A 222,375-nucleotide genomic window follows, 5' to 3' on the forward strand; every position below is an offset into this window, starting at 1 on the left:
CCGATTGACAGACAGCGCTTGAGACTCTTGCGGTCTCCGCACTGGCGCTCAACACTGCAAATCGACCGAAAATTTCTGGATCAACGCGGCCCTAATCCAGGGGGAAGGTCACCATGAACCAGCCATTCGCGGCGTATCGCAGAAGCGGTCAGTTGGCGAAGATTGGCATCGCGAAGCTGCCTTATACCGGCCATGTTTCAATCGTTGTGAAGGGCCTCAAAGGAATGAAGCGCCGAAACTGAAATATACGAGATGTCAGCGCTGACGGTCTGAAGCCAAAAGCCGGTCACACCGGACTCAGGTCTCGAGTGCGTCTCGCAGCCGGTAGTATTCGATCGCCGCACCGCCATAGATCGGATCGAGACAGAGCCATTCATGCGGTCCGCCAATTATTGATACACTTGGCACCAGCTGCGGATGTCGAGTTCTACTCGTCCTCAAGGGCTGTTGGCATAGCGACCGTTCGTGTATCTCACCCAGAGCCACACATCCGGCGCGTGCTGTCGAAATCGCTTTAACCGTGCTAAGTCAAGTCGGATATCCCGCCCAAAAGACCGACACCCCGACGTCAGAGCTCGTCTCGTTGCCGGAGCATTCACGACAGCAACTGCTCGACGAGAGTTCCGATGCGCTTTACCGGGAAACATTCCCTGATGGTTTCCGAAGCTTGCGTGGTACCGTCGATCCAGACATAGATCTGGACATATAAGCCTGTTTGGCTTGGTTCGTTATCGAGCACGCCACGCTCGTGGTTTTGATGACGCCACGCAGACAGGACGAAGACCGATGAAGTATTCAAGTCCGGTTGATTTACTTAATTGAGCATGCCCTCATCCGGTACCGGCCAAGGGAAGGCACTCCAAGCCATGCTCTTCGGACATTCTAAGGATGGCAGCCGTCATCTGCATGGCGCGGATTGCTGCGAGAACCTCTTCTCCAAACCGGTCGTCTCCGATGTAGCCTCGGAAGTACTGGTAGTGGTGCGTCTCCTCATGGTTGTAGTATGGGTTATTGAAAACGCCTAACTTGTGTTTGGCGATGAATGGATCGAGGAGGCCATACCAGAGTGTTGTGAACGTCCCGTCCATGGTGAGGTACACGTGCAGGCGCCATGCGTCGGGATCTCGGAGATCGAGATCGTCCAGACGGCGCTCGAACCAGATCAGATCGCCGGGTCCCTTGATGTTCAGCTTTCTAAACTTGTGTCGCTCGGGTTCGAACCGGCTGTTGAAGGCTTGCACGTCCTGTTACATCCCGTGCTCTTACCAGAACGCACCGGGCGTCCAATCGCGTTGATGCCGCTGGTCCATGTTCCGCCGCATTGAACCCCATTCTACCAGATTACTCGATGGTATGAGCTAATGATCGCTTTCAGGCAGTGCAGTACCTGATCCGTCCTTGCGTCTTTGGTACCTGAAATACGTGGTGTGAAAATTATGCGAGAACTCAGCGGAAAATTATGAGCGCTGAGCAACGGTAAGTAATTGGTTCTTCTGGTGTCACTTAAAAAATATGGGCTCGCATACAAGCTCTATAGGCGAGCCCATATTTTTGCGTGGCGCGCGTAACTTTCGCGCCGCGAAAAGGCTTTTAGATCAGCGCTATTCTGTCTTCACAGTATCCCTCACGTCGCCCGAGGGATACGGCTGTTTTAGAAAGAGACGTTTCGAACTCTACGCCTTTCGCGCTTCGAGGCTGGTCAGAGGCCTCGCCGTGCGATCTGCTCGGCGAGTTGGGTGACAGCTGCGCTCCTTGCCTGCGCGATCGCGGCGGCGGAGGGCTCTTCCGGCAGCGGGACCTCGATCGCGAAGGCTCCTGACCGGTTACGTCCCCCCTCGTCCGGCGCGACGAAGAACTGCCCCGAGAGGCGGAACTGGCCGGCGCCGGTCGCCAGCATGTCCTCGAGGCGGACATCGACCTTGGCAGAGGCATAGTCGCGGAAAGGCCATGGCTCGGGAGCGGTTTGCGCACCGGTGATGGCGCCGATGTCGCGCGAGAGCTGCAAGGTCATCGCCCGCGCCGGATCGTCTGCCCAGAGTGGTCCGAGCGGTGTGATCGCGCCGCCGGGCTCTGCCACGAAGATGTCCTCGGACGCGGCATAGGTCGGGAGCTGCACCTCCACGATCTCGAGCGTCTGATAGGCCGAGGCGACGCGCGCGGTGGGCGCCGAGGGCGGTGTCGCGAAGCGGATGTCGCCCCCGCCGCAGGCGCCGAGAAGGGTGAGCGCCAGGGCGGCGCAGAATGTCTTGGTCGTCATGTCGGTCACCGTCCCAGGATCAGCGAATTGGGGTTGCGTTCGATCGTGTTCGCGAGGCGTTCAACCGCCTCCGCGGCCTCGTTGACCTGCCGGATGGCGGCCTGCGTGTCGCGTGTGAAGGGCGCGTTCTCTCCATAGGTGCCGAGCGTCGCGCCCGCCTGATCGGCCAGGGTCTGCAGCTGCGCCGAGAGGGCCGGGAGCGTCCGGCTGGCTTCCTCGATCGCCCGCGCTGCGTCGCGCGCGGAGGCGAGCGTCGCGTTGGCGTTCTCGACCAGCCCGCCCTCGCGCAGCTCGGTCAGCGTTGCCTGCAGATCGGCCAGCGCCGCGTTGAGCTCGCCAGGCAGCGCGCGCGTGCTCTCCTGATCGATGAAGGCGTTGGTCGAGGCGACGAGGTCGGACACCTGATCGGCCAGCACCTCGATCTGCACCTCACCGGCGTTCTCGACGATGCCGCGCGCCTCCTCGACGATGTCCGGCAGGCCTTGCGCCGCTGCCTCGACGTCTTCGACAGCGCGGATCACCTTGCCGACGGCATCCTCGGTTTGGATCTGCGCAAGCAGATCGTTCAGCGTCGTGCTGGCGCCCTGCAGCTCGGTCACAAGGCCGCCCACCTGCGTCGGCAGACCCTGCACCTCCTCGCTGTCGACCACGCCGCGGGCCGAGGACAGGATGCCCCGGAGCTCGGTCGGCACGCCTTGCACATCTTCGCTCGCGATCAGGGTCTCGGTCTCGGTCAGAAGCGTCTCGGCGGCGCGCAGGAGGTCCGACACCTGCGCCGAGATCGCCTCGAACGGGACGTCCCCGGCCTCGCTCACGACCGAGCGCGCCTCGTCGAGAAGGAGCGGAAGACGGTCGGTGGCCTCGCCGATCGAGGCGACGGCCTGCTGCAGCGTCTGCACCGTCCCTTCCTCCTCGACCTGCGTGACGACCCGGTTGAGCGAGGCGCTGGTGGCCTGCAGCTCGTTCAGAAGCGCGGTCACTTCGCTCGGCAGCTGCTGCGCCTCGTCACTGCCGAGGAGGCCGCGGGCAGACGCCAGAAGGCCGCGCACATCCGAAGGCACACCCTGGACGTCCTCGCTGGCGATCAGCGTCCCGGTCTCGTTCAGGACTGTGCGGGCGGAGGTCAGGAGGGTCGAGATCTGGTCCGAGAGGTCCTGCAGCGGCACGGAATTGGCGTTCTCCACAAGCGATTGCGCTTCGGTCAGCAGACCCGGCAGGGTCTCGGCCGCGGTACCGACGGTGGCGATGGCCTGGGTCAACTCGCCGATTGTGTCTTCTTCCTGCAGGCGGGCGACGATGGCGTTCAGGCTGTCGGAGGTCTCCTGAAGATCCGCGATCAATGCAGAGACCTGGTCGGGGATACCCTGGGTCTCCTGGCTTTCGGCAATGCCGCGTACGGCGGACAGGATGCCGCGCAGCTCGCCGGGCGTGTCCTGCAGGTCCTGATTGCCGATCAGCGTGGTGGCCTGATTCATCAGGCCGATGGCCGATTGCATGACCTCCTCGATCGGCAGATCGGAGACGCGCTGGAGCGCCCCCTGCGCCGTGGCGGTCACATCGGTAATCTGCGCATCGGCTGTGGGGATCAGCGGGTAGGGCTCTCCGCTCCGGTCGACCGTGGCGGTTTCGGCGTCGTCGACTTCCGCCAGCTCCACCTTGAGCCCGCCGGTCAGGATCGAGGCGTTTGTCAGCCGGGCGCGCAGCCCCTCCGCGATCCGCCCGTCGAGGTAGTCGAAGAGCGTCTCGGCACTGGCGCCTTCGGCCAATCCGATCCGTCCGGGGTTGAGCCGTGCGGTGACGAGCAGGCGCACCTCGCTGTCGCCGAAGCGTTCCTCGTCCACGATGCCGGTCAGGCTTGCGACGTCGCCGACCCGGAGACCGCCGAGTTCCACCGCCGCCCCGGTCGAGAGGCCGGAGATGTTCTCGAAGACCATCGCGACATCCACTGTCGCGCCGTCGCCTTCCACGAGGAAGTCCTCGCGGGCGCTGTCCTCGTCGGGGAAGAGCTCGTATTCGGCGCCACGTGTCAGCGGCTCGCCGCCCGAGGAAAGCGTCTCGAAGGTGACGCCGCCGGAGATGAGCGAGGCGAAGGAACTGAAGTTCAGCCGTGCCCCGGAGGCGCCGAGAGAGAAGGAGAAGCCCGAAATGTCCCAGAACCGCGTCTGGGTGGTCACGAGGTCGGCATAGTCCGAATAGATCACCGCGTCAGCGCGCACGCCGGCGCCGCCCGCCTCGATCTCGGCCGCGTCGACCATGCCGACCTCGACGCCCTTGTAGATAATCGGAGTCTTCGAGGTGGGCAGTCCGTCCTCGGACGCCAGCTCGAACTCGATCCCGTCGGCCTCATTGCCGATCAGGGGTTCTGCGGCGAGCCCGTCGAACCGGCTTGCCCGCGTGCCCGGCTCGCTGTCCCACGCGCCCTCGATGTAGACGCCCGACAGGACCGTATCGAGGCCCGAGACCCCGCGCGCCGAGACTTCGGGGCGGACGACCCAGAAGCGCGCGTCCTGGTCGATATACTCGGCGATGTCCTGCTCCACGCGGACCGACACGACGACCTGGCCGAGGCCGTTCTCGAAACCGACGTCCTCGACGATGCCAACGCCGATGTCGCGGTAGCGCAGCTCGGTCTCGTCGGCGGTGATGCCGGCGGCGTTCTCGAAGGCGATCTCGATCACAGGACCGCGTCCCGAGTAGTTCCGCCACGCGGCAAAGAGCGCGATGGCGAGGGCGATGATCGGGATCAGCCAGATGATCGAGACCTTGTCCCAGATGCTGCGCCGCTCCTCCTCGAGAGGCACGTCGCCCGGCTGTCGGTCTGTGTTTTGGTCCGTCACGTGGTTCTATCCCGTCTGTTTCGTCTGGCTGTGTCCCAGATGAGCCTTGAATCGAAGCTCTGCGCGGAAAGCATCGTGAATACAACCGACAGCGCGAAGGTGAGCGCCGCCGGGCCCGGCTGGATCGACGCCACCGAGGAGAGCTGCACGAGCGCCGACAGGATCGCCACGACGAAGACGTCGATCATCGACCAGCGCCCGATGAATTCGACCACCTCATAGAGATGCTGGCGTTTCTGGGGAGCGACGTGGCTGCCTCGCCGGGCCGATATCGCAAGAAAGGCGATTGCGAGGAATTTGCCGATCGGAATGAGCACGCTTGCGATGAGGATGATGGCGGCGATGCCATAGGCGCCGTGGGAGGCGATCTCGACAGCGCCCCCGACGATGGTGCTCGAGGTTTCCTGCATCAGCGTGTCGGTCACCAGCATCGGATAGAGGTTGGCCGGAATGTAGCAGGTCAGTCCCGCGACCCACCATGCCCACACCCGCTGAAGGCTGCCGGTGTCGCGCGACTGCAACCTGGCGCCGCAGCGTTCGCAGCGGTCGTGGTCCGGCGTCCAGACGCGGGCGCAGGCGCGACAGGCCACCAGTCCCGCCTCCCGGGCGGTCAGCCGCGGTTCTTCGGAGTTTCCAGGGATTTCCATACCGACCAGGTGCAGAGGTAGTTGTCGTTGAAGAGGACGATCACGACGAGGACCGAGAACATCCAGAATGCGGGGCCGAAGCCGATTTGCGCGAGGTCCGCGACCTTAACCAGAGCAACGGCGCAGCCGATGGCGAAGATCTCGGCCATCGCCCAGGGCTTGAGCTCCTGGCTCCAGCGGAAGGCGCGGCGCGCCTGCGCGAACGGCTGACGGTCGAAGACGATGGGCGTCAGCACGTAGAGGATGAGCAGCATCCGGATCAGCGGCACGATCACGATCATCGCGGCCGTCCCGAGGCCGAGCGCGGCCATCGGCCCCGAGCTGAATGCGGTCGCCGCATCAAGGATCGAGGCGCTGTTGCCGAGGCCGAGCCGATGGATGTCGAGAAACGGGAAGAACATCGCCGAGACAACAAGGATCAGCACGGCCAGCGTCAGGGCGATGATCCTGAGACCCGCCTTGCGCTTCGGCGCGATCAGAACGGTGTGGCACCGGTCGCACACCGCACGCCCACCCGTCTCCGGCATGCGCGCGACATAAAGCGCATCGCAGGACGGGCAGGCTATCAGGTCCTCGAGCGGGCGTCCGAAGGCGGAGTGTATGTGCTGCGTGTCGGGCATTGCGATCCGTGGCTCAAACCCGAACGAGTGTTCAGGCTATGGGACGGGAAGTCCAGTCTTGGCAGACTGCGCACCCCGGGGGGAACGCATCTCCGCTGCATGGACTGACCCCGGACCAGCTACGTAGGATCGAGCGCCCGAGTTTCACCCAGGGAGCACGTTCTTCTAGAGTAGGACTGCTTGTCCCGTCCGGGCGGATTCCTGCGCGGCAAGGCCCATCGCCACCGCCCTGGCGCCGTCCTCAAGCGTGACCTCGACCTTTCCCTGCCCCTGCAGCACGTTCAGGAACCGCTGATGCTGATAGAAGGTCGAGCCGTTGTGATCGCCCGCCTCGAGCAGCGTCGGGTCTACCGGCACGTCGAGGATCTGTTCGCCCTTCGGGTTCCTCGGGGACAGGACGAGTTGGGGCACTGGCGCGGGACCAAGCCCTTCCGGCCAGAAGCGTGTCGGGCCGGGGACGAGCGCCTCGATCTTGCCCGACGGGCCGACGGCGCTCAGGTGCTCCTGATAGCGCGAACCTTCGGCGAACATGCAGAGCTCGAGCATCGCCCGGGCGCCGTTGTCGAAGTCCACGATGACGTAGCCGTTGTCCCAGATGTCGGGACGGTTGCCCTGATATTCCTCGGCGGCATGGTTCACGTCCCCCGCGGCGGAGGCCATGACGCGCACCGGCTCGGCGCGCAGGATCAGGCGCATCAGGTCGAAGAAATGGCAGCACTTCTCGACGAGCGTGCCGCCCGAGGTGGCGTTGAACCGGTTCCAGGCCCCGACCTTGTCGAGGAAGGGAAAGCGGTGTTCGCGCACGGTCAGCATCTTGATGCCGCCCGTCGCTTCCTCGGCGCGATCGACCATCATCGCGATGGGGGGCATGTAGCGGTATTCCATCGCCACCCAGATCGGCGCGGGGTAGTCTCTGGAGAGCTTTGCCACCCGCTCGGCCTGCTCGGACGTCGTGAAGAGCGGTTTTTCCACCAGCATCGGCAGCGGTCGGCGTGCAGCGATCTGCTCCATCTGGTCGACATGAACGTGGTTCGGCGAGGCGATCAGCAGGCAATCGAGCGCATTGCGTTCGAGGATCTCGTCGATGGATCCGACCATCGCGGCCTCGGGGGCGAGCCCTTTTGCGCCATTGGCCATGACCGGGTCCGGTTCGAAGATCGCCTCGACCCGCGCGTCACCCAAAAGATGGATGTTTCGGATGTGCTCCTGGCCCATCATGCCCGCGCCGATGATGCCGTAGTTGATCATGCCTGCCTCTCGCGTCGCCTCTGGCCGTGGCCCCGGGGACCGCGACTCGGGAAAATTGATACAGCATTGATGCACATCAAGGACGATGCTACGCAAGGGGCAATCCGGCGACATCCGGAGATTCGCGAAGAGGGAGAGCCATGTCCGTCGTACCCGTCACATCCGCCGATCTGGACGCAGCCGAAGTGTCGTGGTTCGCCGCTCTCTGCTCGGACGATTACCAGTTCCTCGGCGTGCCCGAGGGTCATCTGCGCTCGAGCTGGGAGCATTGCTCGTCGATCCTCAAGGAGGCCGAGAAGCAGGGCTTCCGCAATATTCTCTGCCCCTCGTCCTATCAGGTCGGGCAGGACGTTCTGTCCTTCGTCGCGGCTGGCGGGCAGGTCACGAGCGATATCAACATGCTGGCGGCGATCCGCTGCGGCGAGATGCAGCCGATCATGCTCGCCCGGACCATCGCGACGATCGACCACATGATGAAGGGGCGGCTGACGCTCAACATCATCTCGTCGGACTTTCCCGGAGAGAAGGCCGACAGCGCCTTCCGTTACCAGCGCTCGCGCGAGGTCGTCGAGATCCTCAAGCAGGCCTGGACGCAGGACGAGATCAATTACGAGGGCGAGGTCTACACCTTCAAGAACCTCTGGACCGATCCCGCCAAGCCCTACCAGCAGAACGGCGGCCCGCTTCTTTATTTCGGCGGCTACAGCCCCCATGCGCTGGAACTCTGCGGGCAGCATTGCGACGTCTACCTGATGTGGCCCGAACCCGAGGAACAACTCGCGCAGCGGATGCGCGACGTGAACGCGGTGGCCGAGCGCTACGGGCGAACGCTGGATTACGGTCTGCGGGTGCACATGATCGTGCGCGACACCGAGCAAGAGGCCCGCGAATATGCCGATTACATCGTCTCCAAGCTCGACGACGAACTGGGCCAGCTGATCCGCGAGCGGTCGCACGACGCCTCGTCCCTCGGGGTCAGCCACCAGGCGCGGGCGCGCGAGCTCGCGGACCAATACGGATATGTCGAACCGGGCCTCTGGACGGGCGTCGGTCGGGCCCGTTCGGGCTGCGGCGCGGCCCTTGTCGGGTCGGTCGATCAGGTCATGTCCAAGATCGAACGCTACAAGGAAATGGGCATCCGGGCCTTCATCTTCTCGGGCTATCCGCATCTGGACGAGTGCAGACACTTCGGTGAGAAGGTGCTGCCGAACCTCAAGACATGCTCGCTGCCGCACGCATACGGGCGGGTGCCGAGCGAAACCCCGGCCACCCCGCTGGGAGAAGGAGAGCGCAAGTGACCGTCAGCCGGATCAACCTCGCAGACGATCTCGACCTCAGCCGCATCGTCTACGGCATGTGGCGCCTGTCGGACGACAGCGACACCAGCCCCGAGCACGTGCGCGCCAAGATCGAGGCCTGCCTCGCGCAGGGCATCACGACGATGGACCAGGCCGACATCTATGGCGGCTACGAGGCCGAAGAGGTGCTGGGCCGGGCGCTGACCGGGACCGACCTGCGCGAGCGGATCGAGATCGTCACGAAATGCGACATCGTCGCCCCGGTGGGTCGCTATGCCTCCAAGCGCGTCAAGCACTACGACACCTCCGCGGGACATATCGAAAGCTCCATCGACCATTCGCTGCAGCTGATGGGGATCGAGCAGATCGATCTGCTGCTGGTCCACCGTCCCGATCCACTCATGGATCACCACGAGACCGGCGCGGCCCTCGATGCCGCCGTGGCGTCCGGCAAGGTTCGGCATGTGGGTGTGTCGAACTTCAAGGCGAACGACTGGACGCTGCTGCAATCGGCGATGAAGTCTCCGCTCGTCACCAACCAGATCGAGCTGTCCCTCATGGCGCACGAGGGCTTCACCAACGGCGATGTCGCCTTCCTGCAGGAACGGGGCGTCAAGCCGATGGCTTGGTCGCCGCTCGGCGGTGGCGAGATCTTCGCGAACGACCGGTCCGAGCTGCGGGTCAAGCTCGACGCGATTGCGGCAGAGCACGGCGTCGATACCGCTGCGGTGGCGGTCGCGTGGCTTCTCAAGCACCCCTCGGGCATCCTGCCGGTCATGGGCACGAACAACGTCGAGCGCATCAAGGCTCTGGCGGACGCGGAAAAAGTGTCACTGGACCGTGAGAGCTGGTTCGAGCTTTATACCCTTGCGCTGGGGCACGAGGTGCCGTGACATGGACGGTGGCATGAGCATGGCGGAACAGCAGACCTTCGAGCCCGGCCCGGACAACCAGCGCGACTTTCGTGACGCGCTGGGTCGGTTCGCGACGGGTGTGACCATCGTCACGACGCAGACGCAGGACGGGCCGATCGCCATTGCGGCGAACAGCTTCGCCTCGCTGTCGATGGAGCCGCCGCTCGTGCTCTGGTCCCCGGCGAAGGCCTCGAAAAGGTTCGGCTATTTTGCCGACGCGCAGCATTTCGCCATCCACGTCCTCGCTGCGGATCAGGCCGCGCTCTGCTCCGAGGTGGCCAAGGATGCGCGACGCTTCCGGCCCGGCGATCTGGCGGAGAACGAGAAGGGCGTGCCGCTCATCGATACGGCGCTTGCGCATTTCGAATGCTCTCGCGAGGCGGTGCATGACGGCGGAGACCACGTCATTGTCGTCGGCCGGGTCGAACGCGTGCGCATGCGCGCAGGCGAGCCGCTCCTGTTTGTCGGCGGGCAGTACGGAGCCTTCCAGGCGCTGAGTTGACGTACGACACCCGCGGCGCATGCGGGGACCAAGCGACGGAGGACCCGCAAGCCGCGGGAGGGGGAGGAGAAAATGGGACTCGTGCGCGGCCTGCTCGTGCCGTTCGAGCTCTGGAACGACTGGGTGCTCGCGCTCGGCCGGTGGCTCGCGCTGCTGGCGCTGGCGGTCATGGTGATCGTGACGCTGTCGCAGGTGTTTTTCCGCTATGTTCTCAATAACGCGTTGCCCTGGCCCGACGAGGCGGCGCGGTTCTGCATGCTCTGGATGACCGGCCTTGCAGCGCCGACGGCGTTCCGCCGCGGCGGGTTCGTCGCCATCGACATGCTCCACCGCTTCGTCCCACGCACGGCGACGCACGTGCTGGTGCTCGTCCTGCTCGCGATGTCGCTGACCGTGATCGTTATGGGGGTGAGCCTCGGCTACGACCATGTGAACAGCGGGTGGCTCTTCAACTCGTCCTCGCTGCGCGTGCCGATGGACCTCTTCGGCGGCGAGACGATCCGGATCAAGCTCGCCTGGATGTACATGTCGGTTTTCGTCGGCATGGTCCTGCTTTTGATCGTCAACGTGGAGCTGATCCTGCGCCAGATCGTGACGCTCGCGGGCGAGGCGGCGACGCTGAAGGTCATCGATCCCGCAGAGCTGCCGGAGGCCGAATAACATGCTGGTCTGGTTCCTCCCGGTCTTCCTCGTCCTCCTGCTGATCGGCCTTCCGGTCTTCTTTGCACTGCTCTTCGCGCCGGGGGCGTTGCTCTGGCTGAACGGTCAGGAGCGCGACCTCGCGCTGCTTTATCGCAACCTCTACAACGGGATGGACAGTTTCCCGCTGATGGCGCTGCCGTTCTTCCTGCTCGCCGGCGAGATCATGAACCGCGGCGGCATCACCGAGCGGCTGGTGCAATTCAGCCAGGCCTTCATGGGCCACCTGCGCGGCGGACTCGCACATGTGAACATCCTCTCGTCGATCCTTTTCGCGGGCCTCTCTGGCTCCGCGGTTGCGGACACGTCCGCGCTCGGCTCGACGCTCATCCCGGCGATGGAGAAGCAGGGCTATACCCGCCGCTTCGCCGCCGCGATCACCGCGGCCTCGTCGGTCATCGGCCCGATCATCCCGCCCTCGGGCATCATGATCATCTATGCCTACGTGATGGGCCAGTCGGTGGCCGCGCTGTTCCTTGCGGGCATCGTGCCGGGCATCCTCGTCGGGATCGGTCTCATGTTGATGGTCCGGCTGCTGGCCGACCGCTACGACCTGCCGAAGGCCGAGCGCATCGTCGAGAAGGGCGCGGCGATCTCACCCACGGAATACTGGGTCAGCTTTGTTCTCCTGCGGCTCAATTTTGCGGGCGTCTTCTACATGCTGACGTGGCTTCTGCCCGAGGGCTGGGGCGCGGGGGGATGGCCGGTCTTCATTGCCATGCTGATCCCGGCGCATTTCCTCCTGATGGCCTATCGCCGCCGGGCGAGCCCGGATTTCCGTACGGTCTGCAAGAAGGCGGTCGCGCCGCTGCAGACGCCGATCATCATCCTTGGCGGCATCCTGATCGGGGTGTTCACGCCGACCGAAGCCGCTGCGATCGCAGTCATTTACGCGCTCATCGTGTCCTTCGGGGTGCTGCGGGTCATCACGGTGGTCGACCTTGCCGACGTGCTGCGCCGCTCGGCGATCGCGTCGGCGACCGTGCTGCTGCTCGTCGGGGCGGCGGTCAGCTTCAAGACGGTGGTCTCGCTCAGCCACGCGCCCGAGATGATGGCGGATTTCATCCTGAACCTGTCCGAGAACCCGTTGATATTGCTGTTCCTCATCAACGTGCTGCTCTTTGCGGTGGGCATGTTCCTCGATGCGGGGCCGGCGATCATCATCCTCGGACCGATCCTCGGGCCGGTCTTCACCGGGCTCGGGGTCGATCCGGTGCACTTCGCGATCATCATGAGCGTGAACCTGACCGTGGGGCTCGCAACGCCGCCGATGGGGCTGGTGCTCTTCGTCGCCTCGAGCGTATCCGGAGAGAGGGTCGAGACGATCTCCAAGGCGATCCTGCCGTTCCTCGCGGTGGAGATCCTGGTGATCTTCCTGATCACATATTTCCCCGCTATTTCGATGACTATTCCGAGGCTTACGGGCTTCGTGAACTGATTTCAGCAACCAGGGAGGCCAGACAATGCTGAAGAACACCCTTACGGCCCTCGCGGCCACGGCGATGATCGCCGGGAGCGCCACAGTGGCGAGCGCGCAGGAATACACCATCCGCGCGACCGCGAACTCGAACGAGAACGACGAGGATTACGACGGCCTCGTGGTCTTCAAGAACTATGTCGAGCAGGCGTCGAACGGGGCGATCGAGGTCGAACTCTTCATCGGCACGCAGCTCTGCTCGAACGGAACGGAGTGCCTGCAGGGCATCGCCGACGGATCGATCGACGTGTTCGTCACGACGTCGGGCGGCGCGGCGGGAATTTTTCCGTATGTTCAGGTGTTTGACCTTCCGTACCTGATGCGCTCGGACCGTGTCGCCGAGGCGGTGCTGACCGAGACCGACTTCACCCGCACGCTGCGCGATCTCGCGCTCGAGGCGTCGGGCGACCAGATCCGGATCATGACCATCGGCAATACCGGCGGCTGGCGCAACTTTGCCAACACTCAGAAAACAGTGGCAAATCCGTCCGACCTCGAGGGCATGAAGATGCGCACCGTGGTCGCGGACCTGCCGCAGGAGCTGGTGAAGACGCTTGGTGCGTCGCCGACGCCGATCCCGTGGCCGGAGCTCTTCACCTCACTGCAGACCGGCGTGGTGGACGGCACCAAGAACGGCATCACCGACATCATGAACATGAAGTTCCCCGATGCCGGCCTGAAGTACCTCACGCTCGACGGGCATGCCTACATGGCGGCGATCTGGGTGATGAACAACGAGAAGTTCATGTCCATGCCCGAGGACATGCGCCGCGTTGTCGTCAATGGTTTTAAGGAGTTGCAGCAGGCGACCTTCGCCTCGCCGAAGCGCAAGTCGATCTCGGCCTACGAGGAGTTCGCGGAGGCCGGCGGCGAGGTCTACGTGCCGACGCCCGAGGAGCGGCAGGCGTTCCAGGATGCCGTGCAGCCGGTCTACGAGTGGTTCGCCTCGAACGTCGACAACGGCGAGGAGGTGCTCGGGGCGCTGCGCGAGGCGGTTGCGCAGGTCGAGGAGGACATCGACGCGGATATCGCTGCGGACATCCAGTAAGGCGCGCGGCGGGCCGGGTTTCGTACGAAATGTAAGAAATCCGGCCCGTTTCGTACCGAATTTTCGCCAAAAACGGGTGAGGACGTCACCGGACGTGATCCGCCCGAGAGACCTCCGGCACGGGACGTGCTTCGGTGCCGGGGCAGACCGAACAGACGAGCTGCAGCCCAGAGGTTGCGATCGCGCCCCCCGGCACCGGGCGCATGCTTCAGCAGACATACACCTTCCTTCAGACCGACCGATCCGGCCGGACAGCCGACCTTCGTCCACAGGAGACCGACCATGAGCCCCGACACGTTCCGACCCGCGACGCTCCGCCAGACCTTCGACCGGGTCTTTCCGGGGCTCGCGGTGGCGGCGCTCGTGGCGATCTGCGCGCAGTTCCTCGCGGACCATTACGGCGCGCCGGCGATGCTGATGGCGATCCTCCTCGGCATCGCGCTGCACTTCCTGTCGGAGGAGGGACGTTCGGCCGAGGGGATCGAGATCGCGGCGAAGAAGGTGCTGCGGATCGGTGTCGCGCTGCTCGGCGTGCGGATCTCGGTCGATCTGCTGGTCGAGCTCGGGCCGGCCTTCGTCGGGCTGACGATCCTCGGCGTGGCGGCGACGATCGGGATGGCGCTGCTGGTCGCGCCGCTCTTCGGACGCAGGTCACGCTTTGCCTTCCTGACCGGCGGCTCGGTTGCGATCTGCGGCGCGTCGGCGGCCATGGCCATCGCCGCGGTGCTGCCGAAGTCGGAGCGGTCGGAGCAGGACCTCGTCTTCACGGTCGTGGGGGTGACGGTGCTCTCGACCGTGGCGATGATCGTCTACCCGATGATCGCCGCCGCCGCCGGGTTCGATCCCACGGTGACGGGGGTCTTCCTCGGCGGGACGATCCACGACGTCGCGCAGGTGGTGGGCGCGGGCTATTCGGTGTCGGACGAGACGGGGGACGTCGCGACGCTGGTGAAGCTCATCCGCGTGAGCCTGCTCGCGCCGGTGGTGCTGATCGCGGCGATGATCCTGCGCGCGAAGGGCGCGACCGGGGCGGAGCGGCCGCCGCTCCTGCCGGGCTTTGTCATCGGTTTCCTGATCCTCGCGACGCTCAATTCCCTGCACCTCATCCCGGAGATCGTGCGGGACGTCGTGAACGACGTCTCCCGCTGGGCGCTGCTGACGGCGATCGCGGCGGTGGGGATGAAGACGTCGATCCCGCAGCTTCTGCTGGTGGGGCGCACCGCGATCCTGATGCTGGTGGCCGAGACCGTGTTCCTCGGCGCGCTGGTGCTGACGGGGGCGGCGCTGCTGACCTGACGCCTTCGGCGGAAGCGCGCCGCGCGCCCGAACTTCCCCGCACTTTCGCCGGAGCCTCCGTGCTAAAGTGTCGCAGGCTCCTGCGGAAAGGATGGGGTGATGACGACGGTTCTGGTGGGCACCACGAAAGGCGCGTTCCTGATCGACGGGGGCGGCGCGCGGACGTCATGGACATTGCGCGGGCCGTTCTGCGACGGCTGGCGGATCAATCACTTGGCGGGCGACGCGGGCAGCGGCGCGATCTGGGCGGCGGGCGGCGACGAGTTCAGCGGGGCGGGCGTCTGGCGGTCGGGCGACGGGGGCGCAAGCTGGACGCTCTCGAAACTGTCCAACGGGCAGTTCGACGACTGGCTGCGGAACGATCCCGACATGGCGAAGCATATGGGCCGCGAGGCGGACCCGCCCGCGCCCTTCACCGGGACGCTCGATGCGCTCTGGTCGCTGAAGCGGGTGGGCGGCGCGCTCTATGCCGGGGGCAAACCCGCGCAGCTTTACCGGAGCGACGATGACGGCGAAAGCTGGGTGCGGAACGACGCGCTCGCGGAGTTTCCCGGCCGCGAGGAGTGGAACCCCGGCGCGGCGGGACTGACGCTGCACACGATCGTGGCCGTGCCGGAGGCGCCGGAGCGGATGTGGCTCGGCATCTCGGCCGCGGGCGTCTTCGCCACCGAAGATGGCGGCGAGACGTGGGAGAGGCGGAACCGCCGGTCGAACGTCGCCGCGCCCCTCGATCATCTGGCGGGCGGCAGCGCCGACGAGATCGGGCATTGCGTGCACAACATGATGCGGGCGGCGGGACAGGGGGATCTGCTATACCAGCAGAACCACCACGGGGTGTTCCGGTCGCGCGACGGCGGGCGGAGCTGGGACGACATGAGTGCGGGCCTGCCCTCGGCCTTCGGGTTCCCGGTCGTCGTGCATCCGCGCGATGAGGGCACGGTCTGGGTTCTGCCGCTCAACGGCGACACCGAAGGGCGCTATCCGCCGGACGCTTCTGCGGCGGTGTGGCGATCGACCGATGGCGGCGAGACTTGGGGTCCGCAGCGGGAGGGGCTGCCGCAGGAGAACTGCTTTTTCACCGTGCTGCGTCAGGCGATGGCGCGGGACGAGGGCGAGCCGGCGGGGGTCTATTTCGGGACAAACACGGGCTCTCTCTTCGCCTCGGTGGACGAGGGGGAGAGCTGGTCCGAGATCGCCCGCCACATGCCGTGCATCCTCGGGGTCGAGGTGATGGAGGCGGGCTGAGCGGCGGGGGTCAGGCGACCATCTTCTCGGCGCGCTTGAGGTCGACCGAGACGAGCTGGCTGACGCCCTGCTCCTGCATCGTCACGCCGAAGAGCCGGTCCATCCGCGCCATCGTCACCGCGTGGTGGGTGATGATGAGGAAGCGCGTGTCGGTCTGGCGGCACATCTCGTCGAGCATGTCGCAGAAGCGGGTGACGTTGGCGTCGTCGAGCGGGGCGTCGACCTCGTCGAGCACGCAGATCGGCGCGGGGTTGGCGAGGAACACCGCGAAGATGAGGGCGAGCGCAGTCAGGGTCTGCTCTCCGCCCGAGAGGAGCGAGAGGACCTGAAGCTTCTTGCCCGGCGGCTGGCACATGATCTCGAGCCCGGCATCGAGCGGATCGTCGCTCTCGACCATGACGAGGTTGGCCTCGCCGCCGTTGAAGAGGTGCGTGAAGAGCAGGCGGAAGTTCGTGTTCACCTGCTCGAAGGCGGTCAGCAGGCGCTCGCGTCCCTCGCGGTTGAGGCTGGCGATGCCGGAGCGCAGCGTCTTCACCGCCTCTTCGAGGTCGGTCTTTTCCGTGACGAGCTGGTCGTGCTCTTCCTGGACCTCGCGGGCGTCCTCCTCGGCGCGCAGGTTGACCGCGCCGAGCGCGTCGCGCTGGCGCTTGAGCTGGTTGACCTTGGCCTCGATGCGCTCGGCGTCGTCGAGGGCGTCCGGGTCGATGTCGAGGCGTTCGAGCAGCTTCTCGGGCGTCGTCTCCTGCTCCTCGTCGATGCGTTCGGCGGCGGCGGCGACGGCTTCGTCGGCGGCCTCGGCGCGGGCCTCCGCGCGGGCGCGGGCCTCGCGGGCCTCGGAGGCGAGACGCTCGGTGTCGCGTTCCTGCGCCACGGTCTCGCGGAGAGCGGTTTCGGCGGCGGCGAGCGTGTCGGCTGCGGCGCGGCGGCGCTCCTCGGCGGTCTCGATCTCGGCGCTGAGGTGCTCGCGCCGCTCGGCGAGTTCCTCGGGCTTCTCGGCGGCGGTTTCGAGCTGGTCCTCGGCCTCTTCGCGGCGGGCGTCGAGTTCGCCGGTGCGGGCGCGGGCGGTCTCGAGCCGATGACGCCAGCTCGCGAGATCCTTGGTGACCTTCTGCTGTCGCGCATGGCGGGCCTCGCCCTCGCGGCGGAGCTCGTCATGGGCGGAGCGGCGGGCCATCATGGTCATCCGCGCGGCCTCGACCGTCATGCGGACGTCCTCGAGCTCGGCGCGGGCGCCGTCGAGGTCGGGCAGCTCGGCGACGGTGTCCTCGGCGAGGGCCACCGCCTCGCGGGCGTCTGCGGCCTCGTCGGCGGTGCGGGTGACGGCGAGGCGGGCACTTTCGAGCTTGCCCTCGGCCATGTCGCGGTCGGCCTCGGCGCGGCTGGCGGCGCGGGCGGTCTCGGCGACGCGGCGGTCGGCCTCGCGGCGGGCCTCTCGGGCGGCCTTGTCGGCAAGGGAGAGGTCGGCGAGCTGCGACGAGAGCGACTCGTGAGTGTCGCGGGCGGCGCCCAGCCTGGCCTCGGCGGCATCGGTCTCGGACTTGAGGGCGCTCAGCCGGTTGATCTGTTCGAGCCGGAGCGCGGCGGCGGAGGGCATGTCCTCCGCCCGGGCGCGGTAGCCGTCCCAGCGCCAGAGGTCGCCCTCGGCGCTGACGAGGCGCTGGCCGGGCTTGAGGGAGGGCTGCAGGCGGGCGCCGTCCGAGGCCGTGACGAGGCCGATCTGCGACATGCGGCGGACGAGGACGGCGGGGACGTCCACGTGATCCGTCAGCGGCGTCGCGCCGTCCGGGAGGGGTTGGCCTACGTCGTAGGCGGGCAGGACGGTCCAGCCGGAGGGGCCGTCGGCGGCGACCTCGGGCGCGCGGAGATCGTCGGCGAGGGCGGCGCCGAGGGCCTTCTCGTAGCCGCGGGCGACCTGCAGGCGGTCGAGGATCTGCTCGCCTTCGGAGCTGTCCCGGTCGAGGAGGCGCGCGAGGGCGTCGCGCTCGGCGCGGAGCGCGCTCGCCTCTCCTTCGGCCTCGCTGCGGGCCGCGCGGGCCTCGCCCTCGCGGGTCTGGGTGTCCGCAAGTGCGGCCTCGGCCTCGGTCAGTGCCTCCTCGGCTTCGGCGGCGGCCTCGCGGGCGGCTTCGGCCTGTTCCTCGGCGGCATCGCGGGCCTCTTCGGCCTCGGCGCGGCGGGATTCGGTCTCCTGCGCGGCGGCGGCAGCCTTTTGGGCCTCGGCGGCGCTGCGCTCTGCGGTCTTCTTCGCGTCGGCCAGCGCGCGGTGCGCCGATTGGTGGCGGGCGGAGAGGCGGGCGAGGTCCTCGGTCTGCTCGGAGAGGGCCGCTTCGCGGTCCTCGAGGACGGAGGCGGCCTCGCGGGCGGCTTCGGAGGCCTCGGCGAGGCGGTCTTCGTGGCCGTCGCCGGCCTCGGCCAGCTCCTGCGCCTCGTCCTCGAGCGCGGCGATGGTCTCCCCGGCGTCGCGGTCGAGGCCGCCCTCGCGCTCGATGTCCTGCACGAGGCGGGCGATCTGTGACTTCAGCGCCTCGATGGCCTGACGGGCGCGCTCTTCCTCGGCCACCAGCGTGTCGCGCTCGACGGTGATGCGCTGGAGAAGGGCGACGGCGATAGCCTCTTCCTCGCGCAGGGGCGGCAGCGCTTCCTCGCGGCTTTCGCGCAAGGTCGCGGCCTCGCGGGCGGCGCGTTCGGCCTGGGCGGCGGCGTTGACCGCCTCGCGCAGGGCGGCGCGGGCGGCGGCGCGGGCAAGATCGGCGTCGCGCCAGCGCCGGTAGAGCAATTGCCCTTCGGCGGCGCGCAGATCGGTGCCGATGGCGCGATAGCGGGCGGCCTGCCGGGCCTGCTTGGCGAGGGAGGAGAGCTGCGAGGCGAGCCCTTCGACCACGTCGTCGACGCGGGTGAGATTGGCCTCGGTGTTCTTGAGCTTGAGTTCGGCCTCGTGGCGGCGCTGGTAGAGACCGCCGATCCCGGCGGCGTCCTCGAGCACGCGGCGGCGCGATTTCGGCTTGGCGTTGATCAGCTCGGAGATCTGGCCCTGCCGCACGAGCGCGGGCGAATGCGAGCCGGTGGAGGCGTCGGCGAAGAGCATCTGCACGTCGCGGGCGCGCACCTCCTTGCCGTTCACGCGGTAGGCGGAGCCCACGTCGCGGGTGATGCGGCGGGTGATGTCGAGGTGATCGGTGTCGTTGAAGCCGGCGGGCGCGACGCGGTCGGAATTGTCGATCGAGAGCGAGACCTCGGCGTAGTTCCGCGCGGGCCGCGAGGAGGCGCCGGCGAAGATCACGTCCTCCATCCCGCCGCCGCGCATCGCGGTCGGGCGGTTTTCGCCCATGACCCAGCGCAGACCTTCGAGCAGGTTCGACTTGCCGCAGCCGTTCGGGCCGACGACGCCCGTCAGCCCGTCCTGGATGAGGAGGTCCGTCGGATCGACAAAGCTCTTGAAACCCGTGAGGCGCAGCCTCGAGAAGCGCATTTTTTTGCCTGTGTCACTGCCTTGAGGGCCAATGTGACGGGGTTTGGCAGGGTCTGTCAAAGGCTTTTGTCACGATATGGCGGGAGTGGCCGGGATTTCCACAAGATATTGGAAAGCGGCTGATCGGAATCCGATCATTGACGCTGCGGCAAATCGCCCTGTCTTGTGTCTAAAGCCCCTCGGAGTTTCTTGATGCCCATCACAATCCGTCCCGTCTCTCCCCAGACGCCAGAAGCGCTCGCGCTGCTCGATGCCAGCCACGCGCTGATGCGCTCGCTGTTTCCGGTTCACGAGAACCACATGCTGGACCCCGAGGCGCTCGCCGCGCCCGGGGTCTCTTTTTACGGGGCGGAGGCGGAAGGCGCGCTGCTCGGCTGCGTCGCGCTGAAGCGGCACGCGGATTTCGCCGAGGTGAAGTCTCTCTACGTCGCGCCCGAGGCGCGGGGCCTCGGGATCGGGGCGCAGCTTCTCGACCATGTCGAGGCGGAGGCGGGCCGGGCGGGGCTCATGATCATGCGGCTCGAGACGGGCGACAAGCTCCTCGCCGCGACCGCGCTCTACGATCGCTGCGGCTATGTGCCGTGCGATGCCTTCGGCGACTACCCGGCCGGTGGATCGAGCGTTTTCTACGAGAAGGCGCTCGCGCCGTTGGACCAGGGCGTCCAGCAGCCGAGCGTGATGTCGGAAAGTCCCGTCTCGGGCCGGGTCTAGGCCCCGAACGCCGGCCATCTGAGGATCGGCGGGCGCATTCCCGACGGAGATGCGCAGGAAACGGGTCGCTGCGGTGCGGAGGATCGCGCTAGAACGGGGCAGACGCAGCCCCGAGAGGTCCGGCGATGACCGACATGACACCGATCCCCGAGCGCAGTTCCTACCATTTTGCGGTGATGCGCCGCGCCATCGACCTCGTGGACGAGATGGGGCCGCAGGCGCAGCTGAGCGACATCGCGCGGGCGATGGACATGAGCCCGGCGCATTTCCAGCGGCTCTTCTCGGAATGGGTGGGCGTCAGCCCGAAGCGCTACCAGCAATACCTGACGCTCGGCCATGCCAAGGCGCTGCTGCGCGAGCGGTTCACCACGCTCGAGACGGCGCATGGCGTGGGGCTCTCGGGCTCGTCGCGGCTACACGATCTCTTCCTGCGGTGGGAGGCGATGAGCCCCGGCGACTGGGCGCGGGCGGGCGAGGGGCTCGAGATCTTCTGGGGCTGGTTCGAGAGCCCGTTCGGCCCTGCGCTCGTCACAGGAACGGAGCGCGGCATCTGCGGCATCGCGTTCTCGGCCGAGGCGGGCGAGGCGGCGGCCTTCGCGGACCTGACCGGGCGCTGGCCGAGTGCGGTCTTCACCGAGGACCCGGAGCGCCTGCGCCCCTGGGTGCTGTCGGCCTTCGGGGCGGAGGGGGCGGCGCCGCTCTTCCTCATCGGGGCACCGTTCCAGATCAAGGTCTGGGAGGCGCTGATGCGCATCCCCTCGGGGCAGGTCACCACCTATTCCGAGATCGCGCAGGCCATCGGGCATCCCAAAGCGGTACGCGCGGTGGGTACGGCGGTGGGGCGGAACCCGGTGAGCTTCCTCATTCCGTGCCACCGGGCGCTGCGCAAGTCGGGCGGCCTTGGCGGCTATCACTGGGGGCTGCCGGTCAAGCGCGCGATCCTCGCCTGGGAGGCGGCGCGCGGCGAGGCTTGAGCGACGGGCACAATCTGTCATTGTGTCAGCGGATAACCGCCCACCGAACCGTCGTCGTTATCGCCTGACAGACGGGGGCGGGGTATACCGAATGCGATCCCGCATCCCTGCGGGAACAGAAATAAGTGAAACGAGGCACAGTCATGCTCCGCGCCAAATCTCCTCTCATCCTCGCAGCCGTGTCGCTGCTGGCGGTCACCGCCTGCACCGACCAGATGGGCGGGCTGAACGATCCCAACAATCCGCGCCGCAACACCCAGTCGGGCGCCCTGATCGGCGCCGGCGTCGGCGCGGGCATCGGCGCGCTGATGGGCAACGATCCCGAAGAGCGCCGTGCCAACGCGGCCGCGGGCGCCCTGATCGGCGGCGGCGCGGGCGCCCTCGTCGGCAACGAGCTCGACAAGCAGGCGGCGGAGCTGCGCAACTCGGTCGGCAACAGCCAGATCGACGTGCGCAACACCGGCGACCGCCTGATCGTGACGCTGCCGCAGAACATTCTCTTCGCGACCGACAGCGCCCAGGTGTCGCCGTCGATCCAGGGCGATCTGCGCGCGGTGGCGGGCAACCTGTCGCAATACCCGAACCAGACGATCCAGGTGATCGGCCACACCGACAATACCGGCGACGCGTCCTACAACTACGACCTGTCGCAGCGCCGGGCACAGTCGGTCTCGGGCATCCTGATCGCCAACGGCGTGCCGTCGACCCGCGTGCGCGCCATCGGCCGCGGCGAGGACCAGCCGGTCGCGTCGAACCTGACGCCCGAGGGCCGTCAGCAGAACCGCCGCGTCGAGATCGTGATCCTGCCGAACGCCTGATCGGTTCACATCGCGAGAGATGGGAGAACGCCGCGCTTGCCGCGGCGTTTTTTCGTTGCAGGTTAGCGCCCGGGAACAATGGGAGACCTGCATATGTCCGAACTGACCCTCGTCGGGCTCTGCGGTGCGCTGCGCGCCGCATCGACCAACCGCCTGCTCATGCACGAGGCCGTGCGCCGGTTCGGACCGGCGGAGTTCGTGGACGGCGACCTCGATCTGCCGCTCTATGACGGCGATCTCGAGGCGGAGGGGATCCCGGAGAAGGTGCAGGTGCTGTCCGACCAGATCGCGCGCGCCGATGCGGTGCTGGTGGTCACGCCGGAATACAACAAGGGCATCTCGGGCGTGATGAAGAACGCGCTCGACTGGATCAGCCGGACCGAGGGCAATCCTTGGCGCGACACGCCGGTGGCGCTTATGTCGTCGGCGGCGGGGATCGCGGGCGGGCAGCGGGCGCAGAACATGGCGCGGCTCTGCCTCAACCCGTTCCGGCCCTTCGTGCTGCCGGGGCCGGAGGTCTTCATCGGGCAGACGTCGAAGAAATGGGCCGAGGACGGAACGCTCGCCGACGAGGGCGCGGGGCGCCTCATCGACGAGCTGATGGGTCTCTTGCGCGAGGCGGCGCTGGCGCGGCGCTGATCGACAGGCCGGTCAGCAGCCGGTGCCGGCGATCACCACGCGGACAGTGCGCGCCAGGATCTTCACGTCGGTGGCGAAGGAGAGGTCGCGCAGATAGGCGGCGTCGAAGGTCGCCCGCTCGACGAAGCTCGCCTCGTTGCGGACGGAGGTCTGCCAGTAGCCGGTGATGCCGGGGCGCATCGCGTAATAGGCCGTGCCCGGATAGATGGAGCGCTGCTCCACCATCATCGGGCGCGGCCCGACGAGCGACATGTCTCCGCAGAGCACGTTCCAGAGCTGCGGCAGCTCGTCGAGAGAGGTCTTGCGGATGAGGTGGCCGACCGGCGTGATGCGCGGATCGCGGCGGAGCTTCTGGCACCGGTCCCATTCCGCGCGGGCGTCTGGATCGGCGGCGAGATGCGCCTCGAGCAGGCTGTCGGCGTCGGGCACCATGCTGCGCAGCTTCCAGATGCCGAAGATCGCGCCGTCGCGGCCGATCCGCTTCTGGCGGTAGAAGGGGGACTTCCCGTCGCTCATGATCAGAAGGCAGATCGGGAGGAGGAGAAGCAGGACGGGCAGCGCCGAGAGCAGCACGGCGATGACGTCGAAGAGACGCTTCAGGGCGGAGCGATACGGGGTCGGGCCCGACCGCGAGATTTGAGTACCGGTGTCCCGATCGCTGTACTCTTCACCATGAACCGGCGGACGCAATTGCAACAACACTGATACTCACTCCTTCGAGGCTGTTGGCGTGCGGGAGGCCCTGGAACCGATCGCCAGATCGTCCGGGGGCGGTGTGCGCGACGCGGACGGGGGTCTGGCGGTGTCTGGATGACGTCAGGACGTGCCTGACCGGTTTGGGCCTCTCTCACTCCAAAGGTAACCGCCAACTCGCGCCCCCACGGGCTGGCACACCAAAAAAGACAAAAATGTGGCTCATCGCCACGATTGGGTATGCAAATGTGGCGCTTTTTAGTCAATCGGGCTCACGAAGATACATCCTGCGCGTGCCGAAGGACGGCGCGCAGACCCGGAGGCGGGACGAGGAGCAGGCTGACCTGCGGCGCGGCGTCGAGCGGCGCGGCATCGAGTCTCGGACGTATCCTGTCGCGTGCACGACCGCTTACTGGTGCCGCATAGGCATCGGGGGGCGGCTCTGAGAGCCATTGTCGCGATTGGGGCGACGAAACCAGAAATATTGGAACAAAAGGCCGTCTGCATGTTGCGGATTTAGCGGCGTGCCAGGGCAGGAAGGAGGCGCGACCCGGCGGGGCGGGGGAGCGGCAGGCCTCGCGCTGCGGTTGATTTCAATGCGACGGCCAATGTTACAATTCGCCTCCTGCGGTCGCGGATTGCAAAGTGTTCGCGCCTTATTCTCGCCCGAATCTGGTCCGGATCGTGACGCCGTGGGCGCGGGCGCGCGTTTTTCGCCGGGATTCGGCGGCGCGGTGCCGCCGCCTTGCCTCGCCCCTGTGCCGCGTTTATGTGCGCCAAGCACAGCGCACACGATGAGAGATACCGGGGGCAGACGATGACCAACCACCTCTACAAGGGCGATCTGCCGGACGATCTCGACCTCGGGGCGGTCGTGGCGATCGACTGCGAGACGATGGGCCTCGATCCGCACCGCGACCGGCTCTGCGTCGTGCAGCTGTCGGGCGGGGACGGGAACGCGCATCTGGTGCAGGTCGCCAAGGGCCAGACCGAGGCGCCGAACCTGGTGAAGCTGCTGACCGATCCGGCGGTGCTGAAGCTCTTCCATTTCGGGCGCTTCGACATCGCGGTGTTGCTGCACACCTTCGGGGCGGTGACGGCGCCGGTCGCGTGCACCAAGATCGCGTCGCGCCTCGTGCGGACCTATACGGACCGGCACGGGCTGAAGGTCCTGCTGCAGGAGCTCTTGGGCGTCGACGTCTCGAAGCAGCAGCAGAGCTCGGATTGGGGGGCGGAGACGCTCACCAACGCGCAGGTGGACTACGCCGCCTCGGACGTTCTGCATCTGCACCGGCTGAAGGACGCGCTCGACGTCATGCTCGCGCGCGAGGACCGGCTGGAGATGGCGCAGGCGTGCTGGGACTTCCTGCCGATGCGCTCACGGCTCGACCTTGCCGGTTGGCCCGAGACCGACATCTTCGCGCATAGTTGAGGAGGCGGAGGTGGCGCGGAGCCAGGGACGCTATTCGCGCTACGTCGCCATGCTCAAGCTCGCGCTGCCGCTGGTGGCGCTGGCGCTTCTGTCCACGATCTTCCTCTTCGCGCGTGACACCGATCCCGCCGCCAACCTTCCCGTCCAGACCCGCGCCGATCTCGCAGGGCGGGCCTCCGAGATGGTGACGGATCCGAGCTATTCCGGGATCACGGATTCGGGCGCGATGCTGACGCTCAGCGCGCGGTCGGCGCGGCCCGACCCCGAGGCCGAGGGGCGGGTGCGCGCCGAGGGGCTCGATGCGGCGATGAGCTTCGACGACGGCAGCCGGATCGACCTCTCGGCTCCGGACGCGCGTCTCGACGACGGCGAGGACAGGATCGACCTGCAGGGCGGCGTGACGATCCGGAGCTCGCAAGGCTACACGCTCAGCACCGATGCGCTATCCTCAGCCATGAGCCGGATCTTTGCCGAGAGCGAGGGGCCGGTCGAAGGCACGGGGCCGGCCGGGACGCTGCGGGCGGGCCGTATGACGATCGAGGAGCAGGGCGCGGAGGGCGAGGTCCGCATGCTCTTCACGGATGGCGTCGAGATGGTATACGAGCCATGAGATATGAAAGGTCCTTCCGCATGATCCGTGCCACAATTCTTGCCGCCGGGCTGTCGCTCTGGGCCGGCATGGCCGCCGCGCAGGGCGCCGAGGTGGCCTTCGGCGGGATCCGGCAGGACAGCTCGCTCCCGGTGGAGATCAGCGCCGACCAGCTCGAGGTGAACCAGTCCGACGGCACCGCGCTCTATACCGGCGAGGTGGTGATCGGGCAGGGCGAGATGCGCCTCGCCGCGCCGCGGGTGCTGGTGGTCTACGGCGAGGCCGCGGGCCGGATCAGCCGGCTCGAGGCGACGGGCGGCGTGACGCTGGTGTCGGGCGAGGAGGCGGCCGAGGCCGACCGCGCCGATTACGACATCGATGCGGGCACGGTCGAGATGACCGGAAACGTGCTGCTGACGCAGGGCGACAACGCCCTGACGTCGGAGCGTATGGTGGTCGATCTGGACAGCGGCACGGCGCAGATGGCGGGACGGGTGCGCACGGTGCTGCAGCCGGGCTCCGCAGGCGGATCCGAGTAGCGATGTCCCCGAAACCCGATCTCAGCGTGGCGGACGGGCCGCACGGTTTGCAGGTGCGTCACCTGCGCAAGAGCTACCGCAAGAAGGTGGTGATCCGCGACGTGTCGATCTCGCTCGACCGGGGCGAGGTGGTGGCGCTGCTCGGGCCGAACGGGTCGGGCAAGACGACGAGCTTCTACGCCATCGCGGGGCTGGTGAATCCCGAGGGCGGGCAGGTGCTGATCGACGGGCAGGACGCGACCTACCTGCCGATGTACCGCCGCGCGCGGCTCGGCATCGGGTACCTGCCGCAGGAGATGTCGATTTTCCGCGGGCTGTCGGTCGAGGACAACATCCTGTCGATCCTCGAGATCGCGGAGCCGAAGGGCCACAAGCGGCGCAACCGGCTCGAGCAGCTGCTGAGCGAGTTCTCGATCGAGCATCTGCGCCGCGCGCCAGCGCTGGCGCTCTCGGGCGGCGAGCGGCGGCGGGTCGAGATCGCGCGCTGCCTTGCGGCCGATCCGAAGTTCCTGCTGCTCGACGAGCCCTTCGCGGGGGTCGATCCGATCAGCGTCGGCGATATCCGGCATCTCGTCTCGGACCTGCGCAACCGCGGCATCGGGGTGCTGATCACCGATCACAACGTGCGCGAGACGCTCGAGATCGTCGACCGCGCCTACATCCTGCATGACGGGCAAGTGCTGATGTCGGGCACGCCCGACGAGGTGGTCAAGAACGAGAACGTGCGCCGGGTCTATCTCGGCGACAGCTTCCGGTTCGGATGACGCCGTTCGGCGGCGACCGGGATTCGCCAACTTCGCTGCCGGATTCGTTTGACAGGGGCGCAACTTCGGGCCTCAATATTCGTCATGACGCTTTCAGTTCGGTCATGCCTGCCCCCTTGGCCCCGCCTCCCGGCGGCGCAGCAGGCGGTTCCGAACGGGGCGTCATGTGTCCCGACCGTAGCGATCCCTGAAGGCCGCATTCGCGGCCAGGTTGCGATCGCCTTTCTCTGAGGAGGGGAGATTCCATGCGTTACCAGATCACAGGCAAGCAGATCGATATCGGCGCCGCGCTCCAGACCCATGTCGAGACCCAGCTCTCGGCGATGCTCGAGAAATATGCCGGACGTCCCACGGATGCCAACGTGATCTTTTCGAAGTCCGCACATGAATATGTCTGCGAGACGATCATCCATCTCTCGACGGGAATCATGTGCACCGCGAAGGCCCACGCGACCGAGATCTACGCCGCCTTCGAGGCCTGTTCGGAGAAGCTCGACAAGCAATTGCGCCGCTATAAGCGCCGTTTGAAGGATCATCACAAGGACCGTGCGGCACCGGTTGAACTCATGCAGGCGGCCTCGTATATCCTCGCCGGATCAGGCCAGGGGGACGAGACGGAAGAGCCCGACTCGCTCCAGCCCATCATCGTGGCCGAGATGGAGACCAAGATCCCGTCGCTGTCCGTGGGAGAGGCCGTCATGCAGATGGAGCTCGCCGGCGCGCCGGTCCTGGTGTTCCGGAACGAGAAGAAGGACGGCGTGAACGTCGTCTATCGCCGCGAGGACGGCAACATCGGCTGGATCGATCCGTAACCGGCCGCAGAGACCTTGGAGCCGGGCGAGCCGCCCCGCGAAAGAGCAGGCGCGTAAATGAACGTTATTGACCTTCTGAACCCCGCGGCCGTCCGCGTGATATCGGGCGCGTCGAGCAAGAAGCGACTGATGCACGATCTTGCCGAGACTGCCGCGTCGGCCTACGGGGTCGACAACCATCAGACCGTCGAGGCGCTGATGGAGCGCGAGAGCCTCGGGCCGACGGGAGTCGGCCACGGTGTCGCGCTGCCGCATGCGCGTCTGCGCGGGCTCGAGCGCGTGGTGGGCTCGTTCATCCTGCTCGAGCGGCCGATCGACTTCGAGGCGGTGGACCGCCAGCCGGTGGACATCGTCTTCGGCCTCTTCGCGCCCGAGGATGCGGGCGTCGAGCATCTGAAGGCGCTGGCGCTGGTGTCGCGCACGCTGCGGGATGCGGGCTTCTGCAACAAGCTGCGGGCGAACCCGGACCCGGGGAAGCTCTTCACCATCCTCACCGAGGTCGCGCCGGTTCAGGCGGCCTGAGAACTCAGCGCCTCCGGCGACGGGCCGGGGGCGCTGCCGTTTCGGGCGGGGTCAGGGGGCGAAGCCGCCGCCCTGATGCCAGCGCCACGCATCCGCGATCATCTGCTGCAGCGTCGAATTCTTCGGCTCCCAGCCGAGCTCCTCGCCCGCGCGGGTCGAGCCCGAGACGAGCTTGGTCGCATCGCCGGCGCGGCGGGGCCCTTCGGTATAGGGCACTTCCATGTTTGTCACGGTCCGGGAGGCGTCGATCACCTCGCGCACCGAGAAACCGCGCCCGGTGCCGAGGTTGAAGACCCGGCTGCCCTTGCCGTCGAGCAACCATGACAGCCCGAGCACATGCGCGTCGACGAGGTCGCAGACATGCACGTAGTCGCGCACGCAGGTGCCGTCGGACGTGTCGTAATCGGTGCCGTGGATCGTCAGCCCATCGCGCTTGCCCTGGATCGCCTCGAGCATGACGGGGATGAGATGGGTTTCGGGCTCGTGCGCCTCGCCGACCTCGGCCTCGGGATCGGCGCCGGCGACGTTGAAGTAGCGGAAGATCACCGATTGCAGGGGATAGGCGTTCGCGAAGTCGCGGATCATGTCCTCGACCGCGCGTTTCGAAGCGCCGTAGGCGTTGAGCGGCTCCTGCGGGGTGTGCTCGTCGAGGACGACGTTGTCGTGCTCGCCGTAGGTGGCGCAGGTCGAGGAGAAGACGAGGTTGCCGCAGCCCGCCGCCACCATCGCCTCGAGCAGGGTGAGGGAGCCGCCGACATTGTTGCCCCAGTACTTGCCCGGATTGGACATCGCCTCGCCGACGAGGCTGAGCGCGGCGAAGTGCATGACCGCGACCGGCTGGTGCTCGGCGAAGGTGCGGTCGAGGGTGGCGCGGTCCGTCAGCTCGCCCTCGACGAGGGGGCCGAACTTCACCGCGTCGCGCCATCCGGTCGAGAGGTTGTCGTAGGTGACGGGCGTGAAGCCGGCGGCCTTCAGGGCCTTGCAGGCATGCGCGCCGATATAGCCGGCGCCGCCGGTGACCAATACGTTGGGCATGTCGTCCTTTCCTATTGCGCGGCCTTGTCGGAGGAGACGACCTCCTGGAGGTAGCGCCAGAGATCGTCCTTGAGCTCTTCGCGCTCGAGACCGAAGGCGACGGTCGCCTGCAGGAAGCCCGCCTTGGAGCCGCAGTCGAAGCGCTGGCCGCGGAAGCGCAGGCCGTAGACGCCCTCCGAGCCGCCGATCTCCTGTGCGATGGCGTCGGTGAGCTGGATCTCTCCGCCGGCGCCTTCCTTCATGTCGTCGAGGTTCTTGAGCACCTGCGGCGAGAGGATGTAGCGGCCGATCACGGCGAGGTTCGAGGGCGAGTCCTCGACCTTCGGCTTCTCGACCATGCCCTTGACCTGCACGAGCGATCCCATGTCCTCGGCGATGTCGAGGATGCCGTAGGAGGAGGTCTTCTCGCGCGGGACTTCCATGGCGGCGACCATGTTGCCGCCGGATTCGGCATAGGCCTCGACCATCTGCTGCAGGCAGGGCGTGTCGCCGGCGATGACGTCGTCGGGCAGCATGACCGCGAAGGGCTCGTCGCCGATGAGCTGGCGCGCGCACCAGACCGCGTGGCCGAGGCCGAGCGCCTTGTGCTGGCGGGTATAGGCGATCTCGCCCGAGTCCATGTAGGTCGATTCGAGGATCTTGAGCAGGTCGTCCTTGCCCTTCCGCCGCAGCTCTTCCTCGAGTTGGGGGGCGTGGTCGAAGTAATCCTCGAGCGCGCCCTTGCCGCGGGAGGTGACGAAGATGAATTCCTTGATGCCGGCGGCGCGCGCCTCGTCGATCGCGTATTGCACGAGCGGCCGGTCGACCAGCGTCATGATCTCTTTCGGCACCGATTTCGTGGCCGGGAGGAAGCGCGTTCCGAGACCCGCGACCGGAAAGATCGCCTTGGTTACCTTGTTCTTCATCAGAAGCTCCTCCGACGTCTGAGCTGGCAGGAATGCCCGTTTGGGTTGTGTTCTGGCACGGGACGATATGCCTAGGCTACCTCAAATTCGGACAATCCCCATATCCGAATGCAGTGTGGCATCAGTATGTAAGATTAGTGACATACACCCTTCAGGGCGGCGGCGCTTTCCCGCGCTCTGCCCGGGAAAGCGGCCGGCCGGCATCAGGGCTTCTTGAGGGACACGCCCGGGGCGTAGGCGATGAAGAAGGGGTTCTCGAAGCCGCGCTTGCCGTAGGTCAGGGGGGTATGGTCCTCGAAGCGGACGACCCGGCCGCCGGCGCCGTAGAGCACGGCGTGGCCCGCGGCGGTGTCCCATTCCATCGTGCGGCCGAGGCGGGGATAGAGGTCGGCCTCTCCGGTTGCGACGAGGCAGAACTTCAGCGAGGATCCTGCCGAGGTGCTGTCCTTGACCGCGTATTTGCCGATATAGGCGTCGGTCGCCTCGTCGCGGTGGCTTTTCGACGCGACGACGACCAGCGCCTCGGGGTCGGGTTTGGAGACGCTGAGGGGCGTCGTGTCGCCGACCACCTCTTTATGGAAGGCGCCGGTCTCCTCGACGGTCTTGCCGTCGGCGTCGGTGTAGAAGAGGCGGCCTTTGGCGGGGGCGAAGACGACGCCGCGGCTCGCCACGTTGTCCTCGACGAGGGCGATGTTGACGGTGAAGTCGCCGCGGCGCTTGACGAATTCCTTGGTGCCGTCGAGCGGGTCGACGATGAGGAAGGTGGCGAGATCCTGATCGTGGGTCTCGGCCTGCTCCTCGGTCACGACCGGAATGTCGGGGAAGGCCTCGCGCAGGCCGGCCGAGATCAGGCGGTCGGCCGCCTCGTCCGCCTCGGTCACGGGGCTCTCGTCGGATTTCGTCTTCACGTCGAAATCGTCGGCCTCGTAGATCTTCATGATCTCGTCGCCGGCTTCGAGGGCGAGGCGGCGCATCACGGTGGTGAGGTCAGCGTAGTTCAAGGTCTTGCCCTTTCCTTGGCGCAGGGGGCCGGTCCGGTCGGCCGGCGTTGCCCCCTTATGGTCACGGTGCGGGCGCGGCGGCAACCATGCGTGCCCGCCGCTGGCCCCTGATGAGAGGGAAACGCGCCAGGGAGCGTGCGGTTGCGGCGCTGCGTGGCAGACTTGGCGGGTCGGGGCCCTTGGGGCATGATCCGGGCATGCGTTTCGGGAGGGCCGTTTCCATGATCAGATCGCTTGCCGTCCTTCTTGTGGCCGCGGGACCGGCCCTGTCGCAGGAGAGCCTGCCGGCGCTCCATTCGGTCATCGGGGTCGCGGCGGACGACGTTCTGAACGTCCGGACCGCGCCCGAGGCCTCGGCCGAGAAGATCGGCGAGCTCGGGCCGGAGGCCACGGGAGTCGAGGTGATTGCGGTGCAGGATGGCTGGGGCCGGGTGAATACCGGCGAGCGGTCGGGCTGGGCGTCGCTCGATTTCCTCGAGGCGGAGCCGGGCGGGAGGCTGCCCGATGTGACGGAGTTTTCCTGCTTCGGGACAGAGCCGTTCTGGTCGCTCGACGTGGCCGCGGGTGGCACCTCGACGTTTTCCGAGCCGGAGGGCGAGGCGACCTGGCTGACCGGGCCGGTGCGGAGCGCCGAGGGGGTGCCCGGCCGCTTCTTCGCCGTGGTGGGCGGCGCGGCGGGCGGAACGCTGGCGCTTGCGATCTCGGCGGAGGAATGCGGCGACGGGATGTCGGACCGGCAGTACGGGCTCTCGGCGGCGCTGATCACCACCGGGGAAGGGGCGCGGACGCTGTCGGGATGCTGTTCGCTCTCCGAATGATCAGGTCACCACGCGCAGCGTGAGATTGATCCGCCCGCCCTGCGGCAGCAGCGTCGAGGAGCCGAAGCGGATGCGGTCGACGCCGTGATGGCGCAGGCGCGCCTCGCCGCCCATGACGACGACGTCGCCCGAGCGCAGCCAGAGGGATTCGGTCTTGCCGCCGCGCTCCTCGTTGCCCATCCGGAAGAGCCCCTCGTCGCCGAGCGAGACCGACACGACCGGCTGGGTGAAGTCGCCCTCGTCGCGGTCCTGATGAAGGCCCATCCGTGCGCCCTCTCCGTACCAGTTGATGAGGCAGCATTCGGGGGCGCGCGCCTCGGGCGCCACCGTGTCCCAGATGGCGAGGACCTCGTCCGGGATCGGCGGCCATGCCATGCCGTCCGGATGCGTCTCGGAATAGCGGTAGCCATTGCGGTCGGTGATCCAGCCGAAGCGGCCCGCGGCGGACATCCTGACCGACATGGGACGGCCCCGCGGGGTCACCGGCTGCACCAGCGGCGCCGCGCGCAGAACCTCCCGCAACGTCGCAACGAGGCTTTCCTGCGCGGGGCGGTCCAGAAAGCCCCGGTGGATGCGGAAGCCGCGGATGTCGAGAATGTCGCTCATGCAGGGGATCATCGCGCGGGGCGTGCGCCGGTGCAAACGGGCAGGGTCCGGAAAATGCCGGGGAATATGGCCAATGCGATCGGTACGCCCGCTTGCAGCCTATTTTTGCCCTCCCTATATACCGTCCGAACGCGGAACCGGGGCTTCCCGCATCCGCTGCCGCAACCGGGGCAGGATGCCACAACGGGTCCGACGCCTCGGAGCATCGCCTTGAAGACGAGAAGGGATCAAAAAGACATGGGCAAAGTCATTGGCATCGACCTTGGCACAACCAACTCCTGCGTCGCCATCATGGATGGCAGCCAGGCGAAGGTGATCGAGAACTCCGAGGGCGCGCGTACCACGCCGTCGATCGTCGCATTCACCGACGACGAGCGCCTCGTGGGTCAGCCGGCCAAGCGCCAGGCGGTCACCAACCCGACCAACACCATCTTCGGCGTCAAGCGCCTCGTCGGCCGTCGCAAGGACGACCCCGATCTGGCGAAGGACAACAAGAACATGCCGTTCGAGATCGTCGACGGCGGCAACGGCGACGCCTGGGTCCAGGCCAAGGGCGAGAAGTACAGCCCCTCCCAGATTTCCGCCTTCATCCTGCAGAAGATGAAGGAAACCGCCGAGAGCTATCTCGGTGAAGAGGTCACGCAGGCGGTCATCACCGTTCCGGCCTATTTCAACGACCAGCAGCGTCAGGCCACGAAGGACGCGGGCAAGATCGCCGGCCTCGAGGTGCTGCGCATCATCAACGAGCCGACCGCGGCTGCGCTGGCCTATGGCCTCGACAAGAAAGAGACCAAGACGATCGCGGTCTACGACCTCGGCGGCGGCACGTTCGACGTGACCATCCTCGAGATCGACGACGGCCTCTTCGAGGTGAAGTCGACGAACGGCGACACGTTCCTCGGCGGCGAAGACTTCGACATGCGGATCGTCAACTACCTCGCCGACGAGTTCAAGAAAGAGAACCAGGTCGACCTAACCAAGGACAAGATGGCGCTCCAGCGCCTGAAGGAAGCCGCGGAGAAGGCCAAGATCGAGCTGTCGAGCGCGAGCCAGACCGAGATCAACCAGCCGTTCATCTCGATGGGCTCCAACGGCCAGCCGCTGCACATGGTGATGAAGCTGACCCGCGCGAAGCTCGAGAGCCTCGTCGGTGACCTCATCAAGGCGTCGATCAAGCCGTGCCAGGCCGCGCTGAAGGATGCGGGTCTGTCCAAGGACGACATCGACGAGGTCGTGCTGGTCGGCGGCCAGACGCGGATGCCGAAGGTGATCGAGGAAGTGACCGCCTTCTTCGGCAAGGAGCCGCACAAGGGCGTGAACCCCGACGAGGTCGTGGCCATGGGCGCCGCCATCCAGGCGGGCGTGCTGCAGGGTGACGTGAAGGACGTGGTCCTTCTGGACGTGACGCCCCTGTCGCTCGGCATCGAGACGCTGGGTGGCGTGTTCACCCGTCTCATCGACCGCAACACCACGATCCCGACGAAGAAGAGCCAGATCTTCTCGACCGCCGAGGACAACCAGAACGCCGTGACCATCCGGGTCTTCCAGGGTGAGCGCGAGATGGCGGCCGACAACAAGATGCTCGGCCAGTTCAACCTCGAGCAGATCCCGCCGGCACCGCGCGGCATGCCCCAGATCGAGGTGACCTTCGACATCGACGCGAACGGCATCGTGCACGTCGCGGCGAAGGACAAGGGCACCAACAAGGAGCAGAAGATCACCATCCAGGCCTCGGGCGGTCTGTCCGACGAGGACATCGAGAAGATGGTGAAGGAAGCCGAGGAGAACGCGGAGTCCGACAAGAAGCGCCGCGATCTGGTCGACGCCCGGAACCAGGCGGAAAGCCTCATCCACTCGACCGAGAAGTCGATCGAGGACCACGGCGACAAGGTCGACCCGTCGACCGTCGAGGCGATCGAGCTGGCGATCTCGGCTCTCAAGGACGATCTGGAGAAGGACGACGCGGACAAGATCCGTTCCGGCATCCAGAACGTGACCGAGGCGTCGATGAAGCTCGGCGAGGCCATCTACAAGGCGCAGACGGCGGAAGCCGAAGGCGGCGAGAACCCCGATGACGGCGAGCAGTCGCAGGGCGGCAGCGACGACGACATCGTCGACGCCGATTTCGAGGATCTCGACGAAAACAAGCGGGCCTGAGGCCATAGCCTGCGGAACACATTGCGGGCCGGTCCGGACACCGGGCCGGCCTTGCCACGTTCCGCGCGCCAAGGAGAACAGACATGTCCAAGCGTGACTATTACGACGTTCTCGGCCTCTCGAAGGGTGCTTCTGCGGATGAGATCAAGAAGGCCTATCGCAAGAAGGCCAAGGAACTTCACCCCGACCGGAACGCCGACAACCCCGCTGCCGAGGGCCAGTTCAAGGAAGCGAACGAGGCCTACGACGTCCTCAAGGACCCCGAGAAGAAGGCGGCCTACGACCGTTTCGGCCATTCGGCCTTCGACGGCGGCATGGGCGGAGGCGGCGGCGGCCGGCCCGGCGGCATGGGCGGCGGTCAGGGCGACTTCGCCTCGGCCTTCTCGGACGTCTTCGACGACCTCTTCGGCGATTTCATGGGCGGCGGACGCGGCGGCCGGTCGCGCGCGGCCCGGGGATCGGACCTGCGCTACAACCTGCGCGTCGATCTCGAGGAGGCCTATAACGGCCTGACCAAGACGATCAGCGTGCCGACGAGCGTGCAATGCGGCTCGTGCGATGGCTCGGGCTCGGAAGGCGGCGCGGAGCCGACCACCTGCCCGACCTGTTCGGGCATGGGCAAGGTGCGCGCGACCCAAGGCTTCTTCACGGTGGAGCGGACCTGCCCCACCTGTTCCGGCCTCGGCCAGATCATCAAGAATCCCTGCTCGAGCTGCGGCGGCAACGGCCGCGTGCAGAAGGAGCGCCAGCTGTCGATCAACGTGCCCCCGGGCGTCGAGACCGGCACCCGCATCCGGCTCGCCGGCGAAGGCGAGGCGGGGATGCGCGGCGGTCCTCCGGGCGATCTCTACATCTTCGTCGAGGTCAAACGGCACGACATCTTCGACCGCGACGGGGTGAACCTGCAGTGCCGGGTGCCGGTGTCGATGGCCTCGGCCGCCCTCGGGGGCGATATCGAGGTGCCGACGATCGCGGGCGGCCGCAGCCGCGTATCGATCCCGGCGGGCTCGCAATCGGGCCGCCAGATGCGCCTGCGCGGCAAGGGCATGCCGGCGCTGCGCGGCGGCGGACATGGCGACATGTTCATCGAGCTTGCCGTCGAGACGCCGGTGAACCTGACCTCGCGCCAGAAGGAGCTCCTGCGCGAATTCGAGGAGCTGAGCGAGGACAACAACCCCGAATCCATGAGCTTCTTCAAGAGCGTGAAGAGCTTCTGGGACGCGATGAAGGGCTGAGCCCGGTATCGCGCGAACGGTGTATGCTCCGGACGTTGAAGCCTCGGCCCTCGGGTCGGGGCTTTTTTCTTTCGGGGCCACCCGGTCCTGCGAGCGGTTGACGCGGCGCCCTGTTACGTCACGTTGATCTCGACACCCCCCGCGCCCCGTGGAACCGTCCGGGCCACAGGCAAGGGAGGCCCGTCATGTCCGATCTCTACCCGCATATGCTCGCCCCGCTCGACCTCGGCTTCACCACGCTGAAGAACCGCGTGCTGATGGGGTCGATGCACACCAACCTCGAGGAGACGGGCAACTGGGACCGCGTCGCGGAGTTCTATGCCGCTCGCGCACGCGGCGGGGCGGCGCTGATGGTCACGGGCGGCATGGCGCCGAACCGCGAGGGCGGGGTGTTTCCGGGGGCGGCGGGGCTCTTTTCGGAGCAGGACATCGCCAATCACCGGGTGGTTACCGAGCGGGTGCACGAGGCGGGCGGCAAGATCGCGATGCAGATCCTGCATGCGGGCCGCTATGCCTACGGGCCGGAATGCGTGGCACCGAGCGCGATCAAGTCGCCGATCTCTCCCTTCAAGCCGCACGAATTGACCGAGGAGGGGATCGAGAAGCAGATCGCCGACATCGTCACCGCGGCGGTGCGGGCGCGCGAGGCGGGGTATGACGGCGTCGAGGTGATGGGCTCCGAGGGGTATTTCATCAACCAGTTCCTCGTCACGCATACCAACAAGCGGACCGACCGCTGGGGCGGGTCCTACGAGAACCGGATGCGGCTGCCGGTCGAGATCGTGCGGCGGGTCCGCGAGGCGGTGGGGCCGGACTTCATCCTGATCTACCGGATCTCGATGATCGACCTCGTGCCGGACGGCTCGACCTTCGAGGAGGTGGTGCAGCTTGCGACGGCGGTCGAGGCGGCGGGCGCGACGATCCTCAACACCGGCATCGGCTGGCACGAGGCGCGGGTGCCGACGATCGTGACCTCGGTGCCGCGGCGGGCGTTCGCGTGGGTGACGCAGAAGATGATGGGCCGCGTGTCGATCCCGATCATCGCGTCCAACCGGATCAACACGCCCGAGGTGGCCGAGGAGATCCTCGCCGAGGGCTGCGCCGACATGGTGTCGATGGCGCGGCCGTGGCTCGCCGACGAGGCCTTCGTGCAGAAGGCGGCCGAGGGGCGGAGCGCGGAGATCGCGCCCTGCATCGCCTGCAACCAGGCCTGCCTCGACCATACGTTTCAGGGCAAGATCTCGACCTGCCTCGTCAATCCGCGGGCCTGCCACGAGACCGAGCTGAACGTCGTCCCGGCGGAGACGCGCAAGCGGGTCGCGGTGGTCGGGGCGGGGCCTGCGGGCCTCTCGGCGGCGATCACGGCGGCGGAGCGGGGGCATGCGGTGACGCTCTTCGACAAGTCGGAGGAGATCGGCGGGCAGCTCAACCTCGCCAAGCAGATCCCCGGCAAGGAGGAGTTCTGGGGCCTCGTCGAGTGGTTCCGCACGACGGTGGCGCTGCGCGGGGTCGAGACGCGGCTCGGCCGGGCGGTGGATGCGGATGCGCTGGAGGACTTCGATACGGTGATCGTGGCGACCGGGGTCCTTCCGCGCGATCCCGGCATCGCAGGGCAGGAGGGGCCCAATGTCGCCTCCTATGTCGATGTGCTGACGCGGGCGGTGACGCCGGGCAAGCGGGTTGCGGTGGTCGGCGCGGGCGGCATCGGGTTCGACGTGTCGGAGTTCCTCGTGATGGACGGGACGAGCCCCACCGTGTCGCTGCCCGACTGGATGACGGAATGGGGCGTGACGGATCCCGAGGAGGCGCGCTCGGGCCTCGCGCCGCAGGGGCCGCAGCCCCATGCGCCGGCGCGGGCGGTGACGATGCTGCAGCGCAAGGCGGAGAAGCCGGGCAAGCGGCTCGGCAAGACGACGGGATGGATCCACCGCGCGGGCCTGCAGATGAAGCAGGTGCAGATGAAGACCGGCGTCACCTACGAGAAGATCGATGGCGAGGGGCTGCACGTGTCTTACGGCGAGGCGCGGGAGACTCCCGAGGTGATCGCCTGCGATACCGTGGTTCTCTGCGCGGGGCAGGTCAGCGAGCGTAGCCTTGCGGACGCGCTCGAGGCGCGGGGCGTCGAGGTGCACGTGATCGGCGGCGCGGATGTGGCGGCGGAGCTCGACGCCAAGCGCGCGATCGATCAGGGCACGCGGCTCGCCGCCGCGCTCTGACGGGGCGCGGGGGATTGCGCGAGGCCGGTCTTGCAGCGGGAACGGCCTCGCGCGCGGTCGCGTTTGTCTGACAAGCGGCACCGGGAGTGCCGACACAGACTTCAACGCGATACCGAAGGAGGCCATCATGCCCCGCATCGAGGACTCGAAAGTACTTATCATTGCGACCCATGGCTTCGAGCAGTCCGAGCTTGAAGTGCCCCGCGACGAGCTCAAGGACCGCGGCGCGGAGGTGCATGTCGCCTCGCTCGACGGCGAGCCGATCAAGGGCTGGGACGGCGACGATTGGGGCCGCACCGTGCCCGCCGACCTCAAGCTCGGCGATGCCGATCTCGGCGCCTATGACGCGCTCGTCCTGCCGGGCGGCCAGATCAACCCCGACATCCTGCGCGTCGAGGACAGCGTCCTCAGCGCCGTGAAGACGTTCCACGATGCGGGCAAGGTCATCGCCGCGATCTGCCACGCGCCGTGGATCCTGGTCGAGGCCGGTATTCTCAAGGGCCGCAAGGCGACGTCCTACAAGTCGATCAAGACCGACGTGAAGAACGCGGGCGCCGAGTGGGTCGACGAGACCGTGGTCGCGGATCAGGGAATCGTGACAAGCCGGAACCCTGACGATCTTGGCGCATTCGTTTCCAAGATCGTCGAGGAGATTCAGGAAGGCAAGCACGAGCGCCAGGCCGCCTGATCCCTTCGACATCCCTCATGTGTCCTTGGGCCGGGTGCTTATGCATCCGGCCCTTTTTTTCGAGAAACGGTTTCGGTGGGTCGCGCCTATGTCACGCTTTTTGCATATGTTTCCCGGGTCCATACATTGTCGCGGAACATCGCCCTATTGTCCGCCGTCAGCCGTCTTTCTGCCCAGATTGGCCGCGATATCCGATCGGAGGACTCAAGGGATCGAGAGGAGACGTGAATGGATCGCCTGACCGAGATGGAGGCATTCGCCACCGTGGTGGACCAGGGCGGATTCACGGACGCGGCGAAGAAGATGGGCATTTCCAAATCCGCCGTGTCGAAACATGTCTCCAGCCTCGAGGCGCGCCTTGGTGCGCGGCTGCTCAACCGGACGACCCGGCGGGTGTCGCCGACGGAGATCGGGCTGATCTATTACGACCGGGCGCGGCGGGTGCTGAACGACGCGGGTGAGGCGGACGCGCTGGTGACGTCGATGCAATCGGCGCCTTCGGGTCTCCTCAGGATCTCGGTCGCGACGGATTTTGGGGTGAACCACCTCTCGCCGGTGCTCGGCGACTTCCTGGCCGAGTTTCCCGACATCACCGTGAACATGGTGCTGAACAACCGCTACGTGGAGCTGATCTCGGAGGGGTTCGACGTGGCGGTGCGGATCGGAGAGCTCGAGGATTCGACCCTGCGGGCCCGCAAGCTGACCGAGACGACGAAGCGGATGATCGCCTCGCCCACCTATTTCGAGAAGTTCGGGCGCCCGCAGCGGATCGACGATCTCAACGATCACAAGCTGCTGCATTATTCGAACAACGCCTCGGGCAATGTCTGGAAGGTGACCGCGCCGTCGGGCGAGAAGAGGCAGGTGCGCACCGCGGGCTGGCTCTCGGTGAACGACGGGCAGTCGCTGCTGAACGCCTGCATCGCAGGGCTCGGCATCGCCTATCTGCCGTCGTTCCTTTACTCGACCGCGATGGCGGAGGGGCTGGTCGAGGACGCCATCCCGGATCTGCCGGTGGAGACGCAGGGCATCTATGCGGTGCATCCGCCGGGGCGGTTCACCCAGCCGAAGGTGCGCGCCTTCGTCGACTTCCTCGTCGATACGTTCGCGGACAAAGGGCTGCGGACCTGGTGAGGGTGCCTAGCGGCGGCCTTCGCGCAACCACGCCGCGATGATGAAGCCCGAGGCGAGGAGCAGCACGAGCCAGGAGGGCAGCGCCGGAACCTGCGTGATGTCCATCGTCTGGTAGGCCTCGCGCGGGGTGATGCCGACCCAGCCGCGCCCCGCGGCGGGGCGGCCGGGGCTGACCTCGCGGATGTCGGGAACGCCGTCGGCGAGCCGGACGGTGCCGCCATTCGACGGATCGAGCACCGGATCGAGCAAGTCCGACGTGGCGATGGTCTGCTCGAACTCGCGCGGGGCCGCGGGGCCGAGACCGACGACGGCCTCCTGATCGCCTTCCGCGAGCCGGTAGAGCCCGATCTGCGGGCCCTCGTAAAGCGCCTCGAACCGGCCCGGCGCGACCTCCTCAAGGGTGACCTCCTCGGTCTCGCCGTCGGGGCGGGTGATCGTGACGGTGCCGACCTCTTCCTCGAGCGTGCGGCGGATGATGCGCATGGTCTGGCCGGTGGGCTCGGCGAGCAGCGTCTCTTCCTCGAGCTCGGGCTCCTTCATCATCCAGTGGGCGAGGCGGCGCAGGAGTTCCAGTTGTGGCCCGCCGCCCTCGTAGCCCCGCGACCAGAGCCAGGCCTGATCGGAGGCCATGAGGGACACGCGACCCTCGCCGACGCGGTCGAGCACCAGGAGAGGCCGCCCCTCGATGCCGGACATGACGGTATCGCCCTCGCCGGGGTCGATGTCGATCTGGCGCAGCCAGCGGCCCCAGCTTTCGGGCGAGCCGAGGCCTGAGGTCACCGGGTGCCGCTGACCGAGTTCGGTGATCTCGGGGCGGAAGCCTTCCTCGATCACCCGGGCGGTGGGGGCGCCGGGCATGATCTCTCCGAGCGGTGAGCGGTAGAGGCTGTCGGCGGAGGCGTAATCGGGGCCTGCGGCGACGAGCACCGCGCCGCCGTCCTCGACATATTGCCGGACGTTGTCGAGGTAGATCGAGGGCAGGATGCCGCGGCGCTTGTAGCGGTCGAAGATGATCAGGTCGAAATCGTCGATCTTCTCGAGGAAGAGCTCGCGGGTCGGGAAGGCGATGAGCGAGAGCTCGTTCACCGGCACGCCGTCCTGCTTTTCGGGCGGGCGCAGGATGGTGAAGTGCACGAGGTCTACGGAGCTGTCGGATTTCAGAAGGTTGCGCCAGGTTCGCCCGCCGGCATGGGGTTCGCCCGAGACGAGCAGGACGCGCAGGCGGTCGCGCACGCCGTTGATCTGCACGAGCGCGGTGTTGTTGCGGTCGGTGAGCTCGCCGCCCGCTTCGGGGACGGTGAACTGGATCACGTTGAGCCCGCCGTGCGGGAGCGTGATCGGCAGCTCGAAGCTCTGGCCGATGGGGATCTCGAAGCCCTGCGGCTCGGAGCCGTCGACGGAGATCTCGATCTCGGTGCTGGTGGCCTCGGGCGCGGCGCCCTCGTCCTCGACCCGGACGGTCAGGGTGACGGGCTCGTCGAGGATGGCGAAGGCGGGGGCGTTCTCGACGATGAGGCGGCGGTCCCAGTCGTCCTCCTGCCCGGTCATCAGAAGGTGCATCGGCGCGGGCAGGTCGGGCGCGCGGTCGAGGTCGTGCAGGCGTCCGTCGGAGAGGAGGAGGATGCCCGCGACCTGTCCCGCGGGCTCCTCGGCGAGGGCCTCGGACACGGCGGTCATGAGGAGCGTGCCGGCGTCGTCCTCGCCGTCGCCGACGGCGACGCGGCGGACCTCGGTGTTCGGGCGGCTGGCCAGCTCGGCCTCGAGTGAGGTTGCGGCGTCCGCCGTCACGCCGGCGCGTTCGGCGAGGTCCTGCGAGGCGCTCTCGTCCACGACCATGAGAACGATGTCGTTGAGCGGCGCGCGGTCCTCGACCTGCCAGGACGGCTGCGAGAGGGCGGCGACGAGGATCAGCGCCGCGATGCCGCGAAGCGCCCAGCCGGCGAGGCCGCGCCAGAGAGCGAGCACGATGCCGAGGAGCGCGAGCCCGCCCAGCGCGCCGATGGCGAGCCAGGGCAGGAGCGGGTCGAAGACGATGTTGCCGGTCATTGTCCGAGCCTGTCGAGAAGCGCCGGCACGTGGACCTGGTCGCTTTTGTAGTTGCCGGTGAGGACGTGCATCACGAGGTTCACGCCGAAGCGGAAGGCGATCTCGCGCTGCCGCTCGCCCGAGAAGCCGCGGCCCATCGGCAGGAGCGGCTGGCCGTTCTCGGCGGTCGCCCAGGCCGAGGCCCAGTCGTTGCCGCCGATCACCACGGGAGTGACGTTGTCGTTGAGGTTGCGGAAGGGCATGCCCTCGACGAGCTCGGCATCGGCGGGCGCGGCCTCGACCCAGATGTCACGGCCGGCGTAGCGCCCGGGGAAGTCCTGCAGGAGGTAGAAGGTGCGCGTGAGGACGTGGTCCTGCGGCACCGGTTCGAGCGGCGGCACGTCGAGCGGGGCGGCGAGCTCCTGCAGCTTGCGGCCGTTCGGGGAGGAGGCGCCGTAGCCCGCGATGTCGGCGTCGCGCGTGTCGAAGAGAATCATGCCGCCGGAGCGGATGTATTCATTGAGCTTGGCATAGGCCTCCTGGCTCGGCGTCGGCTGGTCGGGGGTGACCGGCCAGTAGAGCATCGGGAAGAAGGCCAGCTCGTCGCGTTCGAGATCGACGCCGATCGGGGCGCCGGGTTCGACCGAGGTGCGGAAGTAGAGCGTGTCCGAGAGGCCGCGCAGGCCGGCCTGCGCGATCTCGTCGATCTCGGCATTGCCGGTCAGGACATGGGCGAGGGTCATCTCGGCGGTGGCGTCGATCGCGAAATTCTCTGTCTCGCCGGTGGCGCTGCGGTCCTGCTGCGCGTCGGCCGCGCCGGGGAGCATCAGCGCGGCGGCGAGGAGCGCGCCCGCGACGGGACCGGTCTGGGCGCCGCGGAGGCGTCCGGTCAGGGCGAGGGAGGCGAGGATGTCGGCAAAGAGCATCAGGAGCGCGAGGGCGATCAGCCAGCCCGCGAGCGGCTCCTCGTCGGGGGCGGCGAGGCCTTCGACGGTGATGCGGTCGGGCCAGACCATCGGGCGCAGCTCGGTGTCGGCGGTCACGACGTTGCGCGCGAGGCTGCGGTCCTCTCCGGCATAGAGGCCGGGGCGGAGATCGGGGCCGAGCGGTTCGGAGACCAGAGCCTCTCCGGCAACGCCGGGAAGGGTGCCGGCGTCGCGCAGGTCGCCGAAGCCGTCGAGGACGAGCTGCGGCTCCCACGTGGTGCCTTCGAGCTCCTCGATCTCGGGCTGGGCGGGCATCGAGGAGACGGCGAGCCGTTCGAGCATCTGCACGAAGAGTCCCGACAGCGGCAGGGAGGACCATTCGGCGTTGGCGGTGACGTGGAAGAGGACGACCTGTCCCTGGCCGAGGCGCTTTCGGGTGACCAGCGGCGTGCCGTCCGTCAGCTGCGCGATGACACGGCTCGCGAGGCTGGGGTCGGGCTGGGCCATGACCTGCGCGGTGACGGTGACGTCGTCGCGGATCTCGAGGCCGAAGAAGGGGCTTTCGGCGTCGAAGGGGGCGAGGGTCTTGGGCTCTCCCCAGCTCATCGCGCCGCCGACGGAGCGGCCGCCGGCGCGCAGGCGCACGGGCAGGAGCGGGTCCTCCTCGTCGCGACTGATGTCGGAGCCGGCGAGGCGCGGGCCGGCAAAGCGCAGGAGCATGCCGCCGTTCTCGACCCAGTCGCGCACCTCTTCGGCCTCGCCGCCGAGCGTCGCGACATCGGCGAGCACGATCACGTCTGGATTGGCGGGCAGCACGTCGGGCAGGCCGCCGTCGAGGAGATCCGCGGTCGGCTCGAGCGCACGGTGGAGATAATGCAGAGGCGAGAGGAGCTCGAGCCCCTCGCGGTTCTCGGTTCCGGCGATGAGCGCGACCTCGCGGCGGCGCAGGCTGTCGTCCGACAGGGTCAGCGCGCCGGCGCTGCTCGATCCCGCGACTTCGAAGCGGTCGACCCGGGCGCGCAGCTCGGCCGGCAGCGACAGCTCGCCCTCGGCAAGGACCGCGCCGTCCTCGAATCGCATCGGCAGGCTCGCGAGCGTCGCGGGGTTGCCGGCGGGATCGCGACCGTCGGCGTTCACCGTGACCTCGCGCGCGGCACCGGGGCGCAGGCGCTTGAGCGTCAGCGCGACGTTGCCGCCGTCGAACCGGGCGGGGGCGAGGGCGTAGAGGTCCTGCGGGCTCTCGTAGACGGTGACCTCGCCGGCGCCTTCGAGCGCCTCGAGCAGAGGCGCGCGGCCCTCGCGGGTGATACCGTCGGAGAACCAGTAGGTGTCGAAGGGGCCGTCGGGCAGCAGCGAGGCAGCATTTTCCATGCGCTCCGCATTCGGCTCCCACGGTTCGGGGCGGATGCCGGAGAGGCGCTGTTGCAGCGCGCCTGCGGCCTGGAAGGTGGCGGCTTCGGGTGCGGAGAGGCGCAGGAGCGCGACGGGGCGGTCGTCGCGGGCGGCGCGGGAGAGGAGGCCGTCGAGCGCGGTCTCGCGGGCACGCCAGTCGCCGGCGCTGGCCCAGCTCGCATCCATCACGACGAGGAGGGGGCGGTCGCCGACCGCGGCATTGTCCTCTTCGGGGTTCAGGATCGGGCCGGCGAGGCCGACGATCACCGCAGCGACGGCGAGCATCCGCAGGAGCAGGAGCCACCACGGGGTGCGGTCGCTGACCTGCTCCTCGTCCTTGAGGCCGAGCAGCAGCACGACGCCGGGAAAGAGCCGGCGGACGGGGGCGGGCGGCACGGCGCGCAGCAGGATCCACAGCACCGGCAGGGCGAGAAGGCCCAGAAGCAGCCAGGGCGTGGTGAAACCGAGGGCGCCGAAGAGGGTCATCCGTGTGCTCCGTCCATCGCGCGCCAGACCCAGAGCAGGGCCGATTGCGCGGTCTTGTCGGTGTGGTGGCACTCGTATTGCCAGCCGGTCAGGCGGCAGAGGCTGTCGAGCCGGTCCTTCCGCTCCGCCAGCCGCTCGAGATAGCGGCCGCGCAGGTCACCGGCCTTGAGCGTCTCGTGCCGGGTGCCGCCGCCGACCGACTGGAAGATCGTCCGGCCCTCGAAGGGGAACGCCTCTTCGGAAGGGTCGAGGATCTGCAAGAGGACGCCGCGCACGCCGCGGTCGGCGGCCTTGGTGAGCGCCGCCTCGATCGGGGCGATGTCGCCGAGGAAGTCCGACACGAAGATCGCGCGGGCATGGGGCAGCATGCCGCGCGCCTCGGGGGCGGAGTAATCGTCGGTCGCGTCGGTCGAGAACGACTCGGCAAGCCGCAGGATCTGCTGGCTGCCGCCGCGCGGCGGCAGGGACCAGCCGGTGAGGCCGACGCGCTCGCCCGCGCGGATCAGCAGGACCACTGTGGCGAGCGAGATCAGGCGGGCGTGGTCGGCCTTGGAGGGCAGGCGCTTCTCGTCGGAGGTGAAGCGCATCGAGGCGGCCTGATCGACCCACATCAGCACCGACTGGGCGATCTGCCACTCGCGGTCCTTGACGAATTGCGCGTCGCCCCGGGCCGAGCGGCGCCAGTCGATCGAGCGGTAATTGTCGCCCGGCATGAGCGGGCGATACTGCCAGAAATCGTCGCCGAGCCCGGCGCGGCGACGCCCGTGTTCGCCGAGAAGGACGGTGCCCGCGAGCTTTTCGGCGCGGGCGAGGAGGGCAGGGAGGTGGCTGGCCTCTTCCTCGGCGTGTTGCCTGAGGGTGAGCGGTGCCGTCACGCAGCCGCCTCGGTCCGGACCAGACCGTGGCTGACGGTGTCGATGAGCGCGCCGAGATCCTCGCCGCGGGCGCGGGCCGAGAAGGTGAGCGCCATCCGGTGGATGAGCACGGGGCGCGCCATGTCGATCACGTCCTCGGGCGAGGGCGCGAGGCGGCCCTGCAGGAGGGCGCGGGCGCGGACGGTGAGCATGAGCGCCTGCGCGGCGCGGGGGCCGGGGCCCCAGGCGACGATGTCGCGCACCCGTTCGGGCGCGGAGGGATCGGCGGGCCGGAAGCTGCGCACGAGGTCGAGGATCATCTCGACCACGCTGTCGCCGACGGGCATCCGCCGCAGCAGGGTCTGCGCGGCGAGGAGCGAGGGACCGTCGAAGACCTGGTGCGCCTCGGCATCCTCGACGCCGGTGGTGGCGAGGAGGATGTCGCGCTCGGTGTCGCGGTCGGGATAGGCGACGTCGATCTGCACGAGGAAGCGGTCGAGCTGCGCCTCGGGGAGCGGATAGGTGCCCTCCTGCTCGATCGGGTTCTGCGTCGCGAGGACGTGGAAGGGCTTGTCGAGCGGGCGGGTCTCGCCGGCGACGGTCACGACCTTTTCCTGCATCGCCTGCAGGAGCGCCGATTGCGTCCGGGGCGAGGCGCGGTTGATCTCGTCGGCCATGAGGAGCTGGCAGAAGATCGGCCCCTCGATGAACTTGAAGGCGCGGGAGCCGTCGGCGCCGGTCTCAAGCACCTCGGAGCCGAGGATGTCGGCGGGCATGAGGTCGGGGGTGAACTGCGCGCGGTTGCCGTCGAGGCCCATCACGGTCGAGAGGGTCTCGACGAGGCGCGTCTTTCCGAGCCCGGGAAGGCCGATCAGCAGGCCGTGGCCGCCGCAGAGCAGCGCCGCGAGCGTGAGGTCGACCACGCGTTCCTGGCCGATGAAGCGGCGGGTGATCGCGGCCTTGGCCTCGGCCAGCTTCTCCTCCAGCGCCTCGATCTCTGCGACCAGATCTTCGGTGTCGGCCATGACAACGCTCCGTGGAAGGTTAGATTGACAGGGAAGGTATCGTGACGGCCCGGGATGGCAAAAGCTATGAGTTCACAAAATTCCGTGACGCAGGCCGGGGCTCCCTCGGCCGAAGGCATCGCAGAGGCGGCGCGCGCCGCCAAGGGAAAGGGCATCCCCCCGGTTCACAAGTGGAATCCGCCGTTCTGCGGCGATCTCGACATGCGCATCGCGCGGGACGGGACATGGTACTATCTCGGCACGCCGATCGGGCGCTTCGAGATGGTCAAGCTCTTCTCGTCCATACTGAAACGCGAGAATAGTAAATATTTCCTTGTGACCCCTGCCGAAAAATTGGGCATCACTGTGGAGGACGCGCCCTTCGTCGCCACGGACTTCGCCGCCGAGGGGGAGGGCGAGGCGCAGGTGCTGACCTTCACGACCCATGTCGGCGACCGCGCGGTGGCGGGGCCGGACCATCCGATCCGGGTCGAGCGGGACGCCGGGACGGGAGAGCCCTCGCCCTACATCCTGATCCGCGACGATCTCGAGGCGCTGATCGACCGCAAGAGCTTCTACCGGCTGGCGGAGATCGGGGCGCATCACGAGACCGGCGGCGAGAGCTGGTTCGGCCTCTGGTCGGACGGGCAATTCTTTCCAATGATCCCGTCCGAGGACCTGCCGGACTGACAGGGCGGGCGCGACGCCCTGCTTGCAGCCTGCGCGAAGCTGCGCCACCAGAGGGGGCGGCGATCGCGTCCGACCTTCCTGCGACATGAGGATACCCATGGCCTTCGACTACGATTCCGAGAACATCTTCGCCAAGATCCTGCGCGGCGAGATCCCGAACGACACCGTGCTCGAGACCGAGCACAGCCTCGCCTTTCGCGACATCCGTCCGCAGGCGCCGGTGCACGTGCTGGTGATCCCGAAGGGCGCCTATATCAGCTACGACCATTTCGCGCAGGAGGCGTCGGAGGCGGAGATCGTCGATTACGTCCGCGCGATCGGCGAGGTCTGCCGCATGGAGGGCGTCGAGGGCGACGGCTTCCGCATGATCTCGAACGCCGGCGAACACGGCGTGCAGGAGGTGCCGCATCTGCACGTGCACATCCTCGGGGGACGCCCGCTCGGGCGGATGCTGCAGCAGGCCTGATCCGGCGGAGCCGCTGACGCGGCGCTCGTCATGTCGCGGCCCGCTTGCGCGGGCCGCTCCGGCGGGTGGCGCTGGCCTCCGACGCGTCGGCGTTGCGAGCGCGGTGGGGTCGGGAGCCTCCGGCGGGAGTATTTTCGCCAAGAAGAAGACCGGAGCGCCCCCGGCGGGGAAAACCGGGGTCAGGAGACGCCTCGGAGCCTCAGATCAGGCCGCGGTCGCGGAAGAGATCGGGCAGCGAGGCCTCGGGGCGGGGGCCCATGTGGGAGATGACCTCGCCAGCGGCGGCGTGGCCCATGCGGCTTGCGGTCTCCATGTCGGCGCCGGTGACGAGGCCGTAGAGGAAGCCCGCGGCGAACTGGTCGCCCGCGCCGGTCGCGTCCACCGGCACGATCTTGTCGACGGGGACGTCGGTGCGCGCGCCGTCGCGGATGATCGTCACGCCGTCGCCCGAGCGCGTACAGATGACGAGGGGGCAGATCGCGGCGACGGCCTCGAGGTCGGATTCGAGATCGTCGTTCTGGAAGAGCGCGCGGATCTCGGCCTCGTTGCCGATGACGTAGTCGAGCTCGTGCTCGATCAGGCGCAGGAAGTCCTCGCGGTGGCGCTCGACGCAGAACGGATCGGAGATCGCGATACCGGCGCGGCCGCCGGCCTTGCGGCAGGCGCGGGCGAGACGGTTGAAGGCGTCCTTTCCCTTGTCCTTGTCGAAGAGGTAGCCTTCGAGGAAGACGATCTCGGCGTTCGAGGCGACCTCCTCGTCGACGTCGTCGGGGCCGAGCTCGGCGGAGATGCCGAGATAGGTGTTCATCGAGCGCTCGCCGTCGGGCGAGACGAAGATCATGCAGCGCGAGGTCGGCAGCTCGCCGTCGCTGCGCGGCGGATTGACGAAGCGGGTGCCGATGTCCTCCATCGCCTCGGCGTAGAAGCGGCCCAGCGCGTCGTCGTTGACGCGGCCGATGAAGGCGGTGCGGAGGCCCAGATTGCCGAGCCCCGCCAGCGTGTTGGCGACCGAGCCGCCGGGTGCCTGCACGCGGTCCTCCATGGCGCCGTAGAGGGTTTCGGCGCGGGAGCGCTCCACCAGCTGCATGATGCCCTTCTCGATCCCCATGTGACCCAGAAAGTTTTCGTCGGCGCGGGTGAGAACGTCGACGATGGCGTTGCCGATGCCGACGACCTGGTACTGTTTCATGTCGTCTTGTCCTCGAATGTGCAGAGATCGGTGATGAGACAGGCCGCGCATTTGGGTTTGCGCGCGACGCAGGTGTAGCGGCCGTGCAGGATCAGCCAGTGATGGGCGTGCTGCATGTAGTCGACCGGCACGTGATCCTCGATCGCGCGCTCCACCGCCACCACGTCGCGGCCGGGGGCGATGCCGGTGCGGTTGCCGACGCGGAAGATGTGGGTGTCGACCGCCTGCGCGGGGTAGCGCCACCACATGTTGAGCACCACGTTGGCGGTCTTGCGCCCGACGCCCGGCAGGGATTGCAGCGCGGCGCGGCTGTTCGGCACCTCGCCGCCGTATTCCTCGACGAGGATGCGGCTGAGCTTGATGACGTTCTTGGCCTTGTTGCGGTAGAGGCCGATGGTCCTGATGTGCTCGGTCACGCCCTCCTCGCCGAGGGCGAGCATCTTCTCGGGCGTGTCGGCGATCTCGAAGAGCCTGCGGGTCGCCTTGTTCACTCCGGCATCGGTCGCCTGGGCCGAGAGCGCGACGGCGACCACGAGGGTGAAGGCGTTGACGTGCTCGAGCTCGCCCTTGGGCTCGGGCTCCGCCGCGTGGAAGCGGTCGAAGATCGCGCGGATCGTGTGATAGTCGAGCTGCCGGGCCATGCGCGCCTACATGCCGCGAAGGGGGGACGGGTGCAACTCCTGCAGCGCGGTCAGCGGTTGCTCCAGAGCTTCCAGGCGGACCAGGCGGCGGATCCGCCCAGAAAAAGACCGGCGATGCCGATGACCTCGAAGATCGCGGCGCCGCGGGGCCAGCCGCGGATCACGATGGCGGCAACGAGCAGGACAAGACCGCAGAGGCTGAAGATCAGGCGGAAGAGATGCTCGCCGCGGGAGGGGCCGGCCGGCATCAGAAGGTGACCTCGACGCCGGGCAGCTTCAGGGCGCGGAGGAGGTCGCGAAGCTCCTGACGGGCGGCGACGTTCGAGATCGAGAGCTGCTTCACGCCGACATCGCGCAGGTCGAGCAGGGTCAGGCCGCGGGGAAAGAGCTCGCGGAAGACCACGCGTTCGGAGAAGCCGGGGCCGGTGCGGAAACCGATGCGCTTCGCCAGCTTTTCGAGCGCGACCTGCATCTTCTGCTTGTTGATCATCGCCTGCGCGCCGACGCGGTTGCGCAGCACGATCCAGTCGATGGGCGTGAGGCCCGCCTCGGCGCGGCGCTGGCGGGCGGCCCAGACCATCTCGGAATAGACCGAGGGTCCGAGGATCTTCTCGCCGTCATGGGCGATGTGCGCGAGCAGGTCGAAATCGACGAAGCTGTCGTTGAGCGGCGTCACGAGGGTGTCGGCGATCGAATGGGCGACCTGCGCGAGGCGGGTATGCGAACCCGGGCAGTCGATCAGGATGAACGCGCAGTCCGCGCCGAGCCGCTCGATCGCCGCGTAGAGCCGGTGGTCGGTTTCGCTGGCGCCCTCGGGCAGGGTCCCGGGGTCGATCTCGGGCAGGTCCACGAGACGCGGAGAGGCGAGCGTCAGCCCGACGGCGTCGGCATAGGCGCGGCGGTTGTCGATGTAGCGGCCGGTGCTGCGCTGTCGCAGGTCGAGGTCGATCACGCCGACCTCGTGTCCCATGCGGCAGAGGGCGGTCGCCACATGCATCGAGACGGTGGATTTCCCGGCGCCGCCCTTTTCGTTGCCGACAACGATGATGTGAGCCACGCGCCGTCCCCTTCGCCCCCCTTGCGGGCTGGCCCGCCAACTTCATGCATAGCTGGCGGGGAGGAGCCCCGGAAGTGGCAAGGCGGCGCGCGTCATGCGGGCGTTGCGCACCCGCCGCACGTTGCGCCGGGCGCCACGAAGGTGGACAAAGGTATTATCCGACAGTTATGATTAAGAATAACGATAAGATGTGGACGATCACGCTTGCTCCCCACCCTCTGCGAAAGGGCGGCGCATGACGATGGTGACGAGACGGGTGCTGTTTACCAGTCGGACCTACCTGCCGGATGCGGCCCTGGACAATCTCGACATCCTGCGCGCGTCGCTGATCCATAATGCGCGCGCCGGGGTCTCCTCGTCCCTGCTGAAGGCGCGGGGGCGCTTCTATCAGGTGATGGAGGGGCCGCCGCACGAGATCGCGGGCTGTCTCGACCGCATCATGGCGGATCGCAGGCATTTCGAGATCGACGTGCTGCTCGATACGTGCGGCTGCTGCCGTGTTCTCGGCGAAAGTCCGATGGTCTTCGTTCAGGATCCCGGCGCGGAAATGGCGCTGGTGGAGGAGGAGGATGTGGGGCGCCTCCTCGAGCGTCTGTTGCGCTTGACGCATGAAGGGGAGGAGGCGGCCGAAACGAAAGACGCCGCCCCGGAGGACCGGGACGGCGACTGAAGTCCTGCACCGAGGGGGGCTATCAGAAGCCCAGGCCCTCGTACTTCTTCTTGAAGCGCGACACGCGGCCGCCGGTGTCCATCAGGCGCGAGGAGCCGCCGGTCCAGGCCGGGTGCACCGTCGGGTCGATGTCGAGCGTGATCGTGTCGCCCTCGGCGCCGTGCACCGAGCGGGTCTCGAACGTGGTGCCGTCGGTCATCTTCACGGTCACGGCGTGATAATCGGGATGAAGGTTCTTTTTCATGTCGACGATCCTTGAACCGGCTTCTTGCCGTCGCCCTTGAGCACTTTGTAGTTGGTGTCCTCTGCGATCCGGGCCGATTTGCCGCGGCGCGAGCGCAGGTAGTAGAGCTTCGCGCGGCGGACCTTGCCGCGGCGGACCACGTCGATCGATTCGATGTTCGTCGAGTAGAGCGGGAACACACGCTCCACGCCTTCGCCGAACGAGATCTTGCGGACGGTGAAGGTGCCGGCGATGCCCGAGCCGTTCTTGCGGCTGATCACGACGCCTTCGAAGTTCTGCACACGGGTGCGCGTGCCTTCGGTCACCTTGTAGCCGACGCGGACGGTGTCGCCGGCCTTGAAATCGGGAATGCTCTTCCCGAGCGAGGCGATCTGTTCCGCCTCGAGTGTTGCGATCAGGTCCATCTGACCATCTCCTGAACTGCTTGCGGTTTTTTCCGCAAAGGTGTCTCGCGACCTCAGAGCTCTCGGTCTTCTTCCGGGTCCCTGCCGTGCGCCGCACACCAAGCCCGCCAGAGATCAGGTCGTCTTTCCTTCGTCAGCCTTTCGGCCTGGGACCGCTGCCAGTCGGTGATCTTCGCGTGATGGCCCGACAGAAGAATCTCGGGGATCGCGCGACCGTTCCAGACAGGCGGTTTTGTATACTGCGGGTGCTCCAAAAGTCCGTGCGAAAAGGACTCCTCTTCGACGGATTCATGATTCCCGAGCACGCGCGGTATAAGGCGGACGCTGGCGTCGATCAAGGCCTGCGCCGCGATCTCGCCGCCGGTCAGGACAAAATCCCCGAGCGACACCTCCTGGATACCGTAATGGTCGAGGACACGCTCGTCCATCCCCTCGAACCGGCCGCAGATGAGGGTCATGCCAGGGCCTTCCGCGAGGCGGCGCGCCATCGCCTGGTCGAAGGGTTTGCCGCGGGGCGAGAGGTAGAGGATCGGCGCGCCGGGGGCGATTCGCGAGCGCGCATCGTCGAGCGCGCGGCCCATGACGTCGGGGCGGAGCACCATGCCCGCGCCGCCGCCCGCGGGCGTGTCGTCGACGTTGCGGTGGCGGCCCTCGCCGAAGGCGCGCAGGGCGACGGTCTCGAGCTGCCAGAGCCGGTCCTTGAGGGCGCGGCCGGTCAGCGAGAGGCCGAGCGTGCCCGGGAAGGCCTCGGGGAAGAGGGTGACCACCTGCGCCTTCCAGACGCCGTGGAGATCGCCGGAGCCCATGAGCTCGCGCGGTTTCAGCGAGGCGGAGATGCTCTTCTTGCCGTGCGAGCGGGGCGTGTCGGTCATGGTGCGGCCCTCAGGCGTCGTCGAAGAGGCCGAGCGGCGGATCGGCGACGATGCGCCCTGAGGCAAGATCGACCGTCGGCACCGCCTCGCGGGTGAAGGGCAGGAGCACCGTGCCCGAGCTGCCGGGCGCCTGGACCTCGAGTAGGTCGGCGGCGCCGTGGTTCTGCACGGTGCGCACGGTGCCGAGCTGCTTGCCGCCGGTGTCATAGACCGCGAGCCCGATCAGGTCGGTGTGGTAGAACTCGTCGTCGGGAAGCTGCGGCAGGCGCTCGCGCGGGGCAAAGAGGCGCACGCCCTTGAGCTCGTCGGCCTCTTCCTTGGTGCGCACGTCCGACAGGCGCGCGGCGAAGCCCTGGCCGATCGGGCGCACAAGCTGCACCTCGAAGCTGCGGGTGCCGTCCTCGGAGGTCAGGGGCGCGTAATCGGCGATCGCCTCGGGATCGGCGGTGAAGCTTTTCAGCCGTACCTCGCCGTTCACCCCGAATGCGCCGCTGATGGCGCCCACACATATGCGCTTGGTCTCGTCCATGCGCCCCGATTAGCGCGGGGCGCATGGGAAAGGCAACGGCGTCAGCCGCCGATGGAGAAGGTGCGGGTCAGGCCGATCCGTGCGCCCCACTGGTCGTTGTCGCCATCCCGGACGATCGGGCTGTCCTCGGCATCGCCGCGATAGGTGTCGTAGGTGATCGCGCCCTCGACGCCCCAGGCGTCCGAGAGGCGGTAGCGCATGCCGAGCTCGGCGCCGGTGGAGACGAGCCCGCCGTCGGCGTCGTAGGCGTCGAAGGACGAGGCGGCGGCCTCGGCCGCGCTGACGCCGAAATAGGTGTCGGCGTAATCCTCGCCCGCAAAGAGCGCGCGCGGGCCGAAGGTGATCTGGAGCCGGTCGGAGGGGCGGAAGATCGCGTCGGCGCCGACCTCGCCCACGACGGCCTCGTGGCCGCCGAAGCCGCGGCGGACATCGGCGAAGACGGAGTAGTACTCGGCCGTGTAGCCGAGGCCGAAGCCGACCTCGTAGGCCGCGTCGATGTCGTCGAGCCCGTCGAGCTCGTCGTCGGAATCGCGCTCGCCGATGTAGCGGAAGGAGCCGCGCAGGCCGAAGCCGCGGCGTTCCGCCCAGGGATCGGGGTTGCCGAAGTCGCGGCCGCCGAAGCGCAGGTAGTTGAGCGAGAAGCCGAGGTCGGGCCCGAGCTCGTAATCGTCGGAGCCGAAATATTCGGGCGAGGTCGCGACGCCGCCCCGCAGGGTGAAGACGAGGCCGGGCCCGCCTTGCGTCGAGATCACCGGATCGGTGCCGTAACCGAGGTCCTGGGCGAGGGCGGGTGCGGCGGCGAAGGCGGCTGCGGTCGCGGCCGCGGCGGCGAGGCGGAATGTCATGGATCGAATCCCTGTGCGGAGAAAGCGTGTCGCAGTGTCACCTAGTCTGCGGGCGGGGCGCGACGAGGGCAAGGTGACGCGGGGGCGCAGCCGGTGAGGCGTTGCGCGGCTGCCCGCGGCCCGGCGCAAGAAAAAGGCGCGCGGAACCGGTCCCGCGCGCCTTCTCGATTCTCGATGGACCCCGGAGGGCCGGGATCACTCGGAGGTGGTTTCCTCGGCTGCGGCGGCCTTTTCAGCCTTGGCCGCGGCGCGCTCCTGAGCGGCCTTGCCCGGGGTGCCCTTGTTGGGGTTGTTGCGCTCTTTCTTCTCGGCGGCGCCGGCGCTTTCGAGGAAGCGCTGGATGCGCTCGGTCGGAACGGCGCCGTGCTCGATCCACACCTTGATGCGGTCGACATCCATGATCACGCGGCGCTCGTCGCCCTTCGGGAGAAGCGGGTTGTAGGTGCCGAGCTTCTCGAGGAAGCGGCCGTCGCGCGGCATGCGCGCGTCGGCGGCGACGATCGAGTAGTGGGGGCGCTTCTTGGAACCGCCGCGGGACAGACGAATCTTCACAGCCATTTGAGGGTCTCCTTTTATCGTATGGCTTGGACCGGATCGGCGTTCTCGCTTCAGCTCCGGTGTTTCTCGTGGTGCTTGATGACCTCCTGAATGATGAAATTCAGGAAGGCTTCGGCGAATTCGGGGTCGAGATCGGCCCGGTCCGCCAGATCCTTCAGCCGCGCGATCTGGCTCTGCTCACGCGCGGGGTCGGAGGGGGGCAGGTCGTGGTGCGCCTTGAGGGTGCCCACGGCCTGGGTGTGCTTGAACCGCTCTGCCAGCGTGAAGACGAGGATCGCGTCGAGCCGATCGATCGACTCGCGATGCTCCTTCAGAAGCGCTGCGGCGCGGGAGGTGGCGTCGAGCGTTGCGTCAGTCAAGGGCCCGGCCTTTCGGTTCGGTGAGCGGGTGGCGGTAGATGCGGGCGGTGGAGCCGCGCAGCTCGGTCTCGGACTCGAAGGTCGCGCCGAGGCGCTCGGCGAGCCGGATCGAGCGGGTGTTCTCGGGGTCAATCAGGCTGATCGGCGCGGTGAAGCCGTAATGCTCGGCCGCCGCTTCGCGCGCCGCCTCGGCCGCCTCGAAGGCGTAGCCCTTGCCTTCCCAGCCCGCGAAGATCGAATAGCCGAGCTCGGGCTCGGGCCAGTCGATGTGATGCACGATGCCGGCGAAGCCGACGGGCTCTCCGGTGGTGCGGCGCGCGGCGACCCAGAGGCCGTAGCCGCGGATCTGCCAATGGCCGGACATCTTGAGGATCGCCTGCCAGGTTGCGACGCGGTCCGCCGGCCCGCCGACGAAGCGCGCGCGCTCGTCGGCGTAGAAGACGGCGAAATCGTCGAGATCGGTGATGCGCGGCTCGCGCAGGGTGAGCCGCTCGGTCTCGATCACGGGGATGCGGACGGGATCCTTCATCTTTGCGCCTCCGCCGGGCCGGGATGGCGCCAGAGCTCTTCGTCGCCCATCTCGGGGTTGTCGTAGCTGCGCTCGTGATGCGCGCCGAGACGGGTCGCGAGCGCCTGCGAGCGGGTGTTGCCGGGCTTGATGTTGGAGGTGAGCGTGGTCATCCCGAGCGTATCGTAGGCCCAGCCGCGCGCGGCGAGCGCCGCCTCGTAGGCGATGCCGCGGCCCTCGAAGGCCTCGAAGACGACCCAGCCGACTTCCGGCTCGGGCCAGCCTTCGGGGTTCCAGATGCCGCAGATGCCGGCGGGGCGGCCGCTTTGCCGGTCCCAGATGGTGAAGTAGCCGTAGCCGTGGATGTGCCAGTGGCCGATATTGGCGGCCCACCAGCGCCATGTCTTCGGGCGGTCCATGACCGGGCCGAAGCCGAGGCAGCGCGCAGGGTCGGCGTGGAAGGCCGCGAAGGCGTCGAACTCGGCAAGGCCGGGGCCCCGCAGGGCGAGACGCGCGGTCTCGATGACCGGCGCGGGCGTCAGCGCCCCGGCTTGCGGCAGGGGGGATGTGGCGACGGCGACGTTCATGCCGGACCTCGCGCGGGCTGCGCCGTGGGGCCTGCCTCCGGCGGGGATATTTCCGTCAAGAAGAAGCAGGCGCGCGCGCCGCCGGGCCCGGAGGCGCGGGGCGCCCGGGAGACGAGGGGATATGCAGCGGCGCAGCGGATCACTTCTTCTTGCCCATGCCCGAAAGGCCCGGGGGCAGGCCCTGGCCGCCGCCCAAGCCGGGCATTCCGCCACCGGCGCCGCCCATGCCGCCGGGCATCTTGCCGCCCATGGCCTTGGCCGCGGCCTCGAGCTGCTTGGGGTCCATCTTGGAAGGGTCCATGCCGCCGGGCATGCCGCCCTTGCCGAACATGCCGGACATGGCCTGCTTGAGCATGCCGCCCTTGCCCATCTTCTTCATCATGTCGCCCATCTGGCGCTGCTGCTTGAGCAGCTTGTTGAGCTCGGAGACCTCGAGGCCGGAGCCCTTGGCGATACGCTTTTTCCGGGAGGCCTGAAGGAGGGCGGGGTTGGCGCGCTCCTTCTTGGTCATGGAATTGATGAGCGCGACCTGGCGGCGCAGCATGGTGTCGTCGATGCCGGCGCCCTCCATCTGTTTCGCCATCTTCCCCATGCCGGGCATCATGGACATCATACCCTCCATGCCGCCCATCTTCTGCATCTGCTCGAGCTGCATCTTGAGGTCGTTCATGTTGAACTGACCCTTCTGGAAGCGCTTCATCATGCGCTCGGCCTGTTCGGCCTCGAGCGTCTGTTGCGCTTTTTCCACCAGAGCGACGATGTCGCCCATGCCGAGGATGCGGCCGGCGACGCGCTCGGGCTCGAAGGTCTCGAGCGCGTCCATCTTCTCGCCGAGGCCGACGAACTTGATCGGCTTGCCGGTGATCGCACGCATCGAGAGCGCGGCGCCGCCGCGGCCGTCGCCGTCCATCCGGGTCAGCACCACGCCGGAGATGCCGATGCGCTCGTCGAAATTCTCGGCGGTGTGCACGGCGTCCTGGCCGGTGAGGCCGTCGACCACCAGCAGCGTCTCGCGCGGGCTCGTGACGTCGCGCACCGCCTCGACCTGGGCCATCAGCTCCTCGTCGATCGACAGGCGCCCGGCGGTGTCGAGCATGTAGACGTCGTAGCCGCCGAGGCTCGCCTGCGTCTTGGCGCGTTTGGCGATCGCGACGGGATCCTCGCCCTTGACGATGGGGAGCGTGTCGACGCCGATCTGCGTGCCGAGGACCGCGAGCTGTTCCATCGCCGCGGGGCGCTGGACGTCGAGCGAGGCCATCAGGACCTTCTTCTTGTCGCGCTCGGTGAGGCGCTTGGCGAGCTTGGCGGTGGTGGTGGTCTTGCCGCCGCCCTGCAGGCCGACCATCAGGATCGGCGCGGGGGCGGAGCCGATGCGCAGCTCGCCGGGCTCGCCCTCGCCCCGCAGCACCTCGATCAGCTCGTCGTGGACGATCTTCACGACCTGCTGGCCGGGGGTGATCGATTTCGTGACCGCGGCGCCGGTCGCCTTCTTCTCGACCGACTTGACGAAGTTGCGCACGACGGGGAGCGAGACGTCCGCCTCGAGCAGCGCGACGCGGACCTCGCGCAGGGCGGTCTTGACGTCGTCCTCGGAGAGCGCGCCCTGCTTGGTCAGCCGGTCGAAGACGCTGCCGAGGCGATCGGAGAGATTTTCGAACATGAAGCGGCGGCCTCCTTGCCGGTCTTGGTCGTGTCAGCCCGAAAGGTAAGGGCGCGCGGTCTCTCTCACAAACGTCTGGCACGGGATGCGTGCCGGCTACGGCAGGCCAAACGCCGAGTGCCCCCGTGGGCGCAACGCGCTGACGGAGGGCGATCCCGGGCATGGGCCCATGGGACCGGAAGCGATGGCACTTCCGGGAATTGCCGGGCCGGATACGCGCGCGGGCCGCGCCTGTCAAGAGCGGGGGCGTCTGGCAGCTTCGGCGCGCGCCCTTATGTGATGGACAGATCGAGACTCAGAAGATAGCAGGGCGCGTCATGGCCAAGGACAAGAGCAAAGAGAGCCCGAACTACAAGGTGATCGCCGAGAACCGGCGGGCGCGCTTCGACTATGCGATCGAGGACGATGTCGAGTGCGGCATCGTGCTGACCGGGTCCGAGGTGAAGTCGCTGCGGCTCAACACCGCGCAGATCGCCGAGAGTTACGCCGAGGTGAAGGACGGCGAGCTCTGGCTCGCCAATGGCTACATCGCTCCCTACGAGCAGGCGATGTTCGGGCACGAGGACCGGCGGCCGCGCAAGCTGCTCGCCTCCAAGCGCGAGATCGCCCGGATGTGGAACGAGACCGCGCGCAAGGGCATGACGCTGGTGCCGCTGGTGCTCTACTTCAATCACCGGGGCGTCGCGAAGATCAAGATCGCGCTCGCCAAGGGCAAGAGGACCGTCGACAAGCGCGAGACCCAGGCCAAGCGCGACTGGAACCGGCAGAAGCAGCGGCTCCTGAAGGAACAGAACTAGGCGCGGCGGCGCGGAGCGAGGGGCCGGCCCCTCGCGCTCCCCGGGATATTTGCCTCAAGAAGAAGGGCAGGCGGGCGCCTCCCACGCCTCCACGAGCCGCCGCCCGGGGCCTTGCCTCTCCATGTCCCCCGCCTTAATCGTGGCATGACCCGTGGGCGGAAGGGGGGAGAGATGGCCGAAGACGATCCCAGGACACTTGTGTCGACCGAGTGGCTGCACCGGCATCTGAAGGATCCGGACCTGCGCGTGCTCGATGCGAGCTGGTACCTGCCGGACGCCGGACGCGATCCCAAGGCGGAATATGCCGAGGCGCATGTGCCGGGCGCGCGCTTCTTCGACATCGACGACGTGAGCGACGCGCGGTCGGAGCTGCCGCACATGGCGCCGCCGCCCGAGAAGTTCATGTCGCGCATGCGCCAGATGGGCGTCGGCGACGGGCATCAGGTGGTGGTCTATGACGGCGCGGGGCTGTTCTCGGCGGCGCGGGTCTGGTGGCTTTTCCGGCTGATGGGACAGATGGATGTCGCGGTGCTCGACGGCGGTTTCCCGAAATGGCGCGCCGAGGAGCGCCCCGTGGAGGATCTGCCGCCGGTGGTGCGCGACCGGCACATGACCGTGCGGCGGCAGGCGCACATGGTGCGGGATGTCACGCAAGTGTCGGCGGCGACGAAGCTCGGCGATCACGAGGTGGTCGATGCCCGCTCGCCCTCGCGCTTCTGCGGCGACGATCCAGAGCCGCGGCCCGGCCTGCGGGCAGGGCACATCCCCGGCTCGAAGAACGTGCATTACGCGACGCTGCTGACCGAGGACGGCACGATGAAGGCGCCCGAGGACCTCGCGCGCGTCTTCGAGGAGGCCGGCGTCGACCTCGGCAAGCCGGTCATCACCACCTGCGGCTCGGGCGTGACCGCCGCGATCCTCAGCCTCGCGCTGGAACGGATCGGCCGCACCGACCATTCGCTCTACGACGGCTCCTGGTCCGAATGGGGCGCCTCGCCGACCGTGCCGGTCGCGACCGCGACCTCCCGCGACTGACCGCCGACCCCTATCCGCCACTCCGGAGAGACCCGATGTTCGAACAGCTCAAAGAGCAGCCCGCCGACAAGATCCTCGCCCTGATGCAGGCCTACAAGGAGGATCCGCGCGAGGACAAGATCGACCTCGGCGTCGGCGTCTACAAGGACGCGCACGGCAACACGCCGATCATGCGCGCGATCAAGGCCGCCGAGAAGCAGCTCTGGGAGACCGAGGAGACCAAGGCCTATACCGGTCTCGCGGGCGATCCGGTCTTCGGCGAGCGGATGCGCGATCTCGTGCTCGGCGGCACGGTCGACGAGGCGACCGTGTCGGCCGTCGCGACCCCCGGCGGCACCGGCGCGGTGCGACAGGGCTTCGACATGATCCGCATGGCGAACCCCGACGCCACGATCCACGTGAGCGATCCGACCTGGCCGAACCACCTGTCGATCCTCAAGCATATGGGGCTTCCGGTGAAGCCCTACCGCTATTTCGACAGCGAGACCGGCGGCGTCGATTTCGCGGGCATGATCACCGACATCGTGCAGGCGCGGCCCGGCGACGTGATCCTGCTGCACGGCTGCTGCCACAACCCGACCGGCGCCAATCTCAGCGTCATCGAGTGGAAGCACGTGATCGAGAAGATCAACGAGGTGGGCGCGATCCCGATGATCGACCTCGCCTACCAGGGCTTCGGCGACGGGCTCGACGCGGATGCCGAGCCGACGCGGATGGTCGCGCAGAGCTGCCCCGAGACGATCATCGCGGCGTCCTGCTCGAAGAACTTCGGCATCTACCGCGAGCGGACCGGCATCCTGATGGCGGTGTCGCAGGATCCGGGCAAGAAGAAGGTCACGCAGGGCACGCTTGCCTATCTCAACCGGCAGAACTTCTCCTTCCCGCCCGATCACGGCGCGCGGCTGGTGCAGATGGTGCTGTCGGACGACGATCTGCGCGAGGACTGGCAGTCCGAGCTCGAGAGCGTGCGGACCGGCATGCTCGAGCTGCGCCACCAGCTTGCGGACGAGCTGCGCGAGCGCTCGGGCTCGGACCGGTTCGGGTTCCTCGCCCAGCACCGGGGCATGTTCTCGCGGATCGGCTGCGGGCCCGACAAGGTCGAGGCGCTGCGCGAGAAGCACGGCATCTACATGGTCGGCGACAGCCGCATGAACATCGCGGGTCTCAACAGGACCACCGTGCCGAAGCTCGCCGAGGCCATCGTGGACGTCGGCATCTGACGCAGGTGGCCGAGACAATCCTCTGGGGCCATCGCGACTCGGGCCATGCGGTCAAGGTCGCGCTGGCCCTGCGCCTCGCCGGTCTGCCGCATCGGACCGAAGTGGTGGACATCTGGGCCGCGCGCGAGACGCGGCCAGCGGCCTTTCTCGCCCTCAGCCCACTGGGGCAGGTGCCGGTGCTGGAGCTGGACGGCGAACCGCTGGTGCAGTCCGGGGCGATCCTGCTGGAGCTCGCGCAGCGCTTCGGCTGCCTCGGCGGCGAGAGCGCGTCCGGCCTCAGGCGCGGCCGGCAGCTCTGCCTCTGGGAGGCGAACCGGATCGGCATGTGCCTGCCGCAGCTGATCGAGGCGCGGCGCCCCGGCGGCGACGTCTTCCCGGAGGGCGCGGTCGACTGGCTCGCCGCGCGCTATGCGGCCGATGCCGCGCAGTTCGACGCGCTGCTCGGGACGGAGCCGTTCTTTCACGGGCAGGCGCCCGGCGTCGGCGATTGCGCGATCTGGGGCTATGTGCGCTGGACCCGCAAGGCCGGGATGGAGCCCTCGTCCGCCATGGCCCGCTGGCTCGACCGCATGGATGCGCTTCCCGAAACCGGCGAGGCCGCGGCGGCCTTCGGCTGAGGCTCCCCCGCTTCTTCTTGGCCAAAATACTCCGGGGAGCCGCGCAGCGGCGGGGCGGAGCCCCTCTCACGCCCGGTGATAGGGGCTCCCGGCGAGGATCGAGGCGGCGCGGTAGATCTGCTCGGCCAGCATCGCGCGGGCCAGCATGTGCGGCCAGACCATCGCGCCGAAGCTGATCGCGAGGTCCGCCTCGGCGCGCAGGGTAGGGTCGATCCCGTCCGCGCCGCCGATCACGAAGGAGAGGTCCGGCACGCCCTCGTCGCGGAGGCGGCCGAGGGTGCTCGCGAAGTCGGGGGAGGGCATCTGCCGGCCCCGTTCGTCGAGCACGCAGACCTTTCCGGGTGGAATCGCGCGGCGCAGGAGATCGGCCTCGGCCGCCATGCCGCCGCCCTTCTTGTCCTCGACCTCGACGAGCTTCGCGGGTCCGAGGCCCATGCCCCGTCCCGCCTTGTCGAAGCGGGACAGGTAATCGTCCACGAGATCGCGTTCCGGACCGGCGCGCAGCCGGCCCACGACGCAGAGATGGATGCGCAAGGCCTAGTGGCCGATCGTCCGGGACGGGGCGACGGGCATCCACATCTTCTCGATCTGGTAGAACTCGCGCACCTCGGGGCGGAAGACGTGCACGATCACGTCGCCGGTGTCGATCAGGACCCAGTCGCCCGAGTCCTTGCCCTCGACCTTCGGCAGCACGCCCTGGTCGGCCTTCAGGTCCTCGACGAGCTTGTCGGCGATCGAGATCACCTGGCGCGAGGACCGACCCGAACAGACGATCATGTAATCGCCGATGGCGGTCTTGCCGCGGAGATCGATCTCCACGACGTTCTCGGCCTTCATGTCTTCGAGGATCGTGAGAATGGATGTCAGCTGAGTCTCGCTCGTGACATCCGCATGGGCCAGGCCGGTCATCGGGTGGCCCGCTTCGGCGGCATGTGCCGCGTCAGTATTGAGTGACAGGACATCGTCCTCCTTTGCCGATCACACGGTCCGGACGGCGAGAGGTGCCGCCCGGGCGTATGCATAAGATAACATCGACGCTGTGACTTCTCAATGACGTGGTGCGGCGCCGGCGCAACAACGCCTCTGCATGGCGTCACGCGCCCCAGGGCACCCAGACCGTCTTGACCTCGGTGGCGTGGCCGAGGAAGGCGCGATCCTCGCCCGCGGGGCCGAACCAGTCGCGGCCGCGGCCGTCGTTGACCCAGGTGCGCTTGAGGTTTCCCGCGGCGCGGCGCTCGATCTCGGCCGAGAGGTCGGTCGAGGAGAACGACCAGACCGCCTCGACGTCCATGTGGGCGGCGAGCACCGGGGCGAGCTCGGCATGGGAGCCGGTGAGGATGTTGGCGACGCCGCCGGGCAGGTCGGACGTGTCGAGGATCTGGTAGAAGTCCGTCGCGGCGAGAGGGTGCGGCTCGGAGGCGACCAGCACCACGCGGTTGCCCATGGCGATGGCCGGGGCCATGACCGACACGAGTCCCAGGAGCGGCGCCTCGTCGGGGCAGATCGCGCCGATCACGCCGACGGGCTCGCGCATGGCGAGCGCGGTGCCGCGGATCGGCACGCTCCGCACCTCGCCGCCGAACTTGTCGGCCCATGCCGCCCAGGTGAAGAGACGGTCGACCGCCGTCTCCACCTCGCGCTTGCCGTCCGTGCCGCCTTTCATCCGGTCGAGCCGGGCGGCGAATTCCTCCGCGCGGGCGGCGAGGTTCTCGCCGATGTAGTAGATCACCTGCGCGCGGTTGTGCGCCGTGGCGCCCGCCCAGCCGGACGCACCGCGCGCCGCCTCGACGGCGTTGCGCACGTCCTTGCGGTTGCCGATCGGGGCCTGCCCGATGAGCGTGCCCCTGGCATCAAAGACGGCGCGGGCATAGCCGCCGTCGGGGCGGGCCTGCTTGCCGCCGACATAGAGCTTGGCGGTGCGGTCGACCGATTGAGGTTCGGTCGCCTCGCCGGTCGCGGCCGCGGCCTTCTCGAGCGCGTCGCCCCGGTGGAGGGGCCGCATGTAGGCCTCGAGCCCCTCGGGGCCGCCCTCGCGGCCGAAGCCGCTCTCGCGCACGCCGCCGAAGCCTGCGGCGGCGTCGAACATGTTGGTGCCATTGATCCAGACCACGCCCGCGGCGATCTTCGGCGCGATGTCGAGGCAGGTGTTGATGTTCTCGGACCAGAGGCTCGCGGCGAGGCCGTAGCGGGTGTCGTTCGCGATCTGCACCGCCTCGGAGGGCGTGCGGAAGGTGGTCGAGACAAGGACGGGGCCGAAGATCTCCTCCTGCATCAGGCGCGAAGCCTGGGAAAGGCCGGTCACCAGCGTCGGCGGGTAGAAGCAGCCCTCGGGGATCTCGCAGGCGGCGCGGTGGATCTCGCCCTCGTCCGTGCCGTCGACCAGCGCGCGGATGCGCGAGAGCTGTTCGGGATCGACGATGGCGCCGACGTCGATCGACTTGTCGAGAGGATCGCCGACGCGGAGCTTGTCCATCCGGGCCTTCAGCTTGGCGTGGAAGGCCTCGGCGATGCCCTCCTGCACGAGCAGGCGCGAGCCGGCGCAGCAGACCTGCCCGCCGTTGAACCAGATCGCGTCGACGAGGCCCTCGACCGCGGAATCGAGATCGGCGTCCTCGAAGACGATGTAGGGCGACTTGCCGCCGAGCTCGAGCGTGAGGCCGAGGCCGCGACCGGCGGTCGCCTCGCGGATCTTCCGGCCGACATCGGTCGAGCCGGTGAAGGCGACCTTGTCGATGTCCGAGGCGACGAGCGCGGCGCCGGTCTCGCCGTCGCCGGTCACGATGTTGACGACACCCTCGGGCAGGCCCGCCTGACGGCAGATGTCGCCGAAGAGGAGCGCGGTGAGCGAGGTCCATTCGGCGGGCTTGAGCACGACCGTGTTGCCGGCGGCGAGCGCGGGCGCGATCTTCCACGCGAGCATCAGGAGCGGGAAGTTCCACGGCACGATCTGGCCACAGACGCCCCACGCCTTGCGGCCGGCGTTCTCGGTGTCGAAGAGCTGGGCAAGGCCGGCGTGGTGGTAGAAGTGCCGGGCGACGAGGGGGATGTCGATGTCGCGGCTCTCGCGGATCGGCTTGCCGCCCTCGAGCGATTCGAGCACCGCGAAGAGGCGGGAATGCTTCTGAACGAGCCGCGCGATGGCGTAGAGGACGCGCGCGCGACCCTTGCCGCCGAGGCCTTCCCAGCCGGGCTGCGCGGCGCGGGCGGCGGCGACGGCGGCCTCCACGTCCTCGGCGGTGCCTTGCGTGATCTCGGCCAGAACCTCGCCGGTGGCGGGGTTGCGGGTCTCGAAGGTCTCGCCGGCCTCGCGGTAGGCGCCGCCGAGGAAATGTCCGAAGCGGGGGCCGGTCCCGGCGATCCAGGCGAGGGCGTCCGTCGCCGATTCGGGGGCCGTGCCGTAATCCATGGTCTCGAAGATCTCGCGTACCGTCATGTTCGTCTCTCCCGGGCGCTTCTGGCGCGGCCCGCCCGGGCTGCCCCGGGCCTCAAGGTCCTTGATGTGTCCGGCGCGGTCGCGCCGGGGCGGGTCAGGCCAGCGCGTGCCGCCACGCGGCGGAATAGGCGCCCGTCAGGTGATGCTCCAGCTGCCGCTCGATGTCGCCCAGCAGCGAGGAGGCGCCGAAGCGGAAGAGGTCGGGGCGCAGCCAGCGGTCGCCGAGTTCCTCCTTCACGAGGGCGAGGTAGGTGATCGCGTCCTTGGCCTTGGAGATGCCGCCCGCGGGCTTGTAGCCGACGCGGATGCCCGTCCAGTCGTGGTAGTCGCGGATCGCGCGCATCATCACGAGGCTGACGGGAAGCGTGGCGTTCACGCCCTCCTTGCCGGTCGAGGTCTTGATGAAGTCTGCGCCCGCCATCATGCAGACGAGGCTGGCGCGGGCGACGTTGCGCAGCGTGCCGAGCTCGCCGGTGGCGAGGATCGCCTTCACATGCGCCTCGCCGCAGGCCTGCCGGAAGGCGCGCATCTCGTCGTAGAGGGCCTGCCAGTCGCCGGTCAGGACGTGGCGGCGCGAGATCACGATGTCGATCTCGGAGGCGCCGGCGGAGACGCTCTCGCCGATCTCGGCGAGGCGCAGGTGGAACGGCGAGAGACCGGCGGGAAAGCCGGTCGAGACCGCGGCGACGGGGATGCCCGAGCCGTCGAGGTGCCGCACGGCGGGAGCGATCATGTCGTGGTAGACGCAGACCGCGCCGACGGTCAGGTCGGGCAGGTCCAGCGCCTCGAGGATGTCGCGGCGCACCGGGGCCTTCGCCTTGCCGCAGAGCCGCGCGACGCGGCCGGCCGTGTCGTCGCCCGAGAGCGTGGTGAGGTCGATGCAGGAGATCGCGCGGGCGAGCCACGCGGCCTGGTGCGCCTTCTTGACCGAGCGGCGGCCGGGCAGGGTCGCGGCGCGGCGCTCGATCGCGGAGCGGTTGGCGGTCGCGCGCATCACGCGATCCAGATCCAGCGCGGTGCCGGGGTTCCGGGGCTCGGCAATCTGGGGCAGCGGATGGGTGGTCGCGGTGGCTGTGTGGGTCATGAGGTCTCGCACTTGGGCTTCCCGGGACGGTCTCACGCGGGGCGGGCGGAGGCAAGCTGCGCGCCGCTGGCGCGGCGGCGAGGGCGCTGCCCTCGCGCTCCCGGAGTATTTGTGCCAAGAAGAAGGGTCGGCGCCGGGATCATTTCACGCGGTTCGAGAGCCAGCGCATCACCGGGTTCTTCTGCGGGCGCAGGAGCTCGAGATGCAGGATGCGGGCGCTGGGCTGGTCGGACCAGATAAGCTCGGAGGCCTCGAAGACGCGCTTGTTGAATTGCTGCGGCAGGACGTGGAACCGGATGTCGCTTTCCCACAGGACCTCGCGGAAGGAGGGCTGGTCGATGCCGTAGCGCCCTTCCGCGAAGCGCAGCGCCCAAGCGTCGAAGAGGTCGAGCGCGGCCTCGGTGCGGCGGTAGAGCAGCACGCCCGTGTTGATCTCGGGGAAGGTCTCGGGGAGGTCGTGGCGGATCGGCTTGTGATGGCGCGGGCGGTGCCAGAGCGCGACCTGCGCGCCGGCCATGTCGAAGCGCTGCAGCAGATCGAAGAGCGAGGAGAGGTCGGCGCGGACCAGCGTGTCGTTGTCGAGAAAGAGCGTCTCGTCGAAGGGGGTCTGGCCGAGCAGGTTCACCTTGGGGCGCTTGAGGCCCTCGGGGATCGTGAAGCTCAGATCGAAGCCCGCGACGTCGTCTCCGGCCTTGCACCAGATCGCCGTGGTGAGCTGCGGGTTGGTGCGTTTGACGCTGGCCGCCGAACGGCGCGCCACGTCCACGTGATCGCGCCCCCAGGCGACATAGACAACGCCGCGCCGCGCCGGCGCCGTGCCGAAATCGGTCATGTCCTCGTCCTGTCCCTTGGGCCGCCCCGCCGGCGCACGGCCCCCTTGCGGTTGAATATGCATCGCGTCGCACTTGTCCCGGAGAGGGCGGGGGACACAAGGCGTGGGCGGGATTTGACGCGATGTAATCTTGCGAAAGCCGACTCGAAAACAGAACGAAAGTGGAACATACTGCGAGTCCCTTCCGGACGACGAGCGGGCGATGACGGCGGAACTCTCGATCACCTCGAACTTCACCTTCCTCACCGGGGCCTCGCATCCCGAGGAATATGCCGAGCGTGCGGCTTTGTCGGGGCTCGAGGCCATCGCCATCGCGGACGTCAATTCCGTCGCGGGGATCGTGCGCGCCCATTCCCGGCTGAAGGAGATCGCGCGGCAGGTGGCGGAGCTGGACGGCACCGAGAGGATCGGACCGCCGCGGCCCGACTGGATCCCGCCCGCGCCGGCGGCGCCGGTGCGCAACGTGCCCCGCCTGATCCCGGCGGCGCGGCTGGTCCTTGCCGAAGGGGTGGAGGTCACGGCGCTGGCGGCGACGCGGGCGGGCTGGGCGCGGCTTTGCCGGCTTTTGAGCACGGGGCGGCTCAGGGCGGCGAAGGGCGCGTGCGATCTGCGCATGGAGGATCTGCTGGAAGGCGCGGAGGGGCTGGAGTTGATCCTGCACGGGGAGGGCGACGAGGCGTGGCGCGGCCATGCGCGGCGGCTGGTGCGGGCCTTCGGGGGCCAGATGCATCTCGCTCTCGCGCCGCGCTACGACGGGGCGGACCCGGCGCGGTTCGACGCGCTGGCGCAGGTGGCGGCCGAGCTCGGGCTCGAGACGGTCGCGACCGCACGGCCGCTCATGCATCACGGGCGGCGGCGGCGGCTCGCGGACGTGCTGACGGCGGTGCGGCTGGGACGCCGGGTGGACGACCTGGGGCGCGCGGCGCTCGCCAACGGCGAGCAGCGGCTGCGCGCGCCGGGCGAGATGCGGCGTCTTCTCGGGCGCCATGCGGGGGCGCTGGACCGGGCCGCGGCGCTGGCGGGCCGGTGCCGGTTCGACATCGCGAGCCTGCGCTACGAGTACCCTTCGGAGATCGCGCAGGGAGAGCGGCCGCGCGACCGGCTGGCGCGGCTCGCCCGGGAGGGGCTGGCCGAGCGCTATCCCGGCGGCGCGCCCGAGAAGGTGCGCGCGATGCTCGAGCACGAGCTCGAGCTGATCGCCAGGCTGAACTACGAGCCCTATTTCCTGACCGTGCGCGACATCGTCGCCTTTGCCCGGGGGCGCGGCATCCTCTGCCAGGGGCGCGGATCGGCGGCGAATTCCGTGGTCTGCTACAGCATGGGCGTGACCTCGGTCTCGCCCGAGGTCGGGACGATGGTGTTCGAGCGCTTCGTGTCGGAGGCGCGCGACGAGCCGCCCGACATCGACGTCGATTTCGAGCACGAGCGGCGCGAGGAGGTGATCCAGCACATCTACCAGCGTTACGGGCGGCACCGGGCGGGGCTCTGCGCCACGGTGATTCATTACCGCGGCAAGCGCGCGATCCGCGAGGTGGGCGCGGCGATGGGGCTGTCGAAGGACACAATCGGGGCGCTTTCGTCGCAGCTCTGGGGTTTCTTCTCGACGAGCGGTCTCGAGGAGCAGCGGATGCGCGAGATCGGGCTCGATCCCGGGGACCGGCGGCTGCAGCTGACGATGGAGCTGATCCACGAGATCGTGGGCTTTCCGCGGCATCTCAGCCAGCATGTGGGCGGGTTCGTGATCACCGAGGGGCGGCTCGACGAGCTGGTGCCGGTGGAGAACGCGGCGATGGAGGGCCGCACGCTCATCTGCTGGGACAAGGACGACATCGACGCGCTGGGCATCCTCAAGGTCGACGTGCTCAGCCTCGGGATGCTGACCTGCATCCGCAAGGCGTTCGATCTTCTGAAGATGCATCACGGCGAGGAGCAGGACCTCGCGACGCTGCCGCAGGAGGATCCGAAGGTCTACGAGATGCTCTGCCGGGCCGATTCGATCGGCGTCTTCCAGGTGGAGAGCCGGGCGCAGATGAACTTCCTGCCGCGGATGCGGCCGCGGAACTTCTACGACCTCGTGATCGAGGTGGCGATCATCCGGCCCGGGCCGATCCAGGGCGACATGGTCCATCCCTATATCCGCCGCCGCAACGGCGAGGAGGCGGTGTCGTTTCCCTCGGACGCGCTGGGGCAGGTGCTGGGCAAAACGCTGGGGGTGCCGCTCTTTCAGGAGCAGGCAATGCAGATCGCGATCATCGGCGCGGGCTTCAGCCCGGACGAGGCCGACCGGCTGCGGCGTGCGCTCGCCACCTTCAAGAAGCTCGGCAACGTCACCGAGTTCCGCGCGCGGTTCCTGCGGGGCATGGCGCGCAACGGCTACGATGCCGACTTCGCCGAGCGGTGCTTTTCCCAGATCGAGGGCTTCGGCTCCTACGGGTTCCCGGAAAGCCACGCGGCCTCCTTTGCGCTGCTCGTCTACGCGAGCGCCTGGATCAAGTGTCATTACCCCGGGATCTTCGCCTGCGCGCTGCTCAATTCGCAGCCGATGGGCTTCTACGCGCCGGCGCAGATCGTGCGGGACGCGCGCGAGCACGGGGTCGAGGTGCGGCCCGTCGCGATCAACGAGAGCTACTGGGACAACGTGATGGAGCCGGGCCGCCGGGAGAGGATGGCGCTGCGGCTGGGCTTTCGCCAGATCAAGGGGCTGCGCGAGGAGGATGCCGCCTGGCTCGCCGCGGCGCGGGGCAACGGCTATCGGTCGGTGCGCGACGTCTGGCGGCGGGCGGGGCTCGGCCCGCAGGTTCTGGCGCGACTCGCCGAGGCGGATGCCTTTGCGGCGCTGGGGCTTTCGCGGCGCGAGGCGCTCTGGGAGGCGCGGGCGCTGGCCAAGGACAAGCCGCTGCCGCTCTTTGCCGGGGACATGGACGGGGAGGGGATCGTCGAGCCCGCGGCGCTTCTGCCCGAGATGACCGAGGGCGAGGAGATCGTGGAGGATTTCGTCGCCATGCGGCTGACCCTGCGCCGCCATCCGGTCGCGCTCCTGCGGCATATCCTGACGCCCGAGAGCGGGCCGGCGCGGGGCGGGTAGAGCCGCGCCTTCCGCCTCCGCCGGCGCCATGATACCCGCGCCGCAAAAACGGAGCGCCCAACGACGTGACCCGCCTTTTCCTCATCGACGACCGGACCCTGCCGGAGCCCGGCGCGCAGCTTCACGGCTTTGCCTGGGAGGGCGCGGATTTCGTGATCGGCACCGAAGGTCTCGCCGCGTTCGAGGCAGGCGGGCGCCGCCTGCCCTGGAGCGCCGACGGCGATCACGTGCTCGTCCGGCGCGAGGGCGGCGGCATCGGGATCGGCGCGGACTTCGCCGGCTGCCGGCACCTCTTCTATTGGTCCGAGGGCCGGGACTGGGCGGTCTGCGAGAGTTTCATCGACCTCGTCGCGCATCTGCGCGGACGGGGCGTAGCGCTCCACGAGGACATCGCGCAGACAGGGGCGTTCCTGTCGCGCAAGCAGCTCTTCCAGCAGTTGACGACGGACCGCACCGCGGTGCGCGAGATCGCCTGCCTCGACGCCGGAGCGCGGATCGAGATCGGCCCCGATGGGCTTGTGGTGATCCCGCCCGATCCGGTGCCGGCCGAGGATTATGCCGCCGCGCTCGACGCCTTCATCGCGACGTGGCTGTCGCGGATGGCCACGTTGCGCGCGGCGCCCGATCTTGCCCTGCATGTCCATCTCTCGGGCGGGTTCGACAGCCGGGCCGTGGCGGCCTTCCACGTCTGGCTAGAACGGAACGAGGGCTCCTGCGAGAGCGCGTCGGTCCGATCCCTGACCGACGCGCGCCACGCCGATGACCTGAAGATCGCCGAAGAAATCGCTGCAGCGAGCGGCATCAGGCTCAACCACAACCCGCCGCGGCCGGGGCGGGCGCTGAGCCTTGAGGAGGCGCTCACGTCCTGGAGGCACCATTCCGCGGGGGCCTATACGCCCGTGCGCGTTCCCGCCTCGTTCGGAGACCCAAGAGATGTGCATTTCTCAGGCCATGCCTCGAGCGGCTACAAGTACACATTCGACGATGCGGCGGCGCGCCGGACGATCCGCCGGATGGAGCGGGCCTATGGCTATTTCGGCCGCGGCGACCGTCCCCGCTGGCGGTCGGCGCTCGAGGCGCATCTCGGACGGCTGGAGGAGCGGACCGGCAGCCTCGGGCGAGCCTGGGGGTGCTGGCAGCGGGTGAACCGGGCGCGATTCCATGCCGGGCAGGCGGCCACCTACAAGACGCAGGTCGCGATCTTCCATTCGCGGAGCGCGTCCCGGCTGGACGCGGCCCGACGACCTCTGACGGCGGATTTCCAACTCTACCACGACATTCTCGCGAGCCTCGCGCCCGAGATGATGGAGGTGCCCTTCGACGACGCCGCGAAGGCGCCGGGCGAGGCCGTTCGCGCCGCGCTGACGGTAAGGCAGCCTGCCCCTCCGGTGCCGGGCCGGGTCTGGGGTGCGTTCGAGCCCGCCCAGCCCGGCGGCACGCCGCTGTCGCGCTCGAAATTGGCCCGGGCGCTGCTGGACGAGGTGGACGCGGGCTGGTCCGACCTGCCGCGGCGGCGGGTCACGCTGCTCTTTCGCTGGCACATCGCGCGGCTGCGGCGCCGGATCAGGGCGGGGCGCGCCCCGCACGCGGTGAAGATGCGGCATCTCCATTCGGCGTGGCTGCTGATCCGGCTGAGCCAGCTCGGGGTCCGGATGGACGGGCCGGGTCAGGAATAGGCGTAGATCAGGAGGATCACGCCCAGCACCACGCGGTAGATGACGTAAGGCGTGAAGCTGACCGAGCGCAGCAGGCGCATCATCAGCGCGAGCGCTCCGAGGGCGGCGACGAAGGCGAGGGCGGCGGCGATGGCGCCGTCGACGGCCGCCTGCGCATCCGCCTCGCCGATCACCTCGAGGCCAAGAAGCGCGCCCGAGGCGACGATCGTCGGGATCGACATCAGCATGGAGAGCTTCGCCGCGCCGTGGCGGTCGTAGCCGAGCGCGCGGCCCGCGGTGATCGTGATGCCCGAGCGGGACGTGCCGGGAATGAGGGCTGCCGCCTGGGAGAGGCCCATGATCACCGCGTGTTTCAGGGTCCAGCTCTCGGCGGAGCGGATCGCGGGCATCCGGGTGTCGAACCACCAGAGCACCACGCCGAAGACCAGCATCGCCCAGCCGACCACCGCGACCGAGCGCAGCGCCTCGTCGAGCCCGGCGAGGTTGAGAGCGAAGCCGGCGACGATCACGGGGATCGTCGCGACGGCGAGGCAGAGCGCGAGGAAGGCGCCCGCGGTGTCGACCTTGCCGCGCGCGAGGCGCAGCGTACCGGCGAGCGCGACGCGCACGTCGCTCCAGAAGTAGATCACGACGGCGAGGAGCGTGCCGACATGGACAGCAACGTCGATCACCTGACCCTGGTCCTGCATTCCCGTGAGCCCCGGCAGCAGAATCAGGTGACCGGAGGACGAGATCGGGAGAAACTCCGTGATGCCCTGGATGAGGGCGAGGAGGATCAGCTGGAAAAGCGGCATGCGGAGGCTCCGGTGCGTGACGCGCGTCACCTATAATTTTGCACCGCAGAAAGAGAAGTGGAAAAGTAGGTCCGGTCTGATACATAAATTTGGCTTTCTCGCGACGAGATATATCTTCATGCGGCAAGAAAGATGCAACTATGTCAGTCATGCTGACTTTTATTACGGTTTACGTCCCGGTATAGACGCGGACCGAAGCCACTTTCCGGAGACGTTCTCATGGCGAAGCAGCCGATGCTGAAATTCGTGAATGTCGGGCGCGACATGCCCGAAAAGCGCACCGCCGATGCGCGTGCCCACGACTTTCACGAGATCTATGCCGAGTTCGCCGAGGAGAAGGCCGCCGAGCAGGCGGGGCGGTGTTCGCAATGCGGCGTGCCCTATTGCCAGTCACACTGCCCGCTGCACAACAACATTCCCGACTGGCTCAAGCTGACCGCGGAAGGCCGGCTCGAGGAGGCCTACGAGCTCAGCCAGGCGACCAACACCTTCCCCGAGATCTGCGGCCGGATCTGCCCGCAGGACAGGCTCTGCGAGGGCAATTGCGTGATCGAGCAGTCGGGCCACGGCACCGTCACTATCGGCGCGGTCGAGAAGTACATCACCGACACCGCCTGGGAGAAGGGCTGGGTCAAGCCTATCGTCCCCGCGATGGAGCGCACGGAATCGGTTGCGGTCATCGGTGCGGGGCCGGGCGGTCTTGCCGCGGCGGACGTGCTGCGCCGCGCGGGCGTGCAGGTGACGGTCTACGACCGCCACGACCGCGCGGGCGGGCTGATGACCTACGGCATCCCGGGCTTCAAGCTCGAGAAGGAGGTGGTCATGCGGCGCAACGACCAGCTCGAGACCGGCGGGGTGACCTTCAAGCTCAACTGCGCGGTGGGCGAGGACATCTCGTTCGACGAGATCCGCGAGGCTCATGACGCGGTCATTATCGCGACCGGCGTCTACAAGAGCCGCGATCTGCAGGGGCCGGGCGCCGGCGCCGCGGGCATCGTGCGGGCGATCGACTTCCTGACGGCTTCGAACCGCGCGGTGAATTTCGGCGACGACGTGCCCGAATTCGCAAGCGGCGAGCTCAATGCCAAGGGCAAGCGCGTCGTGGTGATCGGCGGCGGCGACACCGCGATGGATTGCGTGCGCACCTCGATCCGCCAGGGCGCGGAGAGCGTGAAGTGCCTCTATCGACGCGACCGTCACAACATGCCCGGCTCGCAGCGCGAGGTTGCCAATGCCGAGGAGGAGGGCGTCGAGTTCGAATGGCTGACCGCGCCCAAGGCCTTCAAGGGCGATCCGGTGAGCGCCGTCGTGGTGCAGCAGATGCGCCTCGGCCAGCCCGACGCGACCGGCCGCCAGTCGCCGGAGGTGATCGAGGGGGCCGATTACGACGAGCCTGCCGATCTCGTGATCAAGGCGCTCGGCTTCGAGCCCGAGGAGCTGCCGAAGCTCTGGGGCGCCGACGGGCTCGAGGTCACGCGCTGGGGCACGGTGAAGGCCGAGTTCGGCTCGGGTGCGACGTCGATCCCGGGGGTCTATGCGGTGGGCGACATCGTGCGCGGCGCGAGCCTCGTCGTTTGGGCGATCAAGGACGGCCGCGACTGCGCCGATGCGGTTCTGAGCCAGCTGAACGACGCGAGCGCGTCGGTCGCGGCGGAGTGACGACATCGATGGGAGCGGTCTTAACGGTTCGCTGCCGAACCCACGGTATGCTCGGAGCACCGCGCCCTCGTTCAGGGCCGGACCGGCAACGGAGGGCCATTCGATGATGAGCGACAAGACGGGACATTGCCTCTGCGGCGCGGTGCGCTTCTCGGCGCGCAACGTCAAGCGCGGCTTCGGCGCGTGCCATTGCAAGATGTGCCAGCGCTGGGCCGGGGCGGCGATGCTGGCCGTGACGGTGCCGGCGGATGCGCTGACGGTCGAGGGGGCCGACAAGGTCCGCACGCGGCAGAGCTCGGACTGGGCGACCCGGTCCTGGTGCGACGAATGCGGCTCGAACCTCTGGTACCGGTTTACGGGCGAGGGGGCGGACGGCTCCTACGAGGTGCCGCTGGGGCTCTTCGACGACACCACCGGCTTCGTGCTCGAGCAGGAGATCTTCGTCGACCAGAAGTCCGACGCATTCGAGCTGAAGGGTGACCACGAGCGGCTGACCAAGGCCGAGGTGATAGAGAAATACAACATCCCGGCGTCCTGACGCGGGGATTGCGGGCAGGGCGCCCGGTTGCAAGAGGCGCCCGCCCCGACATGGGAAGAGGTCCGGCCACAGGCCCGGATACGGAGCTACGTCCGGTCGCCTTTGCAGCGGCCTTTCGAGAGAGGATGACGCCATGACCAAGTACGACGCCGAATGGGCGGCCCGCGAAGAGGCCAAGCGTGACTGGCTCGCCAAGAACGGCCTCTATTCGCACGAGGACGAACATTCCTCCTGCGGCGTGGGCCTCGTGGTCAGCCTCGACGGGGAGCCGTCGCGCAAGGTGGTCAAGCACGGGATCAACGCGCTGAAGGCGGTCTGGCACCGCGGCGCGGTCGACGCGGACGGCAAGACCGGCGACGGCGCCGGCATCCACGTGCAGATCCCGGTCAACTTCTTTTACGACCAGATCGACCGCACCGGGCACACGCCGGACAAGGACAAGCTCATCGCCGTCGGCCAGGTGTTTCTGCCGCGGACCGATTTCGGCGCGCAGGAGACCTGCCGCACGATCGTCGAGAGCGAAGTGCTGCGGATGGGCTACTACATCTATGGCTGGCGGCACGTTCCGGTGAACATCGAGTGCCTCGGCGAGAAGGCGAACGCGACCCGTCCCGAGATCGAGCAGATCCTGATCTCGAACTCCAAGGACGTCGACGAGGAGACCTTCGAGCGCGAGCTCTACGTCATCCGCCGCCGGGTCGAGAAGGCGACCGCCGCCGCCGGTGTGAACCAGTTCTACATCGCATCGCTGAGCTGCCGGTCGATCATCTACAAGGGCATGATGCTCGCGCAGGACGTGGCCGAGTTCTATCCCGACCTGCAGGACGACAGGTTCGAGAGCGCCTTCGCGATCTATCACCAGCGCTATTCGACCAACACCTTCCCGCAATGGTGGCTGGCGCAGCCCTTCCGCATGCTCGCGCATAACGGCGAGATCAACACGCTGAAGGGCAACACCAACTGGATGAAGAGCCACGAGATCCGCATGGCCTCGTCCACGTTCGGGGACCGCGCGGCGGACATCAAGCCGATCATCGCGAGCGGCGCGTCGGATTCGGCGGCGCTCGACGCGGTGTTCGAGGTGCTGGTGCGCGCGGGACGCAACGCGCCGATGGCCAAGACGATGATGGTGCCGGAATCGTGGTCCAAGCAGGCCGAGGAGCTGCCGCAGGCCTGGCGCGACATGTATTCCTACTGCAACTCGGTGATGGAGCCCTGGGACGGTCCGGCCGCGCTCGCCATGACCGACGGCCGCTGGGTCTGCGGCGGGCTCGACCGCAACGGCCTGCGCCCCATGCGCTACGTGGTGACCGGCGACGGGCTGATGATCGCGGGCTCCGAGGCGGGCATGGTCCCGATCGACGAGAGCACGGTGCGCGAGAAGGGGGCGCTCGGCCCCGGCCAGATGATCGCCGTCGACATGAAGGAGAAGAAGCTCTACCGCGACGTCGAGATCAAGGACAAGCTCGCCGCCTCGCAGCCCTTCGGCGACTGGGTGGGCAAGATCGTCGAGCTCGACGATGCGCTCGCATCGGTCACCGAGGAGCCGATGTTCGAGGCGGGCGACCTGCGCCGCCGCCAGATCGCGGCCGGCTATTCGGTCGAGGAGATCGAGCAGATCCTCTCGCCCATGGCCGAGGACGGCAAGGAGCAGATCGCCTCGATGGGCGATGACACGCCGTCGGCGGTTCTTTCCAAGCGCTACCGGCCGCTCAGCCACTTCTTCCGGCAGAACTTCAGCCAGGTGACCAACCCGCCGATCGACTCACTTCGCGAATTCCGGGTGATGTCGCTCAAGACGCGGTTCGGCAACCTCAAGAACGTGCTCGACGAGAGCTCGTCGCAGACCGAGATCCTCGTGCTCGACAGCCCCTTCGTCGGCAACCGGCAATTCGACGAGCTGACGCGCAACTTCAACGTCGAGATGGTCGAGATCGACTGCACCTTCGAGGCCGGCGCGGGCCGCGACACGCTGCGACGCGGGCTCGAGCGCATCCGCGCCGAGGCCGAGGACGCGGTGCGGTCGGGCGCGGGGCATATCGTGCTGACCGATCACCACCAGGACGAGGGCAAGGCGCCGATGCCGATGATCCTCGCCACCTCGGCGGTGCATTCCCACCTGACGCGGAAGGGGCTTCGGACCTTCTGCTCGCTCAACGTGCGCTCCGCGGAATGCATCGATCCGCATTACTTCGCGGTGCTGATCGGCGCGGGCGCCACGATCGTGAACCCCTATCTCGCCGAGGATACGGTCGCCGACCGCATCCGCCGCGGCCTGATCGAGGGCAGCCTCACCGAGGCGATGGCCCGCTACCGCGAGGCGGTCGATTTCGGCCTGCTCAAGATCATGTCCAAGATGGGCATCTCGGTGGTGTCGTCCTATCGCGGCGGGCTCAACTTCGAGGCAGTGGGCCTCAGCCGCGCGATGTGCGCCGAGTTCTTCCCCGGCATGCTGAGCCGGATATCGGGCATCGGCGTCTCGGGCATCCAGAAGAAGGTGGAGGAGATCCACGCGCTCGGCTTCCGCGGAGGCAAGGACGTGCTTCCGATCGGCGGCTTCTACAAGTCGCGCAAGACCGGCGAGACCCATGCCTGGGGCGCGCAGACGATGCACCTGATGCAGATGGCCTGCAACAAGGGCTCGTTCGAGATGTGGAAGACCTACTCGAAGGCGATGCAGGCGAACCCTCCGATCCACCTGCGCGACCTGCTGGCGATCAAGCCGGTGGGAGAGGCGGTGCCGCTCGAGGAGGTCGAATCGATCACCTCGATCCGCAAGCGGTTCGTGACGCCCGGCATGTCGCTCGGTGCGCTGTCGCCCGAGGCGCACAAGACGCTGAACGTCGCGATGAACCGCATCGGCGCGAAGTCCGACTCTGGCGAGGGCGGCGAGGATCCGGCGCATTTCACGCCCGAGCCCAACGGCGACAACCCGTCCGCCAAGATCAAGCAGGTGGCCTCGGGCCGGTTCGGCGTGACGGCGGAATACCTCAACCAGTGCGAGGAGCTCGAGATCAAGGTGGCGCAGGGCGCCAAGCCCGGCGAGGGCGGCCAGCTTCCGGGCATGAAGGTCACCAAGCTCATCGCGCGTCTGCGGCACTCGACGCCGGGCGTGACGCTGATCTCGCCGCCGCCGCACCACGACATCTACTCGATCGAGGACCTCGCGCAGCTGATCTACGACCTCAAGCAGATCAACCCGCGCGCCAAGGTCACGGTGAAGCTGGTCGCCTCCTCGGGCGTCGGCACGATCGCGGCGGGCGTCGCCAAGGCGAAGGCCGACGTGATCCTGATCTCGGGCCATAACGGCGGCACGGGTGCGTCGCCCGCGACGTCGATCAAGTATGCGGGCCTGCCGTGGGAGATGGGCCTCACCGAGGCGCATCAGGTGCTGTCGCTCAACAACCTGCGCAGCCGGATCACGCTGCGCACGGATGGCGGCCTGCGCACCGGGCGCGACATCGTCATGGCGGCGATGCTCGGGGCCGAGGAATACGGCATCGGCACCGCCGCGCTGATCTCCATGGGCTGCATCATGGTGCGGCAGTGCCAGTCGAACACCTGCCCGGTGGGCGTCTGCACGCAGGACGACACGCTGCGGGCCAAGTTCACCGGGAACGCGGACAAGGTGGTGAACCTCATCACCTTCTACGCCCAGGAGGTGCGCGAGATCCTCGCCTCGATCGGCGCGCGGTCGCTCGACGAGGTGATCGGCCGCGCGGACCTCTTGAGCCAGGTGAGCCGCGGGTCGGACCATCTCGACGATCTCGACCTCAACCCGCTGCTGATCCGCGTGGACGGCTCGGACGAGGTGAAGCTCGACCGCAACGGGCCGCGCAACGAGGTGGACGACACGCTCGACGCCGAGATCGTCAAGGACGCGCAGCGCTTCCTCGAGGACGGCGAGAAGATGCAGCTCTCCTACGCGGTGCAGAACGTCCACCGCACGGTGGGCACGCGCACCTCGAGCCACATCGTCAAGAAGTTCGGCATGAACAACGCGCTTCAGCCGGACCACCTGACGGTGAAGCTGACGGGATCGGCGGGCCAATCGCTCGGCGCCTTCGCCGCCCCGGGCCTCAAGATCGAGGTCATGGGAGATGCCAACGACTATGTCGGCAAGGGCCTCTCGGGCGGCACGGTCGTGGTGCGTCCGCCGATGAACTCGCCGCTCGTCGCGGCCGAGAACACGATCATCGGCAACACGGTCCTCTACGGCGCGACGGCGGGCTACCTCTTTGCTGCGGGCCGGGCGGGCGAGCGCTTTGCGGTGCGCAACTCGGGCGCGCAGGTCGTGGTCGAGGGCTGCGGGTCGAACGGCTGCGAGTACATGACGGGGGGCGTCGCGGCGATCCTCGGGCCGATCGGTCCGAATTTCGGCGCGGGCATGACCGGCGGCATGGCGTATCTCTACGACCCCGAGGGCGCGACCGACAAGCTGATCAACATGACCTCGCTCGTGACCTGCGCGGTCACGACGCCCGAATGGGTGGCCGAGCTCAAGGGCCTGGTCGAGCGGCACCTCGCCGAGACCGGCAGCCAGCGCGCGCGGGACATCCTGCAGCACTGGGAGGAGGAGCTGCCGCACTTCGTCCAGGTCTGCCCGCGGGAGATGCTCGACAAGATCGCGCATCCGCTCGGCATCGAGAACGAGGCCATTCCGGCCGAGTGACCAGGGCTGCGCCGCGCGGAGACACGGGGTCTGCGCGGCGTTTGCCGTTCCGCTGTCACGAAATCACCGCGATCCGGGCACACCGGCGCTCCGAACCGGTGGTCCATCGAGCGCGGTCCGCATAGACTTCGCTCGAATGCGGATCGGTTCCGTGACAAGTGGACCTGGTTAACTCCGGAGGAGCGGTAGCTTCTCCGGAGGCTGGACCGGGCCGCGTGTGGCACAGCGGAACCGGTCATCGGAACGGGGATGACGAGATGGCTTCGAAGACAGGCTGCAGGTCCCGCGAGGCGGGAACGGCCACCGGCAAACCCACAGGCGCCGGGGCGCGCGGGCTGATCCTGCGCTGGGCCGTCCGGGCGGTGCTCCTGCTCGTGTTGCTGATTGCGGTCGCGATCGGCGCCTACCGGGTGATCAACCCGCCGACGACGCTCTACATGATGCAGGAGCGGTCGCGGCTCGGGAACATCGTCCACGACTGGACGCCCGCGGACGAGATCGCGCCGGTGATGTACCGCGCTGCGGTCGCCGCGGAGGACGCCAATTTCTGCGAGCACTGGGGCTTCGACATGGGCGCGATCCGCCGCGCGATCGAGGACGGCGGCAATCGCGGCGCCTCCACGATCAGCCAGCAGACGGTGAAGAACGTCTATCTCTGGCACGGCCGGACCTGGCTGCGCAAATCGCTCGAGGCGGCGATCACCCCGGGCGTGGAGGCGGTCTGGCCGAAGCGGCGCATCCTCGAGGTCTATCTCAACGTCGCGGAGTTCGGGGAGGGCCTCTTCGGCGTCGGCGAGGCGGCGCAGTACCATTTCGGCGTCGACGCCTCGCAGCTCTCCTCGCGGCAGGCGGCGCTCCTGGCGGCGGTGCTGCCCGATCCCAAGGATCGCGATGCCGGGAGCCCGTCGTCCTACGTTCAGCGCCGCGCCGAGCAGATCCGCGACGGGGCGGCGACGATCGACCGGGACGGGCGGGCGGAATGCTTCCAGTAGCCGCGCGCGCGTCCTGCCGGTTGAATTCGCCGCCGCTTGCCCTGTAGGGATAGCGGGATCCCAACTTTCCGGTAAGTCATTCCATGGCCAAGCTCTATCACGTGCCGCTCTCGCCGTTCTGCCGCAAGGTCCGGCTCGTCCTCGCCGAGAAGAAGATCGAGGTGGAACTGGCCGAGGAGCGCTACTGGGAGCAGGATCCCGATTTCCTGCGCCGCAACCCCGCCGCCAAGGTGCCCGTGCTCAAGATGGACGGGCGGACGATGGCCGAGAGCGCGGCGATCTGCGAATATATCGAGGAGACGAACCCCGAGCCGCCGCTTCTGCCGCGAAAGCCCGAGGCGCGCTACGAGGTGCGCCGGATCGTGGGCTGGTTCGACGACAAGTTTCACCACGAGGTGACCTCGAAACTGCTCTACGAGCGGGTCAACAAGAAGGTCATGAAGACCGGCTTTCCCGACTCGGGCAACGTCAAGGCCGGAGCCAAGGCGATCAAGTACCACCTCGACTACATGGCCTGGCTGCTCGACCACCGGCGCTGGCTCGCGGGCGATACGATGACGCTCGCGGATTTCGCGGCGGCGGCGCATCTCTCCTCGCTCGACTACATCTCGGACGTGGACTGGAACCGGCAGGAGGCGGTGAAGGACTGGTATGCGAAGATCAAATCGCGCCCCGCCTTCCGCGCGATCCTCGCCGACCAGGTGCCGGGCTTCCCGCCGCCGGCGCATTACGCCGATCTCGACTTCTGAGCGATGCGGAGCGCGCTGGCGCGCGCGCTCTATTGCCGGGGGCAGGCCCCCGGACCCCCGGGCGAGGGCGCTGCCCTCGCGCTCCCGGAATATTTTTGCCAAGAAGAAGGAGGGGCCGAGCGGCCTTTCGGTAAGGAGGTCCCATGGCCGACGACGCCCGTGCAGCGCTGAAGGACCGGCTGGAATCGGCGGCCGGTGCCGAGGGCTTCGCGCTAATGCGGGTGTGCCGGCCCTGGGACGTGCCGCTTGTTCCGGAGCGGCTGCGGGCCTTTCTCGCCGAGGGGCGGCACGGGCAGATGGGCTGGCTGGCCGAGCGCGTACACTGGCGCGAGGCGCCGCAGGTGCTCTGGCCCGAGGCGCAATCGGTGATCATGCTCGGCGAGAGCTACACGCCGGGATACGATCCGCTGGAGCTTCTGGAGCGGCGCGAGCGGGGGGCGGTCAGCGTCTACGCCCAGAACAAGGATTACCACGACGTCCTGAAGAAGAAGCTCAAGCGGCTTGCGCGCTGGCTGATCGCGGAAGGGGGCGGCGAGGTGAAGGTCTTCGTCGATACCGCGCCGGTGCCCGAGAAGCCTCTGGGCGAGGCGGCGGGGCTCGGCTGGCAGGGCAAGCACACCAACCTCGTCAGCCGCGACATGGGGTCGTGGTTCTTCATCGGGTCGATCTTCACGACGCTGGATCTGCCCGCGGATCAGGCGGAGGGCGATCATTGCGGATCGTGCCGGAAATGCCTCGACATCTGTCCGACGGAGGCGTTTCCGGCGCCTTACCAGCTGGATGCGCGACGCTGCATCTCCTACCTCACGATCGAGCATCGCGGGCCCGTGGACCACGAGCTGCGCGCGAAGATGGGCAACCGGATCTACGGCTGCGACGATTGCCTTGCGGTCTGTCCGTGGAACAAGTTCGCGGCCGAGGCGCGGGAGGCGCGCTACCACGCCCGGGACGACCTCGTCGCGCCGGATCTTGCGGAGTTGGCAGAGCTGGACGACGCGGGCTTCCGGGCGCGGTTTTCCGGCTCTCCGATCAAGCGGATCGGGCGGGACCGGTTCGTGCGCAACGTGCTCTACGCGATCGGCAATTCGGGATCGGAGCGGCTCCGGCCGGTGGCGCAGGGGCTGGCGGAGGATGCGGACGAGACGGTGCGCGAGGCGGCGCGCTGGGCGGCGGAGCGGCTTCCCTCGGGGCGCGCGCCGGGCTAGGTGCGGGGCCGGAACGGACAGGGGGAACATACCATGCGTCTCGTCTTCATGGGCACGCCCGATTTCTCGGTGCCGGTTCTCGATGCGCTGATCGGGGCCGGGCACGAGATCGCCTGCGTCTACTGCCAGCCGCCGCGCCCCGCAGGCCGGGGCAAGAAGGACCGCCCGTCGCCGGTGCAGGCCCGCGCCGAGGCGCTGGGGCTGCCGGTGCGGCATCCGGTGTCGTTGAAGGGGGCGGAGGAGCAGGAGGCCTTCGCCGCGCTCGGGGCCGAGGCGGCGGTGGTCGTCGCCTACGGGTTGATCCTGCCGCGCGCGATCCTCGGTGCGCCGGAGCGGGGGTGCCTCAACATCCATGCCTCTCTGCTTCCGCGCTGGCGCGGGGCGGCGCCGATCCAGCGGGCGATCATGGCGGGCGACGCGCGGACGGGCGTCTGCATCATGCAGATGGAGGTGGGACTCGATACCGGGCCGGTGCTCCTGCGCCGCGAGACGGAGATCGGGGCGGAGGAGACGACCGGCGATCTGCATGACAGGCTGAGCGCGCTCGGAGCGGAGGCCGTGGTCGAGGCGCTGGCGCGGATCGACGCGCTAAGCCCCGAGACGCAGCCCGACGAGGGCGTCACCTATGCCGAGAAGGTGGACAAGGCCGAGGCGCGGGTCGACTGGACCGAGCCGGCCGAGATCGTGGCGCGCAAGATCCGCGGGCTCGCGCCCTTTCCCGGCGCCTGGACCGAGGCGGGCGAGGCGCGGATCAAGCTCCTGGGCGCGCGTGCCGTTCCGGGGACGGGCGCGCCGGGCGAGGTGCTCGGCGGCTTTACCGTGGCCTGCGGAACGGGGGCGGTCGAGGTGACGCGGGCGCAGCGCGCGGGCAAGGGCGCGCAGGAGGCGCAGACCTTCCTGCTCGGCATGGCGCTGCCCGCCCGGCTCGGGGCCTGAGCGCCCCTCAGAGCCGGTTCAGGAGCTCGGCCGTCGGCCAGGCGTCGGCGGGCAGGCCGAGCTCGCGCTGCACGTCGCGCACCGCGGAGCGGGTGCCGGCGCCGAGGATGCCGTCCGCCTCGCCCACGTCGTAGCCGCGATCCTGCAGCTTCTCCTGCAGGCGCACCATCTCGTCGGGGCCGAGGCCCGGCGCCGGGTTGCCGGTGTCGAGGGCAGGGGCGCCTTCGAGCCGGGTGCCGAAATAGGCGGCGGTCAGGACGTAGGTGAAGCTCTTGTTCCACTCGAAGAGCACGGAGAAGTTCGGATAGGCGAGGAAGGCCGGGCCGCCGCGGCCCTGCGGCAGCAGGATCGAGGCGGGCAGGTCCGGCGCGTCGATCTGGCCGTCGCGGGCGCTGACCCCCATCGCGGCCCAGTCCGAGGCGGGGCGCTGCGTCTCGAGCCCGGTGAGGTACCAGTCGAATTCGGCCGGCATCTGCACCTCCTCGAGCCACGGCTCGCCGGCGCGCCAGCCGAGATCCGACAGCATCGCCGCGCCGGACATCAGCGCGTCGGGGGCGGAGGTCTTGAGCGTGACATGCCCGTCGCCATCGCCGTCGATCCCGTTCTCGAGGATATCCTCGGGCAGCATCTGCACCATGCCGATCTCGCCGGCCCAGGCGCCCGTCGTGTCGAGGGGCAGATCTCCGCGAGCGTGGAGCCGAGCCGCAGCGATGAGCTGCGGCTGGAAGAGCTCGGGGCGACGGCAATCGTGCGACAGCGTCGCCAGCGCGTTGGCGGTGTTGTAGTCGCCCTGGATCTGGCCGTAATCGGTCTCGAACGCCCAGAAGGCGAGCAGGATGCCGTGCGAGATGCCGTAATCCCGGGCGATGCGGTCGAATATCTCCGCGTGCCGGTCCAACATCTGGCGCCCGCGCTCGAGGCGGTTCGAGCTGATCAGGCGTTGCGAGAACTCGATGAACGGAGCCTGGAAGATGCCCTGCCGCTGGTCGGCGGCGATGACGGAAGGGTCGCGCGACAGCGCCGAGAAGAAGCGCTGCGCCGCCTCGGACGGAACGCCCTCCGCTTCGGCTTCGTCCTGCATGTCCGACAGGAATGCGGTGAAGTCTCCGCCGCAGGGCACGGGTTGCGCGAGGGCAGCGGAGCCGGTCAGAACGAGGGCGAGAAGGGCGGGCGGCGTGATGCGACGGATCATGAGGGCTCCCGGGCCGTTGGGTCGGCGGCACGGTAGCATCGGGGCCGCAGGCTGCAAGCGGCGGTCGTCCCGCTCGGAAAAAGCGGGAATATTTGTTATACTGGGGAACAATTTCACGTAAGATGGAATTGACATCTTGCCAGGTCGTGTAACCAACTCGGCCACCACCTTTGGCCGCTTTGAGAACGCTTTCCTCCAGGGTGGAAAGGCCGGGTATGAACGTCTTGATCGTCGAAAGCCGTGATACGCTCGGCATGGTCTGGGCCCGGGCCCGGGCCCTGGCGCGCGAGGGCGCGCAGGTGAGGCGTGCGCGCAGTCAGGCCGAAGCGGCGTCGTGGCTGCAGTCGGAGACCTTCGACGTCATCGTTCTGGATGTCGTCCTCGACGAGGGCAGCGCGCTCGCCGTTGCGGATTTCGCCAGCTACCGCCAGCCCGAAGCGAAGGTGGTTTTCGTGACCGATACCTCGTTCTTCTCGGACGGCACGATCTTCAACTACTGCGTCAACGCGGCGGCCTGCGTGTCCTCGGGCACGGATCCCGAGGACATTGCAGCGCTGGTGGAGCATCACGGCCGCGTCACGCGGCCTTGAGCCTGTCGCGTCCATGCGGCGCGTAGAGGTCGAGATCGGGGCCGATCGGCAGGATCCGGTACGGGTTCACGCTCTCGTGGCTGTAATGGTAATGCCTCACGATGTGGCCGAAATGCACGGTCCCGGCGACGCCCGGCCATTGGTAGAGCTCGCGGGTGTAGTTCCAGAGGTTCGGGAAATCGACGATCCGGTTGCGGTTGCACTTGAAGTGGCCGTGATAGACCTTGTCGAAGCGGATCAGCGTGGTGAAGAGCCGCCAGTCGGCCTCGGTGATCCGGTCCCCGGCGAGGTAGCGGTTCTCCGACAGGATGTCCTCGATCCAGTCGAGGCTGGCGAAGAGCGGCTGGACCGCCTCGTCATAGGCGCCTTGAGTGGTCGCGAAACCCGCCTTGTAGACGCCGTTGTTCACCGTGTCGTAGATGCGGGCGTTGATCTCGTCGATCCGCTTGCGATGCTCCTCGGGGTAGTAATCGTCGGTGTTGCCGGTGATCCCGTCGAAGGCCGAGTTGAACATGCGGATGATCTCGGCGCTCTCGTTCGAGACGATGGTACCGCGCTCCTTGTCCCAGAGAACGGGCACCGTGACGCGGCCGGTCATCTTCGGATCGGCCTTGAGGTAGACATTCCGCAGGTACGGCTCGTCGAAGAGCATGTCGCCGGTCGCGCCGTCGAAATCGGTGCGGAACTCCCAGCCTTCCGACAGCATGTCTGGATGCACGACCGAGACGCCGATATGGTCGACGAGGCCCTTCAGCGCGCGGAAGACGAGCGCTCGGTGCGCCCAGGGACAGGCGTAGCTGACAAAGAGGTGGTAACGTCCGCTCTCGGCCGGAAAGCCGCCCTCTCCCGACGGGCCGGCGCTGCCGTCGGCCGTAACCCAGTTGCGGAACGCGGTTTCCGAGCGGACGAACTTGCCGCCGGTCTTCTCGGTCTCGTAGCCCTTGTCGTACCAGTCGCCGTCGACGAGCAATCCCATGGGTATCTCCAATCCTGAACTTGACCGGTCACGTAGGGGCAGCGCCGGGCCGGGCAATCGGCGGCGGGGCAGGGAGGCCGCGCATCAGCGCACAGAGAGAAGATGGGCCCGGAAACGACAAGGACCGCACCGGCGGGATGCGGCCCTTGCGCTTCCGAGGTGTCCGCGCACCGACCGCAGTGGCCCCTCAGCCTGGCAGTCGGTCGCGAACGACCTGCGAAATCAGGGTCCCGAGGCTCTGCGACGTGAAAGGCAGTCGCGTCCCCAGAAGTGTCTTGCCGTCGAGCGCCTCGTCGGGCACGTCGGCCTCGGTCATCACGATGACCGACAATCCTCGTTTGCGCGCTGCGGACACCAGGGGATGACCCATCAGCGGCCGGCGCGGCTCTATCATCAGCAGCGCGACCGGCACGGGCACCCTCTGAAGAGCGTCCATCGCCTCGGGCAGTGTCGCCACGCAGTCGATATCCGCTCCCCCCACCTGTTCGGTGATGATCTGGGCCGCATCTTCCGCGATCACCCGATCGTCACTCACAACCAGGAAGCGCGGTGCGTGTCCCTTTGGCGCGATAATGTTTCCCCCTCGACAAGCTTTACGGTCCTTTTGGAACGTCGCGGCGGCATGCGCATTAAACTGTGACATAGGGAAGGGAAAAAATGTCGATCAAGTGCAGGTTTTGTCCGATCCGCAACCTTCCCCTCTTCCAGTCCCTGACGGAACAGGAAGTGGCCTTCATGGAAAGCTTCAAGGTCGGCGAGATGACGGTCCAGCCGGGCACTCCGATTCTCTCCGCCGGCGCGAGCTCGCCGCAGCTCTTCACCGCGTTGAAGGGGTTCGGCCTGCGCTACAAGCTGCTCGAGGACGGACGGCGGCAGGTGTTGAGCTTCGTCTTCCCGGGCGACCTCATCGGCCTGCAATCGGGGGTCATGGACCAGATGACCCACAATGTCGAAAGCTCGACCTCGATGACGCTCTGCGTCTTCAACCGCAAAGAGCTCTGGACCCTCTTCCGGAATCACCCGAGGCGCGCCTACGACATGACTTGGCTCGCCGCCTCCGAAGAGCGGTTCCTCAGCGAGGCGCTGGCCGCGGTGGGCCAGAAATCCGCGCTCGAGAGCCTCTGCTGGGCATTGTCACGGATCTATCGCCGGCTCGAGGCGCTGCATCTCGACGAACGCCGGACGGTGCCGCTTCCCTACCGGCAGCAGGATCTCGCGGACGCGCTCGGCCTGTCGCTCGTGCACACCAACAAGACCCTCGCCAAGCTGCGCGAATTGCAGCTCGCGACCCGGACCGAGGGCCGCCTGACCGTGCCCGATATCCAGAAGCTCGAGGAGATGGGCCTCGTCGATGCGCGCCTGCCGCGCCAGCGTCCGTTGATGTGATCCTGTCGCCCGCGCGGCACATCCCGGGACGTGCCGCGATGCGCATGGTTGAGACGGGGCCCGGCACCGGCGATGGTGGACCGTCCGCAACGCCTCCGGGGATGTGATGAACGAGCGCCACGCGCTTCCGCTCTACGTGCAGCTGAGCGAGATGCTGATCCGCGAGATCAAGGCCGGCCGCTATTCCGAAGGCGAGCGGCTGCCGCCCGAGCGCGAGATGGCCGCCTCGCTCGGCACCTCGGTCGGCACGCTGCGCAAGGCGCTCGCGGACCTCACGGCCAAGGGCATGCTCGAGCGGCGGCAGGGCTCCGGCAATTACATCCGCGCCCGGTCCGACGCGCGGTCGGTCTACGCCTTCTTCCGGGTCGAGCTGATCGAGGGTGGCGGCCTGCCGCGGGCGGATCTCCTGTCGCTCGACCTCTGCCCGCGCGAGGCCGCGCCGATCCCCTTCGGCACCGCCGAACGCGCCTTCCGGATCCGCCGCCTGCGCTCGCTCAACCACCGGCCCGCCGTGCTCGAGGAGATCTGGCTCGACGGCGCGCATGCCGAGACCATCGATCCGGACGAGCTGTCGGAATCGCTCTACCTCTATTATCGCGAGCGGCTCGATCTCTGGATCTCCCGCGTCGAGGACCGGCTGACGACGTCGCCGGTGCCCGACTGGGCGCCGCCTGCCTTCGGCGTGGCCCCGGGCGCCTCGACGCTCCTTTTCTCCCGGCGCGGCTGGGCGCAGGGCGGCGATCTCGCCGAGGTCTCGCTCAACTGGATCGACACGTCGGTCGCGACCTACGTCTCCCGCCACGGTTGAGCGGCCCGGGACGCCCGGTCCTTCTTCTTGGCAAAAAATACTCCCGCCGGAGGCTCCGAGGCCCGGCGGAGGGCGCGCCGTCAGGTTTGCGCGGCGGTGTCGAGCCAGATGGTCACCGGTCCGTCGTTGACGAGGGCGACCTTCATGTCCGCGCCGAACCGTCCGGTCGCGACCTGAATGCCTTCGGCCTGAAGGCGGCCCGCGAAATACTCGTAGAGGCTGCGGCCCTCGTCCGGGGAGGCCGCCATCGAGAAGCCGGGGCGGTTGCCGCGCGAGGTGTCCGCGGCGAGGGTGAACTGGCTGACGACCAGCGCCGCGCCATGCGCGTCGCGGACCGAGTGGTTCATCTTGCCGGCCTCGTCCTTGAAGATCCGCAGCTTTGCGATCCGGGCGGCGAGGCGGTCGGCCTCGGCCTCGGTGTCGCCCTGCATCGCGCAGATCAGGACGAGAAGCCCCGACCCGACCTCGCCCAGAACCGCGCCTTCGACGGTGACGGAGGCCTCAGAGACCCGCTGGATCAGCGCCCTCACAGCTCGGCCTCCCACGGCGGGTTGGCGCCAGCGCGCGATACGGTGACCGAAGCGGCGCGGGTTCCAAGTTCGACCGCCGGGCGCACCGCGTCGAGGGGTGCGTTGCGCAAGTTTTCCCGCGTAAGAAGCCCATCGCGCGACAGGCCCGCCAGGAGCCCCGCGTTGAACGTGTCGCCCGCGCCGACGGTGTCGACGACCTGCGCCGGCCGGGCATCGACATGCAGCGCGCCGCTCGGGCCGATCGCGTCCACACCCTCGGCGCCGCGCGTCACCAGCACGAGGGAGGTGCCGCCCGCGATCAGGCTTTCGGGGGTGACGTTCAGCCAGGCCATGTCCTCGTCCGACACCTTCACGATGTCGGCGACGCCCAGCATGCCGGTCAGCCGCGCGCGGTAGCGCACCTCGTCGCGGATGAAGCCGGGGCGCACGTTCGGATCGACCATGATCGGGCGCTTCCCCGCCTCCCGCGCCGCGAGAGCGGCATAGGTGTCGCCGGCGGGCTCGGACACCAGCGAGATGCCTCCGAAGAAGAGCGCGGTCACCTCGGGGCCGAGATCCGGAAGGTCGTCCTCGGTCAGCATCCGCCCGGCGGTGTTCTCGTCGTAGAAGGCGTATTGCGCGTGCCCTCCGGTGAGCGTGACGAAGGCCAGCGTTGTCGGCCGGTCGCTGCGGGCCGAGGGGCGCGCATCGACCCGGCTCTTGCGGAGCGCGTCCTCGAGGATCTGGCCGAAGAGGTCCGTCGAGAGACCGCCGAAGAACCCCGCCGGCGCCCCCAGCCGCCCGAGCGCGATCGCCGTGTTGAAGACCGCGCCGCCGGAATAGGGCGCGAAGGCGGGCTCCCCCGCGGCGCTCTCGCGCGGCAGCATGTCGATCAGGCATTCGCCACAGCACAGGATCATTCCGGGCCTCCTCCCAAGACGTTAGCGCCACCATGCCGCCGAGCGTGCGGGCGCGCAACAGGCGCGGCTCACATCCGCGCGCCCACCAAAGCCGCGATGCCGAGGGCGATCAGGCCCGCCAGGACGGCGAGCGCGATCTTCCATTTCGAGTAGGGGCGTTCGCCCTGGACGCGGCCGGTCTGCCCGTTCACCACGAAGCGGTAGCTCTGGCCGCGATACTTGTAGGCCGCCACCCAGACCGGCAGCAGGATGTGCTTGAAGGTCACGTCCGAGACGTCGGTGTCGATCCGGGTGATCCGCTGCCGGTCGCCGCCGATGTCGAAGCGCACCGCCTTGGCGATCTCCCGGTCCATGATCTGGCGCGCTTCCGAGAATCCATCGGGCAGGTCGACGCCGTAGCCCTCGGCGCGGAAACCGGCGAGGAATTCGGGCTTGTAGGGCTCCATCTGGGAAAGATCCCAGGGCGGCAGCGCGTCGGTGTGGCTTTTCGGCAGGGAGCGCGAGGCGAGCACGAGAACGTCGTCGAACCAGCGGTGCACGCGGCCCCGGACCGGCGTCCAGCGGATGCGCTGCACGCGCTGGCTCTGCATCTTGCCGTCGCGCATCACCATCCGCGTCTCGTAGTAGATCGTGCCGCGCTGGCCGACATAGCCCGAGCGGGTATCGGCATCGAAGGTCCAGTAGGGCACGTAGATGCCCTGCATCCGCCGCCCCTTGCGGGCGTAGTCCGAAAGGCCGTTCGGCGCGAACCAGAGCGCGCCGAGCCAGCGCGTCATCGCCTCGCGCGCCTGCGTCTCGCCAAGGGCGAAGGGGATGAGGCCGCGCGGCTTGATGTGGCGGTGCTCGCCGGTGTCGGTCACCACGGGCGTCGCGCAGAACGGGCATTCGGCGGCATGCGTGCCGGGATCGAACTCGACATCCGCGCCGCAGCTCGGGCAATGCGAGACGCGCGTCGTCTCCATGTCCTGCAGCGGCAGGAGGTTGCGCATCGCGGCCTCGAAATCGAGCTCGCGCAGGCCGCCTTCCCACGGGCCGTCATCGGCCATGGGCTCGGTATGGCCGCAATGGTCGCAATGCAGCATGCCCTCGGCGGGATCGAAGCGCATGTCGGCGCCGCAGCTGTCGCAGGGAAACCGGTGCTCGGAGGTCGGCGCGTCTTGCGTCGGCGGCGGAGGGGGCAGGTCGCTCATGGCGCGGAGGGTTACCTGCGTCTCGGGCGGCTTCAAGGCCGAAGTTCACGGGTTCTTAGCCGCTTTCGGGCAGGGTCGCGCGGGACCGGCATCTGGGAGGCGGACATGACGCAAGACGGGATCGAGGCAGGGATGCAGGCGCTCGGACATTTCGGGGACGTGGTGCGTGCGGCGCTGCTGTCGGAGGCGGCGTCGGACGAGGTGATCGCGCTCATGGCGGATGTCGGGGCGGGGCTCGCGGATCTCTCGGCAGATGCGGCGCGGCAGGGTCGCGCGGAGGCGGCGGAGCGGTTCGACGCCTTGCGCGTCGCGCTCTCCCGCATCGCCGCGCATCTGGCGCGCGGCGATCGGCTTGCGGCGCTGCAGGCGCTCGACGCTGGCAGCTTTCCGCGGGCGCTCGAGGCCCTGCGGGTCCGTTTCAGCCCGCCGGTGGCGGCGGCGGAGGGGGCGGCGGCATGATTGTGAAGAGCTGTGCGAGCTCGGTCACGTCGCCCGCATGTTTCCAGCCGTCCTGACCGGCGGTCCAGACGAGCGTCTCGCGGGTGAGCTGACCTTCGGTGGCCATGCGGCCGAGCCGGGCCTTCGAGAACGGCCCCTGAGTCTGGCCGTTCTCGGCGATGTGCCAGACATGCTCGACCGGCGGCGGGGGCGGGGCTGCGGCCGCGGGCTGCGCCCGCCGCGCGCCCCAGGGGCCGGACTGGCCCATCGCCTGCCCCATGGCCATGCCGATCCCGGCGCCCATGCCCGCGCCCATCGCGTCCCCGGTGGTGCCGGGCTTGCCCATCGCTTCGGCGGCCTTCCACTTCATGTGGTCGTCGAGATTTCCGGCGATCCCGCGCGAGGTGCGGGCGTCGAGCGCCTTTTCCACCGCGGGCGGCAGCGAGATGTTCTCGATGTAGAGTTCGGGGATCGACAGACCGTAGGCCGCGACCGTGCCCGAGATCGCATCGGCCACGAGCTTTCCGAGATCGGCGGTGTTCGCCGCCATGTCGAGCGCGGGAAGGCCGCTCGACGCGAGCGCGCGCGAGGCTTCCTGCACGATGATGTTGCGGATCTGGAAGCTGATCTCGTCGCGGGTGAACTCTCCGTCCGTGCCGACGATCTCGGTCAGGAAGAGCCCGGGATCCGTCACCCGGATCGCGTAGGTGCCGAAGGCCCGCAGCCGCAGCGGCCCGTATTCGGGGTCGCGTAGCATGATCGGGTTCTTCGTGCCCCATTTGAGGTCGGTGAACCGTGCCGTCGAGACGAAGTAGACCTCGGACTTGAACGGCGAGCGGAAGCCGTGGTCCCAGTGCTGGAGCGATGTCATGATCGGCATGTTGTTGGTCTCGAGCATGTAGAGACCGGGGGTGAAGACGTCGGCGAGCTGCCCCTCGTGGACGAAGACCGCGGCCTGGCCTTCGCGCACGGTGAGCTTGGCGCCGTACTTGATCTCGTGGCCCTCGCGCTCGAAGCGCCAGACCAAAGTGTCGCGGGTGTCGTCGGTCCATTCGATAACGTCGATGAACTGGCCCGACAGGAAGTCGAAGATGCCCATGCCTGTACCCTCTCTCTAGCTCACAGCGGCCCGGCTGCGATCCGGTCGCCGGTCAGCTCCGCCGCCATGACGCGCACGATCGGCATCGCCTCGGCCGCGGTCATGCCCGGGCGCAGCCGCGGGTCGTAGAGCATCTCAAGCAGCATCTCGTCGTGCCGCGTCAGCAGCGCGAATTCGTCGTCGTCGTTGAAGATCGAGGGCCGCGCGAACGGCGTGTCGTTGGCGAGCCCGAGGCCCTGCGCGACCTCCTCGTGGATGCAGGATTGCATGAGGAGCTTGGGGTGTTCGGCCCGGATCAGCGCCACCGCCTTGCCATAGGCATAACCGCCCGGCGCGTCGGAGAAGGCGATGACGAGGCAGTGGATCTCGCGCGGGAGCGTCCGCAGCACGTTGAGGGAGGCGGTGTCGATCTGCGGCACGAGCTCCTGCACGCGCTTCACGGCGGCGGGACGGTCGTCCTCGGACATGAAGAGCACATGGAAATTCGGATTGCGGTCGGACATCGCGATCGGATGATCGGCCACGCGGGCGAGCCGGTCGACGTAGTTGGAGAGCGTGACCGTGTCGCGGCGCTTCTGCAATTCGTCGATCGAGGGGCCGAACTCGGCGGAGACGCGCACCGGCTGCTCCCACCGCTTGATCCGCCCGAGCTCGCCCGAGGAGGGTTTGAGCCCCGCGCCGCGCTCGTATTCCTCGCCGAGCGCGATCTGTTCGAAATCGCTGGCGAGCTTGGTGTCGGTGAAGGGCGTGTCGATGCCGCCGCCATCGGTGCGCAGGAGGCCCCGATACGAGAGATCCCGCTCGAGCCGCGCGTAATAGGTCGCAAGCGTGGCGCTCGCCTCGGAGGGGACGGGCCGTGGTGCCTCGACCGGAGCCGCCTGGGGCGGCGCGGGACGCGCCTGCGGCTTCTGGCCCGATGGCGGACGGTCCTCCTCCGACGCGCAGCCCGCCAGTGCGCCCAGAAGGACGGTCAGGCAGAGCGCTTGGAAGAGGCCCGTCCGGCTCATGCGATCACGCTGCGCCCGGAACCGAGGTGCCCGAGGCATCGCCATGCCCGTCGCCGCGCGCCTTCGCCGAGGCGAGCGTGTCGCGCAGCTCCTGCTCCATCTTCTTGAGCTCGTCCTCGGCCTGCGCGCGGCGGGCCTTGCCCTCGTCGGCGATCTGCAGGCTCTCCTCGATCGTGCCGATGAGGTCGGCATTGGCGGCCTTCACCGCCTCGATGTCGAAGACGCCGCGCTCCATCTCCTGCCGGACCTCGCGGTTGCTCTCGCGCAGGTTCGCGGCATTCGCGGTCAGCAGGTCGTTGGTGAGGTCCGTCGCCTCGCGCACCGCCGCCGTGGCTTCCTTGGAGCGCTGGATCGTGACCGCCTGCGCGAGCTGCGTCTCCCAGAGCGGGACGGTGTTCACGAGCGTCGAGTTGATCTTGGTGACGAGCGCCTTGTCGTTCTCCTGCACCAGCCGGATCGAGGGCAGCGACTGCATCGTGACCTGACGGGTGAGCTTGAGGTCGTGCACGCGCCGCTCGAGATCGTCGCGCGCCGCCCGCAGATCGCGCAGCTCCTGCGCCTTCATCACCTGCGCGTCCTCGCCGGCGGCCTGCACCTCGGCCTCCTTGGCGGGAACGTCGTCGGCGTCAATCTCGGCGAGCTTGGCCTCGCCGGCCGCGATGTAGAGGGCGAGCTCGTCGTAGAACTGCAGCGTCTTCTCGTAGAGCAGGTCGAGCGACTTGATGTCCTTAAGCAGCTGGTGCTCGTGCTTCAGAAGGTCATCGGTGATGCGGTCGATCTGGCCCTGCACCTCCTCGTAGCGGGCGGTGAACTTGGCGAAGGGGGCCGAGCGGCCGATAATCTTCTCCCACCAGGAGCGCTGGCGCCGGACATCGAGCTCGGACACCGAGAAGCCGCGCAGGGTGGTGACGATGCCGCGCAGATCGTCGCCCGCGGGGCCGATATCCTTGTTGCGCACGCCCGAGAGCATCGATTGGCTGATCTGCTGCAGCTCGGTCTGCGCCGCCGAGCCGAACGAGACGATGGAATTGGTGTCCTCCATGTCGATCTCGTCCATGCGCGAGCGGATCTCCTCGCGGGTCGCCGGGTCGGCCTCGTCCATCCGCTTCACCGCGTCGGCGGCAGCGGCGTCGGGCAACTGGGCATGGGTCACGTCGTGCACGAGCGCCTCGCTTTCCTGGGCCTTGGTCCGAACCTTGTCCGACATCGAAATGTCCCTCTTCATCAGCTGTTTCGGTCGAGCCGAACGCCCTCGCGCTGCAGCCGGTCGCGCAGCACGTCGATCTCGACCGCGAGATCGGTGTTGGTGTCGGTCAGCAGCGCCTTGGTCTTCTGCCCGAAGCTTTGGTCGAGATCGGTCAGGAGTTCCAGATACTCGTCCTTGGCTTTCGCGTCGCGTGACCGGGAAAAGACATCCGCGAACTTCACTGCCGCGTCGCGCGCGCCCATCAGGTAGACGCCGAGATACTTGCGGGCCGCGGTCAGATCGCGCGGATCCTCCTCGACCGTGCGGATGAGCTCGCGCGCTGTGGTGCGGAAGCGTTCGACCCGGGCGATCACCTGGCGGTCGGCGGCGCGGCGCGCGGCCTCGTCGATCTCTTTGAGGTAATCCTCGGCCTCGTCGACCACCCGGGCGACCCGGTCCTGGTGGAAGCTGTCGACGCCCTGAAGGCCCTTGCTTCGGAGCGGGTCGATCCCGAAGGCGGCGACGTGCAGGCCGCCGGCTGCGATCCCGTAGATCACCGAGGCGACGAGACCGGCATCGCCCGACAGCGTCGCGAGTGTCATGCCGGCGCCCGAGAGCGCCGCCGAGAAGAGCTTGCGCGGAATGGCAGGGCGGTGGGCGATCTTGCGCTGGTGATACTCGGCCTCGGCCTTGAGGCCGTCGCGCAAGAGCCAGGCGCCGAGGAGCCAGCATCCCGCACCGGCAAGGCCGAGCGCGAGGCCGCTTGCGCCGGCGCCGAGCGAGAGGAAGGCGAGGAGAACGGGCGGCACGAACATCACGTTCGCGCGGGCCCCGACCGGGCTTACCCGGGCGCCGGCATATGTCGGCGGCGGGCCCTGATCGCGCGCCTTGCGGGATGCGCCGGGGCTGAACTGCCCACCGTAGCGTTGTGCCATGGCTCAGAGACCTCCGAGCCAGCCGAGTGCGGCACCCGTCTGCAGAAGGACGAGTAGGACGAATGCCAGTTTTTGCAATGTCGTGCCCGACATGGGTGCCCCCGCCTTCTGCCGCTGCGTTCCAAGCAAACTTAGGGGATCGGGTGCGCCTATGCTAGGGCCGTGCCGCAGCTGCGAAAGGATTTGCGGTGCTCAGACCGTCGCTTCGCGCTGCATCCGTTCGACCAGAAGATCGGTGTCGAGCGCGTAGACATCCGGCGTCTCCCGGCTGCGGCGCTGCCGGGCGCCGCTCTCGAAGGCGACGCTCAGCGCCTCGAGCCGCGTCACGTAGAACCGGGCCGACCGCTCGGGGCTGTCGCGCCAGCCGTTTTCGAGCCGGAAGGCCTCGTTCTCGACCAGGGCGAGGAACCTCACGAGCGGCTTTTCCAGCTCGATCAACCGTCGCGGATCGCTCCCGAGAGCGCGCAGAAGGCGCATGCTCACGCCGTGAATGGCCTCGGTGCGGGCCTGGATCTGAGCGTCGCCGAGCGCCGACACCCGGGTGACGACGTCCCGCAGGGCTGCATCGGCGCGAGTCATGAGCGACTCGGCCCGCCGCTCGGCAAGATAGGTCGGATCGTCGAGCCCCTTGTCCCTCAAGGGGTCCGAGCCGAAGGCGGCGAGCGAGAACAGCATCGCCGCGATGCCGAGCATGATCGGCGGCAAGATGTCGGTGAAACGGGTGGCGGCCAGCAGGAAGATGAGAACGCCGATCAGGGCCGTGCCGATCAGCTTTTTGGGCAGGGCCGGCCGCCGCGCTGCCTTGGCCGCATCATAAGCCTCCTGCGCCTCCTGTCCTTGAGCGATGAGCAGGATCGCACCTGCCAGCAGCGACAGTTGGAAGAGCGCCCCGAGGAGCGCGAGAAGGGAGCCCTCGAATACCCACAGCAGCATGGGCAGCGCCGCCAGCATCAGGAGCGGGAGGTTCTCCGCCCCCTTCCGGACGGTTCTCCGGGTGCTCCGCGTGCCTTTCATGCGAAGCTCAGACCGAAGATCAAGAGCCAGAGACAGCCGAAAGCCAGCCTCGAGACGATCCTGCCGCCATGCGTCATAAGGCGCGCATAGGCGCCGAGGGAATGCGACAGGTCCGATGCCATGCTCCGCAGGTTGAAGACAACCATGAGCGCGGACAAGGCCATGAGGGCGGTGGCGAGGACGGTGACGATCATCCCGCCTTGTCGCCGGCAAACCGGGCGAAAAGTCGGCGATTGGTGGGAAAGTTGTGTCAGATCTCTCGCACGTCCACGACCAACGGGTGTGACTTGCCCTAGCCGCGTCTGCGTTTTCGCGAGCGCTGAGGCTTCGGTTTGGCCTCGCCCACGGGCGTCTCCCCAAGGCCGAGCTGATCGCGCAGGACGCGCGGGCGCACCTCTTCGACCCCGCTGCGCTTCAGCTGGCCGAGCTGGAACGGTCCGTACGAGACACGGATCAGGCGATTCACCTTGAGGCCGAGATCTTCCATCGCCCGTCTGATCTCGCGGTTCTTTCCTTCGCGCAGGCCGATTGTGACCCATGCGTTTGCTCCCTGCTGGCGGTCCAGTGTGACAACCATGGGTTGATATTTCTGGCCGTCAACCACGAGACCCTTCCGGAGCGGCTCGAATGTCGCGTCACTTGGCGATCCGTTGATCCGGACGCGGTACTTTCTGAGCCAGCCGGTTTCGGGCAGTTCGAGCTTGCGCTTGATGCCCCCGTCGTTGGTCAGAAGGAGCAGGCCCTCGGAATTGAGGTCGAGTCGTCCCACCGTCAGAACTCGCGGCAGCTCCGGCGGAAGATCGTCGAAGATCGTCGCCCGCCCCTGTTCGTCCTTCGTGGTCGTCACGAGGCCCGGCGGCTTGTGGTAAAGCCAGAGCCGGGGCGGTTCGGGCGCCGAGAGGCCGACGCCGTCGACGGCGATTCGATCCTTCGAGGTGACGTTGAGGGCGGGGCTGTCGATCGTCTTGCCGTTCACGGTGACACGGCGCGCCTCGATCAGGCGCTCCGCCTCGCGGCGGGAAGCGCGGCCCGAGCGGGCGATGACCTTGGCGATCCGGTCGCCGGGGGGAGGGGTGTTCGTCATGGTCGCCGTCTAACCCCTGCCACGCGCCTCGGGAAGGCCGAGTGCATCCGTTGAAACAAAAACCGGCTGCGTCGGCTGTCCGTTTCGCGGCGACGGCGTTAGATGGGCGGCGATGATGTTCCGCAGCCACATGGAGGCCGCCCTGACCGAGGCCCGTGCCGCCGCCGCCCGCGGCGAGGTGCCTGTGGGCGCCGTGATCGTCGCGCCGTCGGGAGAGGTGATCGCCCGCGCCGGAAACCGCACGCGGGAACTCTGCGATCCGACCGCCCATGCCGAGGTGCTGGCGATGCGCGCGGCCTGCGCCGCCACGGGCTCCGAGCGGCTCCCCGGCCACGATCTCTACGTCACGCTGGAGCCGTGTCCGATGTGCGCCGCGGCGATCTCCTTCGCCCGGATCGGTCGGCTCTATTACGGCGCGTCGGATCCGAAGTCTGGCGGGGTCGCGCAGGGCCCGCGCGTCTTCTCGCATCCGCAATGCCACCACGCGCCCGACATCTACGACGGCATCTCGGCCGAACCGGCCGAGGCGCTTCTGCGGGAGTTCTTCGCGGAGAGGCGGGCGCCGTGACCGTGATCCTCTTCAACAAGCCCCACGGGGTGCTGTCGCAGTTCACCGACAAGGGGACCGAGGGATCGCCGCGCCCGACGCTGTCGTCCTTCATCGATCTGCCTGGAATCTATCCGGCGGGACGGCTCGACCGCGACAGCGAGGGGCTTCTCGTCCTGACCGACGACGGCAAGCTGCAGGCGCGGATCGCATCGCCGAAGTTCAAGAGGCCGAAGACCTACCTTGCGCAGGTCGAGGGGGACCCGACGGAGGATCAACTGGCCGCCCTGCGCGGGGGCGTCACGCTGAAGGACGGACCGACCCGACCCGCGACGGCCCGGCGGATCGCGCCACCGGACCTCTGGGAGAGGGACCCGCCGGTGCGCTTCCGCAAGACGGTTCCCGACGCGTGGCTCGAGATCGCGCTCACCGAGGGGCGGAACCGGCAGGTGCGGCGCATGTGCGCCCATGTCGGCCTGCCGTGCCTGCGTCTCGTGCGCTGGTCGGTGGGCGACTGGTCGGTCGAGGGGCTAGCGCCCGGCCAGTGGCGCCACGCCTGAGCGGTCACGCGGCGAGGCGGTCGACCTGCGCCTCTGCGTTCGCGAGCGTGCCCTCGGCATCGAGCGCGAGGCGGTCGGCGCTCACCATCTCGACATCGGTGATCCCGATGAAGGAGAGCATGTGCCGCACGTAGCCGGTTGCGAAGTCGATCTCGGACCCGGTCTCGGTACCGCCGGAAGTCACGGCGATGACGGCGCGCTTTCCGGTCAGAAGGCCTTCGGGGCCTGCTTCGGTGTAGCGGAAGGTGACGCCGGCGCGGGCGACGAGGTCGATCCAAGCCTTGAAACCGGCAGGGACGCCGAAATTGTAGATCGGCAGGCCAATCACCAGCGTATCGGCAGCGCGGACCTCGTCGATCAGGGCGTCGGAGAGGCTAAGCGCTTTGCGCTGGGCGTCGGTACGGTCGACCTCGGGGGTGAAGTTCGCGCCGATCCAGGCTTCGTCGATCAGCGGCAGGGGCTGGGCGAGGTCGCGATGGGTCACCGTCTCGGGCGCAAGATGCGCGACGATGCGGTCGCTGAGGCGGCGGGAGATCGAACCCTCGCGGCGGGCGGAGGCGTCGATACGGAGGATATGGGTGCTCATGGCGGGGCTCCTTGCCGGCGTGCTGAAACTTTCGTGAACCCGCATGTGATACCTTGCATCCGCACACACAATCTGGCGAAAAGCACATTGATGGTGGCTCAGCGCACATGAGCGCCCGCGGGAAGAGCAGGGGACAGCTCATGGACAATTGGGACGAGATTCGCACCGCTTTCCAGGTCGCCCGTCGCGGCACCGTTTCGGGCGCGGCCGAAGAGCTGGGTGTGCACCACGCCACCGTCATCCGCCATATCGACGCGCTCGAGGGACGGCTCGGGGTGAAGCTCTTCCAGCGCCATGCCCGCGGCTATACCCCGACCGAGGCGGGCGAGGACCTTCTTCGCGTCGCACAGACGACCGACGAGCAGTTCCAGCAGCTCGCCGGGCGCATCCGGGGTCGGGGCTCGGACGTCTCGGGCGATCTTCTGGTGACGTCGATCGTGTCCTACGCGCCGTTCATGGTGCCGGCGCTCACCAGTTTCCGCGCCGAGCATCCGGACGTGCGAGTGCGCTACATGACCGACGACCGCGTCTTCCGGCTCGAATACGGCGAGGCGCATGTCGCCGTGCGGGCGGGCTCCGCCCCGCAGGAGCCGGACAACGTGGTGCAGGCCTTCAGCTCCGAGCCCGTCGCACTCTACGCGACGCAGGATTACCTCAAGCGGCGCGGCATGCCGAAGACCGAGGCCGACCTCGCGCACCACGATTTCGTCGGCCCTGTGAACCTCGAGAGCCGCGCGCCCTTCTACCAGTGGCTGCGCCGCGTGGTGCCGGAAGAGCGGATCGTCTTCCGCTCGACCGATCCGCGGGTCATCGAGCAGGCGATCATGACCGGGGCGGGTATCGGCTTTGTCTTCTGCCGCGAAGCGGCGCGCCATCCGAGTCTCGTCGAGGTGCTGGCCACCAAGGAGGACTGGATCGCGCCGCTCTGGCTTGTGACCCATGTCGACCTGCATCGCACCGCCAAGGTGCAGGCACTGCTGAGGCACCTGAAGAACTACGCCGCGGCCACGGCGAATGTCTGACCGGACGCTCGTGCGTCCCATGGGCGACGGCGCGCGCGGCCACCTCGCGATGCTCGGGTTCTCGGCGCTGGTCGCCGGCTCTTTCTCGCTCGGCGGCCTCGCCGCACCGCATGTCGCGCCGGAGGCGTTCAACGCCGTCCGTTTCCTGATCGCGGCGAGTTCGGTCTGGGTGCTGCTGCGCCTGCAGGGGCCGATACCGCGCGACGCTTTCGCCGCGCCCTGGCGCTATCTCGTCCTCGCGGCGCTGTTCGTTGCGTATTTCGTCACCATGTTCGAAGGCTTGCGCACCGCCGTGCCGGTGTCGCTCTCGGCCGTCTTCACGCTGACCCCGGCGCTCTCGGCGTTGGCCGGCTGGTGGCTTTTGAGCCAGCGCACCACGCCGCGCATGGCGCTGGCGCTCGTCATCGGCGGGGCGGGGGCGCTCTGGGTGGTGTTCCGCGGCGACATTGCCGCGGCGATCGCGCTCGATGTCGGACGGGGGGAGGCGATCTACTTCGCGGGCTGCGTGGCGCATGCGGTCTACACCCCGCTCCTGCGCCGCTGGAGCCGCGGCGAGCCCGCGCTGGCGGTCAATGCGGGCGTGCTGACGGCGGGCACGCTGCTCCTCTGGATGTGGGCGTTCCCGGCGATTCGCGCCACCGACTGGATTGCGCTGCCGGGGATCGTGTGGATCGCGCTTGTCTACACCGCGCTGGTCGCGACGGCGCTGACCTTCGCGCTTCTGCGCTACGGCGCGATGCGGCTGCCCGCCGCCAAGGTCATGGCCTATACCTATGTCGTGCCGAGCTGGGTGCTGCTTTGGGATCTGGCGCTGGGGCAGGCGGTTCCGGGCTGGCCGGTCATCGCCGGCGGCGCGCTGACCGTCGTGGCGCTGCTGCTGCTCCTGCGGGACGGATGAGCGTCTAGTCGCTCTCGGGCTCGCCACCGAGCTCGGCACGCAGGAACCGCTCGAACGCGTCGAGATGAACCGGCTCGAACTGGCCGAAGCCCTGCATCCAGACGCTCGCCGCGCGCAGGGCGTCGGGCTCGAGCTGGCACCAGCGTAGCCGGCCCCTGCGTTCCTGGCTGATGAGCCCCGCCTGAGCGAGAATGCCGAGATGTTTCGACACTGCCGCGAGGGAGATGTCGAAGGCGCAGGCGACGTCCGAGACGGCCATGTCGTCCTCGAGCAGCATCGAGAGAATCGTCCGCCGCGTCGGATCCGCAAGGGCCGCGAAGACGAGGTCGAGATCCCGGCCCGGGTCGGTCAACGCCGCACCTCACGGGCAAAGCTTCCGTGGAGATGGCGGGGGGTCGCACGATTCTTGGGCATTTCTGTCGGAGCCGGCATATTTGGTCCTCGCGCGCTGGACGCAAGGCGCGCTTACTACACGTTCGGAGAGGGCGCGATGTCAAATCCTGCGGAGCGCCGGCCTGTGCCCTGGGGGCGGAACTTTTGAGGGAAGAAAAGATGGACATGCGTCGGCACATGCGCGCGGCAGCGATTGCCGCCTTGGGTTTTGGCGTTCTCGGCGGAGCTGCCGCGGCGCAGGAGAGCGCAGCCCCCGCCTGTGGCGTGACCATATTCTTCAACGCCGGGCAAACCGTGATCGGCCGCCAGGCCCGAGACGTGCTGATCGAGTATGCCCGCGACTATCCGGGCGCGCCGATGGTCATAACCGGATATTCCGACGCTGCGGGCAGCGCCGCGGCGAACCAGGCCGTGTCGCTCCAGCGGGCGAGGAGCGTGGCGGCCGCGCTCGAGGGCACTGCAATCCTGACGGTTTCTGGCGCGGGAGCTGCGGTCTTGCCGGGAACCTCGGGGCAGAACGATCCTGCAAATCGCCGCGTCGATGCCGTGCGGCAGGATTGCGGCTGAGCATATGGCGATCTTGCCGCCGGCGCTTGTGTCGCGACGCTGGCGACCGGCGACGACGACAAGCGCCGCAGGGCCTCGACAGACGGGGCCCGAAAGACTAAAAATTGCAATGGAGCGCGCCAGAACGGCGTAAAACGGCAACAGGTTAGCTCGGACGGTTTATTTTCTATGGCCATGCGCCACATTGATCGTCTAAGGGTTCACCATGCGGTATCCCGACGCAAAAGAGAGAGAGACGGTATGAACACTTCGATCAAGGCACTCGTGGCGGCGTCCGCCTCCGCAATGCTCATCGCGGCTCCGGCATTCGCCGGCGGCAAAGGCGACGTGATCCTCGAGCCCGAGGTCGCAGCCGAGGACGTGATCGTTCCCGCGGCACCCGCAATGCCGTCGGGCACGGGCGTTGCAGTTGCAGCTGGCGTTGGCGCGCTGGCTCTCGCCGCCGCACTGTCCGGTGACGACGACGATGACGATGACAGCGGCACCACCACCACCCCGGTGGACAGCGACAGCTGATAGGGGCGGATCGCTCCGGCGATCTCCCATCGTCTTGCATTCGGAAGGGCGCGCCGCGAGGCGCGCCTTTCCCTTTTCTGGTCTGCGTCGTTCCGGCGGTGCCGATCATGCTCAACTGATCGGTTGAATAACAGTATGAGCCGCAACTCCGCCGGGGCGGGGGATGCACGGGCTGAGGTTTTTAAATAAGCATTTTTAATCAGTGGCTTACGTGCCTGTGCGCTGCGCCTCAGGGCCGCTTGACTTGCCGCGCCGGGCGACATAGCACACCCCCGACGCTCCGACCGGGGGAAGCCAGGTGACCGAACCCGACCCGAAATCGCAGATGGCCGCGCTCGAGGCGCGGATCCGGGCGGCCAAGGGTGAGGAGGCGCCGGAAAAGCGCCACCAGGACGAGCATTACAGTCAGGCGCAGCATGCCTGGCGCATGGTAATCGAGCTGGTGGCGGGACTCGGCATCGGCTTCGGCATCGGATACGGGCTCGACGCGCTCTTCGGAACGCTGCCCTTCCTGATGGTGATATTCACGCTGCTCGGCTTCGTGGCCGGCGTGCTGACGGTGATACGCAGCGCGAACGAGATGCAGCGGACGAGCGCGATGGACGAGACGGGCGAACCGCCCGCCAAGGACGAGGACGAGGGGCATGGCTGAAAACACCGCAGGGGCTCACGGCGCGGAGGCCGCGCAAGGCGAAGGCGGCGGGCTCGTCTTCCACCCCATGGACCAGTTCATCGTGAAGCCGCTTTTCGGCGACGGCGCGGTGCACATGTTCACCGTGACCAACGTGACGCTCTGGATGGCGCTCGCGGTGCTCTGCGTGATCGGGCTGATGGTGCTCGGCACGTCGGGCCGCGGCATCGTGCCGGGTCGGCTTCAGTCGGTCGCCGAGCTCGCCTACGGCTTCGTCTACAAGATGGTCGAGGACGTGAGCGGCAAGGACGGGGTGAAGTACTTCCCCTACATCATGACGCTCTTCCTCTTCATCGTCTTCGCCAACTTCCTCGGGCTCCTGCCGATGGCCTTCACCACCACGTCCCATTTCGCGGTGACGGTGGTGCTGGCGCTGGCGGTGTTCCTCGGCGTCACGATCCTCGGCTTCGTCAAGCACGGCACGAGGTTCCTCGAGCTCTTCTGGGTGTCCTCGGCGCCGATGGTGCTGCGCCCGGTTCTGGCCATCATCGAGGTGATCTCCTACCTGATCCGCCCGGTGAGCCACTCGGTGCGACTGGCGGGCAACCTCATGGCCGGCCACGCGGTGATCAAGGTCTTCGCGGGCTTCGCCGCCATCGCGGCGGTCTCGCCGGTCTCGGTGCTCGCCATCACCGCGATGTACGGTCTCGAAGTCCTCGTTGCCTTCATCCAGGCCTACATCTTCACCATCCTGACCTGCGTCTACCTCAAGGACGCACTTCACCCGCATCACTGATCCCCGCGGGGCATAGTGCCTCGCCGGACGGCGCGTCCGCGCCGGAACGACCACGAACGCCAACTTCCAATTCGTAAGGAGACACATCATGGAAGGCGAAATCGCACACATCGGCGCTGGCCTCGCAGGTCTCGGCTGCGGCCTCGCGGCTCTGGGCGTCGGCAACGTTGCCGCGAACTACCTGTCGGGCGCGCTGCGCAACCCCTCGGCGGCCGCATCGCAGACCGCCACGCTCTTCATCGGCATCGCATTCGCGGAAGCACTGGGCATCTTCTCGTTCCTGGTCGCGCTCCTGCTGATGTTCGCGGTGTAATCCACCCGCGCATCTGACGATCCTTACGCGCGGGCGGTGCCGGCATGACCGGCCCGCCCGTCGTATCACCCAACGGAATTTTCGGAGGACGGCATGGCGACCGAAACGACCGCCTCGACTGCCAGCGCCTGCGTGGGTCCGAACGGCTCTGCCATCGGAATGCCGCAGCTCTGCGGCGACTGGGTATGGAACCAGGTCTTCTGGCTGGTCCTCGCGCTCGTCGCCATCTACTTCGTCCTGACACGCGTCGCGCTGCCGCGGATCGCCGCGATCCTGGCCGAGCGGCAGGGCACGATCACCAGCGACCTCGCAAAGGCCGAGGAGCTGAAGGCCCAGGCCGAAGAGGCCGAGAAGGCCTACGAGAAGGCGCTCGCGGATGCCCGCGTCGAGGCCGGCAAGATCGCCGAGCAGACCCGCGCCGAGATTCGCGCGCAGGTCGACGAGGCGCAGGCCAAGGCCGACGCCGACATCGCCGCCAAGACGGCCGAATCGGAGAAGCAGATCCAGGAGATCCGCGCCTCCGCTCTCGCCAACGTCGAGGCCGTGGCCAAGGACACCGCCGAGGCGCTCGTCGCAGCGCTTGGGGTCTCGGCCGACAAGGTCACGGTCGATGCGGCCGTGGACAAGCGGATCGAGGGGCAACGATAATGCGCTACCTTTTGACCCTGACCGCGGCGCTGGCCGCGTCGCCCGCGGCGGCGGCCACGGGGCCGTTCTTCAGCCTGAACAACACGGACTTCATCGTACTGCTGGCGTTCCTGCTGTTCATCGCGGTTCTGCTCTACTTCAACGTGCCGTCGAAGATCGGCGAGATGCTCGACAAGCGCGCGAGCGGCATCCAGGGCGAGCTGGACGAGGCTCGCACCATCCGCGAAGAGGCGCAGAGCCTTCTCGCCTCCTACGAGCGCAAGCAGCGCGAAGTGCAGGAGCAGGCGGACCGGATCGTCGCTCAGGCCCGCGAGGATGCCCGCGCCTCGGCCGAGCAGGCTAAGGCCGATCTCGAGCGCTCCATCGAGCGCCGTCTTCAGGCGGCCGAAGAGCAGATCGCCTCTGCCGAGCAGGCGGCGGTGACCGAAGTGCGCAACCGCGCGGTCGACATCGCCGTGGCGGTGGCCCGGGAGGTTGTCGCAAAGCAGATGAGCGCGGAGAAACAGTCCGAGCTGATCTCGAGCTCCATCTCCACGGTGGACCAGCGCCTCAACTGAGCGCCTAAGGGCGGCCAGACAAAGATCGAGAGACCCGGTGCTTCGCGCCGGGTCTTTTCGCGCCTGCTTCCTTCTTCTTGGCGAAAATACTCCGGAGAGCGCGAGAGGCGGAGCCTCTCGCCGCCGCAGGCGATTGCCGTCTCAGCGCGGGCGGGCGAGGTCGAAGGCCTTGCGCATGAGCGTCGGCAGATCCGCGGGCGAGAAGTCCTGCGGCAGCACGAACGCGCCGCGCTCGGGCTCCCGGTCCATCGGCAGGAGCGCGGTGCGGAGCGTCAGGCGCAGGTGGAAATGGGTGAAGGTGTGCCGCGCCTCTTCGGGCAGCGTCCTCCATTCGGCGCGGATCGGCGGCTCGGTCCCGGGCAGGGGAGCCGTGAGGTCCACCCATTCCGTCCCCGGCCAGCCGAGCATGCCTCCCAGAAGCCCGCTCTCGGGACGCGTCTCGAGTAGCCAGGCCCCGTCCACGCGCCGCGCGAGATAGGCCACCCCGTGCCGCGTCGGCTTGGCCTTCTTCGGTGTCTTCTTCGGCAGTTCCCGATGCGTGCCGGCTTCCCACGCCGCGCAGGCGGTGCGCCACGGGCAGAGCCCGCAGGCGGGGTTCTTCGGCGTGCAGATCGTCGCGCCGAGGTCCATCACCGCCTGCGCGTGATCGCCCGGGCGCTCGTCGGGCGTGAGGCGGGCGGCGTGATCCATCAGGATCGGCTTCGCCGCCGGCAGCGGCGTGTGCTCGTCGTGGAGGCGGGCCATGACCCGCTCGACATTGCCGTCGAGAACCGTCGCCGGGATGTCGAAGGCGATCGAGGCGATGGCGGCGGCGGTGTAGGGGCCGATTCCCGGCAGCTTCAGCAATTCGGCGTGATCGGCCGGGAAGATGCCGCCATGCTCGGCTGCCACGACACGGGCGCATTTCAGGAGGTTCCGGGCGCGGGCGTAATAGCCGAGGCCCGCCCAGGCGGCCATGACGTCGGCGTCTTCGGCGGCGGCGAGGTCGGCGACCGTGGGCCAGCGCCGGGTGAAGGCCTCGAAATAGGGTTTGACGGCGACCACGGTCGTCTGTTGCAGCATGATCTCGGACAGCCACACCGCGTACGGGTCCGGCCGCACGCCCGCCGCGCGCGCAGCCGGGCCGACGCGCCAGGGCAGGGCGCGGGCGTTGTGGTCGTACCAGTCGAGAAGTTCGCCCGAGAGCGTTCGGGCGCCGTTGTCACGCAAGGCTGACGATCCTTTGAGGCTCGGTACACAGCGCGGGCTGGCGCCCGGCGCGCGGGTCACTAGAATAGGCGCGAGCGAGAGGATGCAAGGCATGGCGCAGCGACAGAGCAGCACATACGGCTTCGCCCGGACCTCCAGCCTGCTGCGGGGCCGGATCCGCAAGGCCTCCGAGAGTCGGGGCTTCGCGCAGGCGCGGCTCCTGACCCACTGGGCCGAGATCGCGGGGGAGAAGTTCGCGGCGATCAGCCGCCCGGTCGAGGTGAGCTACGGCCGCGGCGGCATGGGGGCGACGCTGACCCTGCTGACGACGGGCGCCGCCGCGCCAATGCTCGAGATGGAGAAGGAGCGCCTGCGCGAGAAGGTGAACGCCGTCTACGGCTACAACGCCATCGCGCGCATCCGCATCACGCAGACGGCCTCGACCGGCTTTGCCGAGGGGCAGGCGGACTTCCGGCACCGCAGGAAGGGGCAGGAGGCAACGGCCGCCGACCCGACCGTGATCGCCGCCGCCGAGGAAACCTCTCGCGGTGTCGATGACGATGGCTTGAAGGCGGCCCTCGAACGGCTTGCGGTCAACGTCCTCTCCGGCAAGGGTGGGCGCGGCTGAGGCGACGGGGCCGGGCGCGCGCCCCGTATCACGTCCGGGGGGACTTCCCCATGAACAAGGCCGGGCCGAAGAGGGCCGGCATACGCTACAGGCAAGGAGACAGGTTTGCCCATGACACGGATCATCCTACCCGCGGCACTGGCCGCCGTTCTGGTCGGCGGCGGCTTCTGGGCGCTGAGCGGCGCCGGGGTCGACACGTCCGCCCGCGAGATCGCGCTTCCGGGCGCGGCCTCTGCGCAGGACGACGGCGGCAACGCGGAGGCCGCGGATGTCGAGGTGCAGGAGATGACGCTCGGTGCAGAGGATGCGCCGGTCGAGGTGATCGAATACGCCTCCTTCACCTGCCCGCATTGCGCAAGCTTCCACGAGACGGTCTTCGACCAGCTCAAGGAGAACTACATCGACACCGGCAAGGTCTCGTTCACCTACCGCGAGGTCTATTTCGACAAGTACGGCATGTGGGCGTCGCTGATCGCGCGCTGCGGCGGCGATACCGACCGCTTCTTCGGCATCACCGACATGATCTACTCCACGCAGGACAGCTGGGTGCGAGCCGACGGCGAGGCCGGCATCGCGGAGGAGCTGCGCAAGATCGGCCGGCTCGCCGGGATCGACAACACCGAGCTCGAGAGCTGCCTGACCGACGGCGACAAGCTGCGCGGTCTCGTCGAATGGTACCAGGCCAATGCCGAGGCGGACGACGTCACCGCGACGCCGACCTTCATCATCGACGGCGAGAAGCATTCCAACATGAACTACGCCGACTTCTCGGCGCTGCTGGACGAGAAGCTCGACGCGGCGGAATGACCGTCTCCGCACCGAACGGACCGCTCGAGGGCCTCAAGGTCGTCGAGCTTGCCCGCATCCTGGCCGGCCCCTGGGCCGGTCAGACGCTTGCCGATCTCGGCGCCGAGGTGGTCAAGGTCGAGGCTCCGCAGGGCGACGACACCCGCCGCTGGGGCCCGCCCTTCATCGACCGCGAGGGCGACCGGAGCGCCGCGTATTTCCATTCCTGCAACCGGGGCAAGCGCTCGATCACGGTCGATCTGACCAGCGCTGAGGGGCAGGAGATCGTCCGCGGGCTCGTCGCCGAGGCCGACATCCTGATCGAGAACTTCAAGGTCGGCGGCCTGGAGAAGTACGGCATGGATTACGCGAGCCTCTCGGCGCTCAATCCCGGGCTGATCTACTGCTCGATCACCGGATTCGGGCAGGACGGGCCCTACGCGCACCGGGCGGGCTACGATTACATCATCCAGGGCATGTCGGGCTTCATGTCGATCACCGGCGATCCGGACGGCCAGCCGCAGCGCGCCGGGATCGCGGTCACGGACCTCTTCACCGGGCTCTATTCGGTGGCGGGCATCCTCGCCGCGCTGCACCAGAGGCAGCGGACGGGGAAGGGCCAGCATATCGACATGGCGCTGCTCGACTGCGCCGTGGCGGCGACCGCGAACCAGGGGATGAACTACCTCTCGACCGGGACACCGCCGGGACGGACGGGCAATTACCATCCGAATCTCGCACCCTACCAGGTCTTCGACTGCGCCGACGGTTTCGTCATCGTGGCGACCGGGAACGACGCGCAGTACCGGCGCTTCTGCGCGCTTCTCGGCGTGCCCGAGATGTCCGAGGCGCCGGACTTCCTGACCAACGCGTACCGCATCGCGAACCGGGCCGAGCTGACGCGCCGCCTGACCGAGGCGACCCTGCGCATGACGAAGGCCGAACTGCTCGCCGCCTGCGAGGCCGAAGGCGTTCCCGCCGGACCGATCAACGATCTTGCCGAGGTCATGGCGGATCCGCAGGTGGTCGCCCGCGGTCTGCAGATCGCCCCGGAGGGCGTTCCGGGCGTGCGCGCGCCATTCCGCTTCTCGGATGCCGAGCTGGTGACCGGGCGGGCGTCGCCGAAGCTCGGGGCGGGCTGAAAGGCTGATCGCGGTGCCAGGCGTGGCAGCCGATGCCGTGCCGCGCCTGGCTCACCCCGAGGCTTCCGTGACGCCAGCCACGCCGCGCGGCCGGAGCGGGGCAGGGGGTCTAGGCCCCTGCAATCAGTTAATTTTTCCTTGGCTATGTCCTTCATCGGACATGCGTCTTCTCGGTCACAGCGTGTCCCTGCTGCACCTCTAAGCTGGACGCGGCGGCCTTCTGTCCTCTATCTTCGCCATAATGACGGGGCTAAAAAGACCCCGCGACCCGAGGCAGTTTCATCGATGTTTCCCGAGCGGTTCTCACACCTCCCGGCCTATGCGTTTCCGCGTTTGCGCGCGCTTCTCGACGTGCATCCGGCGGGCGGCCCGCCTGTGCACATGACCATCGGCGAGCCGAAGCACGCGTTTCCTGCATGGATCACCGACATCATCACCCGCGAATCGGCCGGCTTCGGGCGCTACCCCACGAACGAGGGCACGCCCGAGCTTCTGGGCGCGATCGCCGACTGGGCGCAGCGCCGCTACGGCGTCACGCTCGATCCGGACACGCAGCTCATGGCGCTCAACGGCACGCGCGAGGGGCTCTACAACGCCGCGATGGCGCTCTGCCCCGAGACGAAGAACGGCCAGCGCCCGGCGATCCTGTCGCCGAACCCGTTCTATCAAGTCTACGCCGTGGCCGCGCTTTCGGTCGGGGCGGAGCCCGTCTTCGTCAATGCCACCGAGACGACCGGGCACCTGCCGGATTACGGTAGCCTCGACGCGGCGACGCTCGACCGGACGGCGCTCGCCTATATCTGCTCGCCCGCGAATCCGCAGGGTGCGGTGGCGGACAGCGCCTATTGGCGGAACCTCATCGCGCTGGCCGAACGGCACGATTTCCGCATCCTTGCGGACGAATGCTATTCCGAGATCTGGCGCACGGAGCCGCCCGTGGGGGCGCTCGAGGTGGCGCAGGAGATGGGCGCCGATCCCGAGCGGGTCGTCGTCTTCCATTCGCTCTCGAAGCGCTCGAACCTGCCGGGGCTGCGTTCGGGCTTCGTCGCGGGCGGGCCGGACTGCATCGCGCGGATCCGGCAGCTTCGCAATTATGCGGGTGCGCCGCTGCCGCTGCCGCTGCAGAACGCGGCCGCGGCGGTCTGGGCCGACGAGGCGCATGTGAACGAGAACCGCGCGCTCTATGCCGAGAAATACGCCGATGCCGACCGCATCCTCGGGCATGTGCCCGGCTACCGCAGCCCCGAGGCGGGGTTCTTCCTGTGGCTGCCGGTCGAGGATGGCGAGGCGGCGGCGCTGAAGCTCTGGCGCGAGACAGGGGTGCGCGTTCTGCCCGGCGCGTATCTGTCGAGGGACACCGAAGCGGGCAATCCGGGCAAGGGGTACATCCGCGTGGCGCTGGTGGCGCCGCGCGAGGAGGCGGCGGACGGGCTGGAAAAGCTTGCCGCCTGCCTCTTTCCGTAAGAGCAGAACAAAGCGACAAGACCGATCAAGAGGCGGAGCATGGCATATCAGGCGCGGGGGCGGGACCCTCTCTTCGACACCGACATGGCGAACGCGCTGGAGCGGCGCGGCAAGGAGCTTCTGGGGCTCGCGCTGGTCGTCGTCGGCCTGATGCTGGCCGCGATGATCGGCACCTACACACCCGAGGATCCGTCGTGGATGTCGTCGACCGACGCGCCGGTGCAGAACGCGCTCGGGCGGATCGGCGCGGCGATCGCGGCGCCTCTCTTCATGATCTTCGGGGCCGGCAACTGGGTCCTCCCCGCGGTCCTGATCGCCTGGGGCGTCCGCTTCGTCGCCCACAAGGGTGAGGAACGGGCGATCTCGCGCCTCATCTTCTCGCCGATCTGGTGGGCGCTTGCCGCGGTCTATGCGGCCGGCATCAATGCCGGGCCGGACTGGACTCATTCCTTCGGCCTCGGTGGTCTCTTCGGCGACGTGGCGATGGGGACCGCACTCAACATCCTTCCGTTCTCCGCGGGCCTCAGCCTCAAGGTCGCGACGCTGCTCGCCGGTCTCGGCGTCCTGGCGCTCGGTGCCTTCGTGCTCGGCTTCACCCGGGCCGAGCTGCAGAGCGGCGCGCGCTTTGCGCTCCTCGGTCTCGTGATGACTTACGTCGCGATCATGAAAGTCGCGGGCCGCGGCGCGACCGGCGCCGTGCGCCGGGCGCAGACCATGCAGGCCGCCCATTCCGAACGCCGGGACCGTCGCCGCAGCGAAGCCGCCGAGAACGCCGCCTGGGCCGAGACGCAAGGACTGGCTGCCGCGCCGCGGGTCCGCCGCTCCCACGTTGTCGAGGACGAAGAGCCGCTGGTCGAGGACGACGACGGGCCCCAGGCGCCGCGGGGCGGGCTTTTCGCCCGGATGCCGTCGCTTCTGCGGAAGCCGGAGCCCGACCGGGACGATGCGCTCCTGGACGAGTACGATCTCGGCGACGACGCGCCGGAAGGCCAGGGCGACGACCGCGTGCGCGCCAAGATCTCGGACGCGATCCGCGCCCGCCTTCACCAGACGCCCGAGGTCCGCGCGCCGCTGACCAAGGGCCGCGGGCGCCGGCCCGCTCCGCTCATCGCCGATACCGGGCCACGCGGCGGGCGCGCGGAGCCGCCGCTGACCGCCCGCGATGCCGCCGAGAGCCGTCGCGAGCCGCCGCTCACCGCAAGCCGGGGGGCATCCGCGCGCTACGCGCCGCAGGCGGAACCCGCGCGCGAACAGGGCATCTATGTCGAGGCGCCGGATGACGAAGACGCCGAGACGTGGTCCGTGCCGGATCCCGCGGAAATGCGGACGGCCGCTCCGCTGCGCAAGGTCGGAGCGCCGAAGCCCGCCGCGCCCGCGATCCCCGAGACGCTGGACGACGATGATCCCTCGATCTTCGGCGATTGGGACGACGAGACGGCGCAGATCGAGACCGAGCGCCCCGCCTCCCAGCCGCGGAAGGTCGTGCAGCCGCAAGCGCCGAAGCCGGTGATGCGCTCGAAGCGCGCGCAGGCAGAGGCCGAGCCGCGGATGGAGTTCGACGGAGGCGAGGATACCGACGCGTTCGAGTTGCCGCCGCTGTCGCTCCTGATGAGCCCCGACCGCATCCAGCGCCATCACCTGAGCGACGAGGCGCTGGAAGAGAACGCGCGGATGCTCGAGAACGTGCTCGACGATTACGGCGTGAAGGGGGAGATCGTCTCGGTCCGCCCCGGCCCCGTCGTCACCATGTACGAGCTCGAACCCGCGCCGGGTCTCAAGGCCTCGCGCGTCATCGGCCTCTCCGACGACATCGCGCGGTCGATGTCTGCGCTCTCGGCCCGGGTCTCGACCGTGCCGGGGCGCTCGGTCATCGGCATCGAGCTTCCCAATGACAACCGCGAGATGGTGTCGTTCCGCGAGATCCTGTCGAGCCGCGAATACGGTGATGGCAATGCCAAGCTGCCGCTCGCGCTCGGCAAGGATATCGGCGGCGATCCGATCGTCACCAACCTCGCCAAGATGCCGCACCTGCTGATCGCGGGGACGACCGGCTCGGGCAAGTCGGTGGCGATCAACACGATGATCCTGTCGCTGCTCTACAAGCTCAGTCCCGACGAGCTGCGGCTCGTGATGATCGACCCCAAGATGCTCGAACTGTCGGTCTATGACGGCATCCCGCACCTGCTGTCGCCCGTGGTGACGGATCCCAAGAAGGCGGTCGTCGCGCTCAAATGGGTCGTCGGCGAGATGGAGGACCGCTACCGCAAGATGTCCAAGATGGGCGTGCGGAACATCGACGGCTACAACGCCCGGGTCGAGGATGCGCTCGGCAAGGGCGAGATGTTCAGCCGCACCGTGCAGACCGGTTTCGACGACGAGACCGGCGATCCCGTCTTCGAGACCGAGGAGATCGAGCCCAAACGCATGCCCTACATCGTCGTCATCGTCGACGAGATGGCGGACCTGATGATGGTCGCGGGCAAGGAGATCGAGGCCTGCATCCAGCGGCTTGCGCAGATGGCGCGGGCCTCCGGCATCCACCTCATCATGGCGACGCAGCGTCCGTCGGTCGACGTGATCACCGGCACGATCAAGGCGAACTTCCCGACCCGGATCTCCTTCCAGGTGACGTCGAAGATCGACAGCCGCACAATCCTCGGCGAGCAGGGAGCCGAGCAGCTCCTCGGCATGGGCGACATGCTCTATATGGCGGGCGGGGCCAAGATCACCCGCTGCCACGGGCCGTTCTGCTCGGACGAGGAGGTCGAGGAGGTGGTGAACCATCTCAAGGCCTTCGGCCCGCCAGATTACGTGGGCGGCGTCGTCGAGGGACCCGAGGACGAGAAGGCCGGCGACATCGACGCGGTGCTCGGCCTCAACACCGGGGGCAATACCGGCGGCGAGGATGCGCTCTACGATCAGGCGGTGGCGATCGTCATCAAGGACCGCAAGTGCTCGACCTCCTACATCCAGCGCAAGCTCGGCATCGGCTACAACAAGGCCGCGCGTCTCGTGGAGCAGATGGAGGACGAGAACGTCGTCTCGGCGGCGAACCACGTCGGCAAGCGCGAGATCCTGGTGCCGGAGCAGCAGTGACGCGGCACTTTGGACTCAGCGCCGCCCCCGAGCGGCGCTAGACTGCCTCCCGGCGGTCCGGGGCGCGCGGTTGCGCTCCGGATGTCCCGCCCTGGGAGGTATCAGGAACATGAGCTTTGCGAGATTGATCGGGGCCGCGGCGCTCCTGATCGCGAGCGGCGCTTTGGCGGCCGATCATCCCGAGGAGGTGGCGCGCGAGGCGTGTCTCTCCGAACTCGGCGGTGGCGGATCGATCATCCTGTCGAGCTTTTCCGAGGCCGGGACCGAGGTGATCCTCGAGGACGCGACCGGGACCGTCTGGCGCTGCATCGGCTACCGCGACGGCGCCGTCGGTCTCTTTGAGCGGGCGACGGCAGAGCAGGAGGCCGCCGCGCGCAGCGCTCCGAAGCTGGAGGATTTTCAGGAAGAGATCCGCTTTGCCCCCGGCTCCAGCGGCACCGTTCTGACGCGCGCGCTCGGCCCTGGCGGGGCGTTCCAATTCCTGCTGGATGCCCGCGATGGGCAGACGCTCCGCGTCCGGCTGACGCCGGGGTCGGGGGAGGTGTATTACATCATCCGCAATCCGGACGACTCGATCCTCTCGGGCGGCACCGATGCTGGCACGGCATACGAGGGCAGGCTCGTGCAGACAGGTGAGCATGTCATTGAGGTCGTGAACCAGACCTCGGAGACCGTCGACTACGAGCTCGCCGTGACGATCGAATGAGGCCCCGGGCCCGCCACGCGACTAGAGCGCCAGCCGTTTCAGCACGCGGCCGTCCCGCTCCTCTATCGTGCTGAAGCCCATCGCCTCGTAATAGGCGAGCCCGAGCGCGTTGTCGGCGCCGATGGTCGCGACGATGCCGGGCAGTGCGGCCTCCCGCGCGAGGGGCAGGGTCCGAGCCAGCAGCGACCGCGCGATGCCGCGCCGCTCTGCTTCGGGATGCACATGCGTGCCGATGGAGCCCTCGCCCGGCGTGATTCCCCATTCGTTGCCCTCCTGCATGCGCGAGAGAACCTGAAGGCCGATCACGGCGCCTGCCTCCTCGGCGATGAGGCAGGATATGCCCTGCGGATTGCCGATATAGCTCTCGCGCACGAAGGCCTCGTCCGATGGTCGGGTGCGCAGACCGGCCTCGGTCAGCGCGGTCAGCATGGCCGAAATGGCGGCGGCGTCATCCGGGCGGGCGGGTCTGATATTCATGAAGCTCTCCGAAGGTCCGGTCGTTTCCGCCAAGGTGACGCTGCGCCCGCCCGGGAACAAGCCGTCCCGAGGCGACGTTCCGGCACCATGTCGGCCGACGCCTCCATTTCCGATACGTCCCGATCCGCGCCGCGTCGCCGCGCCGTAGAAGGCGTGCTCGACCGCCTCGAACAGCGCGTGGAGGAGGGCGAGAGCAGCAGCGTCAGCCTCGGCCATGTCGTCGAGGCGATCGGCGACCGCGGCTTCGGGCCGGTCTTCCTCGCCCTCTCGCTTCTGGTGATCAGCCCCTTCGGCGGCATTCCGACGATCCCGACGATCTTCGCCGCGATCCTGGGGCTCTTCGCCGCGCAGATGCTCTGGGGAAAGCGCAGTCTCTGGGTGCCCCGGATGTTCGCCCGCCGCGAGATGCGGGGCGATCACCTCTGCAAAGGCGTGCGGTGGATGCGCCCCGTCGCGAAGCGCATGGATCGTTGGTTCGGGCGCCGCTTCGTAGCGCTCACCTCGGACGCGGCCCGACGCGTCGCGGCGCTCGTCATCATCGCGCTCTGCGTGATGGTTCCGCCGCTCGAGCTCATACCCTTCGCCGCCGCCATCCCGATGGCAGGCATCGCGCTTTTCGGCCTTGCGATCACGGTGCGGGACGGGCTCGTGATGGTCGCGGCCTTCACTGCCTCGGGCGCCGCCTTGATCGGCGGTCCGTGGCTGCTTTTATCGCAATGAAGCGTGGCGATATCGCATAGCCGCGTCCGGCCTGCCACATCGGTAGTCGAACCACCAAGGAGACCCCTACATGCGTGCAGCACCCTTTCTCGTCGCCGCAATCCTGAGCGTCGTCACGGCCCTGCCGGCCGCCGCCCAGAAGCTCTCGCTCGGCGAGATCTCGAACTACCTCAACGGCATCACCTCCGCGGCGAGCCCGTTCACGCAGGTCAACGACGACGGCTCGATCTCCAAGGGCACGGTCTACATCCAGCGCCCCGGCAAGGTGCGCTTCGAATACGCGCCTCCCGAGCAATCGCTCGTGATCGCCAACAACGGCACGGTCGTGGTCTTCGACCGCAAGGTGAACGCCGCGCCCGAGACCTATCCGCTCAGCCAGACGCCGCTGTCGATCATCCTCGACCGGAACGTCAATCTCGGCCGCGCCGGCATGGTCACGCGCCACGATTACGACGGCACCGCGACGATCGTGACGGCGCAGGATCCGCGCAATCCGCAATACGGCTCGATCCAGATGAAGTTCACCGGCAACCCGGTGGAGCTGCGCCAGTGGGTCATCAACGACAGCAACGGCAGCAGCACGACCGTGGTGCTTGGCGGGCTCAGCCAGCAGCAGGTCAGTTCGGGCAAGTTCAACATCCGCGGCGAGATCGCGGCCCGGGACTGACCGGCAGGGCGCCGCCGGATGCGCGCCCCGAGAGCGACGGGAGCGGGTGACATCGCCCGTTCCCGCATCTATAGCTCGGCCGCAAATCTAGACGCGACGAGGATTCAATGACCATCCAGGTTTTCGGACACAAGTCCCCCGACACCGACAGCACCGGCAGCCCCATCGCCTGGGCGTGGTACCTGTCCAACATCCGCGGCGAGGACGCAAAGCCCGTCCTTCTCGGCGAGCCCAACACCGAAGCCGCGTTCATGCTCGAGCGCTGGGGTCTCGAGAAGCCCGAGATCATCTCCGACGTCGAGGCCGGCGCGCCGGTCGTGATCGTCGACACCAACAACCCCGCCGAGCTGCCGGCCTCGGTCAACAAGGCCGACATCCGCGGCATCGTCGACCACCACAAGCTCGTGGGCGGGCTCGAGACCAAGGGTCCGATCGAGATCCGGGTGGAGCCGCTCGCCTGCACCGCGACCATTCTCTACAAGATGATGGGTGACGACATCGCGCAGGCGCCGAAAGGCGTGAAGGGCGCGATGCTGAGCTGCATCCTGTCGGACACGCTCGCCTTCCGCTCGCCCACGACGACGCAGGAAGACAAGGCCATCGCCCATGCGCTGGCCGAAGAGCTGGGCGTTGATGTCGAAGGCTACGCCGAGGAGATGTTCGCGGCGAAATCCGACGTCTCGGCCTTCTCGGATGCCGAGCTCCTGCGGATGGATTCCAAGGAATACGAGGTCGACGGCACCAAGCTGCGCGTTTCGGTTCTCGAGACCACGACGCCGGCGCAGATCCTCGAGCGCAAGGACAGCCTCAAGGAGAGCATGAAGAGCGTCGCGGCCGAGGACGGCGCCGATGAGGTGCTCCTCTTCATCGTCGACATCCTCAAGGAAGAGGCGACGCTGATCGTTCCCAACGAGCGCGTGAAGGGCATTGCCGAGGCGAGCTTCGAGAAGTCGGTCGAGGGCGACACGCTTCTCCTCCCCGGCGTCATGAGCCGCAAGAAGCAGATCATGCCGGTCCTCAAGGCCGCCTGAGCGCGTCACGTTCGATGCCCCTCTCCCCGGTCCGGGGGAGGGGCTTTTCATGTCTGTCCAACCCGAAGGCCGCGCCCATGACCCGGATCGTCTCCGCCCTCTCCGAGATCGCCGCGAGCTACGAGGCGCTCTTCGTCGACCTCTGGGGCTGCGTGCATAACGGCGTCACCGCCTATCCCGACGCCTGCGCCGCCTTGCAGGAGTATCGCAAGGGCGGCGGCCGGGTGGTGCTGCTGACCAACGCGCCGCGTCCGCGCACCAGCGTCGAGCAACAGATCACCCGCATGGGCGTGCCTGAAGACGCCTGGGACACGATCGCGACCTCGGGCGACAGTGCGCGCGCCGCGATGTTCCGGGGCGCGGTGGGCAACCGCGTCTGGTTCATGGGCGAGGACCACGACCAGAGCTTCTTCGAGCCGCTGCAGGTCGTCCACGACCCGGTGCCGATCGAGAAGGTGGAGCTCAAGGACGCGGAGGGCATCGTCTGCTGCGGGCCCTTCGATCCGCAGGCCGATCCCGCGACGCTGCGGCCGCAGCTGCTGCTCGCCAAGCAGAAGGGGCTGAAGCTGCTCTGCGCCAATCCCGACATCGTCGTCGACCGGGGCGACACGCGCGAATGGTGCGCCGGGGCGATCGCGCGTCTCTATTCCGAGATGGGGGGCGAGAGCCTCTATTTCGGCAAGCCGCATCCGCCGATCTACGATCTCGCCCGCCTGCGCCTTGCCGATCTCGGCGTCACGCCCGATGCCGACCGTCTGCTCGCCATCGGCGACGGGCCGCACACCGATATCGACGGCGCAATGGGCGAGGAGATCGATTCGCTCTTCATCACCGGCGGGCTCGCGGCGGCCGAGACGAAGACCGATGCCCAGCCCGACCCCGCCGCGCTCGAGGCCTATTGTGCCCGCGAGGCCATCGCGCCGACTTACGCCATCGGCTACCTGCGCTGAGGGCGCCCGCCGCGCACCCTTGCTTTTCTGCGTGCGCGAGGTAATAAAGTTGCGATTGGGCGCGCGTGTCGCGCCATTTGTTACCGGACGAGGCTCATGGGGGCGGACATGTTCGACAACCTCCCGCGCGGAACGATCTGCATCGAGGATATCGAGATGGGCATGACCCGCTCGCTTCAGAAGGTCGTGACCGACGAGGACATCGAGAAGTTCGCCGAGGTGTCGACCGACCGGAACCCGGTGCATCTCGACGACGAATACGCCCGCGACACGATCTTCGAGGGTCGCATCGCGCACGGCATGCTGACCGCGGGCCTCATCTCGGCGGTGATCGGAGAGCAGTTGCCCGGTCACGGCACGGTCTATATGGGACAGACGCTCAAGTTCCTCGGCCCCGTGCGCCCCGGCGACCGGGTCCATGCGGAGGTGACGGTGATCGAGATCGACATGGCCAAGCGCCGCGTGACGCTCGATTGCCACTGCTCCGTCGACGGCAAGAAGGTGCTCGTCGGCGAGGCCAAGGTGTTGGCCCCGTCGCGAAAGTTCGACTGACCGGCCCCGCCGCGGCGTTCTCGGCCCCGCAGGTCTGGACCCACTTGCACGCCCCGCGCCGCAGGTCTAACTCCGCCCCATGCGGATCCTGCGCGACCCCCGAGCTGTCCCCGAAGAGGCCCGCGGCGCCACCGCCGCGATCGGCAATTTCGACGGCGTCCATCTTGGCCACCGCGCGGTTATCGAGACGGCGCGCGCCGCCGCTCCGGACGCTCCGCTGGGGGTCGTCACCTTCGAGCCGCATCCCCGCGAGGTGTTCCGCCCGGACGATCCGCCGTTCCGCCTTACCGGGCCCGAAACCCGCGCCAACCGGCTGCGCAAGCTCGGCGTCGACTGGCTCTTCGAGATGCCCTTCGAGATGATCCGGCCGCTCTCGCCCGAGGCCTTCGCGCGCGAGATCCTGGGGGAGGGTCTGGGCCTCAGCCATGCGGTCACCGGCCCCGATTTTCGTTTCGGCAAGGATCGCGCGGGCACGGTGCAGGATCTCGGGCGCTTCGGGCAGCTCTTCGGTTTCGGCACGACCGAGGCGCCGGTGACCGAGGCAAGCGGACTGCGCATCTCCTCGACCGCGATCCGCACCGCCATCTCGGAAGGTCGTCCGCGCGATGCCGCGACACTCCTTGGTCACTGGCACCGGATCGACGGGCCGGTCCTGCACGGCGAGAAGCGGGGACGCGACCTCGGCTATCCGACCGCGAACATGTCGATCGAGGGGCTGCACCCGCCGCGCTTCGGCGTCTACGCGGTCAAGGTGGACGTGCTGACCGGCCCCCATGCGGGCACCTGGGACGGCGCGGCCTCTGTCGGGGTGAGGCCGATGTTCGGCGAGAACCAAGCGAATATCGAGACCTACCTCTTCGAATTCGAGGGCGACGTCTACGACACGCATCTCTCGGTCGCGCTGGTGGAATTCCTGCGACCCGAGGAGCGGTTCGACGGCGTCGAGACGCTGATCGCGCAGATGGGCGAGGATTGCGCCCGCGCCCGCGCCATCCTGTCGGAAACCGCATGACCGACCCGATCGACCGATCCGGCCTCGCCCCGCGCTTCTGGGAGACCAAGCGCCTTAAGGACATGTCGGGCGCCGAATGGGAGGCGCTCTGCGACGGTTGCGGCAAATGCTGCCTCAACAAGCTCGAGGACGAGGACACGGGCGAGGTGGCCCTGACGCGCGTCGCCTGCCGGCTCTTCGATGACAGCACCTGCCGCTGCTCAATGTACGAGACGCGCCATTCCTACGTGCCGGAATGCATCGTGCTGACCCCCAAGACGATTTCCGATCACGCCTACTGGCTGCCGCAGACCTGCGCCTATCGCCTGCTCTGGGAGGGGCGGGACCTCTACGACTGGCATCCGCTGATCTCGGGCACGCCCGACAGCGTGCACCGCGCCGGCGTGTCGATCCAGGGTGGCACCGTGTCCGAGGCGGCCATCGCCGAGGACGATTGGGAGGATCACATCATCGAGGAGCCGGTCTGAGGCCCCTCGCATCCCGAAAGGCAAACCGATGAACTTTGCGTCCGACAATGCCGGCCCCGCCCATCCGAACGTGATCGAGGCGCTGTCCCGCGCCAACGAGGCCCATGTCGCGGGCTACGGCGCCGACGAACTTACGGCCCGCGTTCGGCACCGGATCCGCCATCTCTTCGAGGCGCCGGAGGCGGCGGTGGAACTGGTCGCGACCGGCACGGCGGCCAACAGCCTCGCGCTCGCGACGCTCTGCCAGCCGTTCCAGACGGTCTTCTGCTCGACAACGGGCCACATCCACGAGGACGAGTGCAACGCTCCCGAATTCTACACCGGCGGCGCCAAGCTCACGCTCGTGCCGGGCGGCGACAAGATGGACGCGGGCGCGCTGAGGGACACCATCGCCGCCGAGGAGAGCCGCGGCGTGCACGGGCCGATGCGCGGGCCGGTCTCGATCACCCAGATCACCGAGCGCGGCAACCTCTATGCGCTGGACGAGATCCGCGCGCTCACCGATGTCGCGCGGGAGTACGGCCTGCCCGTGCATCTCGACGGCGCGCGGTTCTCCAACGCCGTCGTCGCGCTCGGCTGCAGTCCGGCCGAGATGACGTGGAAGGCGGGCGTCGACGTCGCCGTCTTCGGCGGGACCAAGAACGGCCTGATGGGCGTCGAAGCTGTGATCTTCTTCGACCCCAAGGCGCATCGCGAATTCGAGTACCGCCGCAAGCGGGGCGGGCATCTCTTCTCGAAGTTCCGCTATCTCGCCGCGCAGATGGACGCCTATCTCGACGCCGATCTCTGGCACCGGCTCGCCGGCGAGGCCAATGCCCGCTGCGCCGAGCTGGCGCGCGGGCTCGAAGGAGTCGCCACGCTGCGCAACCGGCCGCAGGGCAACATGATCTTCGCCGACATGCCGGCGCGCGCGCACAAGGCACTGAAGGCGGCCGGCGCGGAATATTACCTATGGGAAGGCGATCTGGAAGCGGCCGGGGACGAGGACATGCTCACCGCCCGCCTCGTCTGCGACTGGTCGGTCTCGACCGAGGATGTCGCCCGGTTCTGCGAGATCGCGCGCAGCGCCTGACATGAAAAAGGCGGGGCCCGGCCCCGCCTTCGCATCAATCCGGAGCGCCGGCGCGCCTCAGTTCATCTGGAAGTGCAGCTCGTAGGAGCCGTCGGTGAAGGAGCCGAAGAGCTCCGAGATGTCGGGATGCTCCACCGGTTCTCCGGAATAATCGGCCACGAGGTTCTGCTCGGAGACGTAAGCCACGTAGAAGCTCTGGTCGTTCTCGGCGAGCAGGTGATAGAACGGCTGGTCCTTGACCGGCCGGTTCTCCTCCGGGATGGACTCGTACCATTCCTCGGTGTTCTGAAACTCGGGGTCGACGTCGAACACCACCCCGCGGAAGGGATGTTTGCGGTGACGGACCACCTGACCGAGATTGTACTTCGCACTTTGTGTCTGCATCGGCTTGACCCTCTACCTCTCGGACTCTAGCCCGAACGGCGTGTTCTTGTCCAATTTGTCGCCCTTGCGCTGCCGAAACACTGTGTCGCTCAGGCTCCGGTAGTCGACTCCCCCAACTGTCAGCGTCTTCATGTCGTTCCCATGTCGGCGATTTGCAACCGGCTTGCCGCAACGCGCGGCGAATTGTGATTTCGCCAAGGTTCGGTTTTCGCTACACTGGGTCAAAACCAAGAAAAAGACCACCGAGCAGTCAGAGCGAGAGGCAGATGAAGAAACCCCTTCGCGCCCTGGTCATCGTGCTGCTGGCCGCGAGTTGCGGCGGTGGAGGCTACAACGAACCTCCCCGCGCCAATCTCGACGACGCCTGCGCCATTGTCCGGGAGCGCCCGCAATATTACCGCGCCTTCAAGCAGGTTGAGCGCAAATGGGGCGTGCCCGTGCACGTCCAGATGGCGACAATCCATCAGGAATCGAAGTTCGACGGCGATGCACGGACACCGTTCCGCTATTCCCTCGGCGTCATTCCGATAGGCCGGCAAAGTTCGGCCTTCGGCTATTCCCAGGCCCTCGACGGCACCTGGAAGGAATACCAGGACCAGCAGGGCGGCCGCCGCACGCGGCGCGACCGGATCTACGATGCCACCGATTTCATGGGATGGTACATGCGCCAGACCCGTGACGATCTCGGCATATCGCTGTCGGATGCCCGCAACCAGTATCTCGCCTATCACGAGGGGCGGACGGGCTTCCGCCGCGGGTCCTACAACCAGAAAGCCTGGCTGGTGCGGGTCGCCGACAATGTCGACCAGCGCTCGCGGATGTACCAGGCGCAGCTGGTGCGCTGCCGCTGATCGAGAACGAAGGGCCGGAGCCTGCCGCTCCGGCCCTTTCGCATTGCGGTCGCCCTAGCTGTAGACGCGCTCGCCGAAGATGGCCGAGCCGACGCGGATATGGGTGGCGCCCTGCGCGATCGCCTCCTCGAAATCCCCCGACATGCCCATCGACAGGCCCTCGAGGCCGTTCCGGCGCGCGATCTTCTTCAGGAGCGCGAAGTGGAGGGACGGCGTCTCCTCGACCGGTGGGATGCACATGAGGCCTCGGACGGGCAGGTCGAGTTCGCGGCATTCGGCGATGAAGCTGTCGGCATCGGCGGGCATGATCCCCGCCTTCTGTTCCTCCTCGCCGGTATTCACCTGGAGGAAGAGGTCCGGGCATCGCCCCTCCTCCTGCGCGAGCCGGGCAAGTGTGCGTGCGATCTTCGGCCGGTCGACCGAATGGATCGCGTCGAAAAGCTCCACCGCCTTGCGCGCCTTGTTTGACTGGAGGGGGCCGACGAGATGCACCTCGGTCCCGGGATAGCGCGCGCGGAAGTCCGGCCACTTGCCCTCGGTCTCCTGAACGGTGTTCTCTCCGAAGAGCCTGTGCCCTTCTTTGAGGACGGCCTCGACACGGTCGTTCGGTTGCACCTTCGAGATCGCGATCAGCGCCACGTCCTCGGGCGTCCGGCCTGCTTCCTTGCAGGCCCTGGCGATGCGGTCACGGATGTCGCTCAATCCCACGGGCGGTCTCCCCAGGCGTCGATGAAGGGTTGCAGCTCGGTCTCGTAGCGCCGCCAGGCCTCTTTCCGGCCCGCATGGAGGGGCGCGCGAGCCTGGGCGACGCTGAGGGTCCTCACCGTGCTTTCGCTGCGGTGGAAGTCAAGGCTTTCGGGCGCGAAGTCGAGTCCTGCCGCGGCGGCGAGCTTCGGCGCGGTGGTGCCCGGGTCCGACACGAGATCCTCGTAGGTGATCTCGATCAACCGGTCCGGCAGCCGCTCGGCCCAGAACGCCATGCTGTCGCGATGCGCCTGGATCGACAGCGCGATGTCCCGCAGGTCGGTCGAGTAGCGGTGCGTGCCAGTGCGGAAATGGTTCTTGTAGATCGAGAGCGCGGTGTCCCGCGGATCGCGGCGGATCGACACGAAGCGCGCACCGGGCAGGGCGCGGGCGAGAAAGCCGATACAGAGATGCGACTGGATCGACTTGTCGGTGACGACGCCGCGCGCCGCCCCGGTATCGGCCCGGACGCGCGCGAGGTAATTGCGGCCGAGCGCCTGGAGGGCAGGGGGCCGCAGCTCCCTGAGTGGAGCGACCTTGTCCCCTTTCACGAAGCCCTGCCAGACGAGCTTCAGCGCATGGGCCAGCTCTCCTCCTGCCGTGACGCCGGGATGCGCGCCGAGGATGCGCTCGGCAAGGGTCGTGCCGGAGCGGGGCGGCCCGATGACGAAGACCGGGCGCGGGTCCGACATGCCGGGGAGGGGCGACAGGTCGGCATCGGCCTGCGCCGCGCGGAAGGCGGCGTGCTCGCGCAGGGTGGCCGCGTGATCGTAGGGCGCCGCGGCGCCCTGGAGGTCGTTGGCGGTATCGAGGTTGGCAAAGACCTCGCCGTGCCGGCCCATATCCTCGAGCGCCTTGGCCATGGCGAAATGTGCGTTGAGCCGAGACTGATCCGGGGCGTCGCTGCGCGCCAGCAGACGTTCGAGCCGCGGCAGAGTCGGATCGTCCTCGCTGACGCGGAGCGTCGCGTAGAGCGTCCGGTAGAGGACACCCTCGCACGGGTTCCTGTCGATGAGGTCTCGCACAAGCTCCTCGGCCTCGGCGAACCGACCGGTGTGCTGGAGGTAGAGTGCCTTGTCGGTGGCGGCGTGGAGCGGAGTTTTCGCAACGGCAATGCGCCTGTCATGCAGCGCGAGGACAGCCCCATGATCTCCCGCCACAGAATGCGCGGCGATGGCGGCGTCGAGCAGGGCGGGCTCCGACGGCTTCAGGGCCAACGCCCGGTCGGTAAAGCGTATCCGGGCTGCGGTGTCGCCGGCATAACCCGCGAGGCGGGCGAGCTGGACCGGGATCTCGGGTGATTTCGGAGCTTCCATGGCAAGGCGGGTGAGCATGGCGCGCGCCTCGTCCCAGCGACCGGCGTCGATCAGGCGCAGCGCCTCGCGGTAGCGGGCGTCAAGGTCGGCGGCATTCTGGGGGCGTGCGCGCATCGGCTTGCTCCTTGCTCGATGGCGAGGACTAGGCAAGGTCCGCACAAAAGAAAAGAGCGGGCGTTATGCCCGCTCTTCCCTGAAATCCGATCTCGGGAGAGATCAGAAGGACATCGACAGACCGATCGAGTAGGTGTCGAAGCCGTCGTCGTCGAACAGGTCGTCGTCGGCTTCGGTGTTGCCGTAGCCTGCCTGCATCTCGAGGCCGCCGCCGAAGTCATAGGAGGCTGCGAGGCCGTAGCCGGAAACCTCGTAGTCGTCCGACTCGTACTTGCCGTAGTTCACGCCGATCTCGAACTGGTTCATCTCGTAGCCGAGGCCCAGGCCGTAGTGATCGATCGAGTCATCGCTGAGGCCAGCAACGGTCACGACGTCATCTTCGAGGTTGGTCTTCGAGTAGGTCGCACCGAAGGACACGCCGCTGGCGAGGCCGGCGGTGGCCGCGATGCCGTAGGTGTCGGCGAAGTCGGAGATCGTCTGCCAGCCGAGGCCTGCCTCAACAGCAACGCCGGAGAAGTCGCCTGCGTAGGACACGCCGAGACCGTAGACCGAGTCACCGCTGTCGACGCCGAGGTAGTCGATGCCGTCGCCGTTGTTCAGCTGCTCAGCGGAGACCGAGAAGGTGAAGGCGGAGTAGCTGTAGTCGAAGCGAGCGATCTGACCGTCGCCGGCGCCGTCGAACGACAGACCGGAGTCGGTGCCGAGGAGGATGTGGCCGTCCTGGTCGTCGAAGCCGCCGTGTGCGGTTTCGTCATCTGCCAGCGAGCCGCCTGCGAGCGCCATTTCGGGCATCACGGCGTCCATTGCACCGTCGGTGTCACCCATGGTCAGGGTTGCGCCGCCGTACGACACGAACATGTTCTCGCCGCCCTGAACGTCGGGGCTTTCGAAACGGCCCGGCTCGCCGCGGTCGGCAGCTTCGTCGAGGTCGATCGTGGCGCCAAACGACAGGCCGTTGTCGGTTTCACCGGTCATGGTGAACGTCACGTCCAGGTCGGTGAAGAACTGGCTGTTGTCGTTGCCGTTGTCGAAGATACCCATCTCAGCGGAGCCGGAGAGCGCAACGCCGAGGTCCTGGGCCGATGCGACGCCTGCAGTTGCAACCAGGGCAGTGGATGCAAGAAGAATCTTTTTCATGTGTTCCCTCATGTGTCTTAAGGCACGTACCAATCCGGAAGCCCGGCCTTGATGGGATTGTCTATGCGCTGCGACCCCGGGGCCATGCAAGGCAGAGCCCCTGCGGCCACGGAACAAGCCATTTGATGATGCACAATTGCCACAAAGGGTTTTGGGGCGCCGGAGGGGGTTATACCCTGCCGACATGGCGCGGGCAGGCGGCTTGTCGCGGCGGTCCGGGGCTTGTAAGGACGGTAATCGGAACCACTGCTTGAGACCGGCACCGGCCGGCGGGAACGGGGACGATGACGAGCATTCGGGTGCGGACCATTCTGGGCCTTGCAGGCGCCGTGATCGTCGCGGCGTGCGGTGGCGAGGGCACACGCCCGCCGGTCGATACGCGCCCCGCGCAGGAGATCGCCGATCAGGAGATCTACGGCGAGCGCGGCCCGCCGCGATCCACGATCTGGGACGCCTTTCGCGGGCGGCAGGACCCCGCGGAGATCGGGTCGGTGAACCGCTACATCTGGAACGCCTCGCTCGAGACGCTGAGCTTCCTTCCGGTCGAGTCGGTCGATCCCTTCACCGGCGTGATCAGCACGGGCTACGGCACGCCCCCGGGCGGCGGCACCGCCTATCGCGCGACGATCTACGTGTCGGACCCGGCGCTCGACGCACGTTCGCTGAACGTCGCGCTGGCGACGCGGAGCGGTCCGGTGGCGGCCTCGACCGTGCGGGCGGTGGAGGACGCGATCCTCACCCGTGCCCGCCAGCTGCGCGCCTCCGACGACCGGTTCTGAGGCGATCTAGGCGCAGACTTCAGTCGCGCGGCGCGCGCGGCTCCATCCCGGCGAGTTCCTCCACCCAGGCGATCTGCCGGGGAAGGCAGACCGTCCTCAGGTCATAATGTTCGATGACATGCGCCCGCGCGGCGCGGCCGAGCCGCGCACGCGTCCCGGGATCGTCGAGCAGCGCGCAGAGCCGGTCGACCAGAGCGTCCCGGTCGAAGAAGTCCACCATCCACCCGGTCTCGTCCTCGCTCAGCACCTCGCGCACGGGCCGCGTGTCCGAGGCGAGGATCGCGCATTCGGCGCTCATCGCCTCGATCAGCGACCAGGACAGAACGAACGGGTAGGTCAGGTAGACGTGCACGCGGCTGACCTGCATCATCGCAAGGAAGCGCTCGTAGGGCACCCGCCCCAGAAAGTGCACGCGGCGCCAGTCGTCGTCCGCGATCTGCCCGCGCACCTCGTCGACGAAGATCTGCTTCCACGTCTTGCCGTCCGGCGCCTTGGCCCCGTAGCTGACCTCGTCGCCGCCGATCAGCACGACTTCAGCGTTCGGGCGCCGCCGCAGGATGTCCGGCAGCGCGCGCATGAAGACGTGATAGCCCCGATAGGGTTCGAGGTTGCGGTTGATGAAGGTCACGACCTCGTCCTCGCGGGTCAGCACGCGGCCATCCGTGACCTCGAGCCTGGCATCCGGATCGGGCTTCACCTGGTCGGTGAGAATGCCGTCATGGGCGACGGTTATCCGGTCCTGCCAGCTTTCCGGAAAGGTCGAGGCCTGGAACCGTGTCGGGCTGATGCCGGCATCCATGACCTCTTCGTGGAGCCGGTTGTTGAGGTTCTTGAGGCGGAGGCGCAGCCGGTCGGTCTCGGGCGGACGGGCATCGAACTCGGGATCGAAGCGGGTGAATTCCCCAGTCGTGAGGTGGTAGAGTTCGCAATAGAGCCCGAGCCGCGCCTCCGGCCACACATCCTTGAGAAAGAGGCTCTCGCCCCAGCCGTGATGGGCGAGGATGACGTCAGGCGCGAAGCCATCCTCCCGGAGCGCGAGCGCGCCCTGATAGCAGGACGTGCCGCGGAGCAGCTTGGTCTCGAAATCCTGCAGCCAGGGGTGGATGCCCTTCGTCGAGGCGCCGCGGATCCGGTAGGGCACGACCCTGACGCCGTTCCACGTCGCGGGCTTGTCGACCTTCGGCGTCAGCGCCACGACCTCGTGGCCGAGCCGCGCCAGCGCCGGCGCGAGATGCTTGTACTGTCCCGGAAAGTTCTGGTGGATGATGAGTATCTTCACGCGGTCCTCCGGCTCTTTCGCCCGTCATGGCATATCGCGCCGAGACGTGGAACGCGGGCGCCGTTGGGACGGCATCGGCCGGGCCTTTCCCGTCGGCTCGGACGGCATTTCCGGCCGGTCCGGCTGCGGACTCGCGCCCCTTCCTCGCGGGCAGGCACTGGACGCGCCCGCGGCCGCGGCCTATCACCCGGGCCTGACAGCATATCCGCACGAACCGATAGGAGCGCCCATGTCGCGCTACGCGCCCGCCGAGATCGAGCCGAAATGGCAGAAGGCCTGGGACGAGGCCCTGACCTTCCGCGCGGAGCGGAAGGACGGCAAGCCGAAGTATTACGTCCTCGAGATGTTCCCCTATCCATCGGGGCGCATCCATATCGGCCATGTGCGCAACTACACGATGGGTGACGTCGTGGCCCGCTACAAGCGCGCGACCGGTCACAACGTGCTGCACCCGATGGGCTTCGACGCCTTCGGCATGCCCGCCGAGAACGCGGCGATGGCGAGCGACGGCCATCCCAAGGACTGGACCTACGGCAACATCGACACGATGGTCGAGCAGATGAAGCCGCTCGGCCTCTCGATCGACTGGAGCCGGATGTTCGCCACCTGCGATCCGGACTATTACGGCCAGCAGCAGGCGCTCTTTCTCGACTTCCTCGAACAGGGCCTCGTCTACCGCAAGAACGCGGTGGTGAACTGGGACCCGGTCGACATGACCGTTCTCGCCAACGAGCAGGTCGAGGACGGCCGCGGCTGGCGGTCGGGCGCCCTGGTCGAGCGGCGCGAGCTGACGCAGTGGTTCTTCCGCATCTCCGATTTTGCCGAGGATCTGCTCGAGGCGCTGGACGGGCTCGACGACTGGCCCGCCAAGGTCAAGACGATGCAGGCCAACTGGATCGGACGGTCGCGCGGGCTTCAGTTCGCCTTCTCGACGATCGACGCCCCGGAAGGCCATGACCGGATCGAGGTCTACACGACCCGCCCCGACACGCTGCTCGGCGCGTCCTTCGTCGGCATCTCTCCCGACCATCCGCTGGCCAAGCAGCTCGAGCGCGAGAACGAGGAGGTCGCCGCCTTCAACGCCGAATGCCGCCGCATGGGCACCTCGGAGGAAGAGCTGGAGACGGCCGAGAAGAAGGGCTTCGATACCGGCATCACCGTGCGCCATCCGTTCGACACGAGCTGGGAGCTGCCGGTCTACATCGCCAACTTCATCCTGATGGATTACGGCACGGGCGCGATCTTCGGCTGCCCGGCGCACGATCCGCGCGACCTCGAATTCGCGCGCAAGTACGAGCTGCCGGTGCAGACCGTCTTCGCCCCCGCGATGGGCGAGGAAGGCACCTTCATCCTCCCCGAGGACGGCGGGCCCGCCTACGTGCCGCCGAAGGTCGAGACCGTGCGCTACCTCAAGCCCTTCGCGGGCGAGGAGGCGATGACCGGAGATGTCGCCATCGATGCCGCCATCGCCTTCTGCGAGGAGAACGGCGTCGGGCAGGGCGTGACCAAGTTCCGCCTGCGCGACTGGGGCCTCTCACGCCAGCGCTACTGGGGCTGCCCGATCCCGGTCATCCATTGCGAGACCTGCGGCGTTGTCCCCGAGAAGAAGGAGAACCTGCCGGTCACGCTGCCCTACGACGAGGACGGCAAGCCGATCGACTTCTCCGTCCCGGGCAACCCGCTCGACCGCCATCCCTCGTGGCGCGACGTGTCCTGTCCGAGCTGCGGCGCGGCCGCCCGGCGCGAGACCGACACGATGGACACGTTTGTCGATTCGTCTTGGTACTTCGCGCGTTTCACCGCGCCGAAGGCCGAGACGCCCACCGACATGGCCGATGCCGAGTACTGGATGAACGTCGACCAGTATATCGGCGGGATCGAGCACGCGATCCTGCACCTGCTCTACGCGCGCTTCTTCTCCCGTGCGATGCACCTGACCGGACACCTACCGGAGAAGAGCCGGGAGCCCTTCGATGCGCTCTTCACGCAAGGCATGGTCACCCACGCGATCTTCCAGACCAAGGACAAGGCGGGCCGTCCGGTCTTCCACTTCCCCGAGGACGTGGAGCTGCGCGACAATTCCGCGTTCCTGAAGGACGGTACCGAGGTCGAGATCGTGCCCTCGGCCAAGATGTCGAAGTCCAAGAAGAATGTCGTCGATCCGGTGGAGATCGTCACGCAATACGGCGCCGACACCGCGCGCTGGTTCGTCCTCTCCGACAGCCCGCCCGAGCGCGACGTCGAATGGACCGCCGCGGGCGCGGAGGCCGCCTCCAAGCATCTCGGCCGCGTCTGGCGCATCGCTTCCGAGGCGGCCGCGTCGGAAGCGGCATCGGGCGAGGGCGACGAGCCGCTCCTGCGCGAGATGCACAAGACGATCCACGACGTGACGCAAGGCATCGACAGCTTCGGCTTTAACGCCGCCATCGCTCGGCTCTACGGCTTCACCTCGACGCTCTCGAAGTCGGATGCCGGCGCGGACGCCAAGCGCCAGGCCGCGCGCACGCTCGCGCAGCTCATGTCGCCGATGACGCCGCACCTCGCCGAGGAGATGTGGGCGACTCTCGGCGGAGAGGGCCTCGTCGCCGACGCGCCATGGCCGGTGGCCGACGAAAGCATGATGGTCGAGGACACGGTGACCATGCCGATCCAGATCAACGGCAAGCGCCGCGGCGAGGTCGTGGTCCCGAAGGAGATGGAGAAGGCCGAGGTCGAAGAGCTCGCGCTCTCGCACCACGCCGTTCTCAAGGCGCTGGATGGCGCATCGCCGAAGAAGGTGATCGTCGTGCCTGGACGGATCGTCAATGTCGTGGTGTGACCGCAGGACCCTGCTGTGGGCGCTCGCCGCGCTCCCGGCCTGCGGTTTCACGCCGGCCTACGGGCCGTCGGGCTCGGCCAGCCGCCTGCAGGGACAGCTCGCGCTGTCGGACCCCGAGGGCGAGCCCGGGTACCTGCTGAACCGCCGGATCGAGGACCGCCTCGGCTATGCCCCGGGCGGCACCTACCGGCTCTATACGGACATCACGACGAACCAGACCGATCTCGGGACCACCTCGACCGGCGCGACCACCCGCTACCGGATCATCGGCTCGGTCGGCATCCGGCTGACGGACACCGCGACAGGACAGGTCCTGCTGTCCGACACCGTCGACAGCTTCACCAGCTATTCCGCGACGGGTTCCTCCGTCGCGACCCTGGCCTCCGAACGCGACGCGCTCGAGCGGCTGATGACCATTCTCGCGGACCGGATCGTCGACCGCCTGATCCTCGCCGCCGGCAACCTGCCCGCCTGAGGCGCGCATGAAGCTCTCTCCCCGCGACGCCCCGGCCTATTTCGCCAGACCCGACCCCGAGAAGGCGGGCCTTCTGATCTACGGCGAGGACGCGATGCGCGTCGCGCTGCGCCGTCAGGAGGTGATCGCGGCACTGATCGGCCCCGCGGGCGAGGAGGAGATGCGCCTGACCCGCCTCTCCGGCGGCGATCTGAGGAAAGAGCCTGCACTCCTGATGGACGCGATCAAGGCGCAGGGCTTCTTTCCGGGCCCCCGCGTCGCCTTCGTCGAAGAGGCGACCGACAGCGCTTTCCCGGCGATCGAGGTGGCGCTCACGGACTGGCGCCCCGGCGACGCGCAGATCGTCGTGACCGCCGGAGCGCTCAAGGCCTCCTCGAAGCTCCGCAAGCTCTTCGAGGGGCACCGGGAGGCCTACGCCACCGGCATCTACAACGATCCGCCCGGCCGCGCCGAGATCGAGGAGACGCTCAAGAAGGCGGGCCTCGCGCGGATCGACCAGGCCGCGTCCGAAGCGCTCTTCGCGCTGGCCCGCGCGCTCGATCCCGGCGATTTCCGCCAGACGGTCGAGAAGATCTCGCTCTACAAGCACGGCGACGACAGCGCCCTCACCGCCGAGGAGGTCGCGCTCAACGCGCCCGCCACCTCGGATGCGGACATCGACGACGTCCTCAACGTCGTCGCCGAGGGCCGCGTCGGCGAGGTCGGACCCGTCATGCAGCGCCTCGAGGGGCAAGGGGTGGCGGCCGTCACGCTCGTCATCTTCGCCCTGCGGCATTTCCGCATCCTGCACGCCGCCGCCTCCGATCCCGGCGGCCCGGGTCAGGGGATCGGACGTGTGAAGCCCCCGGTCTTCGGGCCGCGCCGCGACGCGATGCTGCGGCAGGCGCAGGGCTGGGGCATGCACCGGCTCGAACAGGCGCTGCGGGTGCTGACCGAGACCGACCTCACGCTCCGCTCCGCCGGGCAGCGCGGCCCGCAGATGGCCCTCGTCGAGCGCGCGATGATCCGCCTCGCCATGCTCGCGCGCCGCTAGGGGCCCTTGCCGCCCGGCTGCCGCTCCGCCAGTGTCGCGCCCGAGGAGGACCCCCATGAGCTACACCCTGATCGGCTCCGGCCGCACCCGTGCCTTCCGCGCGCTCTGGATGCTGGAGGAGCTCGGCGCCGACTACACCCACGTCCCCGCGGCGCCCCGCGCGGCCGAGGTCACGCAGGTCTCGCCGCTCGGCAAGGTGCCGGTGCTCATCGACGGCGATCACGTCATTCCCGATTCAGGGGCGATCCTGCACTACCTCGCCGACCGGCACGGCGCGCTCACCTATCCCGCCGGCACGCCCGAGCGCGCGCGCCAGGACGCCTGGACCTTCAGGATCCTCGACGAGCTCGACGCTCTGCTCTGGACCGCCGCGCGGCACAGCTTCGTCCTCCCCGAGGCCGAGCGCGTGCCCGAGATAAAGGACGCCGTGAAACACGAGGTCGCGCGCAACTTCACCCGGATCGCGGCCGAGATCCCCGGACCCTTCGTCATGGGCGAGACGATGACCGTGGCCGACATCCTGCTCTGCCATTGCGGCTCCTGGGCGGTGGCGGCCAAGGTCCCCGACCTGCCGCCGGCGATGCGCGACTGGTCGAAGCCGCTCCGCGACCGCCCCGCCTTCAAGCGCGCCGCCGAAAAGGCCTGACACGTCCGGGCTTCTTCTTGGGAAAAATACTCCGGGGTGAATTGGCCGAATGGCCAAGAGGGGCAGCGCCCCTCACCCGTCGTGCAGGGCAGCGTGACGCCCGGCCCAGAGCCCGGTCGCGAGACAGGCGGTGAGGAGGTAGCCGCCTGTCGGAGCCTCCCAGTCCAGCATCTCGCCCGCGGCGAAGGTGCCCGGCCGCGCGGCGAGTTCGAGCCCTTCGGTGAGACCGTCCCACCGGAGCCCGCCCGCCACCGAGATCGCCTCGTCGAGCGGCGCGAGCCCCCGGTGCGGCACCGACAGCGCCTTCAGGAGCGAAGCCAGCGCCTCCGGCTCGCGCGTCAGCGGCCGGGCGCACTCCATGACCAGCGCCCGCGCCGCCGGCGGGAGCCGCGCCGCCTTGCGCAGCCGGTTCGACGCGCTGTCCTTGGCCGGTCCCTTGCGAAGCCGCGCCTCGAGCATCTGCACCTCGACATCCGGCGCGAGATCGAGCTCCAGCGGGGCGCCTTCTCGGAGCGCGGGCGAGAGCGGATAGAGCCCGCCTCCCTCGAGCCCGCGCTCCGAGATCACCACCTCGCCGCGAGAGGCGAGCGCGCCGGCGCGCAGGCCGATGTTCTTCAGCGGCGACCCGAGATGCGGCTCCATATGCGGCGACCACTCCACCCGCAGCCCGGCATTGGCCGGGGTGAAGGGCGCGACCGGCGCGCCGAGATCGCCGACCGGACCGGTCCAGTGCCCGTCCGATCCAAGCCGCGCCCAGCTCGCCCCGCCGCAGGCAAGGACCGTCACGCGCGGGGCGATCCGGCACTCCCCGTCCGGCGTCTCGAAGCGGGCGAGATCCCCGTCCCAGCCGCTCCAGCTCCAGCGCGTCCGGGTCTCGAGCCCGAGCCCTGCGAGCCGCGCGAGCCATGCGCGCAGCAGGGGCGAGGCCTTCATCGCCTCCGGAAAGACGCGGCCCGTCGAGCCTGCGAAGACGGGCTGACCGAGCCCCTCCGCCCAGGTCGCGACCGCCTCCGGCGGCAGCGCCTCGATCATCGGGCGCAGGCAGGGCGCGGCCTCACCGTAGGCGGCAAGGCAGGTCTCGACGTCCTCGGCCTTGGTCAGGTTCAGCCCCGACTTGCCCGCCATCAGGAATTTCCGCGCGAGGCTCGGCTTCTGCTCGGTCAGCAGCACCTTGCGGCCCGCGGAAAGCAGCGCGTCCGCGGCCATCAGCCCGGCCGGTCCTCCGCCGATCACCAGCGCATCGACGCTCTCTCGGGTGTCGGTCATGGGCGGCTTGATCTCCGGTCGGATTGAGCCACCCTCATCTCCCGTGAGCGAGACAAGTGCAACGGCAGCGAAGGACGGCAATCCCGTCTGCGCGCTCTGCGGTCGAGAGATCCCGCCGCACGTGCGGCAGAGCTGGCACCATCTCGTCCCCAAGCTCAAGGGCGGCAAGGGCGGACCGGTCGTCCTGCTGCACCAGATCTGCCACAACGAGATCCACACGACCTTCACGGAAGGAGAGCTCGCGCGAGAGTTCAACACGGTCGAGGCTCTCCGTGCCCATCCGCGCATGGCGGGGTTCCTGGCCTGGGTCGCCAAGCGCCCCCCGGGCTTTCACAAGCGCAGCGCCGGCGGCCGGCGCAAGCGCTGAGCGCGCGTCGGTGGGTCAGGCGAAGGTCACGAACCGGTCGAAAGGCATCTCGCGAAGCCGCTGCCCGGTCGCGGCGAAGATCGCATTGGCAAGCGCCGGCGCCGCGGGCGGGACCGGCGGCTCTCCGATGCCACGGATCGCAGGGCCGTTCTCGAGCCCGCGCACGTCCATTCGCGGCGCCTGATGCAGGCGCATGCCCGGCGCGTTGTCGTAGTTGCGTTGCCGAGCCATGCCGCCCGCATAGGTGATCTCGGAATTCATGGCGTGGCCAAGACCCCAGATCACCCCGCCCTGCACCTGGTTCTCGAAATTCACGGGATCGACGATCCGCCCCACATCCGCGGCGACCCAGACCGTCTCGATGCGGATCCCGGCCTCGGTCATCGCGACCTCCACGATCTCGGCGCAGGGCACCCCGAAGCTCTCGACCAGCGCGACGCCTCGCCCGCGCCCGTTCCCGCCCGGACCGGTCCAGTCCGACATCTCGCCCACGGCCTCGAGCACTTTTCGGTGATGGTCGACGCGGCACATCGAGAGGCGGGCCTCGAGCGGGTCGAGCCCGGCCGCGTGGATCAGCTCGTCGAGAAAGGCCTCCCCGAAGAAACCCGCCGTCGAGGCGCCGACGGACCGCCACGAGGACACCGGCGCGAGCCCCGGCACCGCATAGGCCCGCACCCGCATGTTCCCGATCCCGTAGCTCGCGTTCCAGAGACCGGCGGGCAGTTGCAGGTCGGGTCCCGGCAGCGGCATCCCGAGCCGCGAGAATTGCGAGGCGGTGGGCTAGGGCGCGGCGATCTGCACGTCGAGCACGTCGATCCGTCCGTCCCGGATCGCCCCCCGCGCCCGCGCCATGGCGATCTGGCGGGGAAAATCGAGCGCGAAATCCTCCTCGCGCGAGAAGGTCAGCTTCACCGGCGTGCCCGGCACCTGCGCCGCGATCTCGGCCACCGCGCGGATGTTCTCGAATTCGAGGCGATGCCCGAAACTGCCGCCTGCTGCGACGTTGTGGAAGATCACGTCCTCCGCAGATACGTCAGCCGCCTCGGCCGCGACGTCCTGCAGGAAGCGCGGCATCTGGTGCGCCGCCCAGATCTTGAGCGTTCCGTCCTCCATGAGGGCGGTGGCGTTGAGCGGCTCCAGCGGCTGGTGCGCCACGTAAGGCGCGCGGTACTCCGCCTCGATCGTTTCGGCGCCGTCGGGGGCCGCCTCCACGTCGCCGTCGTGCCGCCACTCCTTGTCGAGCAGATCCTCGGTGAACGCCTCGGAAAGCGCCGCCCAATGCCCTTCCTGCTCGGCGGGGTAGGGCGCGGCCTCCCACTCGCAGGTCACGGCGTGGGCCGCCTTCATCGCGGTCCAGCTGTTGTTCGCAACGACCGCCAATCCGCCGCCGATCTCGAGCACATGCGTGACGCCCGGCATCGCCTCGGCGGCACTCGCGTCATAGCTTGCCAGCCCCGCGCGGGTCGGGCTCAGACGCACCGCCGCATGCACCATGCCCGGCAGCGTGACGTCGATCCCGTATTCCTGCGTGCCGGTGGACTTCGCCACGATGTCGAGCCGCTGCATGGGCGTGCCGATCAGCCGCCATTCGGACGGCGCCTTCAACGCCACATCGGTCACGGGCTCCATCACCGCCGCGCGTGCCGCGAGCGCGGTATAGGGCCGCCTCTCGCCACCGGGCAGGATCACCGCGCCCGCCTCGGTGGAAAGGTCCGCGCGCGCGACACCCGCCTCTTTCGCCGCCGCTTCCTTCAGCGTCTCACGCGCCACCGCGCCGGCGACGCGCAGCTTCTCCCAGCTGTCGGGCACGGAAGAGGAGCCGCCAGTGACCTGCACGCCGAGCATCTTGATCGCGCCCGACATCACGTCGCGCACGGTCTCGGCCATCAGGCTGCGATCGGTGGAGCGGAAGGGCGCGCTCTCGTCCGAAAGAGCGCGATTCCAGTAGGCGGGGGAGGGCGGGCCGAAGGCGGTCTCGAACCCGTCCATCCCGAGGTCCATCTCCTCGGCGATCAGCAGCGCCTGCATCGAGGTCGCGCCCTGTCCGAGATCGGCATGGGGCGTGATCAGGGTGATCCGCTCCGGCCCGACGATGACCCACGGGTTGAACGTGGCCTCTCCCTCCGCCAGCCCGTCTTTCAGCGGATTCGCGTCCGGGCGCCGCACCGCCCAGGTGCCGAAAGCGACGCCGCCCGCCAAAGCCGCCGCGCCGACCATAAGCGCGCGGCGGGTGATCCGACCCGCCCGGCTCATCCCTCCGCCTCCCGCAGGCGACTGGCGGCGTCCCGGACCGCCGCGCGGATGCGCGGATAGGTCCCGCAGCGGCAGAGGTTGCCGGTCATCGCGGCATCGATCTCGGCCTTGCTCGGGGCGGGGCGCAAATCCAGAAGCGCCGCGGCCTGCATGATCTGTCCCGACTGGCAATAGCCGCACTGCGCCACCTGCGCCTCGATCCAGGCCGCCTGCACGGGATGCGGTTCTGCCGGTGAGCCGAGCCCCTCGATCGTCGTGACGCGTGCGCCGCCCAGCTGTCCGACGGGGCGCAGGCAGGACCGCACCGCCATCCCGTCGACATGGACGGTGCAGGCGCCGCATTGCCCGATGCCGCAGCCGTATTTCGTGCCCGTGAGCCCGAGAATGTCCCGCAGCACCCACAGGAGCGGCATGTCTGCCGGAGCATCCACCTGCCGCGCCGCGCCGTTCACCTCGATCTCGATCATCGCCGAACCCTCCCAGACCGGAAGGAGGGGCAGCGGCTTCGCTTGTCAAGCAAGCCCGTGCGTCGAAGCCGCGAACGCTTCGAATCCGAGCAAATTCGAGCGTCCGAGCCGTCGCGGATTAAACCTTTGGGAACGCGTTGGCCGTAGGACCTGAAGCGGACAGAAATGTGCGGGGATTGCACAATGCAGGCGTTCAATCGGGTCCGGCTCGCGTTCAAGCTGCCGATCATCATGTCGCTCCTCGTCGCCATCGCCGTGGCGGTGACTGCGACTGTCGGCTTTCAGCGGGCCAACCACGCCGCCGTCGAAAGCGCGCGCTCGCAGCTCGCTTCGGTCTCGCATCTCACCGGCCGGCGCGTTCAGTCGCTGCTCGATGCGATCGGCCGGGAGCTTGAGGTCCAGGCCGACAGCACCATGGCGGCCGACGCGCTCCGCGATTTCACGCGGTCCTTCGATGCGCTGGACGATCCGCTCGCCGAATTGACCCAAGCGTTCGTCACGGCGAATCCGAATCCTGTCGGCGAGCGGGACAAGCTCCTGCGCGCCAATACCGGGACGCTCTACGACGCGGTGCACGCCCGGTATCACCAGAGCTACGATAGCCTTCAGAACAGGTCCGGGTATTACGATGTCTTCCTGATCACGCCGGGCGGGGACGTCGTCTATTCGGTCTTCAAGGAAAGCGATTTCGCAACCAACCTCAATTCCGGGCAATGGAAGGACACCGGGCTCGCCCGCGCCTTCCGCGGCGCGATCGAGGCGGAGGAGGGCGGAATGGCCTTCGACGATTTCGCGCCCTACGGACCGAGCGCCGACGCGCCAGCCGCCTTCATCGCGCGGCGCGTCTATGACGGAGGCGGGCAGGTTCTCGGAGTGCTGGCCTTCCAGATGCCGATCGAGAATCTGAACGCGACCACACAGAACCTGACCGGCCTGCGCGACTCCGCCGCGGCCTATATCGTCGGTCCCAACGGCTATCTGCGCTCGGATCTCGAAGACACGCCCGAGGTGGATATCCTCGTGCGGCGGATGGACGATGTGGCGGTGACTTCGGCACTCGCGGGGCAGGCCGGCCTCGCCGAAATCCCCGGCGTCACCGGAGAGCCGGCGCTGGCCGCCTACGAGCCCGTCGACGCGTTCGGCACGCGCTGGGCGGTTGTGACGGTCGAAAGCCAGGCCTCGATACTCTCGAGCGTCACGGCCTTGCGCACTGCGTTCGTTCTGATCGGCCTTGGTGTCACGGCCGTCGCGCTTCTCGTCTCGGCGCTTCTTTCGAGCTCGATCTCCCGCCCCATCGACCGGGTGCGCCGGGCGATGTCCGCGATCCGCGCAAAGGACTTCTCGCACGTGGTTCCCGCCACCGGCCGCGGCGACGAGATCGGCGAGATGGCCCGCACGCTCGAGGGCTTCCGCGACGAACTCGCGCGGGGCGACGAGCTTGCCCGCGAGGCCGCGTTCAAGGGCAACGCCTTCGGAAAGAGCGGCTCTGCCATGATGATGGTCAACGAGCAGCTCGACCTTATCTACGCCAATGACGCGGTGGTCGAGATGCTGAACACCGTTTCCGCCGGCTTCGAAGCCCTGACCGGGATCCGGACGCCCGAGGATCTCGTCGGAATCGGCATCGATCGGGTGCATCCGGGCCTCGCGGAGTACCGCAGCATCCTCGGAGACCCGGGGCGCCTTCCGCATCGGATCGTGCTGCCGGTCGGACATTCCTTCTTCGAGGTCAATCTCAACGCCGTGCTCGACGAGGACGGCAAGCAGATCGGCGCCTTGCTCGAATGGCGCAACCAGACAAAGTCGGTGCGCGACGGGGCCATGATCGCCGCGCTCGATTCCTCGTCCATCCGGATCGAGGTCGGGAAGGACGGCAAGGTCCGCTGGGCCAACGACAATGCCGTCCGCGTGCTCGGCGTCTCGCGACAGGAGGCGATCGGTCGCCCCATCGACACGCTGGTGGAGCCCGACCCGGGGGCGTCAGCCCAGATCGCGGCCCTCTCGGAGATCGTCCGGACCTCGTCCGCAGCCGACGGCGCGATGCGCGTAACCGGAAAGTCGATCCTTCTCGAGGGACAGATCACGCCGATGACCGATCCTTTCGGAAAGCCCTCCGGCATCGTGCTGATCGCCCAGAATGTCACCACGGAACGCTCCGCGGCTCGCAGGGCGGAGGCCGCCCGCGAAGAGGCGGAGGCCGATCAGGCGCAGGTCGTCGAGGCGCTCGGCGAAGGTCTCGTCCGTCTTTCCGAGGGCGATCTCACCTGCCAGATCGACACGCCGTTCAGCGAAAGCTACGAATCGCTGCGCGAGACCTTCAACGCCGCCACACTGAAGCTGCGCGACGCCATCGTCAGCATCTTCGAGAGCGCCTCTTCCATGCGCGGCGACACCGAGCAGATCAGCACCGCGGCCCAGGATCTTTCGCGGCGCACCGAGGCACAGGCGGCGACGCTCGAGCAGACGGCGTCCGAACTCGATCACATCACGAACTCCGTGCAATCCTCGGCCGAAAGCGCGCGCAGCGCGGCGGATTCGGTTGCCAAGACACGCGACGACGTCGAAACCAGCGGCAGTGTCGTGCACGATGCGATCACCGCGATGGGCGAGATCGAATCCTTCTCCAAGAAGATCGCCACGATCATCGGCGTGATCGACCAGATCGCCTTCCAGACGAACCTGCTGGCCCTCAACGCCGGCGTCGAGGCAGCGCGGGCGGGGGAGGCGGGCCGCGGTTTCGCCGTCGTCGCCTCCGAGGTGCGGGCGCTGGCGCAGAATTCCTCCCAGGCGGCGCGCGAGATCAACGGGCTCATCACGTCCTCTTCGGCCCAGATCGAGAGCGGCGTGTCGCTGGTCAGCGCGACCGGCGAGTTCCTCGAGCGGATCATGGCGTCGGTCTCGGCGATCTCCGAGGACATCCGCGCCATCGCGGCGAGCTCCGGCGAGCAATCGGCCGGCCTGCGGAAGATCAACGAGGCGGTGACCAAGCTCGATCAGGTGACGCAGCAGAACGCGGCGATGTTCGAACAGACCAGCGCCTCGACTGTCGCGCTGGCGCAGGAGGCCGGCGGCCTGATCAGTGGCATGCGCCAGTTCCGCGTCGGAGCGCACAGCGAGATGCAGGGAGAGGCTCGGGCGGCCTCCTAAGAGCTGCCAGTGATCGGCCGATGCAATGGAAGGAAGTGGTGGGCGACCCTGGAATCGAACCAGGCGTGGGTCTCCCCGGCGGATTTACAGTCCGCTGCCGCACCTTGCAGCTCGTCGCCCATCGCGTCTCCGGGCGATGAGCCCGGCGCCGACGTGCGGGCGTCTCTAAACGCGCCCCCGGGGAGGGTCAACAGGAAAATCCCGAGCCTCTTGTGCCCCGCCGCCCCTGGTGTCAGAGGGAGCCTCAAAGGGGATGACGGCATGGCGAAGAAACCGGATTGGGTGGTCCGCAAGGAGCAGGCGGCGCGGCAGCGGGGACAGGAGGAGGTCTGGTTCTTCGGCCTGCATGCGGTCCGCGACGCGCTGCTCAATCCCCGCCGCGAGAAGCTGCGCCTGATCGTCACGCCGAACGCCGAGGCGAAGCTTGCGGATGCCATCGCCGCGGCAGGCATTGCGCCCGAAGTTTCCGACCCTCGGAAGTTCGCTGCACCGCTCGATCCGGGGTCCGTGCATCAGGGCGCAGCGCTCGCCGTGCATCCGCTCGACTGGGGGAGGCTCTCGGACATCGCCGTGCCGGAGACCGATCTGCCTGCCCGCGTCCTGCTGCTCGACAGGGTCAGCGATCCGCACAATGTCGGCGCGATCCTGCGATCGGCTGAGGTTTTCGGGGCCCGCGCGGTGGTCGGCACGCTGCATCATTCGGCGCCCGAAACAGGTGCGCTCGCCAAGACGGCCAGCGGCGCGCTCGAGCGGCAGCCCTACCTGCGCGAGACCAACCTCTCGCGCGCCATGACGCAGCTTCAGGACGTCGGATACACGCTGATTGGCCTCGACGGCGAGGCGGAACGGACCCTGGACGAGGCCGTCGCGCCGATCCGGGACCGTCCGATCGGTCTTGTCCTCGGTGCCGAGGGGCCGGGACTCCGACCGAAGACCAAGGACACCTGCGACATCCTCGCAAGGATCGATGCCGCCGGGGCGTTCGGCTCCCTCAACGTCTCGAACGCCGCGGCCGTCGCGCTCTACGCGGCGACGCGGCGCTAGAGCCACCGGGCCGGCCGAAGCCCAGCGTGTCCAAGGGCGCTTCCCGGGCTCAGAATGCCTCGGGTTTGGCCTCGCGCGCCATGTGGTCGAGCACGGCGTTCACGAAGCGGGCCTCGCGGCCTTCTGGATAGAAGTCCTTGGCGATGTCGACATACTCGACGATCACCACCTTGGGGGGCGCGTCGGTCGCCACGAGCTCGGCGCCCGCCGCTCGGAAGAGCGCGCGCAGGGTCGGGTCGATCCGATCGATCGGCCATTTCGCCACCAGCGCACGGTCGGTCATCTGGTCGATGCGCGCCTGCCAGTTCACCGCCTGGTCGATCACCATGCGGAAATGGTCGATGTCGCCGTCGATCATCTCCTCGCCCTCGATCAGCTCAAGTCCGAAGCGGTGGGCCAGGAACTCCTCGCGCACCTGGTCCGCGGAGAGCGAGGAATGCTCCATTTGGAACAGGGCCTGGACCGCATGCAGCCGTGCCGCCGAGCGGCGCAGCTTCTTCATCTGACGCGGATCAAGCCGGGCGGCGTCGGAGGCGGGATCGGGGCTCATGAGGGGTCGTGGTCCTTGGCGAAGGTCAGGAAGAGGCAGCGTCGTCGCGCATGGTCGCGAATCCGATGCCCTTGCGCGAAGACCCCCATGTGCGCCCGAGCGCGATCAGATGCAAGGCCGCGGCCGCCGCGCCGGCGCCCTTGTTCTGACCGGCGGGATCGGCGCGGACCTGCGCCTGCTCCATGGTCTCAACCGTCAGGATGCCGTTGCCGATGCAGAGCCCCTGCAGCCCGAGCAGCGTGATCCCGCGCGAGCTGTCGTTGCAGACGGTCTCGTAATGCGTGGTCTCGCCGCGGATCACGCAGCCGAGCGCGACGTAGCCGTCAAAATCCTTCATCCGGCCGGCGATGCCGATCGCGGTCGGGATTTCGAGCGCGCCCGGCACCTCGATCGTCTCGTGGGTGCCGCCCACCGCCTCGATCTCGGCGCGCGCGCCGGCGATCAGGTCGTCGGCGATGGCGCGGTAGAAGGGCGCGACGACGATGAGGAGCTTCGGCCCCTCGTCGAAGGTCGCGCGGGGCATCTCGTAGTGATCCGTCGAGGCCATCAGCCAAGCTCCGATATCTTGCGGGTGCCGACGATCTCGAGGCCGTAGGCCTCGAGGCCCACAACCTTTGGCGTCGGCGAATTGGTCAGGAGGGTGAGCTTCGAGAGCCCGAGCGAGGAGAGGATTTGCGCGCCGAGCCCGTATTGCCGCAGCGTCTTGGGGGTGACGCTGTCCGGCACGTCGAGCTTCATTGCGGTGTCGCGCAGCAGCACGACGGCGCCGCGGCCCTCGTCCGCCACGGCGCGCATCGCGTCGCGGAACTCGTCGGCGCGCCCCTTGGGGCCCGACCCGACGATGTCGAGCATCGGGTCCATCGCGTGCATCCGCACCAGTACCGGCTCGTCGCCCGAGAGATCGCCCTTGGAGAGGACGATATGCTCGTCGCCATGGGTGGTGTCGGTGTAGATCCGCATGTCCCATTCGCCGCCGAATTCGGACGCGATCACCTCGTGCTTCTGAACCGAGACGAGGTTGTCGTTGCGCCGGCGGTAGCCGATCAGGTCCGAGATCGTGCCGATCTTGAGCCCGTGGCGCTGCGCGAAGGCGATGAGCTCGGGCAGGCGCGCCATCGTGCCGTCCTCGTTCATGATCTCGCAGATCACGCCGGCGGCGTTGAGCCCCGCGAGGCGGGCGATGTCGACCGCCGCCTCGGTGTGGCCGGCGCGCACGAGCGTGCCGCCGTCCTTGGCGCGCAACGGAAAGACGTGGCCCGGAGTGGCGATGTCGGCCGCGCCCTTCGAGGAATCGATCGCCACCTGGATCGTGCGCGCCCGGTCGGCGGCCGAGATGCCGGTGGTCACGCCCTCGCGCGCCTCGATCGACACGGTGAACGCGGTCTCGTGTCGCGAGGAATTGTTTGAGGACATGAGGCTCAGCCCGAGCTCCTCGATCCGGTCGCTGGTCATGGCGAGGCAGATGAGGCCGCGTCCATGCGTCGCCATGAAATTGATGACGTCGGGGGTCGCGTATTGCGCCGGGATCACGAGGTCGCCCTCGTTCTCGCGGTCCTCGTGGTCGACGAGGATCACCATGTGTCCGTTGCGCGCATCCTCGAGGATCTCGTCCACGCTCGAGATGGCGTCGCTCCAGTCGGTCTCGACCGGGCCGGGTGTTTCGAAGTCGGTCATGCGGCTCCCTCGGATCTGCCCGGGCCAGATAAGGCACCGGTGGCCCGAAGGCCAGAGGCATGACGTCGAAGGGGGATGGGCGGCGGGACCACCACAACCGTGTGGTTATCTCATTCCCGAGGACCTGTATATACAGGTGGGCGCCGGAAGTACTCAGACCAGGGCCTGAGCAGAGCCAACTCCCTCGGAATTGCTTAAGGCCACCGGAATGCAACCGTGTCACGAGAAGGGTAGACCGCCTGCCAATCGAATTAGGAACGGCGCGGCGGCGTGACAAGGGCGCGGCGCTGCGATTTGCGCGCATTTCGTGACAGATGCGAAGATCGGCGATCAGCACGAAGTCGCCCGCGACAGCCCGATCGGTGGGAGCACCCGCCGCGGAGTCACTCGGGAGAGGTGAAACCGTAACGCTCAAGCTCCTCGGGCAGGAGCACGTAGATCTCGTCCGGCGGCGTCGCGAGGGCGTGGGTCATGACCAGTGGGTCGATCCCCATGTCCTCGAGATAGGTCATCACCTCGGCCTGACCGCGCTGGATGTCTTCGACGGCGAAGCGCGCGGGAAAGAGGGTGTTCTCGCCGAAGTAATGCTGGTGCACACCGACGCTGGCCTCAGCATCGACCGTGCGGCTCGCCCCGCCAGCGAGCAGGTAGGGACAAGCCGAGAAGCAGTATTCGCCCGCCAGCATCTCGGTCCCGATCCCCTCGCGCCGCAGATGCCGGCCGAGCCGCAGCGCCTCCTGCACCGCACCTCCCGGAGATTGCAGCACCAGCGTCTCGGGGGCGGGCTGCACCTCCGCGAGGCGCGCGATGATCCGGTCCGCGTCGCCCTCGGCGATGCCGCCCTCGAGCCGCCAGCGCGCGCCCTCGACCTGCGTGAGCGTCAGCCGCCCGGGCAGATCGCCCGGATCGCGCGCGGGTTCGGTCGCCGGACGGGAGCGCGAGGGATCGAAGGTGCGCCGCTGGTCGCCGGGGCGCACGGGCTCGGTCAGTTCCGGCGCCGACGGCCCGAAGCCGGGCATCGACAGACCGCCCTGGCCGATATCCATGTCGCCGATCACGAGGAGCGCGCCGATCCCGACCTGGAACGCGAGGACACCCTTCAGCACCCGTCCGATCGAGGTGCCGCCGCTCACGTGCGCCCCTTGAACGGCGCGACGCCGGAAACCGGGCGCTCGTCCTGGGTGGCGTCGGGCGCATCCGGCGCCTCTTCGGGTGGCGCGGGCGGAGCGTGCCGGTGGTCAAGGTCGTGGACCGCGCCCTCGACGTCGCGCACTGCTTGGAGCGCCGCGCGCAGCTCTGCCAGCGTGAGCGTGTCCTCGACGCCAGCGCCCTCGCGACCCGTGCGGATCGCGGCCTGCGTGATGGCGAGGATGAAGACGAGCACGGCGGGCAGGAGGTCAATCGCGATCGCCCCGGCCCAGGATGGCACGAAGTTGCGGGCGTAGAGGATTACCGCATCCGCCGAGGAGACCGGCGTGTAGGTCACCTCCTCGGCGGGCGCCATGTCCTGCACGTTCTGCGCCGCGCGCTCGAGCGTCTGGGCCCGGCTCGCGAGCACGTCGAGCACCGAGGTGATCGCCGCCTGCTGGCTGCCGCGGCCCTCCTCGGTCGCGCCGTCGAGCTCGGGCAGCACCACCGAGGCCGAGAGATCCTGCGCCGCCCGCTCCACCAGCGAGGCGACCGAGAGCTGCCGCAGCCGGGTGATCAGCCCCTGTAGCTGCACCGCCGCTTCGGAAAACTCGACCGACCGCGCCTCGACCGGCCCCTGCTCGACTGTCAGTGCGCGCATCCGGCTGAGGATCGCGTTGCCCTCCGAGAAGGCCTGCTCGACGAGCGGCGTCTGGCTCGCAATCTGGTCTTCGAGCGCGGCGAGCTCCTCGGATTTCTGAGTGAGGACGCGAAAGACCGCACCCCGCCCGGCGAGACCCGACAGCGATCCCGCTGCTTCCTGCTCCGAGAGGTCCTGGAACGATTGCCGTACCCGCGCGACGTCACGCTCGAGCGCCTGACCCGACAGCGCCACCTCGTGCGCGCGTTCGAGGCTCGTCTGGTAATCCTGCACGGTCACAGCGAGGTGCTGCTCCACCGCCGCCGATCCGGCGAGCGCCGCGGCGTTCAGCCACGACGACATCGCGACGATGGCGAGCGAGCCCACGCCCATCGCCGCAAAGAGCCCGGCCCGCGCGCCCGAGGACCGCACAGCGGGAAAGAGCCGCAGCATGTATGACCAGAAAACGAAGATCCCGACCGACACCGCCGTCGCATAGGCGATGGCGGCGAAGACCGTCATCGCGCCGTTGTCCTCGAGCAAGGACGAGACGCCGAGATAGGTGTAGATGCCGGAGGCCACCGACAGGACGCCGAGCGCGGTGCCCGAGAAGGTCTCGAGCCAGCCGACATGACCTTCGAGTTCGCGCGAATACCGCACCCCGCGCGCCTCGGCCCGGCTCATTCGCTGCTCTGACATCTTACACTCCCACCACTCGGCTCCTTAAACTATGTACGAACGGCGCCCCGGCAAAGTCAGCACACACCCGCGCGAGGGTCTTGCGCATGTTCGCCCATTGTTCCTAAATTCGCTTCATGCCTTTCGATCCCGACCCGATTCTCATGCCCGGTCAGCTTCTCGCCCGCGGTGTCTGCCGCCACCTTTCGGGCGCGCTCGGCTTTGCCTGCGTCGAGGAATTCGTGCCCGAGCGGGGCAAGCGCGTCGACGTGATGGCGCTCGGCCCCAAGGGCGAGATCTGGGTGGTGGAATGCAAGTCGAGCCGGGCCGACTTCATGTCCGACGGCAAGTGGGAGGGGTATCTCGACTGGTGCGACCGGTATTTCTGGGCGGTGGATGAGGCCTTCCCGACCGACCTGCTGCCGGACGGGACAGGCCTCATCGTCGCGGACGCCTACGACGCCGAGGTGCTGCGCATGGCGCCCGAGCACAAGCTCGCCGGCGCCCGGCGCAATGCGCTGATCCGCAAGTTCGCCTTCCACGCCGCGCGCCGCCTGCAGGCCGCGCGCGATCCCGAGGCGATCAGCGTTTGGACTTCGGTTTGACCCTGGCCGCGGCCTCGGCGGCGCCGGTGAGTTCCTCGGCGATCTCGCGCGCCTCGTCGGGAGAGAAATCCATCGGGACCTCGACCCCGTCGGCACTGATGTAGAGCCGCACCATCCCCTGATCGGTCGGCCCGATCTGCAGGTTGGCTTCCATGTCGCGTTCGTCGTTGATGCCCATCGGGTCCTCCGTCCGGCGGCGCGCGCCGGGCATGTCTGCTGAATTCAAGGTGCAGCGAAATACGCGCTGGGGCGTTGAAAATCAAGCCGCGGCATGTCTCTGATACCCTCATGGACGTCCGTTTGAGAGAATTCGGACCCGCCGACGCCGACTGGCTGGTCGAGGCTCACGGCACGCATTACGCGGCCGAAGAGGGGTTCGATGCGAGCTTCGCCCGTCTCGTGCGCCGGATCGTCGACGACTTTCTCGCGTCGCACGACCCAGGCTGCGAACGCGGCTGGATCGCCGAGGCGGACGGCACCCGGCTCGGCTGCATCTTCTGCGTGAACGCCGGGGAGGGCGCCGCGAAGCTGCGGCTCTTCCTGCTGATGCCGGAGGCGCGCGGGCAGGGGCTCGGCCGGCACCTGCTGCAGACCTGCATGGGCTGGGCGCGGGAGCGGGGTTATACCCGGATGGTGCTCTGGACCCACGAGAGCCACCGCGCGGCCTGCGCGCTTTATGCCCGCACCGGCTGGAGCTGCGTTTCCTCGCGCCCGGTGCACAGCTTCGGGCAGGACCTTGTCGAGCTGCACTGGGAAATCGCGCTCTGACGCGGCGCGAGATCGCCGCAAGCGGGGTTGCATCACTTTCGATGAGGCGCTAAATGCCCGCTCCAGTGCCGCCTTAGCTCAGTAGGTTAGAGCGCTAGATTGTGGATCTAGAGGTCCCCCGTTCGAGCCGGGGAGGCGGTACCATTCCTTCAGACGGAAACCCGACCGGGCAGGGGCTCCGCGCCGCCGCGCGTTCCGCGCGTCTCCCCGGGATATTTACGTCAAGAAGAAGATCACGGCGCGGTCTCGATCGCCACGCGCTGGCGGATCTCGCCGGTCAGGCGGTCGAAGATCAGGATCTCGTCGGCATCCGTCACGACGGCGTACCATTCCTCGCCCTGCGTCAGTGCCGTGGCGCGGGCGCCGCCCGGCAGGGAAATCTCCGCGGGGAGCGGCATCGAGGGCGCGCGCAGGCGGATGACAAGCGCGGCCGCCACCGTTAGAACCCCGCCGATCATCACGATCGTCAGCACCGTCACCAGCGCCTTGATGAACCGCAGATCTGGGGCGCCGGGCTCTTTTGGAGTTTCGTCCATGTCCACCCGCACCTTCCGCGTCACGATTCAGGCGGCGCCGCCCGCCCGCCTTGATAAGGCGCTGGCCCGCGATGTGCCAGAGGAGGCCGGCCTGTCGCGCACGCGACTCGCGCGGCTCATCGCGGACGGGGCGGTGACGCGGGCGGGGGCGGCGCTGACCGATGCCAAAGGGGCTGTCGCGGAGGGCGACGAGATCGAGATCGCCGTCCCCGAGGCCGCCGAGGTCGAGACCGCGCCGGAGGACATCCCGCTGCGGATCCTGCACGAGGACGACGACCTCTGCGTCGTGATGAAACCCGCGGGCATGGTGGTGCATCCCGCGCCGGGCAGTCCGTCGGGGACGCTAGTGAACGCGCTCCTGCACCATTTCGGGGAAGACCTTTCGGGCATCGGCGGCGAGAAGCGGCCCGGCATCGTGCACCGGATCGACAAGGATACGAGCGGGCTTCTGGTAGTGGCGAAAACCGACCGCGCGCATCACGGGCTCGCCGAGCAGTTCGAGGCGCATACGGTCGAGCGGCGCTACCTCGCGCTCTGCCACGGCGTTCCTGATACCGGCGATCCGCGCTTGCGCGGCACCCGCGGCGTGTCGATCGAGCCGGGCGCGGTCGTGAAGGTCACGAGCGGCATCGGGCGCCACCGCACCGACCGGCAGCGGCAGGCGGTCTATTTCGGCACCGGACGCCGCGCGGTGACGCGGGCGCAGGTGATCGAGAGCTTCGGTGCGCCGCCCGCCGTGGCGCTCATCGAGTGCCGGCTCGAGACCGGGCGCACGCACCAGATCCGCGTACATCTGACCCATGCGGGGCACGCCCTCGTGGGTGACCCGGTCTACGGCACCAACCGCAAGGTGCCGCAGAAGGCTCTGCCCAGCCCCGCCGCCGCGGCGCTGAGAGCGTTTCCCAGACAGGCGCTCCATGCCGCCTCGCTCGGTTTCGAACACCCCGTCACCGGCGAAACGATGCGGTTCGAGGCCGAGCTTCCGCAGGACATGGCCGAGCTGATCACGCTTCTGCGAACAGGTGGGCTCGAAACACACAGCACGAGTGCTTGAGCGCACTGACATCCGGGATCACCTCGGGCACCGACGGCGTTATAGATTTGAAAACGAGTCGAGAGCAGTCTCGCTTGAAACCCCTCGGGCGCCTCCCCACATACCGTCAAAAGGTATGTTAAGCCCATAAACATCTGGAGGGATGGTCATGAGCAATTACGGCAACCTCCCGGCGCCGTCCCCGGAAGCCGGGCTGAGCAAGTACCTCTCCGAGATCCGGAAGTTCCCGCTTTTGGAGCCGGAAGAGGAATACATGCTCGCCAAGCGTTGGGTCGAGGACCAGGACACCCAGTCCGCGCACCGGCTTGTCACCTCGCATCTGCGCCTCGCGGCGAAGATCGCGATGGGATATCGCGGCTACGGGCTGCCGCAGGCAGAGGTCATCTCCGAAGCCAATGTGGGCCTCATGCAGGCGGTGAAGCGTTTCGATCCCGAGAAGGGCTTCCGTCTTGCGACATACGCGATGTGGTGGATTCGCGCCTCGATCCAGGAATACATCCTTCGCTCCTGGAGCCTCGTGAAACTCGGCACGACCTCGGCGCAGAAGAAGCTGTTCTTCAATCTCCGCAAGGCCAAGAGCCGCATCGGCGCGCTGGAGGACGGCGATCTGCGGCCCGAACACGTGCAGAAGATCGCGACGGACCTCGGCGTGACCGAGGACGAGGTGATCTCGATGAACCGGCGCCTGTCGGGCTCGGACGCCTCGCTCAACGCCCAGGTCGGGCAGGAGGGCGAGGGCTCGATGCAGTGGCAGGACTGGCTCGAGGACGAAGACGCCAACCAGGCCGACGATTACGAGGCCAAGGACGAGTTGGAGCAGCGCCGCGCGCTTCTCGCCGACGCGATGGATGTGCTCAATGGCCGCGAGCGCGACATCCTCACAAAGCGGCGTCTCTCCGAGCAGCCGATGACGCTCGAGGACCTGTCGGGCGAATACGACGTCAGCCGCGAGCGTATCCGCCAAATCGAGGTGCGTGCCTTCGAGAAGCTCCAGAAGCGCATGACCGAGCTTGCCAAGGAGCAGGGGATGATGGCCTCAGCCTGAGTTCCACTTCGACAAGGACAGAACGCCGGGCCCCTTCGGGTCCGGCGTTTCCGTTTGCGCATTCTCGCCCTGCGCCGGAGGATGCCGCGAAGACGAAAATAAGGAGCGCAGACATGACAGATCCGGTTCGATGGGGCATTCTCGGTGCCGCGAATTTTGCCCGTACTCACATGGGTCCCGCGATTCACGCGGCGCGGGGCGGCACTCTGGTGGCGATCGCCACCTCCTCGGCGGATAAGGCGCGGCCCTTCGCGGAGTTCGCTCCCGGGTTGCGGGTCCACGAGGATTACGAAGCGCTTGTGGCCGATCCCGAGATCGATGCGATCTACATCCCTCTGCCGAACCACATGCATGTCGACTGGGCGATCCGCGCGCTCGAGTCGGGCAAACCGGTGCTCTGCGAGAAGCCGCTCGCGATGAATGTCGAGAGCTTCGACAAGGTCATCGCGGCCCGCGACCGGACCGGGCTGCTCGCGGCCGAGGCCTACATGATCGTGCACCACCCGCAATGGCAGCGGGCGAAGCAGCTCTACGAGGAGCGCGCGATCGGCGATCTCGTCTCGGTCACGGCGATGTTCAGCTTCAACAATCCCGACATGACCAACATCCGCAACAAGGCCGAGACCGGCGGCGGCAGCATTCCCGACATCGGGGTCTACATCTACGGCTCGGCACGCTTCGTCACCGGAGAGGAGCCGGCCGAGATCCTGCGCGCGGACATTACCTGGGAGAACGGCGTCGACACGCGCGCCCACGTCATGGCGCGCTTTCCGTCCTTCACCTACCAGGGCTACACATCGACGCGCATGGCGCCGTTCCAGGAAGTCGTGTTCCACGGGACGGACGGTATCCTGAAACTAAGCGCGCCCTTCAACGCGGGCGTCTACGGCATGGCCGAGGTCATCGTTCAGGACGGAAAACAGGTGGTCACCAGCGAGCGCTTCCCGGGTGTCAATCAGTACGTCGCTCAGGTCGAGGCGTTCAATGCGAGCCTGCGCGAGGGCAAACCCTACGCCTGCCCGCTAGAATTCTCGCGGGGCACGCAGGCGATGATCGACATGGTCTACGCCGCCGCAGAATAAGCGGAACGAAAAGGGGCGCCCGTTGGGCGCCCCTCATCCAGACAGCAGCAGGCTTTTCGGGTCAGTTCACGACCGAGAGTTCGGGAGCCGCCGCCGGAGCGGACGAGTTCTGGTCGATGAAGTCGAGCACGAGCGGGCGGATGTTCTGACGCCACGACCGGCCGGCGAAGATGCCGTAATGGCCGGCACCCGGCTCGAGATGGCTCGCCTTTTTCTCGGGGGGCAGGCCGGTGAGCAGGTCGAGCGCCGCAACGCACTGACCGGGCGCGGAGATGTCGTCGTTCGCGCCCTCGACCGTCTTCACCGCGACCGTGGTGATCTTGCCGATATCCACGGGTTTGCCCTCGACGGTGAATTCGTTCTTGGCGATCTCGCGTTCCTTGAAGATGCGCTCGACCGTCGAGAGATAGAATTCCGCCGGCATGTCCATCACGGCGAGGTATTCGTCGTAGAAGCGGTTGTGGGCATCGTGATCCGAGGCCTCGCCGCGCGCGACCCGCATGATCTGCTCCTGGAAGGCGTTCGAATGCCGGTCCATGTTCATCGACACGAAGGAGGACAGCTGCAGCAGCCCGGGATAGACGCGTCGCCCGACGCCCGCATACTTGAAGCCGACGCGCTGGCACATCGTCTCCTCGAGCTGGCCCATGGTCACCCGATGACCGAAATCGGTGACGTCGGTCGGCGTCGCGTCGGGATCGATCGGCCCGCCGATCAGCGTCAGCGAACGGGGCTGCGCATCGGGATCTTCCTCGGCGAGATAGGCTGTGGCCGCCAGCGTCAGCGGTGCCGGCTGGCAGACCGCGATGACATGCGTGTCGGGACCGAGGTGGCGCATGAAGTCCGCTAGATAGAGGGTGTAGTCCTCGACGTCGAACTTGCCCGCGGAAACCGGGATGTCCCTCGCGTTGTGCCAGTCGGTGACATAGACTTCGCAGTTGGTTAAGAGTGATTTGACGGTCGAGCGGAGGAGCGTCGCGTAATGGCCGGACATGGGCGCCACGAGAAGGATCTTGCGCGGCTGCGTCTCGCGCCCCGTGACTTCGAAGTGAAGCAGATTGCCGAAAGGCTTCTCCACTTCGGTCCGGACATGGACGAGATGGTCGCGCCCGTCGTCGCAGGTCATCGAATCGATACCCCAGTCGGGTTTCGCGACCATCCGCTCGAAGCTGCGCTCCGTGACCTCGCCCCAGGCTGCCATCCAGCTGATCGCGGGGTTGGGCAGCGCGGCCATGTAAGGGTAGGAGGCGAACGTGCGGGCCGTGGCCCCGAGCCACTGGCTCGTGTTCCGCATGGCCTCCATCGGGTCGTAGGTCATCATGTAGCGCATGATCTGCGTCTCCTTTCGCCGAAGCGGGGTGCGCATGAGTGTCCCCGCGTCACGCTGCATGCGCTCGGCGAATAATGCTGCACCGCGGAGAATCTAGGGGGGAATACGCCGGATGACAACTGAGACGAACGCCGCACGGGAACCGAATGTCGTGCGCCTTAACGAAAATCTGGCCAAGGTCGAGGAACTTTCGCAGCGCCTGATCTCTGCCATGACGCAGAAAAAGACGGTGAATCCGGCACTTTCGGGCCCCGACCAGAAGCTCTATGCGCAGGCCGTGACCGCCTATTGGCAGGAATGGTTGCAGAACCCAGCCAAGGTCATGGAGCACCAGATCGAATACTGGGGCAAGTCGGTGAAGCATTATCTCGAGGCGCAGCAGGCGCTGGCCTCGGGCAAGCTGCAGGCGCCCGAGGATCCCGGCCCCTCCGACAAGCGCTTCCAGAATCCGCTCTGGGAGAGCCACCCCTATTTCAACTTCATCAAGCGGCAGTACCTCATCAACTCCGAGGCGCTCCAGCAGGCCGTCGCCGACATCGAGGACATGGATCCGAAGGAAAAGCGGCGGCTGAACTACTTCGCGCGGCAGATCGTCGACATGATGGCGCCGACGAACTTCCTGCAGACAAACCCCGACGCGCTCGAGAAGGCGCTCGAGACCGAGGGCGAGAGCCTCGTGAAGGGGCTCGAGAACCTGATTGCCGATCTCGAGGCCAATGACGGCGAGCTGGTGGTGCGGCTTGCCGACGAGGAGGCCTTCAAGATCGGCGAGAACATCGCGACCGCCGACGGCGAGGTGGTCTACCGCAATCGCATGATGGAGCTGATCCAGTACGCGCCGACCACCGACAAGGTGAAGGAGACGCCGATCGTCCTCTTCCCGCCCTGGATCAACAAGTTCTACATCCTCGACCTGAAGGAGAAGAACAGCTTCATCCGATGGGTGGTCGAACAGGGCTACACGCTCTTCGTGGTCAGCTGGGTGAACCCCGACGAGGAGTACCGGGACGTCACGCTGGACGACTATATCGAGGACGGATTCCTGGCCGCGATCGAGCAGGTCAAGGAGATCACCAAGCAGGACCGCATCAACGCGATCGGCTATTGCATCGCCGGCACGACGCTGTCCCTGACCCTGTCGCTCATGAAGAAGCGGGGCGACAAGTCGCTGAAATCCGCGACCTTCTTCACCACGCTCACCGATTTCAGCGAGCAGGGGGAGTTCACGCCGTTCCTGCAGGACGATTTCATCGACGGGATCGAGCAGGAGGTGAACCGCGAAGGCGTGCTGCGGTCGTTCATCCTCTCGCGCACCATGTCGTTCCTGCGGTCGAACGATCTGGTCTACGGGCCCGCGATCAAATCCTACATGATGGGCGAGACGCCGCCCGCCTTCGATCTGCTTTACTGGAACGGCGACGGATCGAACCTTCCCGGAGCGATGGCGGTGCAGTACCTGCGCCGCCTCTGTCAGGACAACGCCTTCTGCGATGAGGGAATGGAGATCCTCGGCGAGATCGTCCACATCAAGGACGTCGACCTGCCGATCTGCGCCATCACCTGCGAGACCGACCACATCGCCGCGTGGAAGGATTGCTACCGCGGCATGTCAAAGACCGGCTCGCGCAACCGGACCTTCATCCTGTCGGAATCGGGGCACATCGCCGGCATCGTGAACCCGCCGTCGAAGAAGAAGTACGGCCATTACATCAACGACGATCTTACGGGCACCGCCGAGGAGTGGAAGGACGGTGCCAAGTATCACGAAGGGTCCTGGTGGCCGGTCTGGGAGAGCTGGATCTCGAAGCGCTCGGGCAAATGGGTGGAGCCGCGCACGCCGGGTGATTCGGACCATCCGCCGCTCTGCCCGGCGCCCGGAACCTACGTGAAGGTCAAAGCGCGTCAGGCAGAACATTGACTTAGCGGAAACTTTCTGCGCTGCAGCAAAAATTCTTGAAATGCTGCAGTGCAGCGTTCATATTCGTGTCAGCAATTTAAGCGACGCGGGGTCGGCCCGCGCCCCCAGGTAGCTGACAGAGGTGAATGCAATGGCCGCCAAGACCCAAGACTTCCAGACGATGATGAAAGACATGATGGGTGCCTTCCCGGTGGACACCGCCGCGATGGAAGACGCCTTCAAGACCACCGCGACGCTGAACGAGAAGCTCTCGGGCGTGGCGCTCGAGGCGGCCGAGAAGTCGACCGAGCTGTCGGCCAAGTGGACCAAGGACACGCTCGAGAAGATGTCCGAGATGTCGAAGGCCAAGAGCGAGCCCGCCGACTACGCCAAGGCGATGAGCGACTTCGCCACCGCGCAGGCCGAGATGACCGCCGAGCACATGGCCGCCTTTGCCGAGATCGCGAAGAAGGTCCAGATGGACACGGTCGAGCTGATGATGGCCGCCGGCAAGGACATGTCCGAGGACGCGTCCGCTGCCATGAAGAAGGCCACCGAGGACATGACCGCCAACGCCAAGAAGGCGACGTCCACCGGCTCCAAGTAAGAGTTTCGAACTCGCGTCACTCCTCCTCCCATCCGTGACGCGACCCTCTGGCGGGCTGTCAAAGCCCGCCATTTTTGTGTCCGAACCGCTATTATGCAGGTGCCGCAACGACTTCGGGGAAATCGGCGAATTGTCGCTGTAAGCCTCTGAAAACCATGCCGAGAAAAAATGCTGCAATGCAGCAAAAACCTCTTGAAGACCCGACGTCAGTTCCCACATAGAGATCACAGCAGGCGGGAAGGCATCCCCACCGCCCGCCCCGAGACACGAGACACCGAGAGGAGGCGCCGACATGGCCACTCAGCAGAACCAGAACTTCGACACCATGATGCGCGACATGATGAACGCATTTCCCGTGAACGCCGAGAGCTTCGAAGACGGCTTCAAGCGTGGCGCCGAGCTCAACGAGAAGCTCGCGAGCATCGCCGTGGACGCTGCCGGCCAGAGCACCGACCTCAGCGCCGACTTCACCCGCAAGACGCTCGAGCGCATGAGCGAGCTGACCAAGGCGAAGGCAGAGCCGCAGGCTTATGCCCAGTCCATGGCAGACTTCGGCCAGAAGCAGACCGAAGCGACCGTGCAGATGATGCAGCGCTTTGCCGAGATCGCTCAGTCGACCTCGACCGCGACCGTCGACGTGATGTCGAGCTTCGGCAAGACCGCGCAGGAAAAAGCGGCCAACACCGCCAAGAAGAGCGCAGCCAACGCCAAGAGCGCCGCGTCCACCGCAGCCTCGAACGCAGCGTAAATCGCGCCGCCCCCGACGGGGCGCAGAAGATACTCACGGCAGGCTCCGGATCCGGGGCCTGCCGTTTTTCGTTCTGTCCTCACGGCATCAGGAGGCTTGCTCCCGCGGCAAGCCTCGGCCTAGAGTTTGCTGCACCTGCGCAATCCGAGGGGAGCCCGCCTTGTCCGATCAAGAAAACCCGCTTCTGATCAAGCGTTACGCCAGCCGTCGTCTCTACAACACGGAGACCAGCGATTACGTGACGCTCGAGGATATCGCGGGCTTCATCCGGGATGGGCGCGACGTGAAGATCATCGACCTCAAATCCGGCGACGATCTCACGCGGCAATATCTCCTCCAGATCGTGGCCGAGCACGAGAGCCGCGGCGAGAGCGTCCTGCCGATCAACGTGCTGACGGACCTCGTCCGCAGTTATACCACGCAGGCGACCTCCATGGTCCCGCAATTCCTCGCCGCCTCCTTCGACGCCTTCCGTCAGGGCCAGGAGAAGTGGGTCGAGAACATGAACTCCATGAACCCGATCACCAAGATGCCGGGCTTCGAGGCGATGCAGGCTCAGCAGGAAGCGTTCCTCAAGGCAATGACCGGCGGCGCCAAACCCGGCTGGCCGAGCGGCCCGCAGGCGGAAGGCGAGGAAGAGGAGAGCCTCGAGGACATCCGCAAGCAGCTCGCGACGCTTCAGGCCAAGCTCTCGAAGATGGACAAGTAGGGCAGGGGGCGTCCCCGCCCCGCCGCCTCAGGTGCCGTAGGCGCGGGCCGGGCTCATGACATGGGCCGCGGCGGCGACGAGAACGTCGGCCACCGCCTCGCACTCGTCCTCGGTCAGCCGCGCCGGCAGCCGCGTGTCGCAGGCCCGCATCAGCATCGCGCGCGTCTTCGGCAGATCCGGCACCTCGCCGAGGAAATTCCAGTTCCAGAAGGCCCGCGCGTTGTCGGCGCTCATCCCGAAGACCTGCACCTTGACGCCTGCCGCCTCCGCTGCCGCGGCAAAGGCGAGAACCTCGTCGTCGCTCATGTCCGAGAGGTTGAACTGCAGGGAATCCGGGGCGCGCTCCTCCGGGGCAAGCTTCTCCGGCACCGAGATCCACGGGCTGAGGGACAGCCGCTCCGCGACGAGGTCGTGGTTGCGTCGCCCCCGCGCCACCCGCTCGTCGATGAGCGGGATCTGCGGCCGGATGATCGCCGCCGAGAGGTTCGAGAGCCGCTGGTTGTAGAGCGGCAGGCGGTTCTGCCAACGGGCAAAGGCCGAATGCAGGACCGGGTGCTTCTTCCAATTGTGCTCGTAGGCGCCCGACATGATGACCGCCCGCGCGATCACGTCCGGATCGTCCGACACCAAGAGACCGCCTTCGCCCGCGTTCACGAGCTTGTAGCTCTGGAAGCTGAAGCAGCCGATCTTGCCGATCGTGCCGATGTTGCGTCCGTGCCAGCGCGTGCCGAGCGAATGCGCCGCGTCCTCGATGACCGGCACGTCCGCGGCGTCGCAGAGCGCCATGATCCGGTCCATGTCCGAGGTGTGCCCGCGCATGTGGCTGATGATGACGGCCTCGACGCCCGGCAGCTTGGCCGCAAAATCCTCCATGTCGATCCGGTAATCGGCGCCCACCTCGCAGAGCACCGGCACGCATTCGGCGTGCAGCACCGAGGAAGGCACCGCGGCGAAGGTAAAGCCCGGCAGCATGACGCGGGCGTCCCGCGGCAGACCGAGCGCCTTCAGCGACAGGAACAGTGCGGCCGAGCAGCTCGACACCGCCAGAGCGTAGGCCGAGCCGAGATGCGCCGCGAACTCCTCCTCGAGCAGCGTCACCGGGCTGTCCTCGGAGGTGTAGCGAAAGAGGTCCCCCGAGGCGAGCAGCCGGTCGATCTCCGCCTGGGCCTCGGCCGGGATCGGTTCGGCCTGGTTCATGTCGGGGATCTGGGTCATGGCGCCGGTCCTCACGTTGATCTTTCAGGTTCTTAGACCGGGGCTCCGCCACGCGCCAAGCACTATCGGATTTTGGGGCGCACGTGACGCAGGGCCCGTGGCGTCAGAACCCCAGACGATCGCGCATCGCATACCATGTCATTGCAAGCGCAAGCAGCGGCGTGCGGCCGCGCGCACCTCCGGGAAAGGTCGGGGTCGAAACGGCGGCCATCGCGTCGAACCCGTCGGTCTCTCCCGCAACAGCCCGCGCCATCAGCTGGCCCGCATGGACCGCCGTGCCGACGCCGTGCCCCGAATATCCGCCCGCTGACAGGATGCGCGGCGCGGGCCTGCAGAGATGCGGCATCCGGCTCATGGTGATCCCGAGGGTGCCGCCCCAAGCATAGTCGAGCCGGACGTCCCGGAGCGACGGGAAAACCTTCAGCATGGGCTTCGACACCGTCCTGCGGATGTCCGGAAAGCGGTAGCCGTAGCTCTCGCCGCCGCCGAAAAGCAGCCGCTTGTCGTGGCTCAGCCGGAAGTAGTTCACTACGAAGCGCGCATCCGCGACCGCGATGTCGCGGGTCATGACCTCCGCCGCGCGGTCGCCCAGCGGCTCGGTCGCCACGATGAAGTTGTTGATCGGCATGACCCGCCGCGCGACCTCGGGCTGCAACCCGCCGAGATAGCCGTTCCCGGCGAGGATCACGTGCTCGGCCTCGACGACGCCGTCCTCGGTGACGACCCGGTTCGGCGTACCCGGCTCGACGCCGGTCACGTGGCTGCCCTCGCAGATCGACGCGCCCGCATCCCGTGCCGCGCGCGCCAGCCCGAGCGCGAAGCGCAAGGGGTGCAGGTGGCCCGCATCCATGTCCACGATCCCGCCGCGGTAATCGGGAGAGGGGCAGATCCCCTGCCAGCTCTCGCGCCCGTGCACTTCGATCGCATCGTAGCCGTAGCGCGACGACAGGTGCTCCGCGTAATCGTGCAGCTCGTGCACGTCGCGGTCCGACGAGGCCGTCCAGGCGACGCCCGGCTTCAGGCCGCATTCGATGTTGTGCCGCGCGATCAGCTCCTTCACGAGGCCCTTGGCCTCCTCGGCAAGCTCCCAGAGCCGCCGCGCATCCGCCTCGCCGACGCTCTTCTCGAGCTTCAGCTGATCGGCGCGCTGCCCCGACCCGAGCTGCCCGCCGTTGCGGCCCGAAGCGCCGAAGCCGACGCGCTGCGCCTCGAGCAGCACCACGTCGCGCCCGGCCTCGGCGAGGTGCAGCGCCGCCGAGAGCCCGGTATATCCGCCGCCCACGACGCAGACATCCGCCTTGCGCGTGCCCTTTAGGGGCGCGAACCGCGCCAGCGGCTCGGCCGTCGCTGCATACCAGCTTTCGGGGTACTCGCCCCGCCGATCGTTCGCGAAGAGCAGATCCACGCGGCCCGTCCTTCTTCTTGACGAAAATATCCCGGGGAGCGCGAGGGGCTGGCCCCTCGCTTGCGGCGCGCCCCGCTCAGACGTTCAGAAGCAGATGCTCCCGCTCCCACGGGCTGATAACCTGCAGGAATTCCTCGTATTCGGCCCGCTTCACGATCGAGTAGACGCGCGCGAATTCCGGCCCCAGCACCTCGTGCAGCGCGGCCGCCCCGTCGAAGAGGTCGAGCGCCTGGCCGAGGACCCGCGGGATGTCGCCCTCGCCCTCGTAGGCGTCCCCCTTGAACTGCTTGGAGGGCCAGCGCTCCTCCATCAGCCCGAGATAGCCGCAGGCGAGCGACGCCGCGATGCCGAGATAGGGATTGCAATCCATGCCCGCGAGGCGGTTCTCGATCCGGCGGCTCTCGGGGCCCGAGAGCGGCACGCGGATGCCCGTGGTGCGGTTGTCCCGCGCCCATTCGAGGTTGATTGGGGCGGCGTGGTCGCGCACGTAGCGGCGGTAGGAATTGACGTAGGGCGCAAGCACCGCGATCGCCGAGGGCAGGTGCGTCTGCATCCCCCCGATGAAGTGGAAGAACGCGTCGGTCTCGCCGCCTTGCGGGCCCGAGAAGATCGACTTTCCAGTCTCGATGTCGTTGATCGAGTGGTGGATGTGCATCGCCGATCCCGGCTCGTCCGCGATCGGCTTGGCCATGAAGGTCGCGAAGCATTCGTGCCGGAGCGCCGCCTCGCGGATCAGCCGCTTGAAGAAGAACACCTCGTCGGCGAGCTTCACCGGATCTCCGTGCCGCAGGTTGATCTCGAGCTGGCCGGCGCCGCCCTCCTGCGTGATGCCGTCGATCTCGAAACCCTGTGCCTCGGCGAAATCGTAGATGTCGTCGATCACCGGGCCGAACTCGTCCACCGCGGTCATCGAATAAGCCTGACGCGCCGCCGCGGGCCGGCCCGAGCGGCCCATCATCGGCTTGATGTCCTGGGCTGGATCGGTGTTGCGCGCGACGAGGTAGAATTCCATCTCGGGCGCCACGACCGGCTGCCAGCCCTGCTGGCGGTAGAGGTCGACCACGCGCTTCAGCACGTTGCGCGGCGCGCATTCCACCGGCCGGCCCTTGCGGTCAAAGGCATCGTGGATCACCTGCAGCGTCCAGTCCCCGGTCCAGGGGGCGGCGGTCGTCGTCGCCATGTCCGGATAGAGGATCATGTCGCGCTCGATGAAGCCCTCTTCCTCGTCCGCCGCCTCGCCCCAGTCGCCGGTGATGGTCTGGTAGAAGATCGAATCCGGCAGGTGGAAATACTTCATGCGCGCGAATTTCGACGCGGGCACCGCCTTGCCCCGGGCGATCCCGGGCAGGTCCGAGATGATGCATTCGACCTCGTCGAGCCGGCGCCCCTCGAGATAGGCGCGTGCCGCCTCGGGAAGGGCCACTGTCCAGTCCTCGCTCATGTCAGGGTGCCTTCCCGGAAGAACCGTTCGAACTGGGTCCAGATCGCCTCGCGGTCGTTCGGCGAGCCGAGCTTGGCGCGCGCCCCTTCGAGCAGCGCGTCGGGCACGATCCCGGGACCGCGCGTATCGATCAGCGCCTCGGTAAAGGCGTCGTCGAACTCGGGATGGGCCTGCACCGAGAAGATCCTGCCGTCGTAGAGCAGCGCCGCGTTCTCGCAAAACGGGTTCGAGGCGATGGACTTGGCGCCATCGGGCGCCTCGACGACCTGATCCTGGTGCCAGGCGTTCATCGTCTTCGGTCCGTCCGGGAACTGGTAGGTATGCGAACCCACGGCCCAGCCGTCGCGATACTTCTCGACCCGGCCGCCGAGCGCCTGCGCGATGATCTGGTGGCCGAAGCAGACCCCGATGAGGGGGCGGCCGCTGTCACGGATGTCTCGCACGAGCTCTTCGAGCGGCGGGATCCAGGGATGATCCTCGTAGGCGCCGTGCTTCGAGCCGGTGATGATCCAGCCGTCCGCCGCCTCGGGGCCGGGCGGAAAGTCGTTCTCCAACACCGACCAGGCCTCTGTGTCGAAACCGCGCGCCTGAAGATGCGCGGCGAACATGTCGGAATATTGCCCCCACCGCGCGGAGAGGCTGTCGGGCAGAAGCCCGGTCTGAAGGATGCCGATCTTCATGAAACACCGTTGAGGGGGCTGTCGTCCGCGACCCTAGACGCCGGGGCAGCGGCGGGCAAGGCGGTCTCTCGGACCCGGCACCATGTCCGGAGGCGCGCACCTCCGGACACCGTTCGCGGCTCAGACCGTGTCGAGATAGATCGTGACCTGCTCGGCCGGCGAGAGCTCGTTCATGTAGTAGACCTCCTGCCGCTTGGTGAGTAGCAGGTTGCGGATGAGCTCCGGCGGCAGGAACCGCGGAACGATCTCGCTCGCCTCGAACGCGTCGATCGCCGACGTCCAGTCGCCCGGGATCTGCCCCAGCCCCTGCGCGTAGGCGTTGCCGGTGATCGGCTCGGGCGGCTCCACGCCCGCCTCGATGCCCTCGAGCGCTGTGCCGAGGATCGTCGCGAGCAGCAGGTAGGGGTTCACGTCGCCCCCGGCGACGCGGTGTTCGATCCGCCGTGCCTTGGGGTTGCCCGACGGGATCCGGATCGCCGAGGTGCGGTTCTCGTAGGCCCAGGAGATGCCCGTCGGTGCGTGCGCGTCCGGCACCAGCCGGTCGTAGCTGTTGAGATGCGGCGCGAAGATCAGCGTCGAATCGTGCATCGCCGCAAGGCACCCCTGCACCGCGTGGCGCAGCGTGTCGGTGCCCCGCGGGCCCCCGTCGTCGAAGATGTTCTGGCCGTTCTCGTCGAGGACCGAGAAATGCGTGTGCAGTCCGGAGCCCGGGTAATCCTCGTAGGGTTTGGCCATGAACGAGGCAGCGAAGCCGTGCCGCCGCGCCATCCCCTTCACCAGCATCTTGAAGAACCACGCATCGTCCGCGGCCCTGAGCGCGTCGTCGCCATGCATGAGGTTAATCTCGAACTGGCCGAGCCCCGCCTCCGAGATCGCCGTGTCGGCGGGAATGTCCATCTCCTCGCAGGCGTCGTAGAGGTCGGTGAAGAAGGCATCGAACTGGTCGAGCGTGCGGATCGACATGGTCTCGGCCGCCTTGCGACGCTTCCCCGACCGCGGGCTGACCGGCACTTCGAGATTGCGCCCCGAATCGTCGATCAGGAAGAACTCGAGCTCGCAGGCCACGACCGGCGTCAGCCCCTTCGCCCGGTATCTCTCGAGCACGGCGCGCAGCGCGTGCCGCGGATCGCCAGCGAAGGGCCGCCCGTCCTCGCGGAACATCCAGATCGGCAGGAGCGCGGTCGGCGCCTCGAGCCACGGCATCGGGATGAAGCCGCGCTCGGTCGGCCAGAGGATTCCGTCGCGGTCGCCGCTCTCGAAGACCAGCGGGCTGTCGTCGATGTCCTCGCCCCAGATGTCGAGGTTCAGCACCGACATCGGAAAGCGAGTGCCGTCGTCGATCACCTTGTCGGCGAAACGCGAGGGCACGCGCTTGCCGCGCGGCTGGGCGTTGAGGTCCGCCGCCGCCGCCCGGATCGTCCGGATCTGCGGATTGCGGCGCAGGAAGGTCTTCATGTGGTCGCGGGGCGCCATTCGGGGCCTTTCCGGGATGCTTCTGTCGTCAGCGCACGAGGATCGGACGGATCCGCAGCCTCGCGCGCCGGGTTTGCGGAAGATGACGGTTGAGCCGCCGGTTCGCCAGCCCGAAGAGGCCGATCACCGTGAGCGTCAGCAGGATGAAGTATCCCGCTAGGATCGGGTAAGGCACGAACGGATTGAACGTCTTGTCGGCGAAGTAGCTCGCGTAATAGAGCGCGTCGCCCTTCTGCTGCCGCGCCGGGAAGCCCGAGAAGAAGACGAGCGCGGTGGCGTGGAAGAGGAAGATCGCCTCGTTGGTATAGGCGGGCCAGGCGAGCCGCAGCATCGTCGGCCAGGTGATGCGCCGGAACTTGCTCCAGCCGTGGAAGCCGTAGGCGTCCGCCGCCTCCATGTCGCCCTTCGGCACCGAGAGGACCGCACCGTGGAAGATCTCGCCCGAATAGGCGGCGGTGTTCAGGAAGAGGACGATCGTCGCCCCGAGCCAGGCCGCGGTGAAGGGGTCGAAGAACGGGTAGGCCGATTTCAGCGACAGGAAGGCGAAATAGGCGAAGAAGAACTGGATGAAGAGCGGCGAGCCCCGGAAGACGAAGATGAACCATTCGGACGGCTTGCGCAGCCACGGGTTCCGCGCCGCCTTGCCGAGCGCGACGGCGGTGGCGAGCAGGAACCCCGAGGCGAGCGCGAGCGTGCCGAAATAGATGTTCCAGATCATGCCCGACCCGATCAGCGTGACCTGCTGGCACAGCGTGAAGTCCGAGCGCGGCAGCAGCCGCTCCCCGATCCCGAGGCTGCGCAGGCCGTAATCGGCGATGGTCTCCCAGCAGCTCATGCGCGCACGCTCCGGTGGCCGCCGGCGCATGAGTGTTTTTGCCAAGAAGAAGCAGGGGCGGGGGCGCGCCGAATATGGCCGGGTTGCGTGGTCATGCCGCCGCCTTTCTTTGCGCCTCGCCCGCGACGGTCGCCTGCCCGTGGGTCAGGCGCGTCATCAGGCGCGCGAGCGCGATCTCGGAGACCCTCGTGAAGGCGAGGTAGAAGACCAGGAGCGCGAGGAAGTACCACATCCGCCAGTCACCGTGCGGATAGTCTGTGAATTGCGGCGTCTTCGTCCCGCCGAGCTCGCGCGCCCAGTAGACGATGTCCTCGACGCCGAGCAGGAACAGGAGCGGCGTCGCCTTGATCAGCACCATCCAGAGGTTCGACAGGCCCGGCAGGGCGTAGACCCACATCTGCGGCACGAGGATGCGCCGGAAGGTCTGGCGCGGGGTCATGCCGTAGGCTTCCGCGGTCTCGATCTGCGCGTGCGGGACCGCGCGCATGGCGCCGAAGAGCACGTTCGCCGCGAAGGCGCCGAAGACGATGGCGAAGGTCAGCACCGCAAGTCCGAAGCCGTAGCTCTCGTGCACCCATTGCGGCGCCGAGGAGAGCGGCAGCTTGGCTTCGTTGCAGACCACGAAGTCGTTGCCCTGCCAGATCGGCTGGTTCCAGCCCGGGCAGAGCGCCTTGTGGCGCAGGAACTCGAACGCCTGGTCGAGCGCGATCACGAAAAAGAGGAAGAAGGCGATGTCCGGAACACCCCGGACGATCGCGATGTAGCCCTTGCCGAGCCACGAGAGCGGCGCGATCTGGCTGCGCGCCAGCACCGCCCCGCCGAAGCCGAAGGCGAGTGCAGCCGGCGCGGTGATGGCGAGCAGCAGCAGCACCGTGCCGAAGGCACCGTAGAACGCCATGTGCTTGCCCGTCGTCAGGTAACAGGCAAGCCAGGCGAGGCCGTCGAGCGCGGCGGGATCTGAGCAGGAGCCAAGCATCGCATCTGGCGGGAGCGGGCGGGATCACCCGCCCCCGTCACGGCTCAGTACTGGCCGATCTCGTCGCCGAACCACTTCACGAGCATCTCGTTCAGCGTGCCGTCCTCCTTCATCGAGGTGATCGCCTCGTCGAAGGTGGTCTGCAGTTCGTCGTCGCTCTCGCGCAGGCCCATGCCGATGCCGCCGCCGAGCGGGACGGGATCGCCCACGAACATCAGCTCGCCGCCAGAGGCGTCGACGATCGGCTTGAGGAAGTCGTAATCGGCGAAGACCGCGTCCGCCTCGCCGTTGCGCACCGCCGCGACGGTTTCCTCGGGGTTGGCGTATTCCAGAAGCGCGGCCTCGCTCTCGGCCACATGCCCCGCCTGGATCGTCGCGGCCTGCGCGGCCACCACGCCGGCTTCGAAATCCGCGTCCTCGGAGAGGGCGACATAGGCGCTCTCGGTCGGCGGGTAGTAATCCTGCGTGAAGTCGATGACCTCGTCACGCTCGTCGGTGATCGACATGCCGGCCATGATCGTGTCGTAGTTCGAGGAGACGAGGTTGGGGATGATCGAATCCCACTCGTTCGACACCCATTCGCAGTTCAGCTCGGCCCGTTCGCACAGCTCGTTGCCGAGCTCGATCTCGAAACCGTCGAGTTCGCCCGCGTCGTTGATGAAGTTGTACGGAGGGTAGGCGCCCTCGGTGCCCATGCGGATCACGTCCTGGGCGAGGGCGGCCGAGGCCGACAGCGCCAGGACGGCGGCCGATGCGAGAATGGATTTCATGTCATACTCCCTGTTTTTGGTCGTCTTTTGAGGGGCTCAATGGCCCATGGTCGAACTGAGAAAGCCGCGCAGCCGCTCGGATTTCGGGTTCCCGAAGAGCGTGTCGGGGTCGCCTTCCTCCTCGATGAGGCCGCGGTGCAGGAACACGACATGGGTCGAGACGTCGCGCGCCATCTTCATGTCGTGGGTCACGATGATCATGGTCCGGCCCTCGTCCGCAAGCGCCCGGATCACCCGCACCACCTCCTGCTCGAGTTCCGGATCGAGCGCCGAGGTCGGCTCGTCGAAGAGGATCGCCTCGGGCTCCATGCAGAGCGCCCGCGCGATCGCGGCGCGTTGCTGCTGACCGCCGGAGAGCTGCGCGGGGTAGACGTCGCACTTGTCGCCGATGCCGACCTTGCCGAGATAGTGGCGCGCGCGCTCCTCGACCTCGGCGCGGTCGCGGCCCATCACGGTGACGGGCGCCTCCATCACGTTCTGCAGGATCGTCATGTGGGCCCAGAGATTGAACTGCTGGAACACCATCGAGAGGTTCGTGCGGATGCGGATGACCTGTTTGAGGTCCGCGGGGTGCCGGTGATGCCCCTCGCCGCGCCAGCGCACCGGCTCGCCCTTGAAGAGGATCTCGCCCTGCTGGCTGTCCTCGAGCAGGTTCGCGCAGCGCAGGAGCGTCGACTTGCCCGAGCCCGAGGATCCGATCAGCGACACGACCTCGCCCTTCCGGGCCGAGATGTCGATGCCCTTCAGCACCTCCAGCGCCCCGTAGCTCTTGTGGAGGTCGCGGATTGCGATGACGGTCTCGCTGCCGGGGCTCTGTGCAGGGGCGGTTTCGGTCACTTTGAGGGCGTCGCGCTTCTTTGCCAGATCAGGTCCGGCAGAGCATGGTCCGAAGAAACGCCGGTTTGCAACGTGCAATCCGGGCGATGTGGGGGCCGATTGCCCGGAATGACGGCAGGTCAGCCCAATTCGGAGGCGGTTGGCCCGGGCTCACTCTTTCGCCTCGACCCTCTGGCGTGCCATCGCGCTGTCCCGGTCGGTGATGCCGAGCATGTTCGACACGAGCCGCAGGAGCGAATCCTCTTCCGGGTCCCGCACCCCGTCGGCGAGCACGACCGACCACAGCGCCTCGATCACGCCCATCCGCTGCTCGTAGGGCACCGCATCCTTGATCGCGCGGGTGAAGCGCACGGTGTCGGGCGCCTCGGACTCGAGGGCCTCGGCATCGGCGCGCAACCGGTTGGCATCGTCCTCGGTAAGCCCGTAGCGGGTGCGGGCGATGCGGTCGATGCGCGCGCGCTCGTCATGATCGTATTCGCCGTCCGAGCGGGCGACGCGGACGAGCAGCGCCGTCAGCGCCAGCCGTGCGTCGGTGTCGGGCAGGGTCTCCGGGGCGGGGGCCGTCAGGCGCTTGAGCAGGTCTGCGAACATGGGCTCCGATATAGACCGCCTGCGCGCCGGCGCAATCAGGCGCGTCTCGCGTGGGGGAGCGCGACATCCGGCAAGCCGAAAGCCCGTGCGACCGATGCCGCGGTCCATGGGTCGGTCCGTCCTTCCGCCGCGACGTGCAGGAGGCTCTCGGCGAAGGCGCGGCGTTCCTCGGCCGGCACGTTCTCCGTCACCAGTCGCGCGTAGGTGCGCCCGCACGGCACGGCCGAGGCCACGTGCTCGCAGACGCGCCGCATCTCGGCGGCCTCGGTCGCGGTCAGATCGTACCGCCGGGCCAGGACCGCGTCGATGTGCTCGGCCTCGGGCAGCAGGTCGGCCAGTTCGCCTGACGCCGCTCGTACCGTCAGCGTTCCGAGCGCCACGGGCGTATCGGCCGGGTCGAGCCAGGCCATTTCAGGCATCGTCGCCCAGTAGATCAGACGAGAGGACATGACGCCGCCTCCGCTCCCGCATGCCCGCGGCCCCCTCTCCGGACCGGGATCGCCATTCGCGGCACGCCCGCAGGCGCACCGGTCACATTCGGAAAAAGCGTGGCCTGACGGACGGGGTTTGTCTAGCGCGACATGCGTGTCAGGGTGGCAAAGGCGCTCGTCAGCCGGGCGAGCTCGGCATCGAGCCCCCAGGGCGGGTTCACCGTGAAGAGGCCCGAGCCGACCATCCGGTGCCCCTCGCGCACGGGCGGGAAGTGCACCTCGTGGCGCAGACCCTCCGGAAACCGCTCCTCCAGCGCCCGCACCATGCCCCGATGCCGGGCGTCGTCGAGGATCGGGTACCACAGCATCAGGATGCCGACGTTCCACTTGTCGCCGAGCTTGGCCAGCGCCTTCGGGATCGCGGCGTAATCCGCCTTCACCTCCCAGGAGGGATCGCAGAGCAGGAGCCCGCGACGCGGCTCGGGCGGGCAGAGCGACTGCGCGAGCGCGATCCCGTCCTGCCAGTGCACGCGCACGTTCGGCCCCCGCGCCGCCGCCTCGAGCGCGTCATGCTCGGCCGGGTGCAATTCGGCGAGGTCGATCCGGTCGCAGGGGCGCAGCAGCTCGCGCGCGATCAGCGGCGAGCCCGGATAGGCCTCCGCCCCGTGCGCCGCACGCACCGCCGCCAGCGCCCGCGCATAGGGATGGCCTTCGTCGAACCAGCCCGAGGCGCGCGCGATCCCGCCCGCCGCCTCGCCGGTCTTCGCCGCCTCCGCGCCCGACAGATCGTAGAGCCCGCGGCCCGCGTGGGTCTCGATATAGCTGAGCGGCTTGTCCTTGCGGGTCAGGTAGCCCAGCACCCACGCCAGCGCGGCGTGCTTGTGCACGTCGGCGAGGTTCCCGGCATGATAGGCGTGCTGGTAGGAAAGCATGGGCGCTCTTCTGACGCCCGCGCGGCCCGCTGTCCAGCCGTCAGGCGGGGCCGGGGTCCGAGCCGTCCGGCTCGGTCTCTAGGTCGATCCAGTTGAGATAGCTCTTCGAGCCGCCCTCGATCCGGTAGGCCCAGAGCGCGGGCTCGTCGTAGGGATGCTCCCCGAGGATCAGGTGCGTGAGACCCTCGTAGGCGGAATCGGAGGTCTTGAAGAGCAGGCGCCATTCCTTGCCCTCCTCGACCTTTCCCTTCCAGCTGTAGATCGAGGTGACTTCGTTGATCTGGACGCAGGCGGCGAGGCCGCGGTCCACGGCAGTGCGCGCGATCTCCCGTGCCGCCTTGTGGTCGTCGAGGGTCGTGAAAACTGCAAGTGTCATTTATCAACCGTAACAACGCACCTCAGCGAAACAAGGGGCGGCGGAGGACGAACTCGAGAATGATGAGGTACGGTAGGTAGAAGGCGATGAAGTTCACGACGTCGAAGGGCCCGGTGAACGCCTCGTTAGATCCCGCGCCCCCGGTCGCGGCGTACCAGACCCAGTAATGCAGCCGGTAGAGGAACGATCCCAGCGCCAGCACGGCGAGCCGCAACGCCCACGCCCGGTGCCTGGGCCGATTCTTGTCGAGCGCATGATACGCCGTGTTCGCCGCCGCGATCAGCAGGAGCGCGCCGTAGAGCGCGAACCCCGCCGACATCAGCGGCCCGCCGATCGTGCCCCTGAGGGCGATGTAGAGGAGCCCGAAGATCCCCGTCACCGCAGCTGCCGTGAGCGTCACATATCCGAGCGTCCGGTGCACCCGCGGGTTCCGGGCCCGCGTGACCGGCAGAAGCTGCACCGGCGCCAGCAGCGTCACCAGCGCTCCCGCCGCCATATGCCCGAAGATCAGCACGTTCGCCGCGGGCGTCGTGAAGAACCGCGTCTCCCCGGACAGATCCGCCGTGAGCCCCCGCAGCCCGAACCCGCCCGAATAGAGAATGAACGGCATTCCGAGGAGCAGCACGGCAAGGATCGCAAATGAGGCGCGGCTGGGCATGTCGGGAAGGATGCGGCGTGGCAGGGCGTCCGGCAAGCGTCACGCCGCCGCATATTCACCCCCAAAACCGACGAGGGAGGGAAGCCCAAGCGCGCCACCCGGACACGCACCGCCGGGAGCGGAGCCCCGGCGCGGACTCAAGGGCGCAGCCCACCGAGTCCAGTCCTCAAACCAACCTCGACACCTCTTTGGCCGCCCGCACAAAATCCCGGAACAAGGGATGCGGGTCGAACGGCTTCGACTTCAGCTCGGGGTGGAACTGGACGCCGATGAACCACGGATGGTCGCTCCATTCGACGATCTCCGGCAGCTTGCCGTCCGGCGACATGCCCGAGAAGGTGAGGCCCGCCTTCTCCAGAGCCTGTTTGTAGGTGATGTCCACCTCGTAGCGGTGGCGGTGACGCTCGTCGATCGCGGTGGAGCCGTAGACCTCGGCGACGCGGCTGCCTTCGGTCAGCACCGCGTCGTAGGCGCCCAGGCGCATCGTGCCGCCCTTGTCGTCGTCGGGGCGCCGGTTGACCTTGGCGTTGCCCTGCACCCATTCCTTGAGGTGATAGACGACCGGCTCGAAGCGCTTCTTGCCGGCCTCGTGGTCGAACTCCTCGGAGCCTGCGCGCGCGACGCCCGCGACGTTCCGCGCCGCCTCGATCACCGCCATCTGCATCCCGAGACAGATCCCGAGGTACGGCACCTTGTGCTCGCGCGCGAATTGCGCCGCCTTGATCTTGCCTTCGGTGCCGCGCTCGCCGAAGCCGCCGGGCACGAGGATCGCGTGGTAGCCCTGCAGGTGCGGGGCGGGGTCCTCGCGGTCGAAGACCTCGGCATCCACCCACTCGATGTTCACCTTCACGCGGTTCGAGAGCCCGCCATGGGTCAGCGCCTCGGCGATGGACTTGTAGGCGTCCTCGAGCTGCGTGTACTTGCCGACGATGGCGACGTTCACCTCGCCTTCGGGGTTGTGGATACGGTCCGACACATCCTCCCAGCGGGTGAGGTTCGGCTTCGGCGCGGGCGTGATCTGGAACGCGTCGAGCACCGCCTGGTCGAGCCCTTCGCGGTGATAGGCGAGCGGCGCGTCGTAGATCGACGGCAGGTCCTGCGCCGCGATCACGCTGTCGGGCCGGACGTTGCAGAAGAGCGCCAGCTTCTCGCGCTCCTTCTGCGGGATCGGCATCTCGGAGCGGCAGACCAGCACGTCGGGTGCGATGCCGATCGAGCGCAGCTCCTTGACCGAGTGCTGAGTCGGCTTGGTCTTGAGCTCTCCGCTGGCCTTGATCCACGGCAGCAGCGTCAGGTGCATGAAGATGCACTGTCCACGCGGCTTGTCCTGGCTGAACTGGCGGATCGCCTCGAAGAAGGGCAGGCCCTCGATGTCGCCGACCGTGCCGCCGATCTCACAGAGCATGAAATCCACCTCGTCCTCGCCGATCGAGATGAAATCCTTGATCTCGTTGGTGACGTGCGGAATGACCTGGATCGTCTTGCCGAGATAGTCGCCGCGGCGCTCCTTCTCGAGCACGTTGGTGTAGATCCGCCCCGACGAGATGGAATCGGTCTTGCGGGCGGGCACGCCGGTGAAGCGTTCGTAATGGCCGAGGTCGAGATCGGTCTCGGCACCGTCGTCGGTCACGAAGACCTCGCCGTGCTCGAAGGGCGACATCGTGCCCGGATCGACGTTCAGGTAGGGATCGAGCTTGCGCAGCCGGACGGAAAAGCCGCGCGCCTGAAGGAGCGCGCCGAGCGCCGCCGAGGCGAGGCCCTTGCCGAGCGAAGAGACCACACCGCCGGTGATGAAGATGAAACGTGCCATGTGCCCGAGGCTCCCGTGATCCTGCCTGCGATCCTTCGCGGGGGCCGAAGCGCCGGACCCACGCAATCCTGATGCGTCCGCGGGGCGTCTCGCGCCGCGGTATCACGGGATTTAAGAATAGCCGGATTCGCAGCCGGCTGGCAACCGGGCAACAAGATGCTGTAAGCCCGCTGTTCTAATCCCGCAACGTGTGGTGGTGACGTACCGCGCGGTCAGTCCGCGCGCGGCACCAGCGGCGCGTCGTTGTCCGGAGCGCTCTCGCCATCGCCCGTGCCCGCCGACGGCGGCGGCAGCAGGGAGTCCGTGTCGAGGCCGTCGCCGGAGCCGTCCTCGGCCGCCGGAGCGCTGCCCTGACCGGTCAGCCGGTCCATGATCGACCCGCTCGACGTGTCCGCCGCGGCGAGGATGGTCAGCACCAGAGAGGTGCAGATGAAGGCCGTCGCGAGGATCCAGGTCAGCTTGTTGAGCGCCGTCGCCGCGCCGCGGGCGCTCATCGCGCCGCCGCCGCCGCCACCCATTCCGAGCCCGCCGCCTTCGGATCGCTGCATCAGCACGACGCCGATCAGCGAGAGGGCGAGCAGAAGGTGGACGATGAGGATGACGTTTTCCATTGCGGGGGCGGCCTCGTGTTTGCTCGCGCGCCTCTCTAGAGAAGAAGGCGCGCAGCCGCAAGCGGTGGCAGGGCCGGCGTCAGGACTGCGAGCCGCCGGGCAGCCGTCCCCAGCCGATCCGGGCCCAGAGCCGTTCGTAGAGGACATAGGTGCAGAGGCCGAGCGCGGTCGAGGCGAGGGCGAGTGTACCGCCCGCACTGACCGAACCGGTGAAGAGCACCCCCAGAAGGGTCATCGTGACCAGTCCCAGGCTCTGCCAGCCGATCGCCTTCACCCATGTGCGTGCCCGCGTCTCCATGCTCGTCGTCTCCTCTTGCCGGGAAATGATTATGGATCATCACCTATCCCGGCCGTGGAGCGCCGACTATTCGGCATCTTGTCGACATTAACCATGATGTGGTGATAATAGTGAACGACGATGCCCGAACTCGACAAGCGCACCCGCGCAGCCCTTTTCCGAGACCGCCTGACCTCCGCCATCGCCACGGCCGGAGCCAACCGCAGCTCGCTGGCCCGCGAGACCGGCGTGAACCGCTCGACCATCTCGCAGCTCCTCGACGAGGGCGCGGCGCGGCTGCCGAACGCCCATCTCGCCGCCGAATGCGCCCGCGCGCTCGGGGTCAGCACCGACTGGCTGCTCGGCCTCACCGACCGGCCGGAACGTCCCGGCGACGTCGTCGCCGCGGCGGTGCAGATGACCAAGGCCGCGCGCACCGCCTCCGACGACCAGATCATCGACTGGCACCGCGAATCGGCGGGCTTCAAGATCCGCCACGTCCCCGCGACGCTGCCCGACCTCTTCAAGACCGAGGCGGTGCTGCGCTGGGAATACGACGCCTTCCTCGGAAAGACGCCGGATCAGGCGATCCGGGCCATGCGCGACCGTCTGGTTCTGCTGCAGGAGGGGCTGTCCGATTACGAGATCGCGCTGCCGCTGCACGAGCTCGGCGCGCTGGCCGCCGGCACCGGCTACTACCAGAGCCTTCCCGTCGCGGACCGGCGCGACCAGATCGACCGGCTGGCCGAGGCCTGCGCCGAGTTCTATCCGGCGCTGCGGCTCTTCCTCTTCGATGCGCGCCGGGTCTTCTCGGCGCCGGTCACCGTCTTCGGGCCGCGGATCGGGGTCATCTATGTGGGCCGCTTCTACCTCGCCTTCCGCGAAAGCGCGCGGGTCCGGCTGCTGACCGAGCATTTCGACGGCCTCGTGCGCGAGGCGGCGGTCGATGCCCGCCACGCGGCGGAGCATCTGCGCTCGCTCGAGGTCGCAGGATAGGGACGGCCCCCGCGGGCCGCCCCGCCGCGCCTCAGAAGTCGATCTGGATCGACGTCTGGATGCGGTTCGCGTCGTAGCTGCCGCCGCCGAACGTGTCGCGCTTGCCGTGGAAATACTCGACCCCCGCGGTCGCGCGTTCGGTGAAGGCGTATTCGGCGTTCACATGCACCGATTGCAGGCGCTCGGTGCCGTCCGACAGGCCCGACCCGTTCTCGCGCCAGCCGTAGATCGCGCGGAAGGTCCAGTCCTCGCCCACCTCCTGTGTGAGACCCGCATAGGCGGACTGCACCTCGATCGGATCGCCGTTGGCATCGAGATCGTCGCCAAGGAAGACGAGGTAGGACGCGATTCCCTCACCATAGGTATAGGCGGCGTCGAGCGAAGCGCCCTGCCAGAGCGATGCCGTGGTCGAGAGGTTCACGCCCCAGACGCCCTGGCCGTCGCCGCCCTCGTCCTCGACCTCGCCGCCGATGACCGAGCCGCGCAGCAGCAGCGGATCGGTGTCGTAGGCGAGCGCGGCGATCGCGACCGGCGTGTCGCTGTCGGCGTTCGAATCCTCGATCGCGAAGGACGTGCTCAGCGCGTCGCTGAAGTCGTAGGTGTAGCGCACCTGCTCCTGCCGCGCGAAGGGAATGCCCGCAAAACCCTGGAAGTCGAGCGTCGGGGGATAGGAGTCCAGCGGCATGAACGTCGTCCAGTACTTGCCAAACCGCCAGCCGCCGATCGTCGCGGTCGCGTGCCGCAGCCGCGGCTCGGGCCCGCCGTCCGAGAACGCGTCCGAGGCGCCGTAGAAGTCGAGTTCCACCTGCGTGCCGAGCTCGCCCATGCCGGTCTGCGTGGTCGTGCGGAAGCCGAGTCGCGTCTGGTTGACCGTGCCGGTGAACGCCCCGTCGTCGTCGCTGTCCGGCCCGATCAAGGCGAGGCCGAAGGTGGTGTTGCCGAGTTTCGGGCCGAAATCGTAGATCGCGTCGCTTTTCAAATAGCCGTAGAACTCGACAACCGTGCCGCTCTCGGTGCCGAAGGTCAGCGGGGTCTTCTGGTCGGATTCGAGTTCGCTCACCCGCGCCTCGAGGGCCGCGATGCGCTGTGCGTCCGACTGCGCGACCGCCGCGCCTGCAAGGGAGGTGGCCGCAAGTGCGACCGCGATGCCGGATGTCGTCGTGTTCTTCATGTCACCTCGATGGGAATGTGGTGGTGGGAGAGCGCCGGGCGAAAACCCGCGCATCCTGCCCGATGTGGCCCGCGGTGCCGCGAGATCGCGTCAGGTCAACATATCGTGACATTTGCGTGTATCTTATCGCTTGCCGCCACGCACGGCACCGTTCAGCCCGAAAACGGTTTTCCCTTCCGCCCGCTGTCTATAAGAGGGCATCGGTTCAACACGTGGGAACGAGGCAGGCATGGCAAACGTGGTCGTCGTGGGCGCTCAGTGGGGCGACGAAGGCAAGGGCAAGATCGTCGATTGGCTGTCCGAACGCGCGGACGTGATCGCCCGCTTCCAGGGCGGGCACAACGCGGGTCACACGCTCGTCGTTGGCGGCGAGGTCTACAAGCTGCACGCGCTGCCCTCGGGCGTGGTGCGCTCGGGCAAGCTCAGCGTCATCGGAAACGGCGTCGTCCTCGATCCCTGGCATCTCGTGAAGGAGATCGAGGGCATTCGCGGGCAGGGGGTCGAGATCACCCCCGAGACGCTGATGATCGCCGAGAACACGCCGCTCATCCTGCCCTTCCACGGCGAGCTCGACCGCGCCCGCGAAGCGCAGAACTCCGTCGCCAAGATCGGCACGACGGGACGCGGTATCGGCCCCGCCTACGAGGACAAGGTCGGTCGCCGGGTGATCCGCGTCTCCGACCTGTCGGACGACCGCACGCTCGAGGTCCGCGTCGACCGGGCGCTGGTGCACCACAACGCGCTCCGCGCCGGGCTCGGCCTCGATCCCGTCGACCGCGACGCGCTGATCGCCGAGCTGCGCGCCATCGCGCCCGAGATCCTGCAATACGCCGCGCCCGTCTGGAAGGTGCTGAACGAAAAGCGCCGCGCCGGCCGCCGTATCCTCTTCGAGGGCGCGCAGGGCGCGCTCCTCGACATCGATTTCGGCACCTATCCCTATGTCACCTCCTCGAACGTGATTGCGGGGCAGGCGGCCACGGGCACCGGCATCGGCCCCTCGTCGATCGATTTCTGCCTCGGCATCGTGAAGGCCTACACGACCCGCGTCGGCGAGGGGCCGTTCCCGACCGAGCTTCACGACGAGGACGGCAACAGGCTCGGCGAGAGGGGCCACGAATTCGGCACCACCACTGGCCGCAAGCGCCGCTGCGGCTGGTTCGACGCCTGCCTCGTCAAGCAGAGCTGCGCGATCTCGGGCGTCACCGGCATCGCCCTGACCAAGCTCGACGTGCTCGACGGCTTCGACACGCTGAAGATCTGCACCGGCTACGAACTCGACGGCAAGCACATGGATTACCTGCCTACTGCCGCCGACCAGCAGGCCCGCTGCACGCCGATCTACGAGGAGCTGCCCGGCTGGTCGCAATCGACCGAAGGCGCGCGCTCCTGGGCCGACCTTCCCGCCGAGGCGATCAAGTACGTCCGCCGCGTCGAGGAGCTCATCGAATGCCCCGTGGCGCTGCTCTCGACCTCACCCGAACGTGACGACACGATTCTCGTCACGGACCCATTTGCCGATTGATGGCAGAGCTTTCGCACAAGTCCCGCCGGCGTCTCTCGCTGCTCGTCCTGATCGTGGGGCTGCCGGTCTACATCGTGGTGGCCTCCTCGGTCGTCACCGCCTTCGGCCGCCCCCCGATCCTCGTCGAGCTGCTGATCTACGTCGTCCTCGGCCTGCTCTGGGCCCTTCCGCTGAAATTCGTCTTCAAGGGCGTCGGCCGCGAGCAGCCGCAGGACAGGGACTGAGCCGCGTCCCTTCTTCTTGAGGGAAATATCCTGGGGGTGCGGGGGCGGAGCCCCCGTTCTCCGGCTCGCATCCCCCGCGAACGCGCCCCTTTCGGCGGGCTCGAATATGCCGTAGACACCCGCGCAACCCGACATTCCCGACAACGGAGCGCGACAATGGCGTCCTACCAGTACGTGTATCACATGGACGGGGTCTCCAAGACCTATCCCGGCGGCAAGAAGTGCTTCGAGAACATCCGCCTGAACTTCCTGCCCGGCGTCAAGATCGGCGTCGTCGGCGTCAACGGCGCCGGTAAATCGACCCTCCTGCGCATCATGGCGGGTATCGACAAGGACTTCTCCGGCGAGGCCTGGTCGGCCGAGGGCGCGCGCATCGGCTACCTGCCGCAGGAGCCGCATCTCGACCCGAACCTCGACGTGCGCGGCAACGTCATGCTCGGCGTCGCGCAGAAGCAGGCCAAGCTCGACCGCTTCAACGAGCTCGCCATGAACTACTCGGACGAGACCGCCGACGAGATGGCGCAGCTCCAGGACGAGATCGACGGCGAGAACCTCTGGGATCTCGACAGCCGCATCGACGTCGCGATGGAAGCCCTGCGCTGCCCGCCGGACGATGCCGACGTCGCCTCGCTCTCGGGCGGCGAGGTCCGTCGCGTCGCGCTCTGCAAGCTGCTGCTCGAAGCGCCCGACATGCTGCTGCTCGACGAGCCGACCAACCACCTCGACGCCGAGACCATCGCCTGGCTGCAGAACCACCTCATCGAGTACAAGGGCACGATCCTCTGCGTCACGCACGACCGCTACTTCCTCGACGACATCACCGGCTGGATCCTCGAGCTCGACCGCGGCAGCGGCATCCCCTACGAGGGCAACTACTCGGCCTGGCTCGAGCAGAAGGCCAAGCGGCTCGAGCAGGAGGCGCGCGAGGACAAGGCCAAGCAGCGCACGCTCGCCCGCGAGCTCGAATGGATGCGTCAGGGCCAGAAGGCGCGCCAGGCGAAGTCCAAGGCGCGGATCTCCGCCTACGAGAAGATGGCAAGCCAGTCCGAGAAGGAGCGCGTCGGCAAGGCGCAGATCGTCATCCCGAACGGCCCGCGCCTCGGTTCCAAGGTCATCGAGATCGACAACCTCAAGAAGGCGATGGGCGACAAGCTCCTCATCGAGGATCTCTCGCTGACCCTGCCGCCGGGCGGCATCGTCGGCGTCATCGGCCCGAACGGCGCCGGCAAGTCGACCTTCTTCAAGATGCTCACCGGGCAGGAGAAGCCTGACGACGGCACGATCGAATACGGCGACACCGTCGAGCTCTCCTATGTCGACCAGAGTCGTGACGATCTCAATCCGACCGACACTGTCTGGGAGGCGATCTCGGGCGGCGCGGAGATCATCAAGCTCGGCGACGCCGAGGTGAATTCCCGCAAATATTGCGGGGCGTTCAACTTCAAGGGCGGTGACCAGCAGAAGGTGGTCGGCCAGCTTTCGGGCGGCGAGCGCAACCGCGTGCACATGGCGCGCCTCCTGAAATCGGGCGGCAACGTGCTTCTCCTCGACGAGCCGACCAACGACCTCGACGTCGAGACGCTGCGCGCGCTCGAGGATGCGCTCACCGACTTCGCCGGCTGCGCGGTGGTCATCTCCCACGACCGCTTCTTCCTCGACCGGATCTGCACGCACATTCTCGCCTTCGAGGGCGACGCGCATGTGGAGTGGTTCGAGGGCAATTTCGAGGATTACGAGGAGGACAAGAAGCGCCGCCTCGGCCCCGACGCCGTCGAGCCCAAGCGCGTGAAGTTCAAGAAGTTCGCGAGATAAGGCATGGCCGCGTTCCTGGGTGCGGTCGTCGGAATGGTGCTCGGCATCGTCGCCGGCATCTTTCTGGCTCCGGTCTCCGACCGCATCACGGAAGTCCGGAAACGCCGCAACCTGATCCGGCACATCCGGTACGACCTCGAGAACGCGGCACGCCATTTCGGCTACGTGTCCGGTGAGCTGCACTCCATCTGGACCGAACCCAGCTGGAAGCGATATGCGCGCTTCCAGTGGATGAAGTTCTCGTCACGGGGTTTTCTCACCTCATCCAGGGTGGATCTCTACGCCCTCGACGATGCCGAGGCGGATCTCTTCATGGAACTGCTCGTCCTCTTCGAGAATTTCGACGAGCTCTGTGGGGTCGGCTATGCGCTCTCGCTGCATGACAGCACGCGGGCCGAGCCGCTTGACGATGCGGAGATGCAGGCATTGGTGGCCGAGATCGAACGGCGCAGCTCGGAAATCACCACCAAGATCGATCGTTTGCGGGGCGTCGTGGCCAAAGCCATGGAGGAGTGGCGGTGGTGGCACCTCTGAGGCGCGCATTTTCGCCGGCGCTACTTGCTTGCCTCCCGTTTCACCCCATTTCTCACGATGTGGCCCCTGCCCAACAACATCGGAATCCTCAAACATGTCTTCGTTAGAAGAGACCTTCGCTGCCCTCGATCAGCGCATGAAGGCTCATCGCACGCGGATTGCGGGAAATGTCCCCGCACCGCAGGCCACCAAGGCGGACGCCACAACGGATGCCGCACGGGAAATCATCGAGACCGAGACGCGCGCCCGCTCCGAACGCACGGCAAAACTGCGGGAACAGCGTCTCGCCCGGCTGAATGCGGGCATGGCCGATCCCAAAGGCACCTGACGGTCCGAGCAGCAAAAAGGCCGCCCCGGATCAGGGGCGGCCTTTGTCATCTCCGGGCTACAGGGCCCGTTTAGAGTTTCTTCTTCGCCGTGCGGATGGCACCGCGCGCCAACTGCTCCTCGGAGGAGCGGCGGCGACGCATGGGGCTGCGGGTCCGGCTGAACGAGGACATGGCGCGGCGGATGATGCGTCCGAGCATGTGTGTGTCTCCCAAGTCTGTGGCGATCCGTTTCGCCTTCTGAGCGTCCAACGACGCGCCTGGGGAACCGGTTCCGCAAGGGCAGGGACCCGCGCCGCTTTTCCGCCGATCAGCGGTCCCTCCCGTCCCGAGGCCAGCTTTTCGCATCGTTTAATCCGGTCTCGAGCCGGCCGGCCTCGGCCACAGGGACGATTACCAGCATGCGGGGCGCGTCGACGTCCAGAGTGACGGGCCCCGTCGCCTCGTTCGACGTCCCCACGGTATCGGCGGGGCTGAACGCGAGTCCGTCGACCGGCCAGCGCAGCCCCCCTGAGCGTCCACCGACCGGTCCCAGCGGATAGAGCGAAACGCGCGTGCCGGGAGGCAGGTCGAGCGAAATCCTTGGCGGAAGGAGAGCCACCGCGTCCTCGGGTCCGATCAGCATGCATCTCTGAAAGGAGCGCCTCGCCAGAACCGTCATGGCCGCGAGCGCGTGGTCGAACCGTGCGCCGAGGAACCCGTGCCCGAGGACGAGGGGCGCGCGAATGCTGCGCAGGCACTTGTCGAAATCGGTGCTGTCCTGCTCGGCGATCTCGTGCACGCGCTTCGCGGGGATCCGTGCGCGGATCGCCTCGGGGAGGGAATCCATGTCTCCGATGACGGCATCTGGCATCAGTCCCGCGGACAGGCAGGCCACTGCCCCACCGTCGGCGCCGACGATCGCGGAACTCCGCGCGGCGTCCCGCTTCAGACGTTCGGGATCCACGGGCCCGCCGCCCACCAGAAGTACCGGACCGTCCCGGTCGATGATAACGTCACTCATGACGGTGAGAGATGGCGCCACAGGCACCGGAACACAATGTCGTCATGAAATGATACGTTACTTGGCACAGAGTCGTTGTTCTTTGGTCCTTCCGACAATGGTAAGCGACAATAGGGTGACGTTAAGGAAAGTAATGGCGGCATGGTCAGTGCGAGCAAGATCCTCTCTGTGTCCTACGGGACGTTCTCATGCCGCCTCGAAGGATTCGATGATTCCGTGGGGACGCTGAAAGCCGTCGTCGAGTATTTCCGCGATGTCGCGCGCGAGGACCGCTATTTCGCGGTCGATCAGTCGGACATCGATACCGATGCGTTGGCGCGTACAGTCCAAGGCGACGTGCGGGGACGTGTCGAGGTGAGCATGGAGGAGGGTGGCGTCGTGCTGCGCGCCTCACCCTCCGGAGCGACCGAGCATTCCAATGGCGACGTGACTCCGGCAAACAGCCCGCTTCCGCTCGCGCCCTATGCCACGGGCGGCGAGGTGCCGGACGGTGACGGGACCGAGGACGGTCGGAGCCTCGGCGATCACATCGCTGCCGCGCTTGCGGAGATCGACGCGCGAAATGAAGATGCCGTCGCGGGACCTTCCGAGGATGGGGATGGTGCAGACGTGGCGGCCCGCGTCGTTCCCGTCGAGCAAGCTCCGGCGGAGCTCCGTCGAAATTCAGACGACCATTCCGGACCGTCCGCCCCGAACGGGTCGAACCACGTGGACGAGGAAGACCTTGCCTCTGATATCGCCGAACTCGAAGCGGAATTCGCCGGAAGGCCGCTGGATCACGCCCGAAATGGGAGCTCGGATTCCGACTCGGGCGGGCTCGGTGATGGAATGGCATCCGGACGCAAGATCGGCGGCGCATCGAGAGATGTCGAAGTCGAAGAGCGCGCGGGCCAGGCGCAAGATCGCCGTCATGCACCGAACGAGGCCGAAACCGCGATGCATTCATCCGGTGACGACCATGACGACGATACGTATTACCTCGGCAAGGCTCGACGAGCGGTCAAGCTGGCCAGCCCTGGCCGCGCCATGCTCACCGAGACGCGGGTCGAGGAGGATGGAGAGAGCGTCTCGCGTCTCATGGACGAGACCCAGAAGGAATTCGAGGAGCCGGAGGGCAACCGTCGGCGCTCGGCCATTGCGCATCTGCGCGCGGCCGTCGCAGCCACCCGTGCGGATCGGCTGATCGGCCGCCGCCGGAGCGATGCCGACGAGACGGAGGCTTACCGCGAAGATCTCGCCAATGTCGTTCAGCCGCGCCGTCCCAAAGCCTTGGAGGCGAAAGAGGCTGGCACCGAGCGCCCCGCAGCCACAGCGCCTGAGGCGACTGAGCGTCCCGCCCCCCTAACACTCGTCGCCGAGCAGCGTGTCGTTCCGGGCATTCCCAATCTGTCCGGTCGGCCGGCCGGGATGATCCAGCCGCGGCGGGTGCACCGCCGCGAAGCCGACGGCGTGGCCGGTGAGGGGACCGAAAGTTTCGCCGACTTCGCCCGCAGCATGGGTGCCCGCGAATTGCCCGAGCTGCTGGAGGCGGCCGCAGCCTATCTCTGTTACGTCGAGCGCCTCTCGCATTTCTCGCGCCCGCAACTGACGGCCAAGCTGAGCGAGGTCGAAAATCGCGAATCGAGCCGCGAGGATCGCTTGCAGAGCTTCGGCCAGCTCCTGCGCGAGGGGAAGATCACCAAGCTCGAGGGCGGGACCTTCACCGCGTCCGACCGGATCGCCTACAAGCCCAGTCGCGCCACCGGCTGATCAACAGCCGGCCGGAGGCGTGACGCTCGGGGACCACGCGCCTGCTGCTTGGGATACGCCGCGCTCAGGCGGCCAGCGTGTCTATCGCGGTGCGGATGGCTCTGATGTTCTCGCCGTAGGGCGACGGGTTCGAGACGGACCCGCCCTTGAACACCGCCGATCCCGCCACGAGCACGTCCGCCCCGGCATCGACGCAAGGCTTCGCCGTCTTCGGACCGACCCCGCCGTCGATTTCGATATGGAGTCCCGGGCCGCCCCATTCGCGGAGTTGGGAAATCTTGGGCAGGCAGCTCTCGATGAAGCTCTGCCCGCCGAAGCCGGGATTCACCGTCATCACGCAGACGAGGTCGACGAGATCGAGAACGGGCCGAACCGCCTCGGCCGGCGTGCCTGGATTGAGGGCGACACCGGCGCGGCAGCCCGCCGCACGGATTGCCTGAAGCGTGCGGTGGATATGCGGGCCCGCCTCCACATGCGCGGTGATGATGTCGGCGCCCGCCTTGGCGAAGGCCTCGATATAGGGATCGACGGGCGCGATCATCAGGTGCACGTCCATCAGCGTCTTCACGTGAGGACGGATGGCGGCGCAGGTCTCGGGGCCGAAGGTGATGTTCGGGACGAAATGCCCGTCCATGACGTCGACATGGATCCAGTCGGCGCCTTGCGCTTCGACGGCTTCGATCTCGGCGCCGAAATTGGCGAAGTCCGAGGCGAGGATGGAGGGGGCTATCTTGACCATGGGGGCTCCTTCAGTAGCCGGCGTCCCGGTCGACGCGGCCGACCAGCGGCGCGCCGGCCTCGCACCGGGCGATGTTGTCGGCGATGGCCTGCGAGGCGGTGGAAACCCGCGTCTCGGAGGCGATATGGGGAGTGACCGTGACCTTCGGATGCGCCCAGAACGGGTGCTCCGCGGGCAGCGGCTCGGTGCGGAAGACGTCGAGCGTCGCATGTCCAAGCCGCCCGTCATCGAGCGCCGCGAGCAGCGCGTCGTCGTCGATCAGCGGCCCGCGGCCCGGATTGATGACGACCGCGCCGGGGGCGAGCTTCGAGATCGTCTCGGCATTGAGGACGTTCTCGGTCTCGGGCGTGTTCGGCAGCAGCATCACCACGATCTCGGCCCCGTCGAGCGCCGGCATCAGACCTTCGGGCCCCGCGTGGCAGGCGATCCCGGCGAGATCCTTCGGGCTCCGGCTCCAGCCGCTGAGGTCGAAGTCGAACCGCGCGAGCGCCTCGGCGCAGGCACTGCCGAGCGCGCCGAGCCCGAGGATCGTGACCCGTCGCTCGGGTGCCAGCGGCGGCGGACGGTGATCCCAGACGTGATCGGGGTTCACGATATGTGCGTCCATCCCGAGATGATGGCGCAGGACGTGCCCCGCGACCCATTCGACCATGCCACGGGTCAGCCCCTCGTCGTCGACCATCCGGACGAGCGGGGCCTTCAGGGTGTCGTTGCCGACGATGGTCTCGACCCCGGCCCAGAGGTTCAGAACCGCCTTCAGCCGCGTGTAGGGCGTGAAGTCCTGCAGCGGGCTCTTCGGCGCGTAGATGACGTAGTCGACCTCTGCGGGATCAGCCTCGGTCACGAGCCGCGTCTCGGGCGCGACCTTCGCCAGCGCGTCGCGCAGCGGGCGTTCGTACTCGGCCCACATGTCGGGACCGGCGGCGAAGAGGATCGTGAGGGTCATCGGGGCCTGTGGATATGCGCGCTCTGGACGAGGCCGAAGGCGACCATGAGGACGAGCATCGCCGAGCCACCGTAGCTCACGAGCGGCAGCGGCACGCCCACCACGGGGGCGAGGCCCATCACCATCGACATGTTCACCGCGAAGAACAGGAAGAAGGTCAGCCCGATCCCGAGCGTCAGGAGGGAGGAATAGCGATCGCGGTTCTGGATCGCCGAGATGATGCAGAAGAGCAGGACCAGCACGTAGAGGGTCAGGAGCGATAGCCCGCCGACGAAGCCGAACTCCTCGGCGAGGGTATTGAAGATGAAGTCGGTGTGCTTTTCCGGCAGGAAGTTCAGCCGCGACTGCGTGCCCTGCATGAAGCCGCGCCCGGTCCAGCCGCCCGATCCCATGGCGATCTTGGCCTGAGTGATGTGATAGCCCGCGCCGAGCGGATCCGAGGAGGGGTCGAGGAAGGTGTCGATGCGCCGGAACTGGTAATCCTTCAGGAGCTGCCAGTCTGTGCCGCGCGACTTGAAGACGGTCGAGATCCCGCCGATCCCGGCCGCGATCACAGCGCCGAAATAAGCCCAGTGCACTCCGGCGAGGAACATCATGAGGCCGCCGCCGGCGACAAGCAGGATCGCCGTGCCGAGATCTGGCTGCGTCAGGACGAGCCCGGTCGGCACGAGAATGATCAGCACCGGCAGGATCACCCAGAGCGGCCGGGAGGTCTTCTTCATCGGCAGCCAGTCGTAATAGGCGGCGAGCACCATCACGAGCGCGATCTTCATGAGCTCGGAAGGTTGCAGCCTCATGAAGCCGAGATCGATCCAGCGCTGCGCGCCCATCCCGACCGTTCCGAAGAACTCCACCATCACGAGCAGCCCGAGGCTGACGAGATAGGCGACGACGGACATGTTGCGCCAGAACCAGATCGGCACCAGAGCGACGATGAACATCAGCGTGACTCCGAGCACGTAGCGCTTCATCTGCGGCTCGGCCCAGGGGGTCATGGACCCTCCCGCGACCGAATAGAGCATGACGAACCCGACGCCCGCGACCGCGCTGAGCAGCACGACCAGCGGCCAGTTGAGGTAGAGCACCTTGCGCCACCCGCCCGGCACCGTCTTCACGGTGTATTCGAGATAGCTCATCGCCACCCCTCGCGGAGCATCGCGCGGGCTGCGGGTGCCGGAGCTTCCGGCGGGGATATTTCCGTCAAGAAGAAGGCCGGGCGCGGGGTGGGGCGCGTCACCGAAGCGGGGTGGGGCAGGACTGTCGCTCTGGTCATGCGCGGCTCGTACCGCTGGCGAGAGGCATCGAGCGGCGCTCGCGCAGCCGCTTCTGCAACTCCTCGATCTGGCCACGATCTGCGCTCGGATAGGCCTCGAGCGGCGGGTCGCCCTCGTAGAGTGCCTGCAGGGTCACGTCCCGCGCGATCGGCGCCGCGGCCGAGGAGCCGCCGCCGCCATGCTCGACGATGGTCGCGACCGCGATGCGCGGATTGTCGTAGGGCGCGAAATTGACGAAGAGCCCGTGGTCGCGGCGCTTCCACGGCAGGTCCTCGTTGCGCGTCACACCGCGCGCGCGCTCCGCCGCGGTGATGTTGCGCACTTGGCTCGTGCCGGTCTTGCCCGCCATGCGCATTTCCTCGGCTTCGATGCGTGACCGGTAGGCGGTGCCGCGAGTGCTGTTGGAGACGTCGAACATCGCCTTCTGCATCCAGCGCAGATGCGTCGGATCGATGTCGAGCGGCTCGCCGCCGCGCGAGGGCTCCTCGACACCGTCGATGGACTTCACCAGCCGCGGCGAGATCGTGCGCCCGGTGGCGAGCCGCGCCGCCATCACCGCGAGCTGCAGCGGCGAGGTCAGCACGTCGCCCTGGCCGATCGAACAGTTCACCGTATCGCCGATGCGCCATTCCTGCCCCCAGCGCTCGCGCTTCCAGGCCTTGTCGGGCATGATCCCTTCGCCCACCGCCGACATGGGCACGTCGTGCGCCATGCCGAGCCCAAGCTTGCGGCCCATCTCGGCGATCTGGTCGATGCCGACCCGCAGCGCGATCTCGTAGAAATAGACGTCGCAGGACTGCATCAGGGCATCCTCGACATTCATGTGCCCGTGCCCTGCGCGTTTCCAGCAATGGAAGCGGCGCGAGCCGACCTTGAGATGACCGGGGCACCAGACGGTGTTGCCGGGTCCGGTGACCCCGGCCTCGAGCGCGGCGAGCGCGGTCACCATCTTGAAGCACGAGCCGGGCGGGTAGAAGCCCTGCACCGTCTTCGACACCAGCGGCGCGCGCTCGTCGGCCTGCAGCGCGCCGTAATCGTCGTAGGAGATGCCCCGGACGAACTTGTTCGGATCGTAGCCCGGGGCCGAGACCATGGCCTTCAGGTCGCCATGCTCGAGATCCATGACCACGACCGATGCGCTCTCGTCGCCGAGCCGGGCATGGATGTAGTCCTGCAGATCGGAATCGACCGAGAGCTGCAGATCGGCGCCCGCCTCGCCCTCGCGGCGGTCGAGCTCGCGCATGATGCGGCCCGCGGCGTTGACCTCGACCCGCTTGGAGCCCGCGCGGCCGCGCAGGATGTCCTCGTATTTGGTTTCGACGCCGATCTTGCCGAACTGGAACCGCGGGATCCGCAGCACCGGGTCGGGATCCTCGTAACGGGCAAGGTCGCTTTCGGACACTGGCTGCACGTAGCCCACCACATGGGCGAAGATCTCGCCGTGCGGGTAGTGCCGCGAGAGTCCGACCTCGGGGTTCACCCCCGGCAGGGCCGGCGCATTGGCGGCGACGCGGCTCACCGCCTCCCAGCTCACCTGGTCGGCGACCGCGATGGGCAGGAACGGGGCGGATCGGCGCATCTCCGCGACCGCACGCTCGACCTCGCCGGGGTCGAGATCCACGAGCTCGGCCAGCCGCGCCAGCGTGTCGTCGAGATCGCCGGCATCCTCGCGGACCACGGTGATGCGATAGGCCGGCGTATTGGCGGCGATCACGACGCCCTTGCGGTCGAAGATCTGCCCCCGCGCCGGCGGGATGAGCCGGACGTTGATCCGGTTCTCCTCGGCCAGCAGTCGGAACTCCTCGCCCTGGTCGATCTGCATGTACCGCATGCGCATGCCGAGCACCGTGGCGAAGCCGAGCTGCATGCCGCCGAGCATCAGCCCGCGCCGCGTGATGCGGCGGGCGCTGTCGGTGTTGTCCTTGGGTGTCCGTCTCATAAGCCCAGTCCGAACCTTCCCTCCTCGCCCCGGCGCGTGCGCTTGAGCCCGAAGACGAGGTGGGTGACCGCCACGACGAGGGGATAGACGAGTATCGTCGCCGCGGTCTGCGTGAAGAGGAGCGTTGCGTTCGCGGTTGGTATTATAAGAAGAAGTTGCACGAGTTGATAGATCAGGGCCATCACGATCAGTGCGGTGGCGACCCGCGTCCATTCCATCAGGAAGGCGGACTCGCCGCTTTGGCGCTGGCGGGTCTTGAGGCTTTCGATCGTCACGAGCGTGAGCGCCGCCCAGAGGCCGGGCGGCCGCTGCAGGACGAGATCCGCCATCAGCGCGGCCGCGGCGACCGAGAGCGCCGGGACGATCTCGGGCCGACGGAGCGCCAGAGCGAAGGTCAAAGCGGTGATGAGTTCCGGCCCGGCGATGCGCGACGGCGACATGTCCACCGGCAGAAGGCTGAAGAACATGACCGCAAGGCAGAGCCCGAAATAGAGCGCCCGCATCAGCCAGAGCTGCAGGATCGCCGCATCGATCATGGCGTCGCCCCGCGGATGTCGGTGGCCGGCGCCTCCGGCGGGAGTATTTCCGCCAAGAAGAAGCAGAGGCGCAGGCGACGGGCGCAGGTGTCAGCCATCGGCAGCCTCGGGCGTCGGGATCACCGACGGGAAGGCGCCTGCTCCGGGCATTGGCGCGACCTGGGGCTCGGCCGGCGTGATCAGGCCCGAAGGGGCAGTGACGCGGCGCGCGCCGTGATCCCGCAGCACCCGCAGGAATTCCAGCCGCTCGTAATCGGCGGCGAGGCGTACGCGGAGCCGCCCGCCCGAATCCTCGGCGACCTGTCCGATCAGCAGCCCCGGGGGAAATACGTCGCCGTCTCCGCTCGTGACGATGCGGTCGCCCGGGCGCACGAGGTCGGGGTTCTCGAGGAAATCGATCGGCGGGGCCGAGGAATTGTCGCCGGTGATCAGCGCCCGCTGCCCCGAGGGTTGGATCAGCGCAGGGATGCGGCTGGTGGCGTCGGTCAGCAGGATCACCCGGGACGTGTTCGCCCCGACGCCCGAGATGCGTCCCACGAGCCCGATCCCGTCCATCGTCGCCCAGCCGTCGACGATCCCGTCGCGGCTGCCGAGGTTGATCAGGACCGACTGGCGGAAGGGCGAGCCGGAATCGGCCAGAACCACCCCGGTGATGTAGGTGAGTTTCGGATCGAGCTGCACGTTGTTGAGGTCGCGCAGGCGCGCGTTCTCCTGCTCGAGCTGCAGCGCCGCTTCCTTCCACGCCGTCATCTGGCGCAGCTCGCGGCGCAGCTCGCGGTTCTGGTCGTAGATGTTGCGGTAGCTCTCGAAGTCGCGGGCGATCTGGACCGTCGCCGTCACCGGCGCCATGGCCCAGTCCATGTTCGGCACGACCCGGTCGATGACCTGCGCGCGGAACCGCTCGACCCGCGGGGAGTCGATGCGCCAGACGAGGAAGAGGGCGATCAGGCAGAAGAGCAGGACCGCCAGAAGCAGGCGCTTCAGCGGGCCGGTGAATTCGTCACTGGAGCGGTCTTTCGCCAACTTCTACCCTCGCGCCCATCGTCGCGACGTCAGCTGTCGTAGTCAATCGCGTGGCGCAGCTGCTTTTCGTATTCAAGCGCCTTGCCGGTGCCGAGCGCCACGCAGTTGAGGCTCTCGTCCGCGATCGACACGGCGAGCCCGGTCTGTTCGCGCAGCGCGAGGTCGAGATCTCCGAGCAGCGCGCCGCCACCGGTCAGCATCACGCCGCGGTCGACGATGTCGGCGGCGAGATCCGGTGGGGTCGCCTCGAGCGCTGTCATCACCGCCTCGCAGATCGTCCGGACGGGCTCGGCCAGCGCTTCGGCGACCTGCGCCTGGCTGATCTCGGTCTCCTTCGGCACGCCGTTCAGAAGGTCGCGCCCGCGGATCTGCATCGAGGAGCCGCGACCGTCGTCGGGCATCCGGGCGGTGCCGATGGAGGTCTTGATTCGCTCCGAGGTCGCCTCGCCGATCAGCAGGTTTTGCTGGCGGCGCAGGTAGTTGATGATCGCCTCGTCCATCCGGTCGCCGCCGACGCGGACCGAGCGCGCGTAGACGATGTCGCCGAGCGAGAGGACCGCGACCTCGGTGGTGCCGCCGCCGATGTCAACGACCATGGAGCCCGTCGGATCGGTGATCGGCATGCCGGCTCCGATGGCGGCCGCGATCGGTTCCGCGATGAGACCCGCCTTGCGTGCCCCCGCCGACATCACCGACTGGCGGATCGCACGCTTTTCCACCGGCGTCGCGCCATGCGGCACGCAGACGATGATCTTGGGCTTGGAGAAGGTCGAGCGGCGATGCACCTTGCGGATGAAGTGCTTGATCATCTCCTCGGCGACGTCGAAGTCGGCGATCACGCCTTCGCGCATCGGCCGGATCGCCTCGATGGAGCCGGGCGTGCGGCCGAGCATCAGCTTGGCGTCCTCGCCGACGGCCAGCACCTTCTTGACCCCGTCCTTAACGTGATACGCGACGACCGAGGGCTCGGCCAGGACGATGCCGCGACCCTTCACGTAGACGAGCGTGTTCGCCGTCCCGAGGTCGATGGCCATGTCCGCCGAGAAGGCGCCCAAAAGTCTGTCCAAGCCGAACATCGTGTTCCGTTCCCCCGAATGGAATTGGGCCCGCGACTCTTCCGAAAGAAGGTGCGGGCCGGCGCCCTTATAGGCAGAGGGGCTGGACGACGAAAGGCCCCCGGGGGGTCAAATCGGCGTCTTTATGCCGCAAAAAATGTTTTGCGGACAATCCCTCCCGGATGCTCCGGACGCGACCGGAGGGCGGCGCGGGCCTCGAAGAAGGCTGGAGCCGGCGTGAAGGGCGCCGCGCGCGAAGTTGGTCTCAGCGGAGCGCAGGCAGGACTTGGTACTCGGGACCGGGACGCTCGAGGCGCTGATGCGGGTGGGTCCCTTCGATCATGTCGGTTTCGTCTTCCGCGGCGTCGCGCGCCGCGATGAGTGGCCCGGCGGACGCGCTATGCCGAAGGAAATCGCGGCACAGGGAGCGCCAGTTCATGAAGACCCAGGTCAAGGCCCTCGTCGTCGGCGGCGGCGCCGTCGGAACCTCCATCGCCTACCATCTCGCCAAGGCCGGCTGGCAGGATGTCATGCTGCTCGAGCGCGACGAGCTGACCAGCGGCTCGACCTGGCACGCCGCGGGGCTGCTCCCGTATTTCAACATGTCGTATGCGACGACCCATATCCACGACTACTCGATCAACTTCTACAAGACGCTGGAGGAGGAGACCGGGCTCGACGCCGGCTTCTTCGTCGTCGGCAACCTGCGCATGGCCCAGACCGAGGCGCGGATGGACGAGTACCGCCTCTACGCGACCACCGCCGAGACCTGCAACGTGCCGTTCGAATGGATGACGCCGGCGCAGATCAAGGAGCGCTGGCCGCTGGTGAACACCGACGGCCTCAGGGGCGCGATCTACCACCCGACCGACGGCTACATAAACCCCGCCGACGTCACCATGGCGATGGCCAAGGGCGCCCGCCAGCGTGGCGTCGCCATCGAGCGCAAGTGGCAGGTCGACGGCTACGAGTGGAAGGGCGACCACTGGGACGTGACGCTCACCAGGATGGTCGAGAAGGGCGGCAACCTCGTGCCCTCCGAAGAGACGACCGTCGTGTCCGCCGAGCATGTCGTCACCGCCACCGGGAACCACGCGCAGCGCACCGCGAAGCTGCTCGGGATCAAGATGCCCGCGATCCCCGTCGAGCACCAGTTCATCGTGACCGAACCCGACCCGGCGCTCGTCGAGTACCGCAAGAGCCACGAGCAGCACCCGGTGCTGCGCGACGCCGACGCCAAGTGGTACGTGCGCGAGGAGCGCGGCGGCTGGATCCTCGGCCCCTACGAGCGGAATGCGCCCGCGCGCTTCCAGTACGGCGTGCCCGACAGCTTCCGCGCCGACCTCTTCCCGCTCGACCTCGAGCGGATCGAGGAGGAATACATGTCGATGATCCACCGCATCCCCTCCGCCGAGACGGTGGGCCTCAAGGACGATTTCAACGGCCCGATCTGCTACACGCCCGACGGGAACCCGCTGATCGGCCCCGCGCCCGGCCTGCGCAACATGTGGCTGGCCGAGGGCTTCTCCTTCGGCATCACCGCTGCGGGCGGCGCGGGATACTACCTCGCGCAGATGATGGTCGAGGGCGAGGCCGAGATCGACATGGCCTCCCTTGACCCCAAGCGCTTCGCGCAGGACTGGATGACGACCGAATACGCCGCCCGCAAGAACGAGGAGGCCTACGAGCACGTCTACATCCTGCACCATCCCGACGAGGAGCGCCCGGCCTGCCGCCCCCTCCGCACCGGGCCCTGCTACGAGCGCCAGAAGGCCGCCGGCGCGCAGTTCGGCTGCGTCAACGGCTGGGAGCGCCCCAACTATTACGGGCCGAAGGACGCGCCCGACAGCTTCGACCACGACGCGCGATCCTTCCGCCGCGGCGGATGGTGGGAGTACGCCAGGGCCGAGGCCGAGGCGGTGCGCTCGGGCGTCGGCCTGATCGACGCGACCGCCTTCGCCAAGCACGCAGTCACCGGGCCCGGCGCGACCGAGTTCCTGTCGGGCTTCTCTTGCAACAAGCTGCCCAAGGTGGGTCGCATCAACCTCACCTACGCGATGACCGAGGCGGGCACCGTCCGCACCGAATACACCATCGTGCGCTGCGACGAGAGCGACTACTACCTTGTCTCGGCCGGCGCCTGGGCGGCCTATGACGGCGACTACCTGCGGAAGGCGGCCGAGGACTTCATGGCCGCGGGCGGACCGATGGTCATCGTGCAGGACATCACCACGCAATGGGGCGTCTTCGCCATCGCCGGGCCGAAATCGCGCGACGTGCTGAACGAGCTCGTGCGCGACGCAGACCCCGCAACCGCGCTGTCGAACGCGCGCTTCCCGTGGCTCTCGATGCGCAACATCGAGCTCGGCATGGTCCCGGTCATGGCGCTCCGCGTCGCCTATACCGGCGAGCTCGGCTGGGAGCTTCATCACCCGATCGAGATGTCGGCCCATCTCTGGGACCGCCTGACCGAAGCGGGCGAGGCGCACGGGCTGAAGCTCGTCGGCGCCCGTGCGCAGAACTGGCTCCGGCAAGAGAAGTCCTACCGCGCCTTCGGTCACGAGCTCGGGCGCGACGCCACCCCGCTCGAGGCCGGGCTCGACCGCTTCGTCGATTGCACGCGGCCCTATACCGGCAAGCCCGCCATGCTCGCGACCGGCATTCGCTCGAAGTGCTGCACCCTGCTGATCGATGGGCCCTCCGACACCGACCCCTGGGGCCGCGAGGCGCTCTTCACGGAAGACGGCGAGCGCATCGGCCGCCTCACCTCGGGCGGCTACTCGGTGGCCTTCGGCAAGGCGATCGGCATGGGCTACGTCCGCCCCGGCCTCGCTGTGCCCGGAACGAAGCTCAAGGTGCGGATGCTGGACCAGCTCTGGGACGCGGAGGTCACCGTCGACAGCCCGTACGATCCGAAGAACGACACCATCCGCAAGGACGGCTGACAGGGCAGCGGCGGAGGTCTGAGGCGTGGCTCGACCGACGGCCCCAGCCTTGCCGGGGCGCCGGTCCAAAGATGCCGCATGGGCGCCTGGGGCGGTTCAGCGCGCCGCCTCGGCTTTGAGCCAGCGGAGGAAGGCGCGGAGCTGGAGACGGGGAACGCCCGGCGTCGTGACGATGTGGTAGCCGCCGTCGGGGCGCTCCTCGAAGAGGAGGCGCAGGCGGCCGGCCTTCACGTCCTCCTCGACCGCGACGCGGGTGGTCACGACGATGCCCTGGCCGCTCCGCGCGCCGTCGAGCATCAGGTTGCCGGGGACGTGGATCACGCCCTTGGCGCGCCGCCCGGTGACTCCGTGTTGGGCGAACCATTCCGAGGCCTCGGACGTGCCGAGCTCCTGCAGCCAGGGAAAATGCAACAAGTCGCTCGGCGCCTTCGGGTCGGTGTCGCCGATGAGATCGGGCGCGGCGACCACCCAGATGGGCGATTGCAGAAGGGGCTCTGCGTCCAGCCCTTTCCAGTCTCCGTCGCCGTAGCGGATCGCCACGTCGATGCCTCCGGGGGTCGGATCGTTCAGGTTCGGCGTCGGGTCGATCATGATGTCGATGTCGGGATGCGCGATGCGGAAGCCCGCGAGCCGCGGCATCAGCCAGCTCGATGCGAAGGAGGGCGAGGTCGAGACGTGCAGGGGCCGGTCGGCATCGGCCTCTGTCAGCGCCTCGACCGCCTGCGCGATGCGGCCGAACCCGGCGATGAGCGCGTCGGCGAGCTGCTGGCCCTCCTGGGTCAGCTCGAGCGTGCGGCCCGTGCGATCGAGCAGCTTCAGCCCCAGATGCGCCTCGAGCGCGCGCAGTTGCTGCGAGATCGCGGCGTGGCTGACATTCAGCATCTCGCCAGCTCGTGTGACCGATCCCGTCTCGGAAAACGCCGAGAAGGCGCGCAGGCTCGACAGCGGGGGCAGGCGGGAGAAGAGCATCTGTAACCTCAGCTTACATGTGGCCAGAATTCCTGAGTCGCGTTCCCGCGTCCAGACCCCAATATGGAGGGCAGACGCGCAGCACCGAGGAGCCCGCCAATGTTACAGATACTTGCACAAAGCCTGATGACGGCATCCCGCCGCGAACCCCCGCAGCAGGCTCACGAGCGCCGGCTCGGCCGCACCCGTCCGCGGGCGGTCCGCCGTTCGCGCGACACCGACCTCTGACGACCGGGGCCCGACGCCCCGGCCCCTCGGATTTCCGCTAGGAGTACCCCCATGCTCGATCCCATCCTCCGCCAGACCGAAGCGCTCCTGACCCGCGATCTGCGTGCCGCCGAGCGGATGCGCTGGATGTTCCGTTTGTCGCCGTGGGACGCGGGGCGCGAGCCGACGCCGCCGCGCTTCACCCGGGCGAAGTGAGACCCGCGCGGCGCCGCGTCCCTGTCGGTGCCGCGTGAGACTGGCGGTCCCTGCCCGGGGCCGCCTTTTTCGTGTCAGGGGGTCAGCCGACCGGGTCGAAGGCCGCGGCGATGAGCGTGCGGGTGTAGTCGGTCTGCGGGTTGTCGTAGATCTGGCTCGTCTCGCCCATCTCGATGACGTCGCCGTTCTGCATGACGATGACCTTGTGGCTCATGGCGCGGACGACCTTCAGGTCGTGGGAGATGAAGAGGTAGGCGAGGTCGTACTTGCGCTGGAGCGCGCGCAGCAGGTCCACGATCTGCACCTGCACGGTCATGTCGAGCGCCGATGTGGGCTCGTCCAGCACCACGAGGCGCGGGCGCAGGACCATGGCTCGGGCGATGGCGATGCGCTGGCGCTGGCCGCCCGAGAATTCGTGCGGGTAGCGGTGCATGGTCGCGGGGTCGAGGCCGACCTCCTGCATGACTTCCGTCACCAGCTCGCGGTGCGGGCGGCCGTCCGGGGAGCCGTGGACGCCGAGCCCCTCGGCGATGATCTGCTCGCAGGTCATGCGGGGGGAGAGCGAGCCGTAGGGATCCTGGAAGACGATCTGGATCTCGGAACGGAGCTTGCGCAGGCGCTTGGTCGACCAGCCCTTCACGTCCTCGCCGCGGTAGGTGATGCCGCCCTCTGAGCCGATGAGCCGCATGACCGCAAGCGCGAGCGTGGTCTTGCCTGAGCCGGATTCGCCAACAATACCGACGGTTTCGCCGGCGCGGACGGACATGGTCGCGTCGTTCACCGCCTTCACGTAGCCGACGGTGCGGCGCATCAGACCCTTCTGGATCGGGAACCAGATCTTGAGATTGTCGGTGCGGGCGATCTCTTCGGCGCCGGGTTTCACGGGCTCGGGCACGCCGGTCGATTCCGCCGAAAGCAGCATCTGCGTGTAGGGATGCTGCGGATCGGCGAAGATCTCGGAGGTCTTGCCGGCCTCGACGATCTCTCCGTCCTTCATCACGCAGACGCGGTCGGCAATTCGGCGAACGATTCCAAGGTCGTGGGTGATGAACAGGAGGCTCATCCCCTCGTCGCGCTGGATCTTGCCCAGAAGCTCGAGGATCTGCGCTTGGATCGTGACGTCGAGCGCGGTGGTGGGCTCGTCGGCAATCAGCAGGTCCGGGCCGTTGGCGAGCGCCATGGCGATCATCACGCGCTGGCGCTGGCCGCCCGAGAGCTGGTGCGGATAGGCATTGAGGCGCGACTCGGGATCTCGGATGCCGACGCGTTGAAGCAGGTCGAGGATGCGCGCCCGGGCAGGCTCCCCCTGGATGCCCTGATGGAGGGCGAGGCTCTCGCTCAGCTGTTTTTCCAGCGTGTGCAGCGGGTTGAGCGAGGTCATCGGCTCCTGGAAAATGAACGAGATGTCGTTGCCGCGGACCTTCCGGAGAAGGCGGTCGGGGGCGCCGATCATCTCCTGCCCGTCATAGGTCACCGAGCCCTCGACACGGGCCGAGGAGCCGAGAAGCTGCACCGTGGAGAGCGCGGTCACGGACTTGCCCGAGCCCGATTCGCCCACGAGCGCCACGGTCTCGCCCTTGTCGATGTGGAAGGACACACCACGCACCGCGCGGCTTTCCTGCCCGTCCTGGGTGAAGGTCACGCGGAGGTCTTTGACGTCGAGAAGGCGGGTCATGCGCTGGCCCTGTTTTGTACGGAATGTAAGAAATCGGGTCCGTTTCTTACGACATTCGCGGAGATTTCGACGCGGCGCGCGCCCGGGAGGTGCGCGCCGGTCACGAGAACGTCTTTCGCGGGTCGAACGCGTCGCGCACGCCCTCGAAGATGAACACGAGAAGCGAGAGCATGAAGGCGAAGACGAAGAAGGCGGTGAAGGCCAGCCACGGCGCCTGCAGGTTCTGCTTGGCCTGAAGCGTGAGCTCCCCGAGCGAGGGGGCGGAGGAGGGCAGGCCGAAGCCGAGGAAGTCGAGGCCCGCGAGCGTCGAGATCGTCCCCGTCACGATGAACGGCAGCATGGTGACCGTCGCGACCATCGCGTTCGGCAGCATGTGGCGGAACATGATCCGGCCGTTCGAGACGCCGAGCGCCTTGGCCGCGCGCACGTATTCGAGGTTGCGGGCGCGCAGGAACTCGGCCCGGACGACGCCGACGAGGGCGATCCAGCCGAAGAGCACCATGAGGACCACCAGCAGCCAGAAACTTCGCCCGAGAATCGCGAAGAGGATGATGATGATGTAGAGCTGCGGGGTCGCGGCCCAGATCTCGATGATGCGCTGGAAGACGAGGTCGGTGACGCCCCCGAAGAAGCCCTGCACCGCGCCGGCGATGATCCCGATGACCGAGGAGAGGGCCGTCACCATGAGCGTGAAGAGGATCGACAGGCGGAAGCCGTAGATCACCCGCGCGAGCACGTCGCGCTTGGTGTCGTCGGTGCCGAGGAGGTTCTGCCCGTTGGGGGCGAGGGGCGCCGCGCCGGGGCGGTCGACGGTGGTGTTGTAGGAATAGGGGATCGGCGGCCAGATCATCCAGCCCTTCTCGAAATCCGGATCCTCGATGCTGCTCTCGCGCGCCGCCGCGATGAGGCCGTCGGGGTCGTCGAAACAGTCGATGAGGCCGCCGGTCTCGATCAGGCAGCGCACCTCGGGGTCGCGGTAGGCGGCCTCGGTGCGGAAATCGCCGCCGAAATCGGTCTCTGCGTAGAAGTCGAAGATCGGCATCCGGTATTCCCCGCGGTAGTTCACGAGGATCGGCTTGTCGTTGGCGATGAACTCCGCGAACAGCGACAGCACGAAGAGCACGCCGAAGATCCACAGCGACCAGAAGGCGCGGCGGTTGCGGGTGAAGTTGCGCCAGCGGCGCTTGTTGAGCGGCGAGAGCGCGAAGCGGCCGCGCGGCGGCTCGGGCGCGACGGACTTGCCCGGCATCGGCTGGGAGATCACGTCGGGCCGGCCGGTGGCCGGTCCGTGCTCGTGGGGTTCGGGATTGGCGGCCATGGCTCAGCCCTCCCGCTTTTCGAAGTCGATGCGGGGATCGACGATGACGTACATGAGGTCGGACAGGATGTTCACCAGAAGGCCGATCAGGCCGAAGAGGTAGAGCGTGCCGAACACGACCGGGTAGTCGCGCTGCACCGCGGCCTCGAAGCCGAGCCGGCCGAGCCCGTCGAGCGAGAAGATCGTCTCGATGATGAGGGAGCCGGTGAAGAACACGCCGATGAAGACCGCCGGGAAGCCCGCGATGATGATCAGCATCGCGTTGCGGAAGACGTGGCCGTAGAGCACGCGGCTTTCGGCGAGGCCCTTTGCGCGGGCGGTGATGACGTACTGCTTCTTGATCTCGTCGAGGAAGCTGTTCTTGGTCAGCAGCGTCAGCGTCGCGAAGGCGGCGATGGTCGAGGCGGTGACCGGCAGGGCGATGTGCCAGAAGTAGTCGGCGATCTTGCCGAGCAGCGAGAGGCTCTCGAAATTGTCCGAGGTCAGGCCCCTTAGCGGGAAGATCTGGAAGTAGGACCCGCCCGCGAAGAGCACCAGCAGCATGATCGCGAAGAGGAAGCCCGGAATGGCGTAGGCGACGATGACGAGCGCCGAGGTCCAGGTGTCGAACTTGGAGCCGTCATGCACCGCCTTGCGGATGCCGAGAGGGATCGACACGAGATAGGCGATCACCGTCGACCAGAGGCCGAGCGAGATCGAGACCGGCATCTTCTCGAGGATCAGGGCGGTCACGTCGATGGAGCGGAAGTAGCTCTCTCCGAAATCGAAGCGGGCGTAGTTCCAGACCATGTTGAGGAACCGCTCGAGCGGCGGCTTGTCGAAGCCGAACTCGCGCTCGAGCTGCTCGATGAATTCGGGCGGCAGGCCCTGCGCCCCCGGATACTGGCTGTCGCCGGGGCCGAGGAGCTCGGTGTTCGCCACGTCCTGACCCTGGCCGCCGGCGAAGCCGCCGAAGACGTCGCCCTGGCCCTGGACGTTGGCGATGACCTGCTCGATCGGCCCGCCGGGCACGAACTGCGTGAGGATGAAGTTCACCACCATGATCCCGAGAAGGGTCGGGATGATGAGCAGGAGCCTGCGGAGGATATAGGATGCCATGAAGGGCGATTACCTCAGAGCGCCGTCTGCACGCAATTCGTTCGCGACATCCTGATCGATCCACCAGAAGTCGAGGACGCCGACGGCGTAGGGCGGCATCTCCTCGGGGTGCTGGAGGTGCCGGTAATAGGCGACGCGGCTGACGTCTGAATAGTGCATCGGGATCTGGAAACGCTCCCAGCGCAGGGCGCGGTCGAGGGCCATCATCGCGGCGTCCTCTTCCTCCTGGCTTTCGCTTTCGAGGGCGACCTCGATCAGCGCGTCGACCAGCGGGCTGGCGAGGCCGGCGGGGTTGAAGAGGGAGAATTCCGCGGCCTCGGAGCCGTACATCTGCCGCAGCCCGGTGCCCGCGCCGGTGAGGGCGGCGTAGCTGTCGTAGATCATGTCGTAGTCGCGCTCGCGCGTCCGCAGCGAGTATTGCGAGGGGTCCATGTTCTCGATCTGCGCCTCGATCCCGAGGGCCGAGAGGTTCTCGGCGAAGGTCTCGTGGATCGACTGCACGGTGGGATCGGAGTTCGACGCGAGCGGGATGCGCAGGGTCAGCGTCTCGCCGGCCTCGTTGCGGCGCACGCCGTCGTCGCCGACGGTCCAGCCGGCCTCTTCGAGCAGGCGGCCGGCCGTACGGATGTTGCCGCGGTCGGTCAGGCGGTCCTCGCTCGAGGTATGGGGCATGATCGCGGGCTCGGTCAGCATCTCTTCGGGGACGGTGTCGCCGAGCGATTGCAGGATCTCGAGCTCGCGGCCCTCGGGCACGCCGGTCGCCTGGAGGTCGGTGTCCTGCGCGAAGGAGGCGCGCTGCTCGTAGAGGCCGTATTGCAGCGAGGCGTTGGTCCATTCGAAATTGTAGGCGAGGGTGATCGCCTCGCGGACGCGGCGGTCCTGCAGTTTATCGACCCCGAGGTTGAAGACGAAGCCGGTGGCCGCGGGCGGATTGCCGTCGGGGATCTCTTCCATGATCACGTCGCCGCGGGTGACCGCGGGGAAGTCGTAGGCGGTGGCCCAGAGGCGCGAGGAGCTTTCGGTGCGGTAGGAGATGGTGCCGGCCTTGAACGCCTCGAAGGCGGCGGTGGTGTCGCCGAAGAACTCGACCCGGATGGTGTCGTAGTTGTGGCGGCCCTTGTTGATCGGCAGGTCGGCGCCCCAGTAATCGGGATTGCGCTTGAGCACGATGCGGCGGTTCGGAACCACGTCGTCGATCAGCCACGGGCCGGAGCCCGGGGGCGTTTCGAGCCGGCTCTCGTCGAGCCGCGCGCCGGTATCGTCGAACCATTTCTTCTGGAAGACGGGCGTTCCGCCGACCTGGTCGACGAGGCTGCGGCGCGAGACGCCCTCGGCGAAGTCGAAGCGGACGGTGTGCTCGTCGATCACCTCGGCATTGGGCACGCGCTCCTTCACCGCGCTCGAATAGGAGGGCAGGCCCTGTTCGAGAAAGAGGTTGTGGGTGAAGACCACGTCCTCGGCGGTCACCGGGGTGCCGTCCGAGAATTTGGCTTCGGGGCGGAGGTGGAAGATCGCGTAGGTCTTGCCCTCGTCGTATTCGACGCTCTCGGCGAGCAGGCCGTAGGCGCCCTCGCGGTCGTCGGCGGGCAGGGTCTCGTTCGAGACGCTGTCGGCGAAGAGGCTCTCGTAGGGGAAGATCGAGTAGATGTAGGCCCGGCCCTGACGCGCGTAGGGGTTCATGGAGTCGAAGGTGCCGGTGGTGGCGATCACGAGCTCGCCGCCTTTCGGGGCGTCGGGATTGACGTAGCTCAGCTGGTCGAAGTCGGAGGGGTACTTGAGGTTGCCGAAATAGGCATAGCCGTGGGAGCGGATGACGCCGTCCGTGGCGGCCGTCTCGGCGGTCTCGTCGGACACGCTGGCTTCCTGTGCCTCGACCTGCGTCGCGGCGAGGGCGAGGCCGAGCGCCAGGAGGCTCGCCGAGGCGAGGCGGAGGGCGAGGGGCAAGGTCGCGGCGCGGCTCAGGTCGCGCGCCGCGGCGCGGTCGTGTCGGGTGATCGGCATGGAAAGCTCCCCTCCGGCTTGTGTCCGCCAGTCCTGCTGGGCTGGATGGTAAGGTAAATGGGGCGTTGCGCCACGATCAAGTTGCAAGGCTGTTATCTGGCGTCAGGGTCACATCTTCGCGGCCCGAACGGAAACGGCCGCCGCCCTTGCAGGCGACGGCCGGTCCGAAACGTGGTTGCCATGCGGCTGTCGGGATCACTGCCCGCCGAGCGACTGCAGGTAGGCGATGAGGTTGGCGCGATCCTCTTCGCTGCGCAGGCCGGCAAAGCTCATCTTGGTGCCCGGAGCCCATTCGCGCGGGTTCTCGAGGAAGGCGAAGAGGTTGTCGACGGTCCAGACGTCGGCCTGCTCGGAGAGCGCGCCGGAATAGTTGAAGCCCTCGACCGAGCCGACCTCGCGGTCCACGACGCCGTCGAGATGCGGGCCGACGCCGTTCGTGCCGTTCACCTGATGGCAGGCGCGGCAGCGGTTGAAGACGCTCTCGCCGGCGGAGGCGTCGGCGCTCGCGATCATCGCGGCAACTTCGGAGCCGCCACCCGAGCCGCCCTCGGCCGCCTCGCCGCCCTCGGCGGAGGAGGCGTCTGCGGACTGGCTCTCGCCTTCGCCCTCGGCGGGGGCTTCTGCGGCTTGGCCTTCGCCCTCGGCGGAGGACTGCTCTTCGGCAGGCGCTTCCTCGCTGGAGGCAGCCTCGCCGGAGGATTGATCCTCGGCTGCGGCCTGGCCGGAGGCGTCGCCGCCGGATGCCGCGTCGCCTTCGGCTGCTGCCTGCTCGGAGCCTTCGCCTTCGGCAGCTGCCTCGCCTTCCGCCGCGGCCTGGTCGCCGCCTTCGCCTTCGGCGGCCGCTTCGTCACCGCCTTCACCTTCGGCCGCGGCCTGGTCGCCGCCGCCTTCGGCCGGCGCTTCGACCTGCGCGTTGCCATCGAAGGTGTTGAGGTAAGCGATCAGGTTCACGCGGTCCTCGGGGCTGCTGAGGCCGGAATAGCTCATCGACGTGCCCGAGGCGTAGCCCTGCGGGTTCTCGAGGAAGTGGAAGAGGTTCTCGGCGGTCCAGACGTCGGCCGCCTCGCTCAGCGCGCCCGAATAGCTGCCATAGCCGTCCGCCGCACCGACCTCGCGACCGACGACGCCGTAGAGGTACGGGCCGACCGCGTTGGCGCCCTCTTCGAGCTGGTGGCAGGCGCGGCACTGGTTGAAGACGCGCTCGCCGGCGGCTTCGTCGCGGGACTGCCAGAGAGTCGCGAAGTCGGCGGGTGCCTCTTCTTCGCCCTCGCCTTCGCCTTCGTCGGTCTCGATGACCCAGGCAGCCTCGTGCTCTTCGCCATGGCCCGATCCGCCCACATGGTAGATCGTCTCGGCGACCCAGCCGCCGAGGAGAAAGACCAGGAGGGCGCCGCAAAAGCCGCCGACCACCTTCGTGAGCGTCATCGTGTCAAACATCGGTCGCGTATCCGTCTCGAGGGTCTCGTTCGGGCAGTTGCCTACTGGTTCCCTTGCCCTCTGGCAAGGTGTAGTAGGCGCGACCAAACGCCCGTAGCGGCGCCCAAGTGACGCGCCCGTGCGGCGCCCTGTGACGGAAGACCATAATGACCGACCGCCCCCGCATCGCGTTCCAGGGAGAGCCGGGCGCCTATTCCGACGAGGCCTGCAGGGCCGCGCGCCCCGATCACGCGCCGCTCGCCTGCGCCAATTTCGAGGACGCGATCGCCGCGGTGCGGTCGGGAGACGCGGCGCTGGCGATGCTACCGGTGGAGAACTCGACCTACGGCCGCGTTGCGGACATCCACCGTCTTCTGCCGCAAAGCGGGCTGCATATCGTGGACGAGGCCTTCGTGCGTGTGCACATCAACCTGCTCGGCGTGAAGGGGGCAAAGGTCGAGGACGTGCGCGAGGCGCATTCGCATCTCGTCCTGCTGCCGCAATGCGGCGGCTATCTGCGCAAGCACGGGATCACCGGGCATGTGAGCCCCGACAATGCGCGCGCGGCCCGAGAGGTCGCCGAGCGTGGCGATCCCACCCATGCGGCGCTCGCCTCTGAGCTCGCCGCCGAGATCTACGGGCTCGAGGTGCTGGCGCGGCACATCGAGGACCACCAGACCAACACGACGCGGTTCCTCGTGATGTCGCCGCAGGCGGACATGACTCGCCGGGGCACGCACGGGATGCTGACGAGCTTCGTCTTCGAGGTGCGCAACATTCCCGCGGCGCTCTACAAGGCGATGGGCGGGTTCGCGACGAACGGCGTCAACATGACCAAGCTCGAAAGCTACATGGTCGACGGCTCGTTCACCGCGACGCAGTTCTACGCCGATATCGAGGGGCATCCCGAGGATGCGAACGTGCGGCGGGCGCTCGAGGAGCTGGGCTATTTCACCCACAAGCTCGAGATTCTCGGGACCTATCCGCGCGATCCCGCCCGCGACTGATCGAGGGAGAGGCGGATCGGGCCGCGCGCCCGGCGCGGATCGACCGGCTTGCCCTTCTGGGTCGCTTCGAGGGGGAGCGCCGCGGCGATGCGCCGCAGCTCCGGCATGAGGGGACGCCAGTCATCCGCAAGCCTGCGCGCGACTTCCGAAGGACAGAACGTCTTGCCCGTCCCGCGCGCCTCGGCCAGCGCCATCAGCGCCTCCGCCATCTGATCGTCCGTCACCGCCATCGTCCCGCGAGATAGGGCGTCGGCCGATATGCGGCGAGCGCTCGGGGAGTTCTGGCGGCTGCGGGGAGGGGTGAGAGGCTGGAAAGCGACCCAAGCGGGTCTCGTTACGGCTGCTTCCTTCCGGACCTGACCGGGTTGGCGAGGTGCTTGCCCGCACCAACCTCTCGATCGCCTACCTAGTCGCGGCGCGGCGGATTCGCAACCCGTGGGTCAGAATTGCAGGCGGTAGAGCGCGAACCCGTCGGCATCGGTGCGGCCGGTATCCTCGAGCCCGAGCGTCCGGGCGACGGCACCATGCGCCCGGGCGGAGGGAGAGGTTCGGAAGATCGCCGATGCGCCCTCGATCGGGGCGAAGCGCCAGGGCGCGGAGCGTTGCGGCGGGATCGTGCCGCGGCGCTCCATGATCTCGGAAATCATTGCGAAGACCGAACGATCGGGCTCGAAGAACGGCTCGTCCGGCCAATCCGCGGGCACGCCGCCGCTGCCGGCCGAGCGGTACGTGTTCACCGCGATGTGGAATAGGTCGTCGTCCCGCACGCGGCGTCCGCGATACCTGAGCTCCGTGATGCGCCCCGCGGCCCCGGGAACCGGATGTCCCGCGCAGTCGACAGCGCGCGGGCGGGAGAGGTCGACCGACCATGTCACTCCGTCGAGAGCGTCGAAATCGTAAGGGGCCACATCGGTCAGGCGAAGGGCGGGGGCCCTCGCCCCGGGGGTGACGGGGAGGTATGCCGCAGCGCTCCGTTCGAGCCATGCGCGGACGTGGGCCCCTCTCATGCGCCGGACCTGAAGCAGGTTCGGGAACGGATAGAGCATGGTGAGATGCCGCATCAGCACCTCGCCGGCCGGGATGTTGAGATAGTCCGCAGGATCGTCGAAACCGCCGGCCGGGTAGGGCGCGGTCGAGATCAGCAGGGGCGCGTCCTCGGGCGGCGCCGGCATGTTCTCGGAGAGCCAGGCGCGGACCGCCCAGCCGACCGTTCCCTGCGCTCCCCAATCGCCGGCGAGCGAGAAATAGCTGGTGATCGGTGTATCCGTCCAGGCGAGACGCCGACGGATATGCGCGAGGGTTCGGCGGTGATCCTCGACCACCGCGTTGAGGCATCGGGCCAGCGCGCGTTTGCAGCGCGGAGGGCCGGACGTGCCGGTGGCGGGCACGAGCACGCTGCGCGATGCGTCCCGGTGCCAGTCGCCGGCACAATCCTGGCTGAGATCGAGGTCGATCACCCCGAGATGGGTTCCGTGACTGCCGCTGGCGACGATCGGCACCTCGCTCGTCGCGTCGCCGTCCGGCGACACCGCGCCGGCGTAGCGCTCGTGGGTGTGGCCGCCCACGACGGCGTCGATGCCGGGGACGTTCGCGAGGGCGCGGGCGGCGCCCAGACCCTCGTCCGTCGTTGCCGTGTTGCCGACCCCGGCATGGCAGAGCGCGACGACGACGTCCGCGCCGGCGGCGCGCAATTCGGGAACCGTGCGGAGGGCGGCCTCGAGGATCGGCTCGCTCTCGACCGATCCCTTGAGGCGATGGCGGTCCCAGATCGGAATGTCGGACGGGGCGAAGCCGACCACGCCGATCCTCAGACGGCGCGCGATGCCGTCCTGATCGAGCACGTCGCGTTCGAGGATGTGCCAGGGCGAGAAGATTGGCGCGCCGTTGCGTCCCGTCCGGCGCAGGTTGGCCAGCACGATCGGGAAGGTGCACTGCGCGTAGGTCTCCATGAGCACGTCGAGACCGTAGTTGAACTCGTGGTTGCCGACGGTCGCCGCATCGTAGCCGAGAAGGTTCATGGCTGCGATGGCGGGATGGGCGCGCCGGGTTCCGGGACCGCTGCGGGCGGCCTCGCGCGCGGCGAGGTCTCCCATGGGATTTCCGTGGATCACGTCGCCATTGTCGAAAAGAAGGGTATTCGGAGCCTCTGCGCGCGCCTCCGAGATCGCCGAGGTGAGGGCGGCAAGGCCGCGCGAGGGATCGGGCCGGTCGGTGCCGTAATCATGCGGGTAGACCTGCATGTGGAGGTCGGACGTCGCCAGGATCCGGAGTTGCACGCGGGCCGCGCCCATCGACGAGACGTCCAAGCTCAACTGATCCAAAGAACCGTCCATGCCCATTATCGCTCCGCAAGACACGGGTTTCATTCATGACTGTGTCCACGTCCGCAAACGTTAACCATCGCCATGATGATTCCTTATACGGATCGTACACGATGCAATCAGTAGTTGCTAACTGCGATAGCGTTATCGGTCCGTTTTACGTGTTTGTCACGAAAGGCCCCTCGTGCCAAAGCTGCCGCGCTCGGTGGAAGGGGTCGGAATGCGACATGCGGAAGAGGTGACGTTCGGCGGCTCGGGGCTAGACCGGGCGGCGGAGCTGCGGGAGCGGCCGGAGGAACTGGAGCGGGCGATGGCCGATCCGGATGCGCGGGCGGTTCTGCTCTGGCGCGGCAAGCCGCTGGTGGCGGAGGACGCGCTGGTGCGGCTGCCGCTCGGTCATCCGGCGCTGGAGGATGCGGCGCCGGGGCGGACGCTGCTCGGGCGCGAGAACGGCGCGGTCGTGGTCGCGGCGGATCTGTCCGGGTGGGAGCCCGAAGGCGGCGTGCCGGAGACGCTGGGCGGCTTTTCCGACACGAGCGAGCAGGCGCATCCGGCGGTCGAGGGCGCCGCTTTCGCCGATCTGAGGCGGGTGATGACGCGGCTCGGCCCGCGCGATGCGGAGCTTGCCGCGACGGCGCGGGCGCTGTTCGGCTGGCACGGCTCCCACGGGTTCTGCGCGCGGTGCGGTGCGGCCTCGGAGGTGGCGCTTGCGGGCTGGCAGCGGGTCTGCCCGTCCTGCGGCGCGCGGCATTTCCCGCGCACCGATCCGGTGGTCATCATGCTCGTCACGCGCGGCAACTCGGTGCTGGTCGGACGCGCGCCGGGCTGGCCCGAGGGGATGTATTCGTGCCTTGCGGGCTTCGTCGAGCCCGGCGAGACGATCGAGGCGGCGGTGCGCCGCGAGGTCCGCGAGGAGGTCGGCGTCGAGGTCGGGCGGGTCGGATACCTTGCCTCGCAGCCCTGGCCGTTCCCGGCCTCGCTGATGATCGGCTGCCACGGCGAGGCGACGAGCAGCGACATCACGCTCGATCCGGTTGAGATCGAGGAGGCGCTCTGGCTCAGCCGCGAGGAGCTGGCCGACGCCTTTGCCGGTACTCATCCGAAGGTCTGGCCGGCGCGCGACGGCGCCATTGCCCGGTTCCTCCTGCGCAACTGGCTTGCGGACCGGCTGGATTGACGTTTTGCTCGGGCGCAGGCGAGCAGAGAGACCCGCGGGGCGAGGGAACGCGATGCGGTTTTCGGTAAGGCAGGAGGTCGAGGGGGCGCAGGACCGGGTCTTTGCGGTCCTGAGCGATCATGCGGCGCTCGAGCGGGTGGCGCGGGAGAAGGGCGTCGAGGTCACGCGTACGGACGAGATGGACGGTCCGGCCCCCGGCATGACTTGGGAGATCGGTTTCGAATATCGCGGCAAGACGCGGGCGGCGACGCTGGTCCTGACCGAATACGACCCACCGAACCGGTTGACCTGCAACGCGGTGTCGGAGGGGCTCGAAGTGGCGATCGCGCTCGATCTCGAGGCGCTGTCCGAGACGCGCACCCGCGTGGCGCTGGACATGGACCTCTCGGCCAAGACGATGGGATCGCGCCTGCTGATCCAGCCGCTGAAGGTCGGGCGCGGGGCGATCGAGAAACGCCTGCAGGCCCATGCCGAGGATTACGCCCGTCAGATCGAGGCGCGGGCCGGCTGAGGCCGGCTCAGGCGCTCGCGATCCAGTCGAAGAAATCGGTGCCGGCGCGGTCCAGAAGCTCTCGGGCCAGGTCGCGGCCCATGTCGGGGCCGTCGGCGATGGAGCCCTCGCGCTCGCCCGAATGCGCCTCGGAGCCGTCGGGGCGCAGCACCTCGCCGCGCAGCCAGAGCCGGTCGCCGTCGAGCAGCGCAAGGCCCGCGATGGGCGTCTCGCAGGAGCCGTCGAGCGCCGCGAGATAGGCGCGCTCGGCGGCGATTCTCTGCGCGGTCTCGAGATCGTGGATCGCCGCCAGCATCTCGGCCGCGCGGTCGTCGTCGATGCGCCGCTCGATGCCGATGGCGCCCTGCGCGACCGCGGGGAGCATGTCCTCTGGATCCACGGGCGTCTGCGGCAGGTCGGTCATCTCGAGGCGGTTGAGCCCGGCGCAGGCGAGGAAGGTGCAGCGCGCGACGCCGTCCTCGAGCTTGCGCAGGCGGGTCTGCACGTTGCCGCGGAACTCGACCACTTGGAGGTCGGGGCGGCGGTGCTGCACCTGCGCGCGGCGGCGCAGGCTCGACGTGCCGACGACGGCGCCCTCGGGCAGATCGGCGATGCGGGAGAATTCGGGCGAGATGAACGCGTCCCGCGGATCCTCACGCGGCAGGTAGGTGTCGAGAATCAGCCCCTCGGGCTGCAGCGTCGGCATGTCCTTCATCGAATGCACGGCGAGGTCGATCTCGCCCGAGACCATCGCCGCCTCGATCTCGCGGGTGAAGAGCCCCTTGCCGCCAATCTCCTTCAGGGGGCGGTCGATGATACGGTCGCCGGTGGTCTTGATGACCACGATCTCGAACGCCTCGTGCGGCAGATCGAAGGCGGCGGCGAGCCGGTCGCGGGTCTCGTTCGCCTGAGCGAGGGCGAGCGGCGAGCCGCGGGTGCCGATACGCAGGGCGGCGTCGGGGGAGGGAAGGTCGAGTGCCATGGGGCAAGGCTTATGACGGGTGGGGCAGGCTGGCAAGCGCGCTTGACACGAGCGCCCTGCCGTCCGAGGTGTTGCAGGCTGCAAGAAGGGGCCCCCGATGACCAAGACGATCCTGCGCGCGCTGGCCGGAGAGACGCAAGATGTGCCGCCGATCTGGATGATGCGGCAGGCCGGCCGCTACCTGCCGGAATACCGCGCGACGCGCGAGAAGGCCGGGGACTTCCTGTCGCTCTGCTACAATCCCGAGCTCGCCTCGGAGGTCACGCTGCAGCCGATCCGGCGCTACGGCTTCGACGGGGCGATCCTCTTCGCGGACATCCTGCTGCTGCCGCAGGCGCTGGGCGCGGATCTGTGGTTCGTGACCGGCGAGGGGCCGCGGCTTTCGACCGTCACCACCGAGGCCGATTTCGAGAAGCTGAAGCCGGTCCACGCGATCGACGAGACGCTGTCGCCGATCTACGAGACGGTGAAGATCCTGTCGCGCGAATTGCCGGCTGAGACCACGCTGATCGGCTTCGCCGGCGCGCCGTGGACGGTCGCGACCTACATGATCGCGGGCAAGGGCACGCCCGACCAAGGGCCGGCGCACGCGCTGAAGGACGAGAACCGCGCGCTCTTCGAGCAGCTTCTGGGCAAGATCACCGAAGGGACGATCGAGTACCTGTCGCGCCAGATCGAGGCCGGGGCCGAGGTGGTGAAGATCTTCGACAGCTGGGCGGGATCGCTTCAGGGCGACGATTTCCAGCGCTACGCGGTCGAGCCCGCGCGGATCATCATCGAGGCGCTGAAGCGCCGTCACCCGGACGTGCCGGTCATCGCCTTCCCGCGCGGCGCGGCGGAGCGGTTCAAGGGCTTCCACGCGGCGACGGGTGCCACTTGCGTCGCGCTCGACGACGGGGTCACGCCGGACTGGGCGGCGGAGCACGTGCAGGTCTCGGGCTGCGTGCAGGGCAACCTCAAGTCGTCGCACATGGTCACGGGCGGCGAGGAGCTTGTCGCCGAGACGCGCGCCATCGTTGAGGCGTTCTCGGGCGGGCCGCATATCTTCAACCTCGGTCACGGGATCACGCCCGATGCGGACCCGGACAACGTCTCGCGCATGATCGAGGCGATCCGCGGCTGAGCGGCCGGAGTGGGGGCGCCGCCCCCACACCCCCGGAGTATTTTTGCCAAGAAGAAGGGGCGCGGCTGGGCCAGAGCGCCGCGGTCGGCGCACAGCGTTGTGCCGCAGCGCACATTGCGTTCGGGCGGGCCGCATCTAGGTTCGGCGGTAACGGAACTTCGAGGGAAGGCGGGCCGATGGCCGCGATGGTGCAGATCAGGGACGCCCGGAAGGTCTATGCGGGCGGCTTCGAGGCGCTCAAGGGCGTCACGCTCGATATCGAGGAGGGCGAGATCCTCGCGCTGCTCGGCCCGAACGGCGCGGGCAAGACCACGCTCATCTCGTGCATCTGCGGCATCTCGCAGCCGACCTCGGGCAGCATCACGGTCGGCGGGCACGACGTCGTCACCGAGTATCGCGGCGCGCGCTCGCTCGTCGGGCTGGTGCCGCAGGAGGTGAACCTCGAACCCTTCGAGAAGGTGTGGAACACGGTGCGCTTCACCCGCGGCGTCTTCGGACGGCCGCGCGACGACGCGCATCTCGAGGACATCCTGCGGCGGCTGTCGCTCTGGGAGAAGCGCGACGCCAAGATCAACGAGCTTTCGGGCGGCATGAAGCGCCGGGTGCTGATCGCCAAGGCGCTGAGCCACGATCCGAGCGTGCTGTTCCTCGACGAGCCGACCGCGGGCGTCGACGTGGAGCTGCGCCGCGACATGTGGCGCATCGTCGAGGACCTCAAGGCCTCGGGCGTGACGATCATCCTCACCACCCATTACATCGAGGAGGCGGAGGCCATCGCCGACCGGGTCGGCGTGATCTCGGGCGGGCGGCTGCTGCTCGTCGAGGAGAAGGCCGCGCTGATGACGCGGATGGGCCGCAAGGAGCTGCGCATCGATCTTCAGGAGCCGATCGGCGCGGTGCCGGAGCGGCTCTCGGAGTTCGATCTGACGCTCGAGGACGAGGGGCACACGCTGGTTTACAGCTACGACACCTCGGCAGAGCGCACCGGGATCGCCCGTCTGATGACCGAGATGAGCGAGGCGGGGCTCGTCCTGCGGGACGTCCGCACGAGCCAGAACTCGCTCGAGGACATCTTCGTCGGGCTGGTGCATGAAGGAGATGCGGCATGAATTGGACAGCCGTCGGCGCGATCTACCGCTTCGAGATGGCGCGCTTCTTCCGCACGCTGCTGCAGAGCTTCATCTCGCCGGTGATCTCGACCTCCCTCTACTTCGTGGTCTTCGGGGCGGCGATCGGCAGCCGGATCCAGGAGGTCGAGGGCGTCAGCTACGGGGCGTTCATAGTGCCGGGGCTGGTGATGCTGTCGGTGATCACGCAGGCGATCTCGAACGCGTCGTTCGGGATCTATTTCCCGAAATTCATCGGCACGATCTACGAGCTTCTGTCGGCGCCGATCAACTTCCTCGAGATCGTTGCGGGTTACGTGGGCGCGGCGGCGACCAAGGCGCTCTTCATCGGCATCGTCATCCTGGCCACTGCGGCGCTCTTCGTGCCGCTCCGGATCGAGCATCCTTTCGCGATGCTGGCCTTCCTCGTTCTCACCTGCCTCAGCTTCGCGCTGCTCGGCTTCATCCTCGGGATCTGGGCGAAGAACTTCGAGCAGCTGCAGCTGGTGCCTCTTCTTGTGGTGACGCCGCTGATCTTCCTCGGGGGTTCGTTCTACTCGATCTCGATGCTGCCGGGCATCTGGCAGAAGATCGCGCTGCTGAACCCGGTCGTCTACCTCATCTCGGGGTTCCGCTGGTCGTTCTACGGCCTTGCCGACGTGCCGGTCGGGGTGAGCCTGATCGCCATCGCGGCCTTCACGGGGATCTGCCTCGCGGTGATCTGGTGGATCTTCCGCACCGGGTGGCGCATCCGGAGCTGACGCGCGCTTCTTCGGTTGTCCGCAGAAAAGCAATCCGTCCGGTGAGTGCTTTCTCATCCCCACCTCCGGTCGCGAGGCGCAGTCGGGCCTGAGGGCCGGATCGCGACATGGCGACTGTCGCGAACGGAGCGCCCGATCGCGACGGACGCCGTGTCGGGTTTCGGCGCGACGGTCCCGGATGCTGCGGGGTATGAGCACCCAGTGACATGCCGGCGATGGAGGAGACGCCCCGTGGCGCTGACGGATATGGATGTGGCCGCGTTCGGGGGGATCTCGGACGCGGTCGGGATGATGGCCGCGATGCCCGTCGTGGCGAACGCGGATCATGCGCCGCTCGAGGGCGGAGAGGATCCGGCCTTCGGCACCGTGCGGTGGCGGACGCTCTTCTCGGCGGACCGGACAGAGACGCACGGGATGGTGCTGGGCGTCGCGGAGTTCGGGCCGGATGGCACGCTGCTGCCGCATCGGCACGCGCCGGCGGAGATCTATTACGGGCTCGCGGGCGACGGCGTGGTGACCATCGACGGCATCGCGCATGCGATCGCACCGGGCGTTGCGCTCTATATCCCCGAGGAGGCCGAACACGGCACGGTGGCGGGGCCGGAGGGGCTGAAGTTCCTCTATTCCTTCCCGCGCGACCGCTTCTCGGACGTCGATTACCGGTTCACCGCGCCCTGATGCCGACCGGGCGTCCGGGGGCCTGCAACCCCCGGATAATGGCCCGTCAAGTTTTGCCTCGCCGTGCGCGGTGAAAGGGGCTAGAGCCGGACCATGACCCGGATCGTTCCCCTGGGGCAGGCGCGCGACCTGCCGATCTGGCAGCGCCCAGTGACGCTGCTGTTCCTCATGGCCATCGCCATGCCGCTGTCCTTCGCGACATGGTCGGCGCTGCTCAACAACTTCGTCATCGAGGCGGCGGAGTTCGACGGCTCGGATATCGGCTGGCTGCACAGCGTGCGCGAGATCCCGGGCTTTCTCGCCGTGGGCGTGATCGCGGTCATCGTCTTCATGCGCGAGCAGGTGCTGGCGCTGGTGTCGCTGACGCTTCTGGGTGCGGCGACGGCGGTGACGGCGTGGTTCCCCTCGCTCGGCGGGATCCTGACGATCACCATGTTGAGCTCGATTGGCTTTCACTATTACGAGACGGTGAACCAGTCGCTGACGCTGCAATGGCTGCCGAAGGACCGCGCGCCGCAGATCCTCGGCTGGATGCTGGCCGCCGCCTCGGCCTCGGCACTCGTGGCTTATGGCGTGATCGTGATGACCTGGGAGAGCCTCGATCTGTCCTACAATACCGTCTACATGGCGTCGGGCGGGCTGACGATCCTGATCACGCTCTATTGCGCGATCGCCATGCCGCAATTCGAGGCGCCGGAGCCGCAGATCAAGCGCTTCGTGCTCCGCAAGCGCTACTGGCTCTATTACGCGCTGCAATTCATGTCGGGCGCGCGTCGGCAGATCTTCGTCGTCTTCGCGGGCTTCATGATGGTCGAGCGTTTCGGCTTCGAGGTGCACGAGGTCACGGGGCTCATGCTGGTGACCCTCGTCGCCAACATCGTCTGCGCGCCGCTCCTCGGCCGGGCAGTGCACCGCTTCGGCGAGCGCAGCGCGCTGGTCTTCGAATATGCGGGGCTGGTGGTGGTGTTCCTGGCCTATGGGGGCGTCTACTGGTTCGGCTGGGGCGTGGTGCTGGCGGCAGCGCTCTATGTCGTCGATCACCTGTTCTTCGCGCTGGCACTGGCGCTCAAGACCTATTTCCAGAAGATCGCCTCTCCGGGGGACATCGCGCCGACGGCGGCGGTGGCCTTCACCATCAACCACATCGCGGCGGTCTTCCTGCCGGCGCTTCTGGGATATCTCTGGCTCGTCTCGCCGCAGGCGGTGTTCGCGCTGGCGGCGGGGATGGCGGGCACGTCGCTGGCGCTCGCGCTGCTGATTCCGCGGCATCCGGCGCCGGGGCACGAGACGCGGCTCCAGCCGCTGCTGGCGGTGGCGCCGGCCGAGTGACCGGCGCCCGCCGGGATCACCAGAAGAGGATCAGGATGCCGAGCATCGCGGCGCCGAGGAGCCAGGCCCAGATCTTGACGTTGGCGTAGATCGGCGCGTCGTCGCGGAGCGCCTCGGTCGCAAGCTCGCGGTTCCAGGTCGCGGATTCGTATTCCTCACCTGCGCCATGGCTGCCTGAGAGGCTGACCGCGGCGTAGATGATGCAGGAGACCAGCGTCATCAGGCCGACATTGGCGGTGAAGTGGATCGGCCAGTATTCTAGCTGCGTCGCGATGAAGACCGCGATGGCGATGCCGTGGCCGGCCCAGAGCGTGGTGAAGGCGGCAGTGTCCGTGCCGCGCTGCCAGAGCGCGCCGAGGATGAAGATCGCGACGACCGGCGGCACGAGGACCGAGAAGGCCTGCTGCAGGTAGTCCCAGAGCCCGCCCATGTCGTCGATGAACGGCGCCCAGAGGATCGCGATCACCATCAGCACGAGCGTCGTGATCTGGCCGATGCGGCGCTGCTCGCCGGGTTCGCGGTCGGCGATGTTCATGAAGTCGTGGCCGATGAGGGTCGAGGACGAGTTCAGCGTCGAGTCGACGCTCGACATGATCGCGGCGACGAGGCCGGCGAGGACGAGGCCGGTCAGGCCCGCGGGCAGGACGGTCGTGGTGATCGTCGGAAACACCATGTCGGCATTGGTGAGATCCGGCACCACGGAGATCGCCATCGCGCCCGGCAGGACCATGATGAACATCGGGATGATCTTGAGAAAACCGCCGAGGATCGCGCCGCGCTGGGCCTCGCGCAGGTCCCGCGCGCCGAGGACGCGCTGGACGATGTACTGGTTGGTGACCCAGTACCAGAAGCCGAGGAGCGGCACCCCGAAGAAGAGGCCGGTCCAGGGCAGGGTCTCGTTGTCGCGCGGCAGAACGAGGCTGAGCTGGTCCTCGTTCGGCATGCTCTCCTTCACGTTCGCCCAGGAGAAGTCGTTGCCCTGAAAGAGGATGAAGGTCATCGCCGCGCAGCCGACGATCAGAACGACGGCCTGCAGGACGTCGGTGTAGACCACCGCCTTTAGGCCGCCGGTGGCGGTGTAGATGCCGGCGAAGATGCCGAGGCCGACGCAGGTCTGCCAGATCGGTATCTCGGGGAAGAAGGTCTTCACCACGACGCCGCCCGCATAGAGGCCGCCCGCGGTGTCGACGATGACCGTCAGGACGATCGTCACCGCCGAGAAGTAGAGCCGCGCGCGCCGGTCGTAGCGGCGCTCGAGCCATTCGGGGATCGTGGTGACGCGCGCCTTGAAGAAGAGAGGCGCGAAGATGAAGGCGAGCAGGATCAGCGGGATGCCCGCCATCCATTCGTAGGCCGAGGCCGCGATGCCGGTCGTGTAGGCGGCGCCGGTGAGGCCGATGAGCGTCGTGGACGAGATGTTGGAGGCGAAGAGCGAGAAGCCGACGACGCCCCAGGTGAGGGTCCTGCCGGCTAGGAAGAGATCCTCGCCGCTCTCGGTTCGTCGCGAGACCCAGACGCCTATGCCTATGACGACGAGGAAATACGCGGCGAGAACGGCTATATCGAGACCTGTAATGGCGCCCGACACCGCTTGCGAGGCGGTCTCTTCCATGCTTGAAGCCCTCCCTAAGCATCAAGGTTCTCGGCCCAACCGACACGATCTGGGGCAGGTTCCTGCTTTTCTTGCCGTAAGGGGAACGCAACCATGGCCACTTTCACCGCCTTGACAACGCTACCGGGGCGCGAGCCGGCCGAGGCCCTCGGAGAGGCGCTCGAGGCGCTCGATCCCACGCCGACGGGCGTCGGCGTCTTTGAGATCGAGGACGACAGCGGTGTCTGGGAGGTCGGTGGCTATTTCGACGAGCGGCCCGACGAGGTGCAGCTTGCGCTGCTTGCCGCGGCCTATGGTGCGGCCGATTTCGCGGTGTCGGAGGTGCCCGACACCGACTGGGTCGACAAGGTGCGGCGCGAGCTGACGCCGGTCGAGGCGGGGCGGTTCTTCGTCTACGGCAGCCACGACGCGGACAAGGTGCCCGAAGGGTCCGAGCCGCTTCTGATCGAGGCAGCGATGGCGTTCGGGACCGGGCACCACGGCACCACCCTTGGCTGCCTTCGGGCGCTCGACCGGCTCGACGGGCAGGGGATCGTGGGCAAGAAGGTCGCCGATATCGGCTGCGGCACGGCGGTGCTCGCCATGGGCGCGGCGCGGATCTGGCCGAACCCGGTGATCGCGTCCGATATCGACGAGGTGGCGGTCGAGGTGGCCGAGGCCAATGTGCGGGCGAACGGTCTCGAGGGGCGCGTGGAATGCCTCGAAGCCGTTGGCTTCGACCATCCGCGGATCGCCGAGGCGGCGCCCTTCGACCTCATCTTCGCCAATATCCTGATGGCGCCGCTGATCGAGCTGGCCCCGGATATGGCGAGGCACACCGAGCCGGGCGCCCATGCGATCCTCTCCGGCATCCTCACCCGGCAGGCGGACGAGACGCTGGATGCCTATGTGGAGGCCGGCTTCGAGGAGGCCTACCGCGAGGTGATCGGGGATTGGGTGACGTTGACATTGCGCCGCACCTGAACCCGGAAGCTTCCTCCGACCCGGCGCGATTTGCCTCAACCTTGTCTCAATCCGGAGCTACATGGTCCGCCATGTGACTCCGGTGGGGGCCGGTCGGACATGCGAGGCTGGCATGACAGAGGGATCGAGGGACTTTGCCGCAAGACATCAGCGGATCCGTAACAGGCATCGCCGCCTTGCGGGGGGTTATGTCACGCGGTTGAACGCCAACGGCGTGATCGAGCATCGTCCGGCCCGGAGGGTGAACGTTCCGCTTGCGGCGCCGCTGGCGATCCTCGTCGCAACCTTCCTCGGATTGCGGATCCTGCTTCTGTCGCAACTCGGTGCGGCGCAGTATTCCCACCACCTCAACATGCTGTCGCAGGGCGGACTTGCCGAGCGGATCGGCGCGGCGCTTCTGACGCCGGATCCGGTGACCGAAGCCGTAGCCGAGATGGTCCCGGCGGTGCTCTGAGAGGTTTCGATAGACTGGAGAACGAAAAACGCCGCGCCCGGAGCTTCCGGAGCGCGGCGTTTCTGTCTTGGTGTCGCGCGTCTCAGCGGCGGCGGGCGACGCGCGGGATGTCGGCGCGGGTCAGGCCGACGTCGTCGAGCTCGCGGTCGGTGAGTTCCGCCAGTGCCTTTTCGGTGCGGCGCACTTCGCGCCACTGCGCGGCAGTGCCGAACATGTTGACGAAGAGGCCGCCGATCTGACCGGCGACATTGAGGTTGGAGGGGCGGGCGGGGTCGTAGATGCTGATCGACATGTGCGGAATCCTTGATGTGCGGAAGATCTGGGCGCTCTGGGCTGCTTGAGGCTCAGGTAGAAGGCGCTCTGTGAACCCGCAAGCCGTGAAAACCGCATGGGTCACATGCGAAATTTGCATGGCGATCGTCGCTGCATGGTCATGATTTCAAAAGGTTTCTGTGCCGTGAGGGGTCAAGCGTGTGGCGCGTGTCGCATCCGGTCGTCAAAGCGTCGCGAAGGGGCTCCGGAAGATGCGGCCCACCGCTTCCCCTTGGCGCATGTTCGCGCTTCGTGCTAGGAGGGGCAAAACGACAAGAGCGAGGCGGCAGTGACCCGAGTGCTGGGGATCGATCCGGGATTGGTGAATCTCGGCTGGGGCGTGATCGAGGCCGATCGCGGCCGGATGCGCCACGTGGCGAACGGCACCTGCCATTCGGGCAAGGGTCCGCTCGCCGAGCGTCTGAAGGCGCTCTATGCCCAGCTGTCGGAGGTGATCGAGCGGCATGCGCCCGAGACGGCGGCGGTGGAGCAGACCTTCGTGAACAAGGACGCCGTGGCGACGCTGAAGCTCGGCCAGGCGCGGGCGGTGGCGCTGCTGGTCCCGGCGCAGTTCGGGCTCTTCGTCGGGGAATACGCGCCGAACAAGGTCAAGAAATGCGTCGTGGGCGTGGGACATGCCGACAAGACGCAGGTGCAGCACATGGTGAAGATGCAGCTGCCGGGGGTGACCTTCGCCTCGGCGGACGCCGCCGACGCGCTGGCGATCGCGATCTGCCACGCCTTCTACATGCCCTCCGAGACGCCGATGGTGGGAGGCGCAGCATGATCGGGCGCGTTTCGGGCCGGATCGCCTACAAGGCGGACGATCACGTGCTGATCGACGTCGGCGGCATCGGCTATGTCGTCTATTGCTCGGATCGGGTGATCGCGGGGCTCGGCGTGCCCGGGGAGTGGGCGGCGCTCTTCACCGATCTCATGGTGCGCGAGGATCTGCTGCAGCTTTTCGGTTTCCCTACGCTGGTCGAGAAGGAATGGCACCGCCTGCTGATGTCGGTGCAGGGGGTCGGCGCCAAGGCCTCGCTCGCGATCCTCGGCACGCTCGGGGCCGAGGGGGTCAGCCGGGCGATCGCGCTCGGCGACTGGAATTCGATCAAGGCGGCCAAGGGGATCGGGCCGAAGACCGCGCAGCGGGTCGTGAACGAATTGAAGGACAAGGCGCCGACGGTCATGGCGATGGGCGCGGGGCCGGTGGCCGCGGCCTCCGCGCCGGGGATGTCCGCGCCGGAGCCGGATGCGGTGATCGATGCGGAGCCCGCGCCTTCGGCCCCTGCGCCGGCGCAGGGCGGTGCGGCGCAGTCCGAGGCGCTCTCGGCGCTGACCAATCTCGGCTATTCCCCCGGCGAGGCGGCGGGCGCGGTGGCGCGGGCTGCCGGGGACGCACCCGAGGCCGACACGGCGGCGCTGATCCGGGCGGCGCTCAAGATGCTGGCGCCGGCATGACCGGGGCCGCGCGATGAGTGCCGGACCCGATCCGATGATGCGGCCCGAGGGGCAGGCCGAAGACCGCGACCGCGCGCTCCGCCCCGAAAGCCTCGACGAGTTCGTCGGGCAGGCCGAGGCGCGGGCCAATCTGCGCGTCTTCGTGCAATCCGCCCGGCAGCGCGGCGAGGCGATGGACCACACGCTCTTTCACGGTCCGCCCGGCCTCGGCAAGACGACGCTGGCGCAGATCATGTCGAAGGAGCTCGGGGTCAATTTCCGCATGACCTCGGGACCGGTTCTGGCCAAGGCGGGGGATCTCGCGGCGATCCTCACCAATCTCGAGGCGCGGGACGTGCTCTTCATCGACGAGATCCACCGGCTGAACCCGGCGGTCGAGGAGGTGCTCTACCCGGCGATGGAGGATTTCGAGCTCGACCTGGTGATCGGCGAGGGGCCGGCGGCGCGGACCGTGCGGATCGAGCTGCAGCCCTTCACCCTCGTCGGCGCGACGACGCGGCTGGGGCTGCTGACGACGCCGCTGCGCGACCGGTTCGGTATCCCGACGCGGCTGCAATTCTACACGGTCGAGGAGCTCGACCTCATCGTGACGCGGAACGCGGTGAAACTCGGCGTGCGGGCCGAGCCCGAGGGCGCGCGCGAGATCGCGCGGCGGGCGCGCGGCACGCCGCGGATCGCCGGGCGGCTGTTGCGGCGGGTCGTGGATTTTGCCGTGGTGGAGGGCGACGGCGTGGTGACGCGCGCGCTTGCCGACTGGGCGCTGACGCGGCTCGGGGTGGACGGGCTCGGCCTCGACGGCGCGGACATCCGGTACCTGCGGCTCATCGCGGAGAATTACGCGGGCGGTCCGGTGGGGATCGAGACGATCTCGGCGGCGCTGTCGGAAAGCCGCGACGCGATCGAGGAGGTGATCGAGCCCTACCTGCTGCAGCAGGGCCTGATCCAGCGCACGCCGCGGGGGCGGATGCTGGCGCAGAAGGGCTGGTCGCATCTCGGCATGCCCGCGCCGGCGGCGCCGGGGCAGGCGCGGCTCTTCGAGTGAGGCGTTTGCGCCCCGCGGCGGGTGCGGGAGCCTCCGGCGGGGATATTTGTGGTCAAGAAGAAAGGAGCGGCGCGCGTGGCCGGGTGGCGGGGGAGCCTCCGGCGGGAGTATTTCTGCCAAGAAGAAGCGCGCGTGCGGATTGAGGCGGGGGCTGCGGGGGACTAGCTGAAGGGTGACAAAGGAGAGCTTCATGACCAATCCGCTGCTTGCCGAGTGGGACACGCCCTTCGCGCTTCCGCCCTTCGACGCCATTTCCGACGAGGATTTCCCGGCCGCCTTCGAGACGGCGCGGCTCGAGCATCTCGCGGAGGTCGCGGCGATCGCAGAGCAGCCCGAGGCGCCGTCCTTCGACAACACGATCCTCGCGCTCGAAGGGGCGGGGCGGTCGCTCGACCGGGTGCTGTCGGTGTTCTTCTCGCTGGCGGGGGCGGACAGCACCAAGCGGCGGCAGGAGCTGCAGCGGGACTTCGCGCCGAAGCTCGCGGACCATTCCTCGCAGATCTACGGCAACGAGACGCTGTTTGCGCGGATCGCGGAGCTCTGGGAGCGGCGGGAGGAGCTGGACCTCGCGCCGCAGGAGGCGCGGCTTCTCTACCTCACCCATCGCGGCTTCGTGCGGGCGGGCGCGGCGCTCTCGGGCACGCAGGCGGTGCGGATGAAGGAGATCAAGGCGCGGCTGTCGGTGCTCGGCACGGCGTTCACGCAGAACCTTCTGGCCGACGAGAGCGGCTGGCAGATGGAGCTCTCCGAGGAGGATCTCGAGGGGCTGCCGGAGATCGTGAAGGCCTCCGCGCGGGCCGCCGGAGAGGAGCGGGGCGCGGCGGGGCCGGTGATCACGCTGTCGCGCTCGCTCATCGTGCCGTTCCTGCAATTCTCGCCCCGGCGCGATCTGCGCGAGACGGCGTGGCGGGCCTGGACCTCGCGCGGGGCCATGGGCGGGGAGACCGACAACCGCGAGATCGCCGCCGAGGTGCTGGACCTGCGCCACGAACGGGCGGGGCTTCTCGGCTTCGAGACCTTCGCGGCCTACAAGCTCGAGACCGAGATGGCCAAGACGCCGGAGGCGGTGCGCGAGCTTCTGGTCGCGGTGTGGAAGCCGGCGCGGGAGCGCGCGCTCGCCGATCAGGCGGCGCTCGAGGAGATGATGCATGCGGACGGCGCGAACGGCCCGCTCGCGGCGTGGGACTGGCGCTATTACGCGGAGAAGCGGCGCAAGGTGGAGCACGATCTCGACGAGACCGCGCTCAAGCCGTACCTGCAGCTCGAGCGGATGATCGAGGCGGCGCAGACCTGTGCGCATCGTCTGTTCGGGCTGGAGTTCAAGCCGCTCTATGTGCCGCTCTATCATCCCGATTGCCGGGCCTGGGAGGTGACGCGGGAGGGCCGGCACGTGGCGGTCTTCGTCGCGGATTACTTCGCGCGGGCGTCGAAGCGGTCGGGGGCGTGGTGCTCGGCCATGCGGATGCAGGGCAAGCGCCCGGTGGAGCAGTCGCCGATCGTGGTGAACGTGTGCAATTTCGCCAAGCCGTCGGCCGGGCAACCGGCGCTCCTCAGCTACGACGACGCGCGCACGCTCTTCCACGAGTTCGGGCATGCGCTGCACCAGATGCTGTCGGACGTGGAGTTCGCCTCGATCGCGGGCACCTCGGTGGCGCGGGACTTCGTCGAGCTGCCCTCGCAGCTCTACGAGCACTGGCTCGAGGTGCCGGAGGTGCTGGGCGAGTTCGCGACCCATGCAGAGACCGGAGAGCCGATGCCGAAGGAGATGCTCGAACGGGTGCTGGCGGCGGCGAATGCCGATCAGGGGTTCCAGACGGTGGAATACGTGGCCTCGGCGCTGGTCGATCTGGAGTTCCACGACGCCGCGGCGCCGGAGGATCCGATGTCCAAGCAGGAGGAGATCCTGGCGCAGCTCGGCATGCCGGAGGCGATCGTGATGCGGCACGCGACGCCGCATTTCGCCCATGTGTTCGCCGGTGACGGCTATTCCAGCGGGTACTACAGCTACATGTGGTCCGAGGTCATGGATGCCGATGCCTTCGCCGCCTTCGAGGAGGCGGGTGGCGCCTTCGACGAGGGCATGGCACGGCGGCTCGAGGAGGCGATCCTGTCGACGGGCGGATCGGAGGAGGCGGGCGATCTCTACCTGCGCTTCCGCGGCCGGATGCCGGGCGTCGAGGCGCTTCTGAAGGGGCGCGGGCTCGCGGCCTGAGGTCAGGCCGGGGAGGGCGCGGGATCCGTGCCCTCTTCGCGATCGAAGTACGCGGCCCGGGCCGGGTCGGCGGGGACATGCGGACGGGGTTGAACCCGTCGATCCCCATCCTCACCTCAGTGACACGCAGCGGCGAGGACGGCGTGAAATATGCATGCATCTGCCAGTTGACAGACATGCGCACTTTGCCTAACTCCGCATGCGTTAGCACTCGCCGCGAGTGAGTGCTAAAGGGCTCGCTCGAGCGAGGAGCCCTGACATAAACTTTGAGCCAAGGAGACTCGAAGATGGCATTCAAACCGCTTCATGACCGCGTGCTCGTTCGCCGTGTTGAAAGCGACGAGAAGACCAAGGGCGGTCTGATCATTCCCGACAGTGCGAAAGAGAAGCCGGCTGAGGGCGTGGTCGTTGCGTGTGGCGAAGGCGCGCGCAAGGATTCGGGCGACCTGATCCCGATGGCAGTCAAAGAGGGTGACCGCGTCCTCTTCGGCAAGTGGTCGGGCACCGAGGTGCAGATCGACGGTGAAGACCTGCTGATCATGAAGGAATCCGACATCCTCGGCGTGACCGCGGATGCAGCGGAGGCGAAGGCGGCCTGAAGGGCGCCCGACCTCATTCTTCATACAAACCCGAATTTTCCTGAACCAGGAGAGAAGTGAACATGGCCGCCAAGGACGTGAAGTTCGATACGGATGCCCGCAACCGGATGCTGCGGGGCGTCAACACCCTCGCCGATGCGGTGAAGGTGACCCTCGGCCCCAAGGGCCGCAACGTCGTGCTCGACAAGTCGTTCGGCGCACCGCGCATCACCAAGGACGGTGTGTCGGTCGCCAAGGAGATCGAGCTCGAGGACAAGTTCGAGAACATGGGCGCGCAGATGGTCAAGGAAGTGGCCAGCCGCACCAACGACGAAGCGGGGGACGGCACCACCACCGCGACCGTTCTCGCCCAGTCGATCGTGAAAGAAGGCGTGAAGGCCGTCTCCGCCGGCATGAACCCGATGGACCTCAAGCGCGGCATCGATCTTGCCACCGCGAAGGTCGTCGAGCACATCCGCAACGCCGCACGCAAGGTCGAGAATTCCGACGAAGTCAGCCAGGTCGGCACGATTTCGGCGAACGGCGAAGAATCCATCGGCAAGATGATCTCGGACGCGATGCAGCGCGTCGGCAACGAGGGCGTCATCACCGTCGAGGAGAACAAGGGCACCGAGACCGACGTCGAAGTCGTCGAGGGCATGCAGTTCGACCGCGGCTACCTCAGCCCCTACTTCGTGACCAACTCCGAGAAGATGATCGCGGAGCTGGATGACTGCCTCATCCTGCTGCACGAGAAGAAGCTCTCCTCGCTGCAGCCGATGGTTCCGCTGCTCGAGCAGGTGATCCAGAGCCAGAAGCCGCTCCTCATCATCGCAGAGGACGTCGAAGGCGAAGCGCTCGCGACTCTCGTCGTGAACAAGCTGCGCGGCGGCCTCAAGATCGCAGCCGTGAAGGCTCCGGGCTTCGGCGACCGCCGCAAGGCCATGCTGCAGGACATCGCGATCCTGACCGGCGGCCAGGTGATCTCCGAGGATCTCGGCATGAAGCTCGAGAACGTCGGCATGGAGATGCTCGGCTCGGCCAAGCGCGTGTCGATCTCGAAGGACGAGACCACCATCGTCAACGGCAACGGCGACAAGTCCGAGATCGAAGCACGGGTCAACCAGATCCGCGGCCAGATCGAGGAGACCACGTCGGACTACGACCGCGAGAAGCTCCAGGAGCGTGTCGCGAAGCTGGCGGGCGGCGTGGCCGTCATCCGCGTCGGCGGTGCGACCGAGATCGAGGTGAAAGAGCGCAAGGACCGCGTCGATGACGCCCTGAACGCGACCCGCGCGGCCGTGCAGGAAGGCATCGTCGTCGGCGGTGGCGTCAGCCTCGTGCAGGGTGCCAAGGCGCTCGACGGCCTCACCGGTGCGAACTCCGACCAGAACGCCGGTATCGCGATCGTCCGCAAGGCTCTCGAGAGCCCGCTGCGCCAGATCGCCGAGAACGCAGGCGTCGACGGTTCGGTCGTCGCGGGCAAGATCCGCGAGAGCGAGGACCTCAAGTTCGGCTACAACGCCCAGACCGACGAATATGGCGACATGTTCAAGTTCGGCGTGATCGACCCCGCGAAGGTCGTGCGCACCGCGCTCGAGGATGCGGCGTCGATCGCAGGCCTGCTGATCACCACCGAAGCGATGGTCGCAGACCGTCCGCAGAAGGAAGGTGCAGGCTCCGGCGGCGGCATGCCCGACATGGGCGGCATGGGCGGCATGATGTAATCATGCTCCCTTGGCCTGCGCCCCCCGGGGCAGTGGGCCGAACGGACACAGTGGAGCCCGCGCATTTGCGCGGGCTCTTTTTTCATTCCCGAACAACGGTATGATGCCGGATTATCCGAAAGACGGCGGAACTCCGCTCAACAAGCGGCGTTAAGTGCCCAAGAGTAAAGCAGAGGCTTAGAGGCATCATGCACCCGATCATCGTCACCCTTATGATGCTCGTGACCATCGTAGGAATGTTCTCGCTCAGCGGGGCGCTCATCGCGCTTGCCGGCCGCGAGCCGCGTACCGCAACCGCCCCGGCACCGCGTCCGGTTCCGGCGCCGAACGGCTGACACGCGACACATCACGGGACTTCGAAAGGGACCGCTCCGGCGCCAGCCCCTCAGATAAATGTTG

The 222,375-nt window shown here is 67.8% G+C and carries 222 protein-coding genes, 2 tRNA genes, 1 other RNA gene and 1 pseudogene; 116 read left to right on the forward strand and 110 right to left on the reverse strand.

Going from position 1 to position 222,375, the window contains the following annotated elements; translation table 11 throughout:
* The first annotated feature begins 113 nt into the window (after positions 1-113).
* Complete coding sequence (locus OCH239_RS23705) at positions 114-242, forward strand: hypothetical protein (protein ID WP_280110346.1); 129 nt, start codon at positions 114-116, stop codon at positions 240-242.
* A 588-nt stretch (positions 243-830) separates the two neighbouring features.
* Here OCH239_RS23705 and OCH239_RS06145 read toward each other — a convergent pair.
* From OCH239_RS06145 to OCH239_RS06170, 6 genes are all read right to left on the reverse strand, one after another.
* On the reverse strand, positions 831-1,241 hold the full coding sequence (locus OCH239_RS06145) for a hypothetical protein (protein WP_037259995.1): 411 nt from the start codon (positions 1,239-1,241) through the stop codon (positions 831-833).
* A 458-nt stretch (positions 1,242-1,699) separates the two neighbouring features.
* Positions 1,700-2,257, reverse strand: coding sequence for a PqiC family protein (locus OCH239_RS06150; RefSeq protein WP_037259997.1), 558 nt, complete (start codon positions 2,255-2,257; stop codon positions 1,700-1,702).
* Between the two features lie 5 nt (positions 2,258-2,262).
* Entirely contained in the window at positions 2,263-5,094 is a 2,832-nt protein-coding gene (locus tag OCH239_RS06155; RefSeq protein ID WP_051489329.1) for an MlaD family protein, read from the reverse strand.
* Complete coding sequence (locus OCH239_RS06160) at positions 5,091-5,741, reverse strand: paraquat-inducible protein A (RefSeq protein WP_051489330.1); 651 nt, start codon at positions 5,739-5,741, stop codon at positions 5,091-5,093. The genes OCH239_RS06155 and OCH239_RS06160 overlap by 4 nt, the downstream gene beginning before the upstream one ends.
* Entirely contained in the window at positions 5,705-6,361 is a 657-nt protein-coding gene (locus OCH239_RS06165) for a paraquat-inducible protein A (RefSeq protein WP_037259999.1), read from the reverse strand. Before OCH239_RS06165 ends, OCH239_RS06160 begins: the two co-directional genes overlap by 37 nt.
* A 165-nt stretch (positions 6,362-6,526) precedes the next feature.
* Positions 6,527-7,609, reverse strand: coding sequence for a Gfo/Idh/MocA family protein (locus OCH239_RS06170; protein ID WP_037260001.1), 1,083 nt, complete (start codon positions 7,607-7,609; stop codon positions 6,527-6,529).
* Between the two features lie 140 nt (positions 7,610-7,749).
* Between OCH239_RS06170 and OCH239_RS06175 the strand changes: the two genes are divergently transcribed.
* The 8 genes from OCH239_RS06175 (at position 7,750) to OCH239_RS06210 (ending at position 16,088) form a co-directional block, all read left to right on the forward strand.
* Entirely contained in the window at positions 7,750-8,907 is a 1,158-nt protein-coding gene (locus OCH239_RS06175; protein WP_037260003.1) for an LLM class flavin-dependent oxidoreductase, read from the forward strand.
* Positions 8,904-9,800 (forward strand): aldo/keto reductase, encoded by an 897-nt coding sequence (locus tag OCH239_RS06180; protein ID WP_037260005.1) that lies wholly within the window; start codon positions 8,904-8,906, stop codon positions 9,798-9,800. The genes OCH239_RS06175 and OCH239_RS06180 overlap by 4 nt, the downstream gene beginning before the upstream one ends.
* Positions 9,801-9,813: 13 nt before the next feature.
* Positions 9,814-10,323 carry a flavin reductase family protein gene (locus OCH239_RS06185; protein WP_037260397.1) on the forward strand — a complete coding sequence of 170 codons (510 nt, stop codon included), beginning with the start codon at positions 9,814-9,816 and terminating at the stop codon, positions 10,321-10,323.
* Positions 10,324-10,395: 72 nt separating this feature from the next.
* Positions 10,396-10,983: a TRAP transporter small permease gene (locus OCH239_RS06190; protein WP_037260007.1), complete on the forward strand. Its 588-nt coding sequence runs from the start codon at positions 10,396-10,398 to the stop codon at positions 10,981-10,983.
* Between the two features lies 1 nt (position 10,984).
* Positions 10,985-12,460 carry a TRAP transporter large permease gene (locus tag OCH239_RS06195; RefSeq protein ID WP_037260009.1) on the forward strand — a complete coding sequence of 492 codons (1,476 nt, stop codon included), beginning with the start codon at positions 10,985-10,987 and terminating at the stop codon, positions 12,458-12,460.
* 25 nt (positions 12,461-12,485) lie between these two features.
* Positions 12,486-13,547 carry a TRAP transporter substrate-binding protein gene (locus tag OCH239_RS06200; protein WP_037260010.1) on the forward strand — a complete coding sequence of 354 codons (1,062 nt, stop codon included), beginning with the start codon at positions 12,486-12,488 and terminating at the stop codon, positions 13,545-13,547.
* A 282-nt stretch (positions 13,548-13,829) separates the two neighbouring features.
* The gene (locus OCH239_RS06205; protein ID WP_037260012.1) at positions 13,830-14,843 is read left to right on the forward strand and encodes a YeiH family protein; all 1,014 of its coding nucleotides are present in this window, start codon (positions 13,830-13,832) and stop codon (positions 14,841-14,843) included.
* A gap of 99 nt (positions 14,844-14,942) precedes the next feature.
* Positions 14,943-16,088, forward strand: coding sequence for a WD40/YVTN/BNR-like repeat-containing protein (locus OCH239_RS06210; protein WP_037260014.1), 1,146 nt, complete (start codon positions 14,943-14,945; stop codon positions 16,086-16,088).
* 10 nt (positions 16,089-16,098) lie between these two features.
* Here the strand turns inward: OCH239_RS06210 and OCH239_RS06215 are convergent, their stop codons facing one another.
* Positions 16,099-19,554: a chromosome segregation SMC family protein gene (locus OCH239_RS06215; RefSeq protein WP_037260016.1), complete on the reverse strand. Its 3,456-nt coding sequence runs from the start codon at positions 19,552-19,554 to the stop codon at positions 16,099-16,101.
* Positions 19,555-19,746: 192 nt separating this feature from the next.
* Between OCH239_RS06215 and OCH239_RS06220 the strand changes: the two genes are divergently transcribed.
* The 4 genes from OCH239_RS06220 to OCH239_RS06235 all read left to right on the forward strand — a co-directional run bounded on the left by OCH239_RS06220 (position 19,747) and on the right by OCH239_RS06235 (position 22,696).
* On the forward strand, positions 19,747-20,265 hold the full coding sequence (locus tag OCH239_RS06220; RefSeq protein WP_051489331.1) for a GNAT family N-acetyltransferase: 519 nt from the start codon (positions 19,747-19,749) through the stop codon (positions 20,263-20,265).
* 125 nt (positions 20,266-20,390) lie between these two features.
* Positions 20,391-21,239, forward strand: coding sequence for a methylated-DNA--[protein]-cysteine S-methyltransferase (locus OCH239_RS06225; protein WP_244430315.1), 849 nt, complete (start codon positions 20,391-20,393; stop codon positions 21,237-21,239).
* Between the two features lie 143 nt (positions 21,240-21,382).
* Positions 21,383-22,057, forward strand: coding sequence for a YiaD family glycine zipper/OmpA-like lipoprotein (locus OCH239_RS06230; RefSeq protein ID WP_037260018.1), 675 nt, complete (start codon positions 21,383-21,385; stop codon positions 22,055-22,057).
* Positions 22,058-22,150: 93 nt separating this feature from the next.
* Positions 22,151-22,696 (forward strand): NADPH-dependent FMN reductase, encoded by a 546-nt coding sequence (locus OCH239_RS06235; RefSeq protein WP_037260020.1) that lies wholly within the window; start codon positions 22,151-22,153, stop codon positions 22,694-22,696.
* 12 nt (positions 22,697-22,708) lie between these two features.
* Here OCH239_RS06235 and OCH239_RS06240 read toward each other — a convergent pair whose 3' ends face one another.
* On the reverse strand, positions 22,709-23,332 hold the full coding sequence (locus OCH239_RS06240) for a sugar transferase (protein WP_244430320.1): 624 nt from the start codon (positions 23,330-23,332) through the stop codon (positions 22,709-22,711).
* An 874-nt stretch (positions 23,333-24,206) separates the two neighbouring features.
* Between OCH239_RS06240 and OCH239_RS06250 the strand changes: the two genes are divergently transcribed.
* The 6 genes from OCH239_RS06250 to OCH239_RS06275 all read left to right on the forward strand — a co-directional run bounded on the left by OCH239_RS06250 (position 24,207) and on the right by OCH239_RS06275 (position 28,047).
* Entirely contained in the window at positions 24,207-24,821 is a 615-nt protein-coding gene (locus tag OCH239_RS06250) for a ribonuclease D (RefSeq protein WP_037260025.1), read from the forward strand.
* A 10-nt stretch (positions 24,822-24,831) separates the two neighbouring features.
* Positions 24,832-25,431, forward strand: coding sequence for an LPS export ABC transporter periplasmic protein LptC (lptC, locus tag OCH239_RS06255; RefSeq protein WP_037260027.1), 600 nt, complete (start codon positions 24,832-24,834; stop codon positions 25,429-25,431).
* 20 nt (positions 25,432-25,451) lie between these two features.
* Positions 25,452-25,949, forward strand: a complete 498-nt coding sequence (lptA, locus tag OCH239_RS06260) for a lipopolysaccharide transport periplasmic protein LptA (protein WP_037260029.1) — start codon at positions 25,452-25,454, stop codon at positions 25,947-25,949.
* Positions 25,950-25,951: 2 nt separating this feature from the next.
* Entirely contained in the window at positions 25,952-26,713 is a 762-nt protein-coding gene (gene lptB / locus OCH239_RS06265; RefSeq protein WP_037260031.1) for an LPS export ABC transporter ATP-binding protein, read from the forward strand.
* A gap of 245 nt (positions 26,714-26,958) precedes the next feature.
* Positions 26,959-27,525 (forward strand): ribosome hibernation-promoting factor, HPF/YfiA family, encoded by a 567-nt coding sequence (gene hpf / locus OCH239_RS06270; protein WP_037260033.1) that lies wholly within the window; start codon positions 26,959-26,961, stop codon positions 27,523-27,525.
* 57 nt (positions 27,526-27,582) lie between these two features.
* On the forward strand, positions 27,583-28,047 hold the full coding sequence (locus OCH239_RS06275; RefSeq protein ID WP_037260035.1) for a PTS sugar transporter subunit IIA: 465 nt from the start codon (positions 27,583-27,585) through the stop codon (positions 28,045-28,047).
* A gap of 51 nt (positions 28,048-28,098) precedes the next feature.
* On the opposite strand, the gene galE is transcribed toward OCH239_RS06275, so the two are convergent.
* The 3 genes from galE to cysQ all read right to left on the reverse strand — a co-directional run bounded on the left by galE (position 28,099) and on the right by cysQ (position 30,988).
* On the reverse strand, positions 28,099-29,082 hold the full coding sequence (gene galE, locus OCH239_RS06280) for a UDP-glucose 4-epimerase GalE (protein ID WP_037260037.1): 984 nt from the start codon (positions 29,080-29,082) through the stop codon (positions 28,099-28,101).
* An 11-nt stretch (positions 29,083-29,093) separates the two neighbouring features.
* Positions 29,094-29,987 (reverse strand): UTP--glucose-1-phosphate uridylyltransferase GalU, encoded by an 894-nt coding sequence (galU, locus tag OCH239_RS06285; protein ID WP_037260039.1) that lies wholly within the window; start codon positions 29,985-29,987, stop codon positions 29,094-29,096.
* A gap of 203 nt (positions 29,988-30,190) precedes the next feature.
* The gene (cysQ, locus tag OCH239_RS06290; protein ID WP_037260041.1) at positions 30,191-30,988 is read right to left on the reverse strand and encodes a 3'(2'),5'-bisphosphate nucleotidase CysQ; all 798 of its coding nucleotides are present in this window, start codon (positions 30,986-30,988) and stop codon (positions 30,191-30,193) included.
* 221 nt (positions 30,989-31,209) lie between these two features.
* Here cysQ and OCH239_RS06295 point away from each other — a divergent pair, with 221 nt between their 5' ends.
* Positions 31,210-31,806 carry a COG3650 family protein gene (locus OCH239_RS06295; RefSeq protein WP_037260043.1) on the forward strand — a complete coding sequence of 199 codons (597 nt, stop codon included), beginning with the start codon at positions 31,210-31,212 and terminating at the stop codon, positions 31,804-31,806.
* Here OCH239_RS06295 and OCH239_RS06300 read toward each other — a convergent pair whose 3' ends face one another.
* Positions 31,807-32,412, reverse strand: coding sequence for an alpha-ketoglutarate-dependent dioxygenase AlkB family protein (locus OCH239_RS06300; protein WP_037260405.1), 606 nt, complete (start codon positions 32,410-32,412; stop codon positions 31,807-31,809). It abuts the gene before it with no gap.
* A gap of 237 nt (positions 32,413-32,649) precedes the next feature.
* Between OCH239_RS06300 and dnaK the strand changes: the two genes are divergently transcribed.
* The 5 genes from dnaK to OCH239_RS06325 all read left to right on the forward strand — a co-directional run bounded on the left by dnaK (position 32,650) and on the right by OCH239_RS06325 (position 39,842).
* Positions 32,650-34,569 carry a molecular chaperone DnaK gene (dnaK, locus tag OCH239_RS06305; RefSeq protein WP_037260045.1) on the forward strand — a complete coding sequence of 640 codons (1,920 nt, stop codon included), beginning with the start codon at positions 32,650-32,652 and terminating at the stop codon, positions 34,567-34,569.
* An 83-nt stretch (positions 34,570-34,652) separates the two neighbouring features.
* Positions 34,653-35,804, forward strand: coding sequence for a molecular chaperone DnaJ (gene dnaJ / locus OCH239_RS06310; RefSeq protein WP_037260047.1), 1,152 nt, complete (start codon positions 34,653-34,655; stop codon positions 35,802-35,804).
* A 185-nt stretch (positions 35,805-35,989) separates the two neighbouring features.
* Positions 35,990-38,020 (forward strand): NADPH-dependent 2,4-dienoyl-CoA reductase, encoded by a 2,031-nt coding sequence (locus OCH239_RS06315; protein ID WP_037260049.1) that lies wholly within the window; start codon positions 35,990-35,992, stop codon positions 38,018-38,020.
* 127 nt (positions 38,021-38,147) lie between these two features.
* Entirely contained in the window at positions 38,148-38,708 is a 561-nt protein-coding gene (locus tag OCH239_RS06320) for a type 1 glutamine amidotransferase domain-containing protein (RefSeq protein ID WP_037260051.1), read from the forward strand.
* A 228-nt stretch (positions 38,709-38,936) separates the two neighbouring features.
* Complete coding sequence (locus OCH239_RS06325; protein WP_037260053.1) at positions 38,937-39,842, forward strand: LysR family transcriptional regulator; 906 nt, start codon at positions 38,937-38,939, stop codon at positions 39,840-39,842.
* A 6-nt stretch (positions 39,843-39,848) separates the two neighbouring features.
* Here OCH239_RS06325 and OCH239_RS06330 read toward each other — a convergent pair whose 3' ends face one another.
* Genes OCH239_RS06330 through OCH239_RS06345 form a run of 4 tightly spaced genes read right to left on the reverse strand, consistent with a single transcriptional unit; the run spans position 39,849 to position 46,550 of the window.
* Entirely contained in the window at positions 39,849-41,888 is a 2,040-nt protein-coding gene (locus tag OCH239_RS06330; protein WP_037260055.1) for a membrane protein, read from the reverse strand.
* Complete coding sequence (locus OCH239_RS06335) at positions 41,885-44,671, reverse strand: DUF4159 domain-containing protein (RefSeq protein ID WP_037260057.1); 2,787 nt, start codon at positions 44,669-44,671, stop codon at positions 41,885-41,887. The genes OCH239_RS06330 and OCH239_RS06335 overlap by 4 nt, the downstream gene beginning before the upstream one ends.
* Positions 44,668-45,546, reverse strand: a complete 879-nt coding sequence (locus tag OCH239_RS06340) for a DUF58 domain-containing protein (RefSeq protein ID WP_037260058.1) — start codon at positions 45,544-45,546, stop codon at positions 44,668-44,670. The genes OCH239_RS06335 and OCH239_RS06340 overlap by 4 nt, the downstream gene beginning before the upstream one ends.
* Positions 45,543-46,550 (reverse strand): AAA family ATPase, encoded by a 1,008-nt coding sequence (locus OCH239_RS06345; protein WP_037260060.1) that lies wholly within the window; start codon positions 46,548-46,550, stop codon positions 45,543-45,545. The genes OCH239_RS06340 and OCH239_RS06345 overlap by 4 nt, the downstream gene beginning before the upstream one ends.
* A gap of 66 nt (positions 46,551-46,616) precedes the next feature.
* Here OCH239_RS06345 and OCH239_RS06350 point away from each other — a divergent pair, with 66 nt between their 5' ends.
* Positions 46,617-47,219, forward strand: coding sequence for a DUF1285 domain-containing protein (locus OCH239_RS06350; RefSeq protein WP_037260063.1), 603 nt, complete (start codon positions 46,617-46,619; stop codon positions 47,217-47,219).
* Positions 47,220-47,316: 97 nt separating this feature from the next.
* A complete protein-coding gene (locus OCH239_RS06355; protein ID WP_037260065.1) occupies positions 47,317-47,685 on the forward strand; it encodes a histidine triad nucleotide-binding protein in 369 nt (122 codons plus the stop codon).
* Between the two features lie 199 nt (positions 47,686-47,884).
* Here OCH239_RS06355 and OCH239_RS06360 read toward each other — a convergent pair whose 3' ends face one another.
* The 4 genes from OCH239_RS06360 to OCH239_RS06375 are packed head-to-tail and all read right to left on the reverse strand — an operon-like array spanning position 47,885 to position 50,572.
* Positions 47,885-48,874: an adenosine kinase gene (locus tag OCH239_RS06360; protein WP_037260068.1), complete on the reverse strand. Its 990-nt coding sequence runs from the start codon at positions 48,872-48,874 to the stop codon at positions 47,885-47,887.
* Complete coding sequence (nth, locus tag OCH239_RS06365; protein WP_037260070.1) at positions 48,871-49,515, reverse strand: endonuclease III; 645 nt, start codon at positions 49,513-49,515, stop codon at positions 48,871-48,873. The genes OCH239_RS06360 and nth overlap by 4 nt, the downstream gene beginning before the upstream one ends.
* A gap of 50 nt (positions 49,516-49,565) precedes the next feature.
* Positions 49,566-49,763, reverse strand: a complete 198-nt coding sequence (locus OCH239_RS06370) for a hypothetical protein (protein WP_037260071.1) — start codon at positions 49,761-49,763, stop codon at positions 49,566-49,568.
* Complete coding sequence (locus OCH239_RS06375; RefSeq protein ID WP_037260073.1) at positions 49,763-50,572, reverse strand: division plane positioning ATPase MipZ; 810 nt, start codon at positions 50,570-50,572, stop codon at positions 49,763-49,765. The genes OCH239_RS06370 and OCH239_RS06375 overlap by 1 nt, the downstream gene beginning before the upstream one ends.
* Positions 50,573-50,807: 235 nt before the next feature.
* On the opposite strand from OCH239_RS06375, the gene OCH239_RS21630 reads away from it, so the two are divergent.
* The gene (locus tag OCH239_RS21630) at positions 50,808-51,242 is read left to right on the forward strand and encodes a BLUF domain-containing protein (RefSeq protein ID WP_051489332.1); all 435 of its coding nucleotides are present in this window, start codon (positions 50,808-50,810) and stop codon (positions 51,240-51,242) included.
* 22 nt (positions 51,243-51,264) lie between these two features.
* On the opposite strand, the gene rpmE is transcribed toward OCH239_RS21630, so the two are convergent.
* The 10 genes from rpmE to ffh all read right to left on the reverse strand — a co-directional run bounded on the left by rpmE (position 51,265) and on the right by ffh (position 57,808).
* Positions 51,265-51,486: a 50S ribosomal protein L31 gene (gene rpmE / locus OCH239_RS06385; RefSeq protein ID WP_037260075.1), complete on the reverse strand. Its 222-nt coding sequence runs from the start codon at positions 51,484-51,486 to the stop codon at positions 51,265-51,267.
* Positions 51,483-51,890, reverse strand: coding sequence for a 50S ribosomal protein L19 (gene rplS / locus OCH239_RS06390; protein ID WP_037260077.1), 408 nt, complete (start codon positions 51,888-51,890; stop codon positions 51,483-51,485). The genes rpmE and rplS overlap by 4 nt, the downstream gene beginning before the upstream one ends.
* Positions 51,891-51,943: 53 nt before the next feature.
* On the reverse strand, positions 51,944-52,762 hold the full coding sequence (trmD, locus tag OCH239_RS06395) for a tRNA (guanosine(37)-N1)-methyltransferase TrmD (RefSeq protein ID WP_037260079.1): 819 nt from the start codon (positions 52,760-52,762) through the stop codon (positions 51,944-51,946).
* A 10-nt stretch (positions 52,763-52,772) separates the two neighbouring features.
* Positions 52,773-53,291: a ribosome maturation factor RimM gene (rimM, locus tag OCH239_RS06400; RefSeq protein WP_037260080.1), complete on the reverse strand. Its 519-nt coding sequence runs from the start codon at positions 53,289-53,291 to the stop codon at positions 52,773-52,775.
* A 41-nt stretch (positions 53,292-53,332) separates the two neighbouring features.
* Positions 53,333-54,136: a MipA/OmpV family protein gene (locus tag OCH239_RS06405; protein ID WP_037260082.1), complete on the reverse strand. Its 804-nt coding sequence runs from the start codon at positions 54,134-54,136 to the stop codon at positions 53,333-53,335.
* A 195-nt stretch (positions 54,137-54,331) separates the two neighbouring features.
* The gene (gene rpsP / locus OCH239_RS06410) at positions 54,332-54,694 is read right to left on the reverse strand and encodes a 30S ribosomal protein S16 (RefSeq protein WP_037260084.1); all 363 of its coding nucleotides are present in this window, start codon (positions 54,692-54,694) and stop codon (positions 54,332-54,334) included.
* A gap of 50 nt (positions 54,695-54,744) precedes the next feature.
* Positions 54,745-55,053, reverse strand: a complete 309-nt coding sequence (locus tag OCH239_RS06415) for a chorismate mutase (RefSeq protein WP_037260086.1) — start codon at positions 55,051-55,053, stop codon at positions 54,745-54,747.
* Positions 55,046-55,582 carry a GNAT family N-acetyltransferase gene (locus OCH239_RS06420; RefSeq protein WP_037260088.1) on the reverse strand — a complete coding sequence of 179 codons (537 nt, stop codon included), beginning with the start codon at positions 55,580-55,582 and terminating at the stop codon, positions 55,046-55,048. Before OCH239_RS06420 ends, OCH239_RS06415 begins: the two co-directional genes overlap by 8 nt.
* The gene (locus tag OCH239_RS06425; protein WP_051489333.1) at positions 55,579-56,148 is read right to left on the reverse strand and encodes a GNAT family N-acetyltransferase; all 570 of its coding nucleotides are present in this window, start codon (positions 56,146-56,148) and stop codon (positions 55,579-55,581) included. Before OCH239_RS06425 ends, OCH239_RS06420 begins: the two co-directional genes overlap by 4 nt.
* 139 nt (positions 56,149-56,287) lie before the next feature.
* Entirely contained in the window at positions 56,288-57,808 is a 1,521-nt protein-coding gene (gene ffh / locus OCH239_RS06430) for a signal recognition particle protein (RefSeq protein WP_037260090.1), read from the reverse strand.
* A gap of 317 nt (positions 57,809-58,125) precedes the next feature.
* Between ffh and smpB the strand changes: the two genes are divergently transcribed.
* The 4 genes from smpB to OCH239_RS06450 all read left to right on the forward strand — a co-directional run bounded on the left by smpB (position 58,126) and on the right by OCH239_RS06450 (position 61,477).
* Positions 58,126-58,605, forward strand: a complete 480-nt coding sequence (smpB, locus tag OCH239_RS06435; RefSeq protein ID WP_037260093.1) for an SsrA-binding protein SmpB — start codon at positions 58,126-58,128, stop codon at positions 58,603-58,605.
* A gap of 171 nt (positions 58,606-58,776) precedes the next feature.
* Complete coding sequence (sseA, locus tag OCH239_RS06440; protein ID WP_037260095.1) at positions 58,777-59,640, forward strand: 3-mercaptopyruvate sulfurtransferase; 864 nt, start codon at positions 58,777-58,779, stop codon at positions 59,638-59,640.
* Positions 59,641-59,675: 35 nt separating this feature from the next.
* A complete protein-coding gene (locus OCH239_RS06445; RefSeq protein ID WP_037260410.1) occupies positions 59,676-60,860 on the forward strand; it encodes an amino acid aminotransferase in 1,185 nt (394 codons plus the stop codon).
* 5 nt (positions 60,861-60,865) lie between these two features.
* Positions 60,866-61,477: a glutathione S-transferase family protein gene (locus OCH239_RS06450; protein ID WP_037260097.1), complete on the forward strand. Its 612-nt coding sequence runs from the start codon at positions 60,866-60,868 to the stop codon at positions 61,475-61,477.
* Positions 61,478-61,543: 66 nt separating this feature from the next.
* Here OCH239_RS06450 and rlmH read toward each other — a convergent pair whose 3' ends face one another.
* From rlmH to OCH239_RS06475, 5 genes are all read right to left on the reverse strand, one after another.
* On the reverse strand, positions 61,544-62,011 hold the full coding sequence (gene rlmH, locus OCH239_RS06455; RefSeq protein ID WP_037260099.1) for a 23S rRNA (pseudouridine(1915)-N(3))-methyltransferase RlmH: 468 nt from the start codon (positions 62,009-62,011) through the stop codon (positions 61,544-61,546).
* Positions 62,012-62,014: 3 nt separating this feature from the next.
* Positions 62,015-62,386 (reverse strand): ribosome silencing factor, encoded by a 372-nt coding sequence (rsfS, locus tag OCH239_RS06460; RefSeq protein WP_037260101.1) that lies wholly within the window; start codon positions 62,384-62,386, stop codon positions 62,015-62,017.
* A gap of 184 nt (positions 62,387-62,570) precedes the next feature.
* Positions 62,571-64,910 (reverse strand): aldehyde dehydrogenase family protein, encoded by a 2,340-nt coding sequence (locus OCH239_RS06465; protein ID WP_037260103.1) that lies wholly within the window; start codon positions 64,908-64,910, stop codon positions 62,571-62,573.
* Between the two features lie 94 nt (positions 64,911-65,004).
* Complete coding sequence (gene deoC, locus OCH239_RS06470; RefSeq protein WP_037260105.1) at positions 65,005-65,994, reverse strand: deoxyribose-phosphate aldolase; 990 nt, start codon at positions 65,992-65,994, stop codon at positions 65,005-65,007.
* Positions 65,995-66,133: 139 nt separating this feature from the next.
* On the reverse strand, positions 66,134-66,826 hold the full coding sequence (locus tag OCH239_RS06475; RefSeq protein WP_037260107.1) for a glycosyltransferase family protein: 693 nt from the start codon (positions 66,824-66,826) through the stop codon (positions 66,134-66,136).
* A gap of 202 nt (positions 66,827-67,028) precedes the next feature.
* Between OCH239_RS06475 and OCH239_RS06480 the strand changes: the two genes are divergently transcribed.
* Both OCH239_RS06480 and OCH239_RS06485 read left to right on the forward strand, forming a co-directional pair.
* Entirely contained in the window at positions 67,029-69,911 is a 2,883-nt protein-coding gene (locus tag OCH239_RS06480; RefSeq protein WP_037260109.1) for an error-prone DNA polymerase, read from the forward strand.
* Between the two features lie 65 nt (positions 69,912-69,976).
* Positions 69,977-71,587: a hypothetical protein gene (locus OCH239_RS06485; RefSeq protein ID WP_037260111.1), complete on the forward strand. Its 1,611-nt coding sequence runs from the start codon at positions 69,977-69,979 to the stop codon at positions 71,585-71,587.
* Here OCH239_RS06485 and OCH239_RS06490 read toward each other — a convergent pair.
* Positions 71,578-72,381, reverse strand: coding sequence for an undecaprenyl-diphosphate phosphatase (locus tag OCH239_RS06490; RefSeq protein ID WP_037260113.1), 804 nt, complete (start codon positions 72,379-72,381; stop codon positions 71,578-71,580). The two genes, OCH239_RS06485 and OCH239_RS06490, sit on opposite strands and share 10 nt — an antisense overlap.
* A gap of 219 nt (positions 72,382-72,600) precedes the next feature.
* Between OCH239_RS06490 and OCH239_RS06495 the strand changes: the two genes are divergently transcribed.
* From OCH239_RS06495 to fmt, 7 genes are all read left to right on the forward strand, one after another.
* Positions 72,601-74,040, forward strand: a complete 1,440-nt coding sequence (locus OCH239_RS06495) for an NAD(P)-dependent oxidoreductase (protein WP_037260115.1) — start codon at positions 72,601-72,603, stop codon at positions 74,038-74,040.
* A gap of 103 nt (positions 74,041-74,143) precedes the next feature.
* Positions 74,144-74,578 carry a GFA family protein gene (locus OCH239_RS06500; RefSeq protein ID WP_037260117.1) on the forward strand — a complete coding sequence of 145 codons (435 nt, stop codon included), beginning with the start codon at positions 74,144-74,146 and terminating at the stop codon, positions 74,576-74,578.
* Positions 74,579-74,711: 133 nt separating this feature from the next.
* Positions 74,712-79,250 carry a glutamate synthase large subunit gene (gene gltB, locus OCH239_RS06505; protein WP_037260119.1) on the forward strand — a complete coding sequence of 1,513 codons (4,539 nt, stop codon included), beginning with the start codon at positions 74,712-74,714 and terminating at the stop codon, positions 79,248-79,250.
* 257 nt (positions 79,251-79,507) lie between these two features.
* Positions 79,508-80,242, forward strand: coding sequence for a monofunctional biosynthetic peptidoglycan transglycosylase (gene mtgA / locus OCH239_RS06510; protein ID WP_051489334.1), 735 nt, complete (start codon positions 79,508-79,510; stop codon positions 80,240-80,242).
* A gap of 83 nt (positions 80,243-80,325) precedes the next feature.
* Positions 80,326-80,991 (forward strand): FtsZ-binding protein FzlA, encoded by a 666-nt coding sequence (fzlA, locus tag OCH239_RS06515; RefSeq protein WP_037260121.1) that lies wholly within the window; start codon positions 80,326-80,328, stop codon positions 80,989-80,991.
* 143 nt (positions 80,992-81,134) lie between these two features.
* Complete coding sequence (queG, locus tag OCH239_RS06520; protein ID WP_037260123.1) at positions 81,135-82,196, forward strand: tRNA epoxyqueuosine(34) reductase QueG; 1,062 nt, start codon at positions 81,135-81,137, stop codon at positions 82,194-82,196.
* A 33-nt stretch (positions 82,197-82,229) separates the two neighbouring features.
* Positions 82,230-83,132 carry a methionyl-tRNA formyltransferase gene (fmt, locus tag OCH239_RS06525; RefSeq protein WP_037260125.1) on the forward strand — a complete coding sequence of 301 codons (903 nt, stop codon included), beginning with the start codon at positions 82,230-82,232 and terminating at the stop codon, positions 83,130-83,132.
* A 7-nt stretch (positions 83,133-83,139) separates the two neighbouring features.
* Here fmt and OCH239_RS06530 read toward each other — a convergent pair whose 3' ends face one another.
* Positions 83,140-84,324 carry a lytic murein transglycosylase gene (locus OCH239_RS06530; protein WP_084782228.1) on the reverse strand — a complete coding sequence of 395 codons (1,185 nt, stop codon included), beginning with the start codon at positions 84,322-84,324 and terminating at the stop codon, positions 83,140-83,142.
* Positions 84,325-84,539: 215 nt separating this feature from the next.
* Between OCH239_RS06530 and OCH239_RS06535 the strand changes: the two genes are divergently transcribed.
* Positions 84,540-84,914, forward strand: coding sequence for a response regulator (locus OCH239_RS06535; RefSeq protein ID WP_037260127.1), 375 nt, complete (start codon positions 84,540-84,542; stop codon positions 84,912-84,914).
* Here OCH239_RS06535 and OCH239_RS06540 read toward each other — a convergent pair.
* Together OCH239_RS06540 and OCH239_RS06545 are read right to left on the reverse strand one after the other, a co-directional pair.
* Entirely contained in the window at positions 84,901-85,890 is a 990-nt protein-coding gene (locus OCH239_RS06540) for a glutathione S-transferase family protein (protein WP_037260129.1), read from the reverse strand. The genes OCH239_RS06535 and OCH239_RS06540 overlap by 14 nt on opposite strands.
* Positions 85,891-86,077: 187 nt before the next feature.
* Entirely contained in the window at positions 86,078-86,410 is a 333-nt protein-coding gene (locus OCH239_RS06545; protein ID WP_037260131.1) for a hypothetical protein, read from the reverse strand.
* Positions 86,411-86,547: 137 nt separating this feature from the next.
* On the opposite strand from OCH239_RS06545, the gene OCH239_RS06550 reads away from it, so the two are divergent.
* Both OCH239_RS06550 and OCH239_RS06555 read left to right on the forward strand, forming a co-directional pair.
* A complete protein-coding gene (locus OCH239_RS06550) occupies positions 86,548-87,276 on the forward strand; it encodes a Crp/Fnr family transcriptional regulator (protein WP_037260133.1) in 729 nt (242 codons plus the stop codon).
* Positions 87,277-87,382: 106 nt separating this feature from the next.
* Positions 87,383-88,084: a GntR family transcriptional regulator gene (locus OCH239_RS06555; RefSeq protein WP_037260135.1), complete on the forward strand. Its 702-nt coding sequence runs from the start codon at positions 87,383-87,385 to the stop codon at positions 88,082-88,084.
* Positions 88,085-88,164: 80 nt separating this feature from the next.
* Here OCH239_RS06555 and dtd read toward each other — a convergent pair whose 3' ends face one another.
* The 3 genes from dtd to OCH239_RS06570 form a co-directional block, all read right to left on the reverse strand.
* Positions 88,165-88,614, reverse strand: a complete 450-nt coding sequence (dtd, locus tag OCH239_RS06560; RefSeq protein WP_037260136.1) for a D-aminoacyl-tRNA deacylase — start codon at positions 88,612-88,614, stop codon at positions 88,165-88,167.
* Positions 88,611-89,513: a carbohydrate kinase family protein gene (locus OCH239_RS06565; protein ID WP_037260138.1), complete on the reverse strand. Its 903-nt coding sequence runs from the start codon at positions 89,511-89,513 to the stop codon at positions 88,611-88,613. Before OCH239_RS06565 ends, dtd begins: the two co-directional genes overlap by 4 nt.
* Positions 89,514-89,581: 68 nt before the next feature.
* Positions 89,582-90,703 carry a TFIIB-type zinc ribbon-containing protein gene (locus OCH239_RS06570; protein ID WP_051489335.1) on the reverse strand — a complete coding sequence of 374 codons (1,122 nt, stop codon included), beginning with the start codon at positions 90,701-90,703 and terminating at the stop codon, positions 89,582-89,584.
* 105 nt (positions 90,704-90,808) lie between these two features.
* Between OCH239_RS06570 and OCH239_RS06575 the strand changes: the two genes are divergently transcribed.
* Complete coding sequence (locus OCH239_RS06575) at positions 90,809-91,162, forward strand: hypothetical protein (RefSeq protein ID WP_037260140.1); 354 nt, start codon at positions 90,809-90,811, stop codon at positions 91,160-91,162.
* On the opposite strand, the gene OCH239_RS06580 is transcribed toward OCH239_RS06575, so the two are convergent.
* From OCH239_RS06580 to OCH239_RS06610, 7 genes are all read right to left on the reverse strand, one after another.
* Entirely contained in the window at positions 91,122-92,240 is a 1,119-nt protein-coding gene (locus OCH239_RS06580; RefSeq protein ID WP_037260142.1) for an SPFH domain-containing protein, read from the reverse strand. The genes OCH239_RS06575 and OCH239_RS06580 overlap by 41 nt on opposite strands.
* A gap of 20 nt (positions 92,241-92,260) precedes the next feature.
* Positions 92,261-93,247: a DUF2927 domain-containing protein gene (locus OCH239_RS06585; protein ID WP_037260144.1), complete on the reverse strand. Its 987-nt coding sequence runs from the start codon at positions 93,245-93,247 to the stop codon at positions 92,261-92,263.
* 4 nt (positions 93,248-93,251) lie between these two features.
* A complete protein-coding gene (locus OCH239_RS06590) occupies positions 93,252-94,454 on the reverse strand; it encodes a toxic anion resistance protein (protein WP_037260418.1) in 1,203 nt (400 codons plus the stop codon).
* 17 nt (positions 94,455-94,471) lie between these two features.
* Positions 94,472-95,368, reverse strand: a complete 897-nt coding sequence (locus tag OCH239_RS06595) for a 5-bromo-4-chloroindolyl phosphate hydrolysis family protein (protein WP_037260147.1) — start codon at positions 95,366-95,368, stop codon at positions 94,472-94,474.
* 192 nt (positions 95,369-95,560) lie between these two features.
* Positions 95,561-96,382 carry a hypothetical protein gene (locus OCH239_RS06600; RefSeq protein WP_051489336.1) on the reverse strand — a complete coding sequence of 274 codons (822 nt, stop codon included), beginning with the start codon at positions 96,380-96,382 and terminating at the stop codon, positions 95,561-95,563.
* A complete protein-coding gene (locus tag OCH239_RS06605) occupies positions 96,379-96,576 on the reverse strand; it encodes a hypothetical protein (protein ID WP_037260149.1) in 198 nt (65 codons plus the stop codon). Before OCH239_RS06605 ends, OCH239_RS06600 begins: the two co-directional genes overlap by 4 nt.
* A 98-nt stretch (positions 96,577-96,674) precedes the next feature.
* Positions 96,675-97,466 (reverse strand): pseudouridine synthase, encoded by a 792-nt coding sequence (locus OCH239_RS06610; protein ID WP_037260151.1) that lies wholly within the window; start codon positions 97,464-97,466, stop codon positions 96,675-96,677.
* Between the two features lie 112 nt (positions 97,467-97,578).
* Between OCH239_RS06610 and OCH239_RS06615 the strand changes: the two genes are divergently transcribed.
* Together OCH239_RS06615 and OCH239_RS06620 are read left to right on the forward strand one after the other, a co-directional pair.
* A complete protein-coding gene (locus OCH239_RS06615) occupies positions 97,579-98,034 on the forward strand; it encodes a nucleoside deaminase (RefSeq protein WP_037260153.1) in 456 nt (151 codons plus the stop codon).
* A complete protein-coding gene (locus tag OCH239_RS06620; protein WP_037260155.1) occupies positions 98,031-98,573 on the forward strand; it encodes a pseudouridine synthase in 543 nt (180 codons plus the stop codon). Before OCH239_RS06615 ends, OCH239_RS06620 begins: the two co-directional genes overlap by 4 nt.
* Positions 98,574-98,577: 4 nt before the next feature.
* Here the strand turns inward: OCH239_RS06620 and OCH239_RS06625 are convergent, their stop codons facing one another.
* On the reverse strand, positions 98,578-99,159 hold the full coding sequence (locus tag OCH239_RS06625) for an FMN-dependent NADH-azoreductase (protein ID WP_037260157.1): 582 nt from the start codon (positions 99,157-99,159) through the stop codon (positions 98,578-98,580).
* Between the two features lie 140 nt (positions 99,160-99,299).
* On the opposite strand from OCH239_RS06625, the gene OCH239_RS06630 reads away from it, so the two are divergent.
* Both OCH239_RS06630 and OCH239_RS06635 read left to right on the forward strand, forming a co-directional pair.
* On the forward strand, positions 99,300-100,181 hold the full coding sequence (locus OCH239_RS06630; RefSeq protein WP_037260158.1) for a LysR family transcriptional regulator: 882 nt from the start codon (positions 99,300-99,302) through the stop codon (positions 100,179-100,181).
* Entirely contained in the window at positions 100,174-101,079 is a 906-nt protein-coding gene (locus OCH239_RS06635; protein ID WP_244430316.1) for a DMT family transporter, read from the forward strand. The genes OCH239_RS06630 and OCH239_RS06635 overlap by 8 nt, the downstream gene beginning before the upstream one ends.
* A gap of 4 nt (positions 101,080-101,083) precedes the next feature.
* Here OCH239_RS06635 and OCH239_RS06640 read toward each other — a convergent pair whose 3' ends face one another.
* On the reverse strand, positions 101,084-101,431 hold the full coding sequence (locus OCH239_RS06640; RefSeq protein ID WP_037260163.1) for an ArsR/SmtB family transcription factor: 348 nt from the start codon (positions 101,429-101,431) through the stop codon (positions 101,084-101,086).
* A 200-nt stretch (positions 101,432-101,631) separates the two neighbouring features.
* Between OCH239_RS06640 and OCH239_RS06645 the strand changes: the two genes are divergently transcribed.
* The 7 genes from OCH239_RS06645 (at position 101,632) to OCH239_RS06675 (ending at position 105,500) form a co-directional block, all read left to right on the forward strand.
* Complete coding sequence (locus OCH239_RS06645; RefSeq protein ID WP_037260165.1) at positions 101,632-102,039, forward strand: OmpA family protein; 408 nt, start codon at positions 101,632-101,634, stop codon at positions 102,037-102,039.
* Positions 102,040-102,279: 240 nt separating this feature from the next.
* Positions 102,280-102,555, forward strand: a complete 276-nt coding sequence (locus OCH239_RS06650; protein WP_037260167.1) for a hypothetical protein — start codon at positions 102,280-102,282, stop codon at positions 102,553-102,555.
* 298 nt (positions 102,556-102,853) lie between these two features.
* On the forward strand, positions 102,854-103,207 hold the full coding sequence (locus OCH239_RS06655) for an AtpZ/AtpI family protein (RefSeq protein WP_037260168.1): 354 nt from the start codon (positions 102,854-102,856) through the stop codon (positions 103,205-103,207).
* Positions 103,200-103,982 (forward strand): F0F1 ATP synthase subunit A, encoded by a 783-nt coding sequence (locus tag OCH239_RS06660; RefSeq protein ID WP_037260171.1) that lies wholly within the window; start codon positions 103,200-103,202, stop codon positions 103,980-103,982. The genes OCH239_RS06655 and OCH239_RS06660 overlap by 8 nt, the downstream gene beginning before the upstream one ends.
* Before the next feature lie 88 nt (positions 103,983-104,070).
* Positions 104,071-104,295, forward strand: a complete 225-nt coding sequence (locus OCH239_RS06665) for a F0F1 ATP synthase subunit C (RefSeq protein ID WP_037260173.1) — start codon at positions 104,071-104,073, stop codon at positions 104,293-104,295.
* A gap of 93 nt (positions 104,296-104,388) precedes the next feature.
* Positions 104,389-104,943 (forward strand): F0F1 ATP synthase subunit B', encoded by a 555-nt coding sequence (locus OCH239_RS06670; RefSeq protein WP_037260175.1) that lies wholly within the window; start codon positions 104,389-104,391, stop codon positions 104,941-104,943.
* The gene (locus OCH239_RS06675) at positions 104,943-105,500 is read left to right on the forward strand and encodes a F0F1 ATP synthase subunit B (protein WP_211241970.1); all 558 of its coding nucleotides are present in this window, start codon (positions 104,943-104,945) and stop codon (positions 105,498-105,500) included. Before OCH239_RS06670 ends, OCH239_RS06675 begins: the two co-directional genes overlap by 1 nt.
* Before the next feature lie 141 nt (positions 105,501-105,641).
* Here OCH239_RS06675 and mutY read toward each other — a convergent pair whose 3' ends face one another.
* Complete coding sequence (gene mutY / locus OCH239_RS06680) at positions 105,642-106,709, reverse strand: A/G-specific adenine glycosylase (protein ID WP_037260177.1); 1,068 nt, start codon at positions 106,707-106,709, stop codon at positions 105,642-105,644.
* 91 nt (positions 106,710-106,800) lie between these two features.
* On the opposite strand from mutY, the gene OCH239_RS06685 reads away from it, so the two are divergent.
* The 6 genes from OCH239_RS06685 to OCH239_RS06710 all read left to right on the forward strand — a co-directional run bounded on the left by OCH239_RS06685 (position 106,801) and on the right by OCH239_RS06710 (position 114,510).
* A complete protein-coding gene (locus OCH239_RS06685; RefSeq protein ID WP_037260179.1) occupies positions 106,801-107,316 on the forward strand; it encodes a DUF721 domain-containing protein in 516 nt (171 codons plus the stop codon).
* A gap of 111 nt (positions 107,317-107,427) precedes the next feature.
* Positions 107,428-108,123, forward strand: a complete 696-nt coding sequence (locus tag OCH239_RS06690; RefSeq protein WP_037260181.1) for a DsbA family protein — start codon at positions 107,428-107,430, stop codon at positions 108,121-108,123.
* Positions 108,120-109,244: a CaiB/BaiF CoA transferase family protein gene (locus OCH239_RS06695; RefSeq protein ID WP_037260183.1), complete on the forward strand. Its 1,125-nt coding sequence runs from the start codon at positions 108,120-108,122 to the stop codon at positions 109,242-109,244. Before OCH239_RS06690 ends, OCH239_RS06695 begins: the two co-directional genes overlap by 4 nt.
* A 285-nt stretch (positions 109,245-109,529) precedes the next feature.
* Complete coding sequence (locus tag OCH239_RS06700; RefSeq protein ID WP_037260184.1) at positions 109,530-110,708, forward strand: aminotransferase class I/II-fold pyridoxal phosphate-dependent enzyme; 1,179 nt, start codon at positions 109,530-109,532, stop codon at positions 110,706-110,708.
* Between the two features lie 39 nt (positions 110,709-110,747).
* Positions 110,748-113,804: a DNA translocase FtsK gene (locus OCH239_RS06705; protein ID WP_037260187.1), complete on the forward strand. Its 3,057-nt coding sequence runs from the start codon at positions 110,748-110,750 to the stop codon at positions 113,802-113,804.
* Positions 113,805-113,913: 109 nt separating this feature from the next.
* Positions 113,914-114,510 carry a hypothetical protein gene (locus OCH239_RS06710; RefSeq protein ID WP_037260189.1) on the forward strand — a complete coding sequence of 199 codons (597 nt, stop codon included), beginning with the start codon at positions 113,914-113,916 and terminating at the stop codon, positions 114,508-114,510.
* A gap of 21 nt (positions 114,511-114,531) precedes the next feature.
* Here OCH239_RS06710 and OCH239_RS06715 read toward each other — a convergent pair whose 3' ends face one another.
* Positions 114,532-114,987, reverse strand: coding sequence for a GNAT family N-acetyltransferase (locus tag OCH239_RS06715; protein ID WP_037260191.1), 456 nt, complete (start codon positions 114,985-114,987; stop codon positions 114,532-114,534).
* 87 nt (positions 114,988-115,074) lie between these two features.
* Between OCH239_RS06715 and OCH239_RS06720 the strand changes: the two genes are divergently transcribed.
* From OCH239_RS06720 to OCH239_RS06755, 8 genes are all read left to right on the forward strand, one after another.
* Positions 115,075-115,707: an exopolysaccharide biosynthesis protein gene (locus OCH239_RS06720; RefSeq protein WP_084782240.1), complete on the forward strand. Its 633-nt coding sequence runs from the start codon at positions 115,075-115,077 to the stop codon at positions 115,705-115,707.
* Positions 115,708-115,777: 70 nt separating this feature from the next.
* Positions 115,778-116,374: a LolA family protein gene (locus OCH239_RS06725; protein WP_037260195.1), complete on the forward strand. Its 597-nt coding sequence runs from the start codon at positions 115,778-115,780 to the stop codon at positions 116,372-116,374.
* Between the two features lie 107 nt (positions 116,375-116,481).
* The gene (locus OCH239_RS06730; protein WP_037260197.1) at positions 116,482-117,405 is read left to right on the forward strand and encodes a manganese-dependent inorganic pyrophosphatase; all 924 of its coding nucleotides are present in this window, start codon (positions 116,482-116,484) and stop codon (positions 117,403-117,405) included.
* Between the two features lie 77 nt (positions 117,406-117,482).
* Positions 117,483-118,355, forward strand: coding sequence for a TIGR01459 family HAD-type hydrolase (locus OCH239_RS06735; RefSeq protein ID WP_037260200.1), 873 nt, complete (start codon positions 117,483-117,485; stop codon positions 118,353-118,355).
* Between the two features lie 108 nt (positions 118,356-118,463).
* Entirely contained in the window at positions 118,464-118,907 is a 444-nt protein-coding gene (locus OCH239_RS06740; RefSeq protein ID WP_037260424.1) for a MaoC family dehydratase, read from the forward strand.
* Positions 118,908-118,986: 79 nt separating this feature from the next.
* The gene (locus tag OCH239_RS06745; RefSeq protein WP_037260202.1) at positions 118,987-119,919 is read left to right on the forward strand and encodes a bifunctional riboflavin kinase/FAD synthetase; all 933 of its coding nucleotides are present in this window, start codon (positions 118,987-118,989) and stop codon (positions 119,917-119,919) included.
* Positions 119,916-120,386 carry a YcgN family cysteine cluster protein gene (locus OCH239_RS06750; RefSeq protein WP_037260204.1) on the forward strand — a complete coding sequence of 157 codons (471 nt, stop codon included), beginning with the start codon at positions 119,916-119,918 and terminating at the stop codon, positions 120,384-120,386. The genes OCH239_RS06745 and OCH239_RS06750 overlap by 4 nt, the downstream gene beginning before the upstream one ends.
* A gap of 28 nt (positions 120,387-120,414) precedes the next feature.
* On the forward strand, positions 120,415-121,458 hold the full coding sequence (locus OCH239_RS06755; RefSeq protein WP_037260206.1) for a threonine aldolase family protein: 1,044 nt from the start codon (positions 120,415-120,417) through the stop codon (positions 121,456-121,458).
* A gap of 57 nt (positions 121,459-121,515) precedes the next feature.
* Here the strand turns inward: OCH239_RS06755 and hspQ are convergent, their stop codons facing one another.
* The gene (gene hspQ / locus OCH239_RS06760; protein ID WP_037260208.1) at positions 121,516-121,842 is read right to left on the reverse strand and encodes a heat shock protein HspQ; all 327 of its coding nucleotides are present in this window, start codon (positions 121,840-121,842) and stop codon (positions 121,516-121,518) included.
* 266 nt (positions 121,843-122,108) lie between these two features.
* Between hspQ and OCH239_RS06765 the strand changes: the two genes are divergently transcribed.
* The gene (locus OCH239_RS06765) at positions 122,109-122,693 is read left to right on the forward strand and encodes a transglycosylase SLT domain-containing protein (RefSeq protein WP_037260210.1); all 585 of its coding nucleotides are present in this window, start codon (positions 122,109-122,111) and stop codon (positions 122,691-122,693) included.
* A 54-nt stretch (positions 122,694-122,747) separates the two neighbouring features.
* Here the strand turns inward: OCH239_RS06765 and OCH239_RS06770 are convergent, their stop codons facing one another.
* The 3 genes from OCH239_RS06770 to OCH239_RS06780 all read right to left on the reverse strand — a co-directional run bounded on the left by OCH239_RS06770 (position 122,748) and on the right by OCH239_RS06780 (position 126,004).
* The gene (locus OCH239_RS06770) at positions 122,748-123,401 is read right to left on the reverse strand and encodes a YggS family pyridoxal phosphate-dependent enzyme (protein ID WP_037260213.1); all 654 of its coding nucleotides are present in this window, start codon (positions 123,399-123,401) and stop codon (positions 122,748-122,750) included.
* Positions 123,392-124,867, reverse strand: a complete 1,476-nt coding sequence (locus OCH239_RS06775) for a tetratricopeptide repeat-containing sulfotransferase family protein (RefSeq protein WP_037260215.1) — start codon at positions 124,865-124,867, stop codon at positions 123,392-123,394. The genes OCH239_RS06770 and OCH239_RS06775 overlap by 10 nt, the downstream gene beginning before the upstream one ends.
* A 102-nt stretch (positions 124,868-124,969) precedes the next feature.
* Entirely contained in the window at positions 124,970-126,004 is a 1,035-nt protein-coding gene (locus tag OCH239_RS06780; protein ID WP_037260217.1) for a porin, read from the reverse strand.
* 284 nt (positions 126,005-126,288) lie between these two features.
* On the opposite strand from OCH239_RS06780, the gene OCH239_RS06785 reads away from it, so the two are divergent.
* The gene (locus OCH239_RS06785; RefSeq protein ID WP_037260219.1) at positions 126,289-126,783 is read left to right on the forward strand and encodes a DUF3576 domain-containing protein; all 495 of its coding nucleotides are present in this window, start codon (positions 126,289-126,291) and stop codon (positions 126,781-126,783) included.
* 19 nt (positions 126,784-126,802) lie between these two features.
* Here the strand turns inward: OCH239_RS06785 and OCH239_RS06790 are convergent, their stop codons facing one another.
* Entirely contained in the window at positions 126,803-128,062 is a 1,260-nt protein-coding gene (locus OCH239_RS06790; protein ID WP_037260221.1) for a glycosyltransferase, read from the reverse strand.
* A gap of 229 nt (positions 128,063-128,291) precedes the next feature.
* Between OCH239_RS06790 and leuS the strand changes: the two genes are divergently transcribed.
* The 4 genes from leuS to OCH239_RS06810 are packed head-to-tail and all read left to right on the forward strand — an operon-like array spanning position 128,292 to position 133,034.
* On the forward strand, positions 128,292-130,880 hold the full coding sequence (gene leuS / locus OCH239_RS06795) for a leucine--tRNA ligase (protein WP_037260427.1): 2,589 nt from the start codon (positions 128,292-128,294) through the stop codon (positions 130,878-130,880).
* Positions 130,867-131,355, forward strand: a complete 489-nt coding sequence (gene lptE / locus OCH239_RS06800; protein ID WP_037260223.1) for an LPS assembly lipoprotein LptE — start codon at positions 130,867-130,869, stop codon at positions 131,353-131,355. Before leuS ends, lptE begins: the two co-directional genes overlap by 14 nt.
* A gap of 7 nt (positions 131,356-131,362) precedes the next feature.
* Complete coding sequence (holA, locus tag OCH239_RS06805; protein ID WP_037260225.1) at positions 131,363-132,388, forward strand: DNA polymerase III subunit delta; 1,026 nt, start codon at positions 131,363-131,365, stop codon at positions 132,386-132,388.
* A gap of 55 nt (positions 132,389-132,443) precedes the next feature.
* Complete coding sequence (locus OCH239_RS06810; RefSeq protein WP_037260227.1) at positions 132,444-133,034, forward strand: glutathione S-transferase family protein; 591 nt, start codon at positions 132,444-132,446, stop codon at positions 133,032-133,034.
* A gap of 72 nt (positions 133,035-133,106) precedes the next feature.
* Here the strand turns inward: OCH239_RS06810 and OCH239_RS06815 are convergent, their stop codons facing one another.
* The gene (locus OCH239_RS06815; protein WP_037260229.1) at positions 133,107-134,300 is read right to left on the reverse strand and encodes a TIGR03862 family flavoprotein; all 1,194 of its coding nucleotides are present in this window, start codon (positions 134,298-134,300) and stop codon (positions 133,107-133,109) included.
* Between the two features lie 43 nt (positions 134,301-134,343).
* On the opposite strand from OCH239_RS06815, the gene OCH239_RS06820 reads away from it, so the two are divergent.
* Positions 134,344-134,667 (forward strand): HNH endonuclease family protein, encoded by a 324-nt coding sequence (locus OCH239_RS06820; protein WP_037260231.1) that lies wholly within the window; start codon positions 134,344-134,346, stop codon positions 134,665-134,667.
* Between the two features lie 15 nt (positions 134,668-134,682).
* Here OCH239_RS06820 and OCH239_RS23830 read toward each other — a convergent pair whose 3' ends face one another.
* Genes OCH239_RS23830 through OCH239_RS06830 form a run of 3 tightly spaced genes read right to left on the reverse strand, consistent with a single transcriptional unit; the run spans position 134,683 to position 137,384 of the window.
* On the reverse strand, positions 134,683-135,417 hold the full coding sequence (locus OCH239_RS23830) for a molybdopterin cofactor-binding domain-containing protein (RefSeq protein ID WP_341871945.1): 735 nt from the start codon (positions 135,415-135,417) through the stop codon (positions 134,683-134,685).
* A gap of 30 nt (positions 135,418-135,447) precedes the next feature.
* Entirely contained in the window at positions 135,448-136,920 is a 1,473-nt protein-coding gene (locus OCH239_RS06825; protein ID WP_341871946.1) for a molybdopterin cofactor-binding domain-containing protein, read from the reverse strand.
* Positions 136,917-137,384 carry a (2Fe-2S)-binding protein gene (locus OCH239_RS06830; RefSeq protein WP_037260429.1) on the reverse strand — a complete coding sequence of 156 codons (468 nt, stop codon included), beginning with the start codon at positions 137,382-137,384 and terminating at the stop codon, positions 136,917-136,919. Before OCH239_RS06830 ends, OCH239_RS06825 begins: the two co-directional genes overlap by 4 nt.
* Positions 137,385-137,570: 186 nt before the next feature.
* Here OCH239_RS06830 and OCH239_RS21635 point away from each other — a divergent pair, with 186 nt between their 5' ends.
* The gene (locus OCH239_RS21635; RefSeq protein ID WP_051489337.1) at positions 137,571-140,534 is read left to right on the forward strand and encodes a methyl-accepting chemotaxis protein; all 2,964 of its coding nucleotides are present in this window, start codon (positions 137,571-137,573) and stop codon (positions 140,532-140,534) included.
* A gap of 36 nt (positions 140,535-140,570) precedes the next feature.
* Here OCH239_RS21635 and OCH239_RS22575 read toward each other — a convergent pair.
* Positions 140,571-140,654 (reverse strand) — tRNA-Tyr (locus tag OCH239_RS22575).
* 141 nt (positions 140,655-140,795) lie between these two features.
* Between OCH239_RS22575 and OCH239_RS06840 the strand changes: the two genes are divergently transcribed.
* Positions 140,796-141,578 carry a TrmH family RNA methyltransferase gene (locus OCH239_RS06840; protein WP_037260234.1) on the forward strand — a complete coding sequence of 261 codons (783 nt, stop codon included), beginning with the start codon at positions 140,796-140,798 and terminating at the stop codon, positions 141,576-141,578.
* Positions 141,579-141,627: 49 nt separating this feature from the next.
* Here OCH239_RS06840 and nusB read toward each other — a convergent pair whose 3' ends face one another.
* From nusB to OCH239_RS06865, 5 genes are all read right to left on the reverse strand, one after another.
* Positions 141,628-142,128, reverse strand: coding sequence for a transcription antitermination factor NusB (nusB, locus tag OCH239_RS06845; protein WP_037260236.1), 501 nt, complete (start codon positions 142,126-142,128; stop codon positions 141,628-141,630).
* A gap of 25 nt (positions 142,129-142,153) precedes the next feature.
* The gene (locus tag OCH239_RS06850; protein ID WP_037260238.1) at positions 142,154-142,675 is read right to left on the reverse strand and encodes a 6,7-dimethyl-8-ribityllumazine synthase; all 522 of its coding nucleotides are present in this window, start codon (positions 142,673-142,675) and stop codon (positions 142,154-142,156) included.
* Entirely contained in the window at positions 142,675-143,802 is a 1,128-nt protein-coding gene (gene ribB / locus OCH239_RS06855) for a 3,4-dihydroxy-2-butanone-4-phosphate synthase (RefSeq protein ID WP_037260240.1), read from the reverse strand. The genes OCH239_RS06850 and ribB overlap by 1 nt, the downstream gene beginning before the upstream one ends.
* Before the next feature lie 383 nt (positions 143,803-144,185).
* On the reverse strand, positions 144,186-144,935 hold the full coding sequence (locus OCH239_RS06860; RefSeq protein ID WP_037260242.1) for a COG3904 family protein: 750 nt from the start codon (positions 144,933-144,935) through the stop codon (positions 144,186-144,188).
* Positions 144,932-146,269, reverse strand: coding sequence for an AAA family ATPase (locus OCH239_RS06865; RefSeq protein ID WP_037260244.1), 1,338 nt, complete (start codon positions 146,267-146,269; stop codon positions 144,932-144,934). Before OCH239_RS06865 ends, OCH239_RS06860 begins: the two co-directional genes overlap by 4 nt.
* Positions 146,270-146,385: 116 nt before the next feature.
* Between OCH239_RS06865 and OCH239_RS06870 the strand changes: the two genes are divergently transcribed.
* Positions 146,386-146,853, forward strand: a complete 468-nt coding sequence (locus tag OCH239_RS06870) for an MmcB family DNA repair protein (protein WP_037260246.1) — start codon at positions 146,386-146,388, stop codon at positions 146,851-146,853.
* On the opposite strand, the gene OCH239_RS06875 is transcribed toward OCH239_RS06870, so the two are convergent.
* Entirely contained in the window at positions 146,831-147,031 is a 201-nt protein-coding gene (locus OCH239_RS06875) for a DUF6324 family protein (protein ID WP_037260248.1), read from the reverse strand. The two genes, OCH239_RS06870 and OCH239_RS06875, sit on opposite strands and share 23 nt — an antisense overlap.
* Before the next feature lie 110 nt (positions 147,032-147,141).
* On the opposite strand from OCH239_RS06875, the gene OCH239_RS06880 reads away from it, so the two are divergent.
* A complete protein-coding gene (locus OCH239_RS06880; protein ID WP_037260250.1) occupies positions 147,142-147,621 on the forward strand; it encodes a GNAT family N-acetyltransferase in 480 nt (159 codons plus the stop codon).
* A gap of 67 nt (positions 147,622-147,688) precedes the next feature.
* Positions 147,689-147,765: transfer RNA gene (locus OCH239_RS06885), tRNA-His, on the forward strand.
* Between the two features lie 89 nt (positions 147,766-147,854).
* Here OCH239_RS06885 and OCH239_RS06890 read toward each other — a convergent pair.
* Positions 147,855-148,157: a DUF6476 family protein gene (locus OCH239_RS06890; RefSeq protein WP_037260252.1), complete on the reverse strand. Its 303-nt coding sequence runs from the start codon at positions 148,155-148,157 to the stop codon at positions 147,855-147,857.
* Here OCH239_RS06890 and OCH239_RS06895 point away from each other — a divergent pair.
* The 3 genes from OCH239_RS06895 to OCH239_RS06905 all read left to right on the forward strand — a co-directional run bounded on the left by OCH239_RS06895 (position 148,156) and on the right by OCH239_RS06905 (position 151,338).
* Complete coding sequence (locus OCH239_RS06895; protein WP_037260254.1) at positions 148,156-149,211, forward strand: RluA family pseudouridine synthase; 1,056 nt, start codon at positions 148,156-148,158, stop codon at positions 149,209-149,211. The genes OCH239_RS06890 and OCH239_RS06895 overlap by 2 nt on opposite strands.
* 148 nt (positions 149,212-149,359) lie before the next feature.
* Positions 149,360-150,256: an RNA polymerase sigma factor RpoH gene (gene rpoH, locus OCH239_RS06900; protein ID WP_037260433.1), complete on the forward strand. Its 897-nt coding sequence runs from the start codon at positions 149,360-149,362 to the stop codon at positions 150,254-150,256.
* A 113-nt stretch (positions 150,257-150,369) separates the two neighbouring features.
* A complete protein-coding gene (locus OCH239_RS06905) occupies positions 150,370-151,338 on the forward strand; it encodes a Gfo/Idh/MocA family protein (protein WP_037260256.1) in 969 nt (322 codons plus the stop codon).
* Between the two features lie 61 nt (positions 151,339-151,399).
* Here the strand turns inward: OCH239_RS06905 and phaZ are convergent, their stop codons facing one another.
* Positions 151,400-152,668, reverse strand: a complete 1,269-nt coding sequence (phaZ, locus tag OCH239_RS06910) for a polyhydroxyalkanoate depolymerase (RefSeq protein WP_037260434.1) — start codon at positions 152,666-152,668, stop codon at positions 151,400-151,402.
* Positions 152,669-152,780: 112 nt separating this feature from the next.
* Between phaZ and OCH239_RS06915 the strand changes: the two genes are divergently transcribed.
* The 4 genes from OCH239_RS06915 (at position 152,781) to phaR (ending at position 156,629) form a co-directional block, all read left to right on the forward strand.
* Entirely contained in the window at positions 152,781-154,586 is a 1,806-nt protein-coding gene (locus OCH239_RS06915) for a PHA/PHB synthase family protein (protein ID WP_037260263.1), read from the forward strand.
* A 130-nt stretch (positions 154,587-154,716) separates the two neighbouring features.
* Entirely contained in the window at positions 154,717-155,172 is a 456-nt protein-coding gene (locus OCH239_RS06920) for a phasin family protein (protein ID WP_037260265.1), read from the forward strand.
* Between the two features lie 292 nt (positions 155,173-155,464).
* Positions 155,465-155,920, forward strand: a complete 456-nt coding sequence (locus OCH239_RS06925; protein WP_037260266.1) for a phasin family protein — start codon at positions 155,465-155,467, stop codon at positions 155,918-155,920.
* Positions 155,921-156,080: 160 nt separating this feature from the next.
* A complete protein-coding gene (gene phaR / locus OCH239_RS06930) occupies positions 156,081-156,629 on the forward strand; it encodes a polyhydroxyalkanoate synthesis repressor PhaR (protein ID WP_037260267.1) in 549 nt (182 codons plus the stop codon).
* Positions 156,630-156,656: 27 nt separating this feature from the next.
* Here phaR and OCH239_RS06935 read toward each other — a convergent pair whose 3' ends face one another.
* The 17 genes from OCH239_RS06935 to OCH239_RS07015 all read right to left on the reverse strand — a co-directional run bounded on the left by OCH239_RS06935 (position 156,657) and on the right by OCH239_RS07015 (position 171,968).
* Positions 156,657-157,844, reverse strand: coding sequence for a DegT/DnrJ/EryC1/StrS family aminotransferase (locus OCH239_RS06935; RefSeq protein WP_037260269.1), 1,188 nt, complete (start codon positions 157,842-157,844; stop codon positions 156,657-156,659).
* A gap of 103 nt (positions 157,845-157,947) precedes the next feature.
* On the reverse strand, positions 157,948-159,249 hold the full coding sequence (locus OCH239_RS06940) for an NAD(P)/FAD-dependent oxidoreductase (protein WP_037260271.1): 1,302 nt from the start codon (positions 159,247-159,249) through the stop codon (positions 157,948-157,950).
* Between the two features lie 76 nt (positions 159,250-159,325).
* Positions 159,326-160,690: a glutamine synthetase family protein gene (locus OCH239_RS06945; RefSeq protein ID WP_037260274.1), complete on the reverse strand. Its 1,365-nt coding sequence runs from the start codon at positions 160,688-160,690 to the stop codon at positions 159,326-159,328.
* The gene (locus tag OCH239_RS06950) at positions 160,687-161,370 is read right to left on the reverse strand and encodes a type 1 glutamine amidotransferase (RefSeq protein ID WP_037260276.1); all 684 of its coding nucleotides are present in this window, start codon (positions 161,368-161,370) and stop codon (positions 160,687-160,689) included. The genes OCH239_RS06945 and OCH239_RS06950 overlap by 4 nt, the downstream gene beginning before the upstream one ends.
* Positions 161,371-161,490: 120 nt before the next feature.
* Entirely contained in the window at positions 161,491-162,825 is a 1,335-nt protein-coding gene (locus OCH239_RS06955; protein ID WP_037260437.1) for a glutamine synthetase family protein, read from the reverse strand.
* Between the two features lie 46 nt (positions 162,826-162,871).
* On the reverse strand, positions 162,872-163,678 hold the full coding sequence (locus tag OCH239_RS06960; protein WP_037260279.1) for an ABC transporter permease: 807 nt from the start codon (positions 163,676-163,678) through the stop codon (positions 162,872-162,874).
* A 91-nt stretch (positions 163,679-163,769) separates the two neighbouring features.
* Positions 163,770-164,654, reverse strand: a complete 885-nt coding sequence (locus OCH239_RS06965; RefSeq protein ID WP_037260282.1) for an ABC transporter permease — start codon at positions 164,652-164,654, stop codon at positions 163,770-163,772.
* Between the two features lie 44 nt (positions 164,655-164,698).
* On the reverse strand, positions 164,699-165,424 hold the full coding sequence (locus OCH239_RS06970) for a transporter substrate-binding domain-containing protein (RefSeq protein ID WP_037260285.1): 726 nt from the start codon (positions 165,422-165,424) through the stop codon (positions 164,699-164,701).
* A 36-nt stretch (positions 165,425-165,460) separates the two neighbouring features.
* Complete coding sequence (locus tag OCH239_RS06975; RefSeq protein ID WP_051489338.1) at positions 165,461-166,261, reverse strand: ABC transporter ATP-binding protein; 801 nt, start codon at positions 166,259-166,261, stop codon at positions 165,461-165,463.
* 150 nt (positions 166,262-166,411) lie between these two features.
* On the reverse strand, positions 166,412-166,852 hold the full coding sequence (locus OCH239_RS06980; protein ID WP_037260288.1) for a tellurite resistance TerB family protein: 441 nt from the start codon (positions 166,850-166,852) through the stop codon (positions 166,412-166,414).
* 35 nt (positions 166,853-166,887) lie between these two features.
* Positions 166,888-167,301: a tellurite resistance TerB family protein gene (locus OCH239_RS06985; RefSeq protein WP_051489339.1), complete on the reverse strand. Its 414-nt coding sequence runs from the start codon at positions 167,299-167,301 to the stop codon at positions 166,888-166,890.
* Between the two features lie 122 nt (positions 167,302-167,423).
* Positions 167,424-168,215, reverse strand: a complete 792-nt coding sequence (locus OCH239_RS06990) for a 23S rRNA (adenine(2030)-N(6))-methyltransferase RlmJ (protein ID WP_037260291.1) — start codon at positions 168,213-168,215, stop codon at positions 167,424-167,426.
* A gap of 40 nt (positions 168,216-168,255) precedes the next feature.
* The gene (cutA, locus tag OCH239_RS06995) at positions 168,256-168,591 is read right to left on the reverse strand and encodes a divalent-cation tolerance protein CutA (RefSeq protein ID WP_037260293.1); all 336 of its coding nucleotides are present in this window, start codon (positions 168,589-168,591) and stop codon (positions 168,256-168,258) included.
* Between the two features lie 22 nt (positions 168,592-168,613).
* Complete coding sequence (locus OCH239_RS07000; RefSeq protein WP_244430317.1) at positions 168,614-169,285, reverse strand: DUF2306 domain-containing protein; 672 nt, start codon at positions 169,283-169,285, stop codon at positions 168,614-168,616.
* 130 nt (positions 169,286-169,415) lie between these two features.
* Positions 169,416-171,059 carry a CTP synthase gene (locus OCH239_RS07005; RefSeq protein ID WP_037260298.1) on the reverse strand — a complete coding sequence of 548 codons (1,644 nt, stop codon included), beginning with the start codon at positions 171,057-171,059 and terminating at the stop codon, positions 169,416-169,418.
* A gap of 212 nt (positions 171,060-171,271) precedes the next feature.
* The gene (gene secG / locus OCH239_RS07010; RefSeq protein ID WP_037260300.1) at positions 171,272-171,670 is read right to left on the reverse strand and encodes a preprotein translocase subunit SecG; all 399 of its coding nucleotides are present in this window, start codon (positions 171,668-171,670) and stop codon (positions 171,272-171,274) included.
* A gap of 79 nt (positions 171,671-171,749) precedes the next feature.
* On the reverse strand, positions 171,750-171,968 hold the full coding sequence (locus OCH239_RS07015; protein ID WP_037260303.1) for a DUF2061 domain-containing protein: 219 nt from the start codon (positions 171,966-171,968) through the stop codon (positions 171,750-171,752).
* A gap of 120 nt (positions 171,969-172,088) precedes the next feature.
* Between OCH239_RS07015 and OCH239_RS07020 the strand changes: the two genes are divergently transcribed.
* The gene (locus OCH239_RS07020) at positions 172,089-172,943 is read left to right on the forward strand and encodes a helix-turn-helix domain-containing protein (RefSeq protein ID WP_037260304.1); all 855 of its coding nucleotides are present in this window, start codon (positions 172,089-172,091) and stop codon (positions 172,941-172,943) included.
* A 31-nt stretch (positions 172,944-172,974) separates the two neighbouring features.
* On the opposite strand, the gene OCH239_RS21640 is transcribed toward OCH239_RS07020, so the two are convergent.
* The gene (locus tag OCH239_RS21640; RefSeq protein ID WP_051489340.1) at positions 172,975-174,114 is read right to left on the reverse strand and encodes a DcaP family trimeric outer membrane transporter; all 1,140 of its coding nucleotides are present in this window, start codon (positions 174,112-174,114) and stop codon (positions 172,975-172,977) included.
* Positions 174,115-174,343: 229 nt separating this feature from the next.
* Here OCH239_RS21640 and OCH239_RS07030 point away from each other — a divergent pair, with 229 nt between their 5' ends.
* The 5 genes from OCH239_RS07030 to OCH239_RS07050 all read left to right on the forward strand — a co-directional run bounded on the left by OCH239_RS07030 (position 174,344) and on the right by OCH239_RS07050 (position 178,534).
* On the forward strand, positions 174,344-175,636 hold the full coding sequence (locus tag OCH239_RS07030; protein ID WP_037260307.1) for an adenylosuccinate synthase: 1,293 nt from the start codon (positions 174,344-174,346) through the stop codon (positions 175,634-175,636).
* Entirely contained in the window at positions 175,636-175,860 is a 225-nt protein-coding gene (locus OCH239_RS07035; RefSeq protein WP_037260309.1) for a DUF2842 domain-containing protein, read from the forward strand. The genes OCH239_RS07030 and OCH239_RS07035 overlap by 1 nt, the downstream gene beginning before the upstream one ends.
* 156 nt (positions 175,861-176,016) lie before the next feature.
* The gene (gene ettA, locus OCH239_RS07040; protein WP_037260311.1) at positions 176,017-177,672 is read left to right on the forward strand and encodes an energy-dependent translational throttle protein EttA; all 1,656 of its coding nucleotides are present in this window, start codon (positions 176,017-176,019) and stop codon (positions 177,670-177,672) included.
* Positions 177,673-177,675: 3 nt separating this feature from the next.
* Positions 177,676-178,206: a YtxH domain-containing protein gene (locus tag OCH239_RS07045; protein WP_037260313.1), complete on the forward strand. Its 531-nt coding sequence runs from the start codon at positions 177,676-177,678 to the stop codon at positions 178,204-178,206.
* Between the two features lie 94 nt (positions 178,207-178,300).
* Entirely contained in the window at positions 178,301-178,534 is a 234-nt protein-coding gene (locus tag OCH239_RS07050) for a hypothetical protein (RefSeq protein WP_157577818.1), read from the forward strand.
* 70 nt (positions 178,535-178,604) lie between these two features.
* Here OCH239_RS07050 and OCH239_RS23710 read toward each other — a convergent pair whose 3' ends face one another.
* Both OCH239_RS23710 and OCH239_RS07055 read right to left on the reverse strand, forming a co-directional pair.
* Positions 178,605-178,733: a hypothetical protein gene (locus OCH239_RS23710; RefSeq protein WP_280110427.1), complete on the reverse strand. Its 129-nt coding sequence runs from the start codon at positions 178,731-178,733 to the stop codon at positions 178,605-178,607.
* A 109-nt stretch (positions 178,734-178,842) separates the two neighbouring features.
* The gene (locus OCH239_RS07055) at positions 178,843-179,535 is read right to left on the reverse strand and encodes a thiamine diphosphokinase (protein WP_037260445.1); all 693 of its coding nucleotides are present in this window, start codon (positions 179,533-179,535) and stop codon (positions 178,843-178,845) included.
* 216 nt (positions 179,536-179,751) lie between these two features.
* Between OCH239_RS07055 and OCH239_RS21645 the strand changes: the two genes are divergently transcribed.
* Positions 179,752-181,284, forward strand: a complete 1,533-nt coding sequence (locus OCH239_RS21645; RefSeq protein WP_244430318.1) for a hypothetical protein — start codon at positions 179,752-179,754, stop codon at positions 181,282-181,284.
* 64 nt (positions 181,285-181,348) lie between these two features.
* Here the strand turns inward: OCH239_RS21645 and rpe are convergent, their stop codons facing one another.
* The 7 genes from rpe to OCH239_RS07095 form a co-directional block, all read right to left on the reverse strand.
* Positions 181,349-182,023, reverse strand: coding sequence for a ribulose-phosphate 3-epimerase (gene rpe / locus OCH239_RS07065; protein ID WP_037260317.1), 675 nt, complete (start codon positions 182,021-182,023; stop codon positions 181,349-181,351).
* A 10-nt stretch (positions 182,024-182,033) separates the two neighbouring features.
* A complete protein-coding gene (locus OCH239_RS07070) occupies positions 182,034-182,969 on the reverse strand; it encodes a 2-hydroxyacid dehydrogenase (RefSeq protein ID WP_037260319.1) in 936 nt (311 codons plus the stop codon).
* Positions 182,966-184,105 carry a rod shape-determining protein RodA gene (rodA, locus tag OCH239_RS07075; RefSeq protein WP_037260321.1) on the reverse strand — a complete coding sequence of 380 codons (1,140 nt, stop codon included), beginning with the start codon at positions 184,103-184,105 and terminating at the stop codon, positions 182,966-182,968. The genes OCH239_RS07070 and rodA overlap by 4 nt, the downstream gene beginning before the upstream one ends.
* Positions 184,106-184,238: 133 nt before the next feature.
* Positions 184,239-186,182 carry a penicillin-binding protein 2 gene (gene mrdA, locus OCH239_RS07080; protein WP_037260323.1) on the reverse strand — a complete coding sequence of 648 codons (1,944 nt, stop codon included), beginning with the start codon at positions 186,180-186,182 and terminating at the stop codon, positions 184,239-184,241.
* Complete coding sequence (locus OCH239_RS07085; RefSeq protein WP_037260325.1) at positions 186,179-186,718, reverse strand: hypothetical protein; 540 nt, start codon at positions 186,716-186,718, stop codon at positions 186,179-186,181. Before OCH239_RS07085 ends, mrdA begins: the two co-directional genes overlap by 4 nt.
* A 90-nt stretch (positions 186,719-186,808) precedes the next feature.
* Positions 186,809-187,741, reverse strand: a complete 933-nt coding sequence (mreC, locus tag OCH239_RS07090) for a rod shape-determining protein MreC (protein WP_037260328.1) — start codon at positions 187,739-187,741, stop codon at positions 186,809-186,811.
* A gap of 29 nt (positions 187,742-187,770) precedes the next feature.
* Positions 187,771-188,817, reverse strand: coding sequence for a rod shape-determining protein (locus OCH239_RS07095; protein ID WP_037260330.1), 1,047 nt, complete (start codon positions 188,815-188,817; stop codon positions 187,771-187,773).
* Positions 188,818-189,233: 416 nt separating this feature from the next.
* Between OCH239_RS07095 and OCH239_RS07100 the strand changes: the two genes are divergently transcribed.
* The gene (locus OCH239_RS07100) at positions 189,234-191,741 is read left to right on the forward strand and encodes a GcvT family protein (protein WP_037260333.1); all 2,508 of its coding nucleotides are present in this window, start codon (positions 189,234-189,236) and stop codon (positions 191,739-191,741) included.
* A 96-nt stretch (positions 191,742-191,837) separates the two neighbouring features.
* Here OCH239_RS07100 and OCH239_RS07105 read toward each other — a convergent pair whose 3' ends face one another.
* A complete protein-coding gene (locus OCH239_RS07105) occupies positions 191,838-192,710 on the reverse strand; it encodes a LysR family transcriptional regulator (RefSeq protein ID WP_037260336.1) in 873 nt (290 codons plus the stop codon).
* Between the two features lie 99 nt (positions 192,711-192,809).
* Here OCH239_RS07105 and OCH239_RS23715 point away from each other — a divergent pair, with 99 nt between their 5' ends.
* Together OCH239_RS23715 and OCH239_RS22580 are read left to right on the forward strand one after the other, a co-directional pair.
* Complete coding sequence (locus tag OCH239_RS23715; protein WP_280110434.1) at positions 192,810-192,938, forward strand: hypothetical protein; 129 nt, start codon at positions 192,810-192,812, stop codon at positions 192,936-192,938.
* Between the two features lie 51 nt (positions 192,939-192,989).
* A complete protein-coding gene (locus OCH239_RS22580; protein ID WP_157577819.1) occupies positions 192,990-193,133 on the forward strand; it encodes a hypothetical protein in 144 nt (47 codons plus the stop codon).
* An 82-nt stretch (positions 193,134-193,215) separates the two neighbouring features.
* Here the strand turns inward: OCH239_RS22580 and OCH239_RS07110 are convergent.
* The 5 genes and pseudogenes from OCH239_RS07110 to OCH239_RS23720 all read right to left on the reverse strand — a co-directional run.
* Positions 193,216-194,811 (reverse strand): annotated as a pseudogene (locus OCH239_RS07110) (ABC transporter ATP-binding protein); the annotation flags it as partial.
* A gap of 97 nt (positions 194,812-194,908) precedes the next feature.
* On the reverse strand, positions 194,909-196,057 hold the full coding sequence (locus tag OCH239_RS07115) for an ABC transporter permease (RefSeq protein ID WP_051489347.1): 1,149 nt from the start codon (positions 196,055-196,057) through the stop codon (positions 194,909-194,911).
* Positions 196,058-196,129: 72 nt separating this feature from the next.
* The gene (locus tag OCH239_RS07120) at positions 196,130-197,224 is read right to left on the reverse strand and encodes a microcin C ABC transporter permease YejB (RefSeq protein ID WP_037260342.1); all 1,095 of its coding nucleotides are present in this window, start codon (positions 197,222-197,224) and stop codon (positions 196,130-196,132) included.
* Between the two features lie 9 nt (positions 197,225-197,233).
* Positions 197,234-199,225 (reverse strand): extracellular solute-binding protein, encoded by a 1,992-nt coding sequence (locus OCH239_RS07125; protein WP_037260346.1) that lies wholly within the window; start codon positions 199,223-199,225, stop codon positions 197,234-197,236.
* A gap of 195 nt (positions 199,226-199,420) precedes the next feature.
* Positions 199,421-200,662 carry a c-type cytochrome gene (locus tag OCH239_RS23720; protein ID WP_037260348.1) on the reverse strand — a complete coding sequence of 414 codons (1,242 nt, stop codon included), beginning with the start codon at positions 200,660-200,662 and terminating at the stop codon, positions 199,421-199,423.
* 146 nt (positions 200,663-200,808) lie between these two features.
* On the opposite strand from OCH239_RS23720, the gene OCH239_RS07135 reads away from it, so the two are divergent.
* Positions 200,809-201,648: a prephenate dehydratase gene (locus OCH239_RS07135; RefSeq protein ID WP_037260350.1), complete on the forward strand. Its 840-nt coding sequence runs from the start codon at positions 200,809-200,811 to the stop codon at positions 201,646-201,648.
* Here OCH239_RS07135 and OCH239_RS07140 read toward each other — a convergent pair.
* The 3 genes from OCH239_RS07140 to OCH239_RS07145 form a co-directional block, all read right to left on the reverse strand.
* Positions 201,621-201,878: a DUF3253 domain-containing protein gene (locus tag OCH239_RS07140; RefSeq protein WP_037260352.1), complete on the reverse strand. Its 258-nt coding sequence runs from the start codon at positions 201,876-201,878 to the stop codon at positions 201,621-201,623. The genes OCH239_RS07135 and OCH239_RS07140 overlap by 28 nt on opposite strands.
* A 69-nt stretch (positions 201,879-201,947) precedes the next feature.
* Positions 201,948-202,044, reverse strand: an RNA gene (ffs, locus tag OCH239_RS22040) — signal recognition particle sRNA small type.
* A gap of 44 nt (positions 202,045-202,088) precedes the next feature.
* Positions 202,089-203,981: a metallophosphoesterase gene (locus tag OCH239_RS07145; RefSeq protein WP_162149984.1), complete on the reverse strand. Its 1,893-nt coding sequence runs from the start codon at positions 203,979-203,981 to the stop codon at positions 202,089-202,091.
* A gap of 208 nt (positions 203,982-204,189) precedes the next feature.
* Here OCH239_RS07145 and nudC point away from each other — a divergent pair, with 208 nt between their 5' ends.
* Both nudC and OCH239_RS07155 read left to right on the forward strand, forming a co-directional pair.
* The gene (nudC, locus tag OCH239_RS07150; RefSeq protein WP_037260358.1) at positions 204,190-205,146 is read left to right on the forward strand and encodes an NAD(+) diphosphatase; all 957 of its coding nucleotides are present in this window, start codon (positions 204,190-204,192) and stop codon (positions 205,144-205,146) included.
* Positions 205,147-205,198: 52 nt separating this feature from the next.
* Entirely contained in the window at positions 205,199-205,657 is a 459-nt protein-coding gene (locus OCH239_RS07155; RefSeq protein WP_037260360.1) for an SRPBCC family protein, read from the forward strand.
* A gap of 7 nt (positions 205,658-205,664) precedes the next feature.
* Here OCH239_RS07155 and hemC read toward each other — a convergent pair whose 3' ends face one another.
* Entirely contained in the window at positions 205,665-206,618 is a 954-nt protein-coding gene (gene hemC / locus OCH239_RS07160; RefSeq protein ID WP_037260363.1) for a hydroxymethylbilane synthase, read from the reverse strand.
* 97 nt (positions 206,619-206,715) lie between these two features.
* On the opposite strand from hemC, the gene hemE reads away from it, so the two are divergent.
* The 5 genes from hemE to OCH239_RS07185 all read left to right on the forward strand — a co-directional run bounded on the left by hemE (position 206,716) and on the right by OCH239_RS07185 (position 211,615).
* Positions 206,716-207,741, forward strand: a complete 1,026-nt coding sequence (gene hemE, locus OCH239_RS07165; protein ID WP_037260365.1) for a uroporphyrinogen decarboxylase — start codon at positions 206,716-206,718, stop codon at positions 207,739-207,741.
* A 176-nt stretch (positions 207,742-207,917) separates the two neighbouring features.
* Positions 207,918-208,850 (forward strand): ABC transporter ATP-binding protein, encoded by a 933-nt coding sequence (locus OCH239_RS07170; protein WP_037260368.1) that lies wholly within the window; start codon positions 207,918-207,920, stop codon positions 208,848-208,850.
* Complete coding sequence (locus tag OCH239_RS07175) at positions 208,847-209,608, forward strand: ABC transporter permease (protein WP_037260370.1); 762 nt, start codon at positions 208,847-208,849, stop codon at positions 209,606-209,608. The genes OCH239_RS07170 and OCH239_RS07175 overlap by 4 nt, the downstream gene beginning before the upstream one ends.
* 231 nt (positions 209,609-209,839) lie before the next feature.
* Positions 209,840-210,286, forward strand: a complete 447-nt coding sequence (locus tag OCH239_RS07180) for a cupin domain-containing protein (protein WP_244430319.1) — start codon at positions 209,840-209,842, stop codon at positions 210,284-210,286.
* A 93-nt stretch (positions 210,287-210,379) separates the two neighbouring features.
* Positions 210,380-211,615 (forward strand): MFS transporter, encoded by a 1,236-nt coding sequence (locus OCH239_RS07185; protein WP_037260372.1) that lies wholly within the window; start codon positions 210,380-210,382, stop codon positions 211,613-211,615.
* Between the two features lie 16 nt (positions 211,616-211,631).
* Here OCH239_RS07185 and OCH239_RS07190 read toward each other — a convergent pair whose 3' ends face one another.
* Complete coding sequence (locus OCH239_RS07190) at positions 211,632-213,227, reverse strand: sodium:solute symporter (protein WP_051489342.1); 1,596 nt, start codon at positions 213,225-213,227, stop codon at positions 211,632-211,634.
* A 93-nt stretch (positions 213,228-213,320) separates the two neighbouring features.
* On the opposite strand from OCH239_RS07190, the gene OCH239_RS07195 reads away from it, so the two are divergent.
* Positions 213,321-214,190 carry a 50S ribosomal protein L11 methyltransferase gene (locus tag OCH239_RS07195; RefSeq protein ID WP_037260374.1) on the forward strand — a complete coding sequence of 290 codons (870 nt, stop codon included), beginning with the start codon at positions 213,321-213,323 and terminating at the stop codon, positions 214,188-214,190.
* A gap of 112 nt (positions 214,191-214,302) precedes the next feature.
* On the forward strand, positions 214,303-214,644 hold the full coding sequence (locus OCH239_RS22585) for a hypothetical protein (protein ID WP_157577820.1): 342 nt from the start codon (positions 214,303-214,305) through the stop codon (positions 214,642-214,644).
* A gap of 82 nt (positions 214,645-214,726) precedes the next feature.
* Here the strand turns inward: OCH239_RS22585 and OCH239_RS07205 are convergent, their stop codons facing one another.
* Positions 214,727-214,936, reverse strand: coding sequence for a DUF1127 domain-containing protein (locus OCH239_RS07205; RefSeq protein ID WP_051489343.1), 210 nt, complete (start codon positions 214,934-214,936; stop codon positions 214,727-214,729).
* 309 nt (positions 214,937-215,245) lie between these two features.
* On the opposite strand from OCH239_RS07205, the gene ruvC reads away from it, so the two are divergent.
* The 7 genes from ruvC to OCH239_RS22590 all read left to right on the forward strand — a co-directional run bounded on the left by ruvC (position 215,246) and on the right by OCH239_RS22590 (position 222,311).
* On the forward strand, positions 215,246-215,743 hold the full coding sequence (ruvC, locus tag OCH239_RS07210; protein ID WP_084782250.1) for a crossover junction endodeoxyribonuclease RuvC: 498 nt from the start codon (positions 215,246-215,248) through the stop codon (positions 215,741-215,743).
* Positions 215,740-216,417 carry a Holliday junction branch migration protein RuvA gene (gene ruvA / locus OCH239_RS07215; protein WP_037260378.1) on the forward strand — a complete coding sequence of 226 codons (678 nt, stop codon included), beginning with the start codon at positions 215,740-215,742 and terminating at the stop codon, positions 216,415-216,417. Before ruvC ends, ruvA begins: the two co-directional genes overlap by 4 nt.
* A 13-nt stretch (positions 216,418-216,430) precedes the next feature.
* Positions 216,431-217,459 (forward strand): Holliday junction branch migration DNA helicase RuvB, encoded by a 1,029-nt coding sequence (gene ruvB, locus OCH239_RS07220; protein WP_037260380.1) that lies wholly within the window; start codon positions 216,431-216,433, stop codon positions 217,457-217,459.
* Positions 217,460-217,649: 190 nt separating this feature from the next.
* Positions 217,650-219,671, forward strand: a complete 2,022-nt coding sequence (locus OCH239_RS07225; protein ID WP_037260383.1) for a M3 family metallopeptidase — start codon at positions 217,650-217,652, stop codon at positions 219,669-219,671.
* Positions 219,672-219,958: 287 nt separating this feature from the next.
* Positions 219,959-220,270: a co-chaperone GroES gene (locus OCH239_RS07230; RefSeq protein WP_037260387.1), complete on the forward strand. Its 312-nt coding sequence runs from the start codon at positions 219,959-219,961 to the stop codon at positions 220,268-220,270.
* Between the two features lie 62 nt (positions 220,271-220,332).
* Positions 220,333-221,976: a chaperonin GroEL gene (groL, locus tag OCH239_RS07235; RefSeq protein WP_037260390.1), complete on the forward strand. Its 1,644-nt coding sequence runs from the start codon at positions 220,333-220,335 to the stop codon at positions 221,974-221,976.
* Between the two features lie 188 nt (positions 221,977-222,164).
* On the forward strand, positions 222,165-222,311 hold the full coding sequence (locus OCH239_RS22590; protein WP_157577821.1) for a hypothetical protein: 147 nt from the start codon (positions 222,165-222,167) through the stop codon (positions 222,309-222,311).
* The last annotated feature ends 64 nt before the right edge of the window (positions 222,312-222,375 follow it).

Origin of the sequence: Roseivivax halodurans JCM 10272, from assembly GCF_000521785.1 — a bacterium.
Lineage (GTDB): Bacteria > Pseudomonadota > Alphaproteobacteria > Rhodobacterales > Rhodobacteraceae > Roseivivax > Roseivivax halodurans.

Coding starts and splice junctions, on each gene's coding strand:
- OCH239_RS23705 (WP_280110346.1), top strand. CDS start 114: ATGAACCAGCCATTCGCGGCGTATCGCAGAAGCGGTCAGTTGGCGAAG.
- OCH239_RS06150 (WP_037259997.1), bottom strand. CDS start 2,257: ATGACGACCAAGACATTCTGCGCCGCCCTGGCGCTCACCCTTCTCGGC.
- OCH239_RS06160 (WP_051489330.1), bottom strand. CDS start 5,741: ATGGAAATCCCTGGAAACTCCGAAGAACCGCGGCTGACCGCCCGGGAG.
- OCH239_RS06165 (WP_037259999.1), bottom strand. CDS start 6,361: ATGCCCGACACGCAGCACATACACTCCGCCTTCGGACGCCCGCTCGAG.
- OCH239_RS06170 (WP_037260001.1), bottom strand. CDS start 7,609: ATGATCAACTACGGCATCATCGGCGCGGGCATGATGGGCCAGGAGCAC.
- OCH239_RS06175 (WP_037260003.1), top strand. CDS start 7,750: ATGTCCGTCGTACCCGTCACATCCGCCGATCTGGACGCAGCCGAAGTG.
- OCH239_RS06185 (WP_037260397.1), top strand. CDS start 9,814: ATGAGCATGGCGGAACAGCAGACCTTCGAGCCCGGCCCGGACAACCAG.
- OCH239_RS06190 (WP_037260007.1), top strand. CDS start 10,396: ATGGGACTCGTGCGCGGCCTGCTCGTGCCGTTCGAGCTCTGGAACGAC.
- OCH239_RS06195 (WP_037260009.1), top strand. CDS start 10,985: ATGCTGGTCTGGTTCCTCCCGGTCTTCCTCGTCCTCCTGCTGATCGGC.
- OCH239_RS06200 (WP_037260010.1), top strand. CDS start 12,486: ATGCTGAAGAACACCCTTACGGCCCTCGCGGCCACGGCGATGATCGCC.
- OCH239_RS06205 (WP_037260012.1), top strand. CDS start 13,830: ATGAGCCCCGACACGTTCCGACCCGCGACGCTCCGCCAGACCTTCGAC.
- OCH239_RS06210 (WP_037260014.1), top strand. CDS start 14,943: ATGACGACGGTTCTGGTGGGCACCACGAAAGGCGCGTTCCTGATCGAC.
- OCH239_RS06215 (WP_037260016.1), bottom strand. CDS start 19,554: ATGCGCTTCTCGAGGCTGCGCCTCACGGGTTTCAAGAGCTTTGTCGAT.
- OCH239_RS06220 (WP_051489331.1), top strand. CDS start 19,747: ATGCCCATCACAATCCGTCCCGTCTCTCCCCAGACGCCAGAAGCGCTC.
- OCH239_RS06225 (WP_244430315.1), top strand. CDS start 20,391: ATGACCGACATGACACCGATCCCCGAGCGCAGTTCCTACCATTTTGCG.
- OCH239_RS06230 (WP_037260018.1), top strand. CDS start 21,383: ATGCTCCGCGCCAAATCTCCTCTCATCCTCGCAGCCGTGTCGCTGCTG.
- OCH239_RS06235 (WP_037260020.1), top strand. CDS start 22,151: ATGTCCGAACTGACCCTCGTCGGGCTCTGCGGTGCGCTGCGCGCCGCA.
- OCH239_RS06250 (WP_037260025.1), top strand. CDS start 24,207: ATGACCAACCACCTCTACAAGGGCGATCTGCCGGACGATCTCGACCTC.
- lptA (WP_037260029.1), top strand. CDS start 25,452: ATGATCCGTGCCACAATTCTTGCCGCCGGGCTGTCGCTCTGGGCCGGC.
- lptB (WP_037260031.1), top strand. CDS start 25,952: ATGTCCCCGAAACCCGATCTCAGCGTGGCGGACGGGCCGCACGGTTTG.
- hpf (WP_037260033.1), top strand. CDS start 26,959: ATGCGTTACCAGATCACAGGCAAGCAGATCGATATCGGCGCCGCGCTC.
- OCH239_RS06275 (WP_037260035.1), top strand. CDS start 27,583: ATGAACGTTATTGACCTTCTGAACCCCGCGGCCGTCCGCGTGATATCG.
- galE (WP_037260037.1), bottom strand. CDS start 29,082: ATGCCCAACGTATTGGTCACCGGCGGCGCCGGCTATATCGGCGCGCAT.
- galU (WP_037260039.1), bottom strand. CDS start 29,987: ATGAAGAACAAGGTAACCAAGGCGATCTTTCCGGTCGCGGGTCTCGGA.
- OCH239_RS06295 (WP_037260043.1), top strand. CDS start 31,210: ATGATCAGATCGCTTGCCGTCCTTCTTGTGGCCGCGGGACCGGCCCTG.
- OCH239_RS06300 (WP_037260405.1), bottom strand. CDS start 32,412: ATGAGCGACATTCTCGACATCCGCGGCTTCCGCATCCACCGGGGCTTT.
- dnaK (WP_037260045.1), top strand. CDS start 32,650: ATGGGCAAAGTCATTGGCATCGACCTTGGCACAACCAACTCCTGCGTC.
- dnaJ (WP_037260047.1), top strand. CDS start 34,653: ATGTCCAAGCGTGACTATTACGACGTTCTCGGCCTCTCGAAGGGTGCT.
- OCH239_RS06315 (WP_037260049.1), top strand. CDS start 35,990: ATGTCCGATCTCTACCCGCATATGCTCGCCCCGCTCGACCTCGGCTTC.
- OCH239_RS06320 (WP_037260051.1), top strand. CDS start 38,148: ATGCCCCGCATCGAGGACTCGAAAGTACTTATCATTGCGACCCATGGC.
- OCH239_RS06325 (WP_037260053.1), top strand. CDS start 38,937: ATGGATCGCCTGACCGAGATGGAGGCATTCGCCACCGTGGTGGACCAG.
- OCH239_RS06330 (WP_037260055.1), bottom strand. CDS start 41,888: ATGACCGGCAACATCGTCTTCGACCCGCTCCTGCCCTGGCTCGCCATC.
- OCH239_RS06335 (WP_037260057.1), bottom strand. CDS start 44,671: ATGACCCTCTTCGGCGCCCTCGGTTTCACCACGCCCTGGCTGCTTCTG.
- OCH239_RS06345 (WP_037260060.1), bottom strand. CDS start 46,550: ATGGCCGACACCGAAGATCTGGTCGCAGAGATCGAGGCGCTGGAGGAG.
- OCH239_RS06350 (WP_037260063.1), top strand. CDS start 46,617: ATGAGTTCACAAAATTCCGTGACGCAGGCCGGGGCTCCCTCGGCCGAA.
- OCH239_RS06355 (WP_037260065.1), top strand. CDS start 47,317: ATGGCCTTCGACTACGATTCCGAGAACATCTTCGCCAAGATCCTGCGC.
- OCH239_RS06360 (WP_037260068.1), bottom strand. CDS start 48,874: ATGAAACAGTACCAGGTCGTCGGCATCGGCAACGCCATCGTCGACGTT.
- nth (WP_037260070.1), bottom strand. CDS start 49,515: ATGGCCCGGCAGCTCGACTATCACACGATCCGCGCGATCTTCGACCGC.
- OCH239_RS06370 (WP_037260071.1), bottom strand. CDS start 49,763: ATGCCGGCCGGCCCCTCCCGCGGCGAGCATCTCTTCCGCCTGATCTTC.
- OCH239_RS21630 (WP_051489332.1), top strand. CDS start 50,808: ATGACGATGGTGACGAGACGGGTGCTGTTTACCAGTCGGACCTACCTG.
- rpmE (WP_037260075.1), bottom strand. CDS start 51,486: ATGAAAAAGAACCTTCATCCCGATTATCACGCCGTGACCGTGAAGATG.
- rplS (WP_037260077.1), bottom strand. CDS start 51,890: ATGGACCTGATCGCAACACTCGAGGCGGAACAGATCGCCTCGCTCGGG.
- trmD (WP_037260079.1), bottom strand. CDS start 52,762: ATGACCGACACGCCCCGCTCGCACGGCAAGAAGAGCATCTCCGCCTCG.
- rimM (WP_037260080.1), bottom strand. CDS start 53,291: ATGGACGAGACCAAGCGCATATGTGTGGGCGCCATCAGCGGCGCATTC.
- OCH239_RS06405 (WP_037260082.1), bottom strand. CDS start 54,136: ATGACATTCCGCCTCGCCGCCGCGGCCGCGACCGCAGCCGCCTTCGCC.
- rpsP (WP_037260084.1), bottom strand. CDS start 54,694: ATGGCTGTGAAGATTCGTCTGTCCCGCGGCGGTTCCAAGAAGCGCCCC.
- OCH239_RS06420 (WP_037260088.1), bottom strand. CDS start 55,582: ATGAAGGATCCCGTCCGCATCCCCGTGATCGAGACCGAGCGGCTCACC.
- OCH239_RS06425 (WP_051489333.1), bottom strand. CDS start 56,148: ATGAACGTCGCCGTCGCCACATCCCCCCTGCCGCAAGCCGGGGCGCTG.
- ffh (WP_037260090.1), bottom strand. CDS start 57,808: ATGTTCGAAAATCTCTCCGATCGCCTCGGCAGCGTCTTCGACCGGCTG.
- smpB (WP_037260093.1), top strand. CDS start 58,126: ATGGCCAAGGACAAGAGCAAAGAGAGCCCGAACTACAAGGTGATCGCC.
- sseA (WP_037260095.1), top strand. CDS start 58,777: ATGGCCGAAGACGATCCCAGGACACTTGTGTCGACCGAGTGGCTGCAC.
- OCH239_RS06445 (WP_037260410.1), top strand. CDS start 59,676: ATGTTCGAACAGCTCAAAGAGCAGCCCGCCGACAAGATCCTCGCCCTG.
- rsfS (WP_037260101.1), bottom strand. CDS start 62,386: ATGACCGGCCTGGCCCATGCGGATGTCACGAGCGAGACTCAGCTGACA.
- OCH239_RS06465 (WP_037260103.1), bottom strand. CDS start 64,910: ATGACGGTACGCGAGATCTTCGAGACCATGGATTACGGCACGGCCCCC.
- deoC (WP_037260105.1), bottom strand. CDS start 65,994: ATGACCCACACAGCCACCGCGACCACCCATCCGCTGCCCCAGATTGCC.
- OCH239_RS06475 (WP_037260107.1), bottom strand. CDS start 66,826: ATGACCGATTTCGGCACGGCGCCGGCGCGGCGCGGCGTTGTCTATGTC.
- OCH239_RS06480 (WP_037260109.1), top strand. CDS start 67,029: ATGACGGCGGAACTCTCGATCACCTCGAACTTCACCTTCCTCACCGGG.
- OCH239_RS06490 (WP_037260113.1), bottom strand. CDS start 72,381: ATGCCGCTTTTCCAGCTGATCCTCCTCGCCCTCATCCAGGGCATCACG.
- OCH239_RS06495 (WP_037260115.1), top strand. CDS start 72,601: ATGGCGAAGCAGCCGATGCTGAAATTCGTGAATGTCGGGCGCGACATG.
- OCH239_RS06500 (WP_037260117.1), top strand. CDS start 74,144: ATGATGAGCGACAAGACGGGACATTGCCTCTGCGGCGCGGTGCGCTTC.
- gltB (WP_037260119.1), top strand. CDS start 74,712: ATGACCAAGTACGACGCCGAATGGGCGGCCCGCGAAGAGGCCAAGCGT.
- mtgA (WP_051489334.1), top strand. CDS start 79,508: ATGGCTTCGAAGACAGGCTGCAGGTCCCGCGAGGCGGGAACGGCCACC.
- fzlA (WP_037260121.1), top strand. CDS start 80,326: ATGGCCAAGCTCTATCACGTGCCGCTCTCGCCGTTCTGCCGCAAGGTC.
- queG (WP_037260123.1), top strand. CDS start 81,135: ATGGCCGACGACGCCCGTGCAGCGCTGAAGGACCGGCTGGAATCGGCG.
- fmt (WP_037260125.1), top strand. CDS start 82,230: ATGCGTCTCGTCTTCATGGGCACGCCCGATTTCTCGGTGCCGGTTCTC.
- OCH239_RS06530 (WP_084782228.1), bottom strand. CDS start 84,324: ATGATCCGTCGCATCACGCCGCCCGCCCTTCTCGCCCTCGTTCTGACC.
- OCH239_RS06535 (WP_037260127.1), top strand. CDS start 84,540: ATGAACGTCTTGATCGTCGAAAGCCGTGATACGCTCGGCATGGTCTGG.
- OCH239_RS06540 (WP_037260129.1), bottom strand. CDS start 85,890: ATGGGATTGCTCGTCGACGGCGACTGGTACGACAAGGGCTACGAGACC.
- OCH239_RS06550 (WP_037260133.1), top strand. CDS start 86,548: ATGTCGATCAAGTGCAGGTTTTGTCCGATCCGCAACCTTCCCCTCTTC.
- OCH239_RS06555 (WP_037260135.1), top strand. CDS start 87,383: ATGAACGAGCGCCACGCGCTTCCGCTCTACGTGCAGCTGAGCGAGATG.
- OCH239_RS06565 (WP_037260138.1), bottom strand. CDS start 89,513: ATGATCCTGTGCTGTGGCGAATGCCTGATCGACATGCTGCCGCGCGAG.
- OCH239_RS06570 (WP_051489335.1), bottom strand. CDS start 90,703: ATGAGCGACCTGCCCCCTCCGCCGCCGACGCAAGACGCGCCGACCTCC.
- OCH239_RS06575 (WP_037260140.1), top strand. CDS start 90,809: ATGACGCAAGACGGGATCGAGGCAGGGATGCAGGCGCTCGGACATTTC.
- OCH239_RS06580 (WP_037260142.1), bottom strand. CDS start 92,240: ATGGGCATCTTCGACTTCCTGTCGGGCCAGTTCATCGACGTTATCGAA.
- OCH239_RS06585 (WP_037260144.1), bottom strand. CDS start 93,247: ATGAGCCGGACGGGCCTCTTCCAAGCGCTCTGCCTGACCGTCCTTCTG.
- OCH239_RS06590 (WP_037260418.1), bottom strand. CDS start 94,454: ATGTCGGACAAGGTTCGGACCAAGGCCCAGGAAAGCGAGGCGCTCGTG.
- OCH239_RS06595 (WP_037260147.1), bottom strand. CDS start 95,368: ATGGCACAACGCTACGGTGGGCAGTTCAGCCCCGGCGCATCCCGCAAG.
- OCH239_RS06600 (WP_051489336.1), bottom strand. CDS start 96,382: ATGAAAGGCACGCGGAGCACCCGGAGAACCGTCCGGAAGGGGGCGGAG.
- OCH239_RS06605 (WP_037260149.1), bottom strand. CDS start 96,576: ATGATCGTCACCGTCCTCGCCACCGCCCTCATGGCCTTGTCCGCGCTC.
- OCH239_RS06610 (WP_037260151.1), bottom strand. CDS start 97,466: ATGACGAACACCCCTCCCCCCGGCGACCGGATCGCCAAGGTCATCGCC.
- OCH239_RS06615 (WP_037260153.1), top strand. CDS start 97,579: ATGATGTTCCGCAGCCACATGGAGGCCGCCCTGACCGAGGCCCGTGCC.
- OCH239_RS06625 (WP_037260157.1), bottom strand. CDS start 99,159: ATGAGCACCCATATCCTCCGTATCGACGCCTCCGCCCGCCGCGAGGGT.
- OCH239_RS06630 (WP_037260158.1), top strand. CDS start 99,300: ATGGACAATTGGGACGAGATTCGCACCGCTTTCCAGGTCGCCCGTCGC.
- OCH239_RS06635 (WP_244430316.1), top strand. CDS start 100,174: ATGTCTGACCGGACGCTCGTGCGTCCCATGGGCGACGGCGCGCGCGGC.
- OCH239_RS06645 (WP_037260165.1), top strand. CDS start 101,632: ATGGACATGCGTCGGCACATGCGCGCGGCAGCGATTGCCGCCTTGGGT.
- OCH239_RS06650 (WP_037260167.1), top strand. CDS start 102,280: ATGAACACTTCGATCAAGGCACTCGTGGCGGCGTCCGCCTCCGCAATG.
- OCH239_RS06660 (WP_037260171.1), top strand. CDS start 103,200: ATGGCTGAAAACACCGCAGGGGCTCACGGCGCGGAGGCCGCGCAAGGC.
- OCH239_RS06665 (WP_037260173.1), top strand. CDS start 104,071: ATGGAAGGCGAAATCGCACACATCGGCGCTGGCCTCGCAGGTCTCGGC.
- OCH239_RS06670 (WP_037260175.1), top strand. CDS start 104,389: ATGGCGACCGAAACGACCGCCTCGACTGCCAGCGCCTGCGTGGGTCCG.
- OCH239_RS06675 (WP_211241970.1), top strand. CDS start 104,943: ATGCGCTACCTTTTGACCCTGACCGCGGCGCTGGCCGCGTCGCCCGCG.
- OCH239_RS06685 (WP_037260179.1), top strand. CDS start 106,801: ATGGCGCAGCGACAGAGCAGCACATACGGCTTCGCCCGGACCTCCAGC.
- OCH239_RS06690 (WP_037260181.1), top strand. CDS start 107,428: ATGACACGGATCATCCTACCCGCGGCACTGGCCGCCGTTCTGGTCGGC.
- OCH239_RS06695 (WP_037260183.1), top strand. CDS start 108,120: ATGACCGTCTCCGCACCGAACGGACCGCTCGAGGGCCTCAAGGTCGTC.
- OCH239_RS06700 (WP_037260184.1), top strand. CDS start 109,530: ATGTTTCCCGAGCGGTTCTCACACCTCCCGGCCTATGCGTTTCCGCGT.
- OCH239_RS06705 (WP_037260187.1), top strand. CDS start 110,748: ATGGCATATCAGGCGCGGGGGCGGGACCCTCTCTTCGACACCGACATG.
- OCH239_RS06710 (WP_037260189.1), top strand. CDS start 113,914: ATGAGCTTTGCGAGATTGATCGGGGCCGCGGCGCTCCTGATCGCGAGC.
- OCH239_RS06715 (WP_037260191.1), bottom strand. CDS start 114,987: ATGAATATCAGACCCGCCCGCCCGGATGACGCCGCCGCCATTTCGGCC.
- OCH239_RS06720 (WP_084782240.1), top strand. CDS start 115,075: ATGTCGGCCGACGCCTCCATTTCCGATACGTCCCGATCCGCGCCGCGT.
- OCH239_RS06725 (WP_037260195.1), top strand. CDS start 115,778: ATGCGTGCAGCACCCTTTCTCGTCGCCGCAATCCTGAGCGTCGTCACG.
- OCH239_RS06730 (WP_037260197.1), top strand. CDS start 116,482: ATGACCATCCAGGTTTTCGGACACAAGTCCCCCGACACCGACAGCACC.
- OCH239_RS06735 (WP_037260200.1), top strand. CDS start 117,483: ATGACCCGGATCGTCTCCGCCCTCTCCGAGATCGCCGCGAGCTACGAG.
- OCH239_RS06740 (WP_037260424.1), top strand. CDS start 118,464: ATGTTCGACAACCTCCCGCGCGGAACGATCTGCATCGAGGATATCGAG.
- OCH239_RS06745 (WP_037260202.1), top strand. CDS start 118,987: ATGCGGATCCTGCGCGACCCCCGAGCTGTCCCCGAAGAGGCCCGCGGC.
- OCH239_RS06750 (WP_037260204.1), top strand. CDS start 119,916: ATGACCGACCCGATCGACCGATCCGGCCTCGCCCCGCGCTTCTGGGAG.
- OCH239_RS06755 (WP_037260206.1), top strand. CDS start 120,415: ATGAACTTTGCGTCCGACAATGCCGGCCCCGCCCATCCGAACGTGATC.
- hspQ (WP_037260208.1), bottom strand. CDS start 121,842: ATGCAGACACAAAGTGCGAAGTACAATCTCGGTCAGGTGGTCCGTCAC.
- OCH239_RS06765 (WP_037260210.1), top strand. CDS start 122,109: ATGAAGAAACCCCTTCGCGCCCTGGTCATCGTGCTGCTGGCCGCGAGT.
- OCH239_RS06775 (WP_037260215.1), bottom strand. CDS start 124,867: ATGCGCGCACGCCCCCAGAATGCCGCCGACCTTGACGCCCGCTACCGC.
- OCH239_RS06780 (WP_037260217.1), bottom strand. CDS start 126,004: ATGAAAAAGATTCTTCTTGCATCCACTGCCCTGGTTGCAACTGCAGGC.
- OCH239_RS06785 (WP_037260219.1), top strand. CDS start 126,289: ATGACGAGCATTCGGGTGCGGACCATTCTGGGCCTTGCAGGCGCCGTG.
- leuS (WP_037260427.1), top strand. CDS start 128,292: ATGTCGCGCTACGCGCCCGCCGAGATCGAGCCGAAATGGCAGAAGGCC.
- lptE (WP_037260223.1), top strand. CDS start 130,867: ATGTCGTGGTGTGACCGCAGGACCCTGCTGTGGGCGCTCGCCGCGCTC.
- holA (WP_037260225.1), top strand. CDS start 131,363: ATGAAGCTCTCTCCCCGCGACGCCCCGGCCTATTTCGCCAGACCCGAC.
- OCH239_RS06810 (WP_037260227.1), top strand. CDS start 132,444: ATGAGCTACACCCTGATCGGCTCCGGCCGCACCCGTGCCTTCCGCGCG.
- OCH239_RS06815 (WP_037260229.1), bottom strand. CDS start 134,300: ATGACCGACACCCGAGAGAGCGTCGATGCGCTGGTGATCGGCGGAGGA.
- OCH239_RS23830 (WP_341871945.1), bottom strand. CDS start 135,417: ATGCCGCTGCCGGGACCCGACCTGCAACTGCCCGCCGGTCTCTGGAAC.
- OCH239_RS06825 (WP_341871946.1), bottom strand. CDS start 136,920: ATGAGCCGGGCGGGTCGGATCACCCGCCGCGCGCTTATGGTCGGCGCG.
- OCH239_RS21635 (WP_051489337.1), top strand. CDS start 137,571: ATGCAGGCGTTCAATCGGGTCCGGCTCGCGTTCAAGCTGCCGATCATC.
- OCH239_RS06840 (WP_037260234.1), top strand. CDS start 140,796: ATGGCGAAGAAACCGGATTGGGTGGTCCGCAAGGAGCAGGCGGCGCGG.
- nusB (WP_037260236.1), bottom strand. CDS start 142,128: ATGAGCCCCGATCCCGCCTCCGACGCCGCCCGGCTTGATCCGCGTCAG.
- OCH239_RS06850 (WP_037260238.1), bottom strand. CDS start 142,675: ATGGCCTCGACGGATCACTACGAGATGCCCCGCGCGACCTTCGACGAG.
- ribB (WP_037260240.1), bottom strand. CDS start 143,802: ATGACCGACTTCGAAACACCCGGCCCGGTCGAGACCGACTGGAGCGAC.
- OCH239_RS06865 (WP_037260244.1), bottom strand. CDS start 146,269: ATGTCAGAGCAGCGAATGAGCCGGGCCGAGGCGCGCGGGGTGCGGTAT.
- OCH239_RS06870 (WP_037260246.1), top strand. CDS start 146,386: ATGCCTTTCGATCCCGACCCGATTCTCATGCCCGGTCAGCTTCTCGCC.
- OCH239_RS06875 (WP_037260248.1), bottom strand. CDS start 147,031: ATGGGCATCAACGACGAACGCGACATGGAAGCCAACCTGCAGATCGGG.
- OCH239_RS06880 (WP_037260250.1), top strand. CDS start 147,142: ATGGACGTCCGTTTGAGAGAATTCGGACCCGCCGACGCCGACTGGCTG.
- OCH239_RS06895 (WP_037260254.1), top strand. CDS start 148,156: ATGTCCACCCGCACCTTCCGCGTCACGATTCAGGCGGCGCCGCCCGCC.
- OCH239_RS06890 (WP_037260252.1), bottom strand. CDS start 148,157: ATGGACGAAACTCCAAAAGAGCCCGGCGCCCCAGATCTGCGGTTCATC.
- rpoH (WP_037260433.1), top strand. CDS start 149,360: ATGAGCAATTACGGCAACCTCCCGGCGCCGTCCCCGGAAGCCGGGCTG.
- OCH239_RS06905 (WP_037260256.1), top strand. CDS start 150,370: ATGACAGATCCGGTTCGATGGGGCATTCTCGGTGCCGCGAATTTTGCC.
- phaZ (WP_037260434.1), bottom strand. CDS start 152,668: ATGCGCTACATGATGACCTACGACCCGATGGAGGCCATGCGGAACACG.
- OCH239_RS06915 (WP_037260263.1), top strand. CDS start 152,781: ATGACAACTGAGACGAACGCCGCACGGGAACCGAATGTCGTGCGCCTT.
- OCH239_RS06920 (WP_037260265.1), top strand. CDS start 154,717: ATGGCCGCCAAGACCCAAGACTTCCAGACGATGATGAAAGACATGATG.
- OCH239_RS06925 (WP_037260266.1), top strand. CDS start 155,465: ATGGCCACTCAGCAGAACCAGAACTTCGACACCATGATGCGCGACATG.
- OCH239_RS06935 (WP_037260269.1), bottom strand. CDS start 157,844: ATGACCCAGATCCCCGACATGAACCAGGCCGAACCGATCCCGGCCGAG.
- OCH239_RS06945 (WP_037260274.1), bottom strand. CDS start 160,690: ATGAGCGAGGACTGGACAGTGGCCCTTCCCGAGGCGGCACGCGCCTAT.
- OCH239_RS06950 (WP_037260276.1), bottom strand. CDS start 161,370: ATGAAGATCGGCATCCTTCAGACCGGGCTTCTGCCCGACAGCCTCTCC.
- OCH239_RS06955 (WP_037260437.1), bottom strand. CDS start 162,825: ATGAAGACCTTCCTGCGCCGCAATCCGCAGATCCGGACGATCCGGGCG.
- OCH239_RS06960 (WP_037260279.1), bottom strand. CDS start 163,678: ATGAGCTGCTGGGAGACCATCGCCGATTACGGCCTGCGCAGCCTCGGG.
- OCH239_RS06965 (WP_037260282.1), bottom strand. CDS start 164,654: ATGCTTGGCTCCTGCTCAGATCCCGCCGCGCTCGACGGCCTCGCCTGG.
- OCH239_RS06970 (WP_037260285.1), bottom strand. CDS start 165,424: ATGAAATCCATTCTCGCATCGGCCGCCGTCCTGGCGCTGTCGGCCTCG.
- OCH239_RS06980 (WP_037260288.1), bottom strand. CDS start 166,852: ATGTTCGCAGACCTGCTCAAGCGCCTGACGGCCCCCGCCCCGGAGACC.
- OCH239_RS06985 (WP_051489339.1), bottom strand. CDS start 167,301: ATGTCCTCTCGTCTGATCTACTGGGCGACGATGCCTGAAATGGCCTGG.
- OCH239_RS06990 (WP_037260291.1), bottom strand. CDS start 168,215: ATGCTTTCCTACCAGCACGCCTATCATGCCGGGAACCTCGCCGACGTG.
- cutA (WP_037260293.1), bottom strand. CDS start 168,591: ATGACACTTGCAGTTTTCACGACCCTCGACGACCACAAGGCGGCACGG.
- OCH239_RS07005 (WP_037260298.1), bottom strand. CDS start 171,059: ATGGCACGTTTCATCTTCATCACCGGCGGTGTGGTCTCTTCGCTCGGC.
- secG (WP_037260300.1), bottom strand. CDS start 171,670: ATGGAAAACGTCATCCTCATCGTCCACCTTCTGCTCGCCCTCTCGCTG.
- OCH239_RS07015 (WP_037260303.1), bottom strand. CDS start 171,968: ATGGAGACGCGGGCACGCACATGGGTGAAGGCGATCGGCTGGCAGAGC.
- OCH239_RS07020 (WP_037260304.1), top strand. CDS start 172,089: ATGCCCGAACTCGACAAGCGCACCCGCGCAGCCCTTTTCCGAGACCGC.
- OCH239_RS21640 (WP_051489340.1), bottom strand. CDS start 174,114: ATGAAGAACACGACGACATCCGGCATCGCGGTCGCACTTGCGGCCACC.
- OCH239_RS07030 (WP_037260307.1), top strand. CDS start 174,344: ATGGCAAACGTGGTCGTCGTGGGCGCTCAGTGGGGCGACGAAGGCAAG.
- OCH239_RS07035 (WP_037260309.1), top strand. CDS start 175,636: ATGGCAGAGCTTTCGCACAAGTCCCGCCGGCGTCTCTCGCTGCTCGTC.
- ettA (WP_037260311.1), top strand. CDS start 176,017: ATGGCGTCCTACCAGTACGTGTATCACATGGACGGGGTCTCCAAGACC.
- OCH239_RS07045 (WP_037260313.1), top strand. CDS start 177,676: ATGGCCGCGTTCCTGGGTGCGGTCGTCGGAATGGTGCTCGGCATCGTC.
- OCH239_RS07050 (WP_157577818.1), top strand. CDS start 178,301: ATGTCTTCGTTAGAAGAGACCTTCGCTGCCCTCGATCAGCGCATGAAG.
- OCH239_RS23710 (WP_280110427.1), bottom strand. CDS start 178,733: ATGCTCGGACGCATCATCCGCCGCGCCATGTCCTCGTTCAGCCGGACC.
- OCH239_RS07055 (WP_037260445.1), bottom strand. CDS start 179,535: ATGAGTGACGTTATCATCGACCGGGACGGTCCGGTACTTCTGGTGGGC.
- rpe (WP_037260317.1), bottom strand. CDS start 182,023: ATGGTCAAGATAGCCCCCTCCATCCTCGCCTCGGACTTCGCCAATTTC.
- OCH239_RS07070 (WP_037260319.1), bottom strand. CDS start 182,969: ATGACCCTCACGATCCTCTTCGCCGCCGGTCCCGACATGTGGGCCGAG.
- rodA (WP_037260321.1), bottom strand. CDS start 184,105: ATGAGCTATCTCGAATACACCGTGAAGACGGTGCCGGGCGGGTGGCGC.
- mrdA (WP_037260323.1), bottom strand. CDS start 186,182: ATGAGACGGACACCCAAGGACAACACCGACAGCGCCCGCCGCATCACG.
- OCH239_RS07085 (WP_037260325.1), bottom strand. CDS start 186,718: ATGATCGATGCGGCGATCCTGCAGCTCTGGCTGATGCGGGCGCTCTAT.
- OCH239_RS07095 (WP_037260330.1), bottom strand. CDS start 188,817: ATGTTCGGCTTGGACAGACTTTTGGGCGCCTTCTCGGCGGACATGGCC.
- OCH239_RS07100 (WP_037260333.1), top strand. CDS start 189,234: ATGAAGACCCAGGTCAAGGCCCTCGTCGTCGGCGGCGGCGCCGTCGGA.
- OCH239_RS07105 (WP_037260336.1), bottom strand. CDS start 192,710: ATGCTCTTCTCCCGCCTGCCCCCGCTGTCGAGCCTGCGCGCCTTCTCG.
- OCH239_RS23715 (WP_280110434.1), top strand. CDS start 192,810: ATGTTACAGATACTTGCACAAAGCCTGATGACGGCATCCCGCCGCGAA.
- OCH239_RS22580 (WP_157577819.1), top strand. CDS start 192,990: ATGCTCGATCCCATCCTCCGCCAGACCGAAGCGCTCCTGACCCGCGAT.
- OCH239_RS07115 (WP_051489347.1), bottom strand. CDS start 196,057: ATGCCGGGCAAGTCCGTCGCGCCCGAGCCGCCGCGCGGCCGCTTCGCG.
- OCH239_RS07120 (WP_037260342.1), bottom strand. CDS start 197,224: ATGGCATCCTATATCCTCCGCAGGCTCCTGCTCATCATCCCGACCCTT.
- OCH239_RS07125 (WP_037260346.1), bottom strand. CDS start 199,225: ATGCCGATCACCCGACACGACCGCGCCGCGGCGCGCGACCTGAGCCGC.
- OCH239_RS23720 (WP_037260348.1), bottom strand. CDS start 200,662: ATGTTTGACACGATGACGCTCACGAAGGTGGTCGGCGGCTTTTGCGGC.
- OCH239_RS07135 (WP_037260350.1), top strand. CDS start 200,809: ATGACCGACCGCCCCCGCATCGCGTTCCAGGGAGAGCCGGGCGCCTAT.
- OCH239_RS07140 (WP_037260352.1), bottom strand. CDS start 201,878: ATGGCGGTGACGGACGATCAGATGGCGGAGGCGCTGATGGCGCTGGCC.
- OCH239_RS07145 (WP_162149984.1), bottom strand. CDS start 203,981: ATGGACGGTTCTTTGGATCAGTTGAGCTTGGACGTCTCGTCGATGGGC.
- nudC (WP_037260358.1), top strand. CDS start 204,190: ATGCGACATGCGGAAGAGGTGACGTTCGGCGGCTCGGGGCTAGACCGG.
- OCH239_RS07155 (WP_037260360.1), top strand. CDS start 205,199: ATGCGGTTTTCGGTAAGGCAGGAGGTCGAGGGGGCGCAGGACCGGGTC.
- hemC (WP_037260363.1), bottom strand. CDS start 206,618: ATGGCACTCGACCTTCCCTCCCCCGACGCCGCCCTGCGTATCGGCACC.
- hemE (WP_037260365.1), top strand. CDS start 206,716: ATGACCAAGACGATCCTGCGCGCGCTGGCCGGAGAGACGCAAGATGTG.
- OCH239_RS07170 (WP_037260368.1), top strand. CDS start 207,918: ATGGCCGCGATGGTGCAGATCAGGGACGCCCGGAAGGTCTATGCGGGC.
- OCH239_RS07175 (WP_037260370.1), top strand. CDS start 208,847: ATGAATTGGACAGCCGTCGGCGCGATCTACCGCTTCGAGATGGCGCGC.
- OCH239_RS07185 (WP_037260372.1), top strand. CDS start 210,380: ATGACCCGGATCGTTCCCCTGGGGCAGGCGCGCGACCTGCCGATCTGG.
- OCH239_RS07190 (WP_051489342.1), bottom strand. CDS start 213,227: ATGGAAGAGACCGCCTCGCAAGCGGTGTCGGGCGCCATTACAGGTCTC.
- OCH239_RS07195 (WP_037260374.1), top strand. CDS start 213,321: ATGGCCACTTTCACCGCCTTGACAACGCTACCGGGGCGCGAGCCGGCC.
- OCH239_RS22585 (WP_157577820.1), top strand. CDS start 214,303: ATGACAGAGGGATCGAGGGACTTTGCCGCAAGACATCAGCGGATCCGT.
- OCH239_RS07205 (WP_051489343.1), bottom strand. CDS start 214,936: ATGTCGATCAGCATCTACGACCCCGCCCGCCCCTCCAACCTCAATGTC.
- ruvA (WP_037260378.1), top strand. CDS start 215,740: ATGATCGGGCGCGTTTCGGGCCGGATCGCCTACAAGGCGGACGATCAC.
- ruvB (WP_037260380.1), top strand. CDS start 216,431: ATGAGTGCCGGACCCGATCCGATGATGCGGCCCGAGGGGCAGGCCGAA.
- OCH239_RS07225 (WP_037260383.1), top strand. CDS start 217,650: ATGACCAATCCGCTGCTTGCCGAGTGGGACACGCCCTTCGCGCTTCCG.
- OCH239_RS07230 (WP_037260387.1), top strand. CDS start 219,959: ATGGCATTCAAACCGCTTCATGACCGCGTGCTCGTTCGCCGTGTTGAA.
- groL (WP_037260390.1), top strand. CDS start 220,333: ATGGCCGCCAAGGACGTGAAGTTCGATACGGATGCCCGCAACCGGATG.
- OCH239_RS22590 (WP_157577821.1), top strand. CDS start 222,165: ATGCACCCGATCATCGTCACCCTTATGATGCTCGTGACCATCGTAGGA.